This window comes from Asanoa sp. NPDC049573, from assembly GCF_040676615.1.
In the GTDB taxonomy this organism is placed as follows: Bacteria; Actinomycetota; Actinomycetes; order Mycobacteriales; family Micromonosporaceae; genus Asanoa.
In genome coordinates this window covers 1-228,425 of the sequence record NZ_JBFAPI010000002.1, presented here as the reverse complement: position 1 = coordinate 228,425, position 228,425 = coordinate 1, and the positions used below count along the sequence as shown (strand labels likewise).

General features: G+C 71.7%; 207 protein-coding genes, 1 tRNA gene and 2 pseudogenes (1 of these 210 running past the window's edge). 119 read left to right on the top strand and 91 right to left on the bottom strand.

Features of this window, described 5'->3' with window-relative positions; translation table 11 throughout:
• Positions 1-1,413, bottom strand: the 5' portion of a protein-coding gene (locus tag AB0J74_RS04640) for an acyl-CoA carboxylase subunit beta (protein WP_363444661.1). 192 nt of this gene lie to the left of the window's left edge; the window shows 1,413 of its 1,605 coding nt (coding positions 1-1,413); its start codon is at positions 1,411-1,413; its stop codon lies off the left edge, out of view.
• 1,056 nt (positions 1,414-2,469) lie between these two features.
• On the opposite strand from AB0J74_RS04640, the gene AB0J74_RS04635 reads away from it, so the two are divergent.
• Both AB0J74_RS04635 and AB0J74_RS04630 read left to right on the top strand, forming a co-directional pair.
• Positions 2,470-3,354, top strand: a complete 885-nt coding sequence (locus AB0J74_RS04635) for a biotin--[acetyl-CoA-carboxylase] ligase (protein ID WP_363444658.1) — start codon at positions 2,470-2,472, stop codon at positions 3,352-3,354.
• Positions 3,355-3,441: 87 nt separating this feature from the next.
• Entirely contained in the window at positions 3,442-4,002 is a 561-nt protein-coding gene (locus AB0J74_RS04630; RefSeq protein ID WP_363444655.1) for a PH domain-containing protein, read from the top strand.
• Here the strand turns inward: AB0J74_RS04630 and AB0J74_RS04625 are convergent.
• From AB0J74_RS04625 to AB0J74_RS04610, 4 genes and pseudogenes are all read right to left on the bottom strand, one after another.
• Positions 3,999-5,180, bottom strand: a complete 1,182-nt coding sequence (locus tag AB0J74_RS04625; protein ID WP_363444652.1) for a GNAT family N-acetyltransferase — start codon at positions 5,178-5,180, stop codon at positions 3,999-4,001. The genes AB0J74_RS04630 and AB0J74_RS04625 overlap by 4 nt on opposite strands.
• 34 nt (positions 5,181-5,214) lie before the next feature.
• Positions 5,215-5,805, bottom strand: a pseudogene (locus tag AB0J74_RS04620) (GtrA family protein); the annotation flags it as partial.
• Between the two features lie 70 nt (positions 5,806-5,875).
• Entirely contained in the window at positions 5,876-6,421 is a 546-nt protein-coding gene (locus AB0J74_RS04615) for a GtrA family protein (protein WP_363444649.1), read from the bottom strand.
• Positions 6,422-6,538: 117 nt separating this feature from the next.
• Entirely contained in the window at positions 6,539-7,459 is a 921-nt protein-coding gene (locus AB0J74_RS04610) for a sigma-70 family RNA polymerase sigma factor (protein ID WP_363444646.1), read from the bottom strand.
• Between the two features lie 404 nt (positions 7,460-7,863).
• Here AB0J74_RS04610 and AB0J74_RS04605 point away from each other — a divergent pair, with 404 nt between their 5' ends.
• The 5 genes from AB0J74_RS04605 to AB0J74_RS04585 all read left to right on the top strand — a co-directional run bounded on the left by AB0J74_RS04605 (position 7,864) and on the right by AB0J74_RS04585 (position 13,393).
• On the top strand, positions 7,864-9,690 hold the full coding sequence (locus AB0J74_RS04605; protein WP_363444643.1) for a phosphoenolpyruvate carboxykinase (GTP): 1,827 nt from the start codon (positions 7,864-7,866) through the stop codon (positions 9,688-9,690).
• 49 nt (positions 9,691-9,739) lie between these two features.
• Complete coding sequence (locus AB0J74_RS04600) at positions 9,740-10,606, top strand: hypothetical protein (RefSeq protein WP_363444640.1); 867 nt, start codon at positions 9,740-9,742, stop codon at positions 10,604-10,606.
• Positions 10,606-11,760 carry a geranylgeranyl reductase family protein gene (locus AB0J74_RS04595; RefSeq protein WP_363444637.1) on the top strand — a complete coding sequence of 385 codons (1,155 nt, stop codon included), beginning with the start codon at positions 10,606-10,608 and terminating at the stop codon, positions 11,758-11,760. Before AB0J74_RS04600 ends, AB0J74_RS04595 begins: the two co-directional genes overlap by 1 nt.
• 10 nt (positions 11,761-11,770) lie before the next feature.
• Positions 11,771-12,541, top strand: a complete 771-nt coding sequence (locus tag AB0J74_RS04590; protein WP_363444635.1) for an isoprenyl transferase — start codon at positions 11,771-11,773, stop codon at positions 12,539-12,541.
• A 372-nt stretch (positions 12,542-12,913) separates the two neighbouring features.
• Positions 12,914-13,393, top strand: coding sequence for a hypothetical protein (locus AB0J74_RS04585; protein ID WP_363444633.1), 480 nt, complete (start codon positions 12,914-12,916; stop codon positions 13,391-13,393).
• Between the two features lie 196 nt (positions 13,394-13,589).
• Here AB0J74_RS04585 and otsB read toward each other — a convergent pair whose 3' ends face one another.
• From otsB to AB0J74_RS04570, 3 genes are all read right to left on the bottom strand, one after another.
• Entirely contained in the window at positions 13,590-14,414 is an 825-nt protein-coding gene (gene otsB / locus AB0J74_RS04580) for a trehalose-phosphatase (protein ID WP_363444631.1), read from the bottom strand.
• A gap of 108 nt (positions 14,415-14,522) precedes the next feature.
• Positions 14,523-14,888 (bottom strand): hypothetical protein, encoded by a 366-nt coding sequence (locus AB0J74_RS04575; RefSeq protein WP_363444629.1) that lies wholly within the window; start codon positions 14,886-14,888, stop codon positions 14,523-14,525.
• Between the two features lie 159 nt (positions 14,889-15,047).
• Complete coding sequence (locus AB0J74_RS04570; RefSeq protein ID WP_363444627.1) at positions 15,048-15,488, bottom strand: helix-turn-helix transcriptional regulator; 441 nt, start codon at positions 15,486-15,488, stop codon at positions 15,048-15,050.
• 270 nt (positions 15,489-15,758) lie between these two features.
• Here AB0J74_RS04570 and AB0J74_RS04565 point away from each other — a divergent pair, with 270 nt between their 5' ends.
• From AB0J74_RS04565 to AB0J74_RS04555, 3 genes are all read left to right on the top strand, one after another.
• Entirely contained in the window at positions 15,759-16,115 is a 357-nt protein-coding gene (locus AB0J74_RS04565) for a hypothetical protein (protein ID WP_363444624.1), read from the top strand.
• Between the two features lie 16 nt (positions 16,116-16,131).
• The gene (locus AB0J74_RS04560; protein WP_363444621.1) at positions 16,132-16,464 is read left to right on the top strand and encodes a hypothetical protein; all 333 of its coding nucleotides are present in this window, start codon (positions 16,132-16,134) and stop codon (positions 16,462-16,464) included.
• A gap of 501 nt (positions 16,465-16,965) precedes the next feature.
• A complete protein-coding gene (locus AB0J74_RS04555; RefSeq protein ID WP_363445439.1) occupies positions 16,966-18,237 on the top strand; it encodes a PhoH family protein in 1,272 nt (423 codons plus the stop codon).
• Positions 18,238-18,286: 49 nt separating this feature from the next.
• On the opposite strand, the gene AB0J74_RS04550 is transcribed toward AB0J74_RS04555, so the two are convergent.
• Positions 18,287-18,880 (bottom strand): dihydrofolate reductase family protein, encoded by a 594-nt coding sequence (locus tag AB0J74_RS04550; RefSeq protein WP_363444619.1) that lies wholly within the window; start codon positions 18,878-18,880, stop codon positions 18,287-18,289.
• 270 nt (positions 18,881-19,150) lie between these two features.
• Between AB0J74_RS04550 and AB0J74_RS04545 the strand changes: the two genes are divergently transcribed.
• The 4 genes from AB0J74_RS04545 (at position 19,151) to AB0J74_RS04530 (ending at position 22,401) form a co-directional block, all read left to right on the top strand.
• Positions 19,151-19,825, top strand: coding sequence for a lytic transglycosylase domain-containing protein (locus tag AB0J74_RS04545; protein WP_363444617.1), 675 nt, complete (start codon positions 19,151-19,153; stop codon positions 19,823-19,825).
• A gap of 78 nt (positions 19,826-19,903) precedes the next feature.
• Entirely contained in the window at positions 19,904-20,707 is an 804-nt protein-coding gene (locus AB0J74_RS04540; protein ID WP_363444614.1) for a serine protease, read from the top strand.
• Between the two features lie 27 nt (positions 20,708-20,734).
• Complete coding sequence (locus AB0J74_RS04535; RefSeq protein WP_363444612.1) at positions 20,735-21,343, top strand: rhomboid family intramembrane serine protease; 609 nt, start codon at positions 20,735-20,737, stop codon at positions 21,341-21,343.
• An 89-nt stretch (positions 21,344-21,432) separates the two neighbouring features.
• Entirely contained in the window at positions 21,433-22,401 is a 969-nt protein-coding gene (locus AB0J74_RS04530) for an NAD(P)/FAD-dependent oxidoreductase (RefSeq protein WP_363444610.1), read from the top strand.
• Here the strand turns inward: AB0J74_RS04530 and glpX are convergent.
• A complete protein-coding gene (gene glpX / locus AB0J74_RS04525) occupies positions 22,398-23,426 on the bottom strand; it encodes a class II fructose-bisphosphatase (protein WP_363444607.1) in 1,029 nt (342 codons plus the stop codon). The two genes, AB0J74_RS04530 and glpX, sit on opposite strands and share 4 nt — an antisense overlap.
• A 318-nt stretch (positions 23,427-23,744) precedes the next feature.
• On the opposite strand from glpX, the gene AB0J74_RS04520 reads away from it, so the two are divergent.
• The 3 genes from AB0J74_RS04520 (at position 23,745) to AB0J74_RS04510 (ending at position 25,967) form a co-directional block, all read left to right on the top strand.
• Positions 23,745-24,299, top strand: a complete 555-nt coding sequence (locus AB0J74_RS04520; RefSeq protein WP_363444605.1) for a DUF4245 domain-containing protein — start codon at positions 23,745-23,747, stop codon at positions 24,297-24,299.
• Between the two features lie 46 nt (positions 24,300-24,345).
• Complete coding sequence (locus AB0J74_RS04515; protein WP_363444603.1) at positions 24,346-25,122, top strand: hypothetical protein; 777 nt, start codon at positions 24,346-24,348, stop codon at positions 25,120-25,122.
• Between the two features lie 71 nt (positions 25,123-25,193).
• The gene (locus tag AB0J74_RS04510) at positions 25,194-25,967 is read left to right on the top strand and encodes a hypothetical protein (RefSeq protein WP_363444601.1); all 774 of its coding nucleotides are present in this window, start codon (positions 25,194-25,196) and stop codon (positions 25,965-25,967) included.
• Positions 25,968-26,048: 81 nt separating this feature from the next.
• On the opposite strand, the gene AB0J74_RS04505 is transcribed toward AB0J74_RS04510, so the two are convergent.
• The gene (locus tag AB0J74_RS04505; RefSeq protein WP_116068483.1) at positions 26,049-26,255 is read right to left on the bottom strand and encodes an exodeoxyribonuclease VII small subunit; all 207 of its coding nucleotides are present in this window, start codon (positions 26,253-26,255) and stop codon (positions 26,049-26,051) included.
• Entirely contained in the window at positions 26,252-27,499 is a 1,248-nt protein-coding gene (gene xseA / locus AB0J74_RS04500; protein ID WP_363444598.1) for an exodeoxyribonuclease VII large subunit, read from the bottom strand. Before xseA ends, AB0J74_RS04505 begins: the two co-directional genes overlap by 4 nt.
• Positions 27,500-27,531: 32 nt before the next feature.
• On the opposite strand from xseA, the gene AB0J74_RS04495 reads away from it, so the two are divergent.
• Positions 27,532-28,557, top strand: coding sequence for a 4-hydroxy-3-methylbut-2-enyl diphosphate reductase (locus tag AB0J74_RS04495; protein ID WP_363444595.1), 1,026 nt, complete (start codon positions 27,532-27,534; stop codon positions 28,555-28,557).
• Here the strand turns inward: AB0J74_RS04495 and AB0J74_RS04490 are convergent.
• From AB0J74_RS04490 to AB0J74_RS04480, 3 genes are read right to left on the bottom strand one after another with little or no spacing between them, the layout of a single operon-like run.
• On the bottom strand, positions 28,546-29,145 hold the full coding sequence (locus AB0J74_RS04490) for a hypothetical protein (protein WP_363444592.1): 600 nt from the start codon (positions 29,143-29,145) through the stop codon (positions 28,546-28,548). The two genes, AB0J74_RS04495 and AB0J74_RS04490, sit on opposite strands and share 12 nt — an antisense overlap.
• 37 nt (positions 29,146-29,182) lie before the next feature.
• Positions 29,183-29,614, bottom strand: coding sequence for a hypothetical protein (locus AB0J74_RS04485; RefSeq protein WP_363444589.1), 432 nt, complete (start codon positions 29,612-29,614; stop codon positions 29,183-29,185).
• A 56-nt stretch (positions 29,615-29,670) separates the two neighbouring features.
• The gene (locus AB0J74_RS04480) at positions 29,671-30,804 is read right to left on the bottom strand and encodes a DNA recombination protein RmuC (RefSeq protein ID WP_363444586.1); all 1,134 of its coding nucleotides are present in this window, start codon (positions 30,802-30,804) and stop codon (positions 29,671-29,673) included.
• Positions 30,805-30,857: 53 nt separating this feature from the next.
• Here AB0J74_RS04480 and AB0J74_RS04475 point away from each other — a divergent pair, with 53 nt between their 5' ends.
• Complete coding sequence (locus AB0J74_RS04475; protein ID WP_363444583.1) at positions 30,858-31,679, top strand: hypothetical protein; 822 nt, start codon at positions 30,858-30,860, stop codon at positions 31,677-31,679.
• Positions 31,680-31,752: 73 nt separating this feature from the next.
• A complete protein-coding gene (locus AB0J74_RS04470) occupies positions 31,753-32,409 on the top strand; it encodes a hypothetical protein (protein ID WP_363444580.1) in 657 nt (218 codons plus the stop codon).
• Here AB0J74_RS04470 and valS read toward each other — a convergent pair.
• Positions 32,406-34,952 (bottom strand): valine--tRNA ligase, encoded by a 2,547-nt coding sequence (gene valS, locus AB0J74_RS04465; RefSeq protein WP_363444578.1) that lies wholly within the window; start codon positions 34,950-34,952, stop codon positions 32,406-32,408. The two genes, AB0J74_RS04470 and valS, sit on opposite strands and share 4 nt — an antisense overlap.
• Entirely contained in the window at positions 34,915-37,050 is a 2,136-nt protein-coding gene (locus tag AB0J74_RS04460; protein WP_363444575.1) for a transglycosylase domain-containing protein, read from the bottom strand. The genes valS and AB0J74_RS04460 overlap by 38 nt, the downstream gene beginning before the upstream one ends.
• Before the next feature lie 146 nt (positions 37,051-37,196).
• On the opposite strand from AB0J74_RS04460, the gene AB0J74_RS04455 reads away from it, so the two are divergent.
• On the top strand, positions 37,197-37,565 hold the full coding sequence (locus AB0J74_RS04455) for a PH domain-containing protein (RefSeq protein WP_116068492.1): 369 nt from the start codon (positions 37,197-37,199) through the stop codon (positions 37,563-37,565).
• A gap of 22 nt (positions 37,566-37,587) precedes the next feature.
• Here the strand turns inward: AB0J74_RS04455 and AB0J74_RS04450 are convergent, their stop codons facing one another.
• The 4 genes from AB0J74_RS04450 to AB0J74_RS04435 all read right to left on the bottom strand — a co-directional run bounded on the left by AB0J74_RS04450 (position 37,588) and on the right by AB0J74_RS04435 (position 41,931).
• On the bottom strand, positions 37,588-39,213 hold the full coding sequence (locus tag AB0J74_RS04450; RefSeq protein ID WP_363444571.1) for an MFS transporter: 1,626 nt from the start codon (positions 39,211-39,213) through the stop codon (positions 37,588-37,590).
• A gap of 210 nt (positions 39,214-39,423) precedes the next feature.
• The gene (locus AB0J74_RS04445; RefSeq protein ID WP_363444568.1) at positions 39,424-39,684 is read right to left on the bottom strand and encodes a YciI family protein; all 261 of its coding nucleotides are present in this window, start codon (positions 39,682-39,684) and stop codon (positions 39,424-39,426) included.
• 41 nt (positions 39,685-39,725) lie between these two features.
• Positions 39,726-40,811: a redox-regulated ATPase YchF gene (ychF, locus tag AB0J74_RS04440; protein WP_363444565.1), complete on the bottom strand. Its 1,086-nt coding sequence runs from the start codon at positions 40,809-40,811 to the stop codon at positions 39,726-39,728.
• Between the two features lie 31 nt (positions 40,812-40,842).
• Positions 40,843-41,931, bottom strand: a complete 1,089-nt coding sequence (locus tag AB0J74_RS04435; RefSeq protein WP_363444562.1) for an MBL fold metallo-hydrolase — start codon at positions 41,929-41,931, stop codon at positions 40,843-40,845.
• Between the two features lie 110 nt (positions 41,932-42,041).
• On the opposite strand from AB0J74_RS04435, the gene AB0J74_RS04430 reads away from it, so the two are divergent.
• Genes AB0J74_RS04430 through AB0J74_RS04410 form a run of 5 tightly spaced genes read left to right on the top strand, consistent with a single transcriptional unit; the run spans position 42,042 to position 48,355 of the window.
• Positions 42,042-43,463 carry an AlkA N-terminal domain-containing protein gene (locus tag AB0J74_RS04430; RefSeq protein ID WP_363444559.1) on the top strand — a complete coding sequence of 474 codons (1,422 nt, stop codon included), beginning with the start codon at positions 42,042-42,044 and terminating at the stop codon, positions 43,461-43,463.
• Between the two features lie 11 nt (positions 43,464-43,474).
• Entirely contained in the window at positions 43,475-43,951 is a 477-nt protein-coding gene (locus tag AB0J74_RS04425) for a methylated-DNA--[protein]-cysteine S-methyltransferase (protein ID WP_363445437.1), read from the top strand.
• 27 nt (positions 43,952-43,978) lie between these two features.
• The gene (locus AB0J74_RS04420; protein WP_363444557.1) at positions 43,979-45,739 is read left to right on the top strand and encodes an ABC transporter ATP-binding protein; all 1,761 of its coding nucleotides are present in this window, start codon (positions 43,979-43,981) and stop codon (positions 45,737-45,739) included.
• The gene (locus AB0J74_RS04415) at positions 45,736-47,574 is read left to right on the top strand and encodes an ABC transporter ATP-binding protein (protein WP_363444554.1); all 1,839 of its coding nucleotides are present in this window, start codon (positions 45,736-45,738) and stop codon (positions 47,572-47,574) included. Before AB0J74_RS04420 ends, AB0J74_RS04415 begins: the two co-directional genes overlap by 4 nt.
• 22 nt (positions 47,575-47,596) lie before the next feature.
• The gene (locus AB0J74_RS04410) at positions 47,597-48,355 is read left to right on the top strand and encodes an SDR family oxidoreductase (RefSeq protein WP_363444551.1); all 759 of its coding nucleotides are present in this window, start codon (positions 47,597-47,599) and stop codon (positions 48,353-48,355) included.
• An 18-nt stretch (positions 48,356-48,373) separates the two neighbouring features.
• Here AB0J74_RS04410 and AB0J74_RS04405 read toward each other — a convergent pair whose 3' ends face one another.
• Positions 48,374-48,685 carry a pterin dehydratase gene (locus AB0J74_RS04405; RefSeq protein ID WP_363445435.1) on the bottom strand — a complete coding sequence of 104 codons (312 nt, stop codon included), beginning with the start codon at positions 48,683-48,685 and terminating at the stop codon, positions 48,374-48,376.
• 180 nt (positions 48,686-48,865) lie between these two features.
• Between AB0J74_RS04405 and AB0J74_RS04400 the strand changes: the two genes are divergently transcribed.
• On the top strand, positions 48,866-49,303 hold the full coding sequence (locus tag AB0J74_RS04400) for a (deoxy)nucleoside triphosphate pyrophosphohydrolase (protein WP_363444547.1): 438 nt from the start codon (positions 48,866-48,868) through the stop codon (positions 49,301-49,303).
• A gap of 47 nt (positions 49,304-49,350) precedes the next feature.
• On the opposite strand, the gene AB0J74_RS04395 is transcribed toward AB0J74_RS04400, so the two are convergent.
• From AB0J74_RS04395 to AB0J74_RS04370, 6 genes are all read right to left on the bottom strand, one after another.
• Positions 49,351-50,397 (bottom strand): succinate dehydrogenase/fumarate reductase iron-sulfur subunit, encoded by a 1,047-nt coding sequence (locus AB0J74_RS04395; protein WP_363444544.1) that lies wholly within the window; start codon positions 50,395-50,397, stop codon positions 49,351-49,353.
• The gene (locus AB0J74_RS04390) at positions 50,397-52,310 is read right to left on the bottom strand and encodes a fumarate reductase/succinate dehydrogenase flavoprotein subunit (protein WP_363444541.1); all 1,914 of its coding nucleotides are present in this window, start codon (positions 52,308-52,310) and stop codon (positions 50,397-50,399) included. The genes AB0J74_RS04395 and AB0J74_RS04390 overlap by 1 nt, the downstream gene beginning before the upstream one ends.
• A 10-nt stretch (positions 52,311-52,320) precedes the next feature.
• A complete protein-coding gene (locus AB0J74_RS04385) occupies positions 52,321-53,124 on the bottom strand; it encodes a hypothetical protein (protein ID WP_363444538.1) in 804 nt (267 codons plus the stop codon).
• 118 nt (positions 53,125-53,242) lie between these two features.
• Positions 53,243-53,896, bottom strand: coding sequence for a hypothetical protein (locus AB0J74_RS04380; RefSeq protein ID WP_363444535.1), 654 nt, complete (start codon positions 53,894-53,896; stop codon positions 53,243-53,245).
• A 10-nt stretch (positions 53,897-53,906) separates the two neighbouring features.
• On the bottom strand, positions 53,907-55,289 hold the full coding sequence (locus AB0J74_RS04375) for a metallopeptidase TldD-related protein (RefSeq protein WP_363444532.1): 1,383 nt from the start codon (positions 55,287-55,289) through the stop codon (positions 53,907-53,909).
• A complete protein-coding gene (locus AB0J74_RS04370; protein WP_363444529.1) occupies positions 55,289-56,716 on the bottom strand; it encodes a TldD/PmbA family protein in 1,428 nt (475 codons plus the stop codon). Before AB0J74_RS04370 ends, AB0J74_RS04375 begins: the two co-directional genes overlap by 1 nt.
• A 369-nt stretch (positions 56,717-57,085) precedes the next feature.
• Between AB0J74_RS04370 and AB0J74_RS04365 the strand changes: the two genes are divergently transcribed.
• From AB0J74_RS04365 to AB0J74_RS04355, 3 genes are all read left to right on the top strand, one after another.
• Positions 57,086-58,093 carry an ABC transporter permease gene (locus AB0J74_RS04365; RefSeq protein ID WP_363444526.1) on the top strand — a complete coding sequence of 336 codons (1,008 nt, stop codon included), beginning with the start codon at positions 57,086-57,088 and terminating at the stop codon, positions 58,091-58,093.
• A gap of 11 nt (positions 58,094-58,104) precedes the next feature.
• The gene (locus AB0J74_RS04360) at positions 58,105-59,100 is read left to right on the top strand and encodes an ABC transporter permease (RefSeq protein ID WP_363444523.1); all 996 of its coding nucleotides are present in this window, start codon (positions 58,105-58,107) and stop codon (positions 59,098-59,100) included.
• 125 nt (positions 59,101-59,225) lie between these two features.
• Positions 59,226-60,989 (top strand): ABC transporter substrate-binding protein, encoded by a 1,764-nt coding sequence (locus tag AB0J74_RS04355; protein WP_363444520.1) that lies wholly within the window; start codon positions 59,226-59,228, stop codon positions 60,987-60,989.
• Between the two features lie 27 nt (positions 60,990-61,016).
• Here AB0J74_RS04355 and AB0J74_RS04350 read toward each other — a convergent pair whose 3' ends face one another.
• Together AB0J74_RS04350 and AB0J74_RS04345 are read right to left on the bottom strand one after the other, a co-directional pair.
• A complete protein-coding gene (locus AB0J74_RS04350; RefSeq protein WP_363444517.1) occupies positions 61,017-61,829 on the bottom strand; it encodes a DNA-formamidopyrimidine glycosylase family protein in 813 nt (270 codons plus the stop codon).
• A 3-nt stretch (positions 61,830-61,832) separates the two neighbouring features.
• Positions 61,833-63,839, bottom strand: a complete 2,007-nt coding sequence (locus AB0J74_RS04345) for a prolyl oligopeptidase family serine peptidase (protein ID WP_363444514.1) — start codon at positions 63,837-63,839, stop codon at positions 61,833-61,835.
• A gap of 77 nt (positions 63,840-63,916) precedes the next feature.
• On the opposite strand from AB0J74_RS04345, the gene mshB reads away from it, so the two are divergent.
• The 4 genes from mshB to AB0J74_RS04325 all read left to right on the top strand — a co-directional run bounded on the left by mshB (position 63,917) and on the right by AB0J74_RS04325 (position 67,744).
• The gene (mshB, locus tag AB0J74_RS04340; RefSeq protein ID WP_363444511.1) at positions 63,917-64,810 is read left to right on the top strand and encodes an N-acetyl-1-D-myo-inositol-2-amino-2-deoxy-alpha-D-glucopyranoside deacetylase; all 894 of its coding nucleotides are present in this window, start codon (positions 63,917-63,919) and stop codon (positions 64,808-64,810) included.
• Between the two features lie 5 nt (positions 64,811-64,815).
• A complete protein-coding gene (locus tag AB0J74_RS04335) occupies positions 64,816-65,280 on the top strand; it encodes a hypothetical protein (RefSeq protein WP_363444509.1) in 465 nt (154 codons plus the stop codon).
• 113 nt (positions 65,281-65,393) lie between these two features.
• Positions 65,394-67,232 (top strand): VanW family protein, encoded by a 1,839-nt coding sequence (locus AB0J74_RS04330; RefSeq protein ID WP_363444506.1) that lies wholly within the window; start codon positions 65,394-65,396, stop codon positions 67,230-67,232.
• 47 nt (positions 67,233-67,279) lie between these two features.
• The gene (locus AB0J74_RS04325; protein ID WP_363444503.1) at positions 67,280-67,744 is read left to right on the top strand and encodes a hypothetical protein; all 465 of its coding nucleotides are present in this window, start codon (positions 67,280-67,282) and stop codon (positions 67,742-67,744) included.
• Here the strand turns inward: AB0J74_RS04325 and AB0J74_RS04320 are convergent.
• Entirely contained in the window at positions 67,713-68,687 is a 975-nt protein-coding gene (locus AB0J74_RS04320) for a GNAT family N-acetyltransferase (RefSeq protein ID WP_363444500.1), read from the bottom strand. The genes AB0J74_RS04325 and AB0J74_RS04320 overlap by 32 nt on opposite strands.
• Before the next feature lie 82 nt (positions 68,688-68,769).
• Between AB0J74_RS04320 and fdxA the strand changes: the two genes are divergently transcribed.
• From fdxA to AB0J74_RS04305, 3 genes are all read left to right on the top strand, one after another.
• On the top strand, positions 68,770-69,096 hold the full coding sequence (fdxA, locus tag AB0J74_RS04315; protein ID WP_116068521.1) for a ferredoxin: 327 nt from the start codon (positions 68,770-68,772) through the stop codon (positions 69,094-69,096).
• A gap of 5 nt (positions 69,097-69,101) precedes the next feature.
• Positions 69,102-70,199 carry a succinyldiaminopimelate transaminase gene (gene dapC, locus AB0J74_RS04310; protein WP_363444496.1) on the top strand — a complete coding sequence of 366 codons (1,098 nt, stop codon included), beginning with the start codon at positions 69,102-69,104 and terminating at the stop codon, positions 70,197-70,199.
• Between the two features lie 593 nt (positions 70,200-70,792).
• Positions 70,793-71,455, top strand: coding sequence for an SIMPL domain-containing protein (locus AB0J74_RS04305; RefSeq protein WP_363444493.1), 663 nt, complete (start codon positions 70,793-70,795; stop codon positions 71,453-71,455).
• Here the strand turns inward: AB0J74_RS04305 and AB0J74_RS04300 are convergent.
• Positions 71,452-72,081: a DNA-3-methyladenine glycosylase 2 family protein gene (locus AB0J74_RS04300; protein WP_363444490.1), complete on the bottom strand. Its 630-nt coding sequence runs from the start codon at positions 72,079-72,081 to the stop codon at positions 71,452-71,454. The two genes, AB0J74_RS04305 and AB0J74_RS04300, sit on opposite strands and share 4 nt — an antisense overlap.
• Complete coding sequence (locus AB0J74_RS04295) at positions 72,078-72,398, bottom strand: nitroreductase/quinone reductase family protein (protein WP_363444487.1); 321 nt, start codon at positions 72,396-72,398, stop codon at positions 72,078-72,080. The genes AB0J74_RS04300 and AB0J74_RS04295 overlap by 4 nt, the downstream gene beginning before the upstream one ends.
• A gap of 84 nt (positions 72,399-72,482) precedes the next feature.
• Here AB0J74_RS04295 and AB0J74_RS04290 point away from each other — a divergent pair, with 84 nt between their 5' ends.
• Positions 72,483-73,112, top strand: a complete 630-nt coding sequence (locus tag AB0J74_RS04290) for a nucleoside/nucleotide kinase family protein (protein ID WP_363444484.1) — start codon at positions 72,483-72,485, stop codon at positions 73,110-73,112.
• On the opposite strand, the gene dapD is transcribed toward AB0J74_RS04290, so the two are convergent.
• Positions 73,109-74,059 carry a 2,3,4,5-tetrahydropyridine-2,6-dicarboxylate N-succinyltransferase gene (gene dapD, locus AB0J74_RS04285; RefSeq protein ID WP_363444481.1) on the bottom strand — a complete coding sequence of 317 codons (951 nt, stop codon included), beginning with the start codon at positions 74,057-74,059 and terminating at the stop codon, positions 73,109-73,111. The genes AB0J74_RS04290 and dapD overlap by 4 nt on opposite strands.
• A 24-nt stretch (positions 74,060-74,083) precedes the next feature.
• On the opposite strand from dapD, the gene dapE reads away from it, so the two are divergent.
• Positions 74,084-75,157 (top strand): succinyl-diaminopimelate desuccinylase, encoded by a 1,074-nt coding sequence (gene dapE, locus AB0J74_RS04280; protein ID WP_363444478.1) that lies wholly within the window; start codon positions 74,084-74,086, stop codon positions 75,155-75,157.
• On the opposite strand, the gene AB0J74_RS04275 is transcribed toward dapE, so the two are convergent.
• Complete coding sequence (locus tag AB0J74_RS04275) at positions 75,154-75,324, bottom strand: hypothetical protein (RefSeq protein ID WP_363444475.1); 171 nt, start codon at positions 75,322-75,324, stop codon at positions 75,154-75,156. The two genes, dapE and AB0J74_RS04275, sit on opposite strands and share 4 nt — an antisense overlap.
• 233 nt (positions 75,325-75,557) lie before the next feature.
• Between AB0J74_RS04275 and AB0J74_RS04270 the strand changes: the two genes are divergently transcribed.
• The 4 genes from AB0J74_RS04270 (at position 75,558) to AB0J74_RS04255 (ending at position 83,782) form a co-directional block, all read left to right on the top strand.
• Entirely contained in the window at positions 75,558-76,373 is an 816-nt protein-coding gene (locus tag AB0J74_RS04270) for a TIGR00730 family Rossman fold protein (RefSeq protein WP_363444472.1), read from the top strand.
• Entirely contained in the window at positions 76,374-76,910 is a 537-nt protein-coding gene (locus AB0J74_RS04265; RefSeq protein WP_363444469.1) for a TIGR00730 family Rossman fold protein, read from the top strand.
• Positions 76,911-76,973: 63 nt separating this feature from the next.
• On the top strand, positions 76,974-80,471 hold the full coding sequence (locus AB0J74_RS04260; RefSeq protein ID WP_363444466.1) for an ATP-dependent DNA helicase: 3,498 nt from the start codon (positions 76,974-76,976) through the stop codon (positions 80,469-80,471).
• Entirely contained in the window at positions 80,468-83,782 is a 3,315-nt protein-coding gene (locus AB0J74_RS04255) for a UvrD-helicase domain-containing protein (RefSeq protein ID WP_363444463.1), read from the top strand. Before AB0J74_RS04260 ends, AB0J74_RS04255 begins: the two co-directional genes overlap by 4 nt.
• On the opposite strand, the gene AB0J74_RS04250 is transcribed toward AB0J74_RS04255, so the two are convergent.
• Positions 83,757-84,968 carry a M20 family metallopeptidase gene (locus tag AB0J74_RS04250; RefSeq protein WP_363444461.1) on the bottom strand — a complete coding sequence of 404 codons (1,212 nt, stop codon included), beginning with the start codon at positions 84,966-84,968 and terminating at the stop codon, positions 83,757-83,759. The two genes, AB0J74_RS04255 and AB0J74_RS04250, sit on opposite strands and share 26 nt — an antisense overlap.
• Before the next feature lie 15 nt (positions 84,969-84,983).
• Positions 84,984-85,391: a pilus assembly protein CpaE gene (locus AB0J74_RS04245; protein ID WP_363444458.1), complete on the bottom strand. Its 408-nt coding sequence runs from the start codon at positions 85,389-85,391 to the stop codon at positions 84,984-84,986.
• Positions 85,392-85,426: 35 nt separating this feature from the next.
• On the opposite strand from AB0J74_RS04245, the gene AB0J74_RS04240 reads away from it, so the two are divergent.
• From AB0J74_RS04240 to nudC, 4 genes are read left to right on the top strand one after another with little or no spacing between them, the layout of a single operon-like run.
• Positions 85,427-86,278: a hypothetical protein gene (locus AB0J74_RS04240; RefSeq protein ID WP_363444455.1), complete on the top strand. Its 852-nt coding sequence runs from the start codon at positions 85,427-85,429 to the stop codon at positions 86,276-86,278.
• Positions 86,279-86,316: 38 nt separating this feature from the next.
• Positions 86,317-87,624, top strand: coding sequence for a pitrilysin family protein (locus AB0J74_RS04235; RefSeq protein ID WP_363444453.1), 1,308 nt, complete (start codon positions 86,317-86,319; stop codon positions 87,622-87,624).
• On the top strand, positions 87,621-88,940 hold the full coding sequence (locus tag AB0J74_RS04230) for a pitrilysin family protein (RefSeq protein ID WP_363444450.1): 1,320 nt from the start codon (positions 87,621-87,623) through the stop codon (positions 88,938-88,940). Before AB0J74_RS04235 ends, AB0J74_RS04230 begins: the two co-directional genes overlap by 4 nt.
• The gene (nudC, locus tag AB0J74_RS04225) at positions 88,937-89,899 is read left to right on the top strand and encodes an NAD(+) diphosphatase (RefSeq protein WP_363444447.1); all 963 of its coding nucleotides are present in this window, start codon (positions 88,937-88,939) and stop codon (positions 89,897-89,899) included. The genes AB0J74_RS04230 and nudC overlap by 4 nt, the downstream gene beginning before the upstream one ends.
• Positions 89,900-89,936: 37 nt before the next feature.
• Here the strand turns inward: nudC and AB0J74_RS04220 are convergent, their stop codons facing one another.
• A complete protein-coding gene (locus AB0J74_RS04220; protein WP_363444445.1) occupies positions 89,937-90,182 on the bottom strand; it encodes a mycoredoxin in 246 nt (81 codons plus the stop codon).
• Positions 90,183-90,253: 71 nt separating this feature from the next.
• Between AB0J74_RS04220 and AB0J74_RS04215 the strand changes: the two genes are divergently transcribed.
• From AB0J74_RS04215 to AB0J74_RS04200, 4 genes are all read left to right on the top strand, one after another.
• Complete coding sequence (locus tag AB0J74_RS04215; RefSeq protein WP_363444442.1) at positions 90,254-92,422, top strand: ATP-dependent DNA helicase UvrD2; 2,169 nt, start codon at positions 90,254-90,256, stop codon at positions 92,420-92,422.
• A gap of 123 nt (positions 92,423-92,545) precedes the next feature.
• Positions 92,546-92,794: a hypothetical protein gene (locus tag AB0J74_RS04210; protein WP_363444440.1), complete on the top strand. Its 249-nt coding sequence runs from the start codon at positions 92,546-92,548 to the stop codon at positions 92,792-92,794.
• Positions 92,795-92,923: 129 nt separating this feature from the next.
• A complete protein-coding gene (locus AB0J74_RS04205) occupies positions 92,924-93,295 on the top strand; it encodes a WhiB family transcriptional regulator (protein ID WP_363444437.1) in 372 nt (123 codons plus the stop codon).
• A 331-nt stretch (positions 93,296-93,626) separates the two neighbouring features.
• Positions 93,627-94,235 carry a hypothetical protein gene (locus AB0J74_RS04200; RefSeq protein ID WP_363444434.1) on the top strand — a complete coding sequence of 203 codons (609 nt, stop codon included), beginning with the start codon at positions 93,627-93,629 and terminating at the stop codon, positions 94,233-94,235.
• Between the two features lie 40 nt (positions 94,236-94,275).
• On the opposite strand, the gene AB0J74_RS04195 is transcribed toward AB0J74_RS04200, so the two are convergent.
• Positions 94,276-94,806, bottom strand: coding sequence for a M48 family metallopeptidase (locus AB0J74_RS04195; RefSeq protein ID WP_363444431.1), 531 nt, complete (start codon positions 94,804-94,806; stop codon positions 94,276-94,278).
• Positions 94,807-95,322: 516 nt separating this feature from the next.
• On the opposite strand from AB0J74_RS04195, the gene AB0J74_RS04190 reads away from it, so the two are divergent.
• From AB0J74_RS04190 to AB0J74_RS04180, 3 genes are all read left to right on the top strand, one after another.
• Positions 95,323-95,490 carry a DUF5679 domain-containing protein gene (locus AB0J74_RS04190; protein ID WP_170215861.1) on the top strand — a complete coding sequence of 56 codons (168 nt, stop codon included), beginning with the start codon at positions 95,323-95,325 and terminating at the stop codon, positions 95,488-95,490.
• A gap of 223 nt (positions 95,491-95,713) precedes the next feature.
• On the top strand, positions 95,714-97,252 hold the full coding sequence (locus AB0J74_RS04185) for a hypothetical protein (protein ID WP_363444428.1): 1,539 nt from the start codon (positions 95,714-95,716) through the stop codon (positions 97,250-97,252).
• A 21-nt stretch (positions 97,253-97,273) separates the two neighbouring features.
• Positions 97,274-98,602 (top strand): AarF/ABC1/UbiB kinase family protein, encoded by a 1,329-nt coding sequence (locus AB0J74_RS04180; protein ID WP_363444425.1) that lies wholly within the window; start codon positions 97,274-97,276, stop codon positions 98,600-98,602.
• Between the two features lie 76 nt (positions 98,603-98,678).
• On the opposite strand, the gene AB0J74_RS04175 is transcribed toward AB0J74_RS04180, so the two are convergent.
• Positions 98,679-99,965 carry a zinc-dependent metalloprotease gene (locus AB0J74_RS04175; RefSeq protein ID WP_363444422.1) on the bottom strand — a complete coding sequence of 429 codons (1,287 nt, stop codon included), beginning with the start codon at positions 99,963-99,965 and terminating at the stop codon, positions 98,679-98,681.
• Between the two features lie 103 nt (positions 99,966-100,068).
• On the opposite strand from AB0J74_RS04175, the gene AB0J74_RS04170 reads away from it, so the two are divergent.
• The 3 genes from AB0J74_RS04170 (at position 100,069) to AB0J74_RS04160 (ending at position 104,295) form a co-directional block, all read left to right on the top strand.
• Positions 100,069-101,082, top strand: coding sequence for a PDZ domain-containing protein (locus tag AB0J74_RS04170; protein WP_363444419.1), 1,014 nt, complete (start codon positions 100,069-100,071; stop codon positions 101,080-101,082).
• Between the two features lie 59 nt (positions 101,083-101,141).
• Positions 101,142-104,138 carry a UPF0182 family protein gene (locus AB0J74_RS04165; protein ID WP_363444416.1) on the top strand — a complete coding sequence of 999 codons (2,997 nt, stop codon included), beginning with the start codon at positions 101,142-101,144 and terminating at the stop codon, positions 104,136-104,138.
• A gap of 83 nt (positions 104,139-104,221) precedes the next feature.
• Positions 104,222-104,295, top strand: a tRNA-Met gene (locus AB0J74_RS04160).
• A gap of 534 nt (positions 104,296-104,829) precedes the next feature.
• On the opposite strand, the gene AB0J74_RS04155 is transcribed toward AB0J74_RS04160, so the two are convergent.
• From AB0J74_RS04155 to AB0J74_RS04145, 3 genes are all read right to left on the bottom strand, one after another.
• On the bottom strand, positions 104,830-105,102 hold the full coding sequence (locus AB0J74_RS04155) for a hypothetical protein (RefSeq protein ID WP_363444413.1): 273 nt from the start codon (positions 105,100-105,102) through the stop codon (positions 104,830-104,832).
• A gap of 69 nt (positions 105,103-105,171) precedes the next feature.
• The gene (locus AB0J74_RS04150; RefSeq protein WP_363444410.1) at positions 105,172-106,359 is read right to left on the bottom strand and encodes a HAMP domain-containing sensor histidine kinase; all 1,188 of its coding nucleotides are present in this window, start codon (positions 106,357-106,359) and stop codon (positions 105,172-105,174) included.
• Positions 106,356-107,012: a response regulator transcription factor gene (locus tag AB0J74_RS04145; protein ID WP_363444407.1), complete on the bottom strand. Its 657-nt coding sequence runs from the start codon at positions 107,010-107,012 to the stop codon at positions 106,356-106,358. The genes AB0J74_RS04150 and AB0J74_RS04145 overlap by 4 nt, the downstream gene beginning before the upstream one ends.
• A 134-nt stretch (positions 107,013-107,146) precedes the next feature.
• On the opposite strand from AB0J74_RS04145, the gene AB0J74_RS04140 reads away from it, so the two are divergent.
• From AB0J74_RS04140 to AB0J74_RS04125, 4 genes are read left to right on the top strand one after another with little or no spacing between them, the layout of a single operon-like run.
• Complete coding sequence (locus AB0J74_RS04140; protein ID WP_363444404.1) at positions 107,147-107,680, top strand: hypothetical protein; 534 nt, start codon at positions 107,147-107,149, stop codon at positions 107,678-107,680.
• On the top strand, positions 107,677-108,744 hold the full coding sequence (locus tag AB0J74_RS04135; protein WP_363444401.1) for a peptidoglycan-binding protein: 1,068 nt from the start codon (positions 107,677-107,679) through the stop codon (positions 108,742-108,744). The genes AB0J74_RS04140 and AB0J74_RS04135 overlap by 4 nt, the downstream gene beginning before the upstream one ends.
• Complete coding sequence (locus AB0J74_RS04130; protein ID WP_363444398.1) at positions 108,741-109,397, top strand: ABC transporter ATP-binding protein; 657 nt, start codon at positions 108,741-108,743, stop codon at positions 109,395-109,397. Before AB0J74_RS04135 ends, AB0J74_RS04130 begins: the two co-directional genes overlap by 4 nt.
• Positions 109,394-110,596: an ABC transporter permease gene (locus AB0J74_RS04125; protein ID WP_363444395.1), complete on the top strand. Its 1,203-nt coding sequence runs from the start codon at positions 109,394-109,396 to the stop codon at positions 110,594-110,596. The genes AB0J74_RS04130 and AB0J74_RS04125 overlap by 4 nt, the downstream gene beginning before the upstream one ends.
• A gap of 5 nt (positions 110,597-110,601) precedes the next feature.
• Here AB0J74_RS04125 and AB0J74_RS04120 read toward each other — a convergent pair whose 3' ends face one another.
• Positions 110,602-112,521, bottom strand: coding sequence for a BTAD domain-containing putative transcriptional regulator (locus AB0J74_RS04120; RefSeq protein WP_363444393.1), 1,920 nt, complete (start codon positions 112,519-112,521; stop codon positions 110,602-110,604).
• A 91-nt stretch (positions 112,522-112,612) separates the two neighbouring features.
• On the opposite strand from AB0J74_RS04120, the gene AB0J74_RS04115 reads away from it, so the two are divergent.
• From AB0J74_RS04115 to AB0J74_RS04050, 14 genes are all read left to right on the top strand, one after another.
• Entirely contained in the window at positions 112,613-113,479 is an 867-nt protein-coding gene (locus AB0J74_RS04115) for an alpha/beta hydrolase (RefSeq protein WP_363444390.1), read from the top strand.
• 116 nt (positions 113,480-113,595) lie between these two features.
• Positions 113,596-114,207 carry a hypothetical protein gene (locus AB0J74_RS04110; protein ID WP_363444387.1) on the top strand — a complete coding sequence of 204 codons (612 nt, stop codon included), beginning with the start codon at positions 113,596-113,598 and terminating at the stop codon, positions 114,205-114,207.
• Between the two features lie 75 nt (positions 114,208-114,282).
• Positions 114,283-117,063, top strand: a complete 2,781-nt coding sequence (locus AB0J74_RS04105) for a BTAD domain-containing putative transcriptional regulator (RefSeq protein WP_363444384.1) — start codon at positions 114,283-114,285, stop codon at positions 117,061-117,063.
• A gap of 75 nt (positions 117,064-117,138) precedes the next feature.
• Positions 117,139-119,925: a BTAD domain-containing putative transcriptional regulator gene (locus AB0J74_RS04100; protein WP_363444381.1), complete on the top strand. Its 2,787-nt coding sequence runs from the start codon at positions 117,139-117,141 to the stop codon at positions 119,923-119,925.
• A complete protein-coding gene (locus AB0J74_RS04095) occupies positions 119,922-120,869 on the top strand; it encodes a DUF6177 family protein (RefSeq protein ID WP_363444378.1) in 948 nt (315 codons plus the stop codon). The genes AB0J74_RS04100 and AB0J74_RS04095 overlap by 4 nt, the downstream gene beginning before the upstream one ends.
• 48 nt (positions 120,870-120,917) lie before the next feature.
• Complete coding sequence (locus tag AB0J74_RS04090) at positions 120,918-121,253, top strand: hypothetical protein (RefSeq protein ID WP_363444375.1); 336 nt, start codon at positions 120,918-120,920, stop codon at positions 121,251-121,253.
• 19 nt (positions 121,254-121,272) lie between these two features.
• Positions 121,273-121,578, top strand: coding sequence for a pore-forming ESAT-6 family protein (locus AB0J74_RS04085; protein WP_363444372.1), 306 nt, complete (start codon positions 121,273-121,275; stop codon positions 121,576-121,578).
• Between the two features lie 9 nt (positions 121,579-121,587).
• Positions 121,588-122,052, top strand: a complete 465-nt coding sequence (locus tag AB0J74_RS04080; protein WP_363444370.1) for a DUF6507 family protein — start codon at positions 121,588-121,590, stop codon at positions 122,050-122,052.
• Positions 122,049-124,271 (top strand): hypothetical protein, encoded by a 2,223-nt coding sequence (locus tag AB0J74_RS04075; protein ID WP_363444367.1) that lies wholly within the window; start codon positions 122,049-122,051, stop codon positions 124,269-124,271. Before AB0J74_RS04080 ends, AB0J74_RS04075 begins: the two co-directional genes overlap by 4 nt.
• A gap of 7 nt (positions 124,272-124,278) precedes the next feature.
• Positions 124,279-124,533 carry a hypothetical protein gene (locus tag AB0J74_RS04070; protein WP_363444364.1) on the top strand — a complete coding sequence of 85 codons (255 nt, stop codon included), beginning with the start codon at positions 124,279-124,281 and terminating at the stop codon, positions 124,531-124,533.
• Between the two features lie 11 nt (positions 124,534-124,544).
• Positions 124,545-125,843 carry an EsaB/YukD family protein gene (locus tag AB0J74_RS04065; protein ID WP_363444361.1) on the top strand — a complete coding sequence of 433 codons (1,299 nt, stop codon included), beginning with the start codon at positions 124,545-124,547 and terminating at the stop codon, positions 125,841-125,843.
• A 10-nt stretch (positions 125,844-125,853) separates the two neighbouring features.
• Positions 125,854-126,879: a hypothetical protein gene (locus AB0J74_RS04060; protein ID WP_363444358.1), complete on the top strand. Its 1,026-nt coding sequence runs from the start codon at positions 125,854-125,856 to the stop codon at positions 126,877-126,879.
• Complete coding sequence (eccCa, locus tag AB0J74_RS04055; protein ID WP_363444355.1) at positions 126,876-130,796, top strand: type VII secretion protein EccCa; 3,921 nt, start codon at positions 126,876-126,878, stop codon at positions 130,794-130,796. Before AB0J74_RS04060 ends, eccCa begins: the two co-directional genes overlap by 4 nt.
• Positions 130,793-131,140 carry a hypothetical protein gene (locus tag AB0J74_RS04050; RefSeq protein ID WP_363444352.1) on the top strand — a complete coding sequence of 116 codons (348 nt, stop codon included), beginning with the start codon at positions 130,793-130,795 and terminating at the stop codon, positions 131,138-131,140. The genes eccCa and AB0J74_RS04050 overlap by 4 nt, the downstream gene beginning before the upstream one ends.
• Positions 131,141-131,147: 7 nt before the next feature.
• Here AB0J74_RS04050 and AB0J74_RS04045 read toward each other — a convergent pair whose 3' ends face one another.
• Both AB0J74_RS04045 and AB0J74_RS04040 read right to left on the bottom strand, forming a co-directional pair.
• Positions 131,148-132,431, bottom strand: coding sequence for an ABC transporter substrate-binding protein (locus tag AB0J74_RS04045; protein WP_363444349.1), 1,284 nt, complete (start codon positions 132,429-132,431; stop codon positions 131,148-131,150).
• 30 nt (positions 132,432-132,461) lie between these two features.
• Positions 132,462-134,528, bottom strand: a complete 2,067-nt coding sequence (locus AB0J74_RS04040) for an NPCBM/NEW2 domain-containing protein (protein ID WP_363444346.1) — start codon at positions 134,526-134,528, stop codon at positions 132,462-132,464.
• Positions 134,529-134,619: 91 nt separating this feature from the next.
• On the opposite strand from AB0J74_RS04040, the gene AB0J74_RS04035 reads away from it, so the two are divergent.
• Positions 134,620-135,501 carry a sugar ABC transporter permease gene (locus tag AB0J74_RS04035; protein WP_363444343.1) on the top strand — a complete coding sequence of 294 codons (882 nt, stop codon included), beginning with the start codon at positions 134,620-134,622 and terminating at the stop codon, positions 135,499-135,501.
• A complete protein-coding gene (locus AB0J74_RS04030) occupies positions 135,498-136,355 on the top strand; it encodes a carbohydrate ABC transporter permease (RefSeq protein WP_363444340.1) in 858 nt (285 codons plus the stop codon). Before AB0J74_RS04035 ends, AB0J74_RS04030 begins: the two co-directional genes overlap by 4 nt.
• Here AB0J74_RS04030 and AB0J74_RS04025 read toward each other — a convergent pair.
• The gene (locus AB0J74_RS04025; protein ID WP_363444337.1) at positions 136,352-136,828 is read right to left on the bottom strand and encodes a hypothetical protein; all 477 of its coding nucleotides are present in this window, start codon (positions 136,826-136,828) and stop codon (positions 136,352-136,354) included. The genes AB0J74_RS04030 and AB0J74_RS04025 overlap by 4 nt on opposite strands.
• A 199-nt stretch (positions 136,829-137,027) precedes the next feature.
• On the opposite strand from AB0J74_RS04025, the gene AB0J74_RS04020 reads away from it, so the two are divergent.
• The gene (locus tag AB0J74_RS04020; protein ID WP_363444334.1) at positions 137,028-138,701 is read left to right on the top strand and encodes a metallophosphoesterase family protein; all 1,674 of its coding nucleotides are present in this window, start codon (positions 137,028-137,030) and stop codon (positions 138,699-138,701) included.
• Between the two features lie 346 nt (positions 138,702-139,047).
• Here the strand turns inward: AB0J74_RS04020 and AB0J74_RS04015 are convergent, their stop codons facing one another.
• The 3 genes from AB0J74_RS04015 to AB0J74_RS04005 form a co-directional block, all read right to left on the bottom strand.
• Positions 139,048-140,199 (bottom strand): erythromycin esterase family protein, encoded by a 1,152-nt coding sequence (locus AB0J74_RS04015; protein ID WP_363444332.1) that lies wholly within the window; start codon positions 140,197-140,199, stop codon positions 139,048-139,050.
• Positions 140,200-140,573: 374 nt separating this feature from the next.
• Entirely contained in the window at positions 140,574-142,799 is a 2,226-nt protein-coding gene (locus tag AB0J74_RS04010) for a hypothetical protein (RefSeq protein ID WP_363444329.1), read from the bottom strand.
• 47 nt (positions 142,800-142,846) lie between these two features.
• On the bottom strand, positions 142,847-143,320 hold the full coding sequence (locus AB0J74_RS04005) for an Lrp/AsnC family transcriptional regulator (RefSeq protein WP_363444326.1): 474 nt from the start codon (positions 143,318-143,320) through the stop codon (positions 142,847-142,849).
• Positions 143,321-143,432: 112 nt separating this feature from the next.
• On the opposite strand from AB0J74_RS04005, the gene AB0J74_RS04000 reads away from it, so the two are divergent.
• Together AB0J74_RS04000 and AB0J74_RS03995 are read left to right on the top strand one after the other, a co-directional pair.
• The gene (locus tag AB0J74_RS04000; RefSeq protein WP_363444323.1) at positions 143,433-145,013 is read left to right on the top strand and encodes an APC family permease; all 1,581 of its coding nucleotides are present in this window, start codon (positions 143,433-143,435) and stop codon (positions 145,011-145,013) included.
• A gap of 48 nt (positions 145,014-145,061) precedes the next feature.
• Positions 145,062-146,096: a LacI family DNA-binding transcriptional regulator gene (locus AB0J74_RS03995; protein ID WP_363444320.1), complete on the top strand. Its 1,035-nt coding sequence runs from the start codon at positions 145,062-145,064 to the stop codon at positions 146,094-146,096.
• On the opposite strand, the gene AB0J74_RS03990 is transcribed toward AB0J74_RS03995, so the two are convergent.
• Positions 146,093-147,118 carry a substrate-binding domain-containing protein gene (locus tag AB0J74_RS03990; protein ID WP_363444318.1) on the bottom strand — a complete coding sequence of 342 codons (1,026 nt, stop codon included), beginning with the start codon at positions 147,116-147,118 and terminating at the stop codon, positions 146,093-146,095. The two genes, AB0J74_RS03995 and AB0J74_RS03990, sit on opposite strands and share 4 nt — an antisense overlap.
• 14 nt (positions 147,119-147,132) lie before the next feature.
• On the bottom strand, positions 147,133-149,520 hold the full coding sequence (locus AB0J74_RS03985; RefSeq protein WP_363444315.1) for a glycoside hydrolase family 3 N-terminal domain-containing protein: 2,388 nt from the start codon (positions 149,518-149,520) through the stop codon (positions 147,133-147,135).
• Positions 149,521-149,878: 358 nt separating this feature from the next.
• On the opposite strand from AB0J74_RS03985, the gene AB0J74_RS03980 reads away from it, so the two are divergent.
• From AB0J74_RS03980 to AB0J74_RS03965, 4 genes are all read left to right on the top strand, one after another.
• Positions 149,879-151,216 carry an extracellular solute-binding protein gene (locus tag AB0J74_RS03980; RefSeq protein ID WP_363444312.1) on the top strand — a complete coding sequence of 446 codons (1,338 nt, stop codon included), beginning with the start codon at positions 149,879-149,881 and terminating at the stop codon, positions 151,214-151,216.
• Positions 151,217-151,293: 77 nt separating this feature from the next.
• Positions 151,294-152,139 (top strand): sugar ABC transporter permease, encoded by an 846-nt coding sequence (locus tag AB0J74_RS03975; RefSeq protein WP_363444309.1) that lies wholly within the window; start codon positions 151,294-151,296, stop codon positions 152,137-152,139.
• A 1-nt stretch (position 152,140) separates the two neighbouring features.
• A complete protein-coding gene (locus AB0J74_RS03970; protein WP_363444306.1) occupies positions 152,141-153,040 on the top strand; it encodes a carbohydrate ABC transporter permease in 900 nt (299 codons plus the stop codon).
• A gap of 69 nt (positions 153,041-153,109) precedes the next feature.
• Positions 153,110-154,984 carry a transketolase gene (locus tag AB0J74_RS03965; protein ID WP_363444303.1) on the top strand — a complete coding sequence of 625 codons (1,875 nt, stop codon included), beginning with the start codon at positions 153,110-153,112 and terminating at the stop codon, positions 154,982-154,984.
• Here the strand turns inward: AB0J74_RS03965 and AB0J74_RS03960 are convergent.
• On the bottom strand, positions 154,981-155,328 hold the full coding sequence (locus AB0J74_RS03960; RefSeq protein WP_363444301.1) for a UBP-type zinc finger domain-containing protein: 348 nt from the start codon (positions 155,326-155,328) through the stop codon (positions 154,981-154,983). The two genes, AB0J74_RS03965 and AB0J74_RS03960, sit on opposite strands and share 4 nt — an antisense overlap.
• 61 nt (positions 155,329-155,389) lie before the next feature.
• Between AB0J74_RS03960 and AB0J74_RS03955 the strand changes: the two genes are divergently transcribed.
• The gene (locus AB0J74_RS03955; RefSeq protein ID WP_363444298.1) at positions 155,390-156,004 is read left to right on the top strand and encodes a DedA family protein; all 615 of its coding nucleotides are present in this window, start codon (positions 155,390-155,392) and stop codon (positions 156,002-156,004) included.
• A gap of 21 nt (positions 156,005-156,025) precedes the next feature.
• Here the strand turns inward: AB0J74_RS03955 and AB0J74_RS03950 are convergent, their stop codons facing one another.
• Entirely contained in the window at positions 156,026-156,568 is a 543-nt protein-coding gene (locus AB0J74_RS03950; RefSeq protein ID WP_363444295.1) for a helix-turn-helix domain-containing protein, read from the bottom strand.
• A gap of 78 nt (positions 156,569-156,646) precedes the next feature.
• On the opposite strand from AB0J74_RS03950, the gene AB0J74_RS03945 reads away from it, so the two are divergent.
• Complete coding sequence (locus AB0J74_RS03945) at positions 156,647-157,003, top strand: helix-turn-helix domain-containing protein (protein WP_363444292.1); 357 nt, start codon at positions 156,647-156,649, stop codon at positions 157,001-157,003.
• Positions 157,000-157,788, top strand: a complete 789-nt coding sequence (locus AB0J74_RS03940) for a pentapeptide repeat-containing protein (RefSeq protein WP_363444289.1) — start codon at positions 157,000-157,002, stop codon at positions 157,786-157,788. The genes AB0J74_RS03945 and AB0J74_RS03940 overlap by 4 nt, the downstream gene beginning before the upstream one ends.
• Here the strand turns inward: AB0J74_RS03940 and AB0J74_RS03935 are convergent.
• Positions 157,785-158,069, bottom strand: coding sequence for an adhesin (locus tag AB0J74_RS03935; RefSeq protein ID WP_363444286.1), 285 nt, complete (start codon positions 158,067-158,069; stop codon positions 157,785-157,787). The genes AB0J74_RS03940 and AB0J74_RS03935 overlap by 4 nt on opposite strands.
• 158 nt (positions 158,070-158,227) lie before the next feature.
• Between AB0J74_RS03935 and AB0J74_RS03930 the strand changes: the two genes are divergently transcribed.
• The 3 genes from AB0J74_RS03930 to AB0J74_RS03920 are packed head-to-tail and all read left to right on the top strand — an operon-like array spanning position 158,228 to position 159,982.
• Positions 158,228-159,130, top strand: coding sequence for a hydroxymethylglutaryl-CoA lyase (locus AB0J74_RS03930; protein WP_363445433.1), 903 nt, complete (start codon positions 158,228-158,230; stop codon positions 159,128-159,130).
• Positions 159,127-159,552 carry a helix-turn-helix transcriptional regulator gene (locus AB0J74_RS03925; protein ID WP_363444283.1) on the top strand — a complete coding sequence of 142 codons (426 nt, stop codon included), beginning with the start codon at positions 159,127-159,129 and terminating at the stop codon, positions 159,550-159,552. The genes AB0J74_RS03930 and AB0J74_RS03925 overlap by 4 nt, the downstream gene beginning before the upstream one ends.
• 10 nt (positions 159,553-159,562) lie before the next feature.
• Positions 159,563-159,982 carry a VOC family protein gene (locus tag AB0J74_RS03920; protein ID WP_363444281.1) on the top strand — a complete coding sequence of 140 codons (420 nt, stop codon included), beginning with the start codon at positions 159,563-159,565 and terminating at the stop codon, positions 159,980-159,982.
• Positions 159,983-160,014: 32 nt separating this feature from the next.
• Here the strand turns inward: AB0J74_RS03920 and AB0J74_RS03915 are convergent, their stop codons facing one another.
• From AB0J74_RS03915 to AB0J74_RS03885, 7 genes are all read right to left on the bottom strand, one after another.
• Positions 160,015-160,860 carry a xanthine dehydrogenase family protein subunit M gene (locus AB0J74_RS03915; protein WP_363444279.1) on the bottom strand — a complete coding sequence of 282 codons (846 nt, stop codon included), beginning with the start codon at positions 160,858-160,860 and terminating at the stop codon, positions 160,015-160,017.
• Positions 160,857-163,232 carry a xanthine dehydrogenase family protein molybdopterin-binding subunit gene (locus AB0J74_RS03910; RefSeq protein WP_363444276.1) on the bottom strand — a complete coding sequence of 792 codons (2,376 nt, stop codon included), beginning with the start codon at positions 163,230-163,232 and terminating at the stop codon, positions 160,857-160,859. The genes AB0J74_RS03915 and AB0J74_RS03910 overlap by 4 nt, the downstream gene beginning before the upstream one ends.
• A gap of 10 nt (positions 163,233-163,242) precedes the next feature.
• Entirely contained in the window at positions 163,243-163,845 is a 603-nt protein-coding gene (locus AB0J74_RS03905) for a (2Fe-2S)-binding protein (protein WP_363444273.1), read from the bottom strand.
• 104 nt (positions 163,846-163,949) lie between these two features.
• Entirely contained in the window at positions 163,950-165,059 is a 1,110-nt protein-coding gene (locus AB0J74_RS03900) for a VWA domain-containing protein (protein ID WP_363444270.1), read from the bottom strand.
• Complete coding sequence (locus AB0J74_RS03895) at positions 165,056-166,060, bottom strand: MoxR family ATPase (protein ID WP_363444267.1); 1,005 nt, start codon at positions 166,058-166,060, stop codon at positions 165,056-165,058. The genes AB0J74_RS03900 and AB0J74_RS03895 overlap by 4 nt, the downstream gene beginning before the upstream one ends.
• A 17-nt stretch (positions 166,061-166,077) precedes the next feature.
• A complete protein-coding gene (locus tag AB0J74_RS03890) occupies positions 166,078-169,125 on the bottom strand; it encodes a hypothetical protein (RefSeq protein WP_363444264.1) in 3,048 nt (1,015 codons plus the stop codon).
• On the bottom strand, positions 169,122-172,247 hold the full coding sequence (locus AB0J74_RS03885) for an ABC transporter permease (RefSeq protein ID WP_363444261.1): 3,126 nt from the start codon (positions 172,245-172,247) through the stop codon (positions 169,122-169,124). The genes AB0J74_RS03890 and AB0J74_RS03885 overlap by 4 nt, the downstream gene beginning before the upstream one ends.
• 69 nt (positions 172,248-172,316) lie before the next feature.
• Between AB0J74_RS03885 and AB0J74_RS03880 the strand changes: the two genes are divergently transcribed.
• Positions 172,317-172,571, top strand: a complete 255-nt coding sequence (locus AB0J74_RS03880) for a hypothetical protein (protein ID WP_363444258.1) — start codon at positions 172,317-172,319, stop codon at positions 172,569-172,571.
• On the opposite strand, the gene AB0J74_RS03875 is transcribed toward AB0J74_RS03880, so the two are convergent.
• The gene (locus AB0J74_RS03875; protein ID WP_363444255.1) at positions 172,568-173,830 is read right to left on the bottom strand and encodes an ABC transporter substrate-binding protein; all 1,263 of its coding nucleotides are present in this window, start codon (positions 173,828-173,830) and stop codon (positions 172,568-172,570) included. The genes AB0J74_RS03880 and AB0J74_RS03875 overlap by 4 nt on opposite strands.
• Before the next feature lie 86 nt (positions 173,831-173,916).
• On the opposite strand from AB0J74_RS03875, the gene AB0J74_RS03870 reads away from it, so the two are divergent.
• On the top strand, positions 173,917-174,747 hold the full coding sequence (locus tag AB0J74_RS03870) for a phosphoribosylaminoimidazolesuccinocarboxamide synthase (protein ID WP_363444252.1): 831 nt from the start codon (positions 173,917-173,919) through the stop codon (positions 174,745-174,747).
• Between the two features lie 30 nt (positions 174,748-174,777).
• Here AB0J74_RS03870 and glpK read toward each other — a convergent pair whose 3' ends face one another.
• Complete coding sequence (glpK, locus tag AB0J74_RS03865) at positions 174,778-176,235, bottom strand: glycerol kinase GlpK (protein ID WP_363444249.1); 1,458 nt, start codon at positions 176,233-176,235, stop codon at positions 174,778-174,780.
• Between the two features lie 46 nt (positions 176,236-176,281).
• On the opposite strand from glpK, the gene AB0J74_RS03860 reads away from it, so the two are divergent.
• Positions 176,282-177,217: a ribose-phosphate pyrophosphokinase gene (locus tag AB0J74_RS03860; protein ID WP_363444246.1), complete on the top strand. Its 936-nt coding sequence runs from the start codon at positions 176,282-176,284 to the stop codon at positions 177,215-177,217.
• A 26-nt stretch (positions 177,218-177,243) separates the two neighbouring features.
• Here AB0J74_RS03860 and AB0J74_RS03855 read toward each other — a convergent pair whose 3' ends face one another.
• Entirely contained in the window at positions 177,244-178,116 is an 873-nt protein-coding gene (locus AB0J74_RS03855) for a LysR family transcriptional regulator ArgP (RefSeq protein WP_363445431.1), read from the bottom strand.
• Positions 178,117-178,191: 75 nt separating this feature from the next.
• Here AB0J74_RS03855 and AB0J74_RS03850 point away from each other — a divergent pair, with 75 nt between their 5' ends.
• Both AB0J74_RS03850 and AB0J74_RS03845 read left to right on the top strand, forming a co-directional pair.
• Complete coding sequence (locus AB0J74_RS03850; protein WP_363444243.1) at positions 178,192-178,788, top strand: LysE family transporter; 597 nt, start codon at positions 178,192-178,194, stop codon at positions 178,786-178,788.
• A gap of 168 nt (positions 178,789-178,956) precedes the next feature.
• On the top strand, positions 178,957-179,478 hold the full coding sequence (locus AB0J74_RS03845; protein ID WP_363444240.1) for an SsgA family sporulation/cell division regulator: 522 nt from the start codon (positions 178,957-178,959) through the stop codon (positions 179,476-179,478).
• On the opposite strand, the gene AB0J74_RS03840 is transcribed toward AB0J74_RS03845, so the two are convergent.
• Positions 179,463-179,846, bottom strand: a complete 384-nt coding sequence (locus AB0J74_RS03840) for an STAS domain-containing protein (protein ID WP_363444237.1) — start codon at positions 179,844-179,846, stop codon at positions 179,463-179,465. The two genes, AB0J74_RS03845 and AB0J74_RS03840, sit on opposite strands and share 16 nt — an antisense overlap.
• Complete coding sequence (locus AB0J74_RS03835; RefSeq protein WP_363444234.1) at positions 179,843-180,325, bottom strand: ATP-binding protein; 483 nt, start codon at positions 180,323-180,325, stop codon at positions 179,843-179,845. The genes AB0J74_RS03840 and AB0J74_RS03835 overlap by 4 nt, the downstream gene beginning before the upstream one ends.
• 174 nt (positions 180,326-180,499) lie before the next feature.
• Here AB0J74_RS03835 and AB0J74_RS03830 point away from each other — a divergent pair, with 174 nt between their 5' ends.
• Genes AB0J74_RS03830 through AB0J74_RS03820 form a run of 3 tightly spaced genes read left to right on the top strand, consistent with a single transcriptional unit; the run spans position 180,500 to position 184,541 of the window.
• Complete coding sequence (locus tag AB0J74_RS03830) at positions 180,500-182,752, top strand: SpoIIE family protein phosphatase (RefSeq protein ID WP_363444232.1); 2,253 nt, start codon at positions 180,500-180,502, stop codon at positions 182,750-182,752.
• Complete coding sequence (locus tag AB0J74_RS03825) at positions 182,749-183,888, top strand: DUF5931 domain-containing protein (protein WP_363444229.1); 1,140 nt, start codon at positions 182,749-182,751, stop codon at positions 183,886-183,888. Before AB0J74_RS03830 ends, AB0J74_RS03825 begins: the two co-directional genes overlap by 4 nt.
• Entirely contained in the window at positions 183,885-184,541 is a 657-nt protein-coding gene (locus AB0J74_RS03820) for a response regulator transcription factor (protein ID WP_363444226.1), read from the top strand. Before AB0J74_RS03825 ends, AB0J74_RS03820 begins: the two co-directional genes overlap by 4 nt.
• Positions 184,542-184,545: 4 nt before the next feature.
• On the opposite strand, the gene AB0J74_RS03815 is transcribed toward AB0J74_RS03820, so the two are convergent.
• Entirely contained in the window at positions 184,546-185,145 is a 600-nt protein-coding gene (locus AB0J74_RS03815) for a DUF5709 domain-containing protein (protein ID WP_363444223.1), read from the bottom strand.
• Positions 185,146-185,411: 266 nt separating this feature from the next.
• Between AB0J74_RS03815 and AB0J74_RS03810 the strand changes: the two genes are divergently transcribed.
• The gene (locus AB0J74_RS03810) at positions 185,412-186,560 is read left to right on the top strand and encodes a SigB/SigF/SigG family RNA polymerase sigma factor (protein ID WP_363444220.1); all 1,149 of its coding nucleotides are present in this window, start codon (positions 185,412-185,414) and stop codon (positions 186,558-186,560) included.
• Positions 186,561-186,564: 4 nt separating this feature from the next.
• On the opposite strand, the gene AB0J74_RS03805 is transcribed toward AB0J74_RS03810, so the two are convergent.
• The 6 genes from AB0J74_RS03805 to aroA form a co-directional block, all read right to left on the bottom strand.
• Entirely contained in the window at positions 186,565-187,284 is a 720-nt protein-coding gene (locus AB0J74_RS03805) for an ATP-binding protein (protein ID WP_363444217.1), read from the bottom strand.
• Between the two features lie 44 nt (positions 187,285-187,328).
• Positions 187,329-188,210, bottom strand: a complete 882-nt coding sequence (locus AB0J74_RS03800) for an SDR family NAD(P)-dependent oxidoreductase (protein ID WP_363444214.1) — start codon at positions 188,208-188,210, stop codon at positions 187,329-187,331.
• 89 nt (positions 188,211-188,299) lie between these two features.
• Complete coding sequence (locus AB0J74_RS03795; protein WP_363445429.1) at positions 188,300-189,259, bottom strand: hypothetical protein; 960 nt, start codon at positions 189,257-189,259, stop codon at positions 188,300-188,302.
• Positions 189,260-189,420: 161 nt separating this feature from the next.
• Positions 189,421-190,215: a histidinol-phosphatase gene (hisN, locus tag AB0J74_RS03790; RefSeq protein ID WP_363444212.1), complete on the bottom strand. Its 795-nt coding sequence runs from the start codon at positions 190,213-190,215 to the stop codon at positions 189,421-189,423.
• 14 nt (positions 190,216-190,229) lie between these two features.
• A complete protein-coding gene (gene rsgA / locus AB0J74_RS03785; protein WP_363444209.1) occupies positions 190,230-191,201 on the bottom strand; it encodes a ribosome small subunit-dependent GTPase A in 972 nt (323 codons plus the stop codon).
• Positions 191,202-191,253: 52 nt separating this feature from the next.
• Complete coding sequence (gene aroA, locus AB0J74_RS03780; protein ID WP_363444206.1) at positions 191,254-192,546, bottom strand: 3-phosphoshikimate 1-carboxyvinyltransferase; 1,293 nt, start codon at positions 192,544-192,546, stop codon at positions 191,254-191,256.
• Between the two features lie 88 nt (positions 192,547-192,634).
• Here aroA and AB0J74_RS03775 point away from each other — a divergent pair, with 88 nt between their 5' ends.
• From AB0J74_RS03775 to AB0J74_RS03745, 7 genes are all read left to right on the top strand, one after another.
• Positions 192,635-193,348, top strand: a complete 714-nt coding sequence (locus tag AB0J74_RS03775; RefSeq protein WP_363444203.1) for an SOS response-associated peptidase — start codon at positions 192,635-192,637, stop codon at positions 193,346-193,348.
• 228 nt (positions 193,349-193,576) lie between these two features.
• The gene (locus AB0J74_RS03770; protein WP_363444200.1) at positions 193,577-193,966 is read left to right on the top strand and encodes a WhiB family transcriptional regulator; all 390 of its coding nucleotides are present in this window, start codon (positions 193,577-193,579) and stop codon (positions 193,964-193,966) included.
• Positions 193,967-193,997: 31 nt separating this feature from the next.
• Entirely contained in the window at positions 193,998-194,612 is a 615-nt protein-coding gene (locus AB0J74_RS03765) for an alpha/beta family hydrolase (RefSeq protein ID WP_363444197.1), read from the top strand.
• Positions 194,613-194,807: 195 nt separating this feature from the next.
• A complete protein-coding gene (locus tag AB0J74_RS03760) occupies positions 194,808-195,641 on the top strand; it encodes a sigma-70 family RNA polymerase sigma factor (RefSeq protein ID WP_363444194.1) in 834 nt (277 codons plus the stop codon).
• Positions 195,642-195,647: 6 nt separating this feature from the next.
• Positions 195,648-195,908 carry a mycothiol system anti-sigma-R factor gene (gene rsrA, locus AB0J74_RS03755; protein ID WP_363444191.1) on the top strand — a complete coding sequence of 87 codons (261 nt, stop codon included), beginning with the start codon at positions 195,648-195,650 and terminating at the stop codon, positions 195,906-195,908.
• Positions 195,909-196,163: 255 nt separating this feature from the next.
• Positions 196,164-196,379, top strand: a complete 216-nt coding sequence (locus tag AB0J74_RS03750) for a biotin/lipoyl-binding carrier protein (protein ID WP_363444188.1) — start codon at positions 196,164-196,166, stop codon at positions 196,377-196,379.
• Positions 196,376-196,876, top strand: a complete 501-nt coding sequence (locus AB0J74_RS03745) for a GNAT family N-acetyltransferase (protein ID WP_363444185.1) — start codon at positions 196,376-196,378, stop codon at positions 196,874-196,876. Before AB0J74_RS03750 ends, AB0J74_RS03745 begins: the two co-directional genes overlap by 4 nt.
• On the opposite strand, the gene AB0J74_RS03740 is transcribed toward AB0J74_RS03745, so the two are convergent.
• A complete protein-coding gene (locus AB0J74_RS03740) occupies positions 196,866-197,423 on the bottom strand; it encodes a helix-turn-helix domain-containing protein (RefSeq protein ID WP_363444182.1) in 558 nt (185 codons plus the stop codon). The genes AB0J74_RS03745 and AB0J74_RS03740 overlap by 11 nt on opposite strands.
• A gap of 111 nt (positions 197,424-197,534) precedes the next feature.
• Between AB0J74_RS03740 and AB0J74_RS03735 the strand changes: the two genes are divergently transcribed.
• Complete coding sequence (locus AB0J74_RS03735) at positions 197,535-199,136, top strand: MDR family MFS transporter (protein ID WP_363444179.1); 1,602 nt, start codon at positions 197,535-197,537, stop codon at positions 199,134-199,136.
• Between the two features lie 3 nt (positions 199,137-199,139).
• Here the strand turns inward: AB0J74_RS03735 and AB0J74_RS03730 are convergent, their stop codons facing one another.
• Positions 199,140-199,424 (bottom strand): hypothetical protein, encoded by a 285-nt coding sequence (locus AB0J74_RS03730; RefSeq protein WP_363444176.1) that lies wholly within the window; start codon positions 199,422-199,424, stop codon positions 199,140-199,142.
• Positions 199,425-199,571: 147 nt separating this feature from the next.
• Here AB0J74_RS03730 and AB0J74_RS03725 point away from each other — a divergent pair, with 147 nt between their 5' ends.
• Together AB0J74_RS03725 and AB0J74_RS03720 are read left to right on the top strand one after the other, a co-directional pair.
• Positions 199,572-200,606, top strand: a complete 1,035-nt coding sequence (locus AB0J74_RS03725; protein ID WP_363445427.1) for an SIS domain-containing protein — start codon at positions 199,572-199,574, stop codon at positions 200,604-200,606.
• 18 nt (positions 200,607-200,624) lie between these two features.
• Positions 200,625-202,127 (top strand): sensor histidine kinase, encoded by a 1,503-nt coding sequence (locus tag AB0J74_RS03720; protein WP_363444173.1) that lies wholly within the window; start codon positions 200,625-200,627, stop codon positions 202,125-202,127.
• 27 nt (positions 202,128-202,154) lie between these two features.
• Here AB0J74_RS03720 and AB0J74_RS03715 read toward each other — a convergent pair whose 3' ends face one another.
• Positions 202,155-203,600 carry a glycosyltransferase family 39 protein gene (locus AB0J74_RS03715; RefSeq protein ID WP_363444170.1) on the bottom strand — a complete coding sequence of 482 codons (1,446 nt, stop codon included), beginning with the start codon at positions 203,598-203,600 and terminating at the stop codon, positions 202,155-202,157.
• 334 nt (positions 203,601-203,934) lie between these two features.
• Here AB0J74_RS03715 and AB0J74_RS03710 point away from each other — a divergent pair, with 334 nt between their 5' ends.
• From AB0J74_RS03710 to AB0J74_RS03690, 5 genes are all read left to right on the top strand, one after another.
• Positions 203,935-205,617: a nitrite/sulfite reductase gene (locus AB0J74_RS03710; RefSeq protein WP_363444167.1), complete on the top strand. Its 1,683-nt coding sequence runs from the start codon at positions 203,935-203,937 to the stop codon at positions 205,615-205,617.
• Complete coding sequence (locus AB0J74_RS03705; protein WP_363444164.1) at positions 205,614-205,793, top strand: hypothetical protein; 180 nt, start codon at positions 205,614-205,616, stop codon at positions 205,791-205,793. Before AB0J74_RS03710 ends, AB0J74_RS03705 begins: the two co-directional genes overlap by 4 nt.
• Before the next feature lie 4 nt (positions 205,794-205,797).
• Entirely contained in the window at positions 205,798-206,559 is a 762-nt protein-coding gene (locus AB0J74_RS03700) for a phosphoadenylyl-sulfate reductase (protein WP_363444162.1), read from the top strand.
• Positions 206,541-207,368 carry a CbiX/SirB N-terminal domain-containing protein gene (locus AB0J74_RS03695; protein ID WP_363444159.1) on the top strand — a complete coding sequence of 276 codons (828 nt, stop codon included), beginning with the start codon at positions 206,541-206,543 and terminating at the stop codon, positions 207,366-207,368. The genes AB0J74_RS03700 and AB0J74_RS03695 overlap by 19 nt, the downstream gene beginning before the upstream one ends.
• Positions 207,369-207,517: 149 nt before the next feature.
• On the top strand, positions 207,518-207,841 hold the full coding sequence (locus AB0J74_RS03690; RefSeq protein WP_363444155.1) for a hypothetical protein: 324 nt from the start codon (positions 207,518-207,520) through the stop codon (positions 207,839-207,841).
• Between the two features lie 79 nt (positions 207,842-207,920).
• On the opposite strand, the gene AB0J74_RS03685 is transcribed toward AB0J74_RS03690, so the two are convergent.
• On the bottom strand, positions 207,921-208,178 hold the full coding sequence (locus AB0J74_RS03685; RefSeq protein ID WP_116068635.1) for a WhiB family transcriptional regulator: 258 nt from the start codon (positions 208,176-208,178) through the stop codon (positions 207,921-207,923).
• 418 nt (positions 208,179-208,596) lie between these two features.
• Positions 208,597-209,547: a diacylglycerol kinase family protein gene (locus tag AB0J74_RS03680; protein ID WP_363444151.1), complete on the bottom strand. Its 951-nt coding sequence runs from the start codon at positions 209,545-209,547 to the stop codon at positions 208,597-208,599.
• Positions 209,548-209,641: 94 nt separating this feature from the next.
• Between AB0J74_RS03680 and AB0J74_RS03675 the strand changes: the two genes are divergently transcribed.
• On the top strand, positions 209,642-210,034 hold the full coding sequence (locus AB0J74_RS03675; protein WP_363444148.1) for a hypothetical protein: 393 nt from the start codon (positions 209,642-209,644) through the stop codon (positions 210,032-210,034).
• A 3-nt stretch (positions 210,035-210,037) separates the two neighbouring features.
• Here the strand turns inward: AB0J74_RS03675 and AB0J74_RS03670 are convergent, their stop codons facing one another.
• The 3 genes from AB0J74_RS03670 to AB0J74_RS03660 all read right to left on the bottom strand — a co-directional run bounded on the left by AB0J74_RS03670 (position 210,038) and on the right by AB0J74_RS03660 (position 212,859).
• A complete protein-coding gene (locus AB0J74_RS03670) occupies positions 210,038-210,988 on the bottom strand; it encodes a zinc-binding dehydrogenase (protein ID WP_363444145.1) in 951 nt (316 codons plus the stop codon).
• A 242-nt stretch (positions 210,989-211,230) separates the two neighbouring features.
• A complete protein-coding gene (locus AB0J74_RS03665; RefSeq protein ID WP_363444142.1) occupies positions 211,231-212,433 on the bottom strand; it encodes an NADP-dependent malic enzyme in 1,203 nt (400 codons plus the stop codon).
• Between the two features lie 102 nt (positions 212,434-212,535).
• Positions 212,536-212,859 (bottom strand): S24/S26 family peptidase, encoded by a 324-nt coding sequence (locus AB0J74_RS03660; protein ID WP_363444139.1) that lies wholly within the window; start codon positions 212,857-212,859, stop codon positions 212,536-212,538.
• Positions 212,860-212,946: 87 nt separating this feature from the next.
• Between AB0J74_RS03660 and sodN the strand changes: the two genes are divergently transcribed.
• From sodN to AB0J74_RS03645, 3 genes are all read left to right on the top strand, one after another.
• Positions 212,947-213,351, top strand: a complete 405-nt coding sequence (sodN, locus tag AB0J74_RS03655; protein WP_363444136.1) for a superoxide dismutase, Ni — start codon at positions 212,947-212,949, stop codon at positions 213,349-213,351.
• Between the two features lie 90 nt (positions 213,352-213,441).
• The gene (locus tag AB0J74_RS03650) at positions 213,442-213,849 is read left to right on the top strand and encodes an anti-sigma regulatory factor (protein ID WP_363444133.1); all 408 of its coding nucleotides are present in this window, start codon (positions 213,442-213,444) and stop codon (positions 213,847-213,849) included.
• A 1,248-nt stretch (positions 213,850-215,097) separates the two neighbouring features.
• Positions 215,098-216,480, top strand: a complete 1,383-nt coding sequence (locus AB0J74_RS03645) for a hypothetical protein (RefSeq protein WP_363444130.1) — start codon at positions 215,098-215,100, stop codon at positions 216,478-216,480.
• Positions 216,481-216,538: 58 nt separating this feature from the next.
• Here the strand turns inward: AB0J74_RS03645 and AB0J74_RS03640 are convergent, their stop codons facing one another.
• Positions 216,539-217,597: a chlorophyllase gene (locus AB0J74_RS03640; protein ID WP_363444127.1), complete on the bottom strand. Its 1,059-nt coding sequence runs from the start codon at positions 217,595-217,597 to the stop codon at positions 216,539-216,541.
• Positions 217,598-217,658: 61 nt separating this feature from the next.
• Positions 217,659-218,579: an alpha/beta hydrolase gene (locus AB0J74_RS03635; RefSeq protein ID WP_363444124.1), complete on the bottom strand. Its 921-nt coding sequence runs from the start codon at positions 218,577-218,579 to the stop codon at positions 217,659-217,661.
• An 86-nt stretch (positions 218,580-218,665) separates the two neighbouring features.
• Here AB0J74_RS03635 and AB0J74_RS03630 point away from each other — a divergent pair, with 86 nt between their 5' ends.
• Positions 218,666-218,845, top strand: a complete 180-nt coding sequence (locus tag AB0J74_RS03630) for a hypothetical protein (RefSeq protein ID WP_363444121.1) — start codon at positions 218,666-218,668, stop codon at positions 218,843-218,845.
• 20 nt (positions 218,846-218,865) lie between these two features.
• Here AB0J74_RS03630 and AB0J74_RS03625 read toward each other — a convergent pair whose 3' ends face one another.
• The 7 genes and pseudogenes from AB0J74_RS03625 to AB0J74_RS03595 all read right to left on the bottom strand — a co-directional run.
• On the bottom strand, positions 218,866-220,068 hold the full coding sequence (locus AB0J74_RS03625) for an acetate kinase (protein ID WP_363444118.1): 1,203 nt from the start codon (positions 220,066-220,068) through the stop codon (positions 218,866-218,868).
• Positions 220,065-222,107, bottom strand: a complete 2,043-nt coding sequence (gene pta, locus AB0J74_RS03620) for a phosphate acetyltransferase (RefSeq protein WP_363444115.1) — start codon at positions 222,105-222,107, stop codon at positions 220,065-220,067. Before pta ends, AB0J74_RS03625 begins: the two co-directional genes overlap by 4 nt.
• 47 nt (positions 222,108-222,154) lie before the next feature.
• The gene (locus AB0J74_RS03615) at positions 222,155-222,331 is read right to left on the bottom strand and encodes a DUF6104 family protein (RefSeq protein ID WP_363444112.1); all 177 of its coding nucleotides are present in this window, start codon (positions 222,329-222,331) and stop codon (positions 222,155-222,157) included.
• 4 nt (positions 222,332-222,335) lie between these two features.
• On the bottom strand, positions 222,336-226,112 hold the full coding sequence (locus tag AB0J74_RS03610; RefSeq protein ID WP_363444109.1) for a multifunctional oxoglutarate decarboxylase/oxoglutarate dehydrogenase thiamine pyrophosphate-binding subunit/dihydrolipoyllysine-residue succinyltransferase subunit: 3,777 nt from the start codon (positions 226,110-226,112) through the stop codon (positions 222,336-222,338).
• Between the two features lie 134 nt (positions 226,113-226,246).
• Positions 226,247-227,077: an ABC transporter permease gene (locus AB0J74_RS03605; protein WP_363444107.1), complete on the bottom strand. Its 831-nt coding sequence runs from the start codon at positions 227,075-227,077 to the stop codon at positions 226,247-226,249.
• Entirely contained in the window at positions 227,074-227,988 is a 915-nt protein-coding gene (locus AB0J74_RS03600; RefSeq protein ID WP_363444104.1) for an ABC transporter ATP-binding protein, read from the bottom strand. The genes AB0J74_RS03605 and AB0J74_RS03600 overlap by 4 nt, the downstream gene beginning before the upstream one ends.
• Positions 227,989-228,057: 69 nt before the next feature.
• Positions 228,058-228,425, bottom strand: a pseudogene (locus tag AB0J74_RS03595) (hypothetical protein); the annotation flags it as partial.

The following is a 228,425-nucleotide window of genomic DNA, read 5'->3' as shown; positions in this document are numbered from 1 at the left end:
GGCCGGGTCCTCGGCCTCGGCCAACTCGCTGCGGTAGAGGATGTTGACCGCGCCCTGCGCACCCATCACCGCGATCTGCGCGGTCGGCCAGGCGAAGTTGAGGTCGGCACCCAGATGCTTCGAACCCATCACGTCGTACGCGCCGCCGTAAGCCTTGCGGGTGATGACGGTGAGCTTGGGGACGGTGGCCTCGGCGTACGCGTAGATGAGTTTGGCCCCTCGCCGGATGATGCCGTCCCACTCCTGGCCGGTGCCGGGCAGGAAACCGGGAACGTCCACAAAGGTCAGAACCGGGATGTTGAAGGCGTCGCACGTACGCACGAATCGGGCTGCTTTCTCCGACGCGGCGATGTCGAGCGTGCCGGCGAAGTGCTGCGGCTGGTTGGCGACCACGCCGACCGGCCGGCCCTCGACCCGGCCGTAGCCGACCACGATGTTCTGCGCGTAGAGCGGCATCACCTCGAGGAACTCGCCCTCGTCGAGAACGTGGGTGATGACGGTCTTGATGTCGTAGGGCTGGTTGGCCGAGTCGGGCACCAGCGTGTCGAGTTCGCGGTCGGCGTCGGTGATCTCCAGCGGCGCGGTGGCCGGGAAGACCGGCGGCTCGTCGAGGTTGTTCGACGGCAGGTAGGAAAGCAGCGCCTTGACGTAGTCGATCGCGTCGTCCTCGTCGGCGGCCAGATAGTGCGCGTTGCCGCTGCGGGTGTTGTGCGTGCGGGCGCCGCCCAGGTCCTCCATGCCGACGTCTTCGCCGGTGACCGTCTTGATCACGTCGGGGCCGGTGATGAACATGTGCGAGGTCTGGTCGACCATCACGGTGAAGTCGGTGACCGCGGGGGAGTAGACGGCGCCGCCGGCGCAGGGACCCATGACCAGCGAGATCTGGGGTACGACGCCCGAGGCGCGCACGTTGCGGAAGAAGATCTCGCCGTAGAGGCCGAGCGAGACGACGCCCTCCTGGATCCGCGCGCCACCCGAGTCGTTGATGCCGATCACCGGGCAGCCGGTCTTCATCGCCAGGTCCATCACCTTGACGATCTTTTCGCCGAAGACCTCGCCGAGCGAGCCGCCGAAGACGGTGAAATCCTGGGCGAAGACGCAGACCGGGCGCCCGTCGACGGTGCCGTAGCCGGTGATCACGCCGTCGCCGTAGGGCCGCGTCTGGTCGAGTCCGAACGCGACCGACCGGTGCCGCGCCAACTCGTCGAGCTCGACGAAGCTGCCCTCGTCGAGGAGCATCCCGATCCGTTCGCGGGCGGTCTTCTTGCCCCGGGCGTGCTGCTTCTCGACCGCGCGCGCCGAACCCGCGTGGGTCGCGTCGTCGGTCCGGGCGGCGAGGTCGGCCAGACGCCCCGCCGTGGTGCGGACGTCGCGTTCGGCCCTGCGTTGATCGGCACTGCGTTGATCTGTCACCGGCCGATCGTAACGACGGTCAAGCTGCCCGATGCTGTGCCATTGGTCTCGACCCCTCTCCAGCGTTTCGCGACGATTGCCCCATTCGTTATAGCTCTCGTGATGATGGTCGTCGGCATGCTCCTCCTGGTCGGAGGCGTCGGCGTCCTCCTCACCATGAACCGGCTGTTGTGGCCGCTCGGTTCGAGCGGCGAATCGGCCGGAAGCCCGGGCTCGCCCGGGAGCACGCAGGTGGCGGGCGGCCGGCCGGGGCCGGCCCGCCACCCGCGCCAACGCACCCCCGACCAGACCCGCGTCAACGCCCGCGCAACCCGAAGCGATGACCACATGCCGGCGCGGGCTGACGCGCGTGCGCAGGGCCGCGGTGGCGCTCGGGCGTCGGCTCGGTCTGACGGTCGTGTGCCGGCGGGCGCGGCCGCGCGTCCGCAGGGCCGCGGTGGCGCTGCTCGGGCGTCGGCTCGGTCTGACGGTCGTGCACCGACGGGCGCGGCCGCTGGCGGACAGAGCCGCGGTGGCGCTGCTGGGGCGTCGGCTCGGTCTGAAGGTCCTGTACCGGCGGGCGTTGACGCCCGGCAGGGCCGCAGTGGCGCTCGGGCGTCGGCTCGGCCCGACGGTCGTGCCCCGGCGGGCGTTGACGCCCGGCAGGGCCGCGGTGGCGCTGCTGGGGCGTCGGCTCGGCCCGACGGTCGTCCCCCGGCGGGCGTTGACGCCCGGCAGGGCCGCGGTGGCGCTGCTCGGGCGTCGGCTCGCTCGGACGCTCGTGCGCTGGCCGGCGACGAGGCCCATGGGCAGACTCGCGGGCTGACCCTGCCTGATGCCTCGATCGCCGGCGATGGCCGTGCGACGGCGGGCGCTGCTGCCCGCGGACAACGTCGCGGCGATGGTCGCGCTTTTGACCGATCCGATGCTCACGCCTCGATTCGGGCTGAGGGCCGCGGATCGAACCGGGCGGACGCCCGCGCGCAGCAGCGCGCCGACCCAAGGGCCGCCGGCCGCCTCTACGGTGCCGCCCGGCGGGAAAGGCCGCCGCTCGACGGCTGGTCGTAGGCTTGCCGGGTGCCTGGCTCGCCCTATACCGACCTTGACCGTCCGCCCTTGCGTGCGCAGGCACTCCAGCGGGCGTTGACCGGGCCCGGTGACTTCTGGACGCGGCTCGACGTCCGGGCCGAGACCGACTCCACCAACGCCGACGTCGCCGCCGCCGCGCAGGGTGGTGAGCCGGAAGGGTTGGTCGAGGTCGCCGAGCGGCAGACCGCCGGCCGCGGCCGGATGGGACGCCAGTGGCAGTCGCCGGCGCGGGCCGGGATCGCCGTCAGTGTGCTGCTGCGGCCCGGTGCGGCCCGGCCCGAGTTGGGGTGGGCGGCGCTGGCGCCCAAGGCGTACGCCTGGCTGCCCTTGCTCGCCGGTGTTGCCGTCGCCGAGGCGGTCAACCGGCTCGCCGAACTGCCCGAGGGCGTGCTGCCCGAGCTGAAATGGCCCAACGACCTGCTGATCAACGGCGCCAAGGTCGCCGGGATCCTGGCCGAAGGGGTGGCCGACGGGTCGGGCGACGCCCCGGCCGTGGTGATCGGGATGGGGCTCAACGTCACGCTGCGCGCCGACGAGTTGCCGACCAATCCGACCGGGCTGCCGGCCACCTCGCTGCGGCTGGCCGGCGCCGAGGTGACCGACCGCGACCCGCTGCTGCGGGCCATCCTGCGCGGCCTGGCCACCTGGTACGAGCGCTGGCGCGCGGCCGACGGCGACGCGGCCGCCAGCGGGCTGCGCGGCGCCTACCTGAGCCGGTGCGCCACGGTCGGCCGGGAGGTGCGGGTGCTGCTACCGGGCGGCGACGAGTTCGGTGGCGAGGCGACCGGGGTCGACGACAGCGGCCGGCTGATCGTGCACGGCCCGCATGGCGACCGGACCGTCGCCGCGGGCGATGTGCTGCATCTGCGCTGAGACCCGACAACAACCGGGGGTACGCGCGGAACGGGCGAGGCAGTAGGTTCACCCCGACCGTTGAGTGTGCCGCCCCGGAGGTGTGCCGTGGCTTTTCCCGACGACGTGCTGACCAGTGAGGAGCGCGTGGTCCTGCACGTGCACCCGCACTGGAAGACGCTCGCCCGTCCCATCCTGCTCGGCATCCTGGTGATCGCCGCCGCCGTGGTCGCCCTGATCTTCGTGCCGAGCGGCATCGGGCGTGTGATCATCGGTGCGGCCGCGCTGATCGTGCTGGTCTGGCTGCTGCTGCGGCCGGTGCTGGTCCGGCAGACCACCCATTACGTCTTCACTGACCAGCGGATCCTGCTCCAGGTCGGCATCTTCAATCGCGACCGGCACGACATCCCGCTGAGCCGGGTCAACGACCACTCGATGAACCAGCACTTCGTGGAGCGCCTGCTCGGCACCGGCACGCTGGTCATCGAGTCGGCCGGGGAGCGGGGCCAGCAGGTGCTGCGCGACATCCCGCAGGTGGAGAAGGTCCAGACGCTGCTTTACGAGTTGGTCACGGCCGACCACGACCGCGGCACCCTCGACGAGGGCGAGATGCGGGAGATCATGCGCGAGCACCGCGCGGCCGAGGCCGGCGGCGGCACCGAGGCTTAGAACTCGGCGAAGACGAAGGGCGGCTGCGGGGGAAACAGCTCCCGCAGCGGCTGGGCGGCCTCGACCGGAAACCGGCCGAGCCGGCGCAGCAGGATCTCGACCGGGTCGAGCACACCGTAGACCAGCGCCGACAGGCCGGCCGTGGTGAGCGTCGCGGCCGCCGGCTCGGTGCTGCGGGAGACCGCTAGCGTGCCGCCCGTGCCGTCGAGGTGGTAGCGGCCGTTCAGCAGCGGGTCGTCGACCACGTCGACGGTGATCGCCGCGGGGCCGGTCGCGATGCCTGCGAGCCCCTCGACGGACAGCACCCGGGCCATGGGTGCGGCCGAGCCGGGCACCCGCACGTCCGTCCTGGTGTCGACGGTGAGATCGTCGGCCCACAGTTCGGGAGTGTCGCTGGGCAGCAGCCACAGCTTGACCCGGTCGACCTGGTCGGCGTGCCGGGCGAGGAAGCTGAGCAGCAGGGTGCGGGCGTGCGGCCCGGTGTGCAGCAGGGTGTCGCCCTTCAGCTCGCCCAGGTGATCGTCGATCTTGTAGGAGAGCGCGCCCACCACCTGGCCGTCGACGTGGGCGGTGACCGACCACTTGCGGTCGTCGCGCAGAGACACCGCGCGGAAGTCGGGGAACGTCGCGAAGCCATGCTGGCGGGCCATCAGCCGCTGGGTCAGCGCCCGGTGGTCGGCGTAGCCGTCGGCGATCCGCCGCCAGCGCAGGTCGCCGGGCAGCTCGCCGCGGGCCAGCTCACCGAGGCCGGCCGGGGAGAACGTGGCGCTGCGGTGCTGGGGGAGGCTGACGTAGCCGAACCGGGCGTAGAACGAGGTCCGGAACGGGTAGAGCACGGAGACCGGGTGGCCGTCGTCGCGCATCGACTCGAGCAGGCGGTTGAGCAGGGCCCGGACATAGCCCCGGCGGCGGGCCAGCGGATGCGTGGCCACGCCGGCGACGCCGACCATGGGCAGGATCGTCCCGCGTACGTTCTGCCGCATCGGGATGCCGGAGACCGCGGCGACGGTGGCGCCGTTCTCCTCGGCGACCAGCGTCAGGTTGCCCGAGTGGTAGGGCAGCATGTCCCGGTAGTAGGTGGAGACGGCCTGCTCGGTTGGCGACTTGTCGAACGCGTAGGACTGGAGCGGGAACGACGTGCGCAGCCGCTCCTCGCCGCTGATCCTGCGGATCTTCAACGGTGCCGGCTCAGCGGCGCCGGCGGGCCGAACCGGCGGATTCGAACTCGCCGACCACCTCGGCCAGCTCGGCCACCGGGTCGAAGGTCGCGATCACGTCGCCGTCGATCGGGTGTTGGCCGTTGTGCTTGACCGTCGCCACCGCGCGGCGGTTGGCCGGCGCGGGCACCGTGGCCGGCGCGGCGGCCGGTGCCGCCGCACGGAAGACGAAGGTGCGGTAGGTGTAGAACCGGAAGATCGTCGCGAGGCCCAGGCCGAGGAACTTGAAGACGTTGAGCAACAGCAGGCTATCGGTGCCCAGGCCGTATTTGGCGATGCCCAGCACGCCGAGCTCGATGACCAGGCCGGCGGTGTTGAACCCGATGAACAGCATCGTCTCGCGGCGCATGGCCGACTTCGGACGGTCTCGGTAGGTCCAGTGCCGGTTCATGAAGTAGGACGTGAAGGTCGCGAACACCGTCGCGATGACGTTGGCCTTGAGTTGGCCACCGTGGAAGACCGTGAGCGCCAGGGCGTTGAACACCACGAAGTTGATGACGGTGTTGACGCCACCGACGATGCCGAACTTCAGCGCTTCGCGGAACAGCTTCTGCCACCGTTCGGGCAGGAGTCGGTCAACGCGCATTGGGCCACCTTACGGGAGATGGGCGGTTCAGTTGATGCCAATGGGGAGCGCTGGGGGCGACATCACTAGCTCAATCACCCTTGGTCACCATTGGGGAAGCGGACGGTATCTGTGGCGCCGCCGCATCGATGAAAACGAACCGCCGGTAGGACCAGAAACGGAACAGCGTGCCAAATGCGGTGCCGACGATCTGTGCGGAAAGGTTGTCGGCGAGCGTCGTCTGGAAGACGCCTGGCCAGAAACTTCCCAACACGTAGTGGCTGATACCCAGGCAAGCCAGGCCTATGCCGAGACCGACAGCGTTGAAGAAGAAATAGAGCAGGTATTCGCGCCGCAGGCCGCTGCGCTCACGGTGCCGCCACGTCCAGAACCGGTTGCCGACGAACGCGAGGGTCGCGGCGAGCACGGTGGAGATCGTTTTGGCGAGCAGCGGCGGCTCGCCCGCGTTGGAGATCAGCAGGTTGAACAGGACCAGGTCGACGAGGAAGGCGACGCCGCCGACGATCCCGAACTTGCCGAACTCTTTGATCAGGTGACCGAATCGGTCCTGCAACCCGGCAAGCCCCGAGCGTGGGGCCGAAGGTGACGACTCGTCGTCGGCAACGGTTGCGGACACGGGCCGAGACTACCGTCTGTGCGCACGGGCCGTTTGCCGCGCCGGAAACGTTAACCAGACGGTGATCAGCGGCGGCGGCGCCCACGCGGCGGGTGACCGCGCGGGCGCCAACCGTGATCAACCGGCCGCCGGAAGGTCGGCGATCTCGTCGAGCGCGGCCCGGCAGTCGGCGCAGGTGGCCAGGTGGCCGTCGACCGTGCTGCGGGCCCGGCGGGCCAGCCGGCCCCGCACGTAGCCGGCGAGGCGGGCGGCCACCTGCTGGCAGGCCGGCGCGTCCGCCGGCGTCACGTGCTGCTGGAGATAGATCTGCCGCAACCGCTCGCGGGCCCGGAAGGCCAGCGCGGCGACCCCACCCGGGGTCAGCCCGAGCCGGCCGGCCACCTGCGCCGGCGACTCGCCCTGCACGGCGGTGTGCCAGAGCACCGCCCGCCAGCGCTCCGGGAGCCGGGCGAAGGCCCGGGCCGCGTAGAGCCGGTCGAGTTGGGCGACCGTGGGGTCGGCGAACGGCACGCCGGCCTCGTAGCGGCTCAGGTCGTCGGTGAACTCCACCCGCTGCTCGGTGCGGAGCCGGTCGTATCGCAGGTGCTTGAGCGTCGTGTAGAGGTAGGGCCGGAAGGCCCGGGCCGGGCCACGGCCGGCCCGGAGCGTGGCCAGCACCTTGGCGAACGTCTCGGCGACGAGATCGTCGGCGTCGGCGCGGTCCCGGACGAGCGAGCAGGCGAGCCGGCGGGCGCCGCCTGCGTGTCGGACATAGAGAGTGCCGTAGGCGCCGGTGTCACCGGAGCGGACGGCGTCGACGAGGTCGGCGTCGGACGGCTCCGCTGAGCCGTCGCAAGCTGGGTCGGACGGCTCCGCTGAGCCGTCGCAAGCTGGCTCGGCCGGCTCCGCTGGGCCGTCGCAAGCTGGGTGGGACGGCTCCGCTGAGCCGTCGCAAGCTGGCTCGGCCGGCTCCGCTGAGCCGTCGCAGGCCGGCTCGGAAGGCTCGTCTTCGCCGTCCGCCGGTTCCGGTCGCTGGTCGGTGGTTGCTGGGCTGGTCATGCCGCCTCCAGGGGGAGGAATGGGGCGGAAATGCCTATATGGAACGTGAGGGAGAAAACCCTCGTATGAGGAAAAGCGTAGGTCACTCCGTAGCGTGAGGGAAGAGGCGTTTTGGCAGCCCGGGGCGCCGATGGGTGGTCTTGGTCCTGCCGTCCGTGCGGGTGACCACCGGACCGGATGAGGGACGTCGATGGGCCCCCTGCGCGAATCTGCGCGGGAGAGCGCGACACCCAGCGGGGAAATCCAAAACGTCCGTCCCTTGTGCAGATTTTCACAACCGGCCCCGCTGCCCTTAACGCTCATTCGGTTTAGTCTGAGTTGAACCCCGAGGTACGCACTGGCGTGGCGCCAAGCCCGCCGGGTTTGTGCACCCATAGGTCAGCGTCGACCAGTAGGAGTTCGCAATGACTGTCACGGCCACCCGTCGCGGCGCCGATGAAACCCCGACCTCTCATCCGCGGCTCTTGGCGTGGGTCAACGAGGTCGCCGAGCTCACCAGACCCGACCGGGTGGTGTGGGTCGACGGGTCCGATGAGGAATGGACCCGGCTGACCGGCGAGCTGGTCGAGGCCGGCACGCTCGTCCGGCTCAATGACGCGAAACGCCCCAACTCGTTCTGGGCGCGGACCGACCCGACCGACGTCGCGCGGGTCGAGGAGCGCACGTTCATCTGCTCGGTCGACGAGGCCGACGCCGGGCCGACCAACAACTGGATGGCCCCCGCCGAGATGAAGCGGGAGATGACCGAGCTCTACCGCGGCTCGATGCGCGGCCGGACGATGTACGTCATCCCCTTCTGCATGGGCCCGATCGAGGCCGAGAACCCGATGTTCGGTGTCGAGATCACCGACAGCGCGTACGTGGTCGCCTCGATGCGCATCATGACCCGGATGGGTGCCCGGGTGCTGGCCGCGATGGGCGACGACGCCGACTTCGTGCCCGCCCTGCACTCCCTCGGCGCCCCGCTGGCACCGGGCGAAAAGGACGTTGCCTGGCCGTGCAACGACACGAAATACATCTCGCACTTCCCGGAGACCCGGGAGATCTGGTCGTACGGCTCCGGCTACGGCGGCAATTCGCTGCTTGGCAAGAAGTGCTACTCGCTGCGAATCGCCAGCGTGATGGCGCGCGACGAGGGCTGGTTGGCCGAGCACATGCTCATCATGAAGCTGACCTCGCCGGAAGGCGTCGTCAAATACATCGCCGGCGCGTTCCCGTCGGCCTGCGGCAAGACCAACCTGGCGATGCTGGAGCCGACCATCCCGGGCTGGAAGGTCGAGACGATCGGCGACGACATCGCCTGGATGCGGTTCGGCGAAGACGGCCGGCTCTACGCCGTCAACCCCGAGTTCGGACTGTTCGGCGTCGCGCCGGGCACCGACTACCGGACCAACCCCAACGCGATGCGTACCCTCGCCCGCGGCAATTCGGTCTTCACCAACGTCGCGTTGACCGACGACGGTGACATCTGGTGGGAGGGCATGGGCGAGCCGCCCGCGCACCTGACCGACTGGAAGGGACAGTCGTGGACGCCCGACTCCGGTGAGCTGTCGTCGCACCCCAACAGCCGGTTCTGCACGCCGATCGAGCAGTGCCCGATCATCGCGCCGGAATACACCGACCCGCGGGGCGTGCCGATCGACGCGATCCTGTTCGGTGGCCGTCGCAAGACGACCGTCCCGCTGGTGACCGAGGCCCGCGACTGGGTGCACGGCGTCTACCTGGGCGCCACGCTGTCCTCGGAGACCACGGCCGCCGCGGCCGGCCAGGTCGGCGTGGTGCGCCGCGACCCGATGGCGATGCTGCCGTTCATCGGCTACAACGCCGGTGACTACTTCGCACACTGGATCGAGATGGGCAAGGGCGCCGGCGCCGACACCGCCAAGCTGCCCAAGATCTTCTACGTCAACTGGTTCCGCCGCGACGCCGACGGCGGGTTCCTGTGGCCGGGCTTCGGGGAGAACTCGCGTGTTCTGAAGTGGATCGTCGAGCGGATCGACGGCCGGGCCGGCGCGGTCGAGACCGCCATCGGCCACGTGCCGACGCCGGACTCGCTCGACGTGTCCGGGCTCGACATGGGCCCTGACGAGGTGGCGGCCGCCCTGCGGGTCGACGCCGACGAGTGGCGCGCGGAGATCCCGCAGGTCACCGAGTGGTTCGAGAAGTTCGGTGACAAACTGCCCGGGGTGCTCTGGGCCGAACTCGACGCGCTCAAGGCCCGATTGAGCTGACCTCGCGTTGGGGAGGCCCGGCGGGCCGGGCCTCCCTAGACTCACGAACATGCCCCCGACGGTGCGCGCCCTGGTCGCGCTCCTCTACACCACCGCGGCCGCCACCGTCGCGGTCGAACTGCTCAATTGGGCGTACGCGCCGGAGCATGGTTTCGGTCTGGCGGTGCGCACCGGTTGGGCGCTGCTGCGCTCGTTCGGCTTCCTGATCCTGGTCTGGCACGTCCGGCGCGGCCGGGCCGCCGCCAAGCCGCTCGGCCTGATCCTCGCCGTCACCACCGTGTTCGCCGTCGGCCGCCTGGTCGTGCCGCGGTCCGGTGTGCCGCCGCTGCCCGGCGCGGTCGGCTTCGTGCTGCTCACCGCGTGCTGCGTCGGAGTTGCCGTGCTGCTCTACCGGGTGCCCACAGTGGGCGCCCACCTGGTGCGCCACCCCAACCGGTTGGTCGTCGCCCGCGGCGGGATCGGCTGGCAGGAGGGCGCCCCGCGCCGCCCCGCCGCCGCGGCCCGGGCGTTGACCGCGCGGGCGGCCGCGTTCACCTACGCGCCGCTGATGGTGGTGCCGGCGCTGGTTTCGCTCGGCGCCGTGCTGCCCGACCGGCTCGAGCGGCTGCCGTTCGTCGTGCTCTGGCTGGCGTTCGCGGTCCTCGTCGGCAACGTGCTGCTGCCCATCGTGATCTTCCTGGTCCGCGGCCGGCGCTGGGCCGGCATCGCGCTGATCGTCGTCACGCTCCTGGTCCTGGCCGTCGACCTGCCGCTATGCGCGTGGCTGCTCGGCCTCGACGGGCTGATTCGTGACGGCGGCCCGCTGCTGGCCGCGGCCGTGGTCGCGCTCTGGGGGGCCCGACCGGTCCGATCGGCGACCGGGGTCCGGGTGCCGGCGCCGCGCGCGGAGGCACCCCTGGCGGATACGGTTCCGTGATGATCGATTACGACGTGATCGTCGTCGGCGCCGGCCCGTCCGGCGCGACCGCGGCGGTGGCCGCGCGCCGGGCCGGGGCCAGCGTGCTGCTGCTCGACAAGGCCAGCTTCCCGCGCGACAAGACCTGCGGCGACGGCATCGCGCCGCACGTGCTCGACGTGCTGCGCGGGCTCGGCGTCGACGGCATCGCCGCCGGCTTCGAGCCGGTGCGGTCACTGAGCCTGGAGACACCTGACGGCCGTGCCGCAGGCGAACTGCGCCGGCCCGACTACACGATCCCCCGCTACGTGCTCGACGCGCGGATCGTCGACGCGGCCGTCGGCGCCGGTGCCGAACTCCGCCGGCACACCGTGCGTACGCTGCGCGTCGAGGCCGACCGGGTCGTGGTCGACGAGAAGTTCGCCGCCCGGGCGCTGATCGGTGGCGACGGGGCCGGCTCGATGGTCCGGCGGTCGATCGGCCACCAGCCGAACAAGGGCCGTCACCTCGCGGTCGCGATGCGTGGTTACGTCGCCTTCCCCGGGTTGACCGATCAGCGGATCGTCACCTCGGGGCCGCGGTGGCCCGCCTACGCCTGGGCGTTCCCGATCGGCGATGGCACGGCGAATGTGGGCTACGGCGAGGTGATGCGGGGTCGGCCGCTCAGCCGCGCGCACCTGCTCGACCGGATGGCCGACCTGTTGCCGGAGATCGATCTCGCCGACGTCACCCGGTTGCGCGCCCATCACCTGCCGTTGTCGACCGCACAGCCCCGGCACGGCAACGGGCGGGTGCTGCTGGTCGGCGACGCCCAGTCACTGATCAACCCGTTCACCGGCGAGGGCATCTTCTACGCCGTGCTCTCCGGCTCGCTCGCCGGGCACGCGGCGGCCGTGTCACCCGCACACGCCGCCCGGGTCTACGCCACCGCCCTGCGCCGCCGCCTCGGCCGGCACCTGCGGCACAGCGCCGCGGCGGCCTGGCTTGCCCGCCGTCCGACGGTGATCCAGGCTGCGGTCCGGGCGGCCGGCAATGATCGCCAGGTCTTCGACTCGATCGTCGAGTTGGGGCTCGGTGACGGACTGCTGCAACCCCGCACGCTGGGGCGCATCGCTCGCGAGTTGACCGTTCGGACAGAACAAGCTCGTCCGTTCGTCCATGGCGCAGGTCGCTAGTCTGCAAGTGATGAATCTGCGTGATCTCGTCTATTCGATCTACGAACGGCGGCTGACCTCCCGGCTGGCCGGCAAGCCGGTGCCCCGTCACGTCGGGGTGATGTGCGACGGCAACCGCCGGTGGGCCAAGGAGATGGGATACGTCGATCCCAACGACGGCCATCGGGTCGGTGCGGCGAAGATCAAACATCTGCTCGGCTGGTGTGACCAGGCCGGCATCGAGCACGTGACGCTCTACCTGCTGGCCACCGACAACCTGCGCCGGCCGGCGGCCGAGCTCGACCCGCTGCTGCAGATCATCGAAGACCTGGTGGTCGAGCTGGCCGAGGATGCCAACCCCTGGCGGTTGCGCATCGTCGGCGCGCTCGACCTGCTGCCGGCGCAGACCGCGGCAGCGCTGAAGGCGGCGCAGGAGCGCACCCGCGAGCGGGTGGGCGGCGCCGAGGTCAACATCGCGGTCGGCTACGGCGGCCGGCGGGAGATCGCCGACGCGGTCCGCTCGCTGCTCCAGGAGCACGCGTCGCGCGGCGGCACGCTGGAAGAGCTGGCCGAGGTGCTCGACGTCGACCACATCGCCGAGCACCTCTACACGCGCGGCCAGCCCGACCCCGATCTGGTCATCCGCACCAGCGGCGAGCAGCGCCTGTCGGGCTTCCTGCTCTGGCAGTCGGCGCACTCGGAGTTCTATTTCTGCGACGCCAACTGGCCCGACTTCCGGCGCGTCGACTTCCTGCGCGCCCTGCGCTCCTACGCCAGCCGCCAGCGCCGCTACGGCGCCTAGGTGTACTGGCTCGGGACGTTGGTGACACGCCGGGTTCAAATGCTTGATCAAAAGGAGGGCCTCCTGGCGTCGTGGAGATAGCCGTCTTCACCCACGCCCGGAGGTCCTCGTGGCCCACCCTAACGCCCGACTAAACCTGCACGCCGTCATCTGCTCGTACGCCGTGTCCTGCCGATCATCGCGGCCTGCGACGGGCCCAGATGCCGCCTGGCGGCGTCTCGGGATCACCGAGATACAACATCGGTATCCCGGCAATCCCGAGCAACCACCAGACGACATCTGGCCTCCGTCTCGGCTCACGATGATCGACAGGACAGGGGGGCCCCGGCTGAGGGTGGCGATCGTCGATGCCGCCCGGCACACTCTCAGGGCATGAGGCTGCGCGGGGTGCTCCAGGTTGCGATCGTGCTCACGGCCGGAACGCTGGCCGCCGGCTGCACCGCTGACATCGACCGGCAGGCGGCACCGCTGCCGGGCGCGACCAGCGCCTCGACCGGTGCGGCGACCCCGGCCCCGGGTGCGTCGCCGACCGCCGCGACGGGCCCGACCGCGACGAGCGTCCCCGGCACCGAGATGACCCCACCGGCCGACCGCAACGTCTGCGGCCGGGTGCGCACGGCGACCAACGACTATTCGAAGTCCTACGACAACGCGGCCCAGGCCGACAAGGCGACGATCGGCAAGAAATGGGCCGGCTTCGTGCGCGACCGCGCCGCCGAGGCCCGCGACCCCAAGCTCCGCACCGACCTGACCAAGGTGGCCGACCAGGTCGCCTCCTGGCGCCCCGGCCAGCCTGACCTGCGGGCCTATATCAGCCTGCTCAACTCGGCCTGCGCCCGCTGGGGCGTCTGACCCGCGGCTGGCCACTCACCCGTCGCCGCCGAGCGGCGAGGCTGTGCGGTGCAGCGGCAACGGACGGCGACCCCGGCTACCGCGGATTGTTCGTGGCGCGGCGCGGGTGTGTCGCGGACCTGGCAGCGAAGCGCTCTCTGGCGGGAGCAACGGTCGTGCCCACCGCGAGCCCGAGCAATCCGGATGTGGAGCCGGATCAGCGGACCGACGCCGCGGCTTCGCCGAGGAAGTCGCCGAGGGCTTCCGGTGACTCGAAGGTCAGGTCGGCGGCGCTGGCGACCGCCTTGCCGGTCTCCGGGTTGGCCACCGCGACACACACCCCGAAGAACGACGGATCGCGTTCCTCACGGTCGCGCAGCGCGGCGAAGGCCTTGAGGTCGGAGACGTCGTCGCCGAAATACCAGGCGCAGCCGGCCGACGCGACCGCCTCGCCGATGACCAGGCCCTTGTCGCGGTCGACCGGGGGCTTGAGCTCGAGCACCATCCGGCCGGCCTGGACCCGCAGGCCCAGGCGCTCCGCCTCCGCGCGGCCCCAGCGCTCGACCTCGCCCCCCAGGTCGGGCGCGGTGCGATAGTGCAGCGCCACCGACAGGCGTTTGAACTCGACCAGGATCTCGGCGGGCAACTCGGCCCGGGCCCGGTCGGCCAGGTCGGCCATCGCGGGCACCCAGGGCAACGCGGCGGGCTCGGTCACCGTCGGGCCCGCGCCGTGGCTGTGTTCGAGGCCGTAGAGGCCGTAGAGGTCGACGTCGGCGGCGCCGTGGAAGCGGTCGCGCAGGAAGTCGACGGGGCGGGCCGAGACGATGGCCACCCGGCGGACGACCGAGGCGAGTGCGCCGATCGCCGACAGGGCCCGGGGCACCGGCCGCACCGCGGTGGGGTCGTCTGCGACTGGCGCCAGTGTGCCGTCGAAGTCGAAGAAGAGCACGCACTCGTCGGCTCGATCGGCGGTCAAGCGCCATGCGCTCTCCGCACTCAGCGGGCGGTCGTCGCGCCCGTGGCCGTTGTCTGACCCCCGCACACGCAAGAGCCTACCGGGTGCGGGACCCCGCCGGAGCCGACGGATCACCCGGTTGACAGCAGGTCACTCTGCGATTGTCGATCTTGTCCCACTTGGGCCGATCCCGGATCAGTCGTCGGCAACTCCCATCCGGCGCACGGTGCGCTGCCCGAAGGGGACGACAGCGGCGGTTTCCTCACCATGGCTGAGCAGGTAACCCTCGACGAATCCAGCGTTGCGATCGCCCGTGTGCGCGTCGACCTCGTTGAGCCGAGCCGCAACGAACTCCGCCAGCGCGGTGATCCGCCCGTTGACGCGGCCGTACATTTCGGCGAGTACCGCCACGATGACCCCCACAGAAGCAGCCGCGACCGTCGCCATGTTGAACGCGGTCGGTAGTTCTTCTGTGCCTTGCACTCCCACGATGATGTTGGCGGTCGCGAACAATGTGATCGAGACGACCGCGACCACGACCGCACCCCATTTCAGGGCCATGGATGACCCCTCCTCCTTGTCCCGCAGGGCTTGGCTGACCTCCGGTGCTCCCCACCCGACCCGAGCCCAAGCAGTACAAAGGCGCACGGTACTGCGCTACCAAGCGGGTAAGAGTGCCAATCGCCAGGTGAGTCGCCGATCTTTTCGCCATTTGTGCATCTAGACCGCCCTACCGCGCCGGGAAGGGCGATCGGATGGCAACAAGGGTCGGTATGCGAGATAGCGAATGGTCTCGCGAATGTGGAACTTCTCCGCGTCGGACACGTTGGGATCGACCAGCCGGCGCAGCAGCGCTTCGACGTCGGGATCCATCGGCGGCGCGGCCGGCGCCGGTCGTGCGGACGTAGCGGTGTCCCAGCCGAGCACTCCGAACGCGACCGTCGGGTTGAGGCCCAGGCCGGTGCAGAACGCGACCACCCGCTCGGCTTCGGGGTCGCTGGCCCAGTCGGCCCGGATCCACCGGTTGACGGTCTGTCGTGACACGCCGGTGCGGCGCGAGACCTCGGAGGCGCTCCAGGCGCGGGTGGCGCGGGCGTCGTCGAGCGCCTTGCGGACGAACGCGGCGAACGCGATCTTGCGCCCAGGGGAGGTGTCCGGCACCGCGCGACGATACGGCCAGTTCTCGATCTCCCCGGTCCGCGCGACCGAGGTGTATCGCGTGCGTGACGATCCCAGAAGATCGCCGGTAAACGATCGGGGCGGCGGTTCGGGGCGCGTCACGTGGTCAGAATAGGTCGACGGGGGTTCCTCGCTAATCGCCCGAAAAGCCGATGCTGTCACGTACGCGATACGCCCTACGGTGTGTCACGTGAACGAGACGAAGCGTGCCGATAGCCGTCACGTATACGTGACATCACAAGGATTTGTCCGGTGACCGAGCTGGCCACCCGGGAGCAGGCGTTCGGGCTGATCGCGGCGGGCGTTGCGGCCGGCATCACCGCGCCATGGCGGCTCTACCTCGCCCGCGGAGCCAGGTATGTGTCGCTTCAGGTCGCCGACATGGTCGAGTGGGACGCGTGGCGGATCCACCTCGGCTGCCCGGACCTGCGGATCCGGGTTTACGACACCGGCGCCGAAGTGCGCCGCACCTCGGTCGCCGAGGTGGTCATCGACCAGTGCCGGGTCGCGGTCGAGCTCGTCGAGGAGGTCGGCGTCGACGACATCGACCACCTGCTGGCCGGTAACCCGCGCATCGACCGGGCACCGCGTTACCCCGACGAACGGTGAGGGGCACCGGGCACCGATGACGCTGTACTTCGCGATCTTCCTGGTGTTGGTGCTCAGCTCGTCGAGCTACGCCGCGGGGCGGCTGCACGGACACCTGACCTACCGCAATGGATACCGACAAGGCTATTTCGACGGCGACCGGGGCGCGTGGAATCGCCGGCGCCGGGAGGCGCAGACGGTGGCGGCCACGATCCGGGCGGAACCGCGGCAACGGTCCGCACTGGACGTCCCGACCACCATGATCGGTTCGGGAACCACCTATCTGAGCGCCTCCTTCGCGGGGACCACAACCGACGGCGGACGGCACGCCGCGGGAGTTCGCCTTATGGCGGGACAACCCACGGGGTGAGTGGTCCTCTGCGAGCGTGAACCGCCTGGTGGCACGGTGGTTCGCGCAACCCGGGATCGGGCCAGTCCGGTGGCCCCGATCCCACGGCAGCGACGCGTGAGGGGCGCGCGTCGGTGCCGGTGGCCGGCCCGGCTCGCGCCAGCCGGGCCGGCCAACCCCTAAGAAAAACTGGGTAAACGAGAGGCTCTTACTTCGGCGTGTACTTCCCCCGGACGGCCGGCGCCAGTTAGCGTCTAGCCATGGCGAGGGGTCATCCCGCGCCAGCCGGCCGGCCTGGACCTGCGAAGACTTCGCCACGGGGCCCGCATCCGACCCCGTGCTCCCGGGCACCGGACGTGGCGGAACACGCGGGCGGTCCGGGTGCACGCTCGCCGGAGCAGGCCTGTGACGACATCGCGCACCACTCCCCGGGCCACCCAGGACACCACCGCGACCGGCCGCGCTCCGCGTGGGCGCAAGGCCGCCGCGAAGGAGGACGGGCCAGGAAAGCTCGTCTACGTCCTGGACACCTCGGTCCTGCTGTCCGATCCCGCGGCCTTTCGCCGCTTCGACGAGCACGAGGTCGTGCTCCCGTTGGTGGTGATCACCGAACTGGAGGGGAAACGGCACCATCCCGAGCTCGGCTGGTTCGCGCGGCAGTCGCTGCGCATGCTCGACGAACTGCGGATCAAACACGGCCGGCTCGACCAGCCGGTGCCGGTCAACGACGTCGGCGGCACCCTACGGGTCGAGCTCAACCACTCCGACGACGGCGTCCTGCCGCCGGGCTTCCGCAACGAGTCGAACGACGCGCGGATCCTGTCGGTCGCCCTCAACCTGGCCGGCGAGGGGCGCGAAGTCACCCTGGTCAGCAAAGACATGCCGCTGCGGGTCAAGGCGGCCGCGGTCGGGCTGGCCGCCGACGAATACCGGCACGGCCAGGCCAGCGACCCGACCTGGACCGGCATGGCCGAGGTCGAGGTCGGCGAAGACGAGGTCAACGAGCTCTACGGCGGTGCCGACCTGGCCATCGACGCCGCGGCCGAGCTGCCCTGTCACACCGGCCTGGTGGTCCACTCGGCGCGCGGTTCGGCGCTGGCCCGGGTGCTGCCCGACAAGGTGGTCCGGCTGGTCCGCGGCGACCGGGAGGCGTTCGGCCTGCGCGGCCGCTCGGCCGAGCAGCGGATCGCCCTCGACCTGCTGCTCGACGAGACGATCGGGATCGTGTCGCTGGGCGGCCGGGCCGGCACCGGCAAGTCGGCGCTGGCTCTCTGCGCGGGCCTCGAGGCGGTGATGGAGCGGCGCCGGCACAAGAAGGTGATCGTGTTCCGGCCGCTCTACGCGGTCGGCGGGCAGGAGCTGGGCTACCTGCCCGGCAGCGAGTCGGAGAAGATGTCGCCCTGGGCCCAGGCGGTCTTCGACACGCTCGGCGCCGTGGTGCACGAGAACGTCCGGGAAGAGGTGCTGGCCCGGGGAATGCTCGAGGTGCTGCCGCTGACCCACATCCGCGGTCGGAGCCTGCACGACGCGTTCGTCATCGTCGACGAGGCGCAGTCGCTGGAGCGCGGCGTGCTGCTCACCGTGTTGTCGCGGATCGGCCAGGGTTCGCGCGTGGTGCTCACCCACGACGTGGCACAGCGCGACAACCTGCGGGTGGGCCGGCACGACGGTGTCACGGCCGTGATCGAGGCGCTCAAGGGGCACCCGCTGTTCGCGCACGTGACGCTGACCCGCTCGGAGCGCTCCGCGATCGCCGAGGTGGTCACCGACCTGCTGGAAGACATCCCGAACTGAGCGACGACGGCGAAGGGGCCCCCGGCGACCGGGGGCCCCTTCCGGGCGTTCAGCGCTTGACGACCTGGTAGCGCAGGTGGGTCACCCGGTTGCCCTGCACCGACTGCAGCGGGCCCTCCAGCTCGACCGGCTTGACGCCCAGGTCGCTGAAGTAGGGCGTGCCGCCGCCCAGCAGGACCGGCACGAGGTCGATCCAGACCTCATCGAGCAGTCCGGCGTCGAGCGCCTGGCTGGCGATCCGGCCCGAGTTGAGCCCGACGTTCTTCCCGCCGGCCAGTTCGGCGGCCCGGGCGATGGCGCTCTCGATGCCGTCGGTGACGAACACGAACCACTTGTTGTCCTCGTACCCGTCGGGCGGGTTGTGGGTGAGCACCACGGTGGGCACCTCCAGCGGGTGCATGCCGCCCCAGCCGTTGGTGAAGTCGAAGAGCTTCCGGCCGACCACCAGCGCGCCGAGTTCGGCGGTGAAATCGCGCTGGTGCTTGGCGCTGGCCTCGGTCAGCCGCCAGGTCATCTCTGGGTTGCCGGTGGGCACCTCGACATCGCCGTTGGCGTACCAGGCGAACAGGTGCTCGAACCCGGACTCGGCCGGGCCGGAGACGTAGCCATCGAGCGACATGCTGGCGCCGGTGCAGACCTTCATCGTTGATCCTCCATCGGTTTGGTTTCTTACCCACGCGTCGTCCAGACCCCACGCGGATCGACACGGTCACCAGAACTTTTTTGAGAGCGGCGGTTCGCCGGATTTCCCCACCTTTATCCCGTGACCCAGATCACACAACGGCCTCCCTATTTCCCTCACGACTCACTGTGCGCAATGGTGTCTGGCGAGCGAACGCGCCCCGGGAAGAGCGGGGGCCGCTCCCGGCGGACGAAGCGCCGGGTCCTTGTCCCCGACGAAGGGAACGACTTCGTGACTCGGCTGTGGAGCCGGTACGGGGTTCGGGCGTTGGCGGTCGGCATCCTCATTTCGGGGGTCGGTGGCGGCTACTACCTGAGCCAGGACCGGAAAATCCAGGAGCAGGGGATCGATGCGCGGTTTGCCGCGGAGTCTGCGCAGGCGGAGAACGCGCTGCTGAAGGAGCACCACCTCGACCACGAGTCGGCGATGGCGCTGCGCCGGCAGGTCGAGGCCGTCGCGCAGCAGCGCGCCCAGGAAGCCGCCAAGGCGGCCGCCGCGCGGGCCAAGCAGGCCGAAGAGGCCAGCCGCAAGAAGCGGGAAGCGGCGAAGGAGCCCGTCAAGAGCAAGCCCTACGACGGCCCGATCCCCGCCTCCTGCAACGAGTACGACGGCAACCGCAAGATCGGCTGCGCGCTCATGCTGCAGGAAGGCTTCAAGATCGACCAGTTCCCGTGCCTGGACAAGCTCTGGACCCGGGAAAGCCACTGGAACGCGAGCGCGCACAACGACAGTTCCGGTGCGCACGGCATTCCGCAGGCCAAGCCCGGCAGCAAGATGGCCACGGTCGGCGCCGACTGGGAGACCAACCCGGCCACTCAGATCAAGTGGGGCCTGGGCTACATCGAGGGCCGCTACGACGACCCGTGTGGCGCCTGGGAGCATTCGGAAGACGTGGGCTGGTACTAATACCAGAACAACGGGCAGAGGGTACGAACCGGCGGGTTCGTACCCTCTGCTGCTTTTGCGGGATCTAGGGTCTGATTCATGCGGCGGTGGCGCTTTCGGGGCGCGTTACTGGTGACGGCGGCGGCGGCGGTTCTTAGCCTGTTGCCAGGGGCTTCGTGGGCGGACGACGGCGACGGGCAGGAGCGGATCGTCGGCGGGCACAGCGTCGACGAGGGCACCTATCCCTGGGTGGTCCGGCTCTCCGTCGGCTGTGGTGGCTCGCTGGTCGCGCCGCAGGTGGTGCTGACCGCCGGCCACTGCGTCAAGCGCAGCGGCGCCGACACCAGCATGCTGATCACCGGCGGCTCGGTCGACCTCCAGTCGGACCAGGCGAAGACGGTGCGGTCCCGCTACGTCCAGCGGGCGGCCGGTTACACCGACGCGACCAAGGGCGACGACTGGGCGCTGATCCTGCTCGACCAGCCGTTCGATCTGCCGACGCTGGCGCTGCCCCAGGACGGCACCTATGACGAGGGCCGGTTCACGGTGATGGGCTGGGGCTCGACCCGGGAGGGCTCGCTCATCCAGCAGCGCCGGTTGCGCTCGGTCGACGTCGAATCCGTCTCCGACTCGTCCTGCGGCCGCAAATACGGCAAGCTCGGCGTGGAGATCGTCGATTCCGACATGATCTGCGCCGCCCGCAACGGCAAGGACTCGTGCCAGGGCGACTCCGGCGGCCCGATGGTCCGGCTCGACGCCACCGGCTCCTGGTTGCAGATCGGGATCGTGAGCTGGGGGTACGGCTGTGCCCGCAAGAACTATCCCGGGGTCTACGCCCAGGTGTCCACCTTCGCGCCGGACATCGCGGCCGGCGTGACAGCGCTGCAGAACCGCTTGGCGTGAACGGTTCTCGCCTGGTACCCCTAGTGCGTGTCGCAGGACTGGACGACCGATCCCCATCCCGGCGGGCTGCGCTTCGGCACCGAGACGTTCTACGCCGCGGTCGGGCGGGCGTTCGTGGCCATGTGCGCGGTCGTTCCGGTGCTGTTCGCGATCGAGGCGCTCGACTACTGGTTGCACCTCGGCCTCGACCCGCGCGGCGGGATCATCCCGCGCAGTGTCTACGGACTCGACGGGATCATCTTCTCGCCGCTGCTGCACGACGGCTTCGAGCACCTTTACGGCAACAGCGTGCCGCTGATCCTGCTCGGCACGTTCGTGCTGGCTGCGGGCGCACGCCGGTTCATCTGGTCGACGGCGTTCATCATGCTGGTCAGCGGCCTCGGCGTGTGGATCACGGCGCCGCCCGACACGGTGGTGGTCGGTGCCAGTGGGGTGATCTTCGGTTACTTCGGCCTGCTGTTGGCCCGGGGGATCGTGGAACGCACGTGGTGGAACCTCGGCGTCGTGGTGCTGGTCGGGCTGCTCTACTGGTGGCAGCTCTTCGGCATCCTGCCGTCCGATCCGCACGTCTCCTGGCAGGGTCACCTGTTCGGGTTCCTCGGCGGCGCGGTCGCCGCCATCCTGTTCCGTCGCTAACAGCTTGGGACCGCCCTTGCCGGTGTGGCATCGCTATGCCTACCGTCGATGTCGACCGGGCAGCATTGCCTGAAGGGCATTGGTGAGCCATGCGGGAAATCGACGTCGCGATCATCGGGGCCGGGCCGGCCGGGTTGTTCGCGGCCTACTACGCGGGCTTCCGCGGCCTCTCGGTGGCCCTGGTCGACGCGCTGCCCGAGCCGGGCGGCCAGGTGACCGCCATGTACCCGGAAAAGCAGATCTACGACATCGGCGGCTTTCCCAGCATCAAGGGCCGCGAACTGGTCGCCAACCTGGTCGAGCAGGCCGCGCCGTTCCGCCCCGAATACCTGCTCGGCAACCGGGCCGACGGCCTGTCCTACGTCGATGGGCAGCCGATGCTCCGGCTCGCCGACGGCACCGAACTGCGCTGCGGCGCGGTGATCATCACGGGCGGCATGGGCAGCTTCACGCCGCGCCCGCTGCCGGCCGCCGAGGCCTTCGCCGGCACCGGCATCGTCTTCTTCGTGCCCCACCTGGCCGACCTGGCCGGCCGCGACGTGCTGATCGTAGGCGGCGGCGACTCGGCCTTCGACTGGGCGCTGGCCCTCGAGCCGCTGGCCAAGTCGGTGACCCTCGTGCACCGCCGCGACCGGTTCCGGGCACACGCCGCCACCGTCGCGCGCGTGCAGGACCTGAGCGTCAAGATCGTGGTCAATGCCGAGGTCGCCAAGATCCATGGCGAAGAGGCGGTCACCCACGCCGACATCGCGGTCAAGGGCGGCGAGACCGAGACCGTGCCGGTCGACACGGTGGTGGCCGCGCTCGGCTTCACCGCCGACCTCGGGCCGCTCGCGGAGTGGGGCCTCGACCTCGACAAGCGCCACGTCAAGGTCGACAGCACGATGGCCACCAACCTGCCCCGGGTGTACGCCGCGGGCGACATCACCGAATATCCCGGCAAGGTGCGGCTGATCGCGACCGGCTTCGGCGAGGCGGCCACCGCCGTCAACAACGCGGCCGTCGCCATCGACCCGGACGCGCACCTGTTCCCGGGTCACTCGTCGGACAACGGCTAGCTGAGTTCCTGTTCCGCGATCGGGCGGCCGTCGAAGTCGACCGAGGAGTAGAGGGCCAGCTTCTCCAGGCGGTGGTAGGAGTCGATGATCCGGATCGTGCCGCTCTTGGAGCGCATCACGATCGACTGGGTGTAGGCGCCGCCGGCCCGGTAGTGCACGCCGCGCAGCAGGTCGCCGCTGGTCACGCCGGTCGCGACGAAGAACGCGTTATCGCCACGCACCAGGTCGTCGGTGTGCAGGACCCGGTCGAGGTCGTGACCGCCGGCCAGCGCCTTCTCCCGTTCGGCGTCGTCGCGCGGCCAGAGCTTGGCCTGCATCTCGCCGCCCATGCACTTGAGCGCGCAGGCCGCGGTGATGCCCTCGGGCGTACCCCCGATGCCCATCAGCACGTCGACCTCGGAGGTCTCCCGAGCGGCGTAGATCGCGCCCGCGATGTCGCCGTCGGAGATGAACCGGATCCGGGCGCCGGCGTGGCGCACCTCGTCGACGAGTTGCTTGTGCCGCGGCCGGTCGAGGATGCAGACCGTGACGTCGGAGACGCTGCCCTTCTTGGCCTTGGCGATCCGGCGCAGGTTCTCCGTCGTGCCGGCATTGATGTCGATCACGTCGGCGCAGTCGGGGCCGACGGCGATCTTCTCCATGTAGAAGACCGCGCTCGGGTCGAACATGGCGCCCCGCTCGGCCACCGCCAGCACGGCCAGTGCGTTGGGCATGCCCTTGCTCATCAGCGTGGTGCCGTCGATCGGGTCGACCGCGACGTCGACCTCGGGCCCGCTGCCGTCGCCGACATGCTCGCCGTTGAAGAGCATCGGGGCGTTGTCCTTCTCGCCCTCGCCGATCACCACCACGCCGCGCATCTGGATCGAGTTGATCAGCTTGCGCATCGCGTCGACAGCCGCGCCGTCGCCGCCCTCCTTGTCGCCGAGGCCGACCCAGCGGCCGGCGGCCATCGCGGCGGCCTCGGTCACCCGGACCAGGTCAAGGGCCAGGTTGCGGTCCAGGTCTTGGGGGATCTTGGCGCTCATCGGGCGGCCTCCTCGCGTCGCGGCGGTGCAGTGGGAGTCGGTCGGGCGGTACCTGTGATCCTGGCATGACCGAGGGCTGAACGTCCGTTCGGGGCGCGAAGTCGGCCCCCTGCGCCGGCGGTTCGACCAGCTGGGACAATTCGTCCCGTGACCGCAAGGCGCCTCGTCGCGGAGCGGCGAGATGGCTGAGGACGGGTGGTAGGCATGACCGCAGGGCGCCTCGTCGCGGAGCGGCGAGATGGCTGAGGACGGGTGGTAGGCATGACCGCAAGGCGCCTCGTCGCGGAGCGGCGAGATGGCTGAGGACGGGTGGTAGGCATGGAGCAGCAGGAAGCGAGCACCGAGCGGATCGTCGAGTCCGCGCAGCGCGCCGAGCGCCGGCCGCGCGACATGGTGATCTCGCTGGCCGTGCTGCTCGTCCCGATCCTGCTGGCCTTCGGCATCTACCGGGTGTTCTTCGACGGCCACGACCCGATCCGGGTCGACCCGGCGGTGGCGATCGACGACGCCCGGCACGCCGGCGCGTTCCCGGTTCTCGCGCCGACCGGTCTCGACCACGACTGGACCATCGTCAGCGCCACGTTCCAGACCGTCGACGGTGGCAAGGTGCTGCGGTTCGGGCTGGTCAGCCCCGATGGCGAAGGCGCCCAGGTGGTGCAGACCGATGTGTCATCCACCGACATCATCCCGGCCGAGTTGACCCGCGACGCCCGGGTTCAGGGCACCACGGAGATCGCCGGAAGCTCGTGGCAGACCTATTCGACCCGGCCGGGCGAGCACGCGTTCGTCAAGGTCGACACCGACTCGACGGTCATCGTCGTCGGTGGTGCGTCGGAGGCCGACCTGACCGATCTGGCCGCGTCCCTGAAGTGATCTAGGTTGATACGCTCCCGGGCCACGCCGACCCATGGAGCACACTGTGCCGCTCTCGCGCCGGACCGCCCTGCTCTCCCTGCTTGCCGTGCCCGGGCTGCTGACCGCCTGCACGGCCGCCGAGCCGCACCCGGTGGTGGTTCCGTCGGCCGTGCCCCCGCCGGCCTCGCCCTCACCGTCGCCGATCGACCCGCGGCCGGCGCTGGTCGCCGCCGCCGCGGCGCTCGCGAAGACCAGTTACAAGATCACTGAGACCGGCGACCAGACGGCTGTCTGGCAGGTGCACGGTCCGAGCAGGAGCTTCCGGCTGACCTCGCCGGCGGACAAGGACTTCGAGTCGATCCAGATCGGCCGCGACCGCTGGAGCGTGGTCGATTTGCGGGGCACGACCGATCCGAACCGCCCGCCGCTGGGCGGCCGCAGGCGCTGGATGCACACCTCGTCGGCCGGCAGCCCGCTGCCGGACGTGATCGCCGGCACGTTGGTCGCCACCGCCACCGACCTGGCGGAGAGCACGCCCGGCACCTTCACCGGCGCGGTCCCGGAGTCGGTGACCAAGGACCTGTCGATTTTCGCCGCCGACCTCGCGCTGATCCCGCTGGACGGGCCGAAGCCCAAACCCATCACCTGGGCCGGCACCGGCACGATCACCATCCGGCTCGACGGGCAGGGCCGGCTCGCGCTGCTGGCCGTCGAGGTGCCCTCCGCCGACGGCAGGACGGCCAAGAAGGCGGCGTACGCCTACAGCGACTACGGCAAGGTTGGCCGCCCCCGCAAGCCGCCGGCCAAGGACGTCTTCGAGTTGCCCTCGTCGCTCGACTGATCGGGGCGGCGCCACTCGCTCGACCAAGCTAGGCTTCGGCGCTTCCCATCGATGAGTCAGTGGAGTATCCCTTGCGTAAGCGCGTTCTGGCGGTCGCCTCGACGGCCGTGCTGATCGGTCTGGCCGGCTGCGGCCAGGCTTCCGACTCCGCGGCGGGCGGCACCCCCGCCGTATCGGCCACCACCGCCGCGCCGGCCGATCCCGTCGCGCGGCTGAAGGCGTCGACCAAGGAGATCGAGGCCGGCAACTACCGGTTCGAGTTCAAGGGCGGACCGCTCAGCGGCAAGGGCTACGTGCACAAGCCGACCAAGGGCACGAAGCTCGACATGAACTACGACGACCCGAACTTCAAGATCTCGGCGGAGCTGTGGGTCGTCGACACCGCGACCATGGTCCGGCTCACGCGGGGCGGCCAGCCGGTCGGCGGCGGCGGCAAGTGGATGAAGCTCGACCTGGCCAAGGCCAAGGACAGCGAACTGCTCGAATACATCGCGCCGGTCGACGTGCCCGGCGCCGCGCAGGTCCTGGCCACCGCGACCGACGTGGTCGAGAAGGACGGCGCCCTGACCGGGATGGTCGACCTTGCCAAGCCACAGGGCGTCCCGACGATCGACGAGAACCTGCTCGACCAGATCTCGCGCTCGGTCAACCGGGTGCCGTTCAGCGCCACCCTCGACGACCAGGGCCGGCTGGCGAAGCTGGTGCTCGACCTGGTCGGCCCGAGCGCGGGCCACCTCTCCACGCTCGACTTCACCTACACCGACTACGGCACGGTGACCCCAGAAGCAGCACCCGGGGCGACCGAGGCCGTCGACGCCCCGGCCGACTTCTACGACGAACTCTAGGCAGCCGAGGACCGCGTCCTCGCCGCTACCGTTCCGAGGCCATGGCTGCTCCCGCCGCCATGTATCCACGCATCTGTCAGCTCACGCCTCGGCGCCGGCCTGTTGGCGGGCGGCGTCGAGGCGTTCGCGGGCGCCGTCGAGCCAGTGCTGGCAGATGTCGGCCAGCCGTTCGCCGCGCTCCCACAGGGCCAGCGACTCCTCCAGCGAGATGCCGCCCGCCTCGAGCTTTTCGACCACCGTCGCCAACTCGGCGCGGGCCTGCTCGTAGCTCAGGTTCTCGTCGGTCACCGGTTCTCCTCGCTCGCCTCGTCGACTGTTGCCGACAGTTCGCCGCTCGCCAGCCGTACCCGCAGCACGTCGCCCTTGGCCACCTCGGACGCGGCGCGGACGACGTGCCCCGCGCGGCCCTGCACGATGGCGTAGCCGCGGTCGAGCGTCGCGGCCGGCGACAGCGCGCGCAACCGCGCCACGGTGTGCCGCAGGTCACCCGCCGCCGCGCTGATCCGGTGGTCGAGGCTGCGGCCGGCGCGGTCGCGCAGGGCGGTCACGTCGGCGGCGCGCTGCTCGATCATCACGTGCGGCCGGGCCAGCACGGGGCGGGACCGGATCGCCTCGATGCGGTGCTGCTCGCGTTCGACCAGGCCGCGCACCGCCCGGTCGAGCCGCTGCCGGGCCTGCCCGATGATCCGGATCTCCTCGCCCAGGTCGGGTACGACCCGCTTGGCGGCGTCGGTCGGTGTCGAGGCGCGCACGTCGGCGACGTAGTCGAGCAGCGGCGCGTCGGTCTCGTGGCCGATCGCGCTGACCACCGGGGTGCGGCAGGCGAACACGGCCCGGCAGAGCGCCTCGTCGGAGAAGGGCAGCAGGTCTTCGACGCCCCCGCCGCCCCGGGCGATCACGATCACGTCGATCGTCTCGTCGGCGTCGAGCACCTTGAGGGCGTCGATGATCTGCGGCACCGCGGTCGGGCCCTGCACCGCGACGTTGATCGGCCGGAAGTTGACCGACGGCCAGCGGCGCCGGGCGTTGGTCAGCACGTCGCGCTCGGCCGCCGAGGCGCGGCCGGTGATCAACCCGATCCGGGCGGGCAGGAACGGCAACCGCCGCTTGCGCCGCGGGTCGAACAGGCCCTCGGCGGCCAGCAACTTCTTGAGCCGTTCCAGGCGGGCCAGCAACTCGCCGAGGCCGACCTGGCGGATCTCGTCGGCGCGCAGGCTGAGCGTGCCCCGGGCCGGAAAGAAGTCGGGCTTGGCGTGCAGGGTGACCCGGGCGCCCTCTTCGAGGTTGGGCGCGCCCATGTCGAGCACGTCGCGGTTGGTGGTGACGGTGAGGCTGAGGTCGGCCGACGGGTCACGCAGGGTGAGGAAGACCGTGCTGGCGCCCGGCCGGCGGCTGATCTGGGCCACCTGGCCGTCGACCCAGACCCAGCCCAGCTTGGCGATCCAGCCGCTGATCTTCTGGCTCACGACACGCACGGGCCAGGGCTCCTCCGGAGTGCTCTTCGGGGCGCCGTTGGGCTCGGGCGTGGTCACCGCACCACCCTACGGCGGCGGCCCGTCACGCGGTGGCAGCGGCGTGGTTTCCAGCCGGCACGTACGATTGGCTGGTGATCGAGGAACGCAAGCGTGTGCTCCTGGCCAACCCACGTGGCTACTGCGCCGGCGTCGACCGCGCGGTGCTGACCGTCGAGGAGGCGCTCAAGCTCTACGGCGCGCCCATCTACGTGCGCAAGCAGATCGTGCACAACAAGCACGTGGTGGCCACCCTGGAGCGGCGCGGCGCGATCTTCGTCGAAGAGAACGAAGAGGTGCCCGAGGGCGCCACGGTGATCTTCTCGGCCCACGGCGTCGCGCCCGAGGTGCACGAGCAGGCCAAGGCCCGCCGGCTGAAGGCGATCGACGCGACCTGCCCGCTGGTGACCAAGGTCCACCAGGAGGCCAAGCGGTTCGCCGCCGACGACTACGACATCCTGCTCATCGGTCATGAAGGCCACGAAGAGGTCATCGGCACCTCCGGCGAGGCGCCCGCGCACATCCAACTCGTCGACGGTCCCGACGGCGCCGACAAGGTGACCGTGCGCGACCCCAACAAGGTGGTCTGGCTCTCACAGACCACGCTGTCGGTCGACGAGACGCTGGAGACGGTCGACCGGCTCAAGCAGCGCCTCCCGCTGCTGCAGTCGCCGCCCAGCGACGACATCTGCTACGCCACCCAAAACCGGCAGCAGGTGGTCAAGCAGATCGCCCCCGACTGCGACGTGCTGCTGGTCGTCGGCTCGCGCAACTCGTCGAACTCGGTGCGGCTGGTCGAGGTCGCCCTCGACGCCGGCGCCCGGGCGTCCTATCTGGTCGACTACGCCAGCGAGATCGACGACGCCTGGCTGGCCGGCGCCACCACGGTCGGCGTCACCTCCGGCGCCAGCGTGCCCGAAGACCTGGTCTCCGAACTGCTCGACCACCTGGTCGAGCGGGGCTTCGAAGACGTCTCCGAGGTGACCACCGTCGACGAGCGGCTGGCGTTCTCACTGCCGCAGGAGCTCAAGCGCGACATGAAGGCCGCCGCCGCACGCACCGCCGCCTCAACCGACTGACACCAGATTCGCGCGTACGGCCGTGACCAGCTCTTCAGGGTCGTCGGCCCAGAAATGCAACGCCGTCAGCGGCCCGCGCGGCAGGTCGAGCGCGGTCGGGCCGGTCAGCACGAGTTCGATGTTGGTCTGCCCGAACACCGCGACCTTGCCGATCAGCCCACCGTCGGCGGTCTCCTCGAACTGCACGCCCTTGCTCTTCTCCAGCGGCCGGTTCCGGGTGCGCACCTCGGCGATCACCGACCAGGGCAGGAACACGTCGACGGTGAAGCCGGAGCGGACCCGGATGCCGGCGGCGCCGACCATGTGCGGGTGCACCCGGATGGCGCCGAGGAAGCCGACCATCCACAGCAGGCCCCAGAAGCTCAGCACGAACGCGATGATCTGCACCGTCCGCCAGGGCAGCAGGAAGTGCAGGATCGGAATCTCCACGATCGACACGCCGATGAACGCCAGCATCACGGGGGTCGTCGTCGCGCCGTAGCCGAACCGGGCGCCGGGGCCGGCGGGGTCGGGGCGGCGGAACACCCAGCGGAAGAGGCTGACCCAGACGCCGCGTTCGTAGGTCAGCGCGATGCGGAGGAGGTTCACCCCCTCAGCGTAGCGGTTTTACATTGCGATCGTAATGTCAAAGCCGCTGAGCCGACGTGATCATCGCCGGAGTGCCCTGCTGGCAGGTGCTAACCAGGTCGGTGCGCACCTCAAGCGTCAACCGCACCTTGACGCCGGCGTAGACCAGGCTGGTCGGTGCGTTGATCAGCAGATAGTTGTCGAGCAACAGGCAGCCGGGCTCGACGCCCTCTGTGACGGTGCCGGTGACGTTGACCACCTTGGGGGTGTTGGCGCCCGAGGGCTTGATCGGCCGCGGCGACGGCTCACGGCCGGGCGGCGTCGGCTGCACGCTCGGGTCCGCGGAGAACGTGAGGGTCGGGCTCGGTGCCGGCGCCGTCGAGGTCGACACCGAGGGCGACGGCACCGGCCCGCCGCCCTCGCGGGTCGCCGAGCAGCCGGCGAGCGCCGCCATCAGAAGGACCGCGAGCGGCACCGAAACCCTGCGCATGACGTCGAAGTGTGTCATTGGGATGGGACGCGCGCCAGGGCTGGCGCGGTTCCCGGTCAGATGAGCTCGGGAGCCTGGAGTTGGCGCGGCGTGCTCTCCACCTGTTGCGGCACGACCAGGTCTTCGCCGGAGACACCGAGGTCGGCGAGCTTGCGCGCGCTGACCAGGACGCGCGCCTCGAGCGAGCCGACCGCGCGGTTGTAGGAGGTGACCGCCGTGCCGAGCGCTGAGCCCAGCTTGCCCACGTGGTCGCCGAGCGTGGCCAGCCGGCCGTAGAGCTCGCGGGCCAACTCGTGCACGGCGACCGCGTTGCGGGCCAACGCCTCCTGCCGCCACGAGTAGGCGACCGTGCGCAGCAGCGCGACCAGCGTCGCCGGGGTGGCCAGCACGATGTTGCGGCTGAACGCGTGCTCCAGCAGCGTCGGATCGCGTTGCAGCGCGACGTCGAGGAACGTGTCGGCGGGCACGAACAGCACCACGAACTCGGGCGACTGGGCGAACGCGGCCCAGTAGGACTTGGCGGCCAGCCCGTCGACGTGTGCCCGCAACTGCCGGGCGTGCGCGTCGAGGTGCTGGTCGCGGGTGCGCTCGTCGCGCGCCTCCATCGCGGTGAGGTATCCGTCGAAGGGCGCCTTGGCGTCGACCACCACGGTGCGGCCGCCGTGCAGCCGGACGACCAGGTCGGGCCGCACGCCCTGCTGGTCGGTGCTGGCCGTGACCTGCTCGGAGAAGTCACAGTGCTCGAGCATGCCGGCCGCCTCGACGATGCGGCGCAACTGCAACTCGCCCCAGCGGCCCCGCACCTGCGGCGCCCGCAGCGCGGCCACCAGCTGCTTGGTCTCGGTGCGCAACTCGCCGGAGACGCTCGACATCGTGCGCACCTGCTCGCGCAGCTCGGCGTAGGCGTCGACCCGGTCGCGCTCGAGCTCGGCCACGCGCAGCTCATAGCGGCGCAGCGTCTCGTGCAGCGGCGCGACCGCCCGGGCCACCGCCTCCTGCGACTGCACGGTGGCCTCGAACGACAACGCCCGCATCGACTGCTCCAGCCGCCCCTCGCCTTCGCGGGTCGAATCGATGGTCGCCTCGAGTCGGGCAACTCGGGCCGCGGACCTGGAAACCGCCGCAAACCACCCGGCCACCGCGCCCAAGGCGAGGCAGAGGACCACCACGGCCACCGTCGAAAGGTCCATCCGGTAAGACTGCCAAACGGGTACGACATGACAAGGCTAGGTACCGTCGTGTCATGACGTGGTTGTGGTTGATCGCGCTTCTGGTGATCGTCATCGCGCTGGTGCTCTACTACCAGCGGGGGGTGGCCGGCCGGCGCGAGCGCGAGCTGGCCGACGCCCGTGCGGAGGCACAGCGCTGGTATGAGCGGCTCGGTGGGCAGGTGATGAACCTGCACGGCGACGACACGGCGGTCCGCCAGGCGTTGGCCGACGCCGGCGAGCGCTACACCGCCGCGGGCAGCCAGCTCGAGCAGGCGCGCTCCGCCCGGCAATACGAGCTGGCCCGGGAGACCGCGCTGGAAGGGCTGACCTACATCCGGGCGGCCCGCACCGCGATGGGCATCGACCCGGGTCCGGAGCTGCCGCAGCTGGCCGCGGCCCGGGGCGCCGGCACGCTCACCAAGGAGCGCACGGTCGACGTGCAGGGCCAGCCGTTCACCGCGGGCCCGCAGCCGACCCAGAGCACCCCCTACTACTACCCGGGCGGCCGCTACCAGGGCCGGCCGGTGCCGTCCGGCTGGTACTCGCAGCCGTGGTGGAAGCCGGCACTGGGCGGTGCCGCCGGCGCGATCGGTGGCCTGCTGATCGCCGACGCGCTGTTCTCGCCCGCGTTCGCCGACCCGGGCTACGGCTACGACGCCGGCTACCAGGAGGGCTTCCAGGACGGGAACGACTACGGCGACGGCGGTGGCGACGGCGGCGGTGACTACGGCGGCGACGGCGGCGGCTACGACGGTGGCGGTGACTACGGCGGTGGCGGCGACTTCGGCGGTGGCGGTGACTACGGCGGTGGCGGCGACTTCGGCGGCGGTGATTTCGGCGGCGGCGACTTCTGACCGGTCCGCCCGACCTCGCGGGTAGGGCTAGCCGGATGGTGCCGAGGGTCCGGTGTTGTGCACAGTAGGTGACGTGACGACGACCTACCCGCAGAGCTCGACCCAGACCCCCGCACCGCGGCAGGCCACCGGTCGTGCCGCGCCATGGCTGGCCGGTGGCGGCAGCGCGTTGCTCGCCTGCGCACTGGTGAGCGGCGTCGCGCAGGCCGCACACGACTTCCGCTGGTGGTCACTGTTCGTGGTGATTCCCACCTCGCTGATCTCGGCGGCCGGCTTCGTCTCGCTGCGCCGCGGCGGGGGCATCCTGGCGTACGCCGTCGCCAATCTGGGTCTGATCGCGTTCGCCGTCGGCGTGATGCTGATGTTCGGCGAGGTGGGCCGCTTCTGGCCGCTGCTCATCGCGCTGCCGGCGGCCGCGATCGCGGGCAGCTACTGGTGGCGGGCCGACGACCCGCTGGCCCGCTCGTTCCACCGCACGCTGGCCATGCTCGCCACCGTCGCCGTGGTGCTCGGGATCGGCTTCCTCGGCTTCCATTTCAACTGGTTCGAGCCGCAGTCGCGCTGGTGGGCGTGGTTCATGGTGGCGGCGGGCGTGGTCGTCGTCGGCAACGGCGCCGAACTCGTGCGGCACCGCCTGGTCTACCGGGTGTCGGCCGCCGCGCTGGCGGCCGGCCCCGGCATCATCACCATCCTGCTCGGCGTGCGCTTCCTGCGCGGCTGGTGGTTCTAGAAGGCGCTCGCCACGACCAACTCCGTGGTGCGGTCGGGTAGCAGGTCGAGCTTGCCGATCCGGCCGGCGGCCCGCAGGTCGTCGGCCGCCAGCGACAGCGTCTCCAGCATCGCGGCCGGGCCGAGCACCTCGGCCAGCGGCACCTCGGTGCGCATCGAGACCTTGCGTTCGGACTTGGCCCGGCGCACCTGGGACAGCGCCTCGCCGGCCAGCTCGAGCAGCTCGGGCGTGGCGTCGCCGGCGATCTCGTGCACGGTCGGCCACGGCGCCCGGTGCACCGAGCCGTAGCGCCACCACGACCAGACCTCTTCGGTCACGTAGGGCAGGAACGGCGCGAACAGTCGCAGCTGGACGGAGAGGGCGGTGGCCAGCGCGCCCCGGGCCGACGCGGACGCCGCCGTGTTGCCGTAGGCCCGCTCCTTGACCAGCTCGATGTAGTCGTCGCAGAAACGCCAGAAGAACGTTTCGGCGGCCTGCAGCGCGGTGGTGTGGTCGTAGGCCTCGAACGCGGTCGTCGCGGTGGCGACCACCTCGCGCAGGCCGGCCAGCATGGCCTGGTCGAGCGGCTCGGTGACGGTCTTGTCGGCCGCGGTCACCCCGAGGCCGAGGGCGAACTTCGACGCGTTGAGCAGCTTGGTCGCCAGCCGCCGGCCGATCCGGATCTGCCCCGCGTCGAACGCCAGGTCGGTGCCGGGCCGGCCGCTCGCCGCCCAGTAGCGCACCGCGTCGGAGCCGTTGTCGATCAGCAGTTGCATCGGCGTGACCACGTTGCCCTTGGACTTCGACATCTTCTTGCGGTCGGGGTCGAGGATCCAGCCGGAGAGCACCGCGTCGCGCCAGGGAAGCGTGCCGTGCTCGAAGTGGGCCCGCACCACCGAGGCGAACAGCCAGGTGCGGATGATCTCCTGCCCCTGCGGCCGAAGATCCATCGGGAACACCCGGGCGAACAGGTCCGGGTCGGTTTCCCAGCCGCTGACGATCTGCGGTGTCAGCGACGACGTGGCCCAGGTGTCGAGCACGTCGGGGTCGGCGGCGAACCCGCCGGGCACGCCGCGCTGCTCCTCGCTGTAGCCGGCGGGCACCTCGGACGACGGGTCGACCGGCAGCCGGTCTTCGGTCGGCACCAGCGGGTGGTCGTGGTCGGGCTGGCCGTCGGCGTCGAGCGGGTACCACACCGGGATCGGCACGCCGAAGAAGCGCTGGCGGCTGACCAGCCAGTCGCCGGTGAGGCCGCCCACCCAGTGCTCGTAGCGGTGCCGCATGTGCGGCGGCACCCAGCGCAGCTGCCGGCCCCGGTCGAGCAGCGTCGCACGCAGGTCGGCGTCGCGGCCGCCGTTGCGGACATACCACTGCCGGGTCGACACGATCTCCAGCGGCGAGTCGCCGCGCTCGTAGAACTTCACCGGGTGGGTCACCGGGCGCGGCTCGCCGATCAGGTCGAGCGACTCGGAGAGCAGCCCGACGATCTCGCGCCGGGCCTGGTTGACGGTGCGGCCGGCCAGCGGGGCGTAGGCCGCCGGGTCGACGCCGGGTGGCGCCTCGGGCAGCAGCCGGCCGTCACGGCCGATCACCACGCGGGTGTCGAGGCGCAGCTCGCGCCACCAGGTCACGTCGGCGAGATCGCCGAACGTGCAGACCATGGCGATGCCGCTGCCCTTGTCTTTCTCGGCCAGCGGGTGGGCGTGCACCGGCACTTCGACCCCGAACACGGGGGTACGCACGGTGCGCCCGAACAGGTGCGCGTAGCGCTCGTCGTCGGGGTGGGCGACCAGCGCCACACACGCCGGCAGCAGCTCGGGCCGGGTGGTCTCGATGTAGACCGGCTCGTCGCCCGGCCCGTGGAAGCGAATCCGGTGGTAGGCGCCGGGCCGCTCGCGGTCTTCGAGCTCGGCCTGCGCCACGGCGGTGCCGAAGCCCACGTCCCAGAGCGTCGGCGCCTCGGCGCTGTAGGCCTCGCCGCGGGTCAGGTTGCGCAGGAAGGCCCGCTGCGACGTGGTGCGGGCGTGCCGGCCGATGGTCGTGTAGGTCAGCGACCAGTCGACCGAGAGGCCGAGGCGGCGCCAGAGCGCCTCGAAGACCTTCTCGTCTTCGACCGTCAGCCGCTCGCACAGCTCGATGAAGTTGCGCCGGGAGATGGCCGTCGGGTTCTTGCGGGCGGCGTCGTCGACCGGTGCCGGTGGCGGCACCCAGGCCGGGTCGTAGGGCAGCGACGCGTCGCCGCGCACACCGTAGACGTTTTGCACCCGGCGCTCGGTCGGCAGGCCGTTGTCGTCCCAGCCCATCGGGTAGAACACCATCTTGCCGCGCATGCGCTGGAACCGGGCCACGGTGTCGGTGTGGGTGTAGGAGAAGACGTGGCCCATGTGCAACTCACCACTGACCGTGGGCGGCGGCGTGTCGACGGAGAATACGTCAGCGCGGGCCTTGGACCGGTCGAACGCGTAGGTTCCCGTCTCCTGCCACCGGCGCGACCAGGTCTCTTCGAGGCCGTCGAGGGACGGCTTCTCAGGGAGCCCGGCGCGCCTGCCCGCCGTTTCGGTCATGCGGCCAGGGTACCGCCGGGTTCCAGCGATTTCCGAAAGCCTGACTCTGGCTCGGCGCGGTGAATCCCTTCTGCGGCTGGCCTGCCAGCGCCTGCTTCAGCACGTCGGTCACCGCGGCGATGACCTGCACCTGCACGGCTCCGCCGACCCCGTCGGCGGGGTGTGCCGGGTTCGCGGCGATGCCGGCGGCGGCGACCTGCGGTGTGAAGCCGACGAACGACTCGGTGGCGTTGCCCTCGGCGCTGCCGGTCTTGCCGGCCACGGGCCGGCCATCGAGCATTGTGGACACCTGCTCGGCCGTGCCGCCGTCGCACTGCCCGAATGCGCCGGACTGGCCGACCGGGCAGCGCGCGGCGTCGACCGCGGCCCGCGCGATGTCGGGATCCAGCACCTTGTGACAACTCGGGTCGGCCCCCGGGACGGTCTTGCCGCTCGCGTCGGTGATCCCCTTGACCGGCAGCGGCGCGCAGTAGGTGCCGTCGTTGGCGATGGTGGCGTACGCGTTGGCCAGGTCGAGCGGCGTCGTGTCGGCGACGCCGAGGGTGAACGAGCCCCAGTCGTCGGCGTCGGTCTTCGCCCGGTCGGCGTCGGCCTTGGCGCGGAACGTGATGCCGAGCCGCTGTGCCATCTCGACCGCCTTGGCCGCGCCGACCTGCTCCTCCAGCCAGACGAAGTAGGTGTTGACCGAACGGCCGAACCCGGTCCACATCGTGCGGTAGCCGTCCATCCACGATGGATTGTCGTTGGCCGGGCAGTAGGCACCGCCACAACTCGCGGGGCCGCTGTCGGCCCACTGGGTGCGCAGCCGGGCCGGCGCGTCGAACCCGGTGTCGAGGGTGTAACCGGCCTCCAGCGCGGCCAGCATCGTGAAGAGCTTGAAGGTCGAGCCGGCCTGATAGCCGGTCACCGAGGCGCCGCCCGCGACGAGTTGGTCGACGGTGTTGGGATAGTCCCTGCCACCGGGGTTCTTGGCCAGGCTGTAGTGGCGGTTGACGGCCAGCGCGAGCACCCGGCCCGTACCCGGTTGCACGGCCGCGATCGGCAGCGCCTTCGACGAGTCGTAGTCGTAGACCTTGGTCGCCGCTTCGGTCGCGGTGGCCTGCACCTTCGGGTCCATCGACAGCACGACCCGGTAGCCGCCGTCGCGCAGGGCCGCCAGTCGCTGCTGTGCGTTGTCGCCGAACGCCTGCTGCTGTTGCCACCAGGAGACGAAGTAGTCGCAGAAGTAGCGGCTGTCGGCCGGTTGGGCCGCGGTGCACCCGTTGGGCACGGTGCTGGGCTTGAGCTCCAACGGCTGCGACTTGGCCTTCGTGGCATCGGCCGCGGAGATGCCGCCGGCCTTGGCGAGCGAGTCCAGGACGTAGTCGCGGCGGCCCTGCGCGGCGGCCTTGTCGCCGTGGATCGGGTCGTACTGGTCGGGCGATTGCACCAGGCCGGCGATGAGGGCGGCCTGCGGGAGGGTGAGCTTGTCGGGCGTGGTGGAGAAGTAGGTCTGTGCCGCGGCCGCGATCCCGTAGGCGCCGGCGCCGAAGTAGACGATGTTCAGGTAGCGGGAGAGGATCTCGTCCTTGCTGATCGCGTGCTCGACGGCGACGGCGTACCGCATCTCCTGGATCTTGCGCCCGAAGTCGTCGGCGGTGGCGGCCTCCCGCTCTTCTTTTGTTGCCCGCGGGTCGGTCTTAAGCACATTTCGGACATATTGCATAGTCAACGTGGAGGCGCCCTGCTCGGTCTGCCCGCTGCTCCCGTTGGCGACGGCGGCCCGCAGCACGCTCCGCACGTCGACGGCGCCGTGCTGGTAGAACCGGGTGTCCTCGGCGGCGACGATGGCCTGCCGCATGATCGGCGCGACCGCGTCGAGCGTGACGTTGGTGCGGTTGAGGTCGGCGAACGTGGTGATCAGCGTCTTGCCGTCGGCGGCGTAGAGCCGGGACGCCTGCGGCACGCTCGGTTGCGCGAGCGCTACCGGAAGGTCGGTGGTGGCCAGCGCCACCCGGGTCGCGACAAATCCGGCAAGCAACCCGCTCGGCAGCGCCGCGGCGGCGACCAGCAAGCCGATCACCCCGGCACCGATCGCCAGTCGTGCCCACTTCGCCATCTGTTGCCTCCCCGAGTGTTCCTCCTCAGGTTCCGCACTTTTGGCGTGGATGCCGAGCTTCCGGGCGTAACTCACATGGCTCTGCCAGGAACCGCTCAGCGCTTTCCAAGGTGGCGGGGTTGACCGGGTTGTCTAGCGTCGATCTCATGACGACCACGAACGCCAAGTACGACAAGAAAGAGCAGTTGCGGCAGATCGAAAGCGGCCTGCTGCAGGGCGAGGAGATCATCGCGGTCTACGACGCGATCGGCACCGGGACGGGCTTCATCGGCCTGACCAACCGCCGGGTGATCGTGCAGGACAAGTCTTTCGTGGGCAAGCGGGTCGCCATCACCAGCATCCCCTACGGCAAGATCACCAGCGTGAGCGTGGTGAGCGACAAGTCCTGGGGCGGCTCGTTCTTCTCGACGGGCTCGATCGCCATCCACGTGGGCGCCCACACCTATGAGGTCGCCTTCCGCGGCTCCGACAAGGCCCACCATGTCCACAACGTGGTGCTGCACTACATCTCGTAGCTCCCGCCGCGACATCGAAAAGCTAGTGCCGCTCCGGCAAACCCGGCTGCCGGGTCGGTAGGCGGCGGGCCGCGACCAGCGCGGCCACGGCGAGCAGGGCAAGAACGGCCAGTGAGGATCGCAGGCCGTCCAGCCGCGCGGCCGCGTTCTCGTCGATGATGGCGGTCGCCGTTGGTCCGGTGACGCCTGCGCCGGTGAGGGCGTCCTCGAGTTGCCGGTCCGGAACGAACGGCACGCCGGATGCCAGCTCGACCTGAGCTCGCGACGACAGCTCCGCAGGGACGGCCGGGTTGGATTCGATACCGCTGAAGAACGACGTGGTGAGTGCTGAGATCAGCACCGCGCCGGCGAGGGCGGTCCCGACGGAGGCACCGAGATTCGTGAGGGTGTTCTGGAGCCCACCGACTTCGGCGCTCTGCTCGTCGGAGACCGCGGACACGGTGACGCTGCCGAGTTGCGATGCCAGCGCACCGATGCCCAGTCCGGCGAGAAACAGCGGAAGCGTGACGACCTCGGGACCGACGCCGGCGTCAAGTGACGCGCCCAACGCGACGATGCCCGCCAGCAATGCCAGAAAGCCCATCCGTACGACGCGCCGCGGCGACGCGTGCGGCAGGAATTTCGGCACACCGACCGCCGTCACCAACAGTGCCACTGATAGTGGAAGGATCCGCAATCCGGTGGCGACCGCCGACAAGCCCAGGGCTACCGACAGGAATAGCGGCACCGAGAAGAACAGGCCTGCCTGGAGGAGATACTGGAAGAAGAACGAGGTCAGGCCACCGCGCAGCAGCTTGTTGCTCAATAGCGCGGGATCGACCAGCACGGTCCGGCCGCGTGCCTGGCGGTATCGCTCCCAGGCCACGAATCCGGCCAGCACACCGAAGCCGCCCAGGACGAGCCAGAACACCGGCGAGAGCCCAAGCCAACCGGGAGCTTCGGGCTTGGGGTTGACGAATCCCCAGGATCCGCCTTGGAGAACGCCGAAGACGATGAGCACCACGCCGACGATCGACAGCAGCGTGCCGAAGAGATCGATGCGCGTGCCGCGTTGTGCGGCCGCGCCCGCGACCCGCCTGGCGAGCAACAGGATCGCCAGGACCAGCACGACTTCGCCCGCGAAAACCCAACGCCACGAGGCATAGGTGGTCAGCAGACCGCCGCACAGCGGTCCGACCGCGACCGCGATGGCTCCGGACGCCGCGACCAGGCCGTAGGCCCGTGGGCGCTGCGGTTGCGCGAAGTTCGAGGCGATCAGGGCGACAATCGCCGGCATGATCAGCGCGGCTCCGATGCCTTCCAGGAACGACCAGCCGATGAGGAGGACGGTCAGGTTCGGCGCCAGCGCTGTGATCGACGAACCCACACCGTAGATCACGCAGCCGAGCGCGAAGACCCGCCTGTGCCCCAGGCTCTGCCCCAGCCGGCCACCAGTGATCATCAGCGATGCCATGACGAGCGTGTACATCGTGATGGCGGTCTGGATTCCGGTCACCGTCGTTCCGAGCTCGGCGGCAACCGTAGCGATCGACACGTTCATGACCGAACTGTCGAGCGTCATCAGGAACTGTGCCGAGGCCAGCGTGAAGAGCACAGTGCCGGCGGCGGGCGTTCCCGGTCTAGCGGCCGCGGACGCCGCGCCGCTCATGGTTACGCCAGAGCACTTGGGCCTGTCGGGCGCGGCCGTGCGCGATGAGGTAGCCGTTGCCGGTCGCGGCAAGCGTCATGGCTACCTCCAGGCTGGATGCGGCGCTCGCTCGCGCTGTGCTCTCTCCCACTATGAGCGATTAGGGAGCTGATCACCCCGGAATCGCCAGGTTTGGGCAATACCCCGCACGCGACCGGCGTGCGCGTCGCGTCAGCGAACGACAGGGTTCCACTGCCGCTTCGCGGCGATCGTGACACCGGGGGCGCGATAGTAGGGGTCGGCCGCGATCAACTCGTCAAACTCGGCCTCGGTCGCGACGTCGAAGATGAGCAACGCCCCCGACTCGTCGGCATAGGGCCCGGCCATCGCGACCACGCCCCGCTCCTTGAGCCCGGCGAGCACCTCCCGGTGTGCCGGCCGGTGCTTGAGCCGCTCCGGATTGCCGTCGAAGGACAGTTCGAGCAAGAACATCAACGCATCGTAGCGACCAGCGAGCGTCAGGAGGGGGTGCGTCAGACGTTGAAGCGGAACTCGACCACGTCGCCGTCTTGCATGATGTAGTCCTTGCCTTCGATGCGGACCTTGCCGGCCGCCTTGGCCGCCGCCATCGTGCCCGCGGCCATCAGGTCGTCGTAGGAGACGATCTCGGCCTTGATGAAGCCGCGCTGGAAGTCGGAGTGGATGACGCCGGCCGCCTCGGGCGCTGTGGCGCCGATCGGGATCGTCCAGCCGCGGGCCTCCTTCGGGCCCGCCGTCAGGTAGGTCTGCAGGCCCAGCGTGCGGAAGCCGACCCGGATCAGCTGGTTGAGGCCCGGCTCGGGCTGGCCGATCGACTCCAGCAGCTCGCGCGCCTCCGCCTCCGGCAGGTCGATCAGCTCCGACTCGACCTTGGCGTCCATGAAGACCGCCTCGGCCGGTGCGACCAGGGCGCGCAGCTCGTCGAGGAACGCGGCGTTGTTGAGCTCTTCCTCGTCGACGTTGAAGACGTAGAGGAACGGCTTCGTGGTCAGCAGGTGCAGCTCACGCAGCTCGGCCACGTCGATCCCGGCGGACGCCGCGCCCGCGTAGAGGGTGACGCCGGTGTCGAGCAGCTCGCCGGCCGCGCGTGCGGCGGCCGCGATGGCGGCGCGGTCCTTGCGGAGCTTGGCCTCCTTCTCCAGCCGCGGCAGCGCCTTCTCGATCGTCTGCAGATCGGCCAGGATCAGCTCGGTGTTGATGGTCTCGATGTCGTCGGCCGGTGAGACCTTGCCGTCGACGTGCACCACGTTGGGGTCCGAGAACGCCCGCACCACCTGGCAGATCGCCGACGCGTCGCGGATGTTGGCCAGGAACGCGTTGCCGCGGCCCTGGCCCTTCGAGGCACCCCGGACCAGGCCGGCGATGTCGACGAAGGAGACCGGGGCCGGAACGACCTTCTGCGAGTCGTAGAGGGCGGCCAGCTTCGGCAGCCGGGCGTCGGGCAGGCCGACGACGCCGACATTCGGCTCGATGGTCGCGAAGGGGTAGTTCGCCGCCAGCACGTCATTTTTGGTCAGCGCATTGAACAGCGTGCTCTTGCCGACGTTGGGCAGGCCGACGATCCCGATGGTCAGACTCACAACAGACCAGCTTACGCAGGCCCGGCGGAGATCAGGCGATCGCCTGCCACCAGCCGTCGATGGCCGGCGGGGAGTCGACGTCGACCCGCTCGCCGGGGCGCGGGATCGCGAGCGTGACGCCCTCGGCCTTGGCCTCTGACCAGAGGCGGTCGGCCGGCTCGGCCCAGTCGTGGAAAGCCAGCACGAACGTGCCCCAGTGCAGCGGGATCATCAGCCCACCCCGGACACCGCGATGCGCCCGCACCGCGTCTTCGGGCGTCATGTGGATGTCGGGCCAGCCCTCGCCGTAGGCCCCGATCTGCATCAAGGTTACGTCGAACGGCCCGTGCGCCTCGCCGATCTCGGCGTAGCCATCGAAATAGCCCGAGTCGCCCGTGTAGAAGACCTTGCGGCCGTGCCCGGCCACCACCCAGGACGCCCACAGGGTCTCGTCGCGGGTCAGGCCGCGCCCGGAGAAGTGGCGGGCCTCGGTCGCGGTCAGCGTCAGGCCGGCCACGGTGATCGACTCGTCCCAGTCGAGCTCGATCACCCGCTCGGCCGGCACGCCCCAGCGGGCGAAGTGGGCGCCGACCCCGAGCGGCACCACGAACGGCGCCGTCGAGCCGAGCGCCAAGGACCGGATCGTCGGCAGGTCGAGATGGTCGTAGTGGTCGTGCGAGATCACGATCGCGTCGAGCGGGGGGAGTTCGTCCAAGGAGACCGGTGGCTCGTGCAGGCGGCGGGGACCGACCAGGTGCGACGGGGAGCAGCGGTCACTCCAGACCGGGTCGAACAGCACCCGGTCGCCGTCGATCTCCACTAGCGCGGAGGAGTGCCCGTACCAGGTGATGTGCAGGCCTTCCGAGGTGGCGCCCGCGGAGCGTGCCAGCGGGATCGGCAGGCGGGGCTTGCGCCGCTCGCGGTCGGCCAGGAAGGCGCGGAGCATGGCACCGCCAGGCGCCGCGATCGTGCGGGCCGGGACGCGGTTGTGGAACTTGCCGTCGCGCCACTGCGGCGACGGGCCGACCCGGCGCTCGTCGGGGCGGGCGCCCATCTGGAGCGGCACGTCGCGCGCGGCCCAGGCCAGCGCCGCGGCGGCCGTGCCCAGGATGCCCAGTGCCCATGTCGACTTCTTCGCCATGACCACAAGTGTGCAACAACGCACCGACAAAAACCTGAGCGTCTACTCAGCCGACGGCGATGTCTGATTCCCGCGAGCCAGGGGCGCCGGGGCGAGGCAGGATCGTTGGCATGGAACTGGAGTTCGAGCGGTGCTACCGGGCCGTCGACAGCCGTGACCAGCGGTTCGACGGCTGGTTCTACACGGCCGTGACCTCGACCGGGATCTACTGCAAGCCGTCCTGCCCGGCCATCACGCCCAAACGGGCAAACGTCCGCTTCTACCCCTCGGCCGCCGCAGCGCAACGGGCCGGGTTCCGGGCCTGCCGCCGCTGCCGGCCCGACGCCGCACCGGGCTCCCCGGAGTGGGACCTGCGCGCCGACACGGTCGGGCGGGCGATGCGGTTGATCGGCGACGGCGTCGTCGACCGCGAGGGGGTGCCGGGGCTCGCCGCCCGGGTCGGCTACACCGAGCGCCACCTGCACCGGATGCTCGTCGCCGAGGTCGGCGCCGGCCCGCTGGCGCTGGCCCGGGCCCAACGCGCCCAGACCGCCCGGATCCTGGTCGAGACGACCGACCTTGGGCTCGCCGAGATCGCGTTCGCGGCGGGTTTCGGCAGCGTGCGGCAGTTCAACGACACGATCAAGGAGGTGTACGGCGGCCCGCCGTCGAGCCTGCGCGAGGCGAAGCACCGCAAGACGCCGGAAGCCGGCGTGGTCAACCTGCGCCTGGCCTACCGGCCACCGCTGCACGCGCCCGCACTGCTCGAGTTCCTGGCCGACCGCGCCATCCCGGGCATCGAGGAGGTCGTCGACGGCACCTACAAGCGGTCGCTGACCTTGCCGCACGGCCCGGCCGAGGTCGAGTTGACCCCGATTCCGGGTGTCGGCGCCGCGGCCCACGTGGCCGCCACGCTGCGGCTCAAGGACGTGCGCGACCTGGCGCCCGCCGTCGCCCGCTGCCGCCGCCTGCTGGACCTCGACGCCGACCCGGAGGCGGTCGACGCGCTGCTCGGCGCCGACCCCGCCCTGGCCAAGACCGTCGACAAGGAGCCGGGGGTACGCGTACCGCGTGCCGTCGACAGTTTCGAGACCGCCGTCCGGGCCGTCGTCGGCCAGCAGATCTCCGTGCCGGCGACGCGCACCATCCTCGGCCGGATCGCGAAGTCCGCCGGCGCCGTCGGTTTCCCCGACGCCGCGGCCGTCGCCGGCCTGCCCGACGAGGCGTTCCCGATGCCGGCCGCCCGCCGGGAGACGATCCGCGGCCTGGCCCGGGCCGTCGCCGACGGCACCGTCGAGCTCGACCTCGGCGCCGACCGCGAGGATCTGGTCCAGAGCCTGGTCGGGCTGCCCGGCATCGGCGCCTGGACGGCCGGCTACGTGGCGATGCGCGCCGCCGGTGATCCCGATGTCTTCCTGCCCACCGACCTGGCCGTCCGCCGGGGTGCCAAGGCCCTCGGCCTGCCCGACGACCCCAAAGCACTCGAGGAGCACGCGGCGGCCTGGCGGCCCTGGCGCTCCTACGCCCTGATCCGTCTCTGGAGGAACGCGTGAACACCGCCACCATGGCCACCCCGGCCGGCCCGCTGACGATCGTCGCGACCGACGAGGGCGTCGTGCGCGCCGCCGGCTTCACGGCCGACGTCGACGAGTTGCTGGCCCTCGTACACCCGTCGCTTCGCGGTCGAGCGCGGCCGCGCGCCGACCTCGGGCCGGTCACCGGCGCGGTCATGTCCTATCTGGACGGTGATCTGACCGCGCTCGACGCGGTGCCGGTCGAGCAGCGCGCCGGCGGCACGTTCCTCGGCCACGCCTGGAACGTGCTCCGCGAGGTCAAGCCCGGCGCACCGGTCACCTACACCGAGTACGCGACGCTCGCCGGTCGCCCGTCGGCGGTGCGCGCGGCCGCGCAGGCCTGTGCCCGCAACGCGGTCGCCCCGTTCGTGCCCTGCCACCGGGTGTTGCGCACCGACGGCACGCTCGGCGGCTACCGCTACGGCCTCGACGTGAAAAAGTGGCTTCTCGGGCACGAGATGCGGTGAGCCCGTCGTAGCGATTACCGTCACGGGGTGCGTACCAAACGTGACCATCAGTCAGGGGTACGCAACCTGTGGCGGCTGCGCCGCTACCTCCGCCCCTACCGTCTCCAGTTCGCCGGCCTGGTCGCCGCCGCCCTCGCCGGCACCGCGGTCGGCATCGCCGTCCCGCTGGTCATCCGCCGGGTGGTCGACGGGCCGATCGCACACGACGACCCGCGCGGCCTGTTCGCGCTGGGCGCCCTCGCGCTGCTGTTCGGCATCGCCGAGGCGGTGCTGATCTTCATTCGGCGCTGGTCGCAGTCGAGCCAGTCGCTCGGCATGGAAGCGACGATCCGCCAGGAGATCTACGCGCATCTGCAGCAACTGCCGGTCGCGTTCCACGACCGCTGGCAGAGCGGCCAACTGCTGGCCCGGGTCACCGCCGATCTCTCGGTGATCCGCCGGTTCCTCTCCTTCGGCCTGCTCTTCCTGGTCGTCAACCTGGCCACCTACGCGGTGGTCGTCGCGCTTCTCATTCACCTGCATTGGCCGCTGGGCCTGTTGGTGGCCGGCAGCGCTGTCCCGCTGGCGGTGGTCAGCCGCCGGTTCACCCGCACCTACCTGCGCACCTCGCGCCGGATGCAGGACGAGCAGGGCGACCTCGCGACCCAGGTCGAGGAGACCGCGCGCGGCCTGCGCACGGTGAAGTCGTTCGGCCGGCAGGCGTTCATGAGCGGCCAGTTCGGGGCCGGTGCCGACCGGTTGCGGAACACCGCCGTCACGAAGGGCCGACAGCTCGCCGGCACCTCGGCCCAGTTCGACCTGATCCCCAACCTGACCCTGGCCGCCGTGCTGGTGGCCGGCGCGATCGAGGTGGCGGGCGGCCGGCTCACGATCGGCGAGCTGGTCGCGTTCGTCACGCTGCAACTCATGCTGATCTGGCCGATCGAGTCGCTGGGCTGGATCATCGGCAACGCGCAGGAGGCGATGACCGCCTCCGACCGGATCTACGAGGTGCTCGACGCGCCACCGTCCATCATGGATCGTCGCGACGCCCGGCCGGCCGGGCGGGTGGCCGGCGAGGTTCGCTTCGACGACGTCCGGTTCAGCTACCCGGGCAGTTCTGTGCCGGTGCTGCGAGGAATCACGCTGACCGTGCGGCCGGGCGAGACGCTCGCGGTCGTCGGCACCACCGGGTGTGGCAAGACCACGCTGGTCTCGCTGGTGCCGCGGCTCTACGACGTGACCGCCGGCCGGATCACCCTCGACGGCCGCGACATCCGCGACCTGCGCCTCGACTCGCTGCGCGAGGTGGTCGGGGTCGCGTTCGAGGAGCCGACGCTGTTCTCCATGTCGGTGCGGGAGAACCTGGCGCTGGGCCGCACCGACGCGACCGACGACGAGATCTACGAGGCGCTCGCGCTGGCCCAGGCCGACTTCGTCGAAGACCTGCCGTGGGGCCTGGATACCCGGGTGGGCGAGCAGGGCCTGTCGCTGTCCGGGGGCCAGCGGCAACGGTTGGCGCTGGCCCGCGCCATCCTCAGCCGGCCGCGGGTGCTGGTGCTCGACGACCCGCTGTCGGCGCTCGACGTGCACACCGAGGCGCTGGTCGAGAAGGCGCTCGCCGGCGTCCTGGCCGACACCACGGCGCTGCTCGTGGTGCATCGCCCGTCGACGATCGCACTGGCCGACCGGGTTGCACTGCTCTCCGGCGGCGTCATCGCGGCGACCGGCACGCACTCGGAGTTGCTGGCGACGGTGCCGGCCTACCGGGCCGTGCTCTCCGAGGCGGCGGCAGCGGACGCCGCATGACGGTGCACTCCTGGCGCGGCCGGGCGGCGGAACTCGACGCCGACCGGACGGCCGCCGAAGGCACGGACCCGGCCGCGGTCGCCCGCCTGCGGTTGCGCAGCAGGGCGTTGCTGGCGTCGCTGGTGCGGCCGCACCGGCGCCCGCTGGCGGCCACGGTCGCGCTGCTGCTCCTGCAGAGCGTCGCCGGCATGGCCGGCCCGTTCCTGGTCATGCTCGCGATCGACAAGGGCATCCCGCCGCTCCGGGCCGGCGACCCGACGGTCCTGATCGAGGTCGGCCTGGCGTTCGTCGCCGCCGCGGTGCTGGAATATGTCGGAAAGAGGGGGTTCCTGCGCCTGTCGGCCCGGATCGGCCAGGACGTGTTGCGCGACCTGCGGCAACGCGTCTACGACCACTTCCAGCGGCTCTCGATCGGCTTCCACGAGCGCTACACCTCGGGCCGGATGGTGGCCCGGCTGACCAGTGACATGGACTCGATCAGCGAGTTGGTCGACGGCGGCATCGACGATCTGGTGCTGGCCGGCCTGTCGGTCGTCTCGGTCGCGGGCGTGCTGCTCTACCTCGACCTCCCGCTCGCCGTGCTCACCTTGTTGACCTTCCCGTTCCTGCTGTGGCTGTCACACTGGTTCGCACTCGCGTCGGCGATCGCCTACCGGCGTACCCGCGAGGCGGTCGCTCTGGTGATCGTCCACTTCGTCGAGTCACTGGGTGGCATCCGGGCGGTGCAGGCCTTCCGCCGCGAGCCCCGCAACCAGCAGATCTTCGACGCGCTCAACGACGACTACCGGTTGGCCTCGCTGCGCGCGTTCCGCCTCATCGCGGTGTATTCGCCGAGTATCAAACTGATCGGAAACCTGGCCATCGCGGGGGTCCTGACGTTCGGCGGCTGGCAGGTGCTGCACGGCAGGACCGCGATCGGTGTCCTGGCGGCCTTCCTGCTGTATCTGCGCCGCTTCTTCGAGCCGATGCAGGAGCTGAGCCAGTTCTACAACGCCCTGCAGTCGGCGACGGCGGCGCTGGAGAAGCTGTCCGGGGTGCTCGACGAGCGCCCGGCGGTGCCCGAACCGGCGCATCCGGTGGCGTTGCCACCCGCGGCCGGCGGACGGGCGATCGCTTTCGAGGACGTCACCTTCGGCTATCGCGACGGCCCGCCGGTGCTGGCCGACTTCACGATCGACATTCCGGCCGGTCAGATCGTCGCACTGGTGGGCGCGACCGGCGCCGGCAAGTCGACGGTGGCCAAGCTGGTGGCCCGCTTCTACGACCCGGTCGCGGGAACGGTCCGGCTCGACGGCGTGGACCTACGCGAGGTGTGCGACCCGGACCTGCGCCGCGCGGTGGTCATGGTCACCCAGGAAAACCACCTGTTCGCCGGCACGGTCGCCGACAACCTGCGGTTCGGCCGCACCGACGCCACCGACGAGGCCCTGGTGGCAGCGGCCAGGGCAATCGGCGCCCACGACTTCATCGCGGCGTTGCCGGAGGGCTACGACACCGACGTACACCGCCGCGGCGGCCGCCTGTCGGCCGGCCAGCGCCAGTTGGTGGCGTTCGCGAGGGCCTTCCTGGCGGATCCCGGTGTGCTGATCCTCGACGAGGCCACGTCGTCGCTCGACGTGCCCACGGAACGCCTGGTGCAACGCGCCCTGCGCACCATCCTGCGCGAGCGGACCGCTCTGGTGATCGCCCACCGCCTCTCGACGGTGGAGATCGCGGACCGGGTCCTGGTCGTCGACGACGGCCGCGTGGTCGAAGACGGTCCACCGTCCCGCCTGATCGCCGGCGGCGGCCGCTACGCCACCCTCCATACGCAGTGGCAGGACTCGCTGCTCTGAGCGCGGCTGGCATGCTGTGGCCATGAGCTTGGATGGTGTGGTCGCGCTGGTGACGGGTGGCTCGCGGGGGATCGGGCGGGCCACCGCCCAGCTGTTCGCGGCCGAGGGCGCGACGGTGGTCGTGCATTACGTGAGCAACAAGGCCGCCGCGCAGGAGACGCTCGACAGCCTTGGAGCCGGCGCGCACGAGATGCGGCAGGCCGACCTCAAAGACCCCGCCCAGGTCAAGGATCTGGTCGACCTGACCGTCGCTCGCCACGGCAGCATCGGGGTGCTGGTGAACAACGCCGGGGTGTACGAGAACCATCCAGTGCTGGAGACCTCCTACGACCAGTGGCAGGAGATCTGGCGCCGGACGCTGGACACCAACCTGGTCGGGCCGGCCAACCTGGTGCACGCGGTCGTGCCGCACATGGTCGCCGCCGGCGGAGGGCGCATCATCAACATCACCTCGCGCGGCGCGTTCCGCGGCGAGGCCACGCATCCGGCCTACGGCGCGAGCAAGGCCGGGCTCAACAGCCTCAGCCAGTCGCTCGCCAAGGCGCTCGGGCCGCACAACATCTTCGTCACCGCGATCGCGCCGGGCTACGTCGACACCGACATGGCGGCGCCCTACCTCAACGGGCCGCGGGGTCAGGAGATCAGGAACGAGACGGCGATCGGGCGGATCGCGACCGCCGACGAGGTGGGGCGGCTGGTGGTGTTTCTGGCGACCCCGGGAACCGAGTCGATGACCGGCGGGGTGATTGACATCAACGGCGCGTCCTATTTGCGGACGTGACGGAAGGTCAGAAGAAGATCACTGGTCGTTGAGGACGAGCCGGTAGGCGTCTTCGATGCGGGCTGCGAGACTGACCTCGCGCTCCGTTATCGCGACACCGTCGGCGGCGGCGACCTTGACCTGTGTGTAACCATCCAGGCGACGAATCTCAGCCCGGAGGTGTAGCGCGTCGGCGCAGACCTTCACCCGTTCGGTGAGATCGCTGTGCTGCGTGTTGTCGACCAGGAACACTCGTTTGAGCTGCTTGTCTTCGCGGGTCCAGCCGGCGAGTAACGCGAGCGCGTCGGATAGGTAGTCGCCTCGGGCCCGCCCGCTCCACAGGGCTCGCATCCACACCTCCCAGGCGTCGTTGCCGGCTTGTGGCCAAATCGTCGCCATCTCGTCATGGTTCGGTGCCCTAAGTCTTTCGCTGACCGGCCCCCATGTCCACGCCCACATTTCCCCCTTGTGGTGACCTAGGGGACGGCTCCGACACCCGAAACGGCATTTCGTCTGGCACCCTGGTTGGTCGTGCACAACGAACGTCCGAATGAGCCCGCCGGGCGGGGGAGTGCGACCCTCCGCGTCATCGTCGGTGCCGCTATCGTTGCTGAGCGTAAAGTTCTGGCCTGCGCCCGGGCGCATCCTCCGGAGTTGGCCGGAATGTGGGAGTTCCCCGGCGGCAAGGTGGAGCCGGGCGAGTCCGAGACGGCGGCACTCGTGCGGGAATGCCAGGAAGAACTGGGTGTGCGCATCGCGGTCGGTGATCGCATCGGCGACGATATCCCGCTGGGGCACCGCCGTACCGTATTGAAGATTTTCACCGCACGACTGGTTGACGGCAGCCCCGAAGCGCTGGAGCATGCCGAGCTGCGCTGGCTGGGCCGCGACGAGCTCGACGACGTGCGCTGGCTGCCGGCCGACGCCCCGATCGTGGCCGCACTCCGCGCCGGCACCCTTCTCGACTGAACGCGAAAACGGGGCCCCGAAGGGCCCCGTTTTCGCGAAAGGGAAGGTCAGTCCTGGTCGGGGTGCGCGTAGTTGAGGTCGCGCGGTGGCATCGGGAACTCCACGTCGTCACCGAACGGCGACGCCGCACCCGAGCGGTCGAACGCCGCCTCGCTGACACCCAGGCGGCCGTTGGCGCCCACGGCCGGAAGCTGTGCCGGTGCGGGCCGGCGGTGCCAGTTGATGCCTCGTTCCACTTCCTGCTCCTCGGTGCGTTGGTGTGCCTCGGGCAGATCGGCCACGCTCATCGCGGGACCGGCGCTGGCCCCCGGCCGGCCCTGGTCGACAAGGCCGTCGTCGTCGGAGTGCCGGCGGAAGATCTTGCTGCCCAGCCACACCAGCGGATCGTACTTACGGTCCACCACGCGCTCCTTCATCGGAATGATCGCGTTGTCGGTGATCTTGATGTGCTCAGGGCACACCTCGGTGCAGCACTTGGTGATGTTGCAGTATCCGAGACCCTGATGCTGCTGAGCGTACGTCTTCCGGTCTTCCCGCGCGTCCAATGGATGCATATCCAGCTCGGCGGCGCGGATGAAGTAACGCGGACCCGAGAACGCCTTCTTGTTCTCGTCGTGATCGCGTACCACGTGGCAGGTGTTCTGGCACAGGAAGCACTCGATGCACTTGCGGAACTCCTGCGAGCGCTCGACGTCGACCTGCTGCATCCGGTAGTCGCCCGGGGCCACGTCGGCGGGCGGCGCGAACGCCGGGGTCTCCCGGGCCTTCTCGTAGTTGAAGGAGACGTCGGTGACCAGGTCGCGGATCACCGGGAAGGTGCGCAGCGGGGTGACCGTGACGGTCTCGTTCTCCTCGAACGTCGACATCCGGGTCATGCAGCCGAGCCGCGGCATGCCGTTGATCTCCATGGAGCACGAGCCGCACTTGCCGGCCTTGCAGTTCCACCGGCAGGCCAGGTCGGGGGCGTCGGTGGCCTGCAGCCGGTGGATGATGTCGAGCACGACCTCACCCTCGTTGACCTCGACCTCGTAGTCGGTCAGGTCGCCGCCGGTCTCGTCACCCCGCCAGACCTTGAATTGGCGCTTCTGTCCCATTACTTGCCCGCTCCTTCGCTAACAGACCCGTCGAAGTCTGTGAGCTCCTCCTCGGTCAGGTACTTCGACAGCTCAGCGCGGTCGAAGAGGTGGATCAGCTCGGGCCGCATCGTCGGCAGCGGCTTGTGTTCGAGCCGCACCTTGTCGCCGTCGAGCGAGCAGACCAGGTTGACCGTCCGCCACTTGGCGGACATCGCCGGGAAGTCTTCGCGGGTGTGGCCGCCGCGCGACTCCTCCCGCTCGAGCGCCGCCTTCGCGGTGCACTCGGAGACCACCAGCATGTTGCGCAGGTCGAGGGCGAGGTGCCAGCCCGGGTTGTAGCGGCGACCGCCGGCCGCGCTCACCTTCGCCACCCGCTCGCGCAGTTCGGCCAGGCGGACCAGGGCGTCTTCGAGCTCACCCTTGCGGCGGATGATGCCCACCAGGTCGCCCATCACGGCCTGAAGATCCTGCTGCAGCTTGTACGGGTTTTCGCCCGTGTCCCGCTGCAGCGGCGCGAGCGCCAGGTCGACGGCGGCCTCGACGTCGGCCGCGGGCACCGCCGGGCGCTTGTCGATGCCGTCGACGTAGCGGGCCGCGTACTCGCCCGCGCGCTTGCCAAAGACCAGCAGGTCGGAGAGCGAGTTGCCGCCGAGCCGGTTGGAGCCGTGCATGCCGCCGGAGACCTCGCCGGCCGCGAACAGGCCCTGCACGTGACCCATGGCCGCGCCCGAGTCGGGCTCGACCTCGACACCGCCCATCACGTAGTGGCAGGTCGGCCCGATCTCCATCGGCTCCTTGGTGATGTCGACGTCGGCCAGCTCCTTGAACTGGTGATACATCGACGGGAGGCGCTTCTGGATGTATTCGGCCGAGCGGCGCGACGCGATGTCGAGGTAGATGCCGCCGGCGGGGGTGCCGCGACCCTCCTTGACCTCGTTGTTGATCGCGCGAGCGACCTCGTCGCGGGGCAGCAGCTCCGGCGGGCGCCGGTTGTTGTCCGGGTCGGTGTACCAGCGGTCGGCTTCCTCCTCGGTCTCCGCGTACTGCTTGCGGAAGACGTCGGGGACGTACTCGAACATGAACCGCTTGCCCTCGGAGTTCTTGAGGACGCCGCCGTCACCCCGGACCGACTCGGTGACCAGGATGCCCTTGACCGACGGCGGCCAGACCATGCCGGTCGGGTGGAACTGCAGGAACTCCATGTTGATCAGCGTCGCGCCGGCCCGTAGGGCGAGCGCGTGGCCGTCGCCGGTGTATTCCCACGAGTTGGAGGTGACCTTGTAGGAGCGGCCGACGCCGCCGGTCGCCAGCACCACCGCGGGCGCCTGGAGCAGCAGGAACTCGCCCGACTCGCGGTAGTAGCCGAACGCGCCGGCCACCCGGTCGCCGTCGAGCAGCAACTCGGTGATGGTGGTCTCGGCGAACACCCGGATGCGGGCGTCGTAGTCGCCGAACTCGCGCTTGTCTTCCTGCTGCAGGGAGACGATCTTCTGCTGCAGCGTGCGGATCAGCTCGAGGCCGGTGCGGTCGCCGACGTGCGCGAGCCGCGGGTATTCGTGGCCACCGAAGTTGCGCTGCGAGATCTTGCCGTCGGGCGTGCGGTCGAACAGCGCGCCGTAGGTCTCCAGCTCCCAGATCCGCTCCGGCGCCTCCTTGGCGTGCAGCTCGGCCATCCGGAAGTTGTTGAGGAACTTGCCGCCACGCATCGTGTCGCGGAAGTGGACCTGCCAGTTGTCGCGCGAGTTGACGTTGCCCATCGCCGCCGCGGCGCCGCCCTCGGCCATGACCGTGTGGGCCTTGCCGAACAGCGACTTGGAGATGATGGCGACCCGCTTGCCGGCGAGCCGTGCCTCGATCGCCGCGCGCAGGCCGGCGCCGCCGGCGCCGATCACGACGACGTCGTAGTGGTGTCGTTCGATTCGCTCAGTCATGTCAGTCGCCTCAGTTGATGAACCGGGGATCGCCGAACCAGCCCGCCGAGACCGCCATGATGTAGAAGTCGGTGATGGCGAGCGTGGCCAAGGTGATCCACGCCAGTTGCATGTGCCGGGTGTTCAGCTTGGACACGATGGTCCAGAAGCGGTAACGCACCGGGTGGCGGGAGAAGTGCTTGAGCCGGCCACCGACGATGTGTCGACACGAGTGGCAGGACAGCGTATAGGCCCAAAGCATGACCACATTCAAAATAAGAATGAGGTTGCCGAGCCCGAAGCCGAATCCCTCAGGGCTGTGGAATGCCTTGACGGCGTCCCAGGTGTTGATGACCGAGATGATGCCGGCGGCGTAGAACGCGTAGCGGTGGGCGTTCTGGAAAATCAGCGGGAAGCGCGTCTCGCCGGAGTAGGTCTGGTGCCCGTCGGGCACCGCGCAGGCCGGCGGCGAGAGCCAGAACGAGCGGTAGTAGGCCTTGCGGTAGTAGTAGCACGTCAGCCGGAAGAGCAGCAGGAACGGCAGCGTGAGGGCCGCCTCCGGGATGATCCACCAGCTCGGCAGGAAAGTGCCGAACTCCGCCGCGTCGCCGCACCTGTCCGTGATGCACGGCGAATAGAACGGCGTCAGGTAGTGGTAGTCCTGGACGAAGAAATCCTTGTGCATGTAGACCCGGACGGTCGCATAGATGACCCAGGCTCCGAGCCCGATCACGGTGATGAGGGGCGCGAACCACCATCGATCCGTTCGCAACGTCCGAGCCGTTATCGAGGCGCGCGCCTGCGCCCCGACCGGCCTCGTCGCCGTTGTCGTCATGAAGTCTCCCGCAAGGTTCTTTGGCCGCTGGCCGGCGCGTGACGGTGCACACGTTACGCCGAGGAAAACGAGCGGCTCGAAGAGGTCCAGCGGGTGTGATCAATCCCGTGGATGAAGATCAGAGATCGGGCGCGGCAAGCCGGCGTACGGACGCCGCACAGTCGTCGTGTCGACGCTCCAGCCGCTCGACGACGGCACCGCCGCGCTCGTTTCGCGGTGCGACGAAGAACGCCGGAGCGCCGGTGCTCACCTGCCGGTCGAGGCCGTCCGCGTAGGCGGTGCGCGCGTCGACGAGCTGAGTCCACTCGGCCAGCATGCGGTCGTCGTCGCGCTCGCGATCGCGCCGGCCGGCCGTGAGTTCGTCGAGGAACGGCTTCACCGCGGCGTTCTCGTCGCGGATAGCGCGGGCACGCTCGCGCGGGCCGGTGGCCGCGCCCGGCGGTGCGACCCGGTTGAGTCGCACTTCCAGCGCCTGGCAGGCGTCGTCGACCCGGAGCATGCGGTGCCCGCCGTCGTTCACGGCGTCGACCACCCGCACCGCACCGATCCCGATGCCGGTGCAGGCGCCGAGCACGACGACGGCGGCGACCACCGCGGCGCCGATGACGAGCCACCGCTGCCGCCGGTTGCCGTCCTTTTTGTCCGCCGCGTCGGCCGGCGGGAGGACGTCGTCCTCACGCGAAGCCTCGGGTGCCTCGGACACTTCGTCTACTTTGTCCGGCTCGGTCTCGTCGGGCGACCTCGGGTAGGGCGGGGGAGGCGGGGTCGTCATGGAGACGAATCTATCCCGACGCGCCACCCGTGAAGTTCCACGAGGCCAGCCGCAGGGACGGGCCGGTGAAGCCGAAGATGTCCCAGCTGTCGGCCGGCGTGATCGCGTTGCCGCCGACACCGAGCACGGCGCCCGGCCCGAGCGCCAGCGGGTAGGACTGGGTGAACCGGAAGTTGCGCACGGGTCGGGTGATTTCCCCGTCTTCCACCAGCCAGACGCCATTGCGGGTCAATCCGGTGACCACCAGCGTCTTCGGGTCGAGCACCCGGGTATACCAGAAGTCGCTGACCAGCAGCCCACGTTCCATCGTGGACACGAGCGCCGCGGTGTGCCCGTCGGCCGCCGGCCCGGCGACCGCGGCCGTCGGCGCGGCGTCGTCGGGCAGCAGCCGCAGGTTGGCCGGCACCGGCCCGAACGCGCTGCCACCCGGCCAGCCGTGCCCGGTGGAGGCGACGCCCGCCTCGGCCGCCGCCCGCCTGTCGTAGGCCACCCCGAGGGTGATGCCGTCACCGACGAAGGTGACCGGGCGCTTGGGCGTGCCCTCGCCGTCGAACGGCATGCCGACGCCGGCGGTCGAGGTCACGTCGTCGACGATCGTCACGGCCGGGTCGAACTGCGCCGCGCCGATCTCGGCGAACGACTGCCGCTCGTTGAGCAGCTTGCCGTTGAACCCGTAGAGCGCGAAGTTCGCGAGCAGGTCGGCGACCGCGGTCGGCTCGAGCACCACCTCGTAGCGGCCCGGCGGCAACTCGATCGGGTCGGCGCCCGCGCGCGCCTTGAGTGCCGCGCGGCCGCCGAGCACCGCGCCGTCGAGATCGGCCAGCCGGCGCGAGCCGAGACGGGCGACGCCGTCGGCGCCGGGCACCCGCGCGATGCCGTCCATCGCAGCCTCGGCCGCGCGGCCCGACACGGCCTGGCCGGCGCTGTTGGCGAACGCCCCGGACCAGTAGACGGTGCGGCAGTAGCCGGCCGTCTCCAGCCCCTCGGCCGCGTCGACGAACGCGCGGACCCGGGCGGCCCGCTCGTCGGGGGAGGCCATCGCGGTCGCCTCGTCCCAGGCGCCCTCGGTGACCAGCGGCGCGGCCGGCGCGAGCCCGGGCCAGGCCGGGTCGACCGGTGTCAGGGCGACGGCGGCGATGGTGCGCTCGACCAACGCGGTCAGGCCGGCCTCGTCGACCACCGTGGTCGAGCCGCCGACCGTGCGGCCGTCGAGGTGGATCCGCAGCCTTACGGCGGTCGTCGCGTCGGCGACGTTCTGGTGTATCCCGGAGTTGGCGAACCGGGTCAGCGCCAGCGCGGTGTGGTCGACCAGCGCCTCGGCCTCCGCGGCGCTGCCGGCCAGCCGGCGGACCAGGTCGACGACCCGGCCCGCGAGATCGAGTTCTGCCGACATCAGCCCGTCACCCCTACTCGTACGCCGGTGAACCGGGCCGGTGCCGCGGGATGGCCGGTGTGTCCGGTCTGGCCGGGTTGCCCCTTCCCGCAGTTGGGAATGCCCCAGTCGGTGACCTCCGACGAGAGCATGTCCATCGACTGCCAGAAGGTCGGGCCGATCCCGGTGTAGGTCGGGTTGCGGAGCATCCGGCCGATCTTGCCGTTTTTGATCTCCCAGCCGATCTCGCAGCCGAACTGGAAGTTGAGCCGCCGGTCGTCGATCGACCAGGACCGGTTGGTGTCCATGAAGATTCCGTCGTCGGTGGCGGCGATGATCTCTTCGAGCGTGTGCGGGCCGGGCTGCAGACCGACATTGGTCATCCGCACCATCGGCAGTCGGGCCCAGCCGTCGGAGCGCACGCTGCCGGCGTAGTCGAGGCCGGCGACCGAGGCCGAGTCGCGCCCGGCCAGCACGCCGACCCAGATGCCCTCGTGCACCGCGTAGCGGGCGGCGGCCGGGGTGCCCTCGTCGTCGAAGCCGAAGCTGCCCAGCGCGCCGGGGATGGTCGGGTCAATCGCGATGTTCATCAGCGACGAGCCGTAGCGCATCGAGCCGAGCTGGGCCAGGTCGAGCCAGGAGGTGCCGGCGTAAGCGGCCTCCCAGCCGAGGATCCGGTCGAGCTCGATCGCGTGCCCGACCGACTCGTGGATCTGCAACGCCATCTGTCCACTGCCGAGGATCAGCGTGGTCTCGCCGGCCGGGCAGGGCGCGGCGGTCAGCAACTCGCGCGACTCGACGGCCACCCGGGCCGCGTTGCCGGGCAGGTCGAGCCCGGTGACCAACTCCCAGCCGCGGGTGCCGAACTGGTCGCCGTAGGAGCGGCGCTGTGACTCGCCCTCGCCGATCGAGGTCGCCGCGATGCCGCCGCCGCACTCGCGGACCCGCTGGTCGATGCGGTGTCCCTCGCTGGAGACGAACCACTTGGCCGTGTCCCAGACGCGGTAGAAGCTCTCGGCCAGGTCGGCGCCGTGCTCGCGCATCGTGGTGGTCAACCCGACCATCAGGTCGGCCTTCTCGGAGAGCGGCACACGCAGCGGATCGACCTCGCACAGCGACGACCACGAGCCCGAGGCCGCGGGCAGCGGGATCAGCCCGGTGGCCGGGCCGGGGACGCTGGCGCTGGCGGCCGCGATCTTCGCGGCCCGGGTGCCGGCGGCGCGCGCGGCGGCGTCGGACATGTCGGGAACGGCGTAGAAGCCCCAGCCGGAGCCGACCAGCGCACGCACGCCGACGCCGGCGTCTTCGTCTTGGCTGAGGTCTTCGATCTCGCCGTTGCGGGCGGACATGGACTCGCTGCGCCGGTGCATCACCCGCGCGTCCGCGTAGCGCGCCCCGGCGTCGAGAGCGGCCTGGACCGCGGCGGCGGCCGCGTCGAAATGGGTCACCCGCAGCAGCCTAGGGCCTAGGTCCTCAGACGTCATGCCGCTTCGCGGCACGCCGTCTTCCGGTCATTGGGCTTAGGTCCTCAGACGTCATGCCGCTTCGCGGCACGCCGTCTTCCGGTCGTTGGGCTTAGGTCCTCAGACGTCGTGCCGCTTCGCGGCACGCCGTCTTCCGGTCATAGGTCACGATTGCGTCGCGGGCGCGAACCTTACCGAGGCATACCGCGTCCTCGATGCAGAGTCGTTACCACCGATCCGGCTGACAGGTCGAGAGCCGTAGCTTACTTTCAGCGCCAGCGGTCGGATGCAACTTCCTTTCGCGCCCGAAGCGTCCACTGCACAGTGCACGACCGTAAGGGAGGTGACCGGATCATGACCGATGGCGCCGCCGGGCCGGTTGGTCTCAAGGTCGCTTCGCCTGAGGAGCAGGTCCCGGCGACACCGGGCAAGGAGTTCGTCGGCCGCTCGCCGGGGCAACTCGCCCGGCTGCGGCTGCGCCGCGACCGCACCGCCTGGGTCAGCGGCATCACCCTGGTGGTCTTCGCGTTGCTGGCGATCTGCGCACCGCTGATCGAGATGGCCTACGGCAAGGGCCCGCTCGACCGGTTCACCGACAAGCTCGACCGCAGCGGCAATCCACTGGGCTACCTGGGCGGCATCAGCGCCGAGCACTGGCTGGGCATCCAGCCCCGACTCGGCCGCGACATCTTCATCCAGATCATCTACGGCCTGCGCACCTCGCTGATCGTGGCGCTCACCGCCGCCGTGCTGACCATCGTGCTCGGCGTGGTGATCGGCATCGTCGCCGGCTATCTCGGCGGCAAGGTCGACGCGGTGCTGAGCTGGCTGACCGACCTGACGCTGGCGTTCCCGTTCTACATCTTCTGCTTCGCCTTCGTGCCGATCGCGGTCGCGCAGCGCTACGGGCCGACCGACCAGGAGGCGTCCTGGTACCGGCCGTTGCTCCTGATCGTGGTGTTCGTCGTCTTCAACTGGACCTACAGCGCGCGACTGGTCCGGGGCCAGGTGCTGACACTGCGCGAGCGGGAGTTCGTCGAGGCGGCCCGCGCCTCCGGCGCCGGCCTCGGGCACGTGCTGTTCCGCCAGTTGCTGCCCAACCTGTGGGCGCCGATCCTGGTCACCTTCTCGCTCAACGTGCCGGCCCTGATCACCGCCGAAGCGGCCCTGTCCTTCCTCGGCATCGGCGTGCTCGAGCCGACCCCCGACCTCGGCCGGCTGATCTCCGACAGCGTCAACTACGCGCGCGACGACCCGGCCTTCACGCTCACCGGTGGCATCACGCTGTTCCTGCTGGTGCTGGCGTTCAACCTGTTCGGCGACTCGCTGCGGGACGCCCTCGACCCGAAGTCCGACCGGTAGGGGGCGCGACGATGCTGCGGTTCTTCATCAAGAAGGCGCTCCTGGCCGTCGTCACCCTGCTCACGGTCAGCGTGCTCACCTTCGGCCTCTTCTTCGCCGTGCCCAACAGCCCGGCCGAGCTGATGTGCGGCAACCGCAAGACCTGCACCGCCGCGCAGGAAGAGAGCATCGCCCGGCGGATGGGCCTCGACAAGCCGGTCGTGCAGCAGTACGCCGACTTCATGTCGGGCATCGTCACGGGCCGCACGTTCGGCGAGGGCGACGCCGCACGCGAGTGTCCGGCGCCGTGCCTGGGCTACTCGTTCCGCAACGACGAGCCGGTCACCGACATCATCGGCCGCACGCTTCCGGTCACCCTGAGCATCGTGTTCGGCGCCGCCGTGGTCTGGCTGCTGATCGGCATCTCGGTCGGGATGATCTCGGCGCTGCGCAAGGGGACCATCTTCGACCGCGGTGCCGTCGGTTTCTCGCTCACCGGCGCCTCGGTCCCGATCCTCCTGTTCGGACCCTTACTTCTGATCATCTTCGTGTACGAGACGGGCTGGCTCGCCTATCCGAGCTATGTGCCGATCACCGAGAACCCCGCCAAGTGGGCGGCGGCGATGCTGCTGCCCTGGCTGGCCCTCGGTTTCATCAACTCCGCCAGCTACGCCCGGCTGTCCCGGGCGCAGATGCTGGAGACGCTGTCCGAAGACTTCGTGCGCACGGCACGGGCCAAGGGCATGACCAAGTTCCGGGTGTACGGGAAGCACGCCCTGCGGGCCGCGATCACGCCGATCGTGACCATCGCGGGACTGGACCTGGGCACCTACCTCGGCGGCACGGTGGTGACCGAGACGATCTTCGGCTTCACCGGGCTGGGCAAGGCATCGCTCAACGCGGCGATCAACCTCGATATGCCGCTGGTAATGGCGACGGTGCTGCTCGCCGCGTTGTTCATCGTCGCGGCCAACGTCATCGTCGACGTCCTCTATTCGTTCATCGACCCGAGAGTTCGTCTCGCATAGACCCACGGACGCGTGTCGGTGTGGGCCGTGCCGACACGCGTCCGTGATCCGAAAGAAATGTTCGGCGTAGAGGCTCAAGCTGGAGGATTTCTGCAATCCTCCACGGGATAGGGAGGGAGTGACCGATGCGTTCATCACGGGCGTCGCGGCGGCTGACCGCGGCCACCGGGGTCGCGTTGCTGCTGACGGCGACGCTGGCCGCTTGTTCGAAGAACACCGGCGATTCCGGTGACCAGGGCGACGATGTCGTCGTGAAGACCGGCGCCATCTCGACGGACCCCAAGGACTCACAGGGGCCGGCGCCGGAGGTTCCGGGCGCGACCCGCGGCGGCACGCTGAAGGTCATTCAGCAGACCGACTTCGAGCACATGGACCCGCAGCGCACCTACGTCGTCGGCGCGATGGCCGTGCAGCACATGCTGGTCCGCAACCTGACCCAGTTCCGCGAAGACGGCAAGGGCAAGCTGACGCTGGTCGGCGACCTCGCCGAGAACCCGGGCAAAGACGTCAACAACGACTGCAAGACCTGGGAATACACCCTGAAGAAGGGCGTCAAGTACGAGGACGGCACCGAGGTCAAGGCCGCTGACGTGGCCTACGGCATCGCGCGGTCGTTCGAGGAGACCATCGACGGCGGCCCGACCTACGTGCAGGAGTGGCTGGCCGACAACCCGACCTACAACGCGGTCTACAAGGGCCCCTACACCTCCGGCAACACCAATGTGCCGGGCCTGACCGTCAACGGCGACTACGGTCTGAAGTTCGAGTTCAAGAACCCGCACTGCGACCTGCCGTTCGCGCTCAGCATGGGCACCTCGGCCCCGTTGCCGGCGGCCAAGGACACCAAGCTCGAATACGACCGGCACGTCTTCTCGTCCGGGCCGTACAAGATCAAGGAATACGTGAAGGACAGCAAGCTGGTGCTGGAGCGGAACCCGAACTGGGATCCCGCCACCGACCCGATCCGGCACAACTACCTCGACGGCCTCGAGGTCGAGATGGGGCCGGACGACGCCGCGCAGACCGAGCGGGCCATCGCCGGCGGTGCCGACGCAAACGCGATCGCCTGGGACGGCGTGCCGCAGTCGCTGGTCAGCAAGGTGCAGGGCGACCCCTCCCTCAAGGAGCGGACGATCGACACACCGAGCCTGTTCGTCTGGTACCTGGCGATCAACAACCAGAAGGTCACCGACATCAACGTCCGGCACGCGATCGGCTGCGCGCTCGACAAGCAGGGCATCCTGCTGACCCAGGGTGGCGACGCGGCCGGGCGGCTGACCAACAACCTGCAGGCCGACACCACGATCGGCTACACGGAGATCGCCGACCCGACCGGCTGTGGCCCGTCCGGCAACCCCGAGAAGGCCAAGGAGATGCTCGGCGGCAAGAAGATCAAGCTCGCCTTCATGTCGCGTGACACCGCCTTCGGCCAGCAGACCGCACCCGTGCTGAAGGACAGCCTCGAGAAGGCCGGCTTCGAGGTCGTCGTCTCCTACGTCGCGCAGCCCAACCACAACCCGACCGCGCGCACCAAGGACAACCCGTACGACATCTACATCAGCAACTGGGGTGCGGACTGGCCGAGCGGCGCGTCGACGATCCCGGTGCTCTACGACGGTCGCAAGATCGGCCCGCAGGGCAACTCCAACGTCTCCTACTTCAACGCCGACGACGTCAACCAGGCCATTGACAAGGCCTCGGCGTTGCCGGCCGGCGAGGCGGGCGACGACTGGTCCGCGATCGAGAAGACCATCGTCGAGAAGTACTACCCGGTCGTCCCGATCTACCAGTCCAAGACCTTCGTGGTCATGGGCGACAAGGTCGGCGGGGTGTTCCACTCCGACTCGATCGGCACGATGGTCTACTACAACGCCTTCATCAAGCAGTAACGGCGACCGGCTGAGAGGGAGGGGCTCCTACGGGGGCCCCTCTTGCTGTTCCCGCGGGCACCACCAGGTGCTCCGGCCGCCGTAGGTGCCGTGCGCGGTCGGTGTGCCGTCCCGCGGGCAGCGCGCGTCCGGCGGGCGCAACGACAGGCTGCCCAGCGTGTGTACGCCGCCGTCGCGCACCGTGGTGCGGATCGCGTAGCGGGTGGCCCGCAGCAGCGCCTCGACCATCTCCGGCGTCAACTCGTCGACCGGCCGGCCGGGGTGCACCCGGGCCCGCCAGAGGATGTCGTCGGCCAGCAGGTTGCCGATGCCGGCGATCGCGTGCTGGTCGAGCAGCCGGGCCTTGATCGGGGCGGTGCCGCGGGCCAGCGCCGCCCGGAACTGGGCCGGCGTGATCGACGTCGCGTCCGGACCGAGCAGCTCGATCGGCGGGTCCAACCGGATCCGGCCGAGCCGGCGCGGGTCGATCAGCATCATCCGGCCGCCGTCGGCGAACGCCAGCGCGAACCGGGTGAACCGGTAGTCGCCCGCGGCCCGGCCGCGTTCCCAGTAGTCGCCGCCGTCCGCTTCGGTGCCGTCCGGGTCGGCGATCACGATCTTTCCGGACATGCCGAGGTGGATGCCGAGGATCGGCCCGCCGTCCGACGTCTGGCACCACATGCTCTTGCCCTGCCGGTGCGCCACGGTCAGCTCGCGGTCGACCAGCGCGGCCCGGATCTGCCCGGGTGGGTGCGGCCGGCACACCCAGGTGTCGTGGTCGTCGACGTCGACGATCCGCCGACCCAGCGCAGCCCGGTCGATCACCGACCGCGCGTTCTCCACTTCGGGTAACTCCGGCACGTCCTAAACGCTACGACGGAGGAAGTCGAGTTCGGCGGGGAGGCGGCGGGCCGGGTCGGGCTCGCGGAGCAACTCGTGTGGACGGTTGGTGCGGGTCAGCGCGGCCGAGAGCCGGGCCACGTGGTCGGACTCCTCGGCGTCGGCCGGGTCCGAGACGACCAGGATCGGCCGCACCGTCGAGCGGGCCGGGACCGCCTCGGCCGCCAACTCCAGCAGCGAGTGGTGTGCGTAGATGTCAGGGCCGTCGACCGGCTGGCCGAGATATCGCTCGGCATAGGCCGTGCCGCACAGCGCCCAGTCGACGATCGGCTGCTCGGCGATCGCGCTGCGGAACACCTCGGGCCGGCGCAGCACCGCCAGCGCGGCCAGCCAGCCGCCGAACCGCCGGCCGCGGACCGCGACCCGGGTCAGGTCGAGGTCGGGGTGCTTGCCGTTGAGCGCGGCGAGCGCGTCGACCTGGTCGGTGAGCATCACGTCGGCCAGCCGGCGGTGCACCACCTTCTCGAACGACGGCGCGACGCCGGGCGTACCCCGGTTGTCGACCGTGACCACGGCGTAGCCGCTGTCGGCCCACCACTGCCGTTCGACCCAGGCGGCGCGTTCGGCCCGCACCTCCTGGTGCCCGGGGCTGCCGTCGATGTCGAGGAGCACCGGCAGCCGGCGCCCGTCCACGTGCCCGGCCGGGTAGACCACCGCGGCCGGCAACCGCCGGTCGGTGACCCGCTCCAGCGCGGGGCGCGGCACCACCGGCGGCTCGGCCGACAGCAACCGCAGCTTGGCGACCTGGACGTCGCCCTTCCAGACCGTCCAGCGGGTGCCGCTGTGGTCGAGCGAGCGGGCGCCGATCACCAGCACGTCGCCGCCGACCGCGCCGGTGTGCCAGCCGGGCGCGGTGGTCAGCCGGCGCGACTCGACACCACCGCCGCCGATCGCCGTGCGTACGCGGAAGAGGTGTTGCTCGCTCGGCTCTCCGTCGCTGGCCTCGACCAACAGGTCGGGGGAGCCGCCCGGGCCGGGCATCCGGCCGACCACCCGGCGCAGGTAGAGCGACGGCGGGGTGAGCAGCGTGCCGTCGGCGAAAAGGCAGCGGGCGTCGTAACCGTCGTGTGCCAACTCGCCGCCCACCAGCACCCGGCCGTCGGGGAGGTGGCACGGGGTGCCGGCGACCGGCTCGACCCAGCGCGGGTCGGCCAACTCGGCGTGCACCTGGGTCTCACCGGTGCGCGGGTCGACGGCCAGCACCAGGCCGTGCTGCTGCATCCGGCGCAGCACCGTGATCAGCGGGCCGCCCTCGACCCAGTCGACCGCGACCAGGTAGGGATAGGTCTCCCGGTCCCAGTGCACGTCGACCCAGCCGCCGTCGAGGTCGAGCAGGTGCAGGCTGACCTCGGCGTTGGCGCCGCCGGCCCGCGGGCGGGCCAGGGTGACCGGGGGCTCGCCGACCTCGAAGCGGGCCACCCGCGCGTCGTCGACCCGGGTGGCCAGCAGCGACTGCCCGTCGGGCGACCACCAGTAGCCCCGGTGCCGGTCGAAGTCGCGCTCGGCCACCTGCTCGGGACGGCCCCAGCCGACGTGCCGGCCCTCGCCGGCCAGCAGCACGTCGCGGCCGTCCGGCTCGATCACCCGCAACTCGCCGTTCGGGCTCAGGTAGGCGATCCGGGTGCCGGTCGGGTCCGGGCGGGCGTCGCGGACCGGGCCGCTCGCCGTGACCTCGGTGACCTCGCCGGAGGTCAGGTCGACGCGGCGCAGCCGGCCGTCGTGGACCAGGGCCGCCACCCGCGCGAGCGGATCCGCGGCGTACGCGTCGATCGGGCCGCCGGCGACCTGCCGTTCGACCGCTTCCGCTCCCGCGCCGCCGGGCAGGTCGAGCGTCCACAGCGCGTCGATGGCGTCTTCCGGGCCGGCGGTGCGCAGGAACAGCACCCGTGAGCCGTCGGCGGCCACGGTGACCTGGTGCGGCGCGCCGCGGGTGAACCCGTGGGTCCGCGCGGCCAGCTCGGGAAACTCCACATCCGGATCGTATGGGGTGCAAGGGGCTGGTGAGAGTCGTTCCGGGAGGCCGCCGAAGACACGCGTACAGTGGCCCGGTGGCTCGACGACTACTGCTGGTGCACGCACATCCGGACGACGAGTCGATCAGCACCGGCGCGACGATGGCGCACTACGCGGCGCAGGGCGCCCAGGTCACCCTGGTCACCTGCACGCTGGGCGAAGAGGGCGAGATCTACGTGCCCGAGCTCGCGCTGTTGGCCGCCGCCGAGGGCGACCAGCTGGGCGGCTACCGGATCGCCGAGTTGCGCGCCGCGTGCGCCGCGCTCGGTGTCGCCGACGTGCGCTTCCTCGGTGGCGCGGGCCGCTACCGCGACTCCGGGATGATGGGCCTGCCGACCAACCAGCACCCGCGCGCGTTCTGGGGCGCCGACGTCGACGAGGCCGCCGCCCTGCTGGTCGAGGTGATGCGCGAGACCCGGCCGCAGGTCATGGTCACCTACGACCAGAACGGCTTCTACGGGCATCCCGACCACATCCAGGCGCACCGGGTCGCGATGCGCGCGGCCGAGTTGGCCCGCGCGGAGGGTGTCGGGCCCGAGAAGATCTACTGGAGCGCGATGCCCAAGAGCGTGCTCGAGGCCGGGCTGCACGCGTTCGCCGACACGGTCGGCAACCCGTTCGAAGGCGTCGAGAGCGTCGACGACTTCCCGTTCGGCACCCCCGACGCCGAGATCGCCGCCCGCATCGACGCGACCGACCTGCACGAGGCCAAGGTCGTCGCGCTCAAGGCGCACGCCACCCAGATCCCCGAGTCGTCCTGGCTCTACGCCCTGGCCGGCGACTTCGGCAACGAGTTCATGGGCGTCGAATACTTCACGCTCGCGGCCGGCGAGCGCGGCCCGGGCGACGGGCCCAACGGCTGGGAGAGCGACCTGTTCGCCGGCATCAACACGGCCGACCCCGCGCCGGCGGAGGCCGGCTCGAGGTGAGCAGCGTGTCCACTCCAGCCGAGCACCGCTCGCCGTCGGAGCCGCCCGAGCCCGGCGCGCCCGAGCCGCGGCCCAGCCGCGACCGCGGCGTGGTGGCCGGGCTGCTGACCACCGCCGGCGTGCTGCTGGCCGTGTTGATGTCGCTGCTGTCCGGGGTGCTCGAACTGCTGCTGATCAGTGTGCGGGTCGGCGGCCACCTGATCGGCGTCTCGGCCGTGCTGGCGCTGGTCGCCAACATCTTGATCGGCCGGTTCGCCCACCGCGCCACCCGGCGCCGCTGGCCGGTCATCCTGGCCGCCGTCGCCTGGCTCCTGATCGTGCTGTTGGCCGCCGGCAGGACTACTGAGGGTGACTATCTGATCACCTCGAATAACTGGGTGGGCTGGGCCATGATCGGTCTCGGTTCGCTCGCCTGGACCGTCGTCGGCATCCGCCTTGTGTCTTCTCCACCTGCGAATACGCTCTACTGACGGTCCGTCGCGGCGCCTTCTCGGATAGTGAGGGTGGCCACGAAGCCTTTTCGGGTTCCGAGACCCAGCCGTTACACTCGGTGCGGTCACACAAATCCGACTTAAGGTGATTAATGCGGACCGCCCTCTGGAGCACGAAGAAGCGTCGCCGGTACTCCGTCGGCGGCGCCATCCTCGCCCTGCTGCTGATCGCCATCGGCGCCTTGGCCGGGTTCACCAGCGGGGGTGACAAGGGCGGCTTCGCCCGCGGCACCTCCGTGCTCGGCATCGACATCAGCGGTCTGGACCGCCCGGACGCGGCCGCCCGGTTGCACACCGGGCTCGACGGCAAGCCCGCGCTGGACAAGCCGATCACCGTGCACGTCACCGGCGACTCCGGTCGGGCGGCCGACGCGCCGGTCGTACCCGACCAGGTCGGCCTCGGTCTCGACATCGACGGCACGGTGGCCGGTGCCGGGCACGGCGGCCACGCCGTGACGCCGGCCGTCACCCTCGACGCCAGCAAGCTCGACGCCGCCCTGCGTCCGACCGTCGACAAGGTCACCGCGGACGCCGCCACCCCCGCGGCGGTCACCTTCGACGGCCTCACCCCCAAGGTCACCTACCCCTCGTCGGGCAAGGGCGTCGACCTCCAGAAGACCGCCGACACCGTCAAGACCGGCTGGCTGACCGCGGTCTCCGCGGCCGGCGTCGCGACCGGCGGCGACGTGCCGGGCCCCGGCCAGCCCGGCGCGCCCAGCGTCTCGGTCCCGCTGGTCCAGATCGACAACGCCAAGGCCCGCGCCCAGCTCGACCGGCTGATGGACACGCTGGTCAAGCCGGCCGTGTCGGCGCCGGTGACGGTGCACTCGGCCAAGGGCGACGTCACCATCACCCCCGAAATGATCGCCAAGAGCCTGAAGGTCACCGGCACCGCCGACGGCAATGTGACGCCGACGGTCGACGCGGGCGCCCTGCGTACCGCGATGGGTCCGGCGATTTCCAAGATCGAGTCGTCGCCGGCCTCCGCGGTCAAGGGCACCGGTGCCAGCCAGCAGGTGCTGGTCAGCACCGCGGGCGGCGCGTACGTCGACGGCAACAAGCTGGCCACTGACGTGCTGGGCGTGCTGCCCCACGCCACCCCGCGCGCCGTCACCGCCGTGCTCAACCCGGCGCCGGCCCAGGTCACCGACCCCAATCTGCAGAAGCTGGGCGTCAAGGAGAAGGTCTCGTCCTTCACCACCAAGTTCACCGGCGGGCTGACCCTGCCGCGGGTGCACAACATCGTGACCGTGGCCAACAAGGTCGACGGCGCGGTGGTCAAGCCCGGCCAGACGTTCTCGCTCAACGGCTACACCGGCTGGCGCGGCTACGAGCAGGGCTACGTCGACGCTCCGGTGATCGAGAACAACAAGCTCGTGCCGGCGGTGGGCGGCGGCATCTCGCAGTTCACCACCACGATGTTCAACGCCAGCTACTACGCCGGCCTGAAGGACGTCGAGCACAAGCCGCACTCGTTCTACATCTCCAACTACCCGTCGGTGATCGAGTCGACGATCTTCTGGCCGACCCTGGACCTCAAGTTCCAGAACACCACGCCGTACGGGATCCTGATCGACACCTCGTACACGAATGACTCGGTCACCGTCTCGATGTGGAGCACCAAGGTCTACGACAGCGTCAAGACCGAGTACGGCCCGAAGACCAACGTCACCAAGCCGGAGAGCAAGACCCTGCCGGCGGGCCCGGAGTGCATCGCGACGGCCGGCAGCGACGGCTTCTCGCAGGACGCCTACCGCGTCATCCGCAAGGACGGCAAAGAGGTGCAGCGCGAGAAGTTCACCTGGCGTTACGATGCGGAGCCGCGTTACACCTGCGCCAAGCCCGACCCCGCGCCGACGGTGACCGACCAGTCCGTCGACCCGGAGACCCCACCGGCCGTGCCGCCGGCGAACTCCGGCTGGGGCCGCTGAGCCGAGCGCCGACCGACGCGGGTGGAAGCTCGGCGTTGGAGGCGTGAATGAAGAACCGCTGGCTGCGAATCGGGGCACTGGCTGGTGCCCTGTTCGCGATCAACCTGGTCGCCCGCGCGGTTGCCAACTTCGCCTACGGCGACGACACCGACATGCAGGACCGCATCTCGCTGGTCTTCTTCGGTGTCGTCGCCGTGGTGCTCGCGGTCGTCGCCTTCCGCTGGGGGCGCGACCGCGTCCTCGGCGTCTGGCTGGCCGACATCCTCGGCGCCGTCGTTATCGCCGGCCTGGCCACCGTGGTGCTCGGTCCGGCGATCTACGGCGCCAACCCGGTCGGTGGCGGTGCCGGCGAGTTCTTCGCCCAGATCTGGCTCTACGCCGGGTTCAGCGGTGGTGGCGTGCTGTTCGGCTATCTGCTCGCGGTGGTGCTCGGCAAAGACTTCCGGTCGCGGCAACTCGCGGCCTACTCCCAGGCCAAGCTCAGCAAGCCGCGTCGGGTCGTCCGCCGCTGACCGGTTGTTCCCTGGTCAGATAGCTGTGGTGGGTGGTGAAACCCATCGTCCCGTAAAGCGCCACGGCGGCCGTGTTGTGCTCTTCGACCTGCAGGAACGCCTCGCTCGCGCCGAGTTCGGCGGCCCAGCCGGCCAGGGCCGAGGTGACCTTGCGGGCCAGCCCGCGCCGGCGGTGCGCCGGCACCACCTCGATCAGGCCCACGTGCAGCCGGCGCCGGTCGTCGCCGACCACGGCGCCCCGGCCGATCGCGATCAGCGCGTCACCGGCGTACACGCTGGCGAACCTGACCTCGGGTGGCCCGGTGAGCACCTGGCGGGCGGCGGCCGGGAGGCTCTTCTTCCGGGCCTGTGCGATCTCCAGCCACTCGTCGCCGGGCGCTTTGGCCAGCGACACGCCCGGATCGTCGCCGGTGACCAGCGGCACGAGGGGAGCGGTCTGCAGCAGTGTGAGCGGTCGTGCCGTCCAGCCGCGGGCGTCGAGCGCGGCACCCACCGGCGCCGCCAGGGGCAGCGGCGTGTTGACCAGGGCCGGCTGGCCGCGCTCGGCATACCAGGCCTCGATCGCGTCGATCGCCGCTTCCAGGGGCCGATCGGGGTCGCCGATCGGGAGCGCCGAGTTGGCCCGCCCGGTCCAGCCGTCGGCGCTGCGCAGCAGCCAATCGCCCAGCTTGGCGCGGGTGGGCGCCGGCCAGGCGGCGTCGGCGGCGAGTTCCAGGGCGACCACGTCGGCGGCGGTCGGGCGGCGCTGCGGCGGCACCCGCTTGGCCCGGTGCACCTCCGACAGGGGTACGACGATCGTGCCGTTTTTGGTGGCTACGGTGAGATTGGTCTCGTCTACGGAGACGAGCTCACCCAGCGCGTCTGAATAAAGCGGCCGACCGTTGCGAACACCGACAATCCGCCGGATCACCACACGGTGTCCCACATCCTGCCGTCGGAGCACGATCGACCCCCCTCCACGCGAGATACTAGGCTCTTCAACGTCGCGGGTGATCGCGGCGTGGCTTGCGGAGGAGAGAGAACCCGTGACCTACATCATCGCGGAGCCCTGCGTCGATGTGCTCGACAAGGCGTGCATCGAAGAGTGCCCCGTGGACTGCATTTACGAGGGCAACCGGATGCTCTACATCCACCCCGATGAGTGCGTCGACTGCGGGGCCTGTGAGCCGGTGTGCCCGGTCGAGGCGATCTTCTACGAAGACGACGTGCCCGAGCAGTGGAAGGACTACACCACTGCCAACTACGAGTACTTCGAAGACCTCGGCTCCCCGGGTGGCGCGTCCAAGGTCGGCAAGATCGACAAGGACCACGCCGTGGTGCTCGCGCACGCACCGCGCGAAGGCGAACACTGACCGGCGTGCGGGTCTCGGCCACCCTGCCGGATTTCCCGTGGGACCTGCTGGAGCCCGCGAAGTCGGTCGCCGCCGGGCACCCCGACGGCATCGTCGACCTGTCGGTCGGCACGCCGGTCGACCCGGTGCCCGCGTCGGTCCAGGAGGCGCTGCGCGCCGCGGCTGACGCGCCCGGCTACCCGCTGACGGCCGGCACGCCGGCGCTGCGGTCGGCGATCCGGCGGTGGGTGGCCCGCGCCTGCGGTGCCACCTTCGAGGAGATCGGCGTCCTGCCCACGATCGGCTCCAAGGAGTTGGTCGCGGGCCTGCCGGCGCTGCTCGGCCTGGGCTCCGGCGACGTCGTGGTGATCCCGCCGGTCTGCTACCCGACCTACGAAGTGGGCGCGCGGCTGGCCGGCGCCCGGGTCATGCGGTCAGACTCGCTGCTGTCCCTCGGCCCGGCGACCGACGTCAAGCTGATCTGGGTCAACTCGCCCGGCAACCCGACCGGCCGCGTGCTGCCCGAGGCCCACCTGCGGAAGGTGGTCGACTGGGCCCGCGAGCGCGGCGCCGTGGTGGCCAGCGACGAGTGCTACCTGACGCTGGGCTGGGAGGTCGAGCCGACCTCGATCCTGTCCCCGTCGGTCAACGGCGGCTCGCTCGACGGCCTGCTCGCGGTGCACTCGCTCTCGAAGCGCTCCAACCTGGCCGGCTACCGGGCGGGCTTCGTCGCCGGCGACCCGGCCCTGGTAGGCGAGTTGCTCGCGGTGCGCAAGCACGCCGGCATGATCGTGCCCGACCCGGTCCAGGCGGCGATGGTGGCGGCCTTGGACGACGAGGCGTCGGCAACCGAGCAGCGCACCCGTTACGCGGCCCGCCGGGGCGTGTTGCGCGACGCGCTGGAGAAGGCCGGATTCACGGTCTCCCACTCGGAGGCGGGCCTCTACCTGTGGGCGTCGCGCGACGAAGACTGCTGGTCCACGGTGGAGCATCTCGCCGGCCTCGGGATTCTGGTCGCGCCGGGCGCGTTCTACGGGCCGACCGGCGAGCAGCACGTCCGGGTCGCCCTGACCGCCACCGACGAGCGCATCGCCGCCGCCGCGCAACGCCTCGCGACCGCTTGAGTCCCGTCGGGGCCTGGTGGTCGCTCGGCCCGGTTTGCTCTGCACCCCTGTAGGAAGCGCCGCTTCCGGTCGGGCCGCTTCCGGTCGGGCCGCTTTCCGGTCGGGCCGGTTCCTGGGGTCGGGCCGGTTCCTGGCCGGGCCGGTTCCTGGCCGGGCCGCGCCGGTCGGGCCGGTTCTCGCCGTCGTATTCGGTCGCTAGTTGCGCGGCGGCCGCGTTCCTGGTGGGGCCGGTTCCTGGTCGGGTCGCTTTCTGGTGGGGCCGCTTTCTGGTGGGGCCGCTTTCTGGTGGGGCCGCTTCCTGGTGGGGCCGCTTCCTGGTGGAGCCGCTCCTGGTCGGGTCGCTTCCTGGTGGAGCCGCTCCTGGTCGGGCCGTTCCCGGTCGGGCCGGTTCCCGGTCGGGCCGGTTCCCGGTCGGGCCGGTTCCCGGCCAGTGCCTCCTGTAACCGGCGTGTCGTGTATCGGCGTGTCGGGTTGTCGCGGAGGGGCCTCTTCGGGGTGGACATGTTTTCGGGTGTGCGTACATGCGAAAACATGTCGGCTCGAAGGAACACGACCGCCGCGGTCGGGATGCGGTCGGGCTCTATCGTGGGCGGATGGCTGATCCGGTTGTCGCGGTGCGGGGCGAAGCGGCGCACGAGGTGCCGCCGGAGATCGCGCGGTTTGCCGTCACCGTGGTGGCGCGGGACAAGGACCGGCAGGCGACGCTGCGGCGGCTGGCCGACCGGGCCGAGCAGACCCGGGCGCTGATCGACGGCTACGGCGACGCCGTCGAGCGGCGGGAGACCGGGAACCTGCAGGTCTTTCCGGAGCGCAAGCGCGCGGGGGAGAAGGTCACCGCCTATCACGGCACCGTGACCACCACCGTCACGGTGGCCGACTTCGAGTTGCTCGGTGAGCTGATGCTGCGGCTGGCCGACCAGGACCAGACCGAGATCGTCGGGCCCTGGTGGGAGTTGCGGCCCGGGAGCCCGGCCCACCGCGAGGTGCGGCGCGCGGCGATCGACGACGCGATCGCGGTGGCTCGCGACTACGCCACGGCGCTTGGTGCGCGGATCACCGCGCTGGTCGAGGTCGCCGATGCCGGCATGCGTCCGCCGGGCATGCAGCCGATGTTCGCCCGGGCGGGCCTCGAACGCGACGCCGCCGCGGGGGGCGTGCCCACCATCGACCTGGACCCTCAGGTGCAGTCGGTGCACGCCGCGATCGAGGCCCGCTTCACCATCAGCGAGCCGACCGCGCTGCGCGACGACGACTAGCGCAGGTCGACGTCGGTGTCCATGGTCGCCGCGGCCCAGCAGTAGCGGGCCAGCACCGTGCGATAGGGGCGGAAGCGGTCACCCTCCGGCTCCAGTTGTTTCGGCGTGGGGATCTGCGGGCTCGGCCAGATGCGGGCGAAGCCCTGGCGGACGCCGAGGTCGTCGACCGGCCACACGTCGAGCCGGCGCAGTTCGAAGATGAGGAACATCTCGGCCGTCCAGGGGCCGATGCCCCTGACCGTGACCAGGCGTTCGATGATCTCGTCGTCGGGGATTCGCGCGCCGGCCCGGAGCACCACGGTGCCGTCGATGACCTTGGCCGCCAGGTCCTGCAGCGCGGCCACCTTGGCGTGCGACAGGCCGGCGCCGAGCAGCGCGTCGTCGGAGAGCGCGGCCAGTGCCTCCGGGGTGAAGTCGCCGTCGACCAGTGCCCGCACGCGGCCGTGGATCGCGATCGCCGAGCGGCCGGACAGTTGCTGGAAGGTGATCGCCCGGACCAGGGCGCCAAACGGCCCGTCGGGGTCGCGCTTGCGGTGGTGGATCGGCCCGGCCTGGTCGACCACCCTGGCCAGCGCCGGGTCGATCGCCGCCACTCGCCTGGTCGCCTCGGCGAGGCCGACCGTCAAGAGTCCCGCACCTCCACCGCCACGTCGACGCCCGGGTAGTACTGCTTGACGTCGGACGCGCCGTACTTGCTGGCGAACTCGTCCATCACCTGGTTGACCTTGCTCCGATCGGTGATCAAGCGGGCCTTGGCCGAGTTGGAGCCGAGCTTGATCGTCGGGTTCTTCCGCAGGTTCCGGTACCACTGGCTGCCCGCGCCGCCGACCGGCAACAGGAAGGTCGACTTCCCCTCGCGGATGAACCACACCGGGTGCGAGTGGTTCTCACCCGTACGCCGGCCGATGGTGGTGATTTCGATCTCTGTCGCCTCGCGTGCCATCGCCACACCCCCTCCTGACCACGGTAGGCGGGCCGGACGGCCTGTGCCCGGGTTACCGGTGCGGGCCGTGCGATAGTTCCTCGCGTGACGGCGTACCCCTTCGATGTGCTCGTGGCCCGTGCCGCGGCGTTGGCTGATCTCGGCCCGCGGCGGCTGCTGGGCATCGTCGGCGCGCCCGGCGCCGGCAAGTCAACCTTGGCGGCGAAGCTTGTCGAGGCCGTCGGGCCGACGGCGGCGCTGGTCCCGATGGACGGCTACCACCTGGCCGAGGCCGAGTTGCACCGGTTGGGCCGGCACGAGCGCAAGGGCGCCATCGACACGTTCGACGGTGCCGGCTACGTCTCGATGCTCGGGCGACTGGCCGCCGGCGGGCCGGAGACCGTCTACGCGCCGGCGTTCCACCGGGAGATCGAGGAGCCGATCGCCGGTTCGATCGCGGTGCCGCCGGAGGTGCGGCTGGTCGTCACCGAGGGCAACTACCTACTGGTGCCCGAGGAGCCCTGGTCGGGCGTGCGGCTGGTGCTCGACGAGGTCTGGTATCTCGACCTCGACGAAGAGTTGCGGCTGCGCCGGCTGGTGGCCCGGCACATGGCGTTCGGTCGCAGCCAGGCGGAGGCCAAGGCCCGCTCCTACGGCAGCGACCAGGTCAACGCCGAGCTGATCGCGACCACTCGCAACCGGGCCGACCTGGTCGTGCGGGTGATCGAAACCTAGTCGTTGGCGTGTAGCGCCGCGTTGAGCTCGATGCCCTTGCCCGAGCGGGGGCGGGCCTCCAGCGCGCCGGTCACCGAGTTGCGCCAGAACAGCAGGTTGTCGAGGCCGGCGAGCTCGCGGGCCTTGACCACCCGGCCGTCGGGCAGGGTGATCTTCGAGGCCGCGGTGACGTAGCAGCCCGCCTCGACCACGCAGTCGTCGCCGAGCGAGATGCCGATGCCGGCGTTGGCGCCGAGCAGGCAGCGCTCGCCGATCCGCAGCTTGTCTTTGCCGCCGCCGGACAGCGTGCCCAGGATCGAGGCACCGCCGCCGATGTCGGAGCCGTCGCCGACCACAACGCCGGCGACGATCCGGCCCTCGACCATCGAGGTGCCCAGCGTGCCGGCGTTGAAGTTGACGAAGCCCTCGTGCATCACCGTGGTGCCGGCGGCCAGGTGTGCCCCGAGCCGCACCCGGTCGGCGTCGGCGATCCGGACGCCGGCGGGCACCACGTAGTCGATCATCCGGGGGAACTTGTCGACGCCGTGGACGGTGAGCTGCCGGCCGGCCAGGCGCTCGCGCACCCGCAGCTCGTCGACCCGGTCGGGCGGGCACGGCCCGGCCGAGGTCCAGGCGACGTTGGCCAGCATGCCGAAGATCCCGTCGAGGTTGAGCTCGTTGGGGCGGACGATGCGGTGGGAGAGCAGGTGCAGCCGCAGGTAGGCGTCGGCCGCGTCCTTGATCGGGTCGGCCAGCGAGCCGATCTCGACGACCACGATCTCGCTCCCCAGGCCGGGTAGCGCGCGCTCGCCGACCGCGCCGGCCGCAGGGCCGAGCAGGGTCGCCGGGTCGCCGGTGGGCCGGGCACCGAGCCCGAGGTTGCCGGCCGGGAACCAGGCGTCGAGCACCTGACCCTCGGCGGTGCTGGTCGACAGGCCGATTCCCCAGGCAGGCTGCTCGCTCATCACGCTTATGACGGTAGCGTGCGAGGCATGACCAATCCGCTTACCCCCGCCGTGTTGTCGGACCCGGTCGAGCTGACCAGGGTGCTCGTCGACATCGAGTCGGTGTCGCTGCACGAGAAAGACATGGCCGACTGTGTCGAGCAGGTGTTGCGGGCGACGCCGCACCTGCGGGTGGAGCGGTTGGGCAACACGGTCATGGCGCGCACCGACCTCGGCCGGGCGCAGCGGGTGGTGCTGGCCGGTCACCTCGACACGGTGCCGATCGCCGACAACCTGCCGGCCACGATCGACGGCGACATCATGTCGGGCTGCGGCACCTCCGACATGAAGTCGGGCGTCGCGCTCGCGCTCCAGTTGGCCGTCGAGCTGCCGGAGCCGCGCTACGACGTGACCTACTTCTTCTACGAGGCCGAGGAGATCGACTCCGCGTACAACGGCTTGAACCTGGTTTCCAAGAGCCACCCGGAGTGGCTCGCGGCCGACTTCGCGGTGCTGCTGGAGCCGACCCACGGGATCGTCGAGGCCGGTTGTCAGGGCACGATGCGGGTGCTGGTCGGCACCACCGGCAAGCGGGCCCACTCGGCGCGGTCGTGGCGCGGGGTCAACGCGATCCACGCCGCTTCCGGGGTGCTCGACCGGCTGGCCGACTACGAGGCCCGGCGGGTCACCATCGACAACTGCGACTATCGCGAGGGGCTCAACGCGGTGCGGATCAACGGCGGCATCGCCGGCAACGTGATCCCCGACCGGTGTGAGATCGAGATCAACTACCGGTTCGCGCCGGACCGGTCCGTCGAAGAGGCCGAGGCCCACCTTCGCGAGCTTTTCCAGGGGTACGAGGTGACGCTCGTCGACGCGGCCCCCGGTGCGCTGCCGGGCCTGGGCGCGGCACCGGCGCGGGAGTTCCTCGAGGCGGTCGGCACCGACCCGATCGGCAAGCTCGGCTGGACCGACGTGTCACGGTTCGCGGCGATGGGCATCCCGGCGCTCAACTTCGGGCCGGGCGACCCCAACGTGGCGCACGCGGTCGACGAGCACGTCGAGATCCCGCTGATCCGGCAGGGCGCGCTCACCCTGCATCGCTGGCTGGCTGTCGGCTAGGTGCGGTCGCCGCAGCTCACCGTGTCGTTGATGGGGTGCAGCTCGATGGTCGGCTCGTCGTCTTCGTCGGTGATCGGCGCGATGCGGTCGAGTCGCCGTTCGGCCACCACCGCCCGGATGCGGCGGTGCATTTCACGGCGCTGGCGGATCTGGTCGAAGCGGGTCATGGTGGCGTTCCTCCCCCCAAGGTGCCCGGCGGCGGTGCCGGGCGGCCCTGCATACCCGGTATTCGAAAGATAAGACGCCCAGCAAGCGAATTCGGTTGCGGGTGCATCCGTGTGAATTTCTGGTAACCGTCCAACTCTGGCCAGACGGCCGAATCCGATCCCGCGACTTGTGAGCCCGTTCGATGGCGGGCCGCAACCTGGCGGGTCGGCCCGGTTTGGCTACCGTGGTGACCATGACCCACGGAAACGGCCGCGACCGCAACCGACGACGCGGACCGGAACGCCACCGCGGCGCCGTCACGCTGCGCCGTGACGCGATCCCCTACGCTACGGCCGACCAGCGGCTGCTGGACTCGCGTACCCGGGCGGACTGGAAGACCAAGGACGCCTGGCGCGCCCTGCGCATCCTCTCGGAGTTCGTCGAGGGCTTCGACACGCTCGCCGACCTGCCGCCGGCGGTCAGCGTGTTCGGCTCGGCCCGCAGCAAGCCGCAGAGCCCGGAGTGCGTGCTGGCCGAGCAGGTCGGCGCCGCGCTGGCCCGGGCCGGCTACGCGGTCATCACCGGTGGCGGGCCGGGCGTGATGGAGGCCGCCAACCGCGGTGCCACCGAGGCCGGCGGCCTGTCCGTCGGGCTCGGCATCGAGCTGCCGTTCGAGCAGGGCATCAACGACTGGGTCGACATGGGCATCGACTTCCGCTACTTCTTCGCCCGGAAGACCATGTTCGTGAAGTACGCGCAGGCGTTCGTCGTGCTGCCGGGCGGCTTCGGCACGATGGACGAGCTGTTCGAGGCGCTGACGCTGGTGCAGACCGGAAAGGTCACCCGGTTCCCGGTCGTGCTGATGGGCGAGGCCTACTGGCGCGGGCTGCTCGACTGGATGCGCACGACGCTGCTGGCCGACGGGAAGATCGGCGAGGCCGACCTCGACCTGGTCTGCGTGACCGACGACGTCGACGCGGCGGTGCACTACATCGTCGACGCCGACGCGGCCCTGGCCGCCGAGCAGGAGGCGCTGCTCGACGCCGCGGCCGCCGGCGGCGACGACTGAATGGCCGCCGTCTGTGTGTTCTGCGCGTCGTCGCAGACCCTCGACCAGCGCTGGCTCGACCTGGCCACGTCGGTCGGCGCCGCGTTGGCCAGGGGCGGGCACGTCCTGGTCTCCGGCGGCGGCCGGGCCGGGATGATGGGCGCGGTCGCGGCCGGTGCTCGGGCCGCCGGCGGCCACACCATCGGCATCATCCCGCAGTCGCTGGTCGACCGGGAGATCGCCGACACCGGCTCCGACGAGCTCGTGGTCACCGACGGCCTGGCCAGCCGCAAGAACATGATGATCGAGAAGTCGGACGCGTTCCTCACCCTGCCCGGCGGCATCGGCACACTCGACGAGCTGTTCGAGGTCTGGACCACGGGGATGCTTCGGGCACACGACAAGCCGGTGGTCGTGCTCGACGTCGACGGCTTCTATTCCGGGCTGCTGAGCTGGCTGCGGACCCTGGCGCCGGGCGGCTTCGTCCGCCCCGAGGCGTTCGACCTGCTGACCGTCGTGCCTTCGATCGACTCGGCGATGGCGGTCCTGCCTCGCTGATTTTCCCCTCCGGGGCGGGTGGTGCCGGTGGGGCTTGTCGGACCCGCGTGGTTCGATGGGCGGATGCAGGCGTACCGGCTGGTTCGCCGGGCGCCCGCGCCGGAAGAGTCTCGGGCTGACCGGCTCGACTCTTTGCAGGCCAACGTGGTCGCGCACAGCGACGGGCCGTTGCTCGTGCTAGGCGGCCCCGGCACCGGCAAGACCGACACGCTCGTCGCGGCCGTCGCCGCCCGGGTCGAGTCCGGTGTGGATCCCGAGCGGGTGCTGGTGCTCACGTTCAGCCGGCGCGGCGCCGCGGCGTTGCGCAACCGCATCGAGTCGCGGATCGCCGCCGGCGAGGGGCGGGTCGTCCACGAGCCGCTGGTCCGCACGTTCGCCGCCTACGCGTTCGGCATCCTGCGCCGGGCCGCGGCGCTGCGCGGCGAGCCGTCGCCCCGGCTGCTCACCGGTCCCGAGCAGGATCTGGTCATCCGTGAGCTGCTCGACGTGGTCGGGCCCGACGAAGACCCGATCGGGTGGCCCGAGCACCTCCAGCCCGCGCTGCGCACCCGGGCGTTCGCCGAGCAGCTGCGCGACCTGCTGATGCGCGCCGCCGAGCGGGGGATCGGCCCGGTCGAGCTGGCCCGGCTGGGCGAGCGCCTCGGCCGCGACGACTGGCCGGCCGCGGCCCGCTTCCTGCGCGAATACGTGGCCGTGCTGGCGCTGCGCGACGCCACGACCCGCGGCTCGGTCGCCTACGACGCCGCCGAGCTGGTGCGGGCCGCGACCGGGCTGCTCGACGACGACCCGGAGTTGCTGGCCACCGAGCGCGGCCGGCTCGACATCGTCTACGTCGACGAGCTCGCCGACACCGACCCGGCCCAGCTCGACCTGCTCCATCGGGTGGCCGGGGGCGGCACGCCGCTGGTCGCGTTCGCCGACCCCGACTCGTCGACGTTCGCCTTCCGCGGCGCCGACCCGAGCGGCGTGACCACGTTCCCGCACCGGTTCCGCACCGCGTCCGGTGCCGTCGCCCGCACGGTGACGCTGCGCACCGACTACCGCACCAGCGGCCCGCTCTTCGAGGCGACCGGGCGGGTGGCCCGCCGCCTGCGCGGCCCGGTCGGGCATCGCCGGGCGATCCCGGCCGGGGCTCCCGGGCTGGTCGAGGTGCGCACGTTCCGCTCCCGCACCAGCGAGGCCGCGTTCCTCGCACACGCGCTGCGCGAGGCCCACCTCATCGACGGGGTGCCGTGGTCGCGGATGGCGGTGCTGATGCGCTCCACCACCTTGCAACTGCCGTCGCTGCAACGGGCGCTGCACTCCTCGGGCGTGCCGACCGTCGTGCACGCCGAAGACCTGCCGCTGCACCAGCAGCCCGCGGTCGCGCCGCTGCTGCTCCTGCTGCGCTGCGCGCTGGAGCCGGCCCGGCTCGACGAGGAGGCGGCGGTCGCCCTGCTGCACTCGCCGCTGGGCGGCGCCGACCCGCTGGCCGAACGGCGGCTCCGCCAGGGCCTGCGCACACTGGCGCTGGCCGCCGGCGACCGGCGCCCCTCCGGCGAGCTGCTGGTGGAGGCTCTGCTCGACCCGGCCGAGTTGGCCGCCGTCGAGCGACGCTGGGCCGCGCCGGCCAAGTCGGTGGCCCGGTTGCTGGCGACGGCGCGTGAGGCGGCGGCGGAGCCGGGCGCCAACGCCGAAGACGTGCTCTGGGCGCTGTGGCGGGCGACCGGGCTGGGCGACCGGTGGTACGGCGCGATCGCCCGCGCCGGCCGCGCCACCGGTGAGCCCGACAACGGCCCGCGCTGGCGTGCCGCCGCGGCCGACCGCGACCTCGACGCGGTGGTCGTCCTGTTCGACGCGGCGGCCCGCTTCGTCGACCGGCTGCCCGGCGCCCGCACCGAGGTCTTCCTCGACCACGTGCTGGGGCAACAGCTCCCGGCCGACACGATCGCACCCAGCGCCGACCGGGGCGAGGCGGTGCGGCTGCTCACGGCCCACGCGGCCAAGGGCCTGGAGTGGGACCTGGTCGCGGTGGCCGGCGTGCAGGAGGGCGTGTGGCCCGACCTGCGGTTGCGCGGCACGCTGCTCGGCTCCGAGCGGCTGGTCGACGTGGTCTCCGGCCGCGCCGACGGCACCGGGGTGGCGGCGTCGCTGGTCGGCCAGGCGTCCGCGCTGCTCGACGAGGAGCGCCGGCTGTTCTACGTGGCCGTCACCCGGGCCCGCCAGCGGCTCCTGGTCTCGGCCGTCAACTCGTCCGCGGTCGGCGGCGCCGACCACGAGGAACAACCCAGCCGCTTCCTGCACGAACTCCTGGGCCCCAGCGGCGAGGCCGGTCCCGACGGCGACGGCCCACCACCCGACCCCGACGACGACCCGCCGGAGCCCGATGGTCACTCGCCACGGGGTGGTCCCGGTTCGCGAGCCGGTGGTCTGCCGGCCGACGTGGACCTGCCGCCCGATCCGGATGACCTGCCGGTCGACGACGACGGGCGGGTGATCTGGCCCGACGACTGGGCCGAGGCGGTGCCGCCCGACGAGAACGCGGCGCCGGTCGTGGTGCGGCAGCGGGATGAGTATGTCGACGACCTGCCGTTGGGTCGGCCGCCGCGGGCGATGACGTTGCCGGCGTTGGTGGCCGAGTTGCGCACCGCGGCGACCGATCCGGCGGCAACGCCCACCCGGCGGCGCGCCGCGGCGGGTGAGTTGGCGCGGCTGGCCGCCGCCGGCGTGCCGGGCGCGCACCCCGACGACTGGTGGGGGCTGCGGCCGCTCTCCGACGATCGGCCGCTCACCGACGAGGGTGAGACCGTGCGGGTCACTCCGTCCACCATGGAGAGCGCGCTGCGGTGCAGCCTGCGCTGGCTGCTCGAACGGCACGGCGGCGCCGCGCCGGCCACTGCCGCCCAAGGGATCGGCAACCTGGTGCACGCGGCCGCGATGCTCGCCGAAGACGCCGCGGCCGATCGGGAGCGGCTGATCGAATACGTCGCCGCACGGTTCGACGCGATCGACCTCGCCGCTCGCTGGCTGGCCGGGCCCGAGCGCGAGCGGGCCGAGGCGATGGTCGACAAACTGCTGCACTGGCTGGCCGCCAACCCGCGCCGCCTGCTGGCCATCGAGCAGGAGTTCGCGGTGCGGCTCGACGACCCGATCCGGCCGGTCGAGCTGCGCGGCCGGGTCGACCGGCTCGAGGTCGACGCCGAGGGGCGGCTGGTCGTGGTCGACCTCAAGACCGGGCGCACCACCTCCACCGCCGACGACCTGGCCGAGCATCCACAGCTCGCGGCCTACCAGGCGGCGGTCCAGGCCGGCGCCTTCGACCAGCACGGCGACGAGCCGGGCGGCGCCGCGCTGGTCCAACTCGGCACCAGCGCCAAGGCTGCGAAGGAGCAGGTGCAGCCGTCGCTGGCCGAGGGCGAAGACCCGGGCTGGGCGCAGGCGCTGGTGCGGCGCACCGCGGAGACGATGGCGGCCTCGACGTTCCACGCCGTGGCCAACAGCCGTTGCCGGGTCTGCCCGGTCCGCACGAGCTGCCCGATCTCGGGCAAGGGCCGCCAGGTCGTGGAGCCGCCGTCATCATGACCCAACCCTCGCTGTTCACGACCGCGCCCGCCCCGCGCAAAGCCGCCTCGGCCGGGCCGCGTTACACGCCGGTCGAGCTGGCCAAGTTGCTCGGCATGCGCTACGCGCCGACGCCCGAGCAGTCGGCGATCATCGCCGCGCCGGTCGAGCCCCTGCTGGTGGTCGCCGGGGCCGGCTCCGGCAAGACCGAGACGATGGCCGCCCGGGTGGTCTGGCTGGTCGCCAACGGCTACGCCACGCCCGACCAGATCCTCGGCCTGACGTTCACCCGCAAGGCCGCCGGCGAGCTGGCCCACCGGGTGCGGATGCGCCTGGGCCAACTGGTCCGCCGCCTCGGTCGCGCCGGCGACCTGTCCGGCGAGGCGACGATCTCGACCTATCATTCATACGCCGCCCGCGTCGTCACCGAGCACGGCCTGCGCTCCGGCTACGAGCCGGCCACCCGGCTGCTGACCGAGGCGTCCCGCTGGCAGATCGTCGACCTGATCGTGCGCAACTACGACGGCGACATGTCAGACGTCGACCGCGCGGCCAGCACGGTCACCGACGCCGTGCTGGCACTCTCCGGCGAACTGGCCGAGCACCTGGTCACCCCCGACGAGCTGGCCGGCTGGACGGGCCGGTTCTTCGCCGAGGTGCAGGGCCGGCCGGGCCGGGTCTACGCCGACGTCAAGAAGGCGCTGGCCATCCAGCAGGCCCGGCTCGCCCTGCTGCCCATGGTCCGCGCCTACGACAAGCGCAAAATCGACTTCGAGGCGATGGACTTCGGCGACCAGATGGCCCGCGCCGCCCGGGTGGCCCGAGACCATCCCGACGTCGGCGCGGTCGAGCGGGCCCGCTACCCGATCGTGCTGCTCGACGAGTTCCAGGACACCAGCCACGCCCAGGTCGTGCTGCTCCGCTCGCTGTTCGGCGGCGGCCACCCGGTGACCGCGGTCGGCGACCCGTGCCAGTCCATCTACGGCTGGCGCGGTGCCAGCGCCGGCACGCTCGAACGGTTTCCCGACGAGTTCGCCCGCCCCGACGGCCGGCCGGCCCGGTCGCTGACGCTGACCACGAGCTGGCGCAACCGGCCCGAGATCCTCGGCGTCGCCAACCGGCTCTCCGCCCCGCTGCGGGCCGCCGGTGCGCAGGTCGCCGAGCTGGCCCCGGCGTTCAGCGTCGACGAGCCGATCCGCGGCCGGGCCACCGTCCACTGTGCCCTGCTCCCGGCCGTCGGCGACGAGGCCGGCTGGATCGCCGACAGCCTGGTCGCCGCCTGGCGGGGCGCCGCCCGGATGCCCGACGCGCTGCCCGAGCAGATCCCGCTGGAGCGGCGGCCGACCACCGCCGTCCTGGTCCGGGTGCGCAGCCAGATCCCGGCGATCGAAAACGCGCTGCGCTCGCGCGGGCTGCCGGTCGAGGTGGTCGGCCTGGGCGGGCTGCTCGACACCCCCGAGGTCCGTGACGTGGTCTGCACGCTGCGGGTGCTCGCCGACCCGACCGACGGCGCGTCGCTGCTGCGCCTGCTCACCGGCGCCCGCTGGCGGATCGGCCCGCGCGACCTGGTGGCGTTGCACCGCCGGTCCCGCTCGATCGCCGCCGCCCGGCGCGACCTGGCCCACCCCGAGGGCGACGAGCCCGACCTGGTGCCCGATGCCCTCGACGAGGCGACCCTGGTCGAGGCCCTGGCCGACCTCGGGCCCGCGCAGTTCTACTCGGCCGAGGGCTATGCCCGGTTGCGGGCCTACGGCAACGAGTTGGCCCTGATGCGCTACCGCATCGACCAGCCACTGCCCGACCTGATCGCCGACGTCGAGCGCACCATCGGGCTCGACGTCGAGGTCGCGGTGCGGGCGGGCACCGGCGGCCGGGGCGGCGACGCCGGCCTGGCCCGCGGCCACCTCGACGCCCTCGGCGATGTGGCCGCCCGGTTCGCTCGCGACAGCGACGGCGGCGCGTTGCCCGGCTTCCTGGCCTATCTGGCCGCCGCCGAAGACGAGGAGCGCGGCCTGGAGCCCGGCGAGGTCGAGGTCGTCGAGGGCGCCGTCCAGGTGCTCACCGCCCACGCAGCCAAGGGCCTGGAGTGGGACGTGGTCTCCGTCGCCGGGTTGTCCCGCGGCGTCTGGCCGGGCACCGCCCGCGCCTCCGACAACTACCTCGGCGGCCTCGGCGTGCTGCCCTTCCCGCTGCGCGGCGACGCCGGCGGCCTGCCCCGCTTCGCCCTCGACGACACCGGCGACCAGCGCGAGGTGATGGCGGCGCTGAGCGAGTTCGGCGACGCGTGGCGGGCTCACGACGAGAACGAGGAACGCCGGCTGGCCTACGTCGCGGTGACCCGGCCGCGGCGGCTGCTGCTCTGCTCCGGCTACTGGTGGGGTGAGGGCGTCAAGCGCCCGCGCGGGCCGTCGCGCTTTCTCACGGAGGTCTACGACGCCTGCGTAGCGGGCGGCGGCGAGGTCGACGCCTGGGCACCCGAGCCGGCCGGCGAGTCCAACCCGACGGTCGAGGAGACACCGCGCGCAGAATGGCCGGGCGACCCGCTCGGCCCCCGCCGCCCCGCGCTGACCGAGGCGGCCGTGCTCGTCCGCCGGCTGATGACCGAGCCCGACGCCGACGCGCTGCTCGACCCCGAGGCGGCCGACGACGCCGAGCGGTGGCGGCGCGAGGTCGACATGCTGATCGCCGAGCGCGACAAGCTCGTGCGCGGTCCCGGGCCGCTCGAGGTCACCCTGCCCGACCACCTGACCGTCTCGCAGTTGGTGCTGCTGCAGCGCGACCCGCAGGCGCTGGCCCGGTCGCTTCGCCGGCCGATGCCGTCGCACCCCGACCCCTACGCCCGCCGGGGCACCGCCTTCCATGCCTGGCTGGAGCAGCGGTTCGGCGCTGTCCGGCTGCTCGACGTCGACGAGTTGCCCGGCGCCGCCGACGAAGACGCCGCGCCCGACGAGGCGCTGGCCGAGTTGCAGGAACTGTTCCTGGCCAGCGACTGGGCCGACCGGGCGCCGGTCGAGGTCGAGGTGCCGTTCGCGACCGTGGTCGGCGGTGTCGTGCTCCGCGGCCGGATGGACGCGGTGTTCGCCGACCCGGGCGGCCGGTTCGACGTGGTCGACTGGAAGACCGGCCGGCGCCCGACCGGCGCCGACGAGCGGGCCGCCTCGATCCAGCTCGCCGCCTACCGGCTGGCCTGGGCCAACCTGGCCGGCGTGCCGGTCGATCGGGTCCGGGCGGCGTTCCACTATGTGCGGTCCGGCGAGACGGTGCGGCCGGTCGACCTGCTCGACGCCGCTGGGCTGGCCGCGCTGGTCACCGCCCTGCCGACGGCGAGCTAGCCCGCGCGAGCCGGCGGGAGGCCATTTCGGCGAAGAAGGCGCTGCCGTCGGCGATCACCGAGTCGTCGAAGAGCGCGTCGGCCGAGTGGTTGGTCGGCGCGCTCACCGGGTCTCGGTCGGGCGGGCAGGCGCCAAGGTTGAGGTAGGCGCCGGGCACCTTCTCCAGCACGAACGACATGTCTTCCGAGCCGGTCTTCGGGTTTTCCAGCCACTGGTAGCGCGAGTCGCCGAAGACCTCGACCGCGGTCGCCGCCGCGAAGTCGGCCTCGCCGACGTCGTTGACCACCGCCGGATAGCCGCGTTCGAGTTCGACGTCGACCTCGAGCCCGTTGGCGGCGGCGATGCCCTGGACCACCTCGCCCGTACGCCGGATGAGCTTCTCCCGTGCCGGGTTGGAGAAGGATCGCAGGGAGGCCGCGAACTCGGCGGTCGCTGGGATGACATTGTCGACCGTGCCGGCGTGGAACCGGCCGACCGTCAGCACGACCGGGTCGAACACGTCGAAGCCGCGGGTCACCATCGTCTGCAGGGCCAGCACCATCTCACAGGCGGCCGGGATCGGGTCGCGGGCCCGGAACGGCGTCGAACCGTGGCCGCCCTTGCCGTGGACGCGGATCTTGCAGGTGTCGTGTGCGGCGCCGAACGTGCCGCGCCGGCCGAAGAACATCCCGCGCGGGAAGACCGCCGAGACATGCAGGCAGTACGCCGCGACGGGCGGATCCCCGGCCGCCGACAGCACGCCCTCGGCGATCATCGGCTGGGCACCACCCGGGCCCTCCTCGCCCGGCTGGAACATGAAGATCACGTCGCCGGCCAGCCGGTCGCGGACGGCGCTGAGCAGCCGGGCGGCGCCGACCAGGATCGCGATGTGCAGGTCATGGCCGCAGGCGTGCATCCTGCCCGGGTTCGTCGACGCGAACTCCACGCCGGTCTGCTCGGTCACCGGCAGGCCGTCCATGTCGCTCCGGAGCAGCACCGATGGTCCGGGCCGACCGCCGCGCAGCACCGCCACCACCGAACTGAGCGCGCGGCCGGTGGTGATCTCCAAAGGCAGGCCGGCCAGCGCCGACAGCACGGCCGCCTGCGTCTTCGGCAGGTGCAGGCCCAGTTCGGGCTCGCGGTGCAACGACCGGCGCAGGGCGACCAGGTCGTCGCTGATCTTTTCCGCGGACTCCCGGAAGTTCATCGGGTTGACTCCCTCTCAGTCGACACCGAGCCTGATCAGTTCCAGTAGCGCTTCGCCGTACGCCTCCTCGGCGGTGCCGCCCTCGAAACTGCGCCGGCGGCCGGCGGCGGTGATCTCCACGCGGAATTCCATCTGCCCGCGTTCCAGCATGTGGAACGTGCCGCCGAGCAGTTCACGGAGTTGGTCTTCGCGGGGCAGCCAGATCGCCTCGCTCTGCTCGACGTCGTCCATGGCCCACTCGGTGGTCCCGTTGAAGCCGATCACCGGGCCGTCAGGCAGCTCATACACCGCGATGACCATGTTGCTGAGCACGAAGACCTCGTCGTCGAGGTCCCGGTCCGGGATGGCGAAGCGGTCGCCGGGCGCCGGCTTCCAGCGCAGGCCGGCTTCGCGCAGGCGCAGGGCGAGCGGCACGGACAGCACGCCCTCCATGGTGCCTCGGGTGCTTCACTAGGCGTATGCCGAATGCCGAACGCTTCCCCGCTGGGGCAGTGACCCGGCTCGGCCCGCCGCCGTCCGACCTGCCGCCACCGCCGCTTCCGCCGGACGGGCCGCGCCGGCGCGGCCGGCTCTGGTGGTTCGCCGGCGCGGCCACGCTGATCGCGCTGGTCGGCCTGATCGTGGTGATCGTGGTGCATCCGCGCGGCTCCGGTGACGGTTTGCTGTCCGGCCGGCCGCACGCCCCGGCCGACGCCCGGCCGCCGCTGGCCCGGGCCTGCCCGCCGCCGCCCGACGTGTCCGGCGGCCCGGTCGCACCGAGCGGTCCGGCACCCGCTCCGGCGCCCACCGGTCCGCGCACCGTCGACGAGACCGCCGGCATCTCCTACCCGTCCTACGGGCCGCCCTGGGAGGCCTGGAACGCGGTGTGGAACGCCGGTGAGCTGCAGGTGCCCTACAAGGTCGGGCAGCACTTCATCACCGAGCACCTCTACGACGGCGTCAGCGACTATCACGCCTCGGTGCTCTCGGGCGCGGTGCCGGCCGCGGTCAACGACGCGTTCACCTTCGACCTGGAATGCGTGGGCCGGCAGGTGGCCGCCGACGCCCGGGCCCACTACTACCCGCAGCCCAACGAGCAGGAGTTGATCCGCGACGAGCGCACCGTCCTGGGTGGACGGCCGGCCTGGGTGACCGTGTTCCGGCTGCACTTCCAGACGGCCGGGCTGCGCGCCACCGACGAGCTCGTGGCGCTGGCCTGCATCGATGTCGGCAAGCCGAGCGCGGCGATCCTCTACGTCTCGATTCCGGGCACCCACACCCAGTGGGACTGGGTAGCCAGCGACGCGCTGGCCGGCATGCGGGTGGTCTGACGGCAACGCACGCCCGCCGGCGCGCTAACCTCGGCCGTGTGGCCCGCAGAATAAAGATCCCGGCGACGAAATATCCGGTCGAGCGGTTCACGCTCGACAACGGCTTGCGGGTGGTGCTGGCGCCCGACCGCAGCGCACCCGTGGTCGGCGTCGCGGTCGTCTACGACGTCGGCATCCGCAGCGAGCCGGAGGGGCGCACCGGATTCGCCCACCTCTTCGAGCACCTGATGTTCCAGGGGTCGGAAAACCTCGAGAAACTCGAGCATTTCCGGCACGTCCAGGGCGCCGGAGGCACCTTCAACGGCTCGACCCACCTCGACTACACCGACTATTTCGAGGCGCTGCCGTCCGGCGCGCTGGAGCGGGCGCTGTTCCTCGAGGCCGACCGGATGCGCGGTCCCCGGCTGACCGAGGAGAACCTGCGCAACCAGGTCGACGTGGTCAAGGAGGAGATCCGGGTCAACGTGCTCAACCGGCCCTACGGCGGCTTCCCCTGGCTGAAGCTGCCGCCGGTCATGTTCGACACGTTCGCCAACGCCCACGACGGCTACGGGTCGTTCGAAGACCTGGAGAGCGCCACGGTCGCCGACGCGGCCGAGTTCTTCGAGCGCTACTACGCGTGCGGCAACGCGGTCCTGTCGGTCTCCGGTGACCTCGACGTGGCCGAGGCCACGGAGATGGTCAAGCGGCACTTCGGCGACGTGCCGGCCCGGCCCGCGCCGGTCCGCCCCGACTTCGACGAGCCCGACCTGCCCAGCGAACGGCGCGAGTCCTACGCCGACCGGCTGGCCCCGCTGCCGGCGATCGCGTCGGCCTGGCGGGTGCCGGACCCGATCGACGACTTCGACGCCTACCTGCCCTACGTGGTGCTGGCCGAGGTGCTCACCGACGGCGACGCGTCCCGGCTGGTCGAGCGCCTCGTGCTGCGCGACCGCACGGTGACCAGCCTGGGCGGCTATCTCGGCTTCATGGGCGAGCCGTTCGAGGTCCGCAACCCGACCGCCGCTCTGCTGCAATACCACCTGCCGCCCGGCGGCGACGTCGACAAGGTGCTGCGCACCGCCGACGAGGAGCTGGAGCGGCTGGCCACCGACGGCATCAGCACCGGCGAACTGGCCCGGGTGCAGGCCCGGATGGCCACCCACCTGCTCCGCGACACCGACGCGGTGCTCGGCCGGGCGCTGCGGATCGCGGTGCTCGAACAGCAGCGCGGCGCACCCGAGCTGATCAACGACCTGCCGCGGCTGATCGGCGAGGTCACACCCGAACAGATCCGCGCGGCCGCGGCCGCCCTGACCCCGCAGCGCCGGGCGTCGGTCGAGGTCATCCCCGGAGGCGGACAGTGACCCAGACGAAGCGGACGTTGCCCGCCCTGCTGCCGGCGGCGCCGATCAAGCTACCCACCGAGGCGGAGCGGCAGCTCACCAACGGCCTCACGGTGATCGCGATCCGCCGCCCGGCGGTGCCGCTGGTCGAGGTGCGGCTGCGGGTCCCGTTCGCCCGCGCCAACCTGGCCCGCGGCGCGATGCTCTCGCAGACCGTGTTCTCCGGCACCGAGCAGTTGTCCACCGTCGACATCGCGGCCGAGTTGCAGATGGTCGGCGGCGGGCTGAGCGCGTCGGTCGACCCCGACCGGCTGATGATCAGCGGCAACAGCCTGGCCGCCGGGCTCAGCCGGATCCTGGAGATCCTGGCCGAGGTGCTCGACGGCGCGGCCTACCCGACCGACGAGGTCGCCACCGAGCGCGACCGGCTCGTCGACAACATCCAGGTCGCCAAGAGCCAACCGGCCCACCTGGCCCGCGAGGCGCTGTTGCGGCGGCTTTACGGGCGGCATCCGTACGCGGTGCAGACGCCCGAGCCCGAGCAGGTGCGCGCGGTCCGTCCGGCGCAGTTGCGCGCGCTGCACGCCGAGCGGGTGCACCCGGCCGGCGCGACGCTGGTGCTGGTCGGCGATTTCCAGCCGAAGCGGGCGCTGGACACGGCCGAGGCCGTGCTCGGCTCGTGGAACGGCGGCGGCAAGGACGTGACGCTGCCGGTGGCGCCCGGCCCCGAGGCCGGCCCGGTGCTGCTGGTCGACCGGCCCGGCTCGGTGCAGTCGTCGCTGCGGCTGGCGCTGCCCGGCGTGCCCCGGACCCACCCCGACCACGCCGCGCTGCAACTGGCCAACCTGGTGTTCGGTGGCTACTTCTCGTCGCGCTGGGTGGAGAACATCCGCGAGGACAAGGGCTACACCTACGGGCCGCACTCGGTGGTCGACCACTCCGCGGCCGGTTCGGTGGTGCTGGCCTCGGCCGAGGTGGCCACCGAGGTGACCGGCCCGGCGTTGCTGGAGACGATCTACGAGCTGGGCCGGCTGGCGACGCTGCCGCCCGGCGAGGAAGAGCTCGAGCAGGCGCGGCAGTACGTGCTCGGCACGCTCAAGCTGGGCATGTCGACCCAGGCCGGGCTGGCCAGCCTGGCGTCCACGTACGCCGGTGCCGGCCTGCGGTTGGACTTCCTGTCCAGCTACAGCCAGCAGTTGGCGACCGCGACCCGCGACGAGGTGGCCGCCGCGGCGGCGAAATACCTCGCACCGTCCGGCGCCGTGACGGTGATCCTGGGCGATGCCGAGAAGATCGAGGCGCCGGTGGCGGCGCTGCGTGAGGTGGAACTGGAATGAGCAGCGCACCGCCCCTCGCCCGGTCCACGCTCGACCGGGCGGGGCACCGGCGGTCGGACCCGCACTGGCTCGCGTCGGCCTGGCCGTCCGCCCGGTTGCTGCGGGTCGACTCGTCGGCCGGCACCGCGCTGTTCCGTGACCTGGTCACCGGCGACGCGGCCGACGCCGCGGTCGGTGCGGTGCTGCGGCTCGTGCTGTCGCCGACCGACGGCGCCGACGAATCAGCGGCCGTGTTCCTGGGCGTCGAGCCCGACGGGGTGGCGGTGTTCGCGCTGGACGAGCCGCTGGCGGCGGTGCCCGGCACGCGGCCGGCCAACCTGCGCGACATCGGGCACCAACTCGACGACCGCGACGCCGGGCTGCTGACCACGGCGCTCGCGCTGCTCAACTGGCACGCCCGCAGCCCCTACTCGCCCCAGTCCGGCCAGCCGACGACGGTGGGCGAGGCCGGCTGGTCGCGGATCGACGAGGCCGGAAACCAGACCTGGCCGCGCACCGACCCCGCGATGATCGTGCTGGTGCACGACGGGGTCGCCGGGCCCGACGGCCGGTGCCTGCTGGGCAACAACGCGACCTGGCCCAAGCAGCCGGGCCACCGGCGGTTCTCCTGCCTGGCCGGTTACGTCGAGCCGGGGGAGTCGGCGGAGGCGGCGGTCACCCGCGAGGTGCTGGAGGAGGTCGGCATCGCGCTCGACCGGATCGACTACGTCGCGAGTCAGGCGTGGCCGTTCCCGGGATCGCTGATGCTGGGCTATTCGGCGGTCGCCGACGCGGCGCAGCCGCTGAAGGTCGACGCGGTCGAGATCACCGAGGCCCGGTGGTTCACCCGGCGCGAGATCCAGGCGGTTCTGACGGGCGACGGGATCGACGTGGGTACGGCCGACGAGCCGGCGCTGGTCGGCCTGCCGATGGAGGTCTCGATCGCCCATTTCCTGATCACCAGTTGGCTGGCGGCTTAGGAGGGGCCTCGTGCATGGGCCCCTCCAACAACGTCCGTTATGCCGCCTCGAGCGCTGAAAGGTGCTGCTTGACCTGGGTGATCGACGGGTTGGTGAGCGCGCTGCCGTCGTCGAAGCGCAGGGTGGGGACGGTCTGGTTGCCGCCGTTGACGCTCATCACGAAGTCGGCCGCGGCCGGCTCGCGCTCGATGTCGACCACCTCGTAGGCGATGCCCTCGCGGTCGAGCTGGGACTTGAGGCGGTGGCAGTAACCGCACCACGAGGTGGAGTACATGGTCAACATCGAGCTTCCTCCGGGGGGTAAGGGGTCTCCGTTCGGTGGAACGTCAGACCGGGCTGTCATGATTCCTGACTGTGGCGGTTGACTCTCCGGCGGAACAGGTCCTGGCGGGCCTCGACCCCGAGCAGCGCACCGCCGTGACCGCGCCCGCCGGGCCAGTCTGCATCCTTGCCGGCGCCGGCACGGGCAAGACCAGGGCGATCACCCACCGGATCGCCTATCGGGCGTTGCGCGGCGAAACCGCCGGCCGCCACGTGCTCGCCGTGACCTTCACCGCGCGGGCGGCGGCCGAGATGCGGGCCCGGCTCGCGGCGCTCGGTGTCGCCGGTGTCCAGGCCCGCACGTTCCACGCGGCGGCGCTGCGGCAGGTGCGCTACTTCGCGCCGCGGCTGCTCGCTGGTCGGGAGATGCCCGAGTTGGTGGCCAGCAAGGCCCGGCTGGTCGGGCTCGCGGCGGCGCGGGTGGGCGTGCGCACCGACCGCACCGGGGCGCGCGACCTGGCCGGCGAGATCGAGTGGGCCAAGTCGTCGCTGGTCGAGCCGGGCGAATACACCGTGGCGGCGGCCAAGGCGACCCGTGACACCCCGTTCGAGGCAGCCAAGGTGGCCGAGGTGTTCGCCGCCTACGAGCAGCTGAAGCGGGGCAACGGCGTGATCGACTTCGAAGACCTGCTGCGCGCGGCGGTGTGGGGGATCGAGGAGCACTCCGACGTCGCCGAGCAGGTCCGGGCGCAATACCGGCACTTCGTGGTCGACGAATACCAAGACGTCAACCCGTTGCAGCAACGGTTGCTCGACGCCTGGCTCGGCGGTCGCGACGACCTGACCGTGGTCGGCGACGCGTCGCAGACGATTTACTCGTTCACGGGTGCGACCTCCAGCTATCTGATCGACTTCCCGCGGCTGCGGCGGTCCGCGGTCGTGGTCCGGCTGGTCCGCGACTACCGGTCCACGCCGCAGGTGGTCGGCCTGGCCAACGCGGTGATCCGGCAGGCCCGGGGTGCCGAGGCGCGGCTGCGGCTGGAGTTGGTCGGGCAGCGCCCCTCCGGTGCCGAGCCGGAGTTGCGGATCTTCCAGGACGAGCCGGGCGAGGCGGCGGCGGTGGCGGCGCGCTGCCAGCAGTTGATCGCCACGGGCACGCCGGCGCGCGAGATCGCCGTGCTGTTCCGCACCAACGCGCAGTCCGAGACCTACGAGAAGGCGCTGGCCGAGGCCGAGGTGCCTTATGTCGTCCAGGGCGCCGAGCGGTTCTTCGAGCGGCCGGAGGTCCGGCAGGCGGTAGTGGCGTTGCGGTCGGCGACCCGCGCGGTCGACGCGGCCGCGCCGTTGGCGTCGGCGGTGATCTCCGCTCTGGAGGCGGTCGGCTGGGCGCCCTCGCAGCGGCCGCCGGGCGGTGCGGCGCGAGAGCGCTGGGAGGCGTTGGCCGCGCTGGTGCAGCTGGCCGAAGATTTCGCGGCGACGCCGGTGGTGCTGCCGCTCGGCGAGGGTGCGGTGTCGTCGCGTTCGCCGTCGCTGGCCGACTTCGTCGACGAGTTGCACCGGCGAGCGGCGGCGCAGCACGCGCCCACCGTCGAGGGCGTGACGCTGGCGTCGCTGCACTCGGCCAAGGGGCTCGAATGGGATGCGGTGTTCGTGGTCGGTCTCTCCGACGGCACGCTGCCGACCACCTACGCCAAGACGCCCGAGCAGGTCGAGGAGGAGCGGCGGCTGCTCTACGTCGGTGTGACCCGGGCCCGCGAGTGGCTCTGGCTGTCCTACGCGATCTCCCGTTCGCCGGGTGGCCGGCCGCGGCGGCCATGCCGGTTCCTGCCGCAGTTCGACGGCCGGTCCGGGAGCGGCGGGGGCGGCGGCGGGTTGTCGCCACACAGTCGCAAAGCCGACAGCCGGCCGCCGCGAATCGTCTCCTGCCGCATCTGCGGTGCCACGTTGCTGGGCGGCGCCGACCGCAAGCTCGGCCGCTGCGCGACTTGTCCGTCCGATCTGGACGAAGAGCTGCTGGAGCGGCTCCAGGCCTGGCGGGCGCGCGTTTCCGCAGGTCAGCGCGTTCCGGCATACGTGGTCTTCACTGACGCGACGCTGGTGGCGATCGCCGAGCGCAAGCCGACGCAGCGCTCCGACCTGATCGCCATCGCTGGGATCGGGCCGCGCAAGCTCGGCCTCTACGGCGACGCCGCGCTGGCTCTCGTGGCGGGCGCGGCGGTTGATGATCTTGAGCCAGAAAAAAGTTCGGCGAATGACCCGTAAAACCGTTTGCCCTCCCCTGAAGGGGAGGCATAGCCTCAGAGCACATCAGGGAAGAGCGCTGCTCAACCCTGGTCAGGCAGAGATATTCCGGCCGCGAGACGAAAGCAGAAGGAGGTGGCCCCGGTGGCAAGCATCAACACGACCCGACCGTGGTCGCTGAGCGCTGCCCTGAGCCCGGTGGAAGCTGCGCGCTTCCACGCGGCTGCCCAGGCTCCGATCGCGCCGGCATATCAGGCCCAGGCTCAGGCCGAGCTGCTCCTGGTGCCCACTGCCGCCACGTTCGACGGGACCAATGTGTCCACGGTCAAGGGCATTCAGGTCAAGGGCGGCATGGATGTCCGCGGCGTTCCACCTCGAAGTAGGCCGGTCTAACACATAGACCTGACGGCTCACTTCGAGGCCGCGGAACCCGTAACCCGGGATCCGCGGCCTTAGTTTTTTGCTCCACCAGTTTCAGGAAACGGTCCATGAGACCGGACGCGAGAGAGAGGTGACCGGGCGATGAGCCTGGCCTTGGCCGACCACGACGCGAGCAGCGTCGGGTTGGACGCGGAACTGCCCTGTCGGAAGTTCGACCCGGACCTGTGGTTCGCCGACGCACCTACCGAGCTCGAGCTGGCCAAGTCGCTCTGCGGGGACTGCCCGCTGCGCGTCGAGTGCCTGGCCGGCGCGGTCGAGCGTGCCGAGCCCTGGGGCGTCTGGGGCGGCGAGATCTTCGAGCGTGGCGCGGTCGTCCCGCGCAAGCGGCCCCGTGGCCGTCCGCGCAAGGAAGACGTCGCCCGTGACGCCGTCCTCCGAGTCGAGGTCGAGGCGCGGATGGCAGCCGAAGGGCTGACCGACCAGCCGCGCGTCGCAGTCCGACTGGCGGCCTGACGTGCCGACGGTCCGCGTAACCCCCACCCACACCGAGAGAACGAAGAACCCCGCCATGAACAGTGTGAATGGAGCCACCGAGATGAATCTCATCCAAGAAGCGTTGTCCCGAGCGCGAATGCGTCTGCCTCAGACCGGCAGGAAGACGCGCTCTGAGGCCAACCGATCTGCCCGCACCATCGCCATGCAGGCCCGCCGCGAGTCGGCGCGCCAGATCGGCGGTTGGTAGGTCGTAGATCGCTACCTATCCGCGGCGGCCCGCTCCCTGTCTGTTGGGGGGCGGGCCGCCGTCTTCGTCGGCAACCGAACGGGAGTGATTAGCCTGGACGTCGTGACTCGCCGTGTGATCGTCGTCCTGCTCACCCCGACAACGTGGGCGCCTCCTGGCATCGAGCTCGACAAGTGGCGCCACGCGCTGGCCGAAGACGTGGTCGACCTGCTCGCCACCCTGAACGAGGTCGATCCGGCCATCGCCGCGACCAAGGCCGATCGCCCGTTGGCGGACGCGGTCGCCTGGCCCTCGATGCAGATCTACGACATCCCGACGGCCACGGTCAACGCCACTCTGCGGGCCGCGGCGGCCGACGGCTACGACCAGGCGGCGGTCATCGCCTCGGATGCCCCCGACGTGCCGGGCCTGATCCTGGGCAAACTCCTGCGCCCGTTGACCACCAAAACGGTGGCGGTGGCCCAGGCCGAGGGCCCGGGCCTCTTCGGCGTCGCCTCCCGCCTGCCGGCCCCTGGTTGGCTCCCGGAGCTGGATCTCGACACCGAGCAGGCAGCCACCACAATTCGCCCTCACGCCCCCAACCCGGCCGAAGTGGCAACTGCTCCAGGCTGGCGTCGCCTGCGCACCCCGGCAGACCTGGCCACGCTCGATCAGGCCGTAGAGGGCTGGGACGCGACAAGGGCGCTGCTGACCGGCACCGCCCTGAGCTAACTCAGGATCGCGCCGCTCGGCCCGCTGCGGCTCGGTCGGCTCAGTCGGCGAGGACCACGCCTGCGGTGGCGGCGACGCCCTCCAGGTAGCCGCGGGCGCGTTCGGTCTTCGGGTAGCGGCCCACGAGGTTCCAGAAACGGGCGTTGTGGCTGGGGACGACGAGGTGGGCGAGCTCGTGGAGGAGCACGTAGTCGATCACCCAGTCGGGCATCTCCTGGATCCGGTGGGAGATGCGAATGGACCGGTCAGCGGGCGTGCAGGAGCCCCAACGGCCGTTTTGGTTGGTCACCCACCGGACGCTGGCCGGCTGGGCCGTGCGGGCGAACTCAGCCAGGTATTGGGCGATCAGGCGCTGCGACCTGGCCTGCAGCTCGGCGTCGCTGCGGCTGAGGCGGTGTTCGCGAGCGGCGAGGCGGGCGAGCATCTTGTCAACCCACTCGGTCTCTTCGGCCCGCGAGAACTGGTCGGGTATGAGCACGACCACGCGCTCACCGTCGCGGTAGGCGGACACCGTGCGGCGCCGGCGCTGGGAGCGCCGTACTTCGACGACCGGCTTCCGCGTGGCGGCCATTACCGCACCCCGGAGCCCCGGGTTTCAGTCACGAAGGCACGCTAACCGGTAGGTGCCATGCCGCCGCAAGGGCCAACACACACGGTCACGCCGGGAAAGTGCCGGTTGACGGCGGCTCGTCCGGAAAAATTTTCGCGGGCGACGCCGGTAGCCGTGGGTCCGCTGCGCTCCGAGGGACCTTACGGCAAACCGTAAGGGATGCCACGCCCGGATGGGCGGTAAACGGCGTGATCCCGCTCGCAGGAGGGCTTTGGTCGGCGTGTCCCGAGCGAATCTGACTAATCAGGCCGAGTCCGACATGCACACTCGTCCCCGTCAGGTGTCGAATCGCACTACCAGCGGGGCCCCGTCGCTGGTGATGATCGGGTTCCTGACATGGAACCGCCCGCATGTGGGTAGGGTCCGCGGACCGGCGGTCACACGTGTGACCGCGGAGAAAGCCCCGACGCCGGTGCTCTTGTGCCGCGCCCGGGCATTCGCCGGGGCGAAACCGGCGAACAAGACTAGGAGGGCATCGTGGCCGACAAGGCCCAGACCTACAACGGGTACTGCGTCAAGTGCAAGGAAAAGCGTGATTTCACCGGGACCGTCGAGGTGTCGAAGACCGGTATGAACATGGCCAAGGGCAAATGCCCGGTGTGTGGCACCACTGTCAACCGGATCCTCGGCAAGGCGAAGGTCTGACGACCGCGCATTGCACGAAGTTGTTCGCGGGAAGGGGCGGCCGACCTGGCCGCCCCTTCCCGCGTCTCAGAACGGATACGGAGTGTCATGAAAACCGGGAGGTGAGGTTACCGCCCGGTTGTGGATAACTTCCCAGAAGCTGTGGATAACCCCGTCTACATGACCCGCCACCTGTGGACAACGAGCCGATAGGACGCAGGTGACGGTGACATTCTGTTACGTCGTGACGACGATCGGATTGCTCCGGCCGACGCTCCTGCCGGGCCTGGCCCGCATCCGCAGAGGCCGCCGCACGCTTCAGTTCGGCGTCGACCCCAGGCACGCGGTGGTGGTCGAACTGGCCGACGAACACACCGCGGCAGCGGTCGACCTGCTGGACGGCACCCTGACCGAGCAGCAGTTGATCGCGCGGGCCGTCCGCCGCGGCGCCCGATCGGGTGACGTCCGCGCCCTGCTGACCACCCTGCACGCCCACGGCCTGCTCGTGGCGGCACACACCTTGACCGCTCCGGCGGCGCTGAAGGCCGAAACCGCGGCCCTGGCCCTCCGCTGCGCCGGTCGCGTGCCGGCCACCCACCGTTCCGGTCCGCGTGCTGTGGCCAATCGCACGCCCGCCCAGATCATGCGCGGTCGGGCCGAGGCCCGGGTAGCGGTCGTCGGCCGCGGCCGCCTGGCCGCTCCGATCGCGATCGGCCTGGCCGGCTCGGGCGTCGGGCACGTGCGGGCGGACCTACCCGGGGAGGTCCGGCCCGAGGAGACCGTCCTCGGTCTCGACCCCACCGCCGTCGGTCGCCCCCGCTCGGCCGCGGTGACGGCGGCAGTCCGCCGCGCCGGCTCCCGGTCCGCCGGCCCGCGCCCGACGCCGACCGCACGACGCGTAGGTGCCGACACCGGCGGGACGGCCGTCGTGTCCGGCGGAGGCGCGACTGCCGACGAGCACGGGCCGGTCGTCGTGTCCGGCGGAGGGGCGACTGCCGACGAGCACGGGCCGGCCGCTGTGTCCCGCGACGGGGCCGCTGCCGACGGGCCCGGGACGGCCGCCGTATCCGGCGGAGAGGCGACTGGCCATGGGCCCGGGCCGGCCGCTGTGCCCGGCGGAGGGGCGCCCGCCGACGGTCCCGCCGGGGCAAGCGCCGGTGCCCGCGATTCGGGCTTGAGAGAGCCGCCGCCGGGGCCGGCCGGGGTGCGCGCCACGGGGCGCGGCGGCGTGGGGGATGCCGGTATAAGGGCGGTGTCGGCGGCGCTGCCCGGCGCCCGGATCGGGGACGGGCCGGCCTCGGCCGGTGTGACGGTGGCCTCATCCGGCGTGCGGGCCGGTAAGGGGAGGGCGCAGTTGGTGGTGCGGGTCGGTGCCGATCAGCCCGTGAACCTCGCCACTACCGCGTTGCGGCAACGCCACCAAGCCGTGCTCGCCGTTGACATCCGCGATGGGGTTCCGGTGATCGGGCCGTTCGTGGCTCCGGGTGGGTCGCCGTGTCTGGGGTGTCTCGATCTGCATCGGATCGACCGTGATCCGGCGTGGCCGGAGATCGCCGCGGGCCTTGCCACCGCGCCGCCTGCCGAGGCTTGCGACCTGGTCACGATCATGGCGGCTACCGCGTTCGCGGTGGGTGAGGTGCTTGCCTACCTTGACGGCGGGACGCCGAGCACCGCCGGCGGGGCTGTGGAACTGGTCTCACCTGGTGAGGTGCGGCGGCGTTACTGGCCGCCGCATCCGCGATGTTCCTGCGGTTCTCGTTCACACGATCTTGGGAGTCCGTAATCTGTCGGTCACAATGATCTGGTGAGCGACATCCCACGCCAGGCCGTTACCCGGACTGCAAAGCTCGCCTCCTTGCCTCTCGGCTTCGCCGGGCGGGCCATGTTGGGGTTCGGCAAGCGGATGACCGGCATGGCGTCCGATGCGATCTCCGCCGAGCTTCAGCAGCGCACCGCCGAGCAGGTCTTCAGCGTGCTGGGGCAGCTCAAGGGCGGCGCGATGAAGTTCGGGCAGGCGCTGTCCGTCTTCGAGGCCGCGCTGCCCGAGGAGATGGCCGCGCCCTACCGGCAGGCGCTGACCAAGCTCCAGGAGGCCGCGCCCCCGCTGCCTGCCGCGAGTGTGCACCGCGTGCTGGCCGAGCAACTCGGCCCCGAGTGGCGCAGCCGCTTCCTCGAGTTCGACGACACACCGGCGGCAGCCGCCAGCATCGGTCAGGTCCACCGCGCGCTGTGGAAGGGCCGCGCCAAGGGCGGCCGTCCGGTGGCAGTGAAGATCCAGTACCCCGGCGCCGGCGACGCCCTGCTCTCCGACCTGAAGCAACTCTCGCGACTGGGCGCGATGTTCAAGGCCATCCAGCCCGGCCTGGACATCAAGCCGCTGCTCGTCGAACTCAGGGCCCGCATCGAGGAAGAACTCGACTACGAGCTGGAGGCGAAGGCCCAACGGGCCTTCGCCGCCGCATACGCGGGCGACGACGAGATCCTCGTGCCGAAGGTCGTGGCCCAGTCCCCACGGGTCCTGGTGACCGAATGGATCGAGGGCAAGCCGCTCTCCAAAATCATCGCGGCCGGCACGGAGGAAGAACGAGACCTGGCCGGCGCCAGAATGGCAACCCTCCATTTCAGCGCCCCGGCACGGGCCCGAATGCTGCACGCCGACCCCCACCCGGGCAACTTCCGCCTGCTCCCCGACGGCCGCCTGGGGGTAGTCGACTTCGGCGCGGTCGCCCGCCTCCCCGAGGGCCTCCCAGAACCCGTAGGCCGCCTGAGCCGCCTAGCCCTGGACGGCAACGCCGAGGCGGTAGTGGACGGCCTGCGAGCAGAGGGCTTCCTGCGCCTGGAGCAGGAGATCGACGCCGAGTCGGTCCTGAAGTTCGTCCTGCCCATGCTCGACCCGATCGCCCAAGAGGAATTCCGCTTCACCAGGGCCTGGCTGAGAGCAGAAGCGGCCAGACTGGCCAGCCCGAAATCACCGGCGTTCCAGCTGAGCCGCCAGCTCAACCTGCCGCCGTCATACCTGCTGATCCACCGGGTGACGCTGGGCTCCATCGGCGTGCTGTGCCAGTTGGAGGCCAAGGCGCCCTACCGGGGAATCATCGAGGAGTGGCTGCCGGGTTTCGCACCGGTGCGCTGAAGCGCAACCAACGACGAAGGCCGCCCCTCGCGGGAGGAGCGGCCCTCGGCCAACGACGAACCCGAGTAAATAAGGGTTATTTGTCGTCTTCGTCGTTCTTCGATGGGTTTTCTTCCTTCGGGCTGTCGTCGCCGAAGTCGATGTCGCCCAGATCGTCGAAGTCGCCCAGCCCGCCGTTGTCGAACTGCGAGCGCGCGAACGCCTCCGGATCGGCGAAATCGTCGCCGGACGGCAGCAGGTCAGGGTGCCCCCAGAGCCCATCGCGTCCCTGGACGCCCCGGTGCTCGGTGACGGCCTCCCAGAGCGCCGCCGCCTCGCGAAGCCGCCGGGGCCGCAGCTCGAGCCCGACCAGCGCGGCGAACGTCTGCTCGGCCGGCCCACCGGCGGCCCGCCGGCGCCGGAACGCCTCGGCCAACCGCACCACGTTGGGCAGCCGATCACCGGCGGCCACGTCGACCACGTGCCCCACCCAACCCTCGACGAGGGCCAGGATCGTCTCGAGCCGGGCCAGGGACGCCTTCTGCGCCGGCGTGTCCTCCGGCGTGAAGATCCCTTCCATGGCCATTTCCTGCATCGACTCGGGGTTGGTCGGGTCGATCCGCCCCATCGCCTCTTCGATCGCCTCGCGGTTGACGGTGATCCCGTTGGCGTAGGTCTCGACCGAGTTGAGGATGTGCCCACGCAGCCACGGCACGTGCTCGAAGAGCCGCTGGTGTGCGGCCTCCCGCAGCGCGACGTAGAGCCGCACCTCGTCTTCGGGCAGCTCCAGCCCGGAGGCGAACTCGCGGATGTTGGCGGGGATCAGGGCACCGGTGCCGGCCGGGCCGAGGGGAAGGCCGATGTCGCCCGCGGAGAGCACCTCCGCGGCCAGCGAGCCGAGGGCCTGGCCGAGCTGGCCGCCGAACAGCGCGCCGCCCAGCGTGGTGACCATCGACTGCATCGGGCCGAGTTGGGCGCGGGCCTCCTCGGGCACCAGGTCGCCCATCGCGTTGACCATGCGGCCGGCGACCGGGTTGCAGAGCTTCTGCCAGACGTCGAGCGTCCGGTAGATCCACTCGTTGCGGTTCCAGGCGACGGCGGTTTTGACGCCCGAGGGCAGCGCCACTGCCTGCTCGAGCCAGAGGTCGGCGAGGCGCAACACCTCTTCGACGGCGTTTCGCTCGAACGGCGAGACGGCGGGGTCGCCCGCCTGGGACAGCTGTGCGGCGGCTACCTGGCGCGCCAGGTCCCAGTTGACCGGGCCGGAGCCCGGGGCCGCGAGCAGCTGCTGCAGCTGAGCCATGAACTGCTGCATCTGCTGCGGGTCATTGGGGTCCGGCGGCTGGCCGCCCGGGAGCGCGAAGCCAAACGGAATATCAGGCACATGTCAACGGTACGCGCGTCGGGCGCGGGCGACCGTACCGCAGGCTTAAGCCCAGGGAGAACTGGGGGAACGCCATTCAGGGACGGTCGGTACGCTTCCCGCCATGAAAAGTCGTGGCGTGACGGTTCTGCTCGGTGCCGTGATCACGGTGCTGCTGAGCTTCGGGGTGCTTTCCGCCCCGGTTCCGTACGTCGTGCTCAGCCCCGGCCCCACCGTCAACACCCTTGGCAAAGAGGCCGACAAAGAGGTCATCCAGATCACCGGCACGCAGAGCTACTCCTCCGCGGGGCAGCTGCGGCTGACCACGGTGTCGGTGGCCTCGGAGACCAAACTCCTTCCCGCGATCGCCGGCTGGTTCTCCGACAAGGAAGCGGTCGTCCCGAAAGAGTTGATCTACCCGCCGGACCAGACCGAGAAGCAGGTCGAGCAGCAGAACGCCGAAGACTTCCAGGCGTCGCAGACCAGCGCCGAGACGGTGGCGCTGACCAAGCTCGGCTACCCGATCCAGGTCACGGTCAGCTCGGTGACGCCCGGCGGGGCCGCCGCGTCGGTGCTCAAGGCCGGCGACGTGATCACCACCGTCGACGGCAAGGCGATCAAGACCGCCCCCGAGCTCACCGACGCGATCAAGGCCAAGCCCGCCGGCAGCAGCCTCACCATCGGCTACACCCGCGGCGGGCAGCCGGCGCAGGCGACGCTCACGACCAAGACCGTCGACGGGCAGCCGCGGATCGGCGTCGAGATCGAGCAGAAGCAGCCGCACCCGTTCGACCTCAAGTTCGACCTCGAAGACATCGGCGGTCCGAGCGCCGGCCTGATGTTCACCCTCGGCATCATCGACAAGCTCGGCGCCGACGACCTCACCGGCGGCAAGGTCATCGCCGGCACCGGCACGATCGACGACCAGGGCAACGTCGGCCCGATCGGCGGCATCCCGCAGAAGCTGGTCGGTGCCAAGGACGCCGGCGCGGTCGCGTTCCTGGTCCCCGCCGACAACTGCAAGGAAGCCAGTGACAACGCGGTCGACGGCCTGCCGCTCTACAAGGTGGCCACGGTCGACGACGCGCTGGCCGCCCTCAACACCCTGAAGACCGGCGGCGAGCCGCCCCGATGCTGATGCACCGTAGTCTGAACACCGCCCCCTGAGCTGGTCCACCAAGCGTTGCGGAGCCAACCGTGGTCATGCGTAGCAGTCCCCTGCCGAGAATGAGCCGCCGTGGCCGCGTGACGGTCGGCGTGCTGGTCGGCGTCTTCGTGTTGTTCACCTTGCTCGGCTGGGGTGTCAACGCGTGGACCGACTGGCTGTGGTTCGACGAGCTGCACTACACGAAGGTGTTCACCACCGTCCTGACCACGCGGCTGCTGTTGTTCCTCGTCGTCGGCGCGGCCATGGCGGTGGTGATCGGTGGCAACCTCTACCTCGCCTACCGGCTCCGGCCGCTGCTGCGCCCGCACTCGTCGGAGCAACAGACCCTCGACCGCTACCGGGTCGCCCTGACGCCGCGGATCGGCCTCTGGTTCGCCATCGTGTCGGTCGTCGTCGGGCTCTTCGCCGGGCTCTCCGCGCAGGGCCGCTGGGGCACCTGGATGCTGTTCCGCAACGCGCAGCCGTTCAACGTCAAGGACCCGATCTTCAACATCGACATCGGGTTCTACGTTTTCCAGTACCCCTTCTTCCGCTACCTGCTCGGGGTCGGCTTCACCGCTGTCGTGCTCGCGGTGCTCGGCTCGCTGGCGGTGCACTACATCTTCGGCGGTGTGCGCCTGCAGGGCGGCGGCGACCGCATCACCAACGCGGCGCGTGCCCACCTGACCACGCTGGTCGCCGTTTTCGTGCTGTTCAAGGCCCTCGCCTACGTGCTCGACAAGCGCGCGCTGCTGCTGTCCTACAACGAGGGCGCGAAGGTCTACGGCGCCGGCTACACCGATGTCAACGCGTTGCTGCCGGCCAAGGAGATCCTGGGCTACATCTCGATCGTCGTCGCGATCGCGATCATCCTGTTCTCCAACGCGTTCATCCGGAACCTGGTCTGGCCGGGCGTCTCGCTGGCCCTGCTGCTCATCTCGGCGGTCGCGATCGGCGGCATCTACCCGTCGGCCGTGCAGAGCTTCCAGGTCAACCCGAGCACGCTCGACAAAGAGCGGCCCTACATCAAGAACAGCATCGAGGCGACCACAGCGGCGTACGGGATCGACAAGGTCGATATCGAACCCTACGCGGGCAGCAGCCAGCCACCGCCGGCGAGCCTGGCCACCGACACCTCGATCGTGCCCAACATCCGGCTGCTCGACCCGCAACTGCTGTCCGAGACCTACACCCAACTCCAGCAGGCCCGCGGCTTCTACAACTTCGGCGACAAGCTCGACATCGACCGCTACGCCATCAACGGCAACACGCAGGACTACGTGGTCGGCGTCCGGGAGATCAACTACGCCGGCCTGACGGCGCAGCAGAGCAACTGGCTCAACCGACACACCATCTACACACACGGGTACGGCGTGGTCGCCGCGCCGGCCAACCGGGTCTGCAACGAACAGCCGTACTTCGTCTCCGGCTTCCTGGGCGACGAGGGCAGCGACGGTTGCCAGTCGTCGACCGAGGAGATCAAGACCACCCAGCCGCGGATCTACTACGGCGAGCAGATGCGCGACGGTGACTACGCCGTCGTCGGCTCCCGCGGCGCGGGCAGCAACGCCGAGTTCGACCGCCCGACCGGCAACGCCGAGCAGTACTACACCTACGACGGCACCGGCGGCGTCTCGATCGGCTCGTTCCCGCGGCGGCTGCTCTACGCGGTGAAGATGCAGGAGACCAACTTCCTGCTCTCCGAGGCGGTCAACGACAACTCGAAGCTGCTCTACGTGCGCAACCCGCGGGACCGGGTGGCCAAGGTGGCGCCGTTCCTCAAGCTCGACGGCGACCCCTACCCGGCGGTGGTCGGCGGCCGGGTGGTCTGGATCGTCGACGGCTACACGACCGCCGCGACCTACCCCAACTCCGAGCGGATCAACCTCCAGTCCGCGACCACCGACGAGCTGACCGGCACGGGCACGGTGGCGCAGGCCAGAGAAGAGATCAACTACATCCGCAACTCGGTGAAGGCGACCGTCGACGCGTACGACGGCACGGTCAAGCTCTACCAGTTCGACGACCAGGACCCCGTCCTCAAGGCGTGGAACAAGGCGTTCGGCGGCAACCTGATCATCCCCAAGGCCGAGATCCCGCAGGAGCTCAGCGACCACCTGCGCTACCCGGCCGACCTGTTCAAGGTGCAGCGCGACCTGATGGCCCGCTACCACGTGACCGAGCCCAACGAGTTCTTCTCGGGCCAGGACTACTGGGAGGTGCCCAACGCTCCGGACGACCCCGACCAGGGCCAGAAGCAGCCGCCCTACTACCTGATGACCCAGCTGCCCGGCCAGGGGAAGCCGAGGTTCCAGCTGACGTCGGCGGTCACCCCGCGCGGCCGGCAGAACCTGGCCGCGATCATCTCCGGGTCCTATGTCGACGGCAAGCCCAGGCTGGAGGCCCTGGAACTGCCGGACCAGAGCGTCGTGTCAGGCCCCGTCCAGGTCCATCAACAGATGACCAACGCGACGGACGTACGCGGCCAACTGTCCGTGCTGGCCGCCGACGGCAAGGCCAGGGTCCAATACGGCAACCTGCTGTCCCTGCCGTTCGACAACGGCATGCTCTACGTGGAACCGGTCTACGTGAAGAGCAACCAGCAGAACGCCTACCCGCTGCTGCAACGCGTGCTGCTCTCCTACGGCGACGGCTCCAACGCGGTCCTGGCGAGCAGCCTGCAGCAAGGCATCAAGGACCTGGTGGCGAAGGGCGACGCACAGAGACAGGCGGCCGGCCAGCCACCACAGCAGCCGCAACAGCCCAACCCGCCGCCCGCCACCGGCAACCCGCCACCCGCGACGCTGTCACCGGAACTGACGGCGGCCTCCCAACGCGTGGCGGACGCGATCGACGAGGTCAGGGCCGCACAGGAGTCGGGTGACTTCAGCCGCTACGGCAAGGCCCTCACCGAACTCGACGCGGCCAACGAGGCCTTCCTGGCCGCACAGCGGGCGGCGACCAACCGCCCGGTGGGCTCGACCCCGACGGCGACACCGACGCCGGCGGCGCCGACCAGCCCACCGGCCACGCCCCAACCGGGCTGAGCAGCAGCTGGAGCGGGGGCCGGCGGCACGCCGGCCCCCGTTTTGGCACCCAGCCACACGGTGCGCTAGTGTTAACAAGCCGACGCGGGGTGGAGCAGCTCGGTAGCTCGCTGGGCTCATAACCCAGAGGTCGCAGGTTCAAATCCTGTCCCCGCTACAAATGGAACGGCCCCTCAGACCTGGTCTGGGGGGCCGTTTTCTGTTGGCCCTGAACCGCTTGCCGCGCGGCGTCAACGCCGCGTGACCGATCCCCGACCGTACGCGCATCCGCGTATCGCCATTCTCGCCGCGCCTGCGCACCCTGGTCCGCACCGAACCCGTGGTGGGTCCGGTGTGCGAGGGGGATGGTGCGTGAAACGGATGCGGAAACACGTGCGGTCGTGGTTGGCGGTCGCGCTCACCATGGTCGTCGCGGCGGCTGTGGGGGCAGCTCTGCCGAGTACGCCGGCCGCGGCCAGTTACGGGTCCACCATCACGGTCACGGCCAACGAGATGCACACTACCGAGTGCCTCGACCGGGTCTGGCTATTCTTCTGCGACACACCGGAGCTCTTCGGCGTCGCGATCATCACGCAGGACAACGGACAGCAACAGCGGTGTGAGATGGCGTTGCCGGCGGCCGGTGGGGCCGACATCACGACGCCCAACGCGATCTGCACGACGAGCCGCACGATTACCGGGGACTTCCGGGTCAACTTCGAGCTGTGGGAGGACGACTCCACCGAGGGCGGCAGCCGGGAAGCTGGTCGTGCAGCCGGCGGACCAGCGCCCGTTCGACCGGCCGGTCGGCGGCGATGTCGGGCAGGCGCAGGGTGGCCAGATCCCGCTCGGCGTACGTGGCCAGGTCGGTGCCGAGGCGCCGGCCGATGGCGGCGTCGACGAGCGGGCGGCCGCGCAGCGCGCTGACTTCGGCCGCCACCGCGCGCACCCACGCCCGGTCGTCCGTCGTGTGGTGAAGGGTCACGGCCGGACGATAGGAACTCCCCGAGCCATCGCCCGTCGTCCATTGGACAGCGGTCGGCTTCACGACGCGTTATGGCAGCGTCACCGTCACGATCAGGCCGCCGCCCGGGTTGGGGCGCGCGGTCGCGTCGCCGCCGTGGGCGCGGGCGACCGAGCGGACGATCGACAGGCCCAAGCCGGCGCCCTTCGCGGTGACAAGGCGGTCGTCGTCGAGGCGGCGGAAGGGCTCGAACAGGCCCGGGATGTCGTACGCCGGAATGACCGCACCGGTGTTGGCCACCTCCACTGAGACGCCGCCGTCGGGCAGGCGCCGGCTGGTGATCCGGGCATAGCCGCCCGCGTGGTTGTGCCGCAGCGCGTTCTCCACCAGGTTCTGCGCCAGGCGTTCGAGCAGCACCGGGTCGCCGGTGGTCGGTGCCGGCGCCGCCGCCGACGTCAGGGTGACCGACGCCGAGCGGGCCTCCTCGGCCGCCAGCGCCACCACGTGCGACACGATGTCGGCCAGGTCGATCTCGTGCCGGTCGCCGACCTCGCTTTCCGAGCGCGCCAGCAGCAGCAGGCCGTTGATCAGGCGTTCCTGCCGGTGGTTGATCTCCAGCAGGGTGTCACCGAGCTGCATGACGTCGGGTGACGCGGTGCGGCGGTTCATCGCCACCTCGACCAGCGCGCGGTTGAGGGTCAGCGGCGTCCGCAACTCGTGCGACGCGTTGGCCACGAACCGGCGCTGGCTCTCGAACGACCGGTCCAACCGCTCGACCATCGTGTCGAACGTGTCGGCCAACTCCTTCACGTCGTGGTCGCCGCCGCGCATGCCGATCCGCTCGTGCAGGCTCAGGTCGGCGCCGCGCGCGTTGGCGATGCGGCGGGCGGTGTCGGTGACCCGGTGCAGCGGCGCCAGGACCCGGCCGGCGACCAGCCAACCCAGGGCGATCGCGACGGCGCCGACAATGCCCAGCGCGATGCCGCCCTGGGTGAGCTGCGACGTCAGCGCGTCGCTGCGGACCTCGGCCTGCTGCTGCGCCATGAACTGCGGCATGTCGCTCGCCGGAATCGGCTCGCCCTCGGTGGTCCTGAAGAACACCGCGGACTCGCCGGGTGGGGAGCCGATCCGCTGGTTGACCACCACCCCGCCGCGCACCGACACCTGCTGCTCGACCAGCAGGTGCGTCACGCCGAGCACGACCAGGCCGCCGAGCAGGAACAGGCCGCCGTAGACGAGGGTGAGCCGGGCCCGCAGGGTCGGCCGGAAGCGTTTCATGAGATGCGGTACCCCTCTCCGGCGAGCGTCTCGATGATCGGTGGATCGCCGAGCTTGCGACGCAGCTTGAGCACGGTGAGCCGGACCGCCGACGTGAACGGGTCGGCGTTCTCGTCCCAGACCTTCTCCAGCAACTGCTCGGCGCTGACCACGGCGCCGTCGGCCCGCAGCAACTCGGTCAACACACCGAATTCCTTTTTGGACAGCGGTACGTACCGGTCGTCGCGGAACACCTGCCGGCGCGCGGCGTCGAGCAGGATTCCGGCGCGGCGCAGCACCGGTGGAGTGGCCGGGCGGGCCCGCCGGCCGAGCGCGTGCACGCGGGCCGCGAGTTCGACGAACGCGAACGGCTTGGGCAGATAGTCGTCGGCGCCGAGCGACAGCCCGGCCACCCGGTCGCCGATCTCGGCGGCGGCGGTCAGCATCAGGATCCGCGCGGTCGTGTCGGAGCCGACCATGGCCCGGCACACGTCGTCGCCGTGCACCTTAGGCAGGTCGCGGTCGAGCACGACGACGTCGTAGTCGTTGACCGCCAGGCGTTCCAGCGCCGCGTCGCCGTCGAGGGCCACGTCGACGGCGTGCGCGTCGCCGCGCAACCACTCGGCGATCGCCTCGGCGAGCAGCCGTTCGTCTTCGACCACGAGGATGCGCATCGACCCATGGTGGCGGCCCAACCTGTTTCTTCGCTGTTAGCGATGTCGGAAGCACGGGCGAAACAGCGCGGGGCGTTGACTCTGCCGCCACAGCGGGTCGCATCCGCGCGGCCCGCCCGCTGGCGGGAGATGTCATGAAACGAAGGCAACGCCTGGCGTACGCCGTGATCCCGGTCGCCTTGCTCTTCGCGGTGGCCGGCTGCGGCGGTTCCGGCGATGGCGACGGCAACGGGGTGGCCTCGCTGGGCGGCACGCCGACGGCTTCGGCGAGCAGTGGCGCGGCGGGCCCGGCCGACCAGGGCGAGCGGGCGCTGAAGTTCGCGCAGTGCATGCGCGAGCAGGGGATCGACATGCCCGACCCGGAGATCGACGGCGGCCGGATCAGCCAGCGGATCAACGCCGGCCCCGGCGACGACGTACAGGCGGCGCAGGAGAAGTGCAAGGAGTTCGCGCCGTCCGGCGGGCCGGGCGGCAAGCCCGACCCGCAAATGCTGGAGCGGATGCTCGCCCACGCGAAGTGCATGCGCGACAACGGGGTCGAGGCCTTCCCCGACCCGGACCCCGACAACGGAGGCATCCGGATCAACGAGCAGATCGCCAACGACCCGGACTTCAAGGCGGCGCAGGAGAAGTGCGACGCGCTGATGGAAAGGCCGGATGACAAGTGAACGGCAGGCGTGGCACGAAGCTCGCCGGTGGCGCGGTCACGGTGCTCGCGGTCGGCGCGGCCGCCGCGGCCACGATCGGCTTCGGGTTCGGCTCCGACGGCGACGGCGGCCCGGCCGCGGAACTGCCGCCGGCGACGGCGACGGTGACCCGGCAGACGCTCGACGACACCCAGACCGTCGACGGGACGCTCGGCTACGGCGACAAGACCGCGCTTTCCGGGCGGTCAGGCGGGACGGTCACCACCCTCCCGTACGCCGGATCGGTGTTCCCGCGCGGCAGGGCGGTGTACAAAGTGGACAACCAACCGGTTGTGTTGATGTACGGCAACCTGCCCGCCTACCGGACGCTCGGCCCGGGCGACGAGGGTGCCGACGTCAAGCAGCTCGAGGCCAACCTGCGCGCGCTGGGCTACTCGGGCTTCACCGCCGACGACGAATACACCTCGTCCACCGCCGACGCCGTCCGCGACTGGCAGGACGATCTCGGCATCACCGAGACCGGTCGGGTGGAACTGGGCCGGGTGCTCTTCGCGCCGGGCCCGATCCGGATCGACAGCGTCACGGCCACGCTCGGCGGGACGGTCGGCCCGGGCCAGGAGGTGCTCGCGTACACCGGCACCAGCCGGGTGATCACCGTCCAGCTCGACATCGGCGAGCAGCGGCTGGCGAAGAAGGGCACCAAGGTTTCCGTCGAGTTGCCCGACGGCAACCGGGCCGACGGCTCGGTGCGGCGGGTCTACACGGTCATCGAGGCCAGCGACGACCCCAACGGCGCTCCGGAGACGAAGATCGAGGCGCAGGTTTCGCTGGCCGACGCCAAGGCCGGCGCGGGCCTCGACGTCGCCGCGGTCGAGGTGACGTTCACCGCCGCACAGCACGCCGACGTGCTCACCGTGCCGGTGGCGGCGCTGGTCGCGCTGGCCGAGGGCGGCTACGGCGTCGAACTCGTTTCGGGCGGCACGACGCGTTACGTCCGGGTCGAGACGGGATTGTTCGCCAACGGCCGGGTCGAGATCACCGGGGACGGCGTCGCCGAGGGCGCGACGGTGGGGATGCCGAAATGATCCGGCTGACCGACGTCTCCAAGGTCTATCCGGGCGGGGTCGCCGCGCTGCGCGGGGTGAGCCTCGACATCGGCGAGCGCGAGCTGATCGCGATCGTCGGCCCGTCGGGCTCGGGCAAGTCGACGATGCTGCACCTGATCGGCACGCTCGACGTACCCAGCGCCGGGCAGGTCACGATCGACGGACACGACGTGTCCCGGTTGTCCGACCGGCAACTCTCCGCGCTGCGCGCCCGCCGGATCGGCTTCGTGTTCCAGCAGTTCCACCTGGCGCCCGGGGTCAGCGCGCTCGACAACGTCGCCGACGGCCTGTTGTACGCCGGTGCCGCTCTCGCCGACCGCCGCCGCCGCGCGGCCGAGGCCCTGGACCGGGTCGGCCTGGCCCACCGGCTCGACCACGAGCCGCACGAGCTTTCCGGCGGTGAACGGCAGCGGGTGGCGATCGCCCGGGCCGTCGTGGGCGAACCGCCGGTGCTGCTCGCCGACGAGCCGACCGGCAACCTCGACTCGGCGGCCGGCGCGGGCGTGCTCGCGCTGCTGCGCGACCTGCACGCGGCCGGGACCACGGTGGTGGTGATCACCCACGATCGGGAGATCGCCGGCGGCCTGCCCCGCCAGGTGCGGATGCGCGACGGCGAGGTGGTGGCGGCATGAGCGCGCTGCTGACCCCGGCCCGGCTGCGGCCGCGCGACATCGTGCGGGTGGCTGCGGTGGGGCTGCGTACCCGGCCGACCCGGGCTCTGCTCTCGGCGCTGGGCATCGCCATCGGCATCGCGGCGATGATCGCGGTGGTCGGCATCTCCGCGTCGTCGCGGGCCGACCTCGACCGCGAGCTGGCGTCGCTCGGCACCAACCTGCTGACCGTCACGCCCGGTCACTCCATCTTCGGCGAGGACGCCAGCCTGCCGCTGGCCGCGGAGTCGATGATCGGGCGGATCGGCCCCGTGCGGTCGACCTCGGCGATCGGCAGCGTCGGCGGGGCCAGCGTCTACCGCACCGACCGCATCCCGCCGGCGCAGACGAACGGCCTGTCGACGTTCGCGGCCCGGCTCGACCTGTTGTCGACGGTCAGCGCGACGCTCCGAAGTGGAGTGTGGCTGAACGAGGCGACGGCGAACTATCCGGCGGTCGTGCTCGGCGACGCCGCCGCGCGGCGGCTGGGCATCAGCCACGCCGGCCCGGAGGTGGAGATCGTGGTCGGTGGTGAGCGCTTCGTGGTGGTCGGCATCCTGGCACCGGTCGCGCTCGCCGAAGAGTTGGACGACGCCGCCATCATGGGCTGGCCGGTCGCCACCGACCGGTTCGGCTTCGACGGCCACCCGACCACGGTCTACACGCGTTCCGACGAGAGCCAGGTCGAAGCGGTCCGCGCGGTGCTCGGCCCGACCGCCAACCCGGAGGCACCGAACGAGGTCGACGTCTCCCGCCCGTCCGACGCGCTGAGCGCCCAGCGCGCGGCCGGCTCCGCGTTCACCGGCCTGCTCCTGGGCCTGGGCGCGGTGGCCCTGCTGGTCGGCGGCGTGGGCGTGGCCAACACGATGGTCATCTCGGTGCTGGAACGCCGCGGCGAAATCGGCCTGCGCCGCTCGCTCGGTGCCACCCGAGGCCAGATCCGCACCCAGTTCCTGGCCGAGTCGCTGCTGTTATCGGCCCTGGGCGGCATCGGCGGGGTGCTGTTGGGGGTCATCGTGACCACCGGATACGCGGCCTACCAGGGCTGGCCGACCACCGTGCCCGGCTGGGCCACGGCCGGCGGCCTGGCCGCGACGGTCCTCATCGGCGGCATCGCGGGGTTGTATCCGGCCATCCGCGCGGCGCGGCTCTCTCCCACGGAGGCGCTGGCGGCGCCTTAGCGAGATCAGCCGCGGAGACGGGCGAGGTGTTGGGCGACGGGGCCGGCGGTGAGCATGCCGCTGCCGGCACCGGCCAGTTCGGCCGCCGCGGGAGTCAGGGCCTGGTGGGCACGGCGGGCGCGGTCGCCGTCGCCGACCTGGACGGCCGCCCGGCCGACGAGCACCCACAGCGCTTCCAGCAGCAGGTCCGGTGGGGGGTCCGGAGCCTGGCGGAGGGCGGCCGCGGCGGCTGGGCGGCGGCCGTGGGCCAGCAGGACCAGCGGGCGGGCCCACGGCGCGTACGGGCCGAAGTCGGTCGCGTCGTCGAAGGACGCCGGCTCGTCGCGCCACACCCGCAAGCACAGGATCGCCAGGGGCAGCAGACCCTGCTCGACCCCGGGCATGCCCGTGCCGGTCAACTGCGCGGCGGCGGCCCGGTAAGCGGCCTCGGCGGCCGGGACGGGGGCACCGCCCGCGGCCAGTCGCAGCGCCCGATACCAGGCCGTGAACGCGGAGACCAGCGGCCGGCCGTGCCGCGCGGCCAGCCGGTCCGCGGCGTCGGCATGCACGTCCGCCACCGCGAAGTCGGCCAGTGCCGAACGGGCCTGCAGCCGCACCAGGTGGCCGAGGATCTCGAACGACGCCAGCCCGTGTGAAGCCGACAGGGCAACCAGTTCCGCCCCGATCCGGTCCCGCTCCGGCGCGAGCCCGGCGCGCTGGAACGTCTGCATGTAGACGCCGTTGAGGGCGAACGCCAGCAGCGGCGGGTCGCCGAGCCCGCGGGCGATGCGTTCCGCCTCGACAGCGGCCGATGACTCGTCCGTGCCGCGCGATTCCACCGCGATCGTGGCCAGCAGGCGGGCCCGCACCGCGTCCGGTGCCTCCGGTGGCAGGGCGGCCATCGCCCGCCTGGCCGCGGCCACCACCTGGGCCGCCAGCGCCGGGTCGTCGGACCGCGTCCAGATCGCGGGTACGTCGTACCGGCCGATCACCCGCGCCGTCAGTTCCGGGTCGCCCAGCCGCTCGGCCGCCTCGATGGCCGCCAGGCGCTGGCCGCGGGCCGCCTCCACGCCGCCGACCACCGCGAGGTCGCGCAGGAGGTCGACCGTCGACTCCAGCCGGACGGGCGCCCCGGCAGCGACCGTGCGGTCGTAGGCCGCCGCGGCGTCCGCCCAGACCTGGTCGGCCGAGGACGGGCCCGTCTGGCGGAGGATGTCGGTCTCGAGCCGGCGCAACTGCGGGCCGGGGTCGATGCCGAGTTGCTCGCGCAACAGATCCCTGGCCCGGCGCAGCACTGCGAGCGCGTCGCCCTGGCGGCCCGTCGTGTAGAGCGCCGACGCCAGCAGCCCCCACCCGCTCTCTCGCCACGGATGCGCGGACACGTGGGCGTCGAGGTCCGGCACCGCCTCCGCGGCCCGGCCGAGCGCCAGCAACGCTTCGGCCCGCAGTTCGACCGCGTTGAGCCGCAACTCCTCCAGCCGGGACCGCTCCGCCAAGGCCCAGGGCTCGTGCTCGAAGCCGGCGTACGCCGGCCCGCGCCACCAGGCCAGCGCCTCGTCGAGCCGGTCGAGCACGGTGCCCGGCGGACCAGCCGACGCCGAGGCGACCGCGGCCGCGAACCGCCAGGAGTCGACCGCGGACGGGTCGGGCCGCAGCGCATAGCCGGGTCCCTCGGTGACGAGCAACGACGCCACGGCGCGCGGCGGGCGCTCCGGCTCGAGGACCCGGCGCAGGGCGGCCACGAACGTGCGCACGGCGCTCACCGCACCGGCCGGCGGGTCGTCACGCCAGAGGTCGTCGACCAGGACGTCGACCGGCACCACCCGGCCGCCGGCCACGATCAGCCGGGCCAGCACCGCCCGGTGGCGAGGACCCCGCAGGTCGAGCGGCGCACCGGCCGCCGACCAGGCGACGACCGGACCGAGCACACCGAACCCGACCGGCACCGACCCACCCCCAATCGAAGGTCAACGTATCGCGCTCATCGGTTGCTCATCCGCGATCGGCACGCTGGTCGAACCAACGAAAGGACCGCACATGATCCCCGGATTCCGACAAAGCCGTGTCACCGTCGACGACGGTGTGGCGCTAACGGCCGCGGTGGGCGGTTCCGGCCGCCCGATCGTGCTCCTGCACGGTTTCCCGCAGACCCACCTGATGTGGCGGCACGTCGCGGCCGACCTCGCCCACGATCACACCGTGATCTGCCCGGATCTGCGCGGCTACGGCGCCAGCGACAAACCGGTGGCCGGGGAGCACACGTACGCCAAGCGGACCATGGCCGCCGACATCGTCGCCCTCGCCCGGGCGCTCGGGCACGACCGGTTCGCCCTGGCCGGCCACGACCGGGGTGCGCTGGTCGCCATCCGGGCCGGTCTCGACCACCCGGCGACGATCACCCACCTGGCCGCGCTCGACGTGCTGCCGACGCTCGACATGTGGGACGTGCTGCACGGCGTCCGGGCCGCGGTCGCTTTCCACCTCTACCTGATGGCCCAGCCGCCGGGGCTGCCCGAGCGGATGATCGAGGCCACGGCCGACGAGTTCTTCGGTTCGTTCCTCGACGGATGGGCCGGCGACGCCGCCGCGATCCCGCCGGAGGTCCGGGCCGCCTACCTGGCCGCGTCGCGGGCCGCGGTGCCGTCGATCGTCGCCGACTACCGGGCCTCCGCGGGCATCGACGTCGTGCACGACCGGGCCGACCGCGCGGCCGGCCGCCGGCTGGCGATGCCGGTCACGGTGGTGCAGCAGGACTGGGGCGCGGCGCTCGGCTACGACGCGGCCGCGCTGTGGGGAGCCTGGGCACCGGACCTGGTGCACCAGACGACCTCGGCCGGCCATTTCATGGCCGAGGAGGCGCCCGACGAGATCGTCAAGGCGCTGCGCGACCTGCTGAGTCGATGAACCCGGGGGCACGCCCTGGTGGGTGACTTGGCCCGGCCGCACACCGCGTCCGTCGTGGGTGGCAGGGGGCCGGCTCTACGGTGGACGGCGATGCCGTAGTGAGGGGGTCGCGACCCGTGCAAGAGGTTTCGGATTCGCCGGAGGAGGGGTGGGAGAAGCCCTACGCCGATCGCGGCGAAGACCTTCCGCTGCCGACCGTCCATCATCGAGTGATGCTCACCGACCTGCCGCCGAGCGGGCTCGCCGACATCGCCCGCCGGCTCAAGCTCACCCTGCCGGAAGCCGAGTTCGTGCCGGAGCAGCCGGCCGTCCCGGGACGGACCGCGCTGGCCCGCCGCGGGCCCGTGCTGGCCGACCTGCCGGCCACCGAGCTCGACGAACTGGCGCGGGCGCTGTTCGCACGGGTGGTCGACGGCCCGACCGAGGCGTGGACCGAGGTGCCCTCGACCGAGGAGCTCTTCGCCTACCTGCGCCGCGAACTCGGTGACGACCAGCGGCGGATCGACGCGTTCGTCTACCGCGTCGAGGGCGGCAGGCCGGTGGTCGTGGTGCGGCCGTCGACGGCCCGCGAGGGCACCCGCACGCTGCGCCGGATCGTCCGCGCCACCTCGCGCGACGTGGCCTGGAAGGTCGTCGACCTGTGGATCGGCGTGCCGATCTCGATGGTCCTCAACCCGCCCGCCGACCTCGCCGAAGCCGTCTACTACGCCGCGGACCTCGGCCGCTGAGCGCCCCTTGCCATCGGTGGCAAGGCGATGGCGAGACGGTGGAGCCGACATCGGGCTCACGACGAGGAGGCCACCGTGGTGCCGGGGCCGGCTATCGAGCTGCGCGTGCTCGGGCCGCTGTCCCTGACGCTCGACATGCCGCGCCGGCTGCCGCCGCGTGACCGCGACCTGCTCGCCCTGCTCGCCTGCCGGCCCAACGGGTCGGTGCCGGCCGACCGGTTGGTCGACGCGCTCTGGCCGGCCGAACCGCCGCGGACCGCGGCCAAGGCCTTGCAGGTGCGGGTGCACGAGCTGCGCCGGGCCCTGGGTGGTCCGGGCCGGATCACGCACGACCAGCGGGGGTACGCCCTGGCGGTCGCGCCGGGGGAACTGGACTCACCGACGTTCGAGGCGCTGGTCGGTCAGGGCCGGGCCCAGGTCGGCGCCGGCCGCCTCGCCGCCGGCGCCGCCGTGTTCCGGCAGGCGCTCGATCTCTGGCGGGGGCCCGCCTTCGCCGGCCAGGAGCACCTCGAGCCGGTGCGGGTCGAGGCCGCCCGCCTGACCGACCTGCGGCTCGCGGCGGTGGAGGCGTTGGCCGACGCCGAACTCGCGCTGGGCCGGCACACTGAGATCGTCGAGCCGCTGCGTGCGGTGCGGGCCGAGCACCCGCTGCGGGAAGCGCTGACCGCCCGGCTCATGCTGGCGCTGCACCGCGCGGGCCGCCCGGCCGAGGCGTTGCGCGCCTATCGGGAGTTGCACCAGCGCCTCACCGCCGAGCTGGACGCGGAGCCCACCCGGGCCCTGCGCGACCTGCGGGGCGCGATCCTGACCGGTGACCCGGCACTCGATCTGCCGGCGCCCGCGGCGACCCGGACGCGACCCGCCGAGCTGCCGCCCGACGTCCCCGCGTTCGTCGGCCGGGCCGAGGAGATCGAATCGCTCCGCGCCGCGCTCACGGCCCCGACGGGCAGCACCTCGATCGCGGCGGTCAACGGGATCGGCGGGGTCGGCAAGTCGGCCCTGGCCGGGGTGGTGGCGGCCGCCCTGGCCCGGGCGGACGCGTTTCCCGACGGGCAGCTCTTCGTCAACCTGCACGGCGCGACGGCCGGCGTGCGACCGCTGGCGCCGGCCGACGTGCTGGCCCGGTTCCTGCGTTCGCTGGGCATCGAGCCGCCGCACGACGTCGAGGAGGCGGCCGCCCGATTCCGCTCGGTGACCGCCGACCGGCGGTTGCTGCTCGTGCTCGACAACGCCTTCGACGCGCACCAGGTGCGCCCGCTGCTGCCCGGCGGCCGCGACTGCGCGGTGCTGGTCACCAGCCGGCGAGTGCTGTCCACTCTCGACGGGGCCGTTCACCTGCGGCTGCGACCGCTGGCCCAGGACGACGCGCTTGCGCTGCTCAGCCACCTGGCCGGCGGCGACCGGGTGGCGGCCGAGCGGGCCGCGGCGGCCGACATCGCGCGGTTCTGCGGCCTGCTCCCGTTGGCCCTGCGGGTCACCGGTGCCCGGCTGGTCGCGCAGCCCGCGCGCAGCCTGGCCAGCCACGCCGACCAGCTGTCCGACGAGCGGCGCCGGCTCGACGCGCTCGAACACGACGACCTGGCGGTCCGCGCCAGCATCGCGGCCAGCCACCAGGACCTGGTCGGCCAGCCCGAGGTCGCCGGGCTGCTCGCCCTGGTCGCCGGGCTCGACGTGCCAGAGGTCACCGCCGCGGTCGCCGGCGCGCTCGCCGCGCTGCCGGTGTCGCGGGCCGCCGACGCGCTCGACCGCCTGGTCGAGACCCAGTTGCTGGAGCAACCGGCCAACGGCCGATACCGGATGCACGACCTGATCCGCCTGTTCGTGCGGGAGCGGGCCGCCCTCGAGCCCGACGCGCTGGTGCGGGTGGCCGAGCACTACGCCGCGATCGGCGAACGGGCCACCGCGCTGCTTGACCCGGGCCAGGCGAAGTGGATCGGCGAACCGGTCGCGGCGACCGACGACGGCAGCACGGCCGGCGCGCTCGCCTGGCTCGCCGCCGAGAAGGTCAACATCGTCGGCGTCGTGCGCCAGGCGGCGGCGTTGCCGGGCCGGGCGGGCGCCGTGGCGATCCGGCTCGGCGCCGCCTTCGGCACGCCACTGGACATCAACGGTTTCCTACCCGAGTGGATCGACTGCAACGAGGTGGTCGCCGCGGTGGCCGCGCGGCTCGGCGATCGCGCGGCGGAGGCCAGGGCCCGGATGTTCCTCGGCTACGCCTACGGCCGGCTCGGCCGGCACGACGACGAGCTCGCCGAGGTCGAACGCGCGCTCGTCCTGTGGCGCCAGGTCGGCGACCGGTTCGGCGTATCCGGTGCGCTCAACGCCTGCGGCCTGGCCTACCTGCACGTCGGCCGGGTGACCGAGGCCGTCGACCGGCTGGAGGCGGGGCTGGCCCTGCGGCGTGCGGTCGGCGACCGGCACGGCGAGTCGATGTTGCTCGACAACCTCGGGTGCGGCTACCGCGCGCAGGGCCGGCTCGACCTGGCGATCGAGGCGCACGAGAAGGCGCTCGCGCTGGCCGACGAGGTCGACTACCGCCGATTGCGCGCGCATGCGCTCGGCAACCTCGCACAGGACCTGCGGGCCGCCGGCGACTACCGGCGGGCGCTTCGCTACTACCGGCGCAGCCTGGCCAGTCACCGCGCGTTCGGCGACCGCCATCACGAGGCCCGCGAGATGTGGGGGCTGGGCACCGTGTTGCACCAGCTCGGTCGCGACCGGCCCGCCCGCGAGCACTGGGACGGAGCGCTGGCGATCCTGCAGGAGACCGGGCGGCTGACCGCGGCCGAGGTGGCGGAGATCCGGCGCGGGCCGGTGGATGTCGTGCCCAGCGCGATCGCCGTGCTGGTCGGCTGACAAACGTCATAACCGCGTCATAACCGGTCGGGTCCATGATGGTTGGCGAAGACCGGGACGGGAGAGTTCACAACGGTGACTGGCGACACCCGCTTCCTGCTGCTCGGGCCGATCGAGGCGCACCGAGGCGGCCAACCGCTACCGCTGGGCCGCCGCCGCGAGCGCTGCCTGCTGGCCGTGCTGCTGCTGGCGGCCAACCGGGTGGTGCCCGCCGAGCGGCTGATGGACCTGCTGTGGGACGGCGATCCGCCCGACTCGGCCCGGGCCAGCCTGCACACCCACGTGTCCCGCCTGCGGGTGCGGCTCGACGCGGCCGGCACCGGCGCGGGCGTGGTCATCGCGGCGCGACACGGCGGCTACGTCGTGGAGACCGATCCGCAGGCCGTCGACGCACACCGGTTCGCGGCGCTCGTACGCGAGGCCCGCACGGTGGCCGACCCCGAGCGCCGGGCCACCGTGCTGCGCCGGGCACTGGCCCTGTGGCGCGGCCCGGCGCTGGCCGACAGCGGCACCGACCGGCTGCGCCAGCGGGTCGTCGCCGATCTCGACGAGCTGCGGTTGACCGCCCTCGAACTGGCCATCGACGCCGACCTGGCCTGCGGCCGGCACACCGACGTCGTCGCCGAGGCGTCCGGCCTGGTCGCCGAGCATCCGCTGCGCGAGGGGCTGTGGGAGCGGCTGGCGCTGGCGCTGCACCGGTCCGACCGGCGGGCCGATGCGCTGGAGGTGCTCGATCGGGCCCGCGTCCGGCTCGCCGACGAGCTGGGCATCGACCCCGGGCCGGGCCTGGGCCGGCTGCGCCAGGCGATCCTGACCGCCGACCCGGGGCTCAAGCCACAGGCTCCACGAGCTCCGAGCCCAAGCCGGCCGCGCCAGCTCCCCATGGACATCGCCGAGTTCACCGGCCGCGCCGCCGAGCTCGGCCGGCTGGTCGAGCTGGCCGACCAGCCGGCCGGCGCGGCGCGGATCGCGGTCATCGAGGGCATGGCCGGGGTCGGCAAGACCCGGCTGGCCGTGCACGCGGCCCGCCTGCTGGTCGAGCGGGGCCGGTTCGACGAGGTGCAGCTCTGGGCCGACCTGCACGGCCTCGCGGGAGACCAGCGGGCCGACCCGCACGAGGTGCTCGGCCGGTTCCTCCGTGAGCTCGGTGTGCCCGGCGCCCCTGCCGACCCGCAGGAACGCGCCGCGCTCTACCGCAGCCTGCTGGCCGGCCGCCGGGTCCTGGTGCTGCTCGACAACGCCGCCGACGAGGAGCAGGTCCGGCCGTTGCTCCCGGGTGGCGCCGACTGCCTGGTGTTGATCACCACCCGGCGCCGGCTCGGGCGTCTCGAGGGCGGCTGCCCGCTGCCGCTCGACGTGTTCGAGCCCGCGGAAGCGGCCGAGCTGGTCGCCAAGGTCGCGGGCGCCGGCCGGGTCGCCGGGCAGGAAGCCGACGTGGCCCGCCTCGCTGAGCTCTGCGGCCACCTGCCGCTCGCGGTCACGCTGGCCGCCCGCCGCTTGCAGGGCCGTCCGGCGTGGACGGTCGCCGACCTGGTCGGCCGGCTCTGCGCCGACATCGACGGCCCGACCGTGCGGTCCGCGTTCGACCTGTCCTACCAGGCCCTGGCGCCCGACCAGCGCCGGCTGCTGCGGATGCTGGGGCTGCATCCCGGGCCCGACTTCACCGCGGACTCCGCCGGCGCGCTGGTCGCCCGGCCGCGCGACGAGGCCGAGGCCGCACTGGAGGCCCTGCTCGACGAGCATCTCGTGCAGCAGCGGGTGCCCGGCCGCTATCTGTTGCATGACCTGGTTCGCGGCTACGCCGGCGGGCGGGCCGAGCGTGACGAGCCGGTGCCGTCGCGGCACGCCGCGATCGGGCAGCTGGTCACGCACTACCTGGCCGTGGCGCGGCGGGCGACGCTGCTCGTACACCCGAACGAGTCCCGGCGGGTGGCGCGGGCCGCGACCGGCACCGACGGCCGCGGCTGGCCGCGGACCCCGGCCGAGGCCGCCGCCTGGGGCGATGCCAACCTGCCGACCCTGGTGGCCACGGTGCGGCTGGCCACCGAGCTGCCCGGGCCGCTGCCCCGGCTGGCCGTGGAACTGGTGCTCGCGCTCTACCGGCCGCTGGCCAACCGCGGGCATCACGACGAACGGCTGGCGCTCAACACGCTGGCGGCCCGCGCCGCCGAGCGGATCGGTGAGCGGCGCGCGCAGGCACAGGCACTCGAAGACCTCGGGGTGATGTGCGGGCAGATCGGCCGGCTCACGGAGGCGGTCGAGCACATCGGCGCGGCGCTGGCGATCTGGCGTGAGCTCGACGACCCGGTCGGCATCAGCGGTTGCCTGACCCAGCTCGGCAACAGCTACCGCCAGCTCGGCCGGTTCGACGACGCGGTGCGGCACCTGCGCCGCGGCCTGACGGTCAGCCGGGCGGCCGACTACCGGGCCGGTGCGGCAGGCGCGCTCAACAACCTCGGCCTGGCCCTACAGGGGATGGGCGCGCACGATCGGGCGGTGCGCTACCAGCGGCGCAGCGTCGCCGCGTTCGTGGCCCTCGACAACCACCGCGGCGCCAGCATCGCGCGGGCCAACCTGGGCTGGGCCTGCCAGCGGGCCGGCCGGCCGGCCGAGGCGCTGGGCCACCACCGGGCCGGGCTGCGGGTGTTCCGTGAGGTGGGCGACCGCTACAACGAGGCCGAGCAGCTCTGGGCGCTCGGGCTGGCACACCACGCACTCGGCGAGCCCGAGGTCGCGCGGGCCAACTGGCAGGATTCGGTGGCGCAGCTGATCGACCTTGGTCACCTCACCGCCGACGAGGGTGCCGGCCTGCTGGCGGCGGCCGTGCCGGTCACCCCCGACGTGATCCGGCTCAACAGTTGACCGCCGCCGACACGGTCACCGACCGGGCCTGCGTGGTGCTGCAGGACCGGCCGGTGGTGGGGCTGCACCGCGGCCTGGTCGACCTGCTGGTCGCCGCCGGTCGCGACGGCCGGGCGGTGCGGGTGGTCACGCCGCCGACCAGCCGCCTGACCATGCCACTGCACGCCGTGCTCGCCGGTGGCGCCGGGAGCTGGGTGGTCCGCTATCCCGAGCACGGCTACTTCGACGCCGCTTCCGGCGCGCCGTTGCACTGGTCGGAGGGCGATTTCCAGGCGTACGCGGAACCGGCCGACCTTTCGCCGTCGAGCGACGCGGGCGATCAGCTCTGGCTGACCCTGCGGCTGCTGCACACCCGCCCGCCCGCCTCCTTCGGGCTGGCCACCGAGGCGGTGTGCGGCGCGCTGACCGGCAGCCAGCCGGCCGGCTGGGGCAACGCCGAACCGGTCGCCGAGCCGTGGCGCCCGATCGAGCTAAGCATCGCCGCGGCCAGCCGCGGACCGCGACCGACCACGCTGGTCGTGGTCGGTGGCGGCGCACGGCCGGCGATCGGGTTGCTGGAGTTCGCCGTCGAGCCCGCCGGCATCAGCGAGACACTGACGCTCGCCGTCGGCGGTTTCGACGAAGCACCCCCCGACACCGTCGGCCTCGTGACACGACTGGCCGAGGAGCACCCGCTCGGGCTGGCCCTGCTGGTGCTCCGGCCCGGCCGGGCCGACCTGACCCAGGGCCCGTTCGAGCCGGCCGGCGGCCGGCCGCTGTGCGTCGGGGTCGGCCCGTCGGCCCGCACCGAAGAGGCGCGGGACGCCCTGCTCGCGCTACCGGGCGCGCGCACCGCGGGTCCGGCCGTCTATTGCGACCTGTCCGCCGGGTGGCCTGCGTACGCCGAGGTCAGAGCCATTGCCGTGACCGGCAAGGCGGATGGCAAGCCGGCCACGGTCGGCTAGCGGGGCAGCCGGCGCCTCCGGCTGCCCGAAAACACCGGGGAGGCGACGATGCGATTCGACATGGGCAGCGATGCGCTGCCGACGCTCATCAACCGCACGCAGGGCTCACATCAGGACCTGGGCGCGCTCATCCGGCAGCTGATCGCCGCCGCGGAGCCGCTGGAGGGCAAGTTCAACGGCACGGCCAAGGTCGCGTTCGACCGCTTCAAGGCCCGCGGTGACGAGATCACCGCGGAGCTCAACTCGGCGGTCGCCTCGATTCTCGGCGGCCAGCAGGGGATGAACACCTCCTTCGTGGAGGGCGACCAGTCGATGGCGGACACCTCGCACGGTACCGAGGGTTCGGCCGACTTCGCCGGCGCGTCGTTCCGCACGCTGGCCTGAGCGACACGAGGAGAGGCAGATGGGTTCACTCGACCGGCTCAGCTACGACACCGCCGCGTCCGCCGAGGCGCAGGGCAACATCGTCCGGGTGGTCGGCCAGTTGGAGAGCGTCATCAACGACCGCGACCAGGCGGTCAAGTCGGCGCTCGCGGACTTCTCCGCGGACGGGGTCTCCGACCTCTACCACGGCAAGGAGGTGCGCTGGAACAGGGCCGCGCAGGAGGTCCGCACGATCATCGCGCTGATCCGCAAGACGTTGAACGAGAACGACAGCACCGCCGGTCAGGCCCAGTCCCGGGCGCGCGCCGCGGTCGACGCGATCTGAGGACGAGCCGTGGCCCGCTACCGCATCGAACCCTTCGGCGTGCGGCACGTGGTCAACGCCGTCGACCGCTACGCCCAGGCCGAGCTGACCAAGGCCAGCGAGGACACCCAGGACGCGACCGAGGCCGCGACCGCCCACCTGGACCCGATGTCCCCGGTTCGCGGCCTGCTCGGACCGTTCGGTCTCGCGGTCAGTGGCCAGATCAAGGCGGTGTACGCGGCCACCACCGACGTGCTGTCGGCCGCGGCGAACGCGACCAACGCCTACGTCGAGGCCGACGCCGAGATGGCCCGCCGCGGTGCGCACGGCGAGATCTACGTTTCCGGTGCCGTCGGAGACCGGGCCCAGCACGCGGGTGCCCGGGAAGCCGGCGGGCTGGCCGCGCTGCCGCGGCAGGACATCGACAACGCCCGCAACGGCAGCCGCCCGTCGCTCGCCGACTGGCTGGCGCAGGTCGACGGGGGACACCGGTGAGCAACAGCTACCGCGACCACTGGAAGTCCAACGAGACCGCCCGTTACGGGCTGGGCGGGAAGCTGATCGACCCGGCGGCGATTCCCAAGGTCGAGTACGACATCGGCGGCATGCACGGCGACGCGGCGAAGCTGACGGCGGTCGGTAAGCGGATCGAAACCGTCGGACATGGCATCGACAAGCGTTGGCAAGGGCTGGCCGAGCACTACGACGCGCCGGAGGGGGGCCAACTCGTCGCCGGCACCGGCCGGGTGGTCGCCAAGGCGGCCAAGCCGAGCGCCGACCTGGCCGCGGTGGGTTCCGCGATCGACGCCCTGGCCTCGACGGTCGGGCCCTTGCAGCAGAAGTTGGAGCGGTTGCGCGCTCAGGCCACCGCGTTCCGGGCGTGGGCGCTGAGTCTGACCACCGACGCCCGGATAGCCGGGCACGGGAACCCGGCACCGAAGGATTGGCGCACCGAGCTCTACCCGCCCTGGCAGATGTTCGGCAAAGACATCAACATGAGCCTGTCCAACCAGGTCGGCGACGCGCTGGACGCGATCATGCGGGCCGAGGAGGCCTGCGTGTCGGCCATCGAGTCACACACCGACACGGCCGCGCTGCCGATGCCGAGCCAGATCCCGCCGGTCCGCGAGCCGGGAAACGGTGCACTGCGGCTCGACGACGCACTCGCCGCCGCGCAGGCCCGGCGGCACGACTGGCGCGCGCTGGCGCTCACCTCCGGAGCCAACCTGCCCTGGGGCGGTTGGCAGACGATCCCCAAGGGCCGGATCGACATCTTCACCAAGCTGGTGGCCGGCATGTTCGACAGCCTCGTGGAGTCGCCGGCGAAGTTCTGGGCGGGACTGGCCGGGCTGAGCTTCGTCACCGCGAGAGACCCGATGCACCGCGGCCAGCTCGGCATCGCCTTCAGGGCCGACACCGCCAAGCAGACCTGGGCGGGCGTCGGCCGGCTGGTCCAGGCCGGTCTGCCCGGCAGCTACCTGGACCCGCACCTGCGCCAGCAGAACTTCCAGACCTGGAAGCAGATGGGAATCGGGCTGATCGCGTCCGACGAGCCGGACGGCTGGATTCGCACCGGGAAGGTGGTGGGCAACATCGCGGGGTTGTTCGCGCCCTCTCCCGCCAAGGGCGTCGGGCTGACCCATGCGCTGGAACGGCTGGCGGAGGAGAGCGGCAAGGCCGCACGGCGCGGCGGTTGGTGGCGGGCCGCACACCTGGGCGAGGTCCCGAAGGTCGTCACCGACGGCGGCTGGCTCGGTGCCGACGTGCGCGTCGGCGCGAAACTCGGCCCGCCGGCGGTCCGGGACCTGGCACACGCCATCCGCGCCGGCCTCGGCCGGTTGGAGGCGCCCCAACACGATCTGCCGGCGGTCCCGGTCCGCGACGCGGGCGCCGCCGTCGAGCATGCCAAGCAGTGGGCCGCACAGTCCCAGCGCGCGCTGGACGACGAATACCTGCCCGAGCGGGCCGCGCTGCACGACGCCCACCTGCGCGACCTGCGGTCGGCCGACGCGGCCGACCGGCCGGCGCTGGAGCGCGACTACGCGCAGCGGCTGGCCGAGTTGGACCGGGAACACCGGGCCAACGTCGACGCGATCGTCGACGAAGCCGGTCGCCGGATCAACGACGGGGAACGGTCCGGCCTGTCGGTGGGCCTGCCGGACCACGACGCCGAGGCGCTGCGCAACCTGTTGTCCCGGCACCCGGCCCCGGCCGAGCGGGCCGCGGCGATCACCGGCTACCTCGACAACCTCACACCGGGCGAGCGGGCCAACCTGGCCAGGTCCCATCCCGAGCTGGTCCGCGGGCTGGGCAACGCCGTGCCGCCGGACATGCGCGGACACCTGCCGCCGCTGCCGACACCCGCGGAGGTGTCGGACTTCGAGCGGATCTGGAAGAAGCTGCCTGAGCAGGGCCGGGAGGGCCTGCTCGACCTGGTGCTCTGGCGCAACGGCCCGGTCGACACCGCCAGCAACCTGCCCGGCGACTTCCTCTGGCCGGAGGCGCCCGGACACCACGGCACGCCTTTGTGGGACGCGCAGCAGCAGCCCGGCCGGCACCCCGATGCGGCGATCGCCGCATACCTGAAGCAGCAGGGCGCGTGGCCGGCGTCGGATGACACCGCGCTGTGGCAGGCGCTGGACTACCTGCGCCGGCATCCCGACGTGGCGGTCGCCGAGTATCTGCGCCAGCACGCCGCCGTGCCGGCGACCTGACGCCGCGATGGTCCGGGACTACGACGCACAGCTGCTCGAGTCGGTCGCGGTCCGGCGCCGCCGGCTCCGCGACGCGCTGATGTTCGGCGCGCTGGCCAACCGGCGCTCGTGGGGCGAGGGCGTCGGTCGGGCGATGGCCGGTGCGGTGGCCGCCGCGGTGCTGGCCGGCGGCTGCGTCGGCTGGGCGTTCGTCAAACACCAGATCGCGCTCGCGCATGAGCGCGACAAGCCGGCGGTCACCGCGACCGTGCCGGCGCGATAGGGGAGGGCGACGTGGCGGTGCGCTACAGCCGGGTCACGGTGGTCGGCGCCCGGCGCCGGCTGGACACCGTGCTGCCGGCCGACGAGCCGGTCGGCCGGCTGCTGCCGGAGGTGCTGGTGCTGCTCGACGAGCCGGTCGCCCAACCGCCCCGGCCCCGGCAGTTGGTCACCCGCACCGGCGAAGTCCTGGGATCGGAGGCGACTCTGTCGGCCGCCGGGGTCGCCGACGGCGCGGTGCTCGACCTGGTCGGTGTCGACGACAGCCCGCCGGCGCCGGTGGTGCACGACGTGACGGAGGACGCGGCCGACGGTCTCGGTTCGCACGCCTGGCGCTGGGGAGCAGCGGCCCGCCGGTGGACCGCGACCGCGGCCGTGGTGCTGTTCGCGGCGGCGGCCGCCGCCCTGGTCGACGCCGGGCCCTGGCTCGCGGCCGGTGCGCTGGCGTTGTGCGTGGCCGGAGGCGTCATCGGCCGGCTGCGGGAACCGGTCGGCACCGCGCTGGTGTCGGCCGGCGCACTGGTCGGTCTGCAGGCGGGCTGGATCGCCGCGGCTACCTGGTCGCCCGGGGCGCGCGGCGCCCTGCTCGCGGCCGTCGCCTGCGGTTCGCTGGTGGCCTACGGGGTGGCCAGCCCGGTGGGCCGGGCCGGGGTCGCCGGTGGCGGACTCGGCCTGCTGCTGATCGCCCTCGGTTGGGTCGCCACCGTGGCCGGGCTGTCGGCGGTCCGCCTGGCGGCCGTCCTCGCCGTCCTGGCGACCGTCCTGATCGGACTGCTGCCCCGGCTGGCCTTGGCCGTCGCCGGGCTGAGCCGTCTCGACGACCGGCGCACCGCCGGCCGCGAGGTGACCCGACCCGAGGTGGCCGGCGCGCTGACCGCCGCGCACCGCACGCTGACCCTCGTCGTCGTGGTGTGCGCGGGTGCCGCCGCGCTCGCCGGCTGGCTGCTCGCCGCGCACGCCGACCGGTGGGCCGCACCGGCGGCCGGACTGCTGGCGGTGGCGCTGGCCAGCCGGGCGCGCGGGTTCCCGCTGGTCGGCGAGGTGGTCGCGCTGTCGGCCGCGGCCGGAGCGGTGCTGCTGGGGCTGTTGACCGCGTGGGTAGGCGTAGCCGGTGGCCCGACCGCCTGGATGGTGGCGGCGGTGGCCGGAGCGGGCCTCGTCGCGCTCGCCGTGCTCGCCGTCGACCCACCGGCACACGTCCAGGCCCGGGCCCGCCGCGTGGCCGACCGGATCGAGGCGGTCGCGGTCATCGCGCTGCCACCGGTCGCCCTCGGCGTGTTCGGCGTCTACAGCCGCCTGCTGCACATCTTCTGAAGGGTTACCGATGAGCCAGCCCGGTTGGTACGGCGACGTCATGCGCGACCTCGACGCCGGTGCGGCGGAACCGGCCGGCTGGCCGGCGCTGCTCAACCCGGCGGTGGAACAGTCGACGACCACGCTGCCGGCCGTCGGCCGGGCCCGGCCGCCGGCACCGGCCGAACCGGCGCCGCCGCGAGACGTGACCAATGCGGTGCGCGCGTTGACCGGCCGCCATCCGCGCGGTGAGCCGCCGGCCCGGGCCGCAGCGCGGGTGGCCCGGCGGTTGCTCGGTGCCCGCGCCACTGCGGAGGCGCACGCGATCGCCGGCGACCTGGGCCGGGTCACCCAACCGGTGACCACCTGCCGCCGGGTCCTGGTCGCCGGGGTGGCCGGCGGTGCCGGTGCGACGACGCTGGCCGCCCTGCTCGCCCTGGCCTACACCGGTCACCGCCGCGACCGGGTGCTCGCGCTCGACGCCACGGCCGGCGGGGGGTCGCTGCCGTTCCGGATCGGCTCGGCCGTCCGCTGGTCCTACCCGGACCTGGTGGCGGCCGGCCCGGACGACGCCGCGCGGGTGCTTCGGGGCGGCGAGCGGCTCGGCGTGCTGGACCGGCCGGCCGGTGTCGACCTCGACGACTTCTGGACGGTCGGCTCCTGGATCGCCCGCTACTACGCGGTCGGCGTGCTCGACGGCGGCGCCGAGGGCGCGACCGATCCCCGCTACCTGGCACATATGCACAGCCTGGTGCTGGCGGTGCCGGCCACCGTCGACGGCGTACGCGCCGCCCTGGTCTGGCTCGACCGCGCTGGTCCGGAGGTCGCCGGCCGCACGGTGCCGGTGCTGGTCGGCCACGCGCCGGTGCACGGGCTGCGCGACGGGCCGGCACTGCGGGCGCTCGCCGCGGGGACGCCGGCCGTGCCACTGGCCTACGACCGCAGCCTGGCCACGGGCGCCCCGCTGTGGCCGAAGCGGCTCGGCCTGCCCACCGTGGACGCCGCGCTGCGGATCGCCGGGCTGGCGCTGACGATCGCCTGCGGCGGCCGGTCGTGACCACCCGGTTGGTGCACCGGCCGGCCCGGGCCACCCGCCCCGCGGCGGAACCGCCGGCCCGGGTCGTCGAGGCCCCGCCCACGCTGCCCGAGGGCCGGGCCGCGTCCAACGTGATGATGCTGTTGCCGGCGGTCGGCATCGCCGGCTCGCTATCCATGATGCTGTTCTTCCGGGGCAGCGGGTTCGCCGTCGTCGGCGCGTTGGTTCTGGTCGCGGCGCTGGTCATCGGTGGGCTGCTGATGCTCTCCCAGCGCGGCCAGGCGGCCCGGGCCCGCCGGCAGCAGCGCGAGCGCTACCTCGACTACCTGGAGGAGTTGCGGGAGAGCCTGGCCGCCGACGAACGGGCGGCCCGGGTGCGGGCCCGGCGGCTCAACCCGTCGGCGGCCGCGCTGGTCGACGTGGTGCGCGACCCGGCCCGGCGGTGGGAACGGCGGCGCACCGACCCGGATTTCCTGGCGGTCCGGATCGGGTTGGGCACGCTGCCGGTGCGGCCGCTGACATTGCCCGACCAGGGCACCGCTCTGCAGCCCACCGACCCGTTCATGCTGGCCGAGGCGCGCGGTGTGCTGCGCCGGTTCCGGCAGGCGCCCGGAATGCCGCTGGTCGTGCCGCTGGATCGCGCGGGCGACGTGAGCATCGTGGGTCCGCGGGCGGCGGTGCGCGGGGCGGTCGAAACGTTGCTGGCTCAGGTCGCGGCGCTGCACGCGCCCGACGACGTCGCGCTGGCCGTGGCACACCCGGCGGAGCGGGAAGCCGACTGGGCCTGGGTTCGCTGGCTGCCGCACCTGCTCGACCCGGGTGCCCGGGACGGCGTGCTGCCCGCTCGGCGGATCGCCACCGACCCCGAGTCGCTGCGCGTGTTGTTGCGTCCGGAACTCGACCGGCGCGCCGCGCTGGCCGCCGAACTGCGCCGCGGTGCCGGGCTGAGCCGCGCCAACCGCCTGCTGATCGTGCACGACACCTACGGCGAGGTGGCCCGGCGGCTGCCGGAGCCCGACGTCGCCGACCTCGGTGTCACGGTGCTGCACCTGGTGGCCGATCGGTTGCAGGAGCCGGAGCAGGTCGCGATCCGGATCACCGTCGACGGCGCCGAGGCGGTCGTCGAAGACCTGCGCCCGGCCGCACCGGTACGTTCGGCCGGCCGCCCGGACCCCGCCGGGCCGGCCCTCGCGGAGGCGCTGGCCCGGATGCTGGCGCCGCTGCGGCTCTCGCCCGACTCGGTCGACGACGAGCCGCACGCCGGCCCGGTCGACGTCGTCAACCTGCTCGGCATCGAGGATCCATCCACCGTGGACACGGCCTGGCTGTGGCGGGACCGCGGGCCGCGCGGCTTCCTGCGGGTGCCGATCGGCCTCGACGAGCAGGGTCAGCCGGTGCTGCTCGACCTCAAGGAGGCCGCCCAGCTCGGCATGGGCCCGCACGGCCTTTGCGTCGGCGCGACCGGCTCGGGCAAGAGCGAGCTGCTCCGGACGCTGGTGCTCGGCCTGGCCGTCAGCCACTCGCCGGAGCAGCTCGCACTGGTGCTCATCGACTACAAGGGCGGCGCCACCTTCGCGCCGTTCGCCGAGCTGCCACACGTCGCCGGTGTGATCACCAACCTGGAAGACGACGCCGGCCTGGTCGAGCGCGCCTACGCCAGCCTCGACGGCGAGGTGAAACGCCGCCAGCAGGTGCTCCGCGACGCGGGCAACGTCGCCAACATCGCCGACTACGCGGCAGTGCGCGACCAGCGGCCCGACCTGCCGCCGTTGCCCTACCTGATGGTGGTGATCGACGAGTTCGGTGAGCTGCTCACCGCCCGGCCCGACTTCATCGAGCTGTTCCTCACCATCGGCCGGATCGGCCGCAGCATCGGCGTGCACCTGCTGCTCAGCAGCCAGCGGATCGAGGGCGGCAAGCTCAAGGGGCTGGACACCTACCTGTCCTACCGGCTCGGGCTGCGGACCTTCTCCGAGGCCGAGAGCCGCACGGTGCTGGAGACGCCGGACGCGTTCCACCTGCCGCCGCTGCCCGGCTTCGGCTATCTCAAGGTCGACACCACGATCTACCAACGCTTCAAGGCGGGGTACGTGTCGGCGCCGCGTCACCCGCAGGCCATCGAGGCGCCGGTCGACCAGGCCCCGGTGGTCAGGGCGCTCGGACCCTACAACGCGCCGGTGGTCACGGAGGACGCCGAAGCGGAGCTGCCGGCCCGCACGGTCGGCGGCACCGTGCTCGGGCTGCTGGTCGACCAGCTGGTGGCGGCGGCCAAGCCGGTGCACCAGATCTGGCTGCCGCCGCTGCCGGCGGCCCTCACGCTCGACCAGGTCGCCGGGCCCGTCGTCGCCGGCCGGGGCGGGGTCCGGCTGCGCGCCGAGCTGCCGCCGATGCGAGTGCCGATCGGCGTCCTCGACGACCCGGCACACCAGCGCCAGGGCGGCTGGGTGTTGGACCTGACCGCGGCCGGCGGCCACGTCGCGGTGATCGGCGGCCCGCAGTCCGGGAAGAGCACGCTGCTGCGCACGCTGGTGACCGCGCTGGCGCTGTGCCACACCCCGCGCCAGGTCGCCGTCTACGCCGTCGACCTGGTCGGCTCCGGATTGTCCACACTGGCCGGGTTCCCGCACGTCGGCGGCGTCGCCGGGCGCAGCGACCGGGAACGGGTCCGGCGCACCCTGGAGGAGGTGCGCGTGATGCTCGAAGAGCGCGAGCAACTGTGTCGCGCGCACGGCATCGACTCGGTCGAAGCGCTCCGCGTCCGGCACGCCGCCGGCGACCTGCCCGGCCTCGCGACCGCCGACGTGGTGCTGGTCGTCGACGGGCTGGGCGCCCTGCGCACCGACTTCGAAGACCTCGAACCGTTGCTCGCCGACCTGTTGCAGCGCGGTGGCGGCTACGGCGTGCACGTGGTGGCGACGATGCTGCGCTGGAACGACGTCCGGATGGCGCTGCAGGCCACCTTCGGCGGCCGGATCGAGCTGCGGCTGGGTGACCCCACCGACTCGGCGGTCGACCGCCGGCTGGCCGAGACCATCCGCGCCGACCGGCCCGGCCGGGCGCTGACCGCGGGCAAGCTGTTCGGCCAGGTGGCGTTGCCCCGGATCGAGGGGCTGGCGGTGTCCGACGGGCTGGCCGAGGCGGTCGAGCAGGTCGCGACGCTGGTGCGCACCGCCTGGTCGGGTCCGGCCGTCCCGCCGGTGCGGGTGTTGCCGCACCTGCTGCCGGCCGACCGGTTGCCGGACGCGGCCGCCTCGCCCGAGCGGGTGCCGGTCGGCGTCGACGAGTTGGCACTGCGCCCGGTCGACCTCGACCTGTTCGGCACCGATCAGCACCTGCTGGTGCTCGGCGACGGGCGGTGCGGCAAGACCAACCTGATCCGGCTCGTCGCCCGCGGCCTGTGCGCCCGCTACACCGACGAGCAGGTCGTGTTCGCGGTCGTCGACCCGCGCGGCCAGTTGCGCGACGCGATACCGGCGGCCTACGTCGGCGGGTACGCCCCCCACGCCCGAATGGCCGCCGCACTGGCCACCGGCGTGGCCAAGGAGTTGCTCAAGCGGGTGCCGGACGACGCGGCCGCCGGGGCCGCCCGAGCCGGCCCGCGGGTGGTGCTGCTCGTCGACGACTACGACCTGCTCGCCGGCGGCGGGCAGCGCCCGCTGGAGGCGCTGCTCCCGCTGCTCCCGGCGGCTCGCGACCTGGGCCTGCACGTGGTGCTCACCCGGCCGGTCGCGGGCGCGGCGCGGGCGCTCTACGAGCCGTTCGTGCTGGCGCTGCGGGAGACCGGGACGACCGGCCTGGTGCTGGCCGGCGACCGCGCGGAGGGGCCGGTCTTCCCCGGCGTGTACGCCGGACCGCAGCCCGCGGGCCGGGGCTGGTGGGTGCGGCGGGGCGAGCCCGGCCGGCTGGTGCAGACCGCGGCCGACCCGGAAACGCCGTGAGCCGCGACGTCGTCGTGCTGGTGCCACGGATGCCGGATGTCGCGTCGGTCGCCCGGGCCCTGGCGGCCGTGGCCCCGGACCTGTTGGTCGACGCGTCCGGCGCGGCCGGAGTGACCCGGCTCTACGCGAGCCCCGACCGGCCGTTGCTGACCATCGAGGAGCCGATCCTGGTCGCCGTGCCGGGCGAGGTCGCCCGGCTGCTCGACGAAGAGGTCGCGAGCCGGGTCACCACGCCGGTCTGGTGGCTGGAGTTGCGCACGACCGGCCCGGACCCGGAGCTGGCCCACCGTTTCGCCGCCGCGCTGGTCGAGCACCTGGGCGGCGCGTGGTGGCCGCCCAGATAACCCGCGTTCAGTCGACGAAAATGGTCTTCTTCTGGCTCTCGATGCTCTTCAAAATGCTCGCGGCGTCGCCGGGTTTGCGGATGAACTCCTGGAACGCCGGGATGATGACCGTCGAGGCGAAGTCCGGCCGGGTGTCGCGGTCGAGGAACTGTGCGATGTTCTTCGCGCTGCCGACCAGTTCGGCCGACTTCTTCTGGATCGCCGTGTAGGAACTGGTGTCGGCCTTGCTGTTCGACGAGATGAAGGGCTCGCCGAGCTTGCTGGCCGCGGTCGCCGCGTCGGGGCTGGCCAGGTAGGCGAGCAGTTTCTTGGCGCCGGCCTTGTTCTTCGGCTTGGCGCTCATGCAGAAGCCGTCGATCGGTGCGTCGATCGCGTCGGCACCCACGGCGGGGTCGACCGCCGGGAAGTTGAACAGGTCGACGTCTTCGCGCTCGGCCTGGGGGAACTGGTCGATCAGGAAGGTGCCGAGCAGATACATCCCGGCCTTCTTCTGCTGCAACGACTGCGCGGCCTCCTGCCAGGTGCGGCCCAGCGAGTCGGGCTGGTGGTAGGGCAGGATCTGGGTCCACGCGTCGAAGACCTTCTTGACCTCGGCGCTCTCCCACGAGCCCTTGCCGGCCATCAGGTCGATGTGGAACTGGTAGCCGTTGATCCGCATGTTGAGGATGTCGAACGTGCCCATCGCGGGCCAGCCGTCCTTGTCGGCGAACGCGACCGGGACCAGCCCGTCGCCCTTCATCTTGTCGGCGAGGGTGGCCAACTCGTTGATCGTGGTCGGCGCTGTATAGCCGCGCTCCTGCCACACGCTCTTGCGGTAGAAGATCGCCCACGGGTAGTAGGACTGCGGCACGAAGTACTGCTTGCCGTCGTCGCCGGTGCTCGCGGTCTTGAACGAGTCGGCGACGCCGTCCAGCGGCCAGACGTCGCTGATGTCGCCGATCAGGCCGCGCTTGGCGAAGAACCGCATCCGGTAGCCGGCGAACCAGGAGAACACGTCGTCCGGGTTGCCCTGCAGGTAGTTGTTGATGTTCTCCTGGAAGGTGTTGTGGTCGATCTCGTTGAGCTTGACCGTGATGCCGGCGTTCTTGCCCTGGAAGTCGGTGACCGCGGCCTGACGCTGCTTGGCGAAGGTCGAGCCGACCTCGTTGGAACCGAAGGTCACCTCGCCCTGGCCCGAGCCGCTGTCGGTGCCGCCACCGCCGTCGTCGTCGCCACAGGCGGCGAGTGCCGGTGTCGCGGCCAGGGCGGCCGCCCCGAGCAGCAGGGACCGCCTGTCGATGTGGTTGTTCATCCGAGCCTCCCAAATGGTGAGTACGGAAAGTCAGCAGAGAAGGCGCGCGTCGGCCCAGTCGGCGTGGTCGTAGTCGACGCCGTTGCCGCCATCGCCGACCACCAGCCGCAGCGCGCCGCGCCCGGTCACGTCGAGGTCGATCGGCACGGGGCCGGACGCCACCGTGACCGGTGCGCTGGTGTAGATCGCGGTGCCGTCGGCCAGCACGGTGAAGACCACCCGCGCGGTCGCCGAGGTGACCTCGGCGTCGATGCCGGCGGTCGCGGTGAACCGCTCGCAGTTGCCGCCGAGTGCGACGGTGAGGTCGGCCGGAGCGTGCGCGCCGATCGCGCGGACGTAGCTGACGCCGCCGACCGTGGGCACCAGGCCGTCGCCGGCCGCCTGCTCACCGTTGGACTGGTCGCGCTCGGCCGGTCCCCAGCCGTTGCTGCCGGTGAACGCCGGGCTCGACCCGGTGCCGGGCGCGGTGCAGGTCAGCGTCGCGGCGCCCCAGTCGGCGTGGTCGTAGGAGTTGCCGTCGCGGCCGTCGGTGACCCGCAGTTCCAATGTGGAATAGCCGCCGGTCGACACGCTGAGCCGGCTCGGCCCGTCGGCCGCCCGCTTGATCCCGCTGTAGGCGAGCAGCTTGCCGTCGCCGTACACCTGGAAGCGGGTCGAGGCGGCCGCGTTGGTCACCTCGTCGTCGATGCCGACGGAGGCGGTGAACAGCGGGCAGGCGCGGCCCAGGTAGAGGTGCACGGCGCTGTCGGCGTGCGCCCCGACGCCCTTCGCGTAGGTGGTGCCGTTGATGGTCAGCGTGCCGCCGTCGGCCGCGGCCTGCTCGCCGTTGGCCCGGTTGCGCTCGGCCGGTCCCCATCCGTTGCTGGAGGCGAGCCAGGCCAGGTCGCCGACCTGGTGTGAACCGGCGGTGGGCGCGGCGGCCAGCGTCCCGGAGCGGTTGACCCGGAACATCGCGACGCCGTGTGCCGGGACGGTCGCCGCGATCGCACCCGTCGAGGAGGAGGTGGCGCCGGTCCAGAGGTTGCGCAGCGAATACCCGCTGGAGCCGCCCAGGCCGACTTCCGCGGCGGAGGTGGTGATCGTGGCGCTGGCGGCGGTGCGGTTGAAAAGGACCACGGCGGCACCGCCGTCGCTCATCGGCTTGGCCCACACCTCGGTGTCGCCGAAGTCGCGCAGCTTGCGGCCCTGCGAGCCACCCCAGTCCTGGTTGACCGCGATGACCTCGGCGTTGCGGATGATGCCGAGCGTCTGCGCCGACATCGAGCGCAGGTCGTTGCCGAGCAGCAGCGGCGCGTTGAGCAGCGCCCAGAGGCTGAAGTGGGCGGTGTATTCGGTCGCCGTCATCCCGCCGTTGCCGACCTCGAGCATGTCGGGGTCGTTGAAGCCGTTGTTGCGGGCGAACGGTTCCAGCCCGTTCTGCTGGTCGAGCAGCGACAACACGCTGCCCCAGTTGTCGGAGATGTCACCGGTGGTGCGCCAGAGGCTGCCACCCACCCGCGGCCCGAAGACCCACGGCTCGGCGCCGCCCCAGTTGCAGATGCTGTAGACGATGGCCCGGCCGCTGGCCTTGAGCGCGTCTCCCATCGCCTGGTAGCGCTGTGCGTCCGGCCGGCCCTGGTTGTTGCAGTTGTCGTATTTGAGCAGGTCGATCTGCCAGGCCGCGAACGTGTTGGCGTCGACCACCTCGTGGTCGAGGCTCCCCGGCAGGCCCTGGCAGGTCGCGGTGCCAGCCGACTCGTAGATGCCCAGTTTGAGGCCGCGGGCGTGCACATAGTCGGCGAGCGCGCGGATGCCGCCCGGGAACCGGGTGGGGTGCGGCTGCAGCCGACCCTGCGCGTCGCGGGTGGACGCCATCCAGCAGTCGTCGATGTTGACGTATCGGTAGCCGAGGGCGTCGAGGCCGTTGGCGACGATCGCGTCGGCGGTCTGCTTGATCAGATTTTCGTCGATGTTGCAACCGAATCGGTTCCAACTGTTCCAGCCCATCGGCGGTGCCGTGATCGACACGACCGGCGTGGAGGCGGTGGCGGCTGACGGGACGGCGAGCGCGGCGGCGCCGAGGATCACGGCGGCCAGGAAAGACAGCGGCTTTCGCATGATTCGCACCAATCTTCGTGCCGCTACAACGTTACGTCAGTAAATATTGATGGTTACGATCATGCAAGGGCCTGATCACGAGGAGGGCGCTATGCGTATCCGAAGACGGCTGACGCTGCGTGACCGGATCGTGGTGGCGCTGATGATCGGCGTACCCCTGGTCTTCGTCGTCCTGCTCGTCTGGTTGCCCGCCCTGTCGTCCGTCGCGCTCTCGTTCTCGCGGTGGGAAGGGTTCGGCGGCCTGGGCTCGATCGACTGGATCGGCTTCGAGAACTACAAGAACATCGCCACGATCTACCCGCCGTTCTGGCCGGCCATCTGGCACAACCTGATCTGGGTGGGCTTCCTGTTCCTGATACCCACGCCGCTCGGGATGTTTCTCGCGGTGCTGCTCGACAAGGAGATCCGCGGCAGCCGGCTCTACCAGACCGCGTTCTACCTTCCGGTGATCCTCTCGCTGGCGCTGACCGGCTTCATCTGGCAACTGATCTACTCGCGCGACCAGGGCCTGCTCAACGCGCTGCTGGGCACCCAGATCGACTGGTACGGCGACCCCAACGTCAACCTGTGGTCGGTGCTGGTCGCCACGGCCTGGAAGCACACCGGCTACATCATGCTGATCTACCTGGCCGGGCTGAAGGCGGTCGACCCGGGATTGCGCGAAGCCGCGCGGGTCGACGGGGCGAGCGAGCCCCGCACGTTCTTCTCGGTCATCTTCCCGGTGCTCCGGCCGATCAACCTGATCGTCCTGGTCATCACGATCATCGAGTCCCTGCGCGCGTTCGACATCGTCTGGATCGTCAACAAGGGTCGCAACGGGCTCGAGGTGATCGCGGCGCTGGTCGCGCAGAACATCATCGGCGAGGCCAGCCGGATCGGCTTCGGCTCCGCGCTGGCGACCATCATGCTGCTGATCTCGTCGGTCTACGTCGTCGTCCATCTGCGCGCGACCACGAGGGGAGACGACCGATGAAACCGCTGCGCTGGCCTCGGGTCGTGCTGCACGTGTTCCTCACCGTGATGGCGGTCGGCTGGCTCGTGCCGTTGCTGTGGGGCCTGTTCAACTCGCTGCGCGACTACGACTACACCGGCACGCACGGCTATTTCTCGTTCGGTGGGTTCACCTTCCACAACTACGTCGACGCCTGGCAGCGCGCGGAGTTCGGCGAGAAGTTCCTCAACTCGGTCTACATCACCGTGCCCGCCGTGATCCTGACGCTGTTCCTGGCGTCCTGCGCCGCGTTCGTGCTCGCGCGGTTCAGCTTCCGGCTCAACCTCACGCTGCTCGGCGTCTTCGTGGCGGCCAACCTGCTGCCGCCGCAGGCCCTGCTCATCCCGGTCTACCGGGCCTTCCGCGCGGTGCAGGTGCCGACCTGGATCAACGACAACGGCACGCTGCTCGACAGCTATCTGGGCCTGGTGCTGATCAACACCGCGTTCCAGCTCGGCTTCTGCACGCTGGTCCTGAGCAACTACATGAAAACCATCCCGCACGAGTTGTACGAGTCGGCCGAGGTCGACGGCGCCGGTGTGAGCCGGCAGTTCTTCACGCTCACCCTGCCGCTGGTGCGGCCCGCACTGGCCGCCCTGACCACGCTGCAGGTCACCTGGATCTACAACGAGTTCTTCTGGGCCACGGTCCTGCTCAGCGACGGCGACAAGTTCCCGATCACCAGTTCGCTCAACAACCTGCGCGGCGAGTTCTTCACCGACTACAACCTGCTGTCCGCGGGCTCGATCATCGTGGCGCTGCCGACGTTGCTGGTCTTCTTCGTACTCCAGCGGCAGTTCGTGTCGGGCCTGACGTTGGGTTCCACCAAGGGCTAACGGGTGGCCAGCGGGAGCACCGAGCCGGGCAGCTTGCCGCTCGGCCGGTAGACCACGCACATCAGCGCGCGGTCGCCGTCGGCCCAGGTCTCGGCGGTCGGCAGCACCGGGTAGAAGGCGAGGCCCTCGGCCGAGCCGCGGCGCCACAGCTTGCCGAACGCGGCGCCGCACCGGTCCCAGCCCAGCGCCGCGACCGCCGGGCGGTCCCACGGGCCCTCCGGCGCGTACACGAAGCCGAAGGCCTGGTTGTCGGCACTGTCCTCGCACGGGCGGTAGACGATCACCCGATCGTCGGCCATCCGGGAGTAGGCCGGGTCGTCGAAGCACTCGGTCGCCTCGATGGAGAGCACGCCGGTGGTCTCGGCGTCGAGGAACGCGTCGGTCTTCTTCATCGGTGCGCTCGGCGGCGCGACGAACAGGGTGCCGAGCGACAGCACGGTCGCCGCGGCGGCGATCCAGCGGGTAACGGGCACCCGCGGACCGTAGGCGGCCACGCTGGCGGCCGGGTCAACGACGGATGTCCGGACGGTGGACGCCGATCAGCCTTCTCTCAGCTGGCTTTCAGTTCATCCTGTGGCAACTCCGAGGTTCGGCGCGGGTCGCCCGGCTTTGACTCAATGCGCGTGTCCCACCGCGCTCCCGCCGGTGGCTGACCCATGAGGGGGAACCAAGGTGACAGAGGTCAAAAGGCCGTGGACTTCGGGGCGTCGCCGGGCGGCGATGGCGGCCATCGGTGCCGCCGCGCTGTTCGCCGGCGGCGTCGTGTTCGGCCCGGCCGCGTTCGGTGACGCCGCGCCGACGAAGTTCCCGGCGGCGGAGCAGTACAAGCCGACGCCGGTTCCGGACCGTCTCATCCTGATCCCGACCGACAAGCCCGCCACCAGCCAGCGCGTTTCGTGGCGCGCCGACGCGTCAGCCGAATGGGCGCAGGCCCAGATCCTCGAGGCGCCGAAGGCCCTCGGCGACGTCGCGCCAGCGGCGGGCGCCGTGACGACCGTCAAGGCCATCTCCAACACCCCGGTCACCACCTCGCTGGGGTACGCGTCGACCTACCACGCCGTAGAGTTCACCGGCTTGAAGCCCGAGACCCGCTACACCTACCGGGTCGGCGACGGCACCAACTGGAGCGAGTGGATCGACTTCACCACCGCGGCCGAGGGCCTGCAGCCGTTCTCGTTCATCTACTACGGCGATGCGCAGAACTACATCGACAGCGCGGTGCCGCGCGTGTTCCGCCAGGCGTTCGCCGACCGTCCGGCGGCCAAGGTGATCGTCAACGCCGGTGACCTCATCGACTCCGCGAACAGCGAAGAGCAGTGGGGCCAGTGGTACAAGGCCGGCGGCTTCATCGACGGTCAGATCAACAACATCTCGGTGACCGGCAACCACGAGTACAGCGGCGTTTCGCTGTCGTCGTTCTGGGCGCCGCAGTTCCCCTACCCGGACAACGGCCCGGCGGCGTGGGGCGACGAGGCCGCGCTGGACTCGACCGCCTACTACGTCGACTACCAGGGCGTGCGGTTCATCGGGCTGAACACCAACGTGCAGAGCATCCCGCAGTACATGGACGCGCAGACGCAGTGGCTCGAGGGCCTGCTCAAGGACAACCCCAACAAGTGGACCGTGGTGACCTTCCACCACCCCGTCTACTCGACGGCCGAAGGCCGCAACAACCCGATCGTACGGGCGCAGTGGGGTCCGCTGTTCGAGAAGTACGGCGTGGACCTCGTGCTCCAGGGCCACGACCACACCTACGGCCGCGGCAGCACAGTCGCCTCGCGCCAGTCGGCGCTGGTGCACAACAGCACCGTGTACGCGGTCTCCGTCTCCGGCGGCAAGATGTATGACATCGACGGTTCCGTCTGGACCGACAACGGTGCCGACATCATGGCCAAGACCGAAGACTCGCAGCTCTACCAGATGATCGACGTCAAGGCCGACTCGCTGACCTACGAGTCGCGCTACGCCAACGGCCAGCACTTCGACGGCGTCGTGGTGCGCAAGAACGACGCCGGCGAGCGCACCGTCAACGAGTGGCGCACGCCGGCCACCACGACCGGTGAGCACGTCATCGTCAACACCACGTCGCCGAAGGCGGGCAGCAAGCTGGCCGTCACCGCGTTCGGGTACGACCCGAACGAGTCGGTCGAGATCTACCTGCGCAAGACCAACACCGCCGAGGGCAAGCCCGGCATCCTCGTCGCCACCAAGAAGGCCGACGAGTTGGGCCGGCTGGACTACACGTTCACGCTCCCGGCGAGCGCGAGCGGCGGCAGCACGCACACCGTCTACCTGGAGAGCCGCACCCAGCAGATCTCCAGCCCGGTGATCACCGTCAAGAAGTAGGTGGTTGGTGCGGGCCGGCCCGCGCGGGCCGGCCCGCACGTTCACGACACGAGCACCGTGTCGGCTTCTGGCGCACGGCACGGAAGTGACGCTGGTCTGGCACGCGGCCGAAGACGACTGGGTCGCGCTGGGCCAGTCGCTCGAGGCGACGACCGTGCACCAGGGCGGAGCGGCCTGCTCGGCCACGCTCGCGGAAATGACCGACCTGGTCGCCGAGGGCGCCCGGTTCACGTCGCGCATCCGCGGATGGGCTGTCGTCGCGGCCTGGACACCCGCCGGCGGCCGGCCTGGCCGTCGCCGCCGGTGGTGTCGTCTACCTGGCGCTGGCGGTGTCGATGCTGACCGCCTAGCCGGGGATGTGTAACAGGGCGTCGCAATGGTTGACGGTGGCCTCGTCGAGCGGGAAATAGCCCTGCTCGGGCGTCGCGTCGGTGCGGGTGGTCAGCGCTCGGCCGGCGAGGAGTTCCGGCTCGAAGACGGTGGGCGCGGTGGCGGCGTCGGTCAGGACGGCCTCGAACGTGCCCGCGGGCGCCGGGTGGAGGCCGAGCGCGGCGCTGGCGCCCAAACTGCCGATGACGACCGCGTAGCGGTCGCCGAGCAGGGCCGACACGATCGCGCCGGCGCTCGACCATTCCAGGTCCATGCCGGCCAGCTGCCAGGTGCTCGGCTGGCGTTGCAGGTGGCGGTTGTGCGCGAACACCAGCGTCGGGCCGCGGTGCTGCTCCTGGGCGCGGATGTCGAGCAGGTTGTGCGCCATCCAGGCGTCGCGCACGCCGAGCAGCCGTGAGGTGCGCACCGCCTGGGCCGCCGGCGCCGCCGCTTCCGCGTGATAGCCGAGCAGCCGGGCGGCCACGTCGGCGTGCAGGTCGGCGCGGCGCCAGTCGGCCAGCGACGAGGCCGCGACCAGCCGCGGTGCGTTGGCGTAGAGCTCCGTGCGCAGGTCGTCGGCGATCGCGCGGAGCCGCAGCGCCTCCGGTGTGCCGCCGACCGAGCGGGTGTGGTCCATGATCGCGGCCTGGTCGCTCCACCGCTCGTCGGCGCCGATCAGGCGGTCGAGGTCGGCCGGCGCCAGCAGGTCGAGGTGCGCGTCGAGATAACCGACAACGTGCGCGAGGAAGCGGCGCGGGCTGGGCGCACCGGTCATCTCCAGCGGCGCGTCGAAGCCGTGGAACGCGACCCGGTCCGCCGCCGGCCGGCCCGCGTTGTGCGCCCGCAGCCACTCGAGCAGCTCGCGGTTGCCGTGCAGCGCGCCGAAGCCGGGGCTGAACCCGGCCGCCAGCGCGGCGTCGAGGGTGGACCCGCCGCCCCGGACGTAGTCATCGACGGCGAGGCCGGCGACCCGGTCGGACTCGAGCACGATCGCGCGGACGCCGGCCTCGACCAGCGCCGGCAGGACCTCGTTGCGCACGGCGGAGAAGGCCGGCTCGCCGTGTGTCGGCTCGCCCAGCGCCAGCAGATCCCTGCCGACGGCGAGCTCAGCCAGCACCTGTGCGGTCATGGGTCCGCACGTTACCGGTGCCGGGCCGCCCGCCGGCGGCGCCGTGGGTCATCCGACCCGTGAAGTTTTCGTTCATGTTGACGCCTGTCTCCTGAGATTTCTCTGTGATCCGGTCGGCTCGCCGGCATGGGTAACCGTCTATCCCGTCGGGCCGGGCTCGTCCGGCTGCCCCTGCTGGTCGCGTTCGCCGTTCCCGGCCTGGTTCGACCCACCGACCGGCCGGCTGACCGCGTTGCGGCCGGGCGGCGCGGTGACCCTGTCGTCTCAACGGGGTGAAGGCATCGGCGACGGTGGTTCTGGTCAGGGGACGATGAGGAGGCGGTCCAACCCGGCTCACGGGAGACGAGGGCCGGTCGTTGGCGATTCCGCCCCGGTCATCTTTCCGGGCGGTCCGGCTCGGTGCGGCTGCCACGCAGGAAGTTGGCGGTGCTCTGGGCCACCTCGATCTTGTCCTTGAGGTTGGGGTCGGCCGCGATCAGCAAGTAGATCACCGCCCAGCCCAGGGTCGCCAGGCGGGCCCAGCGCAGCGTCTCGCTGTCGAAGTCGACGAGCGGCGTGACCGCCAGCACGACGGCGAGCGGCACGGCCGCAACGGCGACCGTACGGGCGATGCCGAGCGCCTGCTTCAGTCGTCGTCGTGGGTCCACCGACACGGGGCTGGCCCAGCGCAGGTCGCCGAGTTGCCCCGAGGCCACGGCGACGGTCGCGGCCCGGATCTCGGCGACGAGGCGGTCCCAGCTGTCTTCTCGGGGTGCGATCAGGTGTCGCTTGAGCTGTCGGATGGCGGTCGCGGCGCCGGCCGCCCGGTCGGCCCGCCAGACCATCGTCGCGGCGTCGGCGGGGCCGAACGCGTGCGGCAGGTGGCGTTCCATGAAGCGGGCCGCGCGCTCGATCTTCGTGACCCAGCGGGCCCGCTCGGCGAGGTCGTTGCGCTTGTGCACGTCGTCGAGCTCGTAGAGCACGGAGAGGAAGTCGTCGACGATCTCCTCGCGGGGGTTGCGCCGCCAAATCCGACGCTTGGCGGCCATCGACCACCAGGTCGGCAGCGCGGCGCCGACGAAGAAGAGCGCGGCCACGGCGGTCGCCGCGATCAGGCTGCCGCCCACCAGAACGGCCCATTGGCGATCCGCGAAGCTGATCAACCCGTAGCCAAGAGCGACCGCGACCAAACCGGTGGGTGCACCGCGAATCAGGACGCCGTACCAGGTCGGCGCGGACACGAAGCGGGAGAACACGAGCAGCAGGAGGCCGGCGCTCAGCGCCAGGCCCGCCGTGGCGAAGGCCGGCCCGTTGGCTGAGGTTCTCGACTCCGCCAGCCACCGCAGGCCGAACCAGGCAAGGCCACCGCCGACGACGAGCGACAGCCGGCAGGTGAACCAGCCGATGCTCCACCAGCGCTGCTGGATGACCACCGCCTGTTGGAGACACCGGTCGACGCGGGCGCGCACCGGCGCGGGATCGCATCGCGGCGGCCAGGCCAGGCTCTCCAGCAGCGGCAGGTGCCGGCTCGAGTGTCGCCAGTCGCGCAACGTGCGCTCTTCGAACCGCCGCGGTCGCCAGAGCAGGGCGCGCAGCGGGCCGCCCGTGCGCCACCACATCGCCAGTCGCCGGCGGCGCTGCGCCGCCGAGAGGGTCAACGGGTCGCCGAACGCCTGGCGGGCCAGCGAGGGCAGACCCATCTTCCAGTAGACCTCGGCCCGGGTCTCGCGGAGCTCCGGGTGTCGCTGTTGCACCCCGGGCAGCCCGTCGAGCAGCGCGAGCGCCTCCCGGAGTCGGTCGTTCGCCATCAGGATCCAGGCGCTGAGGTCGACCAGATGAATATCGGTCGGATCGATCCGGCGCGCGGCCGCGAGGATCTCCAGCGCCCGCCCGTCCATCCGGAGGTAGCGGCAGATCACCGCCAGCCGCGCCAGCAGCATGGTGTTGTCGGCGTCGACGGCGATCGCGGCGGTGAGCCCATCGTGGGCGCCGCTCAGGTCGTCGGCGTCGAACATCGCGTCGGCTGCGGCAAGCGCGGCCTGCACCCGGGCGTCCTGGGCCCGCAGGCGTTCGGCCCGGGCGACGAGTTCGGCCGGGCGCAGGTCGGCTTCCACGAGGTCGGGCTCGTCGGCCGGCCAGGACTCCTCGGCCGCCAGGTCGCGCGACCGGCGCCGCCGCCGGAGCCACCCGACCGGCCCACCGGTGTGCCACCAGATCCGGTGCCCGGCCGTGCGACCAGCAGCGTCGGCCGCGAGCGCGTGCAGTTCCATCGCGCGGTAGGTCTCCGCGAGCGCCTGCCGCATGGGCGCCGCCGCACGTACGTCCTCGGGCAGCTTGGCGACGAACGCCAGCGCTCGCCGGAACGCCCGGAAACCGACCAGCAGGGCGACGAACTCCGCGGCGTCGGCGGGGGTCGGTTGGCCGATCCGGTCGGCGGCCGAGAAGAGCCCGATGGCCAGGCGACGGTGACCGAGGTCGCGTTCGGCGCGGGCCAGGCAGCGCAGCCGGTCTGCGGTTTGGGCGAGCGCCGGGCCATCCTGGAGCAGGAGGTCGACGGCGTCCAGCGGCTGGCCGTCGAAAGTCAGGTCATCGGCCAGCACCACGACCGGGTCGGCGTCCACCGCACCAGGATGGACACTCCGCCCGCCGCTGTCCAACCCTCCTGGTGTCAGGCAAGCTGCGAGACCGGCAGGGGGCCGCGGGTCTTGACCGTGCGGATGGCGAAGGTGCTGTGCGCGTCGACGATCGACGGGATGGTCAGGATCTGGTCGATGAGCAGCCGTTCGTACGCGGCCAGGTTGGCGACCGCGGCCTCGATCATGAAGTCGGCCCGGCCGGCCACGACGTGGCAGGCGACCACCTCGGGGATGGCGGTCAGGGCGGCCTCGATCCGGGCCGCGTTCTCGCGGGAGTGCCGGTCGACCCGCAGCTCGACGAAGACCGTCAGGTCGAGGCCGAGCCGGGCGCGGTCGAGCTCGGCCCGGTAGCCCGCGATCAACCCGTCCTGCTCCAGGGTGCGCACCCGCCGCAGGCAGGCCGACGGCGAGAGGGCGACCGCCTCGGCCAGGTCGATGTTGGCGATCCGCCCGTCCTGCTGGAGCCGGGTGAGGATGGCCCGGTCGGTGTCGTCGTAGGGAGGCACCGGCATATGATTGCGCGATTTTGGCTTTGAGCGCAACGCAGTTGCGTCCAGGGGACCTATCGCGGGCATCTTTGCCATCGCGTGCGGCGCCGACGCTGCCAGAATTCGGCACATGAGCAGCGACATCGGGATCGTCCGCGGCACCGCCCTCTACATCGGAGCTTTGCTCGGCCCGGGCCTGCTGCTGCTGCCCGGCCTGGCCGCACATCAGGCGGGGCCGGCGTCGATCGTCGCCTGGGTGGTGCTGCTCGGCGCGTCGGCGTTGTTCGCTGTCGTGTTCGCCGCTCTCGGCGTGCGCTATCCGTCGGCCGGGGGAGTGTGGGGGTACGCCCGGGCGGGGCTCGGTGACCGCGCCGGCCGGGCGGTCGCCTGGTGCTTCCTGGCCGGCGTGATCGCCGGCGCCCCGATCGTCTGCGTGATCGGGGGCAACTACGTCGCCGAACTGACCGGCGGCGGCGTCCGGGTGGCCGCGACCACCGCCGCCCTCCTGCTGGTGTGCGCCGTCGGCGTCGTCGCGCGCGGGCTGCGCACCTCGTCGACCGTCCAGTTCGGACTCGTGGCGCTGCTGCTGGCCGTCGTGGTCGGCGCGGTCGCCTCCGCCGTACCGGCCAGCGACGCCGCCAACTGGACGCCGTTCGCACCGCACGGCTGGTCCGCGGTCGGGCGCGCCGCGGCGACGCTGATGCTGGCTTTCGTCGGCTGGGAGGCGATCGCGCCGCTGACCACCCGGTTCGCACACCCCCGAAGGCAACTACCGGTGGTCATCGCCATCGCGTTCGCCGCGACGACGGTGGTCTACCTGGCACTCGGCACGGTGACCGTGGCGGCACTCGGCCCGCGCGCCGGCACGGAGGTCCCGCTCGCGGCCCTGCTCACCCTGGGCCTGGGCAACGCCGGCACGGCGGTGGCCGCCGTGGGCGCGGTCGTCCTCACCATCGGCGCCGTTCTCGCCTACATGTCCGGCGCCGCCGGGCTGGCCCGCGCCCTGCGCACCGACCCGAACCGCCACGCGCCATCGCGGCCGGGTGGCGGCGGCCCGGACGGCGGCGCCGGCCCGGACGGCGGCGGGCTGGGTGGCGGCGGCGGGCTGGGTGGCGGCGGTGGGCTGGGTGGCGGCGGTGGGCTGGGTGGCGGCGGCGGGCTGGGTGGCGGCGGCGCTCTGGGTGGCGGCGGCGCTCTGGGTGGCGGCGGCGCTCTGGGTGGCGGCGGCGCTCTGGGTGGCGGCGGCCAGGATGGCGGCGGCCCGGACGGCGGCGGGCTGGGCGGCGGGACGGGTGGCGGCAGCGGGACGGGTGGCGGCCGCGAGCGGGGCGGCGGTGACGGGCGCGGTGGGCTGCCGCCGTGGCTGGCGTTGGCCATTCTCGCGTCCGGGGCGATTCTCATCGTGCCGCTGGCCACCGGTGCGATCGACCTTGCCACCCTGGTCAACGTGCCCACCACGTTCTTCCTGGTGGTCTACCTCGGTTGCACGGCGGCCGGCTGGCGGTTGCTGTTGGGCCCGGCCAAGGTCTGTGCGGGCATCGCCTTCGCCATCGTCGCCGTGGTGCTGGCCTTCTGCGGGCCCGCGCTGATTCCGGCCGCGCTCGTCACCGCGGCCGCGGCCGTCAACCGCAAACGGCCACGCCAGGCCGCCGATCGGCTGACCCGTCACCCGGCCGGAACTCGGTTGAAGCCGGCCCGTGCGCGCCGCTAGTCTCCGCAGGAGGGGTGCTCGAAACATTTTCGACGGTGGGGGGAACGGGTGCCGGCTGAGGTCGGGCGGCGGGCCACGCTGGCGATGGTCGCCGAGTCGTGCGGCGTTTCGCTGCCGACCGTCTCCAAGGTGCTCAACGGGCGGGCCGACGTTGCCAACGCGACGCGGGCGCGGGTCGAAGAGGCGTTGCGGCAGCACAACTACATCCCGCCGGGGGCGCGCAGCCGGGGCACGCCGGCGCCGACCCGCTCGATCGAGTTGGTGTTCGACGACATCATCAGCCCCTACGCCACCGAGGTGCTGCACGGCGTCACAGACGGGGGCGACGAGCTCGGCGTCGACGTCGTCGTGCGGCGGCTGCCCACCCTGACCGACCGGCCGCCGCGCACCGAGGCGGCCTGGGCCCGCCGGATGACCGACGCGGGTCGCAAGGGGCTCATCGTCGTCACCTCCGAGCTGACCTCGCGCCAGTTGGCCGCGTTCGATCGCGCCGGGCTGTCGCTGGTCGTGATCGACCCGGTCAACCTGCCGCGCACCGACGTGGTCAGCGTCGGCGCGACCAACTGGAGCGGCGGCCTCGAAGCCACCGACCACCTGATCCGGCTCGGGCATCGGCGGATCGCCTTCATCGGCGGGCCGGTCGCCTCCTCGCCGAGCCGGGCCCGGCTGCACGGCTACCGCGCCGCGCTGGAAAACGCCGGCATCCCGGCCGATCCGGCGCTGGTGCGCAACGGCTCCTTCGATTTTCCGTCGGGGCTGGTCCTCGGCGGCGAGTTGCTCGATGCCGACGAGCCGCCGACGGCGGTCTTCGCGGCCAGCGACCCCACCGCCATGGGCGTGTTCGCCGCGGCGCAGGCCCGGGGGCTTCGCATCCCCGGCCAGCTCAGCATCGTCGGCTTCGACGACACCTACCTCACGGTGATGTCGACGCCCGCATTGACCACGGTGCGGCAACCGTTGCGGGACATGGGCCGGGTCGCCCTGCGCACGCTGCTCCGGCTGATCTCCGGTGAGCCGCTCGACTCACACCACGTCGAGTTGGCCACCACACTGGTCGTGCGCGAATCGACCGCCCAACCCTAAACAGGGGCAGTCGAACCCCGCACGATCAAGGCCGTCGCCAGTTCGACGTGGTGCGAGTCGAGCTTCTCGCCGGCGGCCAGCCGCAACGCCGTGCGCACCGCCACGCCGCCCATCTCGCGCAACGGTTGCCGCACCGTGGTCAACGGCGGTGACGCCAGGCGCGCTACGTCGGTGTCGTCGAAGCCGACCACGCTCAGGTCGTCGGGCACCCGCAGGCCCCGGACCCGGGCCGCCTCGATCACGCCGGCCGCCGTCTCGTCGCTGCCGGCGAAGACCGCGGTCGGCGGCGCCGCCAGGTCGAGCAGCGCTGCGCCGCCCTCGACACCGTCTTGATAGCGGAAGTCGCCACTGCGCTGGTATTCGTCGGGCACCGGGACGCCGGCCGCCTCGAGCGCGGCCCGGTAGCCGTGCATCCGGGCCTGGTTGCAGGCCGACCGGGTGGAACCGCCGACGTAACCGATCCGCCGATGACCGAGAGCCAGCAGGTGTTGTGCCGCGGCCATGCCGCCGGCGAAGTTGGTCGAGCCGACGCTCGGCACCCGGTCGCGGGGCAGGTTGAGTGGGTCGATGACGACGAGCGGCAGCTGGGCGCGAGACAGCGCGGCCAGGTCGGTCGTGGTCAGCTCGTCGACCACGGCGATCACCGCTCGCCGGCCGGCGGCGGCCAGGTCGCGGGCCCAGCCACGCGGGCGATCGGGCTCGGCGCCGGCCGGGCGGGTGCTGATGGCGATCGAGACGCCGGCCTCGGTGCCGGCGTCGAGCACCCCCTGGATGATCTCGGTCGAGTAGGCGTTGAGGTCGCCCTTGAACATCAGCTCGATGCGGGCGGTGGCCGGGCTGCCCTTGGCCGCCGGCGACCGGCGGCCGATGTAGTCGTGCTGCTCCAGCAGCGACTCGACCAGCGCCCGGGTCTCCGGGCCCACGTCGGCGCGCCCGTTGACCACTTTGGACACGGTGGTCACCGAGACGCCGGCCGACGCGGCGACGGTTGCCAGCGTCGCGCGGCCATCCTTGGGCGGCACCGATCTTCCTCCCATCACGGACCAGCGTCACCCGGGGCCGGTTCGACGTCTGCTGGAGTGTCGAGGCGCCGGTCGTGCCCGACGACGCGCGTCGGGCCGACCAGCCGTACCGTAGCGTGGCACGGCAGGTCGGCCGCGGACGTGCCGACATGCACGTCGATGTCGCCCGCCTCGACGATCCGGCGCAGGTCGCGGTCGGTGAACGCGGTGCGGTCGGCGTGCACCCGGAAGTGCACGTCGGCGGACCCGCCCGGGGCCAGGCCGACCCGCGCGAAGCCGGTGAGTTGCTTGACCGGCCGCACCACCTGCGCGACCACGTCGTGCAGGTAGAGCTGCACGACCTCGTCACCCGCACGCGAACCGGTGTTGCGGACCCGCACCGAGACGGTGAACTCGCCGTCGGTCGGCACCTCGGTCGCCGACAGCCGCAGGTCGTCCACAGTGAACGTGGTGTAGGACCGGCCGTGGCCGAACGGGAACAGCGGCGCCGGGTCGAGGCTGCTGATGTCGGTGGTCTCGGCACCGAGCGGCGGCTGTAGGTAGGTGCCGGGCTGGGCACCGGGCGAGCGGGGGATCTGCACGGGCAGCTTGCCGCTGGGCTGCACCCGGCCGGAGAGCACACCGGCGATCGCCGCTCCACCCTCTTCGCCCGGCATGAACGCCTGGACCAGCGCGGCGGCGCGGCCGTGCAGGTCGCCGAGGGCGTAGGGGCGGCCGGAAACCACGACCACGACGACCGGCGTGCCGGTGGCCACGAGCTCCGCCAGCAGGTCGGCCTGCACGCCGGGCAGCCGCAGGTCGGGCGCGTCGCAGCCTTCGCCCGAGGTGCCGTGCGCGAAGAGGCCGGCGATGTCGCCGACGAACGCGACACAGACGTCAGCCGACCGGGCCGCCGAGACGGCGGCCGCGAAGCCGGACCGGTCGTCGCCCTGGATGTCGCAACCCACGGCGTGCACGATGTCTACCTCGGACAGCTCGGCCCGCAGCGCGTCGACCGCCGTCGGCACGTCGACGCCGAGGCCCAGCCCGGGATGCCGGGGCAGCACGTGGTTGGGGAACGCGTAGCAGCCCATGAACGTGCGCGGCTCGGCCGCGCACGGCCCGACCACCGCGACCCGCGAGACGTCGCGCAACGGCAGCACGCTGCCGGGGTCGAGCAGCACGATCGAGCGCTCGGCGATCTCGAGGGCCAGCGCCCGGTTGTCGGCCGAGTCCAGCTCGACGCCCTCGGCGAGGGCCACTGAGCCTTCCGGCGTCCAGGAGGGGTCGAGCAGGCCGAGCTCGACCTTCTGGGTGAGCAGCCGGCGCGCGGCCCGGTCGACCAGGTCTTCGGAGACCGCGCCGGAGCGCACCGAAGCGAGCAGCGCCGCGCCGTAGCCGATCGTGTCGGGCAGCTCCACGTCGATGCCGGCGGCCAGGGCCAGCGCGCCGGCTTCGGCGTCGTCGGCGGCGATCCGGTGCATGGACGCGAGGAACGGCACGGCCCAGTAGTCGGAGACCACGGTGCCGGTGAACCCCCAGTCGTCGCGGAGCACGTCGGTGAGCAGCCAGCGGTCGGCACCGGCCGGGACGCCGTCGACATCGGCGTAGGAGTTCATCACCGAGCCGGCCGCCGCGGTGGCCACGGCCGTCTCGAACGGCGGCAGGATCACGTCGATCAGCTCGCGCCGGCCCATCGAGACCGGGCCGTGGTTGCGGGCGCCGCGGGAGGCCGAATAGCCGGCGAAGTGCTTGAGCGTGGCGATCACGCCGGCGCTCTGCAGCCCGCGAACGTAGGCCGCGCCGAGCATCGAGACCAGGTAGGGGTCTTCGCCCATGGTCTCCTCGACCCGGCCCCAGCGGTAGTCGCGCACCACGTCGAGCACCGGGGAGAGTCCCTGGTGGACACCGACGGCCGCCATGTCACGGCCGATCGCGGCGGCCATCCGTTCGACCAGGTCGGGCGAGAACGTGGCTCCCCAGGCGATCGCGGCCGGGTAGACCGTCGCGCCGTAGGTGGTGAAGCCGGTCAGGCACTCCTCGTGGACCAGTGCCGGGATCCGCAGCCGGTGGGCGTCGAGCACGACGTGGTGCTGCCGCACGAGTTCGGCGGCACCGTCGACGGCGGTCACCGGCGCGCTGCCGTAGACCCGGGTGAGGTGGCCGAGGCCGTGCCGGCTGGCCTCGTCGAGCGGCAGGTCGCCGGCCGAGAACACGTCTTGCATGGGCGCCACGTTGTGGTCCGGCGCGAAGATCGGCTCAGCCTCTTCCTCGTGCAGGTCCTTGCGCAGCCAGCGGCTGCCGAGCTGGGCGATCTTCTCTTCGAGCGTCATCTCGCGCAGGAGGAGGTCCACCCGGTCGGCCACCGACCGGGTGGTGTCGTGCCAGGGGTGCGTCGCGAGCTGCGACTCCGGGGCCGTCACGGCAGGTGCCTCCTTCGCGCAAGATAGGGGAGCGGGTCTTCGAAACTTTCGAAGCTTGCGGTGCTCGCGTCCGGCCGGCCGACGATCGGCGGTCAGCTGCGAGTCCATGGCGACATGCCTTGCGCTGGCCTTACTTTCGCCGATCAGAACGAAGGCTTCAAGCCCTTGACACGTCGATGGCGGAATCCTACGTTGACTTGAAAATTCTACGTTAATTTGCGAGATCGCCGGTCGAAAATTCCCTGCCCGGGCACTCTTGTGCACGGGCGTGGGAGCGCTCCCCCACGGCCGGTGACGCCTCGCGCCTCGAACGATCGATTCGCCGCGCCTACCGCGGCTCACGAGTACGGAGGTCAGCGTGGAGCGCAGCATCCTGTCCCGGCGGAACTTCCTCGGTCTGTCCATGGGCGCGGCCGCCGGGGTGGCGCTCGCCGGCTGTGGCAGTTCCGGTCCCGGCACGGCCAGCGGTGGCGGCAGCAGTGCCGGTGCCGCCAGCTACTGGTACCTCACCGGGCAGCCGGGTGAGGGCATCCGCACCAACAGCGTCAACCGCTTCAACCAGGCGAACCCCAACACCAAGCTCACCGCGACGACGTTCCAGAACGACGCGTACAAGACGAAAATCAAGACGGCGATCGGCGCCGGCCAGGCCCCCACGATCATCTGGGGCTGGGGCGGCGGCACGCTGCGCACCTACGCCAAGGCGGGGCAGGTCGAAGACCTGACCTCGTGGTTCGGCGAGAACGGTGCGGTCAAGGACCGGCTCTTCCCGTCGTCGTTCGGTGCCGCCACGATCGACGGCAAGATCTACGCGATGCCGGCCGAAACGGTGCAGCCGATCGTCCTGTTCTACAACAAGCGCGCTTTCGAAAAGATCAAGGCAGAGCCCCCGCAGAGCTGGGGCGACATCATGGACCTGGTGCCGAAGTTCAACGCGGCCAACATCGCCCCGTTCTCGCTCGGTGGCCAGTCCCGGTGGACCAACATGATGTGGTTGGAGTTCCTCTTCGACCGCATCGGCGGCAGCGAGGTGTTCCAGGCCGTCTTCGACGGCCAGAAGGACGCCTGGTCCAACCCGGCCGCGATCGAGGCGTTGACCAAGATGCAAGACCTGATCAAGGCCAACGGCTTCATCAAGGGCTTCTCGTCGATCACCGCCGACTCCAACGCCGACCAGGCATTGCTCTACACGGGCAAGGCGGCGATGATGCTGCACGGGACCTGGACGTACGGCGGTATGGCCGCCGACGGAGGTGACTTCGTGTCGAGTGGCAGTCTCGGTTACATGAACTTCCCGCCGATCGACGGCGGCAAGGGCGACGTGTCCGACACGGTGGGCAACCCCGGTCAATACCTGTCCATCTCCTCCAAGGCGACCGCCGAGCAGAAGGAGACCGCGAAGAACTTCTTCAAGACCGCGGTTCTCTCCGACGCCGAGGTCAAGGAGTGGATCGACTCGGGTTCCGTGCCGATCGTCAAGGGCACCGAGAGTGCCTTCGGCGCCTCGAAGGACGCCGACTTCCTCAAGTTCGTCTACAACACGTCGGCCAACGCCAAGGTCTTCGCGCAGTCCTGGGACCAGGCGCTGAGCCCGACCGCGGCGGAGAAGCTGCTCGACAACATCGCGCAGCTCTTCCAGTTGAAGATCTCCCCCCAGCAGTGGGCCACCAACATGAACGGGGTCATCGGGCAATGACCGCACTCGCTCCGCCCGCACCGCGGAGGACGACCAGCAACGCCTCCTCGGGCGGGCGGAGCGGGTCCGTCACCTGGATGGCACTACCCGCGTTCCTGATGTTCCTCGCGTTCGGCATCGTCCCGCTGGTCGGCGTGCTGGTGCTGAGCTTCACCCAGTGGGACGGGATCGGCACCATCAACCCGGCCGGGTTGGACAGCTGGCGCACCGTGCTGAGCGATCCCGGCCTCGTACACGCCCTCTGGGTCACTTTTCTGATCATGGCGCTGTCGTGGCTCTTCCAGACGCCGCTGAGCCTGCTGATCGGCGTCTACCTCGCCGGACACCAGCGCTACCGGGAGATCCTGGCGGTCATCTACTTCGTACCCCTGCTGCTCAGTTCCGCCGCCCTCGCCATCACCTACAAGGCGTTGCTGGACCCCAACTTCGGGCTGGGCCCCGGGCTCAAGATCCCGCTGTTGACCCAGGACTGGCTGGGCCGCGACAACCTGGCGCTCGGCGTCGTGGTGTTCGTGGTGTCCTGGCAGTTCATCCCGTTCCACTCGCTGATCTACCAGAGCGGCGTGCGGCAGATCCCCAGGACGTTGTACGAGGCGTCCGAGATCGACGGGGCCGGGCGGATGCGGCAGTTCTTCAGCATCACGCTGCCGCAGCTCAAATACACCGTCATCACCTCGTCGACGCTGATGGTGGTCGGGTCGCTGACGTTCTTCGACCTGATCTTCGTGCTCACCGAGGGCGGCCCGGGCGACGCCACCCGCGCGCTCGCGCTCGACATGTACAAGCGGGGCTTCCAGGCCAACCTCATGGGCCCGGCGAGCGTGATCGCGGTGATCCTGGTTCTGGTCGGTCTCGCCCTCGCGCTGCTGCTGCGCCGCCTCGGCGGTCGCGACGCGGCCGAGAGCCAGATGGAAGGCGTGTGACATGGCGACGACCCTGACGACCGTGCCCGACCGGGCGACCCGGCCGCAGGCACCGCACCGGCCGGCCCTCGGTGGGCGGCGCAGGATGCCCAACCTGCCCGCCGGCGTCGCCGGGCTGATCTGGCTCGTGATCGTGCTGGTGCCGCTCTACTGGATCCTGATCACCAGCCTCAAGACCCAGGCCAACTACTTCCTGACCAACCCGCTGGCGCCGCCGACCGAGCCGACCCTCGCCAACTACAAGATGGTGATCGAGGCCGACTTCGTCCGCTACTTCGTCAACAGCGTGATCGTCACGGCCGGCGCGGTCATCCCGGCGGTGCTGATCTCATTCATGGCGGCGTACGCGATCGTCCGGGCCAGCAGCCGCAGCCGCTTCCTGCGCACGGTCAACTCGGTGTTCCTAATGGGCCTGGCCATCCCGCTGCAGGCCGTGATCATCCCGGTCTACCTGATCATCATCCGGCTGAAGCTCTACGACACCCTGCTGGCGATCATCCTGCCGTCGATCGCGTTCGCGATCCCGCTGTCGGTGCTGGTGCTCAGCAACTTCATCCGCGACGTGCCGCGCGAGCTGTTCGAGTCGATGCGGATGGACGGCGCCACCGAGTGGGGAACGCTGCGCCACCTGGCCTTCCCGCTGGTCCGCCCGGCCCTGGTCACGGTGACCATCTACAACGGACTGAGCATCTGGAACGGCTTCCTGCTGCCGCTGATCCTGACCCAGAGCCCCGATCAGCGCACGCTGCCCCTCGCGCTGTGGACGTTCCAGGGGCAGTACAGCATCAACGTGCCCGCGGTGCTGGCGTCGGTCGTGCTGACCGCGCTGCCGATCCTGGCCCTCTACGCGGTCGGTCGCCGGCAGTTGCTCAGCGGCCTTACCGCCGGCTTCGGCAAGTAACGAGGTTGACCGTCCCCGAGACGGGTAAGCGGCGAAGAACGGGAGGTTATACGCCGCAAAGGGGATATTGTGACCAGCACAGCGACCATCGCCGACCTGTCCACCGCCCGCGACGTGGCCCGGCAGCTCCGGGTCGACTCGGTGCGGACCAGCACGAGTGCCGGATCCGGCCATCCCACCTCCAGCATGTCGGCCGCCGACCTGCTCGCGGTGCTGGTGACCCGGCACCTCAAATACGACTGGGACAACCCGGCCAACGACGCGAACGACCACCTGATCTTCTCCAAGGGGCACGCGTCGCCGCTGCTCTACTCGGTCTTCAAGGCGACCGGCGTGGTCTCCGACGAGGAGCTGATGACCGGCTACCGGCGGTTCGGTCAGCGGCTGGAGGGTCACCCCACGCCGGTGCTGCCCTGGGTCGACGTGGCGACCGGCTCGCTCGGCCAGGGCCTGCCGGACGGCGTCGGCGTGGCGCTGGCCGGCCGCTATCTCGACGAGGTGCCCTATCGGGTCTGGGTGCTCTGCGGTGACAGCGAGATGGCCGAGGGCTCGATGTGGGAGGCGCTCGACAAGGCGGCCTACTACCGGCTGTCCAACCTGATCGCGATCGTCGACGTCAACCGGCTCGGCCAGAGCGGACCGACCGAACTGCAATGGGACCTCGACGCGTACGCCCGCCGGGCCGAGGCGTTCGGCGCCCGGGTGCTCATGATCGACGGGCACGACCTCGACGAGATCGACCAGGCCTACCGGGCGGCCACCGACCGCACCGACGACCGGCCGACGGTGATCCTCGCCCGCACCCTCAAGGGCCGCGGCTTCAGCGAGGTGGAGAACCTCGAGGGCTGGCACGGCAAGCCGCTGCCGAAGGAGATGGCCGACCGGGCGATCCGCGAACTGGGCGGGGAGAGCAGCCTGACCGTGCGCGGCCCGCGACCGATGGACGAGTCGCCGGTCAATCGGGCGGCACCGCTCGGCTCGCCGCCGGACCTCCCGAGCTACGCGGTCGGCGACAAGGTCGCCACCCGCAAGGCCTATGGCGACGCGCTGACCGCGGTCGGCGGCGGCAACCCGCGGATCGTCGCGCTCGACGGCGAGGTGGGCAACTCGACCTACTCGGAGGAGTTCGCGAAGGCGTTCGGCGACCGGTTCTTCGAGATGTTCATCGCCGAGCAGCAGATGATCGCCGCGGCCGTCGGGCTCAGCGTGCGGCGCTACATCCCGTTCGCGTCGACGTTCGCCGCGTTCCTGTCGAGGGCGTACGACTTCATCCGGATGGCATCCATCTCGCGTGCCGACATCCGGCTGGTGGGCTCGCACGCCGGTGTGGAGATCGGCGCCGACGGGCCGTCGCAGATGGCGCTCGAAGACCTCGCCATGCTGCGGGCCGTGCAGGGCTCGACGGTGCTCTACCCGAGCGACGCGGTCTGCGCCGCGAGCCTGGTGCGGTCCATGGTGGACATTCCAGGGGTCAGCTACATGCGCACCACCCGGGGCGCCTACCCCGTGCTCTACGAGGCGGGCGAGTCGTTCCCGATCGGCGGCTCGAAGGTGCTGCGCTCCGGGCCGAACGACGCGGTGACGCTGATCGGCGCCGGCATCACGCTGCACCAGTGCCTGGCGGCGGCCGACGCGCTGGCGTCCGACGGCATCTCGGCCCGGGTGATCGACCTCTACTCGGTCAAGCCGATCGACACCGCGACACTCAGCGACGCGGTAGCCGCGACCGATGGCCGGATCGTCGTCGCCGAGGACCACCACCCGGAGGGCGGGCTCGGCTCGGCGGTTGCCGACGCACTGCTCGCAGCCGGCTCACCGGCCCTGCGGTTGAGCCACCTCGCGGTGCGCGACCTGCCCGGCTCGGGCAACACCGCCGAGCAACTGGCCGCACAGGGCATCGACGCCGACCACATCGCGGCCGCCGCCCGGGCACTGGTGGCCTAGGTGTGCAGGTGGCGCTGCCAGTCCCGCGGGATCCGCTCGGTCGGGCCGGGCACGCCCTGGTCCGCCGGGTGGCTCTCCGGGGCGGCCAGCGCCGGGCCCTCGAGGAACTCGCCGGTCCGATAGTCGTAGAACCAGTCTTCGCCGGGCTCGAACGAGCGCACGATCTTGTGGTCGGTCGTGGTCGCGTGCCGGGTGGCGTGCTGCGCCGGTGAGGTGTCGCAGCAGCCGATGTGGCCGCACGTGGCACAGCGCCGCAGGTGCAGCCACCAGCCGTCACTGGCCAGGCATTCCGCGCATCCGGTGCCGGATGGGGGCACCTCGGGTCGCACGAGTGGTTCGGTCACAACTCCTCCTCGTCGTTGCGGCTTCCCGTAGCGGGAAGGCTACCCCGCGTAAGATCGCCAAGTGAGCGACGTGCTCAACAGCCTGGTCGACCAGCGGGCCATCTGGGTCTACGTGATCGTCGGCCTCGTGGTCTTCGCCGAAGACGCTTTGTTCTTCGGCTTCATCCTGCCCGGCGAGACCGCGGCCATCCTCGGTGGTGTCGCCGCGAGCCTGGGTCACGTCAGCGTGCTGTGGATGAGCGTGATCGTGGTGGCCGCCGCGATCATCGGAGACACGGTGGGCTATGAGATCGGCTCGCGCTGGGGATACCGGCTGCTGCGGGTCAAGATGCTCCAGAGACGCGAGAAACAGGTGGAGTCGGCCCGCTCGTTCATTGCCAGGCGCGGGGGGCCGGCGGTGTTCCTGGGCCGGTTCATCGCGTTCCTGCGCGCGTTCGTGCCGTTCGGCGCCGGCGTGGCGCACATGCACTACCGCAAGTTCCTCGCCTACAACGCGGCCGGGGGCGTGGTCTGGGGCGTGGGCTCGGTGTTGCTCGGCTACCTCGCCGGTCATTCGTACACCATGATCGAGGATGCCCTCGGCAAGTGGGCGGCGATCGGGATCGGTGCGGTCGTGGTGGCCGCGCTGCTGGCCTGGGCCATCTACCGCCGGGTCCGGGAGCGGCACAGCCACTAGGGCCTGTGCGGCTTGGGCGTCCTACAGGCGATCGGCGGCCAGCCGGAGCGCCGCGGCCAGGTCGGCCGGGGTCAGGGCGCCGTCGGGGTCGATCAGCCATTGGATGGCCATGCCGGCCAGCAGCGCCTGCGCCAGCCCACCGAGCAGTCGGGCCTGCTCGCCGTCGCCGGAGGCCCCGAACAGGCCGGCCAGCTCGGCGCGGCCCTGGCGCTGGCCGGCGACCAGGAACTCGTGCACCTCCGGCAGCCGGTCGACCTGGCCGGCCAGCTCGAACTGGGTGGTCCAGAGCGGCCGCTGGGTGCGCACCGAGTCGATCACCGCGGCCCAGACCGCCTCGAACGAGCCGTCGGTGCCGGACAGCTTCGTCGCCAGCTCGGCGCCCCACTCGGCCAGCGCCTCCATCAGCGCCTGGTTGAGCAGCTCCCGGGTCGAGCCGAAGTGGTAGCCGATCGCGGCCAGGCTGACCCCGGCCGCGCTGGCGATGTCGCGGGCCGTGGTGCGGGTGTAGCCGATGTCGTGCAGGCACTGCTTGGCCCCCGCGATCAAGCTCTCCCGGTTTCCCATGCGGTGATTGTACAAGTGTGCAAAACCCGCTTGGTGCACGAGTTGTAACCGGCCGCGCCGATCTGTGACCATGGACTGATGACCGACGAGTGCACCGCCCGCGAGGTGCTCGACCGGGTCGGCGGCAAGTGGAGCATCGCCATCATCGTCGCCGCGGCCCAGGGTCCGGTGCGCTTCACCGAGCTGGAGCGGTCGATCGACGGGATCAGCCGGCGGATGCTCGCGCTCACGCTGCGCAACCTCGAACGCGACGGCCTGCTGCACCGCACCGTCTACCCGACCGTCCCACCGAAGGTCGAGTACGTCGCCACCGACCTGGCCCGGGAGATCTACGACGCGCTGGTCACGCTGATGACCTGGGCCGAGCGGCACCGTGCGGAGATCGCCGCCGCCCGGGCCGCCTACGACCGGCGGGCGGCGGCCGGCGCGTCATGAACCTCGAACTGACCGCCGACTGCTCGCGGTGCGCGGGGCTGTGCTGCGTGGTGCCGGCGTTCGCCAAGTCGGTCGACTTCGCCATCGACAAGCCGGCCCGGCAGCCGTGCCCCAACCTGGGTGGCGACTTCCGCTGTGGGATCCACCGCGACCTGCGGGCCAAGGGTTTCCGCGGCTGCACCGTCTACGACTGCTTCGGCGCCGGGCAGCAGTTGACCCAGGAGACCTTCGGGGGAGCCGACTGGCGGGGCCGGCCGGAGATGCTCAGCGCCTTCCCGGTGATGCGGGAACTGCACGAGTTGCTGTTCTACCTGACCGCGGCGCTCGCACTGACGCTGCCGAAAGCGCAGCACGACGCACTGCTGATGGCGCGGGACGAAACCCACGCATTGACCGGGGGTACGCCGGACGAGCTGATCGCCCTCGACGTGGCGCCGCGCTGGGCCGCCGTGAACGACCTGCTGATCCGGGCGAGCGCCAGCGTCCGGGCGACCGCGCCCGGCCCGCGCCGGGAACGCCGCGGCGCCGATCTGGTCGGCAAGGACCTGCGCCGCACCGACCTGCGTGCGGCCAACCTGCGCGGTGCCTATCTCATCGGCGCCGACCTGCGCGGGGCCGACCTCGGCTGGGCCGACCTGATCGGGGCCGACCTGCGCGACGCCGACCTGCGCGGCGCCCGGCTGCGGACGGCGCTGTTCCTCACCCAGCCGCAGGTCGACTCCGCGAAGGGTGACCGGGCCACGGTTCTGCCGAACGGCCTGCGCCGTCCGGCCCACTGGGCCTAGTTGAGCTGTTCGCCGACCTCGAACTGCACGGCGCCGTTGGCGTCGACGGCGGCGTCGAGCGACTTGTCGTCGAGCACCCGGGCGGCTTCGCCGTCGAGGAACAACTTGGCGCCGTCGGTGTCGACGACCTGGTCGCCTTCCTGGGGCGAGGTCGCGAGGCTCATCGTGAGCGCGCCCTGGGTCGGGTCGGAAGCGATACGCACGCCGGCGCCGTCCGGCAGGTTCTGCTGGCCGGTGAGGTCACGGATCACCGCGACGGCGTTGTCAGTGACTGCGAGCATGGTGAAACCCTCCAGTTGAGCGGCAGGGGATTGGTTGAGACCGCAACTGACAGGGCCGTCCCTACGGCGAGCGGTTCTGCGGCCGTCCAAGACCCACGTAACCCTCCGTCGCCGGATCCCGCAACCGGAACGCGACTTATCCTGGCTTCATGAACCCGTTGCCCGGCTCTGTGTCCATCCGCGAGGTCGCACCCAGAGATGGGCTGCAGAACGAGGATCCGGTCCCCGCCGCGGCCAAGGTCGAGTTGCTCGACAAGCTGTCGGACACGGGCGTCCGCCGGATCGAGGCTGTCTCGTTCGTGCACCCGAAGGCGATTCCGCAGATGGCGGACGCCGACGAGGTGTGGGCCAAGGTGCGCAAGTCACCGGCGGTGCGGTACTCCGCCCTGGTGCCCAACTCGCGCGGCGCCCAACGCGCCCTGGCGGCCGGGTTCACCGAGGTCGAGGTCGTCGTCTCGGCCAGTGACACGCACAACAAGCGCAACGTCAACCGCTCCACCGCCGAGTCGCTCGACGACATCGCCGCGTTGATCGACGAGTTGCACCGGGCCGGGGCCAGCGCCGAGGTGATCGTGGCCACCAGCTTCGGCTGCCCGTTCGAAGGCGACATCGACCCGAAGCGGGTGGCCGACATCGTCGACCGGGTGGTCGCCGACGGCGCTGACCGGATCGCGTTCGGAGACACCACCGGCATGGCCACCCCGCGCCGGGTCGCCGACGTGGTCACCGCGGTGCGCGACCGCCAGCCCGACATCCCGGTGCTGCTGCACTTCCACAACACCCGGGGTACGGCGCTCGCCAACATCCTGACCGCGATGGACCTGGGCATCACCGAGTTCGACGCGAGCGTGGGCGGTCTGGGCGGCTGCCCCTACGCGCCGGGCGCGACCGGCAACGTGGCCACCGAAGAGGTCGTGCACATGCTCGAAGACATGGGCGTCGACACCGGCATCGACCTCGACGCGCTGGTCGAGGCGGCCGCGCTGGCGCAACGGATCGTCGGCCGCGAGCTGCCCTCGGGAGTGTTGCGCGCGGGGCCGCGTACCCGGTTGGTGTCATGAAGGTCGAAGATCTGATCCGGCTGCGCCGCGCGCGGGACCTCATCGACCGCGAATATCCCCGGCCGCTCGACGTGCCGACGCTGGCCCGTGCGGCGCTGATGTCGCCGTCGCACTTCGCCCGGCAGTTCCGCGCCGCGTTCGGCGAGACGCCCTACCAATACCTGATGAGCCGGCGGATCGAGCGGGCCCAGGCGCTGCTGCGCCGGGGCGACCTGTCGGTCACCGAGGTCTGCGTGGCGGTCGGTGCGACGTCGCTGGGCTCGTTCAGCAGTCGGTTCACCGAGTTGGTGGGCCAGAGCCCGTCCGCATACCGGGCCCGCGACCACTCCCGGCTCGCGGCGGTGCCGGCGTGCGTCGCGCAACGGCTGACCCGGCCGACAAAAGCAGGTCTGGAGAAGCGCCGCGCGCCCGCCCCGGCTTAGCGTCGCAGGCATGAACCTGACGCTCTCGCACTGCTTCATCCTCGTCGACGACCAGGACAAGGCACTCGCGTTCTATCGCGACGTGCTCGGTCTCGAGGTGCTCAACGATGTCGCCATGGACGACTGGGGGATGCCCTGGCGCTGGATCACGCTTGGCGTGCCCGGCCAGCCGGGCATCGAGATCGGGCTCGACCCGATGGTCAGCAAGGCACCCGCCGACCAGGAACCGCTGCGGGCCCTGGTTGCCAAGGGCGCACTGGCCGCATTGATCTTCGAAACCGACGACTGCGACGCGACGTTCGAGAAGATCAGGCAGGCCGGCGCCGAGGTGCTGCAAGAGCCGATCGACCAGCCCTACGGGGTACGCGACTGCGCGTTCCGCGATCCGTCGGGCAACATGGTGCGCTTCAGCCAGCGCCGCGCCGGGTAGGAGGGGACCCGGCGGGCCCCCTCCTACGCCCGTCAGACCAGGCTGGCCACGGCCCGCTTGGTGAGCACCGTCGCCAGGTGGCGGCGATAGTCGGCGCTGGCCGACACGTCGTCGCCCGGCCGGGTGCCCTCGGCCGCGCGGGCGGCGGCCGCGCCGATCGCCTCGCGGTTGCCGGCCCCGGCCAGCGCGGCTTCGGTCGCGGTCGCCCGGACCGGCGTCGAGGCCATGTTGGTCAGCGCGACCCGGGCCTCGCTGACCGTGCCGTTGTCGCGCTTGACCATGGCCGCCACGCCGACCAGGGCCCAGCCCTGCGCGACCCGGTTGAACTTCTCGTAGGCGCCCACCCAGGCGCCCTGCTTGGGCACGCGCACCGCGACCAGCACCTCGTCGGCCGCCAGCGCGCTCTGCAGGTAGTCGACGAAGAACTCGGCCGCCGGCACCGTGCGCCGGCCGCCCGGGCCGGCGATCTCCATCTCGGCGCCGAGCACCAGCGCCACCGCCGGCAGGTCGCCGGCCGGATCGGCGTGCGCGAGCGAACCGGCGAACGTGCCGCGGTGCCGCACCTGCCGGTCGGCGACGGTCGCCGTGGCCTTCGCGAGCAAGGGGAGATGCTCGTTGACCAGTGGGTCGCGCAACACCGTGGCGTGGGTGACCATCGAGCCGATGACCAACGTGTCGCCGTCTTCGGTGACGTGTCGCAACTCGTCGATGCCGCCCAGGTCGACCAGCGTGCTCGGTGCGGCGAACCGCATCCGCAGCAGCGGGATCAGGCTCTGCCCGCCGGCGATCACCTTGGCGTCTTCGCCGGCGTCGCGCAGCGTCGACACCGCCTCGTCGACGGTGGTCGGCGCCGCGTAGTCGAACGACGGTGGGATCATGCCGCACCTCCCTGGACGGCCCGCCAGACCCGCTCCGGCGTGCACGGCATCGCGATGTCGTGCACGCCCATCGGGCGCAGCGCGTCGACGATCGCGTTGACGACGGCGGGGGTCGAGGCGATGGTGCCGGCCTCGCCCACTCCCTTGGTGCCCAATGGATGGTCTGGAGCCGGGCTCTCGGTGCGGTCCGTGACGATCGAGGGCAGGTCGGCCGCCGTCGGCAGGGTGTAGTCGACGAACGTGCCGGTCATCAGGTTGCCGTCGGCGTCGTAGATGGCCTCTTCGAAGAGCGCCTGCGCGATGCCCTGTGCGACACCGCCGTGCACCTGACCCTCGACGATCAGCGGGTTGATCACCCGCCCGACGTCGTCGACGGCCACGTATTTGCGGATCGTCACCCGGCCGGTCTCGGTGTCCACCTCGGTCGCGCACAGGTGGGTGCCGTGCGGGAAGGAGAAGTTGACCGGGTCGTAGACCGCGTCGGCGTCGAGCGTCGGCTCGATCCCGTCGGGCAGGTCGTGGGCCGCGAAGACGGCCAGCGAGCAGTCGGCCAGCGTCCGGCCGCCGTCGGGGTTGCCGCGGACCCGGAACTGGCCACCGGTGAACTCGAGGTCGGCCGGGTCGCACTCGAGCATGTGCGCGGCGATCGGTTTCGCCTTCTCGATCACCTTCTGACAGGCGTTGTAGAGCGCGACGCCGCCGACCGCGAGCGAGCGCGAGCCGTAGGTGTCGAGCCCCTTGTAGGAGGTGCGGGTGTCGCCGTGCAGCACCTCGACGTCGTCGAAGGCGACGCCGAGTTGGTCGGCCACGATCTGGCTCCACGCCGTCTCGTGCCCCTGGCCGTGCGGCGACGTGCCGGTGACCACCTCGACCCGGCCGGTGGGCAGCACCCGGATGCTCGCGGTCTCCCAGCCGCCGGCGCCGTAGCGCAGCGAGCCGAGCACCCGCGAGGGCGCCAGGCCGCACATCTCGGTGTAGGTCGAGATGCCGATGCCGAGCTGGACGCTGTCGCCGGTGTCGCGCCGGGCTTGCTGCTCCTGGCGCAGCTCGGCGTAGCCGAACAGCTCCAGCGCCCGGTCGGTGGCCTTGGCGTAGTCGCCCGAGTCGTATTGCAGGCCGCAGACCGTGGTGAACGGGAACTCGTCGGCGTTGATCCAGTTGCGCCGCCGCACCTCGAGCGGGTCGAGGCCCAGCTCGTCGGCGAGCTCGTCCATCAGCCGCTCGATCGCGTAGGTCGCCTCGGGCCGGCCGGCGCCGCGGTAGGCGTCGGTGATCGTGGTGTTGGTGAACACCCCGACGCACTCGAAGCGGTAGGCGGGGAACTTGTAGATCGCGTTGTACATGAACGCGCCGAGGATCGGCACGCCCGGGCCGACCAGGCCCATGTAGGCGCCCATGTTGGCCAGCAGTTTGACCCGCAGGCCGAGGACCGTGCCGTCGCGCCGCGCGGCCAGTTCGAGGTCTTGGATCATGTCGCGGCCGTGGTGTGCCGAGAGCAGGCTCTCGGAGCGCGACTCGGTGAACTTCACCGGCTTGCCGAGCCGCCGCGCGGCGATGAAGGTGATCAGCTCTTCCGGCGTCACCTGGAGCTTGCCGCCGAAACCGCCGCCGACGTCGGGCGCGATCACCCGTACCTTGTGCTCGGGTGTCCCGGTCACCACGGAGATCAGGAACCGCAGGATGTGCGGGATCTGGGTCGCCGACCAGATCGAGTAGACGTCGCCGGTCGGGTCGACCACGACGCTGCGCGGCTCCATGAAGGCCGGGATCAGCCGCTGCTGCACGTAGCGCCGGCGGATGACCACCTCGGCGCCGTCGATCGCCGCGCCGGCGTCGCCGCCCGTGCCCGCCTCGGCGGAGTCGAACACCCAGGTGTAGCCCTTGTTGGTGCCCTTGTCGGCGTGCACCAGGTCGGCGCCGTCGGCGATCGCCTCCTCCATGTCGAGCACGATCGGCAGCGACTCGTAGTCGACCTCGATGGCGGCGATCGCGTCGAGTGCCGCTGCCCGCGAGCGCGCGGCGACGACCGCCACCGCCTCGCCCATGAAGCGCACCTCGTCGACCGCGATCGGTGGCCGGTCGGGGTGCACCATGTCGGCGGTGACCGGCCACGCGCACGGCAGGGCGCCCTGCACGTCGGCCACGTCGCGGCCGGAGAAGACGTCGACCACGCCCTTGACCGCCCGGGCCGGCTCCACGTCGATGCTGGTGATCCGGGCGTGCGCCATCGGGCTGCGCAGGATCGCCAGGTGCAGCATTCCAGGCAGGCTGACGTTCTCGGTCCAGGTGGTGCGCCCGGTGATCAGCCGGGCGTCTTCCTTGCGGCGCCGGGCACTGCCGACCTCGAGCGCCGGCTCTTCGGTGATGGTCATCGGCTCTCCCTCACGGCACCGGCTGGGGGACGGTCTCGGGCGGCACGACATCTCGTTTCAGCCCGGAATCCGGTGTCTCGCCTTCGCCGGCGAGCGGCGACGCCGGCGCCGGGATCGCGGTGCCGTGGTGTTCGCGGATCTCCGCACTCGCCTCGCGGACCGCACGCACGATGTTCTGGTAGCCGGTGCATCGGCAGAGGTTGCCTTCCAGCCCCTCGCGGATCTCTTCCTCGCTGGGGTCGGGGTTCTCTTCGAGCAGGTCGACCGCCGCCATGATCATGCCGGGGGTGCAGAACCCGCACTGCAGGCCGTGTGCCTGGTGGAACGCCCGCTGCACCGGGTGCAGCGTGCGGTCGGGGCCGGAGAGCCCCTCGATGGTGGTGATCTCGCGCTTGTCGGCCTGGACGGCCAGGACGGCGCAACTCTTGACACCCCGCTGGCGTCCGTCGGCGTCGCTCATCAGGATCGTGCACGCGCCGCAGTTGCTGGTGTCGCAGCCGACCACGGTGCCGACCTTGCCGAGCTGTTCGCGTAGGTGATGGACGAGCAGGGTGCGCGGCTCGACGTCGTCCTCGTATTCGACGCCGTCGACCTTGATCGATACCCGGGTCATCAAGCCTCCCGGCTTGCTCAGGGACGGGCGCGCGGGGGTGGCGCGCTGATCTCAGCCAATCCCTTCGGGTACGGCATGGCAAGGTTTTTTGTGAATCGGATCACCTATTTCGCGATCACGCGCACCAGTTCGTCGAGCGCGTCCAGCGTGTGTCCGGCGACGAAATTGTCGAGATGCGGCAGCGCCGCCGCCATGCCACCGGCCAGCGGGGCGAAACCGGCCTTGCCCCGATGTGGATTGACCCAGACCAGCCGGTACGCGAGCCGCGACAGTCGCTGCGTCTGCGCGGCCAGGGCCGCGGGGGAGCCGCGTTCCCAGCCGTCGCTGAACACCACGACGATCGCGCCCCGGGCGGTGCCGCGCTGGCCCCAGCGGTCGAGGAACGCCTTCAGCGCGTCGGCCAGCCGGGTGCCGCCGTGCCAGTCCGGGATCGCCACCGACGCGGCGTGCAATGCGGCGTCCGGGTCGCGGTGGCGCAGCGCGCGGGTGATCCGGGTCAGCCGGGTGCCCAGCGTGAACACCTCGGTGCCGGTGGGGCGGCGGCGCACGGCGGCGTGCGCGAACCGCAGCAGCGCGTCGGCGTAGGGGCTCATCGAGCCGGACACGTCGACCAGCAGCACCAGCCGGCGGGGGCGCTGGCCGCGCCGCCGGGTGGCCAGCCGGGTCGGCTCGCCGGCGTGCCGCAGCGCCGACCGCACGGTGCGGGTCGGGTCGACCTCACCGCCGCGGGCCGGCCGCCGGCGGCGGCTGCGGCGGGCCGCCGTCTGCGGGCCGAGCAGCGCCAGCAGCCGCCGCACCTCGTCGCGCTCGCGCGGGGTGAGCAGGGCGAAGTCGCGCTGGCGGAGGATCTCGACGGTGCTCGCCGACAGGCCGAGGAGCTGTGGTTGCTCGCCGGTGTCGGCCGCGTCGGCCGGCGGGCCCGAGGTGTAGGGCGCCGCGATGCTGGGCGGGGCCGGCGCCGGGTTGACCAGGCGGCCGGCGGCGGGTTGCTGGCCGCCGAAGTAGGCGGCGAACGCGGCGTCGTAGATGGCCAGGTCGTCGGGCTCGGCGCAGAGCGTCTGCCGGCCGGCCCAGTAGAGCCGTGCCGGCGTGACGGCACCGAGGGCGTCGACCGCGCGCAGCATCGTCTGCACCCGGTCGGGGCCGGCGGCCACCCCGGCATGCCGCAGCGTCCGGGCGAAACCCACCAGCAGCGCGCTGACGTCGCCGCTCATGGCCCGGCGGCGACCAGCGCGTCGAGGCCGGCGGCCCGGACCCGGGTGACGTCTTCGCGATACTTCAGGACCGCGCCCAGCGTGGCGGCGGCCAGGTCCGGGTCGAGCGTGCGGGCACCGAGCGCGACCAGCGCGCCGGCCCAGTCGATGGACTCGGCGACGCCCGGCGGTTTGATCAGGTCGAGTTCGCGCATCCGGCCGGCCGCGGTGGCGACCTGCGCCGCCAACCGCTCGGTGACGGCCGGCAGCCGCTCCCGCAGGATCGCCACCTCGCGGTCGAACCCAGGGTGCTCGACCCAGTGGTAGAGGCAGCGGCGCTTGAGCGCGTCGTGCACCTCGCGGGTACGGTTGCTGGTCAGCACCGTCAGCGGCGGGGTCTCGGCGGCGATCCGGCCGAGTTCGGGCACGGTGATCGCGGCCTCCGCCAGCACCTCGAGCAGGAACGCCTCGAACTCGTCGTCGGCCCGGTCGACCTCGTCGACCAGCAACACGCACGGGCTGGTCTCCAGCGCCCGCAGCAACGGGCGGGCGATCAGGAACCGGCGGTCGTAGAGGCCGGCCTCGATGGTGGCGGCGTCCGGCGGCGCGCCGGTCGCGGTGGCCGCCGCGGTCGCGGCCGCCTCGGCCGCACGCAGGTGCAGGATCTGCCGCGGAAAGTCCCAGTCGTAGAGCGCCTGCGCCGCGTCGAGCCCTTCGTAGCACTGGAGCCGCACGAAGGCGGCGCCGGTCGCGGCGGCCAGCGCCTGCGCGAACGCCGTCTTGCCCACCCCGGCCTCGCCCTCCAGGAAGAGCGGCCGACCCAGCTTCAGCGCGAGAAAACCCGCCGTGGCCAGGCCGTCGTCGGCGAGGTAACCCGTGGTGGCCAAGGCGTCGGCCAGCGCCTGCGGCGATGGGAGCGAAACGGCCAGCGCCTGCGGCGATGGGAGCGAATCGGCCAGCGCCTGCGGCGATGGGAGCGAATCGGCCAGCGCCTGCGGCGAATCGGGCAACGGGGTCGTCACTTGAGCAACTATGCCAGTCAGCCGGCCGCCGGGCGCCGCTCGCGGAACAGCGCCAGCACCACCAGCGGTGCCGCGCAGGCGGCCCAGACCAGCCCGAGCGTGACCGGGTCGGGCAGGGTCGGCAGGGCGAGCGGCCAGTCGGCGTCGAGGAAGACCGGGATGGCCGGGTTGGCCACCACCCAGGCGGCCAGCGCCAGCGGTGGGCCGAGCAGCACACCCAGCAGGACGGGCCAGAGCCGCAGGTGCCGGGCGGCGGAGCGGAGCGTGAGCGCGCCGACGCCCTGCGACCGCAACACCCGGGTACGGGCCGCGCGGTCGGTGTGTTCGGCCGCGGCCACCAGGCCGAGGCCGAGCAGCACCAGAAGCACCGCGAAGCCGGCGCTGACCAGCTCGTAGCGGGTCGCCAGGGCGGCGCCGTCGCGGGCGGCCAGGGTGGCCGCGTCGTGCACCGAGGTCTGGGTGAGGACGGTCAGTCCCGCGGCGGCCAGCCGGGCGATCGCGTCGTCCGGCGCGTCGGCCCCGATCCAGACCTGCGGTGTGCCGCCGGCGCCCATCGGCGCGGCCCGGTCCAGATAGTCGAGGTCGACCAGCAGGCCCGAGGCGCCCAGGCCGGGCAGTGTGGCCAGCGCGCCGACGGGGTCGGCGGGCACCGTCTCGGTGCGGCCGGGCGATGACAGCGCCCAACCTGTGTCGGTCTCGCGCGCGGTCGCCGACGTGGTGCGCAGGATGGGCAGCACCGGCGGCGCGTCGGCGACCAGCAGCCGCTGCGGCACCTGCGAGGTCTGCAGGTCGACGGTGATGCCTTCGGCGTCCCCGGTCATCTTCGGCGCGGTCGCCTCGATGCCGTCTTCGGTGGTGGGCCGCCAGCGGGCCGCGTCGCCCAGCGCGTCGGGCCCCGCGACGACCTTGTCGGGGCCGCCCTGGGCGATCTGGTGCACGGTCACCACCGTCAGCGACCAGATCGGCTGGAATTCCAGGCCGATCAGCCGGCAGGCGGGCTGGCAGCTGGGCAGGCTGCCCTCGTAGACGTGCCGCCCGCGGCGCAGCGCGCCGAGCGACACGGTGCGATCGGCCTCGCCCGGCGCCTGCACGAGGGCCCGCAGCTCCGGTGTGTCGGTGTTGGCGAACTGCACGAACGCCGGGTCGAGACTGTCGCTCTCGACGGTCGCGTCGACCCGTACGCGGCTGCCGGCGATCGACAGCGACGGTGCGCGGGGCGGCCGCAGCCGGTCGCTCAGCTCGGTGGGCACCGAACCGGGCCAGGCCACCTCGGCCAGCCGGTCGGTGTCGGCCGCGACGGTCGTCGGGCCCGAGCCGGTCGCCGGGATACGCACGACGGCCATTGCCCAGCGGCCCTCGGGGTCGGCCTGGCGTACGGCGGTGCGCAGTGCCCCGCCGGCCAACGGGTTGACGGTGAACACCCGGTCGGCGCCGAGTTCGATGCCGGCCCGCCGGTCGCGCGCGGCACCGCCGAGGTCGACGGCGAGCACGGCGAAGCAGAGCAGCGCGACACCGAGGACGGCCAGCGTCACCGCGCGTCGGGGCGCCGAGCGGCGGGACAGCTCGATGCCGGCCAAGGCGCCGGACAGCCGGCCCGCGCGCAGCGCCCGGCCGCCGATCCGGCGCGCGGCCGGACCCAGCAGCCGGGCGGCGAGCAGCGCACCGGCCAGGATGAGCAGGGCGGGGGCGAGGATGCCGAGACCGCCGCGGACCGGGCCGACCGCGTCGCGCGCCTCGATGACGGTGAAGACGGCCAGCGCGACCACCATCGCGTCGATCGTGGCCGAACGCCAGGCGCCGCCCTGCCGGGTGACCTTACGGAGCAGGTCGATGGCCCGGCCGCTGACCAGGGGCCGGTAGGCGAGCGCGGCGGCCAGCAGCGCGCCGGCGGCCGCGACGAGGGCGTAGCGGACGGTGTCGCCGCCGACGAGGTGCAGGCCCCCGCCGGGCACCGCCCGCGCGCCGAGCAGCTGGCCGGCGACGAAGCCGATCGGCGCGCCGGCGAGCAGCGCCACCCAGTCCGGGCCGGCCGCCAACCACCAGCGGTGCGGCACCGGCATGCCACGCAGCGCGACCTGGCCGAGCTCGGTGCGGCGGCTGTCGGAGCCGGACGCCGCGGCCAGGAAGATCACGAACCAGCACAGTGGCACGACGGTCAGCGCGAGCCAGGGCACGAGCGAGCGCACCGCCGCCCGGCTCTGCTCGATCCGGGCGACCAGCGGGCCGGCGCCGCTGACCATCGTGGCCCGGTTGTCGGTGGCCTTGGCGGTGAGCCGGTCGAGTTCGGCCTGGTAGCGGTCGACCCAGTCGGTGGTGAGCTGGGCCGGGTCGGCGATCAGGTCGTAGGCCTGCGTCTCCGGCACCGCCAGGGTGAAGAGCTTGGCGGTGCCGCGCGAACCGAACACCGGCTCGATGCCGACGTTGGTGGCCACGTCGGTGCCGATGCTCGGATTGGTCAGCAGGCCCGGCGGGAACGGCGGGTTGGCACCCCAGTAGGCCTCTGCCGGATCGTTCGGGCGGTAGACGCCGACGATCGAGAGCGCCACCGAGTCGCCGACCCGGACCAGTTCGTTGGCGCCGTCGCGGGTGACGAACTGCGACTGGCGGAACGGCATCGCGTCGCCGACGGCCGCGTGGATCCGCTCGGCCGTGCGGAAGCCGAGCATCACCTCGCCGCGGCCGGTTGGGCAGCGGCCACTGTCCAGGGTGACGTGTGCGCAGACCTGGTCGCGGTAGGACAGCTTGAACGCCGCGTCGACGGCCGGCACGGCCACGTCGAACGAGGCGCCGAAGACGGTCGCGAACCCGGGTGTGCTGATCGCGCCGCCGCCGAGCCGCTCGAACGTGTCACCGGAGGCGCCCGGGTCTTCGCCGGGCCGCTGGAAGCTGAGCACCGTCTCGCCCGGCGCCGCGCCGGCCACCTCGGTCGCGACGATGGTGCGCTCGGCCGCCGCGATGTAGGCGGGACCGGCCACCGCCGCGGCGACCGGCAGGGTGCCGAGCAAAAGCAGCACCGCGGTGCGGCCGCGGGCCGCGCGGAACAGGTCGAGGATCACGGCGATCATGACTGCTCCCCACCGTTGCGACGCGGCAGGCCGGAGGCCAACAGCACGACGAGCGCGTAGACCACGGCGGCCGCGGCCATCGCCAGCAGCAGCGGGACCGCGCGGACGGCGGCGGGCGGTGGCAGCACGTCCCAGCCGTCGGCGAAAACCTTCAGCGGCGCGGCCAGCACCGTGCGGGCGGGCAGCGCCGCGAGCACGCCGGCGACCAGCGCCGCGGCCGACACGACCAGGTAGCCGCCGAGAGTGGCCCGGGTGACCGCGCGTGCGGTCAGCCCCTGCCGGCGCAGCGCGGTGAGCTCGGCGGCGCGCGGCCGCCGCTCCACCGCGACGATGACGCCGAGGGCACCGGCGGCGAGCAGCACCATCAGGGCGGCCGCGAGCAACTGGAACCGGACGGTCGACGGCGGCGCCTGCCGGCTGTAGCGGTCGGTCAGGGCGGCGACCGTGCCGGTGCTGAAGGTGTCGACGCCCTGGCTGGCGAGGCGCGCGGCGAGGTCGGCGGGCGCGTCGTCGGTGGCCCACACTTGGAGCGACTCGCCGCCGCCGAGGTCGCCGCTGAGCAGGTCCGCGGTCTCCAGGTCGACCAGCACCGCGTCGCGGCCGACCCGGGGCAGCGCGGTGGCTTCGGCGGTCACGTCGACCGGCACCTGGGCGCCCGGGAACGCCACCACGTGCGGGTCGCCGGCCGCGAACTCAAGGCCGCGGACGCCGGCCGCGACGGCCGGCAGCCGGTCGGGGCTGTCGTCGACGAACACCGAGGGGTCGACCTGGCCGACCGGCCCGGGCGTGACGACCAGGCCGCCGGCGGTGGTGGTGACCTCGGGTGGTGGCGGCCCCGCGGCGACTGCGGTGCGCCACCGCGACCGGTCGGCGAACGTCGCCGTGTCGACGCCGCCGCTCGCGCCGCGCAACTCGGTGAGCCGCACCGCGTCGGGCGTCGGCCGGTCCGGCGGCGGCGGTGGCGCGTCCGGGGCGACGACCCGTTGCGGGACCTTGGTCAGGCCGGTGAGCCGGAACGACACGAGCCGGCAGCCGGCGGCACACCCCGGCGCCCGCTGGTGGTAGTCCTTCGACCCCGCGGTGACGGTGCCGAACTCGACGGTGACCGTGCCGCCGTCGGTGCCCTGCAGCAGCGCTTCGACCTTGGTCCGGCCGCGCAGACCGGTCGCGGCGAGGGTCAACTCGGTGCCCGTCACGGTCAGCGGCGCGGGCGCCCGCGGGCGCAGCCGCGCGGCGATCCGGCCGGGGTCGGTGCCGCCGTAGTCGCCCCGCCAGCGCGCGACCGCTGCCAGCCGGGTCGCGTCGACGGCCAGCACTCCCAGGTTGGGCGACTCGACGACGGCCATCGCGAACCGACCGTCCGGGTCGACCGCGCGGGTGGCGGCCAGCAGACGGGCCCGGCTGGACGCGGTCACCAGCAACACCCGGTCGGCGCCGATCTCGGTCGACGCCCGCTCGGCGCCGAGCCGGTTGGTGGTGTCGGAGGTGGTCACCGCGACGCAGAACAGGGTGACCGCGGCGGTCAACAGGGCGGTCAGCCGGGGCACCGCGGGCCGGCGGGCGAGTTCGGTGGCCGTGAACGCCACACCCAGGCGGCCGGCCCGCAACGCCCGCCGGCCGACCTTGGCGGCGATCGGCACCAGCACCCGGGCCAGCACCACGCCGAGCGCGAGGGCGAGCAGGGCCGGCGCGAGCAGGGCCAGCCAGGTGCTCTGCGGCGCCGCGCCCGCAGCGGCGGCGACCTCGGAAGGCGGCCGGCTGGCATAGGCGCGGGCCTCGTAGGCGCCGGCCAGGGCCAGGATGACCAGCACCGCGTCGACCGCGCCGTAGCGCCATCCGGTGTGCCGGGGCGGCACCGCCCGCATCAGCAGCGCCACCGGCGCGCCCAGCGCGCGCCGCTCGGCGACGGCCGCGGCCAGGATCGCGCCGACGACGGCCAGCAGCGCGGCGCCGACCGACAGCAGGTCGGTCGTGGTCGCCGAGGTCTTCGCGATGCCGCTGCCGGCCCGCAACGGGATGGCCAGGGCCAGGCCGACCACGCCGCCGGCGAGCATCGGCACGGCGCTCTGGCCGAGGGTGAGCGACAGGATCCGCGACCGGCTGGCGCCGCGCAGCTTGAGCAGGCCCACGTCGCGGTGTCGTTCGAGCGCGCCGTGCCGGACCGCGAGGAACAGCGCGATCCAGCAGAACGCGAGCAACTCGACCAGGCTGATCGGTACGGCGTACACGATGTCGAGTTGGCTGTTGTAGATGACGACCGCGAGCACCCGCAGCGGCACCTGCGGCTCGTAGCCGCGCTCGCCGAGCAACCGCTGGCCGCCGACGAGGTGGTCGCGCACGGTCAGTGGCGCGCTGCGTGAGAACACGTCGCGGCCGGCGACCGCGTCGACCAGGAGCGTGGTGCTCTGCGGTTTGGCGGCGACGATCGTCTCCGGCGTGGTGAGCAGCGGCGCCGTCGTCGCCTGACCGTCGACCTTGAGCAGCCCGCCGCCGGCCCAGTAGTCGCCGTTGGGGTCCTTGACCCGGTAGACGGCGGAGACCGTGAGCGGATAGCGGTCGAAACCGGGCGCGTGGTATTCGATCGGGTCGCCCGGGCCGACGCCGAGTTGGCGGGCGGTCACCTCGTTGACGGCCACCTCACCCGGACGGGCCGGGCAACTCCCGTCGAGGACCACCTCGGCGCAGAACCCGGTGCGGTTGACGAGCAGCACCGTGGCGATCTCGTCGCCGCGCAGGGCCGCGCCGTTGACCAGCAGGCTGCCGTGCACCGACAGGTCGGGCAGCGCGAACGCGTCGCGCACCTCCTGCTCGGCCGAGCTGATCACGTCGGCCCGCAGGTCGGCCTGGTCGACGCCGCGGCGCAGGGTCGCCGTGCGGTCGCTGACCGGCGCGGCCTCGGCGCTCGCGGTGGCCAGGTCGCGGGTGGTCGCGGCGATGTACTGCGGTGCCGCGGCGGCCGCGCCGGCGGACAGGACGGTCAGCAGAAACAGGGTGAGGGAGGGCGCGCGCCGGGTGGCGAGTGCGCGCAGGATCAGCCCGAACATCCTGCTCCTGTCGACCAGGCCCGGCACGTCGCGCGGGCACGCATGGTGGACGCGGCCACCGACGGGAGAGGTTGTCACGTGCCATCGATCTTGTCTGCCCCGTGACCCGACGGTCCGGAACTTGCGTGCACACCGCAGGATGGCTGCATGGAACTCGTCCGCAAATGGTTCGCCCGTACCGGCGCCGTGCTCACCACTGTCTCGCTCGCGGTCTTCGTGCCCGCCGTCGCCTGGGCCAGCACCTCCGGCGCCTACGACGTCGCGGTCGAGGCGGCCCGCAGCCGTCGCCGCGGCGGCGGCATCGGCTTCTTCGGCTTCGCCGGCCTGCTCTGCTGCCTGGTGGTGGTCGCGGCCATCGTGCTGGCCGTCGTCCTGATCAGCCGCAGCCGCAAGAAGCGTTAGCTGGCCAGCGCCGCAGTCGCCTTCTTGTAGAAGTCGGCCCCCGCCTCGCCGGGGGTCGACTTCTCGGCCGCCACCCGGGCGGCCGCGGCGGCCAGCAACGTCCGCACCTCGGCGTGGGCCGGCGGTGGCGGGGCCGGCGAAGGGCCGATCTTGTCGGCGACCGCGCTCTCGAACGCGAGCGCGGTGCGCGCCGGGCCCTCGGCCAGGTCGGCGGCGTTGGTCTCGCGCACCTCGAGGTTGGGCGCGAAACCCCGGTCGTCGCCGAGCACCCGACCGGCCTGGGGGTCGTTGGCCAGGAAGTCGATCACGTCGGCGACCGCTTCGGGCTCACGGGTGCCGCGATAGCCGGCCCAGTAGTAGCTGGCCCGCGGCCACTGGGCGCGCGGGTCGCCGGGGCAGGCGACCAGCCCGAGGTCGTCGTCCACCTGGTCCTGCCAGCCGGCGAACTCGCCGGCCCAGCCGAACGCGGCGGCCGTCCGCCCCTGCACGAGCGCGCGCTCGCCGGTCGGCCCGCCGGCCGGCGGCGTCGCGTCGTCCCAGCGCGCCTCCTGCCACATCGCGAACCAGCGCGCCGCGTCGTCGCGCTGGAAGCCCAGGCCGGCGCCGCGGTAGAGCTCGCGGCCCTGGGCGCGCAGCCACATCCAGAACGCGTCGAGGTCGCCGGACGCGTCCGCCGTGCCGGCGACGTCGCCGCCGCTCGCCCGGGTCACCCGCGCCGCCCAGGCCAGGAACTGCGGGTAGCTCATGCCGGTCTTCGGCTCGGCCACGCCGAGTTCCTTGACCAGCGTGCGGTTGTAGACCAGGGCCGCCGTCTCGGCACCGGCCGCGACGCCGACCACGCGGCCGCCGACCGAGCCGTAGTCGGCCAGCCCTTTCGGGAACCCGGTCACGTCGATCCGGCCCTCGGTGACCGGCGTGGTCAGGTCGAGCAGGAGCCCGCGGCCGGCGTAGTCGACCAGCCGGGCGTCGTCGATCTGGAAGAGGTCGGGTGCGTTGCCGCCGACGGCCTGGGTCGCCAGCCGGTCGTAGTAGCCGTCGGCGCCCTGCCAAGTGATCTTGAAGATGGTGCCCGGATGCCGGGTCGAGTAGAGCTTGAGCGCGGCCTCGGTGCGTTGGGCGCGGGCCTGGTCACCCCACCAGAAGACGGACAGGGTCACCGGACCGGACGCACCCGCGGGCGCGCCGGCCGAACAGCCCCCCAGCGCGAGGGCGACCGCGGCGAGCAGCGCCACCGGCGGCCGGCGAGTGAATCTGCGCACGCACGAACTCCTGGGACTGTCGGTGCCGGACCACCACTACACCGCCCGTTCCAGGCCATGTCAACGCCACGTGATCTACTGAGATCGTGGAGCTGGTGCACCAGGGCAAGGTCCGTGACCTCTACGCCGACGGCGACGACCTGCTGCTGGTCGCGTCCGACCGGCTGTCCGTCTACGACGTCGTGCTGCCGACGCCGATCCCTGACAAGGGCGCGATCCTGACCCGGCTCTCGCTGTGGTGGTTCGAGCGGCTGGCCGACCTCGTGCCCAACCAGGTGATCTCCGCGACCGACGTGCCGGCCGAGTTCGCCGGCCGGGCGATCCGGGTCCGCCGGCTCGACATGCTGCCGGTCGAGTGCGTCGCGCGCGGCTACCTGACCGGCGGGGGCATGCGCGAGTACGAGCGGACCGGCGCGGTCTCCGGCATCCCGCTCGGGCCCGGCCTGGTCGAGGCGCAGCGGCTGCCCGAGCCCCTCTTCACGCCGTCGACCAAGGCACCGGCCGGCGCGCACGACGAGCCGATCTCGTTCGACCAGGTGATCGGCGAGGTCGGCCGGGAGACCGCCGAGGCGATCCGCGACATCACGCTGGCCGTCTACCGGCGCGGTGCCGACCTGGCCGCCGAGCGCGGCGTGCTGATCGCCGACACGAAGATCGAGATCGGCCGCGCACCCGACGGCACCCTGGTGCTCGCCGACGAGGTGCTGACGCCCGACTCGTCGCGGTTCTGGCCGGCCGACGACTACCAGCCGGGCCGGCCCCAGTTCTCGTTCGACAAGCAGTTCGTGCGCGACTGGGCGACCGGCGCCGGCTGGGACAAGAAGTCGCCGCCGCCTGCGGTGCCCGACGACGTCGTCGCGGTGACCCGCGCCCGCTACATCGACATCTACGAGCGCCTCACCGGCGAAGCCTGGTAAGGGTCTGTCCTGCCGGTCAGGGCAGACCCTTCAGACCCAGTCCAGCGTACGAGCGACCGCCTTGCGCCACTGGTTCCATTCGGCCTCGCGGCGGGACTTGTCGATGACCGGCTGCCATTCGCGGTCGGGTCGCCAGTGTGCCCGCAGGGCGTCGAGGTCGGGCCAGAAGCCGACCGCGAGCCCGGCCGCGTAGGCGGCGCCCAGGCAGGTCGTCTCGGTCACCCGGGGCCGGACCACCGGCAGGTCGAGCACGTCGGCCAGAGACTGCATGAGCAGGTTGTTGACGGTCATCCCGCCGTCGACCCGCAGCCGGCGCAGCGCCACGTCGGTGTCGGCGTCCATCGCGTCGACCACCTCGCGGGTCTGCCACGCACTGGCCTCCAGCGCCGCCCGGGCCAGGTGGGCCCGGGTGATGTAGCCGGTCAGCCCGGCGATCACCCCGCGCGCGTCGCCGCGCCAGTGCGGCGCGAACAGGCCCGAGAACGCGGGCACGATGTAGCAGCCGCCGTTGTCGTCGACGGACCCGGCCAGTGCCTCGATCTCGTCGGCGCTGCCGATCACGCCCAGGTTGTCGCGCAGCCATTGGACCAGCGCCCCGGTCACCGCGATCGCGCCTTCGAGGGCGTACGCCGGCGGCTGCGCACCGACCTGGTAGCCGACGGTCGTGAGCAGCCCGTGTCGCGATACCACCGGGGTGGCACCGGTGTTGACCAGCAGGAAGCTGCCGGTGCCGTAGGTGCACTTGCCCTCGCCGGGCGCGAAGCAGGCCTGGCCGAACAGCGCCGCCTGCTGGTCGCCGAGCGCGCCGGCCACCGCGACGCCGTCGATCCGGCCGCCCCGCGCGTGGCCGTAGACCTCGGCCGACGAGCAGATCGACGGCAGCATCGCCGCGGGGATCGCGAGCGCGTCGAGCAACTCGGGACTCCAGTCCAGCGTGCGCAGGTCCATCAGCATCGTGCGGCTGGCGTTGGTCACGTCGGTGACGTGCCGGCCGGTCAGGTTCCAGATCAGCCAACTGTCGACGGTGCCGAAGAGAACCTCGCCGCGCTCGGCCCGGTCGCGCAGACCGTCGACGTTGTCGAGCAGCCAGCGCAGCTTGGGACCGGCGAAGTAGGTGGCCAGCGGCAGCCCGGTGATCCGGCGGATGTCGGCGGCGCGGTCGTCGAGCGTACGCAGGATCGGCTCGGTGCGGGTGTCCTGCCAGACGATCGCGGGGTGCACCGGCGCGCCGGTGGCCCGGTCCCAGACCACCGTCGTCTCGCGCTGGTTGGTGATGCCGAGTGCGGCGATCTCGTAGCCGGCCACCGCCTCGTCGACCACCGCCCGCACGTTGGCCCAGATCTCCGCGGCGTCGTGCTCGACCCAGCCGGGCCGCGGATAGTGCTGGCGGTGCTCGCGCCGGGCGACGGCGACGATCGCACCGTCGGCGTCGAAGACGATGCAGCGTGACGAGGTGGTGCCCTGATCGATGGCGGCGACGTAAGGCATGCCGGCCATTGTGCCGACGATTACGCCGCCCGAATAGGATCGTGGCGTGCGCGAGATCGCGGTCTTCAGTGGTGGAGCCCATCCGGAACTGGCCGCCGACATCTGTGACCACCTCGGTGTGCCGCTGCAGCCGACCCGGGTCTCCCGGTTCGCCAACGACTGCCTCGAAGTGCAGTTGCAGGCCAACTGCCGCGAGCGCGACGTCTTCCTGATCCAGCCGATCGTGGCGCCGACGCAGGAGAACCTGGTCGAGCTGCTCTTCATGATCGACGCGGCCCGGGGCGCGTCGGCCGGGCGGATCACCGTGGTGCTGCCGCACTTCGCCTACGCCCGGTCCGACAAGAAAGACGCGCCGCGGATCTCGATCGGCGCCCGGCTGGTCGCCGACCTGCTGGTCTCGGCCGGCGCACACCGGGTGCTGGCGATGACCCTGCACTCGCCGCAGGTGCACGGCTTCTTCAGCGTCCCGGTCGACCACCTGCACGCGCTGCGCGAGTTGGCGGCGCACTTCCGCGGCGAAGACCTGAGCGAGACGGTGGTCGTCTCGCCCGATCTCGGCAACGCCAAGGAGGCGGCGGCGTTCGCGCGGATGCTCGGCACGCCGGTCGCCGCCGGTGCCAAGCAGCGCTACCAGGACCGGGTCCGGATCAGCGCGGTGATCGGCGACGTCACCGACCGCGACGTGATCGTGCTCGACGACGAGATCGCCAAGGGCAGCACGGTGATCGAGTTGGTCGACCACCTGCACCAGCTCAAGGCCCGGTCGATCCGGCTGGTCTGCACGCACGGCCTGTTCGCCGGCGACGCGCTCGACCGGCTGGCCGCCCTGCAGGGGGTGCAGGAGATCATCTGCACCAACACCGTGCCGATCCCCGTGGAGAAGCGGATCCCGCAGCTCACCGTGCTGTCGGTCGCACCGGCGCTGGCCGAGGCGATGCGCCGCATCCACAACGGCGAGTCCGTCTCCGCGCTGTTCGCGTAGGTCGTGCCCCGCCGATCAGGACACGACTAGCGCAACACGGCCGCGGCCTTGCGCACCGCGCCGGTCAGCGCGGTGAGCACCGACGAGTTGAGCTTCCAGTGCTGCCAGTAGAGCGAGACGTCGAGGTGCTGGCCGCCCGCCAGCCGGACCACCCGGCCGGCGGCAAGGTCGCCGCCGGCGATCTGCTCGGGCATCAGCCCCCAGCCCACGCCGAGCCGGATGGCTTCGGTGAAGCCCCAGGCCGACGGCACGTAGTGGGTCGGCGGCTCGGGCGGTCGCGGGCTCAGTGACCGCAGGAACCGGTGCTGCAACCGGTCCTTGCGGTCGAGCACCAGCATCGGCGCGGCCGCGAACTCGGCCGGCGTGCCGCCCTCGGGGAACCAGCGCGCCGCCACCGCCGGCGAGGCCGTCGCCAGGTAGCGCATCGCGCCCAGCCGCTCCGCCCGGCAGCCCTGGACCGCCTCGCGCTGCGCGGTGACGGCGGCCATCACGGCGCCGTCGCGGAGCAGGTCGGCGGTGTGGTCCTGGTCGTCTTCGCGCACGTCGAACAGCACCCGGTCACCGGCCGTCACCAGCGCCGGGAGAAACCAGGTGGCCAGCGAGTCGGCGTTGACCACCACCGCCGCGCGGGACCACGGCACGTCGCGGTGGCCGGCCGCGGCCAGCGCCTCGCGCTCGAGCACCGCGATCTGGCCGGCCAGCCGGAGCAAGGGGCGGCCCGCCGGCGTCGCCCGGCATGGCTTGGCGCGGCGCAGCACCACCTGGCCGACCGCCTGCTCCAGGGCCTTGATCCGCTGGCTGACGGCCGACGGGGTGACGTGCAGGGCCCGCGCCGCGGCCTCGAAGCTGCCCTCGTCGACCACGGCGGCGAACGTCGCGAGCTGCGTCGAGTCGAGCACCATGATGAAAAATTCTAAACAAGGGTGAAAAAACTTAGCTGGAGTACGGGCAGCCGATCATCGTACGGTTCGGCCATGCTCACCACCGTCCTCGCCGGGTTCGCCAACTCGATCGCGCTCATCGCGGCGATCGGGGCGCAGAACGCCTTCGTGCTCCGCCAGGGCCTGCGCCGCGAACACGTCTGGGCGGTGGTGGCGGTCTGCGCGCTCTCCGACGCCCTGCTGATCACCCTCGGCGTCGCCGGCCTGGGCACGGCGATCGCCGACCGGCCGGCGCTGCTCCAGGCGGCCAAGTGGTGCGGCGCCGCGTTCCTCCTGGCCTACGCCGTGCTGGCCGCGCGCCGGGCGGTGCGCCCGGCGGCGCTGGAACCGGGCGAGGGCCGGCCCGCGACGCTGCGCGCCACGGTGGTCGCCTGCCTCGCCTTCACCTACCTCAACCCGCACGTCTACCTCGACACCGTGCTGCTGCTCGGCGCGGTCGCCAACCAGCACCGCTACCAGTGGGTGTTCGCCGCCGGCGCGGCCGCGGCCAGCGCGTTGTGGTTCGCCGCGCTGGGCGGCGGGGCCCGCAAGCTGGCGCCGGTGTTGGCCCGCCCCGGCGCCTGGCGGGTGCTCGACGGCGCCGTCGCCGCCATCATGGTCGCGATCGCGGTGAGCCTGCTGCTCGGCTGACCTCGGCGGGTCCAACGTCGACGGTCCCTCCGGCGGGACTACAAAACGACGGGTTGCGCGCACGCGGTGTGCGACTCCACCCTCTTGACAGGCGGCACCATTCACGAAACACGATCGGGTGAGTCGACCGATCGGCGAAGGTGCACGACCGGGTGAGAGGGGGACGGCATGGATCGCGAGCCGGTTCCGGCGGTCGACGGGCCGGGCGGAGAGCAGTCGCGACAGCCGGCCGCGGTCGCGGTGGAGACCGTGGTGCGCCTGTTGGCGCCGGACGCGACGGGCGTGCCGGTGCACTGTGGCCTGCACTACGACCCGCGCGACCCCTATGCGGTGCAGGTGCGGTTCTTCCTCGACCGCCGGCGGCTCGAGGCGATCAGTTGGTCGTTCGCGCGCGAGTTGCTGGCCGCCGGCCTGCACGAGCCGAGCGGCCTGGGCGACGTGCGGGTCTGGCCCTGGCGCACGACGCAGGGCGACGCGGTCGCGCTGGCGCTGAGCTCACCCGACGGCCAGGCGTTGCTGGAGGCACCGCGGGCGACGGTCGCCGCGTTCCTCGACGACACCTACACGCTGGTGCCGCGCGGGCGCGAGTCCGATCGCCTCGACCTCGACGCCGACGCGTGGTTGACCGGGCAACTCCTACCCGAGCTACCAGACCCGGCCGACCCCGATCTCGATCAAGACGGCCGATAGCCCAGCGAGTCGCCGACGCCGCTGATCTCGATGACCCGGGCCACGTGGCCGTGTGCACCGGTCACCCGGAGCCAGCCGCCGGCCTCGGCGCAGCGCCGGTCGCCGCGCACGAAAGTGGTCAGCCCGGCCGAGTCGCAGAAGGTCAGCGCGGTGAGGTCGACCACCAGCCGGGGCGTGCCGCCGCCGGCCAGTTCCGTGACCCGGGCCAGCAACTCGGGCGCGGTCGACATGTCGAGCTCTCCGGCCAACCGCAGCAGCACCGCGTCGCCGACCTGGCCGGTGGTCACCACGAGCGGCGCGATGACCTCGGTCTCCTCGATGCGCGGCCCGCCCGAGGCCTGTCTGGGCGCCGCGGGATCTGTGCTCACTCCACCCGCTCTCCGGTGCCGGCCGCCTCGGCCCGCCGAGAGTTGCCGTCGAGGGCGGTGCTGATCCGCACCGTCGTGCCGGCCGGGCCGGTCGCCACCTTCATGCTGTCGCTGAGCTGACCGGCGAGCCACAACCCCCAACCGCCCGCCGTGTCGGGTGCCGGGCGCTCGTGGTTGGCCAGCTGGTCGGGGCCGATCCCGGCGCCGCCGTCGGAGACCTCGCAGACCAGCGTGTGGTCGGCCCGCCAGAGCAAAAGCCGGCCGGCGCCGCCGCCGTGCCGGACGGCATTGGTGATCAGCTCGTTGACGGCCAGGACGAAGTCGTCGAGCCGCTGGTCGCGCAGCCCGGCCGCTGACGCACAGGCGGTGAGGGAGTGCCGGAGATCGGTCACCTGACCCCGGGAGAACGTTTCGGCGAGCAGGGCCAACTCGGTGGTGGGCACACCCGCGTCCGGCGTATGGTGCCCGTCCTCGGTCATGTGCCGCCCCGGAGGTGCTAGTCATGTGGGCGCCTCGCGGCAGCCCGGAGCGACCGTCAACGCGGCGGTGGCCCCCAATCACATTACGTCCTGCCGTCCAGCGCCGCATCCGCCCGCCACAGCGCCGATCTCAAGCGCGTGTCACGGTGGTCGGGTCTGTGGGATCGTCGGAGCGTGCCGGACAACCGGATGGTCCCCGGAGCGGACGGCCCACTGGCCGCCCTGATCGACGCCGCCGTCGCGGTGTTGGCGGAGCGGCTGGAGTGCTCAACGGGAGAGGCGAGACAGCGGTTGCGCGAACTCGCCGGCCGGTCCGGCGTGTCCGAGGCGGAAACGGCGGCCGCCGTCCTCGACAGCACCCGCCCGCCCGACACCCAGGCACCGTTCGAAGAGGTCCGCCGGATGGCCACGGCCGCGGCCGCCGAGGCCGCCGCGATGGCGGCCCGGGCCGTCGCCGCGCCGGGCCGGGAGCCGCTGGCCGACCTGGCCGGCACGCTGCGCGAGCGGCTGGCGGTCGAGGTGGGCACCGACGCGATCGCGGTGTACGCCGTCGAGCCGGACGCCTCGCTGCAGCTCGTCGGCGCCTCCGGGGTGCCGGCGGCGGTGGTCGACGCGTGGAGCCGGGTGCCGGCGCATCCGCCGACCGAGGCCGGCTACGTCGCCCGTACCCGGGAACCGCTCTTCCTGGCCGACCGCACCGCGACACCGCCGCACTACCTGCTGGTCGGCGGCCCCGGCGCGGAGTGGCCGTCGCGCGCGGTCGTGCCGGTCGGCGACGGGGTCGCCGTCGTGGTCGCCTTCTTCGTCCGACAGCAACCGTTCCCGCCGCGAGTACGCGAGGCGGTGATCCGGGTGGTCGACCAGGTCGCCGGCGAGATTGTCGAGCGGCTGCGGGCCCACCCGCACCAGGCCGGTTGGATCACCGACGCGCAGTCGATGCTCGACGCCATGCCCGGCGCGGTCGGCGTCTCGGTGCCCATCCGCGACGCGGCCGGCGCGATCGTCGACTGGGTGCTGGTCGCGGCCAGCCCGGAAGCGACCGACGTGACCGGCAAGCGCGGCCGCGAACTGGTCGGCACCAGCGTGGCGAGCGCCTACCCGACCATCGTCGGCACCGAGGTGTGGCACTCGCTGGCCCAGGTGATGAGCTCCGGCCGGCCGCGCGAGGTGGGCCCGTTCACCTACCTGGCGCAGGTGCCGGGCGTCGAGCCGGCGGTGTTCACCGTGCGGATCTCCCGGTTCGGCGGCGGGATCCTGCTCACCTGGACGCGACACGACGAGGAGCGCCGGCTGGCCTCCCGGATCGCGCAGACCGAGCGGCTGGGCCGGCTCGGCTGGGGCGAATGGGACCTGACCACCGGCAGCGTCTACTGGTCCGAGGGGCTCTACGCGATCTTCCAGCGCGATCCGGAGGCCGGGCCGCCGACCCTCGACGAGGCCGCTGACCAACTGCACCCGCAGGACGCGCCGCGGATCGCGCCGCAACTGGCCCGGGTCTTCGAGCGTGGCCAGCCGGCCGACCTCAACTACCGGATCGTCGTCGGGGGCCAGGAACGGCACCTGCGCGCCCGGTTCGAGACCATCCGCGACCGCACCGGCCGGGTGCTCAAGGTCTACGGCATCGTGCAGGACGTCTCGGCGGGCGAAGCGGCCGCCCGGGACCGGGCCCGGCTGGTCGACATCGAGGCCGAACTGGCCGAGCGGCTGCGCAGCCAGCAGACCGAGCACCGGCTGGTGACCGCGCTGCAGCAGATCATCCTGCCGATCCCGACGGGGGTGCTGCACCTGCCCGAACTCGACGTCGCGGTCCGCTACCTGCCGGCCGAGGTGGTCAGCCGGGTCGGCGGCGACTGGTACGACGTGGTCGAACTGCCCGGCGGCCGCAGCCTGCTCGCGGTCGGCGACGTCGCCGGGCACGGCATCACCGCCGCCGCGACGATGGCCCGGCTGCGCCACTCGGTGGCGGCGCTGGCGGTGACCAGCACCGACCCCGGCGAGCTGCTCGGCTATCTCAACCGGATCGTGCACGACGACGCCAGCGAACCCACGGCGACCGTGGTGGTGGCACACTTCGATCCCGTGACGCGCGCGTTGACCTGGGCCCAGGCCGGGCACCCGCCACCGATCCTGGTCTCCGGCGGCACCGCGGCGGCGCTCACCCGGCCGCCCGGGATGATCGTCGGCGCCCGGCCGGACAGCACCTACGACACGGTCACCACCACGCTGGCCGACGGAGACACGGTCCTGCTCTACACCGACGGCCTGATCGAGCGCCGGGGCGGCTACGACGCCGACTGGCTCGGGCCGCTGCTGCGTACCCTCGCCGGAACCGGTGAGCTGCCGATCGACGCGCTGATCGAGCGCCTCCAGCCGGCCAACCCCGGCGACGACACCTGCGTTCTCGCACTGCGCCTGCGGCCGCTGTGACCCCGCCACCACGGCCGGCGCCGTCCGTCGGGCTGCAAGGGCCGCTGTGGCGCGCCATCGTGGTGTTCCGGTTCGCCTCGCTGGCGTTCGCGCTGGCGCTGATCGCCGGCAACGTCCGCTACTACGCGCGCCCGCTCGGCGCGATCCCGGTGGTCCTCGTGATGATCGGCTGGACGGTGGCGGCGAGCTGGCTCTACGCCCGGCCGCGGCGGCGCGGTTGGCCGCTGCTGATCGCCGACGTCGCGGTCACCGCCGCGGTGCTGCTCTCCGCCCAGTTGGTGATCGGCAGCGCGGCCCTCGCCCGGGGCACGCCCGGGATGGCCGTCGCCTGGCTGGCCGCGCCGGTGCTGGCCTGGGCGGTCGCCGGCGGCCGGCGGCTCGGTGTGACGGCGGCGCTGCTGGTGGGTCTGGCCGATGTCGCGGTGCGGCCGCGGCTCAACCAGGCGTCGGTGACCGGCACGACGCTGATGCTGCTGGCCGCCGTCGGCGTCGGGCACGTGACCCGGCTGGCCGCGATCGCCGAGGCGCGGCTGCAACGGGCGGTCGAACTCGAAGCGGCCAACCGGGAGCGCGAACGGTTGGCCCGCGACATCCACGACTCGGTGCTCCAGGTGCTCGCGCTGGTCCGGCGACGCGGCGCCAGCCTCGACGGTGAGGCCGGCGAGCTGGCCCGGCTCGCGGGCGAGCAGGAGGCCGCGCTGCGCCGGCTGATCGCGACGGGCGCGCCGCCGACGCCGAGCGGCACCGTCGACCTGGGCGCGCTCGTCACGGCGTACGCCAGTGACGTGGTCTCGGTCGCCGCCCCCGCGACGGCCGTGCCGCTGCCCGCCGAGACCTCCACCCAGGTCGCCGCAGCGGTCGGTGCCGCGCTCGACAACGCCGCCCGGCACGCGGGCCCGGCCGCGCGGGTCTTCGTGCTGGTCGAGGACGAGCCCGGCGCGGTCACCGTGACGGTCCGCGACGACGGCACCGGCATCCCGGCCGGGCGACTCGAAGCGGCCGAAGGGGAGGGCCGGCTCGGCGTCGCGCAGGCCATCCGCGGCCGGATCGCCGACCTCGGCGGCACCGTCCGGATCCACTCCGCGCCGGGGCAGGGCACCGAGATCGAGATGACAGTTCCTAAGGTGTCGCTATGACCGAGCGGATCCGGGTGATGGTGGTCGACGACCATCCGATGTGGCGCAGCGGTGTCGCCCGCGACCTCGCCGAGGCCGGCTACGACGTCGTGGCGACCACGGGGGAGGGGCGCCAGGCGGTCCGGATCGCCGGTGCGACCCGGCCCGACGTGGTGGTGCTCGACCTGCAACTGCCCGACATCTCCGGCGTCGAGGTGATCCGCGGCCTGCGCGCCGCGCTGCCCGACGTGCGGGTGCTGATGCTTTCGGCCAGCGGCGAGCAGCAGAGCGTGCTCGACGCGGTGAAGGCGGGCGCGGCCGGCTACCTGCTGAAGTCGGCGGCACCCGACGAGTTCCTGGCCGCGGTCGCGGGGACGGCCGCCGGCGAGGCCGTGTTCACGCCCGGGCTGGCCGGCCTGGTGCTGGGCGAATACCGGCGGCTGGCGGCGACGCCCGAGCCGGCCGACCGCGCGGCGCCGGCGTTGACCGACCGGGAGACCGAGGTGCTCCGGCTGGTGGCCAAGGGGCTGTCCTACAAGCAGATCGCCGAGCGGCTCACCCTGTCGCACCGGACGGTGCAGAACCACGTGCAGAACACGCTCGGCAAGCTGCAGCTGCACAACCGGGTCGAGCTCACCCGCTATGCCATCGAGCAGGGCCTCGACCAGCTCTGACCGGTCATTCGAACGGCGGGTCCTCGGTCTCGTGCATCGCCAGTTCCTCCGCCGTGGCACCACCGCCGGCGGCGCCCGCGTCCTCGGCGATCGAGTCGCCCTCGTCGTCGAAGAGCGCACCCTCCGGCTCGTCTTCGCCCGCGAACTGCGCCGGGTCGACCAGACGCCCTATCGGCGCGCCACCGTCGCCGATCTCGAGACCGTCGGTGTCGTACAGCGAGGCCTCGGACCGTGAGTCGTCGCCGGGGCCGTCGTCGAGCACGTCGGCGTCGAGCTGTGACTGGTCGCGCTCGGTGCCGATGTCCTCCTCGTCGCGGATCTGCGCGTCGGCGGGTGTCGCCAGCGGATCGTCGACCTCTTCGGGCAGGTTCTCCCGGGCCAGCTTGTAGTCCAGCGACTCGCCCTGCTCGGCCTCCTCGCCGGTGGTGCCGAAGCGGTCGACCGCCAGCGGCGAGTCGACCGGTAGCGCGGTCGGGTCCGGGCCGCTGGTCTCCCGTTCGGACTCCACCTCGTCGTAGGCGGTCGAGTCGTCGTCGGCGGTGCCCGGCAGGCCTTCGCTTTCCGGGTCGGACCAGGGCCGTGGGTATTCGTCTTCGCGCGGCATACCGGGTCTCTACCCGGCACAACCGGCGGTAACCGGATGTATTGCCGGCGCGCCGGTCAGAAGCTTGGCGTGCGGCAACTAATCGGTTCGGTTTTCATTGCTCCACTCGCGCACAGCGACGTAGGGTCACGTTTAGGGGATGGCCGCGCTTCGCGGCGGTCTCCGGGGTGCTCATCACGCGGGCATCAGATCGCACAATCCAGAATCCGGTGCCGACTCCCCCCGCCCCACCAGGGCGGCGGCGAGGCGAACGAGGAGGCTGCGCGATGACCCTGCAAAGCGGCATGCCCGCTTCCGGTGAACTTGACCTTCCGGCCCTCGACGCGGTCGCCATGTCATATGCCCAGCGTTCGGGAGATGATGCACGGCGGCTGGCGCGGGAACGCCTGGTGCGCTCGGCGATGCCCTTCGCGGGCCGGCTGGCGCGGCGCTACCGGGGCCGCGGCGAGCCGATGGACGACCTGGAGCAGGTCGCCCGTCTGGGACTCTTGAAGGCAGTCGACCGTTTTGACCCCGAACGTGGGGCTTTCACCGGTTTCGCGGCTGCGACCATCATCGGCGAACTCCGCCGGCATTTCCGCGACCGCACCTGGGGCGTCCACGTCCCGCGGCGGATGCAGGAGCTCAGCATCGAGGTCAACCGGGCGTCCACCGAGATGACCGCGCGCCTGCGCCGCTCGCCGACGGTGCCCGAGCTGGCCGAACGCCTGCGGGTCGACGAAGACGACGTGCTGGCGGCGCTGGAGACGGCGGCCGCCTACACGCCGCTGTCGCTCAACATGCCGGCCCGCGCCGAGAGCGAGGCCGAGCTGGGGGACCTGATCGGCGGCGCCGACGTTGGCCTGGAGGCGGTCGACGACCGGCTGACGGTGGCCAGCCTGCTGTGCCGCCTGCCGGAACGCGAACGGCGCATCCTGGCGCTGCGCTTCTACGGCAACAAGACGCAGACCGAGATCGCCACCGAGCTGGGCATCTCCCAGATGCACGTGAGCCGGCTGCTGTCCCGCGCGCTGGCCTGGCTCCGCGAGGCGATGCTGAGCGACGCACCGAAGCAGTGGCAGGCCGGCACCGGCCCCGGCGAACACCACGAGATCACCGTGCAACGCCGCGACCGGGCCGGCCTGGTCCGTCTCGACGTGGCCGGCGAGGTCGACCGCGACACCGCCGACCCGCTGCGGGCCGCGCTGCTCGATGCGGTGGAGGCGGTGGCCGGGCGGCCACAGCCACGCGAGGTGGCGGTGAGCCTGGCGGGCGTGCCGATCATCGACGCGGCCGGCGTGTCCGCACTGCTGGCCGGGCTGGAAGCGGCCCGCGCGGCCGGAGTGCGGCTGCGCATCGGCGACATGCAGGTCTACGTGCGCCGCACCCTTCGGGTCGCCGGCCTCAACCCGATCATGTCGGCCCCGCACAGCTGATCGTTCAGTCGGTGTAGTCCGGTGCCACGACCGACCAGACGACCTTGCCGTCGGGCAGGTCGGTCACGCCCCAGCGGAGGGCGACCGCCTGGATCAGCAGCAGCCCCCGGCCGCCGTAGGCGGTGGTGGGCACCGGGCCGGCGTAGACCGGCACCGCCGTCGACCAGTCGCGGACCGACAGGTGCAGGGTGTCGCCGTCGACGCCGCGGCCGACCAGCACGGTCATCGAGGTGTCGGCGTGTGCGACCACGTTGTTGACCAACTCCGTGACGACGATGCAGGCCGGGCCGGCGACGGCCGGCTGTTCCCAGCGCGCGCAGGCCTCGGTGACCAACTCGCGGGCCCGCCGGGCGGCGCCCGTCACCGGCTCGAGATCGGCGCGGAGCAAGCTATCCGCGGAATGCGGAGGCGGGCGGTCGGCGCGATCGGCCAGCCGGAAGCCGACGCCTTCCCACGGGCCGGCGAACGCGAGCGGCACGCTGATCATCGGCTGGCGCGAGGGCCAGTCGGCGGTTTCCCGGGCCACCTCTTGAAACGTCGACAGCACGGTCGGGTCGTCGATCCGCGGGCCGGTCACCTCGATGACGGCCGGCGTGCGGTCGGCCACGACCGACAGCAGGGCACCGCGCAGCGCCTCGGCCGACCGCTGGTCGAGCACACCCTGGAGCTGGACGACCGCGTAAGGCTCGTCGTCGGCCACCAGAAAATGCACGTCGGTCGGCATGATCGCTCCATTGTGCATGTCGGGGACGTACTCATGCGTCCTGGTCACCATCGCCGGCTCCGGGTGTGGCGGCGGGTGACGGCCGCGATAGTGCCCGCGGCGGTGCCGGCGGCCAGGCCCAGGACAGCGGACACCCGTACCGTCGCCCGTCGTCGGTCGCCTCCGGTCGGGATCGGCGTCGGGCGCCAGTTGACCCGGAGCCGGGCGGCGACCCCACCGGCGTACGCCTCCCGTCGTGGTCGGGTCAGCAGCCGCACGATCGTGTGGGCCGCCACCTCCGGCGGCTGGACCGGGGGTGGCGGCGCGATCCGCCGGCCGGCGGCGTACTGGCGCACCGGAGCCGCCGTGCCGGCGGGCAACACGGTGCAGATGGCGATCCGCTTCTCGCCGGTGACCCGCAACTCCTGGCGGACCGTGTCGGCGAGGCCGCGTACGCCCTGCTTGGCCGCGTTGTAGATCGACTGGTAGGGCAGCGCGACGGCGGCCAGCGCGGAGGCGTTGTTGACCAGCACCCCGCCGCCGGCCGCGCGCAGGTGTGGCAGAGCGGCCCGCATCCCGTACGCGGCGCCCAGCAGGTTGACCTCGATGACCTGGCGGAGTTGGCCGAGCGGGATCTCCTCGAACAGGCCCACGGCGCCCGTGGTGGCGTTGTTGACCCAGGCGTCTATCCGGCCGAACAGGGCCGCCGACCCCTCAGCCAGGCGCTGCACGGCGGCCGGGTCGGTCACGTCGGTCGGCAGCACCGCCGTCCGGCCGCCGAACGCCCGGCAGCGTGCGGCGACCGCGTCCAGCGCCGGTTCGCCCCGGGCGGCGAGCACGACCGTGCCGCCCTGCCGCGCCACCTCCAGCGCGGTCGCCGCGCCGGCACCACTGGAGGCACCGGTGATCACGACCACCGCTTGGGCGAGCGGGCGGGTAAGCGCCATATCAGCCCGATACCCCATCAGGGGCGGCATCATGCGGATTCAAAGCCGCCCACTGCAGCCACAGGTGCCGCCAAACCGACGCAAGCGTTCTAGCGGCGCTGCGGACCGGACCTGGTCGGGCCGGCCGGCATCGGCCGGGCGGCGACCGTGCGGGCCGCGTCCGCCGCCACCAGGCGGGCGGCCAACGCCCGGGCCTTGAGCGCGCGGGGACCGGCGGTCAGCGCCCGCGGGTCGGCGGCGCTGGTCGCGTGGTGGTGCTGCGGTTCCGCGAAGCGGGTCAGGCCGATCACCGCGGTCAGCGTGATGAAGAAACCGAGCCCGGCCACCCACTCGCGGCCCGGCTGGATCTTGTCGCCGAGGAAGAGCAGGCCGATCACGGCGGCGGGGACGGCGCCGGCGGCGTCCATCGACGCGACCGCCGCGGTCGTCGAGCCGCGCTGCATCGCGAGGCCGAGCAGCAACTGGCCGAGGATCGAGGCGCCGATCAGCACGTAGAGCAGCGGGCTGGAGACGAACTCGGGGATCGAGTGGCTGGACGCCAGCGGGCGGCCGGCGACGGCGGCGGCGGAGAACGCCATGCCGGCCAGCGAGCCGAGGCCGACCGAGCCCGGCGCGCCGCGCAACCGGGCGGCGAAGACGCCGATGACCGCGATCGCCGCGAGCCAGCCGACCAGCAGGACCACGCCGGTCGACCCGATCGAGTGGGCCGGCGCCGGTTTCGCGGAGATGACCAGCGCGAAGAGCCCGCCGAAGAGCAGCGCGAGCAGGCCCACCTCGGCCCTCGGCAGCCGCCAGCGCAGGATCAGCACGCCGCAGAGCGCGGTCACCCCGAGACCGGCGGAGGCGGCCGCCTGCACCAGGAAGAGCGGTAGGTCCTTGCGGGCCACGAACGCCAACATGAAGCCGAGCACCTGGAAACCCAGGCCGTAGACATAGATGCGGTGGCTCGCCAGCCGGACCAGGAGCTTGGGGTTGCACGACGTGTGCAGTTTGGTCCGTGTTGCCGCGACCGATTGGAGGAGGTTGGCGACCCCGTACGCGAAGACCATCGCGGCTAGGAAGCCCCAACTGGTGGACAGCACCCGCGCACAGTAACGGAGATTCCTGTCACCTCGCTCGGCGACCGGCCGAACTCGCTGACCAGCGGCTACACCGGGTATTTCGATCAAAACAGGAGGTCAGAGATGATCTCGCGAAACCCGACACCACGTCAGCTCAAGCGGGTAAGCACCTCTTCGTGAAATTTTCCGTTCGTGGCGACGGCGCTCCCACCTGCCGGACCCGGACGGCCCGTGAGGTCGGTGAAACTGCCGCCCGCCTCGGTGACGATCGGTATGAGGGCGGCCACGTCCCACAGCGAGAGTTCGGGCTCCACCATGATGTCGACGGCGCCCTCGGCGACCAGCATGTAGCCGTAGAAGTCGCCGTAGGCCCGGCTGCGCCAACTCTGCCGGATCAGATCGAGAACGGGGTCGAGGCGGCCGGTCTCCTCCCACCCGTGCAGGCTCGAATAGCAGAAACTGGCATCACTGATCCGGCGTACGCCGGAGACCCGGATGGGTGTCGCCGTGGCGGTGTGCCGGCCGGCGAACGCCCCGTGGCCGAGGGCCGCCCACCACCGCCGGCCCAGCGCCGGTGCAGAGACCATGCCGACGACGGGTTGGTCGCCCTCCATCAGCGCGATCAGGGTCGCCCAGATCGGCACGCCGCGGATGTAGTTCTTGGTGCCGTCGATCGGGTCGATCACCCACTGCCGGTGCCCCGGCCCGGCGGCCGCCTGCGACGCGCCGTATTCCTCGCCGAGCACGCTGTCGCGCGGCCTCGTGCGGCCCAGCGTCGAGCGCAGCGCCCGCTCCACCGCCTGGTCGGCGTCGGAAACCGGGGTCAGGTCGGGCTTGGACTCGACCCGTAGGTCGAGGGCCCGGAACCGGTCCATCGAGATCTTGTCGGCGGTGTCGGCGAGAACATGCGCGAGCGAGAGGTCATCCGAATACCGGGGGGCCATGGCGGCAGACGTTACTAGTTTTCGGTCTCGTCACCGGCGCGGGAGGCGAGCAGCCGGCGGTAGGAGGCCAGGCGGCGCGGGTCGGCGTTGCCGGCCGCGACCCAGGCGTCGAGGGCGCAGTCGAGGTCGTTGGGCGTGTGCTCGCAGTTGGGCCGGCACTCGACGGTGCCCTCGACCAGGTCCGGGAAGCCGTGCAGCAGGCTGTCCGCGGAGACGTGGGCGAGGCCGAAGCTGCGTACGCCGGGCGTGTCGATGATCCAGCCGTCGTCGTCGGGCAGCTTCAGCGCCACCGCGCTGGTCGAGGTGTGCCGGCCCCGGCCGATCGCGCTGACCACGCCGACCGCGCGGAAGGCGTCGGGCACGAGCCGGTTGACCAGCGTCGACTTGCCCACGCCGGAGTGGCCGACCATCACCGAGGCCTGCCCGGAGAGCCGTTCGCGGACCACCGCCAGGTCGCTGTCGGGGCGCACCAGCACGTGCGGCAGGTCGAGTTCGGCGTAGTAGTCGAGCACCTCCTCGGGCCCGGCCAGGTCGGCCTTGGTCAGGCAGAGCAGCGGCTCGATGTCGGCGTCGTAGGCGGCGACCAGGCAGCGGTCGATGAAACCGGTGCGCGGCGGCGGGTCGGCCAGCGAACTGACGATGACGAGTTGGTCGGCGTTGGCGACGACGACCCGCTCCAGCCGCCCTTCGGGCGTGCTGTCGTCGTCGTCGGCGGTGCGGCGCAGCACCGAGGTGCGCTCGGCGATCCGGACGATCCGGGCCAGGGCGCCGGCCGTGCCCGAGGTGTCGCCGACCAGCGCGACCCGGTCGCCCACCACCACCGACTTGCGGCCCAGTTCGCGGGCGCGCATCGCGGTGACCGGCGGCGCACTGTCGACCTCGACCGTGTAGCGGCCCCGGTCGACCGCCATCACGAAGCCGTCGACCGCGTCGTCGTGCCGCGGCCGGGTGCGGGTACGCGGGCGCGAGGATCGGCCGGGGCGCACCCGGACGTCGTCCTCGTCGTACTCCCGTCGCTTGCCCGCCAGTGCCTTCTCCTTAGTTTTTGCCGGTCACCATCGCTGACCATAGTGCCGGGAAATCCGGCATGGTCTTCGAGGTGCATGCCACGTCGTCGAGCTGCACGCCGGGGACGACCAGCCCGACCACCGCGCCGGCGTGTGCCATCCGGTGGTCGTCGTAGGTGTGGAAGACGCCGCCGCGCAGCGGCCGGGGGCTGATCCCCAGCCCGTCGGCGGTTTCGGTGACGGCGGCGCCGAGCGCGGTCAGCTCGGTGGCCAGGGCGGCCAGCCGGTCGGTCTCGTGGAAGCGGATGTGCCCCACGCCGCGCAGGCTCGACGGCGAGTCGGCCACCGCGGCGAGCGCGGCCAGCACCGGGGTCATCTCGCCCACCTCGGAAAGGTCGGCGTCGAGCCCGTGCACCACGCCGGTGCCGCGCACGGTCAACCCCTCGGTGCCCAGGGTGACCTCGCCGCCCATCTGGCCGAGCAGGGCCCGCAACCGGTCGACCGGCTGCGCACTGCTGCGCGGCCAGCCGAGCAGGGTGACCGAGCCGCCGGTGACCAGCGCGGCGGCGAAGAACGGCATGGCGCCGGACAGGTCGGGCTCGATGGTCCAGCCGCGCCCGGAGAGCTTGCCGGGCTCGACCACCCAGACGTCGGGCGCCGAGTCGTCGATGCCGGCGCCCGCCGCGCGCAGCATCTGCACCGTCATCCGCACGTGTGGGGCCGACGGCACCGGCGGGCCGACGTGGCGCACCACGACGCCGCGGTCGAAGTCGGGCGCGGCCAGCAGCAGGCCCGAGACGAGTTGGCTGGAGGCGGACGCGTCGAGCACCACCTCGCCGCCGGTGACCCGGCCGGTGCCGCGCACGGTCAGCGGGAGGCTGAGGGTCGACGGGGAATCGATGGCCACGCCGAGCGTGCGCAGCGCGTCGACCAGCGGGCGCAGCGGGCGCTCCCGCACCGACGGGTCGCCGTCGAAGGTGACCGGGCCCTGCGCCAGGCCGGCGATGGCCGGCATGAACCGCATCACCGTGCCGGCCTGGCCGACGTCGACGTGTGCCGGGCCCTGCAGCGTGCCCGGGCGGATCACCCAGCGGTCGTCGTCGACGGTCGAGACGCTCAGGCCCATCGCCCGCAGGCCGCCGGCCATCAGCACGGTGTCACGGGCCCGCAGCGGGCGGGACAGCGTCGACGGGCCGACGCCGATGGCGCCCAGCACCAGCGCCCGGGCGGTCATCGACTTGGAGCCGGGCAGCTGAACGGTCGCGCTGACCGGGTCGGCGGCGGTCGGCGGGGTCCACGGCACGTGCGCGGTCTGGTTGGCCACGTGTCCAGTCTGACGGGCCGCGGGGCCGCGCGGCGATCGACCATCGGCGCTCCCGCGTGCCGGGACGAGTTGCGCTAGCGTGACGGGCATGTGCGGGCGGTATGCGACCACCAAGGACGCGCCGGACCTCAGCGTGCTCTTCGACGCGTTCGACGACACCCGCGACGGCCTGGTGGCCGACTACAACGTCGCGCCGACCGACCCGGTGCCGATGGTCCGGATGTCGCAGCGGCTGGGCGGCCGCACGCTCTCGGTGGCCCGCTGGGGGCTGGTGCCCAGCTGGGCGGGCGACACCAGGGGCGCCGCGCGCATGATCAATGCAAGGGCCGAAACCGTCGCGACCACTCCGGCGTACGCGCGGGCCTTCGCCGGGCGGCGCTGCCTGGTGCCGGCCGACGGTTGGTATGAGTGGGTACGCCGACCCGGCGGCGGCAAGCAGGCCTATTTCATGACCGCGCCGGAGCCCGTGGTGTTCGGCGGCCTGTGGGCCGCATGGGGCGACCAGAAGCTGTTGACCTGCAGCATCGTGACCATGCCGGCGCTCGGCGACCTGGCCCTGGTGCACCACCGGATGCCGCTGGTGCTCGCACCCGACCGGTGGTCGGCCTGGCTGGCCGGCGGCGGCGAGCCCGACGAGGTGCTCGCGCCGCCCACCGACGCGACGTTGGCCGGCATCGAGATCCGGCCCGTCGGTCCCGGCGTCGGCGACGTGCGCAACGACGGCCCCGATCTGGTGACCCCGGTGGCGGCGCCGGCATTGGGTGCGCCCCGGGAAGAACCGGTCGAGCTGACGCTCTTTTGATCAATGATTTATGCCGGTTGATTTTTCCCTTTCAGTAAACCTTGTAGCGATTTCCCGTCTTAGAGTTTGCGCAGGTTCGATGCAAACCCTTGTCTCCCATGTCGCGAGTGCGATAGAACACAGCGCCGGCAATGGGTGCCTTCTCGCACCGGGCGACGACACCCATTGATCCTCGATCTTCCGTTCACCTTGGCGGAAAGCCGGCCCCACGGGGGAGGTGGGTTGTTGATGACACGGGCGCGAATGCCACGCCCGCATGAGGTCGCCGCCGCACGTCGAGATGCTCGATTGCTGCGTGCTGCCGCCGAACGACAGCTCGACGAAGCTTGGCGCACGCGCGGCGCGTGCCAGGCGGTCGATCCGGAGACGTTCTTCCCGGCGCCGAGCGAGCCGGCCGACACCGCCATGGCGCTGTGCCGCACCTGCGACGTGCAGGGCGCGTGTCTCGCCTGGGCGCTCGAGGTCGGCGACTGCCACGGCGTCTGGGGTGGCACCACACCGCGCGAACGGCGGGCGATGCTGGTCGCCTGGCGTGGCCAGGTCACCCGCGGCGCCGAGACGATCGACTCGGGGCCGCCGATGCGCGACCTGTCGCTCGAACTGGTGCCGGTGAGCTGACCTGGGCCTCCGGGCCAGCACAATGGTGGTCATGGGGGTCACACAGATCGCGACACCGCACGGTCCGGCCGTCGCCGACACCGACGAGGTCGACGGCCGGCCGTCGGCGCTGCTCATCCTCGGGCACGGCGCCGGCGGCGGCGTCGACGCGCCCGACCTGATGGCGGTGCGCCGCGCCGCCGTCGCGGCGGGTGTCACTGTCGTCCGCGTCACGCAGCCCTACCGCGTCGCCGGGCGGCGCGCACCGGCTCCGGCGGCGCAACTCGACGCCGCCTGGACGGCCGTCGTGCACGAGATCGTCAAGGCCTATCCCGAGCCGCCGCCGCTGGTCGTCGGCGGGCGCTCCAGCGGTGCGCGGGTGGCCTGCCGCACCGCGGTCGCGCTCGGTGCCGCCGGCATCGTCTGCCTGGCGTTCCCGCTGCATCCGCCCGGCCGGCCGGAGAAGTCGCGGGCCGACGAGTTGCTCACCGGCGTGCCGACGCTGGTCGTCAACGGCGACCGCGACCCGTTCGGGGTCCCCGACCCGTCGCCCGGTGTCGAGGTGGCGGTGCGCGCCGGGCAACGGCACGACCTGCGCGGCGACCCGCGCGGCCTGGGGCTGCTGGTGATGGAGTGGCTGCGCGGCAACGGGTGGGCCCGTCCGTAACTGTCCGGAGGCAGACTCGTTGTTTTGGGTGAGCCAGGCATGCCCTGGGGACTCCCTCCACGAGTCCGCGGACCCCCCGGTCCGCATCAACCTCCCAGGCCCACCTGGCCCCAGGGATCCGTCCCTGGGGCCAGTGGGTTGGGCCGGAGGGAATTCGCGCAGCTCCCTGACTGTTACAGCCACCGGATGCAACGGATGGCAAGGGGGCTTTTCCCAGTGCAAGCAGCTACGCGGGGCAACCGCGACACCGGCCGGGTGCGCGCGCTTCTGTCGGCGCCCGAATGGTCGGCGAGCGACGTTAGTCACGCCCTGATCGCGGGCAACCCACCAGCAACTGAATCTGTCGACGGCGCGCGACGCGTATCCTCGGCGGGACAGCCAAGGGGGGACGTGCGGTTGACGCAGCCGGAGAAGACCCGAACCGAAGAGCCGACGGACGAGCGGCGCGCCCGGTTCGAGCGTGACGCGCTGCCCTTCGTCGACCAGCTCTACGCCGCCGCGCTGCGGATGACCCGCAACCCGGCCGACGCCGAAGACCTGGTGCAGGAGACGTTCCTGAAGGCCTACGCCGCCTTCCACCAGTTCGAGGAAGGCACCAACCTCAAGGCCTGGCTCTACCGGATCCTCACCAACACCTACATCAACTCCTACCGCCGCCGGCAACGCCAGCCCATCCAGGCGCCGACGGAGGAGATCACGGACTGGCAGCTCGCCAACGCCGAGTCGCACACGTCGAGCGGTTTGCGTTCGGCCGAGACCGAGGCGCTCGACCGGCTGCCCGACAGCGACGTGAAAAACGCGTTGCAGCAGCTCCCGGAGGAGTTCCGGCTCGCTGTCTACCTGGCCGACGTGGAGGGGTTCTCCTACAAGGAGATCGCCGACATCATGAACACGCCCATCGGCACGGTCATGTCGCGACTTCACCGCGGCCGCCGCAACCTGCGCAACCTGTTGGAGCGCTACGCTGCGGATCGAGGCTTCACCCGCACCCAGTCGGGTGACTCCGCCGCTGCCCGCCAGGAGGTGTGAGGAACCGTGAGTTGCGGTAACCCCCACGAGACCGACTGCAGCGAAGTGCTCGACGAGGTCTACCTCTACCTCGACCTCGAGTGTGCTGACGAGCGCCGCGACCTGATCCGCACCCACCTCGACGAGTGCTCGCCGTGCCTGCGCGAATATGGCATCGAGCAAGAGGTGAAGGCGCTGGTCGCGCGCTGTTGCGGCAACGAGACCGCACCGGCGGAGCTGCTCGCCCGCTTGCGCAGCAAGCTCACCGAGCTGCGCACCGACGTCTGACCCCAGAACGCCCGTCGCCGGCCCGCATCGGGCCGGCGACGTCGTTTATCAGGAGTTCGGGCGCTTGCCGTGGTTGGCGGCGCTCTTCTTACGGGCCTTCTTCTTGCGACTCTTCTTCGCCATATGTCGACCTCCATCTGCTCCGGTGACCTGACGATCCTAGACGGCCGGCCAGCGCGCGACGGACGGCCGGCGCATGGTTGGATGCTGACGCGGGCCGAAGCCGGCCGCGAAAGGCGAGGGAAGGACTGCGCGATGTCCGAGGAGATCCGCGCCGAGATGGTGGCGAACGTGTGGAAGGTCGTCGCCACCGCCGGCGACACCGTGGCCGAGGGCGACACGCTGGTCATTCTCGAGTCGATGAAGATGGAGATCCCGGTGATCACCGAGTCCGACGGGGTCATCGCGCAGCTCGCCGTCACCGAGGGCGACGTGGTGCAGGAGGGCGACCTGATCGCCGTCATCGAATGACGGTCCGGGTGCGGCCGGCCACGCCGGCAGACTTTCCCGCGGTCGCCCGGCTCACCGTCGACGCCTACCGCGAAGACGGCCAGCTCGAGGGCGACCACGGCTATGACAAGAAGCTCGCCGACGTGGCGACCCGTGCCGAGGCCGGCGTGCTGCTGGTCGCGGCCGACGACGAGACCGGCCAGGTGCTCGGCTCGGTCACCTTCGTGTTGCCCGGCACCGCGTACGCGGAGCTGTCCGGCCCCGGCGAGGCCGAGTTCCGGATGCTCGCCGTCGACCCGGCCGCGCAGGGTCGCGGTGCCGGCGCGGCCCTGGTGCGGGCCTGCGTCGAGCGGGCCACCGACCTCGGCTGCGGTGCGATCGTGATCTGCGTGCGCAGCTTCTCCGAGCCGGCCAAACGGCTCTACGCCCGCCTTGGCTTCACCCGGATCCCGGAGCGCGACTGGTCACCCTTCCCGGGCGTCGACCTCGAGGCGCTCCGGCTGCCGCTCACGGGCTGACCGGCGACCGCCACAGGTCGTCGGCCATCTCGAGCGCCAACTGCTTGCGCTCCGGGATGCCCAGGTCGGGGTCGCGGATCGCGAACCAACTGCCGTGCACCGCGAACAGCGCCAGCGTGGCCCGCAACTGCTCGGCCGGCTCCTTGGCGCCGTTGGCCAGCAGCGCGGCCACCCGCATCATCCGGTCGCGCATGTCCATGCCCGCCGGCATGGTCTTGATGGTCGACTGGTTCTGCTCGAAGAACCGCATCACCGACGGCTGGTCGCCGCCGAAGAACTCGTCCGCGTAGCGGGAGATCAACTGCTGGCGCCGCTCGTTGCTCGGCGGCTGGGCCTCGGCCCACGCGATCAACTCGTCGAGCCGCGCCAGTCGGTCTTCGGCGAAGCTCGAGACGATCTCTTCCTTGCTCTTGAAGTGGTAGTAGAGGGCAGCTTTGGTCACCCCGAGCCGCTCGGCGATCTCGCGGAGTGAGGTTTTCTCGTACCCGTTCTCCGTGAAGAGCTCGAGCGCGACGGCCTGGATCCGGCCTCGCGTGCTCTCGGTCACTCTGACCCCCTAACTAACTTGACGACCGGTTAGGTCGCAGCTTACCGTGCGGCTAGTAAGAAAGACTAGCCGGGCGGCAAGTAAGGCCCATCACGCTGGGGGGCGTTCCGAATGACCACCGACGCGCCAGCCATCGCACCACAGAAGATCCGCGGCATTCTCGCGGGTCTGATGATCGCGATGATGCTCGCGATGCTCGACAACATGATCGTTAGCACCGCGCTGCCGCACATCGTCAGCGAGTTCGGGGGTCTCGACCACTTCACCTGGGTCGTCACCGCCTACGTGCTCGGCACGACCGTCTCGACGCCGATCTGGGGAAAGCTCGGCGACCTCTACGGCCGCAAATCAATCTTCCTTACGTCGATCATTATCTTCCTGATCGGTTCGGCGCTCTGCGGAATGGCCGGCTCCGCGATGTTCGGCGGCACCGGCGACGGCATGGTCGAGCTGATCGGCTTCCGCGCGATCCAGGGCCTCGGCGCCGGCGGCCTGATGGTCGGCGTCATGGCCATCATCGGCGACCTGGTGCCGCCCCGTGAGCGTGGTCGCTACCAGGGCATGATCGCCGGCATCATGGCGATCGCGATGGTCGCGGGCCCGCTGGTCGGCGGCTTCATCACCGACAACCTGTCGTGGCGCTGGGCGTTCTACGTCAACCTGCCGCTCGGCGGCATCGCCCTGCTGGTGCTGGCCACCCGGATGCACCTGCCGCGCTACCGCACCGAGCACCGGATCGACTACCTCGGTGCCGCCCTGCTCTCCGTGGGCATCACCGCGCTGGTGCTGATCACCACCTGGGGCGGCAACCAGTACGACTGGACCTCGCCGCAGATCCTCGGCCTGGCCGCGCTGACCGTGGTCGCCCTGGCGGTGTTCGGCGTCGTCGAGCGCCGCGCGCCGGAGCCGATCCTGCCGCTGCACCTGTTCCTCAACCGCAACTTCGCCCTGATCTCCGCCGTCGGCTTCCTGCTCGGCTTCGCGATGTTCGGCGCGATGAACTTCCTGCCGCTGTTCCAGCAGACCGTGCAGGGCGCCTCGGCGACCAACAGCGGCCTGCTGCTGCTGCCGCTGATGGCCGGGATGCTGGTCGTCTCGGTGATCACCGGCCGGGTGATCACGAAGACCGGCCGCTACCGGATCTTCCCGATCCTCGGCGGCGTGGCCCTGCTGGCCGGCATGATCCTGCTCTCCACGATCAACGCCGACACGACCAAGCTGACCCTGGCGCTCTACATGGTGGTGCTCGGCCTCGGCATGGGCGGCCTGATGCAGACCTCGATGCTGATCGCGCAGAACAGCGTCGAGCAGAAGGACCTCGGCGCCGGCAGTGGCGCCGCGACGTTCTTTCGCTCCATCGGCGGCTCCATCGGCATCGCCCTCTTCGGCGCGCTCTTCGTGCACCATCTGGCGAAGTCGCCGGCCGGCGGCGCGCTTTCCGGCAACGGCGGTGGGGCGGGCGTCGACCCGACCGCCCTCCAGAAGCTCCCGGCCGCGATCCGCGACGCGGTGATGGGCGGCCTGGCCGACTCGATCGCCTACGTCTTCGTCTGGGCCGCGGTGATCGTGGTCCTGGTGCCGGTGCTCGCCTGGTTCGTTAAGGAGATCCCGCTGCGCGGCGCTGGCGACCAGCTCAAGCCCGGCGAGAAGCGGGAGACCCCGGCCGACGACGCGGAGGTCGCCCTGGCCAAGGCCGAGGCCATCGCCGACTGACGCTCAGTTTCGAGAACGCCCCCGGATCGCTCCGGGGGCGTTCTTCTTTGGCCAGACAGCGATCACCACCAGGCTGATCAGCGCGGTGACCGTCAGCGCCGGGATGCCGATGAACATGATGGCGAACCGCGCGGTGTCCCGCGGCGTCAGCGCGCAGCCGAACCCGAGGCCGGTGCACTGCCCGTCGGTGTTCTGGTCGGGGAGCAGATAGGTGCCCGCCCAACCGAGCAGCACCAGCGCGACGTGCCCGCCCACCACCCAGAGGACGGCGCGGCCAGGATGCTTCATGGCGGTGACCGTACCCACGGGCCGGTGCGTGCGCCTGAGCACGCACACCCAGCACGCTGATCGGAACGTTGCGAAAAAGCGCAGTTCCGTGCAGAATCGAGCAGACAGCGCGCAGGGGAGGCACGGATGGGGACACCGGGCGCCGGGATGGCCGCCGACATCGCCGAGCAGCCGGAAGTGTTCGCCGGGCTGCTCGAGCCGGCCAACGCCGACCCGATCGCCGCCGTCGCGGCCGCGATCGTGGCCCGCCGACCGCGGCACGTCGTGTTCACCGCGCGCGGCACCTCCGACCACGCCGCGCTCTACGGCGCCTACCTCGCCGAGATCCGGCTCGGCCTCGCCGCCGGCCTGGCCTCGCCGAGCGCCGTGACCGTCTACGGCGCCCGTCCCGACCTGTCCGACGCGCTCGTCGTCGGGGTCAGCCAGAGCGGCGGCTCGCCCGACCTGACCGAGGTCGTCCGGGTGGCCCGGGAAAGCGGCGCGCTCACCCTGGCGATCACCAACAACCCCGGGTCACCGCTGGCCGGCGCGGCCGAGTTGCACATCGACGTCGCCGCCGGGCACGAGCGGGCGGTCGCCGCGACCAAGACCTACACCGCGGAGTTGCTCGCTCTGCTGCTGCTGGTCGAGGGGATCCGCGGCGGCTCGGGCGTGGTGCCGGCCGAGGAGTTGCGTACCCTGGCCGCCCTGCCCGGTCTTGCCTCGACGGCGCTGGCCGACCCGACGGCGCCCGACCTGGCCCGGCGCTACCGGTTCGCGGCCCGGATGGTGACCACCGGTCGCGGCTACGCCTACCCGACCGCTCGCGAGGCCGCCCTCAAGCTGATGGAGACCTCCTACCTGCCGGCGCTGTCGTTCTCTGGCGCCGACCTGCTGCACGGCCCGCTCGCTCTGGCCGACCCCGACGTGCCGGTGCTAGCGGTCGTCGGCGCCGGCCCCGGCGGCGCGGCCATGCGCGAGGTGCTGGCCCGGCTCGGCGAGCGCCGCGCCGACGTCGTCACGGTGGGCCCGGCCGACGTGCCCGGCTCCTCCGCCCGGTTGGCCGTGCCCGAGGTCGACGAGCGGTTGGCCCCGCTGCTCGACATCCTGCCGCTCCAGCGCCTCGCCCTGGCCCTGGCGCTGGCCCGCGGCGAGAACCCCGACGCTCCGCGCGGCCTCGCCAAGGTGACCTCCACGCTCTGAGCGTGTCACGCTTGCCCCGTGTCCACGCTGCGTGACCTCGTCGAAGAACACACCGCCCTGCGCCGGGGCGACATCGACCACCTCCACCGGATCGCCGGTGAGTGGCAACTGCTCTCCGACCTGTCCTTCGCCGACCTGCTGCTCTGGGTGCCGGTCGACGACGACGGCGCGTTTCTCTGCGTGGCCCAGGTCCGCCCGACCACGGCGCCCACCGCCTACCAGGACGACCAGGTCGGCCGGATGGTCGGCGGGCCCGAGGTGGCGCACCTCGACATCGCCTACCGGGAGGGGCGGATCTGGCGCGAAGGCGACCCGGTCTGGTACGGCGACACCCCGGCCCGCCACGAGGCCATCCCGGTGCGGCTGCGTTCGGCCGACGGGGAGAGCGGCGAGGTGATCGCGGTGGTCGGCCGGGACACCAACCTGTCCACCGCACGGACCCCCAGCCAGCTCGAGCTCAACTATCTGACCACGGCCGACGACCTGGCCCAGATGACCTCCGACGGCACGTTTCCGCCGCGCCGGCACCCGGGCGAGACCACGTCCGCACCGCGGGTCGGCGACGGTCTGGTCCGGCTCGACGCCAGCGGCAAGGTGACCTTCGCGAGCCCCAACGCACAGTCCGCGTACCGCCGGATGGGTTATGCCTCCCACCTGGTCGGCGAAGACCTCGCGGCGCTGATCAAGCGGCTCGCCGACGACCCGCTGGAGGGCACCGACGCCGCCAACCGCGTGCTCGCGTCGCTGCGCGGCGAGGCGCCGGCCCGCAAGGAGGTCGACGCCCGCGGCGCGACCGTGCTGCACCGGGCGCTGCCGCTGATGCCCGCGGGCGTGCCGATCGGGTCGCTGGTGCTGGTCCGGGACATCACCGAGGTACGCCGCCGCGACCGCGCCCTGGTCACCAAGGACGCGACCATCCGCGAGATCCACCACCGGGTGAAGAACAACCTCCAGACGGTCGCCGCGCTGCTGCGCCTGCAGGCCCGCCGGGTCGGCATCCCGGCGGCGCGAGCGGCACTCGAGGAGTCGGTGCGCCGCGTCGCGTCGATCGCCCTGGTGCACGAGACGCTGTCGATGTCGAGCGACGAGGCGGTCGAGTTCGACGGTATCGTCGACAAGGTCGCCGGCGCCGCGACCGAGGTCGCCAGCACGGAGTTGTCGGTCCGGATGCGCCGCGAGGGCTCGTTCGGCGTGCTGCCGGCGGAGATCGCCACGTCGCTGGTCATGGTGCTCAACGAGCTGCTGCTCAACGCGGCCGAGCACGGTTTCTCGGGCGACGGTGCGGTCGAGCCCGAGGTGGTCGTGGCGGTGCATCGGTTCCGGAAGCAGTTGCATGTCACGGTCGCCGACAACGGGCGCGGGCTGCCGCCGGACTTCGATCCCGACAAGGGCGGGCGGCTGGGGCTGCAGATCGTGCGGGCGCTGGCGACCGGCGAGTTGCGGGGGTCGATCGAGTTGCGCAACCGGGCCGAGGGCGGCACGGAGGCGGTGCTGGTCGTGCCGCTCGGTAAGGACCGCTAGAACTTCGCTTGCAGAGCAAGGACGAGATCAACGCCGGCCCAGTAGGGCGACCGTCAGGCCGGGTTCGTGCCAGATCTGCTGCGTGGCATAGGCGGCACGCAGCGCGGCGCCCTTCACGTTGGGCACGGTCGCCAGCCCCTCGCCAGTGGTCAGCAGCCAGATTCGAGGGGCGGCCGCCGCGGCCAGGCAGGCCGCCGGGTCGCCGCACTCGGTGGCCCGCAACTCGCCCCGCGCCACCGCCGTCTGCCTAACCAGCACGTCGCGCGGCGCCGACCCGCCCAGGCCGTAGGCCACCGCGACGTCGAGCATCTTCCACCCGCCACGCGGCTCGTAGACGATCGCGTCGCCCGGTCGCGCGTTGGCCCGGATCACCGCGACCGCGGCCGGATAGTCGACCGGCGCCGAGCGCGGCCACTCGTGCGTGCGCCGCAGGCCGGCCTGGGCCGGACCGCCGAACGCGGCGACCAGCAGGACCACCGCCAGCGCGTACGCCATCCGGGCGCGACCCAGCGCGGCGGCGGCCAGCAGGCACAGTGCGGGCACGGTGACCACCAGATACCGGGGCACCCAGTAGGGGCCGAGCAGGCCGGCCAGGAACAGCAGGCCCGCGGGGAGCAGCACCGACAGGCCGAGCACCGCGGCCCAGCGACCGCCGGCCAGGGCCCAACCGAGCGCCGCGAGTGCGACCAGTGCGCCGCCGACCGCGCCGGCCTGCAGCACGCTGCCGGGCAGCGCGAGCAGCTCACCGAGGCCGGGCCGGCGGACCCAGTCGAGTTGCTCCCCGGCCTGGCCGCGGCCGACCGCGACCAGCGGGACGAGCAGGACCGCCGCGGCGCCGACCGCGCCGGCGAAGCCCAGTGCGGCGCGGCGCCGGCCGACCACCGCGGCGGCGTGGCCGGCCAGCACCAGCAGCGCGATCAGGTTGCACAGGCCGAGACCGAACACGGCGGCCGCGTAGCCGGCGAACCGTGGCCAGCCCGGCTTCTCCACCGCCCGGAGCAGCAGCAGCGTGGCGAGCGCGGCGAACAGGGTTGCGAACGCGTACCCCCGGGCCTCCTGGGCATAGCGCGACGTGCTTGGGACGACCGCGAACAGCAGCCCCGCGATCAGGCCCGTCGCCGGGTCGAAGAGCCGGGCGCCCAGGCGGGTGGTGACGGCGGCGGCGCCGGCCGTCGCGAGCAGGGACGGGAGCCGCAGCGCCACCGCCGAGTCGCCGAACAGCCGGATCCAGCCGTGCAGGAACAGGTAGTAGGGCCCGCTCACGGCGTCGATGCCGGCGAGCATCCGCCACAGGTCGGGCAACGGGCGGGTGGCGGCGCTCCAGGTCGCCAACTCGTCGCGCCAGAGGGGTGCCCGGCCGAGTTGGTAGCCGGCGATCAACAGCGTGAGAACCGCGGGCGCCCATGGTCCGCCGAGGAACCGGCGCGGACCGGCACCTACCCTCGCCCGGGCAGGGTCCAACTGCTGCGTCATCGCCGGCCCCCCGCGCTACGCCGCAAATGTCCCTATTGCCCCATGAGCCTAACGTGAAGCGGGCCACACCGGGGCCCGGCATCTGGGACTGTCCGAGGTAATCGCAGAGTGCTGTGGCAGCATGATGAGCGTGACTGCGACTGCCGACGAGCGCATGGTCGACCTGGGCCTGACGGTCCGGCGCCATGTCGACTACGGCCGGGTTCGCAGCGCCATGTGTCCGGCTCACTGACGACGCCCGACTCACGTCCGGGCGCGTCCGCGCCGGGCATTGCTGTCTCTCCTCCCGGTCGCGCGACGCGCCGCACTTGCGACCCTCGGAGGAACGCCCGCGATGGCGGTCAGCAGCACCCCCGCCCGTTCGCCACGCCGTGCCCGGGGCGAAGGCCAGTGGGCCCTCGGCCACCGCGAGCCGCTCAACGCCAACGAGCGCACCAAGAAAGACGACGACCCGCTCAACGTGCGGGCCCGGATCGAAAACATCTACGCGCACGGCGGCTTCGCCTCGATCGACCCCGCTGACCTGCGCGGCCGGTTCCGCTGGTGGGGCCTCTACACCCAGCGCAAGGCGGGCATCGACGGCGGCCGCACCGCGGTGCTCGAGCCACACGAGCTCGAAGACGAATACTTCATGCTCCGCGTACGCGTCGACGGCGGCCAGCTCAGCCTCGAGCAGCTCCGGGTGATCGCCGGCATCTCGACGGAGTTCGCCCGGGACAGCGCCGACATCACCGACCGGCAGAACATCCAGCTGCACTGGATCCGGGTCGAAGACGTGCCGGAGATCTGGCGGCGGCTCGAAGCGGTCGGCCTGCAGACCACCGAGGCCTGCGGCGACTGCCCCCGGGTGGTGCTCGGCAGCCCCGTCGCCGGTGTCTCCGCCGACGAGGTGCTCGACCCGACCCCGGCGCTCGACGCGATCGTCGAGCAGTTCATCGGCAACAAGGACTTCTCCAACCTGCCGCGCAAGTTCAAGTCGTCGATCTCCTGGCTCGCCGACATGCCCTACGAGATCAACGACATCTCGTTCCTCGGCGTCGAGCACCCCGAACACGGGCCCGGCTTCGACCTCTGGGTCGGCGGCGGCCTGTCGACCAACCCGATGCTGGCCCAGCGGCTCGGCGTCTGGGTGCCGCTGGCCGAGGTGCCCGAGGTCTGGGCCGGCGTGGTCTCGATCTTCCGCGACTACGGCTATCGCCGGCTGCGGCACCGGGCCCGGCTCAAGTTTCTCGTCGCCGACTGGGGCGCCCCGAAGTTCCGCGAGGTGCTGGAGACCGAATACCTCAAGCGATCCCTTGTAGACGGTCCGGCGCCGGCGTTGCCGGATAAGCCGATCGACCACATCGGCGTGCACCGGCAGCGCGACGGGCGTTACTACGTCGGGGCGGCGCCGGTCGTCGGTCGCATCTCCGGCACGCAACTGGCGGAGCTGGCCGACGTCGTCGAAGCGCACGGCAGCGGGCGGGTCAGCCTTACGCCGTACCAGAAACTGCTGGTTCTCGATGTGCCCGAAGAGCGCACCGAGTCGCTGGTGACCGGGCTGCGCGCGATCGGGCTGGAGGCCCGCCCGTCGACCTGGCGGCGCGCGACGATGGCCTGCACCGGCATCGAGTTCTGCAAGCTGGCCATCGTCGAGACCAAGGCGCGCGGCCAGGAGTTGGTCGCCCGCCTCGAAGAGCGGCTCGGCGACATCGACGCCGAGATCACCATCAACATCAACGGTTGCCCCAACGCCTGCGCCCGCACCCAGACCGCCGACATCGGCCTCAAAGGACAGTTGGTGGTCGGGCCCGACGGCCGCCAGGTCGAAGGCTTCCAGGTGCACCTCGGCGGCGCGCTCGGGATGGCGCAGGGCCAGACCGCCGGTTTCGGCCGCAAGCTGCGCGGCCTCAAGACGACGGCGGAGGAGCTTCCCGAGTACGTCGAGCGGGTGGCCCGCCGCTACCTCGACGGCCGCACCGAGGGCGAGGCGTTCGCCCAGTGGGTGATGCGGGCCGACGAGGAGGCGCTGCGATGAGCTCCGAGAGCCGGGCCGCGCCGATGCACTGCCCCTACTGCGCCGAAGAAGACATCCGCCCGCACGAGGAGTCGCACGGCGCCTGGGAGTGCCGCGGCTGCCAACGGGTGTTCTCGGTCAAGTTCCTCGGCCTGCGTGCCGCAGGCGTCCAAGCCCGGACGGAAGAGGTGAGGTAGCCCCATGAGTGCCGTCAACGCGGTCGAACTGGGACTGGTGTCGTTGGGCGGTCCGCGCCCGGCTGAATCCGATCGGCGTTCTGCCGACGAGCTCAAGGCCCTCGCCGACGCGGCGGGCCGTGACCTGGAAGGCGCGCCGGCGCTGGAGATCGCCCGCTGGGCGGCCACCACGTTCGGCCCGCGGTTCTGTGTGACCAGCTCGATGGCCGACGCCGTGGTCGCCCATCTCGTCTCCCGCGTGGCACCCGGCGTCGACGTGGTGTTCCTCGACACCGGCCTGCACTTCCCGGAAACCCTCAAGGTCCGCGACACCGTCGCCCGCACCATGCCGGTCAACGTCCGGTCGATCCGGCCGCGGCTGACCGTCGGCCAGCAGGACGGCGAATACGGCCCGCGGCTGTTCAACCGCGCGCCCGACGAGTGCTGCTTCATCCGCAAGGTCGAGCCGTTGGAGCGGGCGCTCGGCGACTACGACGCGTGGGCCGCCGGGCTGCGCCGTGACGAGTCACCGACCCGGGCCAACACGCCGGTGGTCGGCTTCGACCCCAAGCGCGGCAAGGTGAAGGTCAACCCGATCGCCCAGTGGACCCAGTCCGACGTCGACGCCTACATCTCCCGTTACAACGTGCCCGTCAACGAGCTGTTCAAGCAGGGCTACGGATCGATCGGCTGCTGGCCGTGCACCCGGCGCACCAAGGCCGGCGAAGACCCGCGCGCCGGCCGGTGGGCGATGTTCGACAAGACAGAATGCGGCCTGCACGTATGAGCCTTCGCCTGTGGCTGCCCGCCGCGCCCGGCCCGCTGGTGCTGGTCGCGCACGGCAGTCGCGACCCGCGCGCGGCCCGGGCCAACGCGGCTCTGACCGACGCGGTGCGCCGGGCCCGCCCGGGCGCGACCGTGCGGCTGGCCTTCCTCGACCACACCGGCCCGCGCCCGGCGGAGACGCTGCTCTCGTTGGAGTCGTCCGGTGCGCGGCGGGCCACGCTGGTGCCGTTGCTGTTGACCTCGGCCTACCACGGGCGGGTCGACATCCCGGCCGCGTTGATGGACGCCCGGGCCAGAGGGCTGCGGATGCCGGTGGCGGTTTCCGACGTGCTTGGCTCGGTCGGCGGGATCACCGAGCCGCTGATGCTCAGCGCGTTGCGGCGCCGGCTGGCGGCGGCTTCGGCCGCGGCCGGGGTCTGGGCGCCGGGCCTGCTGCCGCTCGACGGCGTGGTGCTGGCCGCGGCCGGCACGCGTGACGAGGCGGCCCGGTCGACGGTGGAGACGGTGGCCGGCGACCTGTCGACGGCGTTGGGCGGTGTTCCGTGCCGGGTGGCCTATGCGTCGGCGGCGGCGCCGACCGGCGACGAGGCGGTCGCCTCGCTGCGCGAGGGTGGTGCGCGCCACATCGGCGTCGCGTCCTACTTCCTGGCGCCCGGGCTGCTACATGAGACCGTCGTCACGGCTGCCCGCCGGGCCGGCGCCGCGGTCGTGGCCGAGCCGCTGGGCGGCGCGCCGGAACTGGCCCGGTTGGTGCTGGCCCGCACGGCGACCGCCCGCGAGCCGGTCTGCGACCTGGCCAAGGCGGCCTGACCCGCCCACTTTGGAGCGATTGCGCGGGAATCCGGTTGACCGCTGGATAGCTTGCGCGCGTGACGCACGACATGTCTCGTCGACCGGCGAAGCCGGGGTTCTGGGACACGCTGCCCGGAGCGTTCACGGTCCTGGGCCTGTTGGCCCTGGTGACGCTCATCGTCCTGTTGCGGGTCAGGCACGATAAGGGTGAGCAGGCGGAGTTCGTCGTGGACGTGACCGCGTGCCAGTTTCATGGCTCGTCGGTCGCGGTCTCGCTGAGCATCCGCAACGACGGCCCGGTAGCCGGATCGGCCCGGGTGGAATGGGAGTATCGCGACGCCAGGGGCAAGGTGGTCGGGAAGGATGCGACCACCGTGTCCGACACTGCCGCAGGCGCGACGGTGCGCCGCGCGACGACGACCTCGCTCGACATCACGACGGCCGCCGGCACCTGCGAGGTCACCTCGGTCGGAGACCTGAACGCCAGATGACCATCAGGTGTACGGGAGCCGGAAACGCAGGACGCCCCGGTTGCCCGGGGCGTCCTTGCGTCGTGCTGGTGTTTCTTTGTCAGGCGGAGTGAGCGCGCAGGACCCGCAGGCCACCGCGGCGCTTGACCGCGCGCCGCTCTTCCTCGCTCATCCCGCCCCACACGCCGGCGTCCTGACCGGACTCCAGCGCCCACTGCAGGCACTGGTCGGTCGCGGGGCACCGCCGGCAGACGGCCTTGGCCTGCTCGACCTGCAACAGAGCCGGGCCGGACGTCCCGATCGGGAAGAACAGCTCGGGGTCTTCGTCGCGGCAGGCAGCATGGTGGCGCCAGTCCATGGCGGCAACACTCCTCGTTCAGCGATGGCAAACAATGCGGGTGGATCTATATATGCGCGCGCGTTGCACTCCGTGACGGTGAGCATCCGCCACGTTGGCAGCGCGTGGGCAGGCGATTAGCCCTGAGGAACGGCGCCGAGGGTGCGTGCGGGGTGCTCGCAGGCAACGTTCCCGTAACTCGTTTTCGCTTGTGAATACTTTCACGAACTGTCGCGATGTCAAGGGGGACGCCACGAAAAAGTCTGAGCGGGTGAGCAAGCTCACGACCCCTTTGTCCGGTTTTCGAGCACGTGCCCGGCACCCGGATTTCGCCAGCCGCAATCAATGTAGTACGGTCCGGGCCACATTACTGGCATTTCCGGCACGTGTCACCCCTGCGGCTGCCAGAATCGGCGCCTCGACACGTCGTACCCGCTCCTCAGCAGATTACTCTCAGCGCTTGCGCCACGGAGGTAAATCTGACTTTTTCCCGCTCACCGAGATAGTCACCGTCTAGTTGGAACGCCTCCGGACGGCTCGCGAGCAGGGTGAATTCGTGAACATCATGGAGTTGGAAAACTTGCCGGCCGTGCGGATTAGTTCGCGGAGACAGGATCTGGGTGACTGTGCGTGTTGTCTTCGCGACCGCTAGCTGACGGACCGCCAGCACGTCAAGTCCGAGGTCGAACGACGCGTCCGGATTGGGGCTTACGGGGCGATCGCCGAGATAGGTCCACGGGGTGGTGTTCTGGATGATCACCGTAGCCAGTTCATCGATCACCGTCTCGGCCGGGCGCTCCAGCGAGATCGCCGGATGGCGCCGGTCGGTCGCCAGAAACTCACCGAGCGTCGCCCGTAGATAAAGTGACGAGCTTGACACCCGGCCCCGCGATCGGGCCCGCTCGACCCGCCGGATGACTGCCGCGTCGAGACCGAGTCCTGCACAGAACGTGAAGTAGCGATCGTCAGCCCGGCCGAGCCCGATGGTGCGCGACCGCCCGGCCCGCAGCCCTTCGAGGATCACGCCGGTGCCTTCTATCCAGTCTTTGGGCAGACCGATCGCCCGGGCGAACACGTTCGTCGAGCCGCCGGGGACGACGGCGAGCGCCGGCAACCGCTCGGCCGGGGGCGCGTCGGCCATCGCCGGCATTTCTGGCAAGGCGCCCATCAACCCGTTGACCGCCTCGTTGACCGTTCCGTCTCCACCCAGTGTCACGACGACGTCGACGCCGTGTGTCGCCGCCTCGCGGACCAGCCGGACGGCATGCCCGCGCCGGCGGGTGAACTCGACCCGCAGGTCGACAGCGCTGCGCAGCGCGCGGATCAAGACGTCACGGCTGCGTTCGGAGGTCGTGGTGGCCTTCGGATTGACCACCAGCAGGGCCCGCATGTGGCGGACTGTACCCGCGACTGGTCACCCTCTGTGCGCCTTCCCCGCGGCCCCGGAGCAGCTGTGTCGTACGGCACGGCGGTATCGTGGCGGCGTGTCCGAGAACCCCGCCGAGCCCACGCCGTCGACGCTGCGTGCGGCCGTGTGGTTGCTCTTCGCGCAGGCGGCCGGGATGGTCGCCCTGACTCTCTACCTTGGCTACGAGTCGGCGACCGCCGAAGCGGTCGACCTGACCTCGGCGCTGCTGCTCACGGCCTTCGCCGCGTTCGGCGCCGTGGCCCTGTTCTTCATCGGCCGGCTGCTGGCCGCGGGGCGGGCCGGCGCCCGCGCCCCCGCGATCGTCCTGCAACTCATGCTCTGCGCGGTCGGCTACTACATGATCCAGGGTGGCCTGGCCTGGCTCGGCATCCTGCTGATCGCGCTCGGCCTGCTGATCTGTGGCCTGCTGGTCGCACCGGCCAGCAACAAGGCTCTCGGCGTCGGCTGACCCTTAGCGCGTGTGATCCAGCACGATCTTGCCGAAGACGCTGCCCTGGTGCAGGTGCTCGAAGGCCCGCTCCACGTCGGAGAAGGGGACCACCTGGTCGACGATGGGGCGGACGGCCTTGTCGGCGCAGAAGGCGAGCAGGGCGGCGAGCTCGCCCGGACTGCCCATGGAGGAGCCCAGGATCTCGAGCTGCATGGCGTACACCCGGCGCAGGTCGAACTTCGGTAGGTGGCCGGACGTGGCGCCGGAGACGACGATCCGCCCGCCGGGCGCGGAGGCCTTCATCGAGTGCTCGAAGGTGGCTTCGCCGACGGTCTCGATCACCACGCCGACCCGTTCCGGAAGTCGCGCGCCGGGCTCGAGGGCGGTCGCGCCGATGCCGGTGATCCGCTCGCGCTTCTTCGCGTCGCGGCTGGTGACGTAGACCCGCTTGTCCATGGCGACCGCGATCAGGGCCGCCGCGGTGGCGACCCCGCCGCCGGCGCCCTGGATGAGCACGGCATCGGCCTCGTCGACGCGGCCCTTGGTGGTCAACATCCGGTAGGCGGTCAGCCAGGCGGTCGGCAGGCAGGCCACGTCTTCCCAGGACAGGTCGGCGGGCTTCGGTACAAGATTCTCGACGGGTACGGAGACGCGCTCGGCCAGCGTTCCCGGAAAATGCTCGGAAAGCAGCGTGTAGCCCCGCGGATCGCTCGGAGTGGTGATCACCGGGTAGACGACGACCTCCTCACCGCCGGGCGCGATACCGGCGGCGTCGCAGCCGAGGATCATCGGCAGTTGCTGCTCACGCAGGCCGACGCCGCGCAGCGACCAGAGATCGTGGTGGTTGAGCGAACTGGTGCGCACCTCGACGGTGGCCCAACCCTCTCTCGGCTCGGGCTCGGGCATGTCGCCGACGGCGAGCGCGGACAGCGGGTTGGCGTCATCGAACCGGGTGGCGAAGGCAGCGCGCATGGTTGGAAATCTAACCGCTCGGCGCGTCCCGTGTCGGAGTTGGCCGCTGCGTCGCAGGCGGGGGGTGTGTGGTTGGAGGCTTTGCTTTGCACCCCTGGAGGGAGCGGCCGAGCGGTTGGGCGCTTCCCACAAGGGTGCAGAGCAAGGCGTGCGCGGTGGTTGGTGCTGGGACGCGGACTTGGCAGCGGAGCGGTGCCCGGCGGGAGCGACGGTCGTGCCCCCGACGGGCCCGGGACAGCTTCTTATGCGCGGGAGACGCCGTCGCGGCGGGCGGCGTCGGCGACCGCGGCGGCCACCGCGGGTGCGACGCGTGGGTCGAGCGGCGACGGGACGAAGGCGTCGGGTTGGAGGTTGTCGGCCACGACGCCGGCGATGGCGTCGGCTGCGGCCACCTTCATGCCCTCGGTGATGCGGGTGGCGCGGGCGTCGAGGGCGCCGCGGAAGACGCCCGGGAAGGCGAGCACGTTGTTGATCTGGTTGGGGAAGTCGCTGCGGCCGGTGGCGACCAGGGCCGCGTGCCGCGCCGCGATGCTGGGGTGCACCTCGGGGGTGGGGTTGGCCAGGGCGAAGACGATGGCGCCGGAGGCCATTGTGGCCACCGCCGACTCGGGGATCTCGCCGCCGGAGACGCCGATCAGCACGTCGGCGCCGGCCAGCGCCTCGGCGATGCCGCCGGATCGGCGGTGCGGGTTGGTCATCGCGGCCATTTCGGCCTTCGCGACCGCCGCCGGCGCGGCCAGGTCGGGGCGGTCGGAGCGCAGGATGCCCCGCGAGTCGACGAGCAGCACCTCGGCGGGGTTGACGCCGCCCGCGACCAGCATCTTGGTCACCGCGATGCCGGCCGCCCCGGCGCCGCTGACCACCACCCGCAGGTCGGCGAGCTTGCGTTCGAGCAGGGTTGCGGCGTTGCGCAACGCGGCGAGCACCACGATCGCGGTGCCGTGCTGGTCGTCGTGGAAGACCGGGATCGGCAGCATCTCGTCGAGGCGGCGTTCGATCTCGAAGCAGCGCGGAGCGCTGATGTCTTCGAGGTTGATGCCGCCGAACGACGGTGCGAGCGCGGCGACCGTGGCGATGATGCCGTCGATGTCTTGCGTGTCGAGGCAGATCGGCACCGCGTCGACCCGGCCGAACTGCTTGAACAGGACGGCCTTGCCCTCCATCACCGGCATCGCGGCGCGCGGGCCGATGTTGCCGAGACCGAGCACGGCCGAACCGTCGGTCACCACGGCGACCGTGTGTGCGACCCAGGTGTAGTCGTCGACCAGGGCGGGGTCGGCGGCGATCGCCTCACAGACCCGGGCGACGCCGGGGGTGTAGGCCAGCGAGAGGTCTTCGCGGCTGGTCAACGGCACGGTCGAGGCGACCGCCATCTTGCCGCCGCGGTGCAGTTGGAAGACACGATCCTCATTGGGCTCAGTGTCCATGGGCTCTGTGGCCGTCATTGCGGTACTCCAGTTCGCGTCGAAAAGTGACAAACAGCCGGCAGAGAGGTGCCGGCTCGACGCGAGGTCAGCGGTGACCGGCGAAGCAAGCGGGGGTACCCGCTAAGTGTCGAGCATAGTGCTTGACCGGAGCCGACTTGGCCGCGGCCAGTAACGCAGTAGGACCCGGCCGTGCACGTCGGCGACGCCGTACGCGCGCGAGTCGTCGGTCACGAACTCGTTGTCGCCGCGTAACCACCAGCCGCCGTCCTGCTCCCGTACCGCCCGTTTGACCACCAGCAGGCCGGGTCGCGTGCGGAAAGTCGCGACGACGATGTCACCGGAGCGGATCGCGCGGCCGCCGCGCAGCACCAACAGAGCGTCACCGTCACGCAGGGTGGGCGCCATCGACGGACCCCGCACGAGAGCGGCGAAAAGTGACGCCACGAACGGACCTCCGCGACGTTTCGAGGCAGCACCGGGGGTAATGTCCTCAGCGAGGATCATCGTATGTCTTCCCGTGGAGGAGTCCTGATGCGACTTCCTAGTTTCCTTGCGCCGCGCACCGTCGTCAGCGCTCACTGCGACCTGCCTTGCGGCGTCTACGACCCGGCGCAAGCCAGGATCGAAGCCGAGTCCATCAAGGCGATCATGGAGAAGTACCAGGCCAACCAGGACCCGGTCTACCGCACCCGCGCCTTGATCATCAAGGAGCAGCGTTCCGAGCTGGTCAAGCACCACCTCTGGGTGCTCTGGACCGACTACTTCAAGCCGCCGCACTTCGAGAAGTACCCGCAGCTGCACCAGCTGTTCAACGAGACCACCAAGCTGGCCGGTGGCGCCGGCTCCAAGGAGTCCGTCGACCCCGCCGACGGCGACAAGCTGCTGGCGAAGATCGACGAGATCGCGAAGATCTTCTGGGAGACGAAGAAGGCCTGATCGGGCCCCTTCGACGCATGCACCGGCCGGCACCCCGCGTGGGGAGCCGGCCGGCGCTGTAGAGTCCGCGATCGAGGGGATGGCGAACCGGTGAGTCAGGTGACAAGTTCGGACACGAACGTCGACGACGACGTCGTGCTCCTCGCGGTGCCCGCGGACGGCGGCTACCTCGGGGTCCTGCGCACCGCGACGGCCACGCTCGCCGCCCGCCTGCAGTTCGCCCTCGACGAGATCGAAGACCTCCGCATCGCGGTCGACGAGGCCTGCGCGATGCTCCTGGTCGTCGCGACCCCCGCGGCCGAACTCGAGTGCCGGTTCGCGGTGACCGACGACGCCCTCCTGGTCGAGGTGACGGTGCCGACCGTCCGTGGCGCCCGGCTGCCGGCGGAGAGTTCGTTCGCCTGGAAGGTGCTGACGGCGCTGACCACGTCGGCCCACGCCGAGGTGCTCGACGGCCGGGCGACGATCCGCCTGATCACCCGCCGGATCGGGCGCTAGCCCTCCTGCCATAGCCGCCGCCTGTCGCGGCGTGGCCTGGTTGTCGGCGAGGTTTCTGGTTGTTCGCGAGCCTTCGGGGCCGCGCACCGCGCGCTCCGGATCGGTCTCGTGCGCGCCAGCGGCCAGCAGGCAGCGCACCTCTTCGCGGACGGGGTGGCGAGGTGGCGGCTAGAGGCCCGAAACGCCTTGCTGGCGGCCGCGGCGCTCCGTCAGCTTTCGCGGGCGGCGCTATCAGGCCCGGGCTGGCCCCGCCAGCCGGCAGGGCCCTGACCGCGCGGCTAACGCTTGCAAGCCGGCCTGGTGCTGTGCTGCCGGGCCGCCGAGGCGACAACGCGACTCCGGACCTGGTGTCCTGTTCAGGCCGCACATGTTTTGGCATGTAGTCACATGCCAAAACATGTACGCGCCGGCAGGCACCCGGTTTGGGGGCCGTCGCGGGTGGCAGTCCCGGCGGTGGGCCTGGTAGCGCGGGTTTGTGGCTGGAGTGACCGCTGTGCCCACGCGAACCTGAGCCGAGAGCGCCACCACCGCCACCGCCGGGGTTGGCCGGCGGGCCGGTGGTGGTCTGCACCACCTTCGGGATCGTGCCGTCGGCGCGCTCAAGCGGCGAACGGGGTTCGATGAACACGGCGGCCAGCGCTAGCCCCCTTGGCCCGCGTAATCCCCGAACCAGCGCTAGCCCCCTTGGCCCGCGTAATCCCCGAACCAGCGCAAGCCCCCTTGGCCCGCGTAATCCCCGAACCAGCGCTAGCCCCCTTGGCCCGCGTAGGTCGCGAACCAACGCTAGGCCCTCTGCTCGCGCAGGTCGCGCGGGGCGTTTGGCGCCGAGCCGACCTCGCGCTGGAGGTCGATTCCGCCCACCGGTCGCGGTCACGCTTGGCCGCCGAGCCCTGGCGCGGCTCTCATCTGCGCAGGGCCAGCGTCACGCCGCGGGCCCTCCCGCGCGACGGGCGACAACCCGGCTACGGGGGTCGGAGCCGGGCAAATGGAGCAGGTTACGGGCTGGCTGGATGCCCCAATCTCGGCTGGCGAGAAACCGGACTTTTAGGAGAGTTCAAATCGGACAAATGCTGGTTATAAGCAATGTGCAATCTGGTTGGTAAGGGTTAAGAAAGGGGTTCTTAAGGATCACTAAAGACTAGATCCACAACGGATTTTTTGTCCGTCAGCGCGTTTCCGTGCGGCCGGTAAAGTCTGCTCCGTTCCGCGGTGGCAACCCACGGAAGTTCGTCAAAGGAGTTTGATTCGATGTTCTCGGCAGCGCGTAAAGGCACCAGGCGGGCGCCGCGCACCTCCGGCGGACGCTTCGGCTTCCGGCGGCCCGGGCGCGCCCTCGTCATGGCCTTGACCACGCTCGGCCTCGCGGCCGCCGGCGTGGGGGTCGCGGTCGCGTCGTCCGGCTCGGTCACCGTGACCAAAGCGGGCACGGTGATCGATGGGCAGACGATCAACGGATATCTCTACGTAAAGGCTGACAACGTCACCATCCGGAATACCACCATTCGCTACGGTGGCTATCACTCGCTCCGGGTGTTCGACGGTTTCAACGGCACGCGCATTGAAGACACGAAGATCTTCTGCCAGGAAAGCAAGACCAACGGCATCGTCTTCGGCAACTACACGGCCGTCCGGGTCGAGCTGCAGGGGTGCCGCAACGGCTTCATGTACTCCGACGCGCTGCCCGCGACGATCATCGACTCCAGTTGGAACGGGAAGAAGGTCAACGTCAACGCGGGCGAGTCGCTGCCCACCGCGCCGGCCACGCCGACGCAGCCGACGGCGACACCGACCGCGACGCCTACTCCGACCGCGACCGCGAAGCCGCCGGCCCCGAAGCCGCCGGCGAAGCCGGTCGAGCAGCCGCCGGTCGCCGGTGGCCAGGGGCCGGGCATTCCGAGTTCGTTCCCCGGCCCGTCCAACACCGGTGTGCCGGACGGCCTGGCGCTCAAGGCCTCCGGTGGGCTCACCCTCTCGAAGGCCGGCCAGGTGGTCAGCGGGCTCGACATCAAGGGCTGCGTGACGGTCACCGCGAAGGACGTGACGATCCGCAACTCGAAGATCACCTGCACCAGCAACTACTCGATCAAGGTGAGTGACGCCAACGCCAACCTGCTCGTCGAGAACGTGACGATGGACGGCGCGGGCAAGAACTCGGCGACGGTTTGCTGCGGCGGCTACACGCTGAAGCGGGTGGAGATCTTCAACACCATCGACGGCCCGCGGCTGGGCGACAACAGCCAGGTCATCGACTCGTGGATCCACCACCTGACCCGGGCCGACGGCTCACACAACGACGCGATGCAGACCACGGCCGGCAAGAACATCGTGGTCCGGCACAACACCATCGAGGCCTACAACCCGAGCACCAAAGACCCGTTCAACGCCTGCCTGATGATCGGGTCGACGACCGGGCCGAGTGTCACCAACCTGCTCTTCGAGCAGAACTTCTGCAACGGCGGCAACTACTCGATCGGCGTGCGTACCGACCTCACCGCGTCGGGCATCGTGATCCGCGACAACCTCTACGGGCACGACTTCCGCTACGGGGTCATCGCCCGCACCACCCAGGCCGGCATCTCCTACGAGAGCAGCACCAACCTGTTCGCCGACACGCGTAAGCCGGTCAAGTAGCGAACCGCCCGACGCCGCCGGCGGGGTCCAGTTCGGACCTCGCCGGCGTTCGCGTCTGTCACAGCCGGTCGTCGAGGGTGGCCACGTCACCCTGGGCGGCGGCCCGCCCGATCCGCCCCTTGGCGGCGGGGTCGCCATACAACGCGTAGCGCAGGAACTCGGTCGTCGCGTCGGCCAGCACCTCGAACGACGCACCGTCGTCGCGCAGCAGGGTGGCGCCGTGATCACCCTTCGGGAAGGACAGCATCGCTTTCGGCCACGGCACGGCCTTGTAGGCCGCCTTGCCGGAGGCGTACGAAATCGTCTCGTCCCGCTCGCCGTGCACGAACAGCATCGGCGCGGCGGCACCGCGGAAGCCGGTGCCCGCACCTAACGCGTTGCCGGAGAGCACGATCCCGGCGTCGAGCCGCGGATCCCTGGCCAGCGTGAACATCCCGACGGTGGTGATACCGCCGGCGGAGTGGCCGGCGGCGGCGACCCGGTCGGTGGCGAGGTGCTCGAAGAAGGCGTCACCGCGGCGCCCGTCGAGGGCGAGCACCTTCCCGATGACGAACGATGCGTCGGCCGGCTGGTTGACGACGTCGAGCACGTCGTAGTCGGACGCCCCGCCGCTGGTATGCGGGTAGGCCGGCGCCGCCACGACGAACCCGGCGGCTGCCCACCGCCGCAGCAGGGGAGCGTAGTCGGCCGGCAGCCCACCGAGCCCGTGACTGAACAACACCACCGGGGACCGCCCGGCGCCGTCGGGGTAGTAAACGGTCGTGGCCAGCTTCCGCCCTTCCCGCGACAGGTCCAGTTCCCGGACGTCGACGTCGAAGGACCTGGTCGGGGCCTTGCCCTGGTACGGGGTCGGGCTCGCCGAGACGACGCCGGGCGAGGCGGCCGGCGTCCGAAAGACCGGCGTCACCTGCCGCGCGTCGGCACCGCACCCGGCCAGCGCGGCCGCACCCAGCACGGCCGCCAGCAGCCCGGCCGCGACCCGCCGCCGCGCCGAGCCCCCGTCGACCCGGCGGCCGGGCGTGTCATCGCCCCGGCGGGCCGGGGCGGTGGACCCGAGCGCGCCGGCCGCCGCGTCGATGGGCGCGGTGGTACCGGGCAGGCCGTTGTCCGAGGTCATTCGCCGACCCTAGCGTCGCTGGTCACGCCAGCTTGGCGGCCGGACCGGAGACGCTCGATAGTCAGCCGCAAAGGGCCTTGTCGGGGCCGAAGGTGGTGCGTAGCGGGCCCGGCGCACAGCGGGCGTGTTTGTCGCCGTCGAGGCGCCAGCGGAGGAACTCGGTGGTGGACGCCATGACCTCGGTGAAGCCTGGGCGCCCCGGGCTCAGGTAGGAGCCGTGGTTGAGCCCGTGCAGGGTCAGGAAGCCCTTGTCCCACGGGACGCGGGCGAAGACCGAGCGGCCGGTGGCGTAGGGGACCGTCGGGTCGGCGTCGCCGTGGATGAAGAGCATGGCCGCGGGCGGGCCGCCGAACTCGAAGCGGGGGCGGGCCCCGGCGATGACGATCGCGCCCTTCAGGCGGGGGGAGTGGCCCTGCTGGAACATCGCCGCCGCGGTGTAGGCGCCTCCCGAGTGGCCGGCGGCCACCACGTCGCGGGTGTCCAGGTGGCCGGCGAACAGGTCGCCAACCGTGGCGTCCAAACCACTCACGGCGACCACCGCGGCCCAGGCGTCGGCCGGCTGGTTGGGCAGGTCGTCGCGGGTGTAGCCGGGGGCGTCCTTCTTCGTGTGCGGGAACGCGGGGGCGATCACCACGAAGCCGGCGGCGGCCCAGCGGGTGGTCATCTGCACGTGGTCTTCCGGCCGGCTCTGCAGGCCGTGGCTGAAGATGACCAACGGGAAGCGGCCGGGGGCGACCGCCGCGTCGCGGGTCACCGCTCCTGTGCCGGGGCGGCCGGCGGACAGGGCCGCCGGGTACCAGACCGTGGTGGGCAGCGGTCGGTCCGGGCCGCGGGAGAGGGCCAGCGTGCGGACGCCCACCGGATAGGCGCCGGGCGCGTCGACCGCCGTGTCGCCGGGTGCGGCCGCTGCCGGGACAAATGCCGATATAGCGAACAACAGCAGCAAGGCGACCAATGCGAGTACGGACCGCCTTCCCCCCATGAGCACACGGTAAGTGCTGGGAACCGGACAGACGTCAGCCTTTTCGGTGTTTGGGGTGGTCGATGCGGTTCGCTAAGGTCGTTCGCATGTCTGACGACTACCGGGACCCGAGTGGCAACACGGAGGCGTTCCGCGCCTTCGCGAGCGACGACACGGCGTCCACCCCTGGTGCAACTCCCGCCCCGGCGGCCAACCGCATGCCACTGATCATCGGCGGCGCGGTTCTCGCCGTTGTCGTGATCGTCGTCCTGGTGCTAGCGCTCTGACGCCTTAACTCTCCGACCCCTCAACGAGGCCCGGCCACGACGGCGAGCGTCTGGCTGGCGATCTCCCACTCCTCGTCGGTGGGCACGACGCACACCGCTACCGGCGCCTCCGGTGGCGAGATGACGCGCGCCCCGCGTTCGGGCGAGTCGTTGCGTGCCGGGTCGACCGCGATACCAAGACGATCAAGACCGGTCAACGCGGCCGCGCGTACGGCCGGCGCGTTCTCACCCACACCCGCCGTGAACGTGATCGCGTCCAGCCGGCCCAGTTCGGCGTAGTAGGCGCCCACGTAGGACCTGATCCGCCGGCAGTAGACGTCGAACGCGAGCGCGGCCGCCCGGTCGCCGGCCGCCCGCCGGGTCAGCAAGGTTCGCATGTCGTTCACGCCGGCCAGGCCGGTGAGCCCGCTGCGGCGGTTGAGCAGGTTGTCGATCTCGGCGAACGGCATGCCGGCCACCCGATGCAGGTGGAAGATGATCGCGGGGTCGAGGTCGCCGCTGCGGGTGCCCATGACCAGGCCCTCCAATGGCGACAGGCCCATCGAGGTGGCGACGCTGCGGCCGCCCTCGACGGCGCAGGCGCTGGCACCGTTGCCGAGGTGCAGGGTGATCGTGTTGACCTCGTCGAGCGGCCGGCCGAGCAGCGCGGCCGTGCGTCGCGACACGATCGCGTGCGACGTGCCGTGGAAGCCGTAGCGGTGGATCCCGTAGCGCTCCGCCGTGGCGGCGTCGATCGCGTAGGTGCTCGCGGCCGGCGCGAGCGTGCGGTGGAAGGCGGTGTCGAAGACCGCGACCTGCGGGGTGCCCGGCAGGAGCGCCCGGGCGACCTCGATGCCCGCGAGGTTGGCCGGGTTGTGCAGCGGCGCCAGCGGCACGAGGTCGGCGATCGCCGCGAGCACCGCGTCGTCGACCAGCGCCGGCGTGGTGAACGTCAGTCCACCGTGGACGACGCGGTGGCCGACGGCGGTCAGACCCTCCAGCGGAAGGTCGGACATCACGGCGGCCAGCGCCTCGGCGTGGTCGCGCGGCGCGCCGGGCACCCGTTCGCCGATCTGCTCGACGACTCCGGTCGCGACCACGAGCGGCGCCGCCACCTCCCCGGCACCGCCCGGTGCGGCGGCGGCAGTGCCGGCGCCGGCGCCGGCCTGGGCGTTCGGCGGCACGTCGAAGAGCCGGTACTTGACCGACGACGAGCCGCAGTTGAGGACCAGGACGCGGGTCACCGGGCCGCTGCCTGGATCGCTGTGATGGCCACCGTGTTGACGATGTCTTTGACCGTGGCGCCGCGGGACAGGTCGTTGACCGGGCGGCGCAGGCCCTGCATGACCGGGCCGACGGCGACGGCGCCGGCCGAGCGCTGCACCGCCTTGTAGGTGTTGTTGCCCGTGTTGAGGTCCGGGAAGATGAAGACCGTCGCGTGGCCGGCCACCTCGCTGTCCGGCAGTTTCGCCGCCGCCACCTCGGCGTCGATCGCCGCGTCGTATTGGATCGGCCCCTCCACCGGCAACTCGGGGCGGCGGGCGCGGACCAGAGCGGTCGCCTCGGCCACCTTGTCGACGTCGGCGCCGCTGCCCGAGGTGCCGGTGGAATACGACAGCATCGCCACCCGCGGCGCGATGCCGAACGCGGCCGCGGTGTCCGCACTGGACAGTGCGATGTCGGCCAGTTGCGCGGCGTCCGGGTCGGGATTGACGGCGCAGTCGCCGTAGACCAGCACCCGGTCGGCGAGCAGCATGAAGAAGACACTGGACGCGACCGACACACCGGGTACGGTTTTGATCACCTCGAAGGCCGGGCGGATCGTCGCGGCCGTGGTGTGTGTCGAGCCGGAGACCATGCCGTCGGCCTGGCCGGCCAGCACCATCAGGGTGCCGAAATAGTTGGGGTCGGCCACCACGTCGTGCGCCAGGTCGAGGGTGACGCCCTTGTGTGACCGCAGTTGCGCGTAGGTGGCCGCGAACTCGTCGCGCCACGGGCTGGTCGCCGGGTCGACGATCGTCGCGCCGGACAGGTCGACGCCGAGTTCGCGTGTTCGGCGGGCGATGTCGTCCGCGCCGCCCAGCAGGGTCAGGTCGGCGACGCCGCGGCGGAGCAGGATCTCCGACGCGCGCAGGATCCGTTCCTCGGTGCCCTCGGGCAGCACGAGCCGGCGGCGGGCCGAGCGGGCCCGGTCGATCAGGTCGTATTCGAACATCAGCGGGGTGACCCGCGCGGAGCGCGCCACCTGGAGCCGGTCGGCAAGCGCTGCGGTGTCCACATGCGACTCGAAGGCGCCGAGCGCGGCCTCCACCTTGCGCGGGCTGCTGGCACTCGGCCGGCCCTCGATCCGGGACGCGGCCGCGATCGTGTGGTAGCTGTCGGACTGCACCGAACACACCGCGAGGCCGGTCTCGAGGCGGTCGATCAGCTTCATCACCCGCTCGTCGGGTCGCTCGCCGAGGGTCAGCATCACGCCGGCCACCGATACCATCCCGCTGGCGTGCGCGCTCGACGCGGCGAGCAGCAGGTCGGCCCGGTCGCCGGGGGTGATCACCAGGCAGCCGTCGGTCAGGTGGTCGAGGAACGCCGGCACGTGTGCGCCGCCGACGACCAGGTCGAGCACGTCGCGGTCGAGCGCGCGGGCGTCGCCGGCCAGCACCGTGGCACCCAGCGCGGTGGCCACCTCGCCGACCGTCGGTGCGGACACCGTCGGGACCTCGGGGATCACGTAGGCGGGGACCGGCAGCGTGGGCGGCGCGACACCGGCCGGCGCCCGGTTGGCGATCACCGCGAGCACGGTGGCGCCCAGGTCGGTCAGGCTGTGGTAGGCCGTGCTCATCGCCGACGCCGGGTCGTCGGTCTGCCCGTCGACCACGGCGACGGCCACGCTGCCCAACTCCGTCGCCAGCCGGGCGTTGAAGCCGAGCTGGCGCGGGTCGTCGCTGTCTTCCAGGTCGCTGCCGATCACCACCATCGCCGGCACCTGGCGCTCGACGGCGCGGTAGCGCTCGACGATCCGGGAGATCAGCTCTTCGCGCTTGCCGGCGGCCGCCAGCGCGCCGGCCTCGGCGTAGGTCATGCCGTGCAGGTCGGTCGCGGGCAGCGCGATGCCGTAGCGCTCGCGCAGCAGGTCGAGGATCGGGTCGTGCCCGGGTCTGGTGACCAGTGGCCGGAACGCGCCGATCCGACCGACCTGTCGGGAGAGCAGCTCGGCCAAACCGAGTGCCACCGTCGACTTGCCGCCACCTTCGCCAAAACCGGCGATATAGACACTGCGCCCCACGGACCCAACCTACCTAGCCGGGTCCGTGGGGCGCAGTGATCAGCGCGTCAGTCTTCGTCGTCGTCGAGGCGCGCCAGCCAGGTGGCGAAGCGCTCCATCGGCGTCTCGAACTCCGGGTTGTCGTCGACGAAGTCGCGGAGCCGGTCGGCGACCCACTCCAGCGACACCGTCTCGCCACCCCGGCGCTCGGTCAGCTCCTCGATCCCGCGGTCGGTGAAGTACACCGCCTCACCCTTCGGCCGGCCGGGGCAGTGCCGCCTCCACCAGCGCGCTCTGCTCGGCGTCGTGCAGGCGGGTCGAGCCGACCGACGGCGCCGCGGCCGCCGGGCGGGAGATCCGCCGCAGCCGCACGCCCTCGAGGTGCTCGAGCAGGTTGAGCGCGACGAACGACCAGGCACCCTGGTTGGCCGGCTCTTCCTGGACCCAGGCGAAGTCGACCGCGTTGGGGAACTGCGCCAGCGCCGCCTTGACCTCGTCGACCGGGAGCGGGTAGAGCTGCTCCATCCGCACCAGCGCGGTGTCGGTGATCTTCCGGTCGGCGCGGGCCTGCACCAGGTCGTAGTAGAGCTTGCCGGAGCACAGCAGCACCCGCCGCACCCCGGCCGGGTCGAGCCCGCTGGTGTCGGGGATGACGGGCTGGAATGTGCCGGTGGTGAAGTCTTCGACCGCCGAGACGACCAGCTTGTGCCGCAGCAGCGACTTGGGCGTGAAGACCACCAGCGGCTTGCGCTTCGGTGAGAGGGCCTGCCGGCGCAACAGGTGGAAGTAGTTGGCCGGGGTGGTCGGGATGGCCACCCGCATGTTGTCTTCGGCGCACATCTGCAGCCAGCGCTCGGGCCGGCCGGACGTGTGGTCGGGACCCTGGCCCTCGTGGCCGTGCGGGAGCAGCAGCGTCAGCGCCGACTGCTGGCCCCACTTGACCTCGCCCGAGGTGACGAACTCGTCGATCACCGACTGGGCACCGCTGGCGAAGTCGCCGAACTGGGCTTCCCAGAGCACCAGCGCCTCGGTGTTCTCCACCGAGTAGCCGTACTCGAAGCCCATCGCCGCGTACTCGGAGAGCAGCGAGTCGTGGATGAAGAGCCGGGCCCGGTCCTTGGTGAGGGTGTTGAGCGGTAGGAAGTCTTTGCCGGTGTCGGCGTCGACGACCGAGGCGTGCCGCTGCACGAACGTGCCGCGCCGCGAGTCTTGCCCGGCCAGCCGGACCGTCAGCCCGTCGGCCAGCAGCGTGCCGAACGCGATGATCTCGCCGAAGCCCCAGTCGATGTGACCCTCGACGGACATCTTGTGGCGCCGGTCGAGCAGTTGCTGGAGCCGCTTGTGCGGGGTGAAGCCCTCCGGCAGGTTGACGTGTGCCTCGCCGACCGCGCGGACCGCCTCGACCGTGACGGCGGTCTCGACCGCCGGCTCCGGCTCGGGCTGGCGGCTGCGGACCGGCCGGGTGCCGCTGGCCGCCGCGTCGCGGGTCGCCTTGAACACCTGCTCGAGCTGGGCCTGGTAGTCGCGCAGCAGCTCTTCGGCGTCTTCGACGGTGATGTCGCCGCGACCGATCAGCTCCTCGGTGTAGAGCTTCCGGACCGAGCGCTTCTGGTCGATGATCGCGTACATCAGCGGGTTGGTCATCGAGGGGTCGTCGCCCTCGTTGTGCCCGCGCCGCCGGTAGCAGACCAGGTCGATGACCACGTCCTTGTTGAACGCCTGGCGGTATTCGAACGCCAGCCGGGCGACCCGGACGACGGCCTCGGGGTCGTCGCCGTTGACGTGGAAGATCGGCGCCTGGATCATCCGGGCGACGTCGGTCGAGTAGAGCGACGAGCGCGAGTATTCCGGCGCGGTGGTGAAGCCGACCTGGTTGTTGACCACGACGTGCACGGTGCCGCCGGTGCGGTAGCCGCGCAGCTGCGACAGGTTGAGCGTCTCGGCGACCACGCCCTGGCCCGCGAACGCCGCGTCGCCGTGGATGGCCAGCGGTAGGACGGTGTAGCCCTCCAGCTTGAGGTCGATGCGGTCCTGCTTGGCCCGCACGATGCCCTCCATCACCGGGTCGACGGCTTCGAGGTGCGACGGGTTGGCGGTCACCGAGACGCTGATCGCGTGCTCACCGTCGGGCGTCGTGAACTTGCCGTTCTGGCCGAGGTGGTATTTCACGTCGCCGGAGCCGTGCGCCGACTTCGGGTCGATGTGCCCCTCGAACTCGGAGAAGATCTTCTCGTAGGGCTTGCCGACGATGTTGGCGAGCACGTTGAGCCGGCCGCGGTGGGCCATGCCGATCACGACCTCGTCGAGGTCGCTCTCGGCGGCGGTCTGCAGCACCTCGTCGAGCAGCGGGATCAGTGACTCGCCACCTTCGAGCGAGAAGCGCTTCTGGCCCACGTACTTCGTCTGCAGGAAGGTTTCGAACGCCTCGGCCGCGTTGAGCCGGTTGAGGATGTGCTTCTGCTCCTCCGGCGTCGGCTTCTCGTACTTCCGCTCTATCCGGTCCTGGATCCAGCGCCGCTCTTCCGGGTCCTGGATGTGCATGTATTCGATGCCGACCCGGCGGCAGTAGCTGTCGCGCAGGACGCCGAGGATGTCACGCAGCTTGAGCGTCTGCTTGCCCGCGAAGCCGCCGACCGGGAAGCTGCGGTCGAGGTCCCACAGGGTCAGGTCGTGCTGCAACACGTCGAGGTCGGGGTGGCGGCGCATCTTGAACTCGAGCGGGTCGGTGTCGGCCATCAGGTGCCCGCGCACCCGGTAGGCGTGGATCAGCTCGATCACCCGCGCGGTCTTGTCGATCGCGCCCTCGGAGCTGACCGCGACGTCGCGCATCCAGCGGACCGGCTCGTAGGGGATCCGCAGCGAGGTGAAGATCTGGTCGTAGAAGCCGCGCTCGCCGAGCACCAGCTCGTGGATCGCCTTGAGGAACTCGCCGGACTGCGCACCCTGGATGATCCGGTGGTCGTAGGTGCTGGTCAGCGTAATGATCTTGCTGACGGCCAGGTCGGCCAGCCGCTCCTCGGACATGCCGGCGTACGGGGCCGGGTATTCCATCGCGCCGACGCCGATGATCGTGCCCTGACCGACCATCAGCCGGGGCTGCGAGTGCACGGTGCCGATGCCGCCGGGGTTGGTCAGCGAGATCGTCGTGCCGGCGTAGTCGTCCATGGTCAACTCGTTGCGCCGGGCCCGCCGCACGATGTCTTCGTAGGCCTGCCAGAACTGCCGGAAGTCCATGGTCTCGGCGCCCTTGATCGACGGCACGACCAGCGTGCGGGTGCCGTCGGGACGCTTGAGGTCGATCGCGATGCCCAGGTTGACGTGGTTGGGCTGGACGACCGCGGGCTTGCCGCCGACCTCGGTGAACGAGTTGTTCATCTCCGGGATCTCGCGCAGCGCGCGGACCATGGCCCAACCGATCAGGTGGGTGAAGGAGACCTTGCCACCCCGGCCGCGGGCCAGGTGGTTGTTGATCACGATGCGGTTGTCGACCAGGAGCTTCGCGGGCACGGCCCGGACGCTGGTCGCGGTCGGGACCGCGAGCGAGGCGTCCATATTTTGGACGATGCGCGCGGCCACGCCACGCAGGGGGGTGGTCTCGGCAGCCTTGTCTGATACGGGCGCCGCCTCCGACTTGGCGGGAGGAGAAGTCTTGGCCGGGGCCGGGGTGGTGGCGCGCGGCTGCGCCGGGGCCTTCACGGCCTTCGCGCCGGTTTCCACCTTGCCGTCACTCTTCGCAGTTGCCGGGGTCTTGGCAGCGGGCTTCGCGTCGGTCGCGCGGGGCTCGGGGGAGGTGGCCGCACCGGGGGCGTCGGTGCCGGCACGGGCCGCGCTCTGCTTCGCGGTCGCGGCGGTGGCCTGGGTGGGCGACGAGCCGTCACCGTCGGGGCGATAGTCGGCGAAAAAGTCGTGCCACGCCGGGTCTACGCTCTTCGGATCCGCGAGATAGCGCTGGTACATCTCGTCGACGATCCACTCGTTGGGGCCGAAACCCGCCAGTGGGTTCTCGGATGTCTGCTGGCTCGACACGGCCGGTAATCGCCTCTTCCGCGCGCTGTGTGTATGTGTGAGAAGTCGAATCCAAGGCTACGCCGCGCGACATGGACGGCCGTCGCCGACGTCCGTCCGTGTCACGTCTCACAGGTTAAAACGCGGGAAGGTCGTTAGGAGATGTCGCGCGTGCGTGTGATCAGGGTGCCGATCGCGCCGGTGACGACGGCCCAGGCCACCAGGATCACCCCGCCGACCCAGTAGGACGGCTGGTCGGGCAGGTCGGTGCCGGCGACCATCAGGCCGGATGCGATCGACGGCAGTGCGTATTGCACATCCTTGATCCACGGCTGGTCGAGCGACTGGGAAAGCAGCGTGAACAAAAAGCCGACGATCGCGGTGCCGAGCACGTAGGCCAGCACCGCTGTGACGGTTGCCGCGATCTGGCTGCGCATCAACACGCCGATCCCGACACCGAAGATCCCCCAGAGCAGGTAGGCCAGGCCGTTGAGCAGGATGGCCCGCTGCACGGACGAGTCGCCGAGGTGACTCGACATGTTCTCGGTCTGGAAGAAGATCATCGTGGCCGGGATGTCGAGCGCGGTCGTGATCAGCCAGAACAGCACTCCGATGATCGAGGCCACGCCCAGCTTGGCGCTGATCACCGAGGTGCGGTGCGGCGTCGCCAGGAACGTCGCGGTCGCGGTCTGGTGGTGGAACTCGTTGGTGACCATCAGAATGCCGAGCACCACCACGAACAACAGGCCGCAGAACTGGCCCGACGTGTAGAGGTTGGCCGCCTGGTAGACCTGGTCGCTGACGGCCGCCAGGTTGGCCGCGTCTTCCGGCGACATGTCGGTCGGCGGCGCCTGGGTCAGCGTGAAGTGTGCGAACAGCGCGTTGAGCGCGAACGTCGCGGCCCAGGTCACGACCGCGCCCAGGGCGAAGAGCCACCACGTGTTGGTGGTCAGCAGCTTGCGGAACTCGGCCTTGACCAGCCTCATCGGATGCCCGCCTTTCCGGCCGTGAGCTCCAGGAACACGCCTTCGAGGTCGGGGCGCTCGGGGGTCAACTCGTGCAACTCGACGCCGGCGGCCAGCGCGGCCTTGCCCACCGCGGGGGCCTCGACGCCGGTGATCAGCAGCGTGCCGTCGGCCCGCGGGGTTACGGCCGTGCCGGGGATGCCGGCCAGTGCCGTGGTCAGCGCCTCGGCCTGCGGCGTGCGGACCCGGACGTGTGCCGAGGTGGACATCGACGCCAGCACCTCGCCGACCGGGCCCTGCCGGACCAGCTTGCCGGCCGCGATGATCACGATGTCGTCGGCCAGCAGCTCCATCTCGGAGAGCAGGTGGCTGGAGACCAGCACGGTGCGGCCCTGCTTGGCCAGACCCTGGAGGAAGCCGCGCATCCAGCGGATGCCCTCGGGGTCGAGGCCGTTGGCGGGCTCGTCGAGGATCAGCACCTTCGGGTCGCCGAGCATCGCGGCCGCGATGCCCAGCCGCTGGCGCATGCCGAGCGAGTAGCCCTTGAACTTGCGCTTGGCCGCCGGCGTGAGGCCGACCAGCTCGAGCACCTCGTCGGCCCGCTGGTCGGGGAGCCCGGCCGCGGCGCAGAGCACCCGCAGGTGGTTGCGGCCCGTGCGGCCGCGGTGAGCGGCCGACGCCTCGAGCACCGCGCCGACGGTGCGCACCGGGTCGGTCAGGTCGGCGTAGCGGCTGCCGCCGATGGTGGCCGTGCCGGCCGTGGGTGTCACCAGGTTGAGCAGCATGCGCAGCGTGGTGGTCTTGCCGGCCCCGTTGGGGCCGAGGAAGCCGGTGACCCGGCCCGACTGAACGGTGAACGAGAGTCCGTCGACGGCGAGCAGATTCTTATAGCGTTTGGTGAGACCGGAGACCGCTATCTGGCCGTCGGACATCTCACTCCCTTCCCCCCAAGGTGGCGTGGCCGCCACACCATACCGGTGAGCTGTGTCGAGCCGCCGCCCTTAAATGGCGATCCAGGTGGCCCGGGCGTGTGCCAACAGTTCGCCGCCGGCCGAGTAGAGGGCGGTGTGCACGGCGGCTTTGCGGCCCTCGGTCGTCGCGAGCGATCCGACCACCACGTTGTCGCTGCCCGGGGCCGGTAGCTCGGTGATCACCGCGGCCATCCGGCCCAGCACGTAGGCCCGGCCGGGTGAGAGCACCGACCAGCCGCCGGGGCAGTCCAGGGCCGCCCAGACCGTCGCCGGACGCACCTCGGCCGGCGCCGCGAACGGTGCCGCGACCACGTCGCCGACCGGGCCGGGAAAGATCCGGAGCCCGTCGGCGCGCTCCGGGCCGCAGACGTAGCAGGTCGGGAACGGGTGGTCGGTGA

Excerpts from the sequence above, each read along its gene's own strand:
- AB0J74_RS04610 (WP_363444646.1), bottom strand. The coding sequence starts at position 7,459 with ATGACCAGCCCAGCAACCACCGACCAGCGACCGGAACCGGCGGACGGC.
- AB0J74_RS04605 (WP_363444643.1), top strand. The coding sequence starts at position 7,864 with ATGACTGTCACGGCCACCCGTCGCGGCGCCGATGAAACCCCGACCTCT.
- AB0J74_RS04600 (WP_363444640.1), top strand. The coding sequence starts at position 9,740 with ATGCCCCCGACGGTGCGCGCCCTGGTCGCGCTCCTCTACACCACCGCG.
- AB0J74_RS04595 (WP_363444637.1), top strand. The coding sequence starts at position 10,606 with ATGATCGATTACGACGTGATCGTCGTCGGCGCCGGCCCGTCCGGCGCG.
- AB0J74_RS04590 (WP_363444635.1), top strand. The coding sequence starts at position 11,771 with ATGAATCTGCGTGATCTCGTCTATTCGATCTACGAACGGCGGCTGACC.
- AB0J74_RS04585 (WP_363444633.1), top strand. The coding sequence starts at position 12,914 with ATGAGGCTGCGCGGGGTGCTCCAGGTTGCGATCGTGCTCACGGCCGGA.
- AB0J74_RS04575 (WP_363444629.1), bottom strand. The coding sequence starts at position 14,888 with ATGGCCCTGAAATGGGGTGCGGTCGTGGTCGCGGTCGTCTCGATCACA.
- AB0J74_RS04560 (WP_363444621.1), top strand. The coding sequence starts at position 16,132 with ATGACGCTGTACTTCGCGATCTTCCTGGTGTTGGTGCTCAGCTCGTCG.
- AB0J74_RS04550 (WP_363444619.1), bottom strand. The coding sequence starts at position 18,880 with ATGAAGGTCTGCACCGGCGCCAGCATGTCGCTCGATGGCTACGTCTCC.
- AB0J74_RS04540 (WP_363444614.1), top strand. The coding sequence starts at position 19,904 with ATGCGGCGGTGGCGCTTTCGGGGCGCGTTACTGGTGACGGCGGCGGCG.
- AB0J74_RS04530 (WP_363444610.1), top strand. The coding sequence starts at position 21,433 with ATGCGGGAAATCGACGTCGCGATCATCGGGGCCGGGCCGGCCGGGTTG.
- glpX (WP_363444607.1), bottom strand. The coding sequence starts at position 23,426 with ATGAGCGCCAAGATCCCCCAAGACCTGGACCGCAACCTGGCCCTTGAC.
- AB0J74_RS04520 (WP_363444605.1), top strand. The coding sequence starts at position 23,745 with ATGGAGCAGCAGGAAGCGAGCACCGAGCGGATCGTCGAGTCCGCGCAG.
- AB0J74_RS04485 (WP_363444589.1), bottom strand. The coding sequence starts at position 29,614 with ATGCGCAGGGTTTCGGTGCCGCTCGCGGTCCTTCTGATGGCGGCGCTC.
- AB0J74_RS04480 (WP_363444586.1), bottom strand. The coding sequence starts at position 30,804 with ATGGACCTTTCGACGGTGGCCGTGGTGGTCCTCTGCCTCGCCTTGGGC.
- AB0J74_RS04475 (WP_363444583.1), top strand. The coding sequence starts at position 30,858 with ATGACGTGGTTGTGGTTGATCGCGCTTCTGGTGATCGTCATCGCGCTG.
- valS (WP_363444578.1), bottom strand. The coding sequence starts at position 34,952 with ATGACCGAAACGGCGGGCAGGCGCGCCGGGCTCCCTGAGAAGCCGTCC.
- AB0J74_RS04460 (WP_363444575.1), bottom strand. The coding sequence starts at position 37,050 with ATGGCGAAGTGGGCACGACTGGCGATCGGTGCCGGGGTGATCGGCTTG.
- AB0J74_RS04455 (WP_116068492.1), top strand. The coding sequence starts at position 37,197 with ATGACGACCACGAACGCCAAGTACGACAAGAAAGAGCAGTTGCGGCAG.
- AB0J74_RS04450 (WP_363444571.1), bottom strand. The coding sequence starts at position 39,213 with ATGAGCGGCGCGGCGTCCGCGGCCGCTAGACCGGGAACGCCCGCCGCC.
- AB0J74_RS04445 (WP_363444568.1), bottom strand. The coding sequence starts at position 39,684 with ATGTTCTTGCTCGAACTGTCCTTCGACGGCAATCCGGAGCGGCTCAAG.
- AB0J74_RS04435 (WP_363444562.1), bottom strand. The coding sequence starts at position 41,931 with ATGGCGAAGAAGTCGACATGGGCACTGGGCATCCTGGGCACGGCCGCC.
- AB0J74_RS04430 (WP_363444559.1), top strand. The coding sequence starts at position 42,042 with ATGGAACTGGAGTTCGAGCGGTGCTACCGGGCCGTCGACAGCCGTGAC.
- AB0J74_RS04425 (WP_363445437.1), top strand. The coding sequence starts at position 43,475 with ATGGCCACCCCGGCCGGCCCGCTGACGATCGTCGCGACCGACGAGGGC.
- AB0J74_RS04415 (WP_363444554.1), top strand. The coding sequence starts at position 45,736 with ATGACGGTGCACTCCTGGCGCGGCCGGGCGGCGGAACTCGACGCCGAC.
- AB0J74_RS04410 (WP_363444551.1), top strand. The coding sequence starts at position 47,597 with ATGAGCTTGGATGGTGTGGTCGCGCTGGTGACGGGTGGCTCGCGGGGG.
- AB0J74_RS04405 (WP_363445435.1), bottom strand. The coding sequence starts at position 48,685 with ATGCGAGCCCTGTGGAGCGGGCGGGCCCGAGGCGACTACCTATCCGAC.
- AB0J74_RS04395 (WP_363444544.1), bottom strand. The coding sequence starts at position 50,397 with ATGGGACAGAAGCGCCAATTCAAGGTCTGGCGGGGTGACGAGACCGGC.
- AB0J74_RS04390 (WP_363444541.1), bottom strand. The coding sequence starts at position 52,310 with ATGACTGAGCGAATCGAACGACACCACTACGACGTCGTCGTGATCGGC.
- AB0J74_RS04385 (WP_363444538.1), bottom strand. The coding sequence starts at position 53,124 with ATGACGACAACGGCGACGAGGCCGGTCGGGGCGCAGGCGCGCGCCTCG.
- AB0J74_RS04380 (WP_363444535.1), bottom strand. The coding sequence starts at position 53,896 with ATGACGACCCCGCCTCCCCCGCCCTACCCGAGGTCGCCCGACGAGACC.
- AB0J74_RS04375 (WP_363444532.1), bottom strand. The coding sequence starts at position 55,289 with ATGTCGGCAGAACTCGATCTCGCGGGCCGGGTCGTCGACCTGGTCCGC.
- AB0J74_RS04365 (WP_363444526.1), top strand. The coding sequence starts at position 57,086 with ATGACCGATGGCGCCGCCGGGCCGGTTGGTCTCAAGGTCGCTTCGCCT.
- AB0J74_RS04360 (WP_363444523.1), top strand. The coding sequence starts at position 58,105 with ATGCTGCGGTTCTTCATCAAGAAGGCGCTCCTGGCCGTCGTCACCCTG.
- AB0J74_RS04355 (WP_363444520.1), top strand. The coding sequence starts at position 59,226 with ATGCGTTCATCACGGGCGTCGCGGCGGCTGACCGCGGCCACCGGGGTC.
- AB0J74_RS04330 (WP_363444506.1), top strand. The coding sequence starts at position 65,394 with ATGCGGACCGCCCTCTGGAGCACGAAGAAGCGTCGCCGGTACTCCGTC.
- AB0J74_RS04325 (WP_363444503.1), top strand. The coding sequence starts at position 67,280 with ATGAAGAACCGCTGGCTGCGAATCGGGGCACTGGCTGGTGCCCTGTTC.
- AB0J74_RS04305 (WP_363444493.1), top strand. The coding sequence starts at position 70,793 with ATGGCTGATCCGGTTGTCGCGGTGCGGGGCGAAGCGGCGCACGAGGTG.
- AB0J74_RS04295 (WP_363444487.1), bottom strand. The coding sequence starts at position 72,398 with ATGGCACGCGAGGCGACAGAGATCGAAATCACCACCATCGGCCGGCGT.
- dapE (WP_363444478.1), top strand. The coding sequence starts at position 74,084 with ATGACCAATCCGCTTACCCCCGCCGTGTTGTCGGACCCGGTCGAGCTG.
- AB0J74_RS04275 (WP_363444475.1), bottom strand. The coding sequence starts at position 75,324 with ATGACCCGCTTCGACCAGATCCGCCAGCGCCGTGAAATGCACCGCCGC.
- AB0J74_RS04270 (WP_363444472.1), top strand. The coding sequence starts at position 75,558 with ATGACCCACGGAAACGGCCGCGACCGCAACCGACGACGCGGACCGGAA.
- AB0J74_RS04265 (WP_363444469.1), top strand. The coding sequence starts at position 76,374 with ATGGCCGCCGTCTGTGTGTTCTGCGCGTCGTCGCAGACCCTCGACCAG.
- AB0J74_RS04260 (WP_363444466.1), top strand. The coding sequence starts at position 76,974 with ATGCAGGCGTACCGGCTGGTTCGCCGGGCGCCCGCGCCGGAAGAGTCT.
- AB0J74_RS04255 (WP_363444463.1), top strand. The coding sequence starts at position 80,468 with ATGACCCAACCCTCGCTGTTCACGACCGCGCCCGCCCCGCGCAAAGCC.
- AB0J74_RS04250 (WP_363444461.1), bottom strand. The coding sequence starts at position 84,968 with ATGAACTTCCGGGAGTCCGCGGAAAAGATCAGCGACGACCTGGTCGCC.
- AB0J74_RS04240 (WP_363444455.1), top strand. The coding sequence starts at position 85,427 with ATGCCGAATGCCGAACGCTTCCCCGCTGGGGCAGTGACCCGGCTCGGC.
- nudC (WP_363444447.1), top strand. The coding sequence starts at position 88,937 with ATGAGCAGCGCACCGCCCCTCGCCCGGTCCACGCTCGACCGGGCGGGG.
- AB0J74_RS04220 (WP_363444445.1), bottom strand. The coding sequence starts at position 90,182 with ATGTTGACCATGTACTCCACCTCGTGGTGCGGTTACTGCCACCGCCTC.
- AB0J74_RS04205 (WP_363444437.1), top strand. The coding sequence starts at position 92,924 with ATGAGCCTGGCCTTGGCCGACCACGACGCGAGCAGCGTCGGGTTGGAC.
- AB0J74_RS04195 (WP_363444431.1), bottom strand. The coding sequence starts at position 94,806 with ATGGCCGCCACGCGGAAGCCGGTCGTCGAAGTACGGCGCTCCCAGCGC.
- AB0J74_RS04170 (WP_363444419.1), top strand. The coding sequence starts at position 100,069 with ATGAAAAGTCGTGGCGTGACGGTTCTGCTCGGTGCCGTGATCACGGTG.
- AB0J74_RS04150 (WP_363444410.1), bottom strand. The coding sequence starts at position 106,359 with ATGAAACGCTTCCGGCCGACCCTGCGGGCCCGGCTCACCCTCGTCTAC.
- AB0J74_RS04145 (WP_363444407.1), bottom strand. The coding sequence starts at position 107,012 with ATGCGCATCCTCGTGGTCGAAGACGAACGGCTGCTCGCCGAGGCGATC.
- AB0J74_RS04140 (WP_363444404.1), top strand. The coding sequence starts at position 107,147 with ATGAAACGAAGGCAACGCCTGGCGTACGCCGTGATCCCGGTCGCCTTG.
- AB0J74_RS04130 (WP_363444398.1), top strand. The coding sequence starts at position 108,741 with ATGATCCGGCTGACCGACGTCTCCAAGGTCTATCCGGGCGGGGTCGCC.
- AB0J74_RS04125 (WP_363444395.1), top strand. The coding sequence starts at position 109,394 with ATGAGCGCGCTGCTGACCCCGGCCCGGCTGCGGCCGCGCGACATCGTG.
- AB0J74_RS04115 (WP_363444390.1), top strand. The coding sequence starts at position 112,613 with ATGATCCCCGGATTCCGACAAAGCCGTGTCACCGTCGACGACGGTGTG.
- AB0J74_RS04090 (WP_363444375.1), top strand. The coding sequence starts at position 120,918 with ATGCGATTCGACATGGGCAGCGATGCGCTGCCGACGCTCATCAACCGC.
- AB0J74_RS04085 (WP_363444372.1), top strand. The coding sequence starts at position 121,273 with ATGGGTTCACTCGACCGGCTCAGCTACGACACCGCCGCGTCCGCCGAG.
- AB0J74_RS04070 (WP_363444364.1), top strand. The coding sequence starts at position 124,279 with ATGGTCCGGGACTACGACGCACAGCTGCTCGAGTCGGTCGCGGTCCGG.
- AB0J74_RS04060 (WP_363444358.1), top strand. The coding sequence starts at position 125,854 with ATGAGCCAGCCCGGTTGGTACGGCGACGTCATGCGCGACCTCGACGCC.
- AB0J74_RS04045 (WP_363444349.1), bottom strand. The coding sequence starts at position 132,431 with ATGAACAACCACATCGACAGGCGGTCCCTGCTGCTCGGGGCGGCCGCC.
- AB0J74_RS04040 (WP_363444346.1), bottom strand. The coding sequence starts at position 134,528 with ATGCGAAAGCCGCTGTCTTTCCTGGCCGCCGTGATCCTCGGCGCCGCC.
- AB0J74_RS04035 (WP_363444343.1), top strand. The coding sequence starts at position 134,620 with ATGCGTATCCGAAGACGGCTGACGCTGCGTGACCGGATCGTGGTGGCG.
- AB0J74_RS04030 (WP_363444340.1), top strand. The coding sequence starts at position 135,498 with ATGAAACCGCTGCGCTGGCCTCGGGTCGTGCTGCACGTGTTCCTCACC.
- AB0J74_RS04015 (WP_363444332.1), bottom strand. The coding sequence starts at position 140,199 with ATGACCGCACAGGTGCTGGCTGAGCTCGCCGTCGGCAGGGATCTGCTG.
- AB0J74_RS04000 (WP_363444323.1), top strand. The coding sequence starts at position 143,433 with ATGAGCAGCGACATCGGGATCGTCCGCGGCACCGCCCTCTACATCGGA.
- AB0J74_RS03975 (WP_363444309.1), top strand. The coding sequence starts at position 151,294 with ATGGCACTACCCGCGTTCCTGATGTTCCTCGCGTTCGGCATCGTCCCG.
- AB0J74_RS03970 (WP_363444306.1), top strand. The coding sequence starts at position 152,141 with ATGGCGACGACCCTGACGACCGTGCCCGACCGGGCGACCCGGCCGCAG.
- AB0J74_RS03950 (WP_363444295.1), bottom strand. The coding sequence starts at position 156,568 with ATGGGAAACCGGGAGAGCTTGATCGCGGGGGCCAAGCAGTGCCTGCAC.
- AB0J74_RS03945 (WP_363444292.1), top strand. The coding sequence starts at position 156,647 with ATGACCGACGAGTGCACCGCCCGCGAGGTGCTCGACCGGGTCGGCGGC.
- AB0J74_RS03940 (WP_363444289.1), top strand. The coding sequence starts at position 157,000 with ATGAACCTCGAACTGACCGCCGACTGCTCGCGGTGCGCGGGGCTGTGC.
- AB0J74_RS03935 (WP_363444286.1), bottom strand. The coding sequence starts at position 158,069 with ATGCTCGCAGTCACTGACAACGCCGTCGCGGTGATCCGTGACCTCACC.
- AB0J74_RS03925 (WP_363444283.1), top strand. The coding sequence starts at position 159,127 with ATGAAGGTCGAAGATCTGATCCGGCTGCGCCGCGCGCGGGACCTCATC.
- AB0J74_RS03920 (WP_363444281.1), top strand. The coding sequence starts at position 159,563 with ATGAACCTGACGCTCTCGCACTGCTTCATCCTCGTCGACGACCAGGAC.
- AB0J74_RS03915 (WP_363444279.1), bottom strand. The coding sequence starts at position 160,860 with ATGATCCCACCGTCGTTCGACTACGCGGCGCCGACCACCGTCGACGAG.
- AB0J74_RS03910 (WP_363444276.1), bottom strand. The coding sequence starts at position 163,232 with ATGACCATCACCGAAGAGCCGGCGCTCGAGGTCGGCAGTGCCCGGCGC.
- AB0J74_RS03905 (WP_363444273.1), bottom strand. The coding sequence starts at position 163,845 with ATGACCCGGGTATCGATCAAGGTCGACGGCGTCGAATACGAGGACGAC.
- AB0J74_RS03900 (WP_363444270.1), bottom strand. The coding sequence starts at position 165,059 with ATGAGCGGCGACGTCAGCGCGCTGCTGGTGGGTTTCGCCCGGACGCTG.
- AB0J74_RS03890 (WP_363444264.1), bottom strand. The coding sequence starts at position 169,125 with ATGATCGCCGTGATCCTCGACCTGTTCCGCGCGGCCCGCGGCCGCACC.
- AB0J74_RS03880 (WP_363444258.1), top strand. The coding sequence starts at position 172,317 with ATGGAACTCGTCCGCAAATGGTTCGCCCGTACCGGCGCCGTGCTCACC.
- glpK (WP_363444249.1), bottom strand. The coding sequence starts at position 176,235 with ATGCCTTACGTCGCCGCCATCGATCAGGGCACCACCTCGTCACGCTGC.
- AB0J74_RS03850 (WP_363444243.1), top strand. The coding sequence starts at position 178,192 with ATGCTCACCACCGTCCTCGCCGGGTTCGCCAACTCGATCGCGCTCATC.
- AB0J74_RS03845 (WP_363444240.1), top strand. The coding sequence starts at position 178,957 with ATGGATCGCGAGCCGGTTCCGGCGGTCGACGGGCCGGGCGGAGAGCAG.
- AB0J74_RS03835 (WP_363444234.1), bottom strand. The coding sequence starts at position 180,325 with ATGACCGAGGACGGGCACCATACGCCGGACGCGGGTGTGCCCACCACC.
- AB0J74_RS03820 (WP_363444226.1), top strand. The coding sequence starts at position 183,885 with ATGACCGAGCGGATCCGGGTGATGGTGGTCGACGACCATCCGATGTGG.
- AB0J74_RS03815 (WP_363444223.1), bottom strand. The coding sequence starts at position 185,145 with ATGCCGCGCGAAGACGAATACCCACGGCCCTGGTCCGACCCGGAAAGC.
- AB0J74_RS03810 (WP_363444220.1), top strand. The coding sequence starts at position 185,412 with ATGACCCTGCAAAGCGGCATGCCCGCTTCCGGTGAACTTGACCTTCCG.
- AB0J74_RS03805 (WP_363444217.1), bottom strand. The coding sequence starts at position 187,284 with ATGCCGACCGACGTGCATTTTCTGGTGGCCGACGACGAGCCTTACGCG.
- AB0J74_RS03800 (WP_363444214.1), bottom strand. The coding sequence starts at position 188,210 with ATGGCGCTTACCCGCCCGCTCGCCCAAGCGGTGGTCGTGATCACCGGT.
- AB0J74_RS03795 (WP_363445429.1), bottom strand. The coding sequence starts at position 189,259 with ATGGTCTTCGCGTACGGGGTCGCCAACCTCCTCCAATCGGTCGCGGCA.
- hisN (WP_363444212.1), bottom strand. The coding sequence starts at position 190,215 with ATGGCCCCCCGGTATTCGGATGACCTCTCGCTCGCGCATGTTCTCGCC.
- AB0J74_RS03775 (WP_363444203.1), top strand. The coding sequence starts at position 192,635 with ATGTGCGGGCGGTATGCGACCACCAAGGACGCGCCGGACCTCAGCGTG.
- AB0J74_RS03770 (WP_363444200.1), top strand. The coding sequence starts at position 193,577 with ATGACACGGGCGCGAATGCCACGCCCGCATGAGGTCGCCGCCGCACGT.
- AB0J74_RS03765 (WP_363444197.1), top strand. The coding sequence starts at position 193,998 with ATGGGGGTCACACAGATCGCGACACCGCACGGTCCGGCCGTCGCCGAC.
- AB0J74_RS03760 (WP_363444194.1), top strand. The coding sequence starts at position 194,808 with ATGGCAAGGGGGCTTTTCCCAGTGCAAGCAGCTACGCGGGGCAACCGC.
- AB0J74_RS03750 (WP_363444188.1), top strand. The coding sequence starts at position 196,164 with ATGTCCGAGGAGATCCGCGCCGAGATGGTGGCGAACGTGTGGAAGGTC.
- AB0J74_RS03745 (WP_363444185.1), top strand. The coding sequence starts at position 196,376 with ATGACGGTCCGGGTGCGGCCGGCCACGCCGGCAGACTTTCCCGCGGTC.
- AB0J74_RS03735 (WP_363444179.1), top strand. The coding sequence starts at position 197,535 with ATGACCACCGACGCGCCAGCCATCGCACCACAGAAGATCCGCGGCATT.
- AB0J74_RS03730 (WP_363444176.1), bottom strand. The coding sequence starts at position 199,424 with ATGAAGCATCCTGGCCGCGCCGTCCTCTGGGTGGTGGGCGGGCACGTC.
- AB0J74_RS03725 (WP_363445427.1), top strand. The coding sequence starts at position 199,572 with ATGGCCGCCGACATCGCCGAGCAGCCGGAAGTGTTCGCCGGGCTGCTC.
- AB0J74_RS03715 (WP_363444170.1), bottom strand. The coding sequence starts at position 203,600 with ATGACGCAGCAGTTGGACCCTGCCCGGGCGAGGGTAGGTGCCGGTCCG.
- AB0J74_RS03710 (WP_363444167.1), top strand. The coding sequence starts at position 203,935 with ATGGCGGTCAGCAGCACCCCCGCCCGTTCGCCACGCCGTGCCCGGGGC.
- AB0J74_RS03705 (WP_363444164.1), top strand. The coding sequence starts at position 205,614 with ATGAGCTCCGAGAGCCGGGCCGCGCCGATGCACTGCCCCTACTGCGCC.
- AB0J74_RS03700 (WP_363444162.1), top strand. The coding sequence starts at position 205,798 with ATGAGTGCCGTCAACGCGGTCGAACTGGGACTGGTGTCGTTGGGCGGT.
- AB0J74_RS03695 (WP_363444159.1), top strand. The coding sequence starts at position 206,541 with ATGCGGCCTGCACGTATGAGCCTTCGCCTGTGGCTGCCCGCCGCGCCC.
- AB0J74_RS03685 (WP_116068635.1), bottom strand. The coding sequence starts at position 208,178 with ATGGACTGGCGCCACCATGCTGCCTGCCGCGACGAAGACCCCGAGCTG.
- AB0J74_RS03680 (WP_363444151.1), bottom strand. The coding sequence starts at position 209,547 with ATGCGGGCCCTGCTGGTGGTCAATCCGAAGGCCACCACGACCTCCGAA.
- AB0J74_RS03670 (WP_363444145.1), bottom strand. The coding sequence starts at position 210,988 with ATGCGCGCTGCCTTCGCCACCCGGTTCGATGACGCCAACCCGCTGTCC.
- AB0J74_RS03665 (WP_363444142.1), bottom strand. The coding sequence starts at position 212,433 with ATGACGGCCACAGAGCCCATGGACACTGAGCCCAATGAGGATCGTGTC.
- sodN (WP_363444136.1), top strand. The coding sequence starts at position 212,947 with ATGCGACTTCCTAGTTTCCTTGCGCCGCGCACCGTCGTCAGCGCTCAC.
- AB0J74_RS03645 (WP_363444130.1), top strand. The coding sequence starts at position 215,098 with ATGTTCTCGGCAGCGCGTAAAGGCACCAGGCGGGCGCCGCGCACCTCC.
- AB0J74_RS03640 (WP_363444127.1), bottom strand. The coding sequence starts at position 217,597 with ATGACCTCGGACAACGGCCTGCCCGGTACCACCGCGCCCATCGACGCG.
- AB0J74_RS03635 (WP_363444124.1), bottom strand. The coding sequence starts at position 218,579 with ATGGGGGGAAGGCGGTCCGTACTCGCATTGGTCGCCTTGCTGCTGTTG.
- AB0J74_RS03630 (WP_363444121.1), top strand. The coding sequence starts at position 218,666 with ATGTCTGACGACTACCGGGACCCGAGTGGCAACACGGAGGCGTTCCGC.
- AB0J74_RS03605 (WP_363444107.1), bottom strand. The coding sequence starts at position 227,077 with ATGAGGCTGGTCAAGGCCGAGTTCCGCAAGCTGCTGACCACCAACACG.
- AB0J74_RS03600 (WP_363444104.1), bottom strand. The coding sequence starts at position 227,988 with ATGTCCGACGGCCAGATAGCGGTCTCCGGTCTCACCAAACGCTATAAG.